Annotated in this window: 230 protein-coding genes, 1 tRNA gene, 1 other RNA gene and 1 riboswitch (2 of these 233 cut by a window edge); of the genes, 111 read left to right on the top strand and 121 right to left on the bottom strand. The window is 61.2% G+C overall.

The window, feature by feature from the left end:
• From hisD to dgcA, 12 genes are all read left to right on the top strand, one after another.
• Window positions 1-596: the final stretch of a histidinol dehydrogenase gene (hisD, locus tag AEYBE204_RS28965; protein ID WP_023461981.1), read on the top strand. Its footprint begins 703 nt before the window's first position; 596 of the gene's 1,299 nt are visible here — the last part of the coding sequence; its start codon lies beyond the left edge, outside the window; the stop codon is at window positions 594-596.
• Between the two features lie 173 nt (window positions 597-769).
• Window positions 770-2,272 (top strand): imidazoleglycerol-phosphate dehydratase HisB, encoded by a 1,503-nt coding sequence (hisB, locus tag AEYBE204_RS28960; RefSeq protein ID WP_023461980.1) that lies wholly within the window; start codon window positions 770-772, stop codon window positions 2,270-2,272.
• Complete coding sequence (hisH, locus tag AEYBE204_RS28955; RefSeq protein ID WP_023461979.1) at window positions 2,269-2,862, top strand: imidazole glycerol phosphate synthase subunit HisH; 594 nt, start codon at window positions 2,269-2,271, stop codon at window positions 2,860-2,862. The genes hisB and hisH overlap by 4 nt, the downstream gene beginning before the upstream one ends.
• A 145-nt stretch (window positions 2,863-3,007) precedes the next feature.
• Window positions 3,008-3,739 (top strand): 1-(5-phosphoribosyl)-5-[(5-phosphoribosylamino)methylideneamino]imidazole-4-carboxamide isomerase, encoded by a 732-nt coding sequence (gene hisA / locus AEYBE204_RS28950; protein WP_023461978.1) that lies wholly within the window; start codon window positions 3,008-3,010, stop codon window positions 3,737-3,739.
• Between the two features lie 3 nt (window positions 3,740-3,742).
• Entirely contained in the window at window positions 3,743-4,510 is a 768-nt protein-coding gene (gene hisF, locus AEYBE204_RS28945) for an imidazole glycerol phosphate synthase subunit HisF (protein ID WP_023461977.1), read from the top strand.
• Window positions 4,511-4,723: 213 nt separating this feature from the next.
• Window positions 4,724-4,954, top strand: coding sequence for a hypothetical protein (locus tag AEYBE204_RS28940; protein ID WP_023461976.1), 231 nt, complete (start codon window positions 4,724-4,726; stop codon window positions 4,952-4,954).
• Complete coding sequence (hisIE, locus tag AEYBE204_RS28935) at window positions 4,954-5,601, top strand: bifunctional phosphoribosyl-AMP cyclohydrolase/phosphoribosyl-ATP diphosphatase HisIE (protein ID WP_023461975.1); 648 nt, start codon at window positions 4,954-4,956, stop codon at window positions 5,599-5,601. Before AEYBE204_RS28940 ends, hisIE begins: the two co-directional genes overlap by 1 nt.
• A gap of 58 nt (window positions 5,602-5,659) precedes the next feature.
• Window positions 5,660-6,160: a DUF805 domain-containing protein gene (locus tag AEYBE204_RS28930; protein WP_023461974.1), complete on the top strand. Its 501-nt coding sequence runs from the start codon at window positions 5,660-5,662 to the stop codon at window positions 6,158-6,160.
• Window positions 6,161-6,227: 67 nt separating this feature from the next.
• Complete coding sequence (locus AEYBE204_RS28925; RefSeq protein ID WP_023461973.1) at window positions 6,228-6,809, top strand: DUF805 domain-containing protein; 582 nt, start codon at window positions 6,228-6,230, stop codon at window positions 6,807-6,809.
• A gap of 297 nt (window positions 6,810-7,106) precedes the next feature.
• Complete coding sequence (locus AEYBE204_RS40290) at window positions 7,107-7,790, top strand: hypothetical protein (protein WP_023461972.1); 684 nt, start codon at window positions 7,107-7,109, stop codon at window positions 7,788-7,790.
• A 268-nt stretch (window positions 7,791-8,058) separates the two neighbouring features.
• Window positions 8,059-10,800: a tipN gene (locus AEYBE204_RS28915; RefSeq protein WP_235068110.1), complete on the top strand. Its 2,742-nt coding sequence runs from the start codon at window positions 8,059-8,061 to the stop codon at window positions 10,798-10,800.
• Window positions 10,800-11,762, top strand: a complete 963-nt coding sequence (dgcA, locus tag AEYBE204_RS28910) for an N-acetyl-D-Glu racemase DgcA (protein WP_023461970.1) — start codon at window positions 10,800-10,802, stop codon at window positions 11,760-11,762. Before AEYBE204_RS28915 ends, dgcA begins: the two co-directional genes overlap by 1 nt.
• Window positions 11,763-11,765: 3 nt before the next feature.
• Here dgcA and AEYBE204_RS40565 read toward each other — a convergent pair whose 3' ends face one another.
• The 3 genes from AEYBE204_RS40565 to AEYBE204_RS28905 form a co-directional block, all read right to left on the bottom strand.
• Window positions 11,766-11,972 carry a hypothetical protein gene (locus AEYBE204_RS40565; RefSeq protein ID WP_031230330.1) on the bottom strand — a complete coding sequence of 69 codons (207 nt, stop codon included), beginning with the start codon at window positions 11,970-11,972 and terminating at the stop codon, window positions 11,766-11,768.
• 2 nt (window positions 11,973-11,974) lie between these two features.
• Window positions 11,975-12,121 carry a hypothetical protein gene (locus AEYBE204_RS40840; RefSeq protein WP_023461968.1) on the bottom strand — a complete coding sequence of 49 codons (147 nt, stop codon included), beginning with the start codon at window positions 12,119-12,121 and terminating at the stop codon, window positions 11,975-11,977.
• A 151-nt stretch (window positions 12,122-12,272) separates the two neighbouring features.
• Window positions 12,273-13,490, bottom strand: a complete 1,218-nt coding sequence (locus AEYBE204_RS28905) for an MFS transporter (RefSeq protein WP_023461967.1) — start codon at window positions 13,488-13,490, stop codon at window positions 12,273-12,275.
• Between the two features lie 48 nt (window positions 13,491-13,538).
• Here AEYBE204_RS28905 and pip point away from each other — a divergent pair, with 48 nt between their 5' ends.
• Complete coding sequence (pip, locus tag AEYBE204_RS28900) at window positions 13,539-14,531, top strand: prolyl aminopeptidase (RefSeq protein ID WP_023461966.1); 993 nt, start codon at window positions 13,539-13,541, stop codon at window positions 14,529-14,531.
• Between the two features lie 183 nt (window positions 14,532-14,714).
• Here pip and AEYBE204_RS28895 read toward each other — a convergent pair whose 3' ends face one another.
• Window positions 14,715-16,334 carry a HAMP domain-containing sensor histidine kinase gene (locus tag AEYBE204_RS28895; protein ID WP_081724632.1) on the bottom strand — a complete coding sequence of 540 codons (1,620 nt, stop codon included), beginning with the start codon at window positions 16,332-16,334 and terminating at the stop codon, window positions 14,715-14,717.
• 223 nt (window positions 16,335-16,557) lie between these two features.
• Between AEYBE204_RS28895 and rpmH the strand changes: the two genes are divergently transcribed.
• From rpmH to AEYBE204_RS28865, 6 genes are all read left to right on the top strand, one after another.
• Window positions 16,558-16,692 carry a 50S ribosomal protein L34 gene (gene rpmH, locus AEYBE204_RS28890; RefSeq protein ID WP_023461964.1) on the top strand — a complete coding sequence of 45 codons (135 nt, stop codon included), beginning with the start codon at window positions 16,558-16,560 and terminating at the stop codon, window positions 16,690-16,692.
• A gap of 311 nt (window positions 16,693-17,003) precedes the next feature.
• The gene (gene rnpA / locus AEYBE204_RS28885) at window positions 17,004-17,342 is read left to right on the top strand and encodes a ribonuclease P protein component (RefSeq protein WP_023461963.1); all 339 of its coding nucleotides are present in this window, start codon (window positions 17,004-17,006) and stop codon (window positions 17,340-17,342) included.
• A gap of 42 nt (window positions 17,343-17,384) precedes the next feature.
• Window positions 17,385-19,331, top strand: a complete 1,947-nt coding sequence (gene yidC / locus AEYBE204_RS28880) for a membrane protein insertase YidC (protein ID WP_023461962.1) — start codon at window positions 17,385-17,387, stop codon at window positions 19,329-19,331.
• A 210-nt stretch (window positions 19,332-19,541) separates the two neighbouring features.
• On the top strand, window positions 19,542-20,192 hold the full coding sequence (gene yihA / locus AEYBE204_RS28875) for a ribosome biogenesis GTP-binding protein YihA/YsxC (protein ID WP_023461961.1): 651 nt from the start codon (window positions 19,542-19,544) through the stop codon (window positions 20,190-20,192).
• A 154-nt stretch (window positions 20,193-20,346) separates the two neighbouring features.
• Window positions 20,347-21,168, top strand: a complete 822-nt coding sequence (locus AEYBE204_RS28870; protein ID WP_023461960.1) for a DUF3445 domain-containing protein — start codon at window positions 20,347-20,349, stop codon at window positions 21,166-21,168.
• Window positions 21,165-21,587 (top strand): hypothetical protein, encoded by a 423-nt coding sequence (locus AEYBE204_RS28865; RefSeq protein WP_023461959.1) that lies wholly within the window; start codon window positions 21,165-21,167, stop codon window positions 21,585-21,587. Before AEYBE204_RS28870 ends, AEYBE204_RS28865 begins: the two co-directional genes overlap by 4 nt.
• Before the next feature lie 79 nt (window positions 21,588-21,666).
• Here AEYBE204_RS28865 and AEYBE204_RS28860 read toward each other — a convergent pair whose 3' ends face one another.
• Both AEYBE204_RS28860 and AEYBE204_RS28855 read right to left on the bottom strand, forming a co-directional pair.
• On the bottom strand, window positions 21,667-22,032 hold the full coding sequence (locus AEYBE204_RS28860) for a hypothetical protein (RefSeq protein ID WP_023461958.1): 366 nt from the start codon (window positions 22,030-22,032) through the stop codon (window positions 21,667-21,669).
• Between the two features lie 82 nt (window positions 22,033-22,114).
• Entirely contained in the window at window positions 22,115-22,315 is a 201-nt protein-coding gene (locus AEYBE204_RS28855) for a DUF3126 family protein (RefSeq protein ID WP_023461957.1), read from the bottom strand.
• A gap of 216 nt (window positions 22,316-22,531) precedes the next feature.
• On the opposite strand from AEYBE204_RS28855, the gene AEYBE204_RS28850 reads away from it, so the two are divergent.
• Together AEYBE204_RS28850 and AEYBE204_RS0120150 are read left to right on the top strand one after the other, a co-directional pair.
• Window positions 22,532-23,209, top strand: a complete 678-nt coding sequence (locus AEYBE204_RS28850; RefSeq protein WP_023461956.1) for a hypothetical protein — start codon at window positions 22,532-22,534, stop codon at window positions 23,207-23,209.
• Window positions 23,210-23,226: 17 nt separating this feature from the next.
• Complete coding sequence (locus tag AEYBE204_RS0120150; protein ID WP_031230326.1) at window positions 23,227-23,532, top strand: hypothetical protein; 306 nt, start codon at window positions 23,227-23,229, stop codon at window positions 23,530-23,532.
• Window positions 23,533-23,538: 6 nt separating this feature from the next.
• On the opposite strand, the gene cysE is transcribed toward AEYBE204_RS0120150, so the two are convergent.
• Both cysE and AEYBE204_RS28840 read right to left on the bottom strand, forming a co-directional pair.
• Window positions 23,539-24,366 carry a serine O-acetyltransferase gene (gene cysE, locus AEYBE204_RS28845; RefSeq protein WP_023461955.1) on the bottom strand — a complete coding sequence of 276 codons (828 nt, stop codon included), beginning with the start codon at window positions 24,364-24,366 and terminating at the stop codon, window positions 23,539-23,541.
• A 14-nt stretch (window positions 24,367-24,380) separates the two neighbouring features.
• Window positions 24,381-25,010 carry an NUDIX hydrolase gene (locus AEYBE204_RS28840; protein WP_023461954.1) on the bottom strand — a complete coding sequence of 210 codons (630 nt, stop codon included), beginning with the start codon at window positions 25,008-25,010 and terminating at the stop codon, window positions 24,381-24,383.
• 81 nt (window positions 25,011-25,091) lie between these two features.
• Here AEYBE204_RS28840 and AEYBE204_RS28835 point away from each other — a divergent pair, with 81 nt between their 5' ends.
• Entirely contained in the window at window positions 25,092-25,724 is a 633-nt protein-coding gene (locus AEYBE204_RS28835) for a nitroreductase (RefSeq protein WP_023461953.1), read from the top strand.
• A gap of 74 nt (window positions 25,725-25,798) precedes the next feature.
• Here the strand turns inward: AEYBE204_RS28835 and AEYBE204_RS28830 are convergent, their stop codons facing one another.
• Window positions 25,799-26,254: a hypothetical protein gene (locus AEYBE204_RS28830; RefSeq protein WP_023461952.1), complete on the bottom strand. Its 456-nt coding sequence runs from the start codon at window positions 26,252-26,254 to the stop codon at window positions 25,799-25,801.
• Window positions 26,255-26,547: 293 nt separating this feature from the next.
• Between AEYBE204_RS28830 and AEYBE204_RS28825 the strand changes: the two genes are divergently transcribed.
• Entirely contained in the window at window positions 26,548-27,174 is a 627-nt protein-coding gene (locus AEYBE204_RS28825; RefSeq protein WP_155908316.1) for a hypothetical protein, read from the top strand.
• Window positions 27,175-27,178: 4 nt separating this feature from the next.
• On the opposite strand, the gene AEYBE204_RS28820 is transcribed toward AEYBE204_RS28825, so the two are convergent.
• On the bottom strand, window positions 27,179-27,607 hold the full coding sequence (locus AEYBE204_RS28820; protein WP_155908314.1) for a hypothetical protein: 429 nt from the start codon (window positions 27,605-27,607) through the stop codon (window positions 27,179-27,181).
• 30 nt (window positions 27,608-27,637) lie between these two features.
• Window positions 27,638-28,099: a preQ(1) synthase gene (gene queF / locus AEYBE204_RS28815; RefSeq protein ID WP_023461949.1), complete on the bottom strand. Its 462-nt coding sequence runs from the start codon at window positions 28,097-28,099 to the stop codon at window positions 27,638-27,640.
• 77 nt (window positions 28,100-28,176) lie between these two features.
• On the opposite strand from queF, the gene AEYBE204_RS28810 reads away from it, so the two are divergent.
• The 3 genes from AEYBE204_RS28810 to AEYBE204_RS39475 all read left to right on the top strand — a co-directional run bounded on the left by AEYBE204_RS28810 (window position 28,177) and on the right by AEYBE204_RS39475 (window position 30,728).
• Complete coding sequence (locus AEYBE204_RS28810) at window positions 28,177-29,121, top strand: nitronate monooxygenase family protein (protein ID WP_023461948.1); 945 nt, start codon at window positions 28,177-28,179, stop codon at window positions 29,119-29,121.
• 141 nt (window positions 29,122-29,262) lie between these two features.
• Complete coding sequence (locus tag AEYBE204_RS28805) at window positions 29,263-29,964, top strand: hypothetical protein (RefSeq protein WP_023461947.1); 702 nt, start codon at window positions 29,263-29,265, stop codon at window positions 29,962-29,964.
• Between the two features lie 89 nt (window positions 29,965-30,053).
• Complete coding sequence (locus AEYBE204_RS39475) at window positions 30,054-30,728, top strand: TorF family putative porin (RefSeq protein ID WP_023461946.1); 675 nt, start codon at window positions 30,054-30,056, stop codon at window positions 30,726-30,728.
• Window positions 30,729-30,931: 203 nt separating this feature from the next.
• Here AEYBE204_RS39475 and metC read toward each other — a convergent pair whose 3' ends face one another.
• Entirely contained in the window at window positions 30,932-32,098 is a 1,167-nt protein-coding gene (gene metC / locus AEYBE204_RS28795) for a cystathionine beta-lyase (protein ID WP_023461945.1), read from the bottom strand.
• A gap of 240 nt (window positions 32,099-32,338) precedes the next feature.
• Here metC and AEYBE204_RS28790 point away from each other — a divergent pair, with 240 nt between their 5' ends.
• The 4 genes from AEYBE204_RS28790 to AEYBE204_RS28775 are packed head-to-tail and all read left to right on the top strand — an operon-like array spanning window position 32,339 to window position 36,169.
• The gene (locus AEYBE204_RS28790) at window positions 32,339-33,379 is read left to right on the top strand and encodes a sulfate ABC transporter substrate-binding protein (protein WP_023461944.1); all 1,041 of its coding nucleotides are present in this window, start codon (window positions 32,339-32,341) and stop codon (window positions 33,377-33,379) included.
• 12 nt (window positions 33,380-33,391) lie between these two features.
• Complete coding sequence (gene cysT, locus AEYBE204_RS28785; RefSeq protein ID WP_023461943.1) at window positions 33,392-34,285, top strand: sulfate ABC transporter permease subunit CysT; 894 nt, start codon at window positions 33,392-33,394, stop codon at window positions 34,283-34,285.
• Window positions 34,282-35,127: a sulfate ABC transporter permease subunit CysW gene (gene cysW / locus AEYBE204_RS28780; RefSeq protein WP_023461942.1), complete on the top strand. Its 846-nt coding sequence runs from the start codon at window positions 34,282-34,284 to the stop codon at window positions 35,125-35,127. Before cysT ends, cysW begins: the two co-directional genes overlap by 4 nt.
• A gap of 7 nt (window positions 35,128-35,134) precedes the next feature.
• Complete coding sequence (locus AEYBE204_RS28775) at window positions 35,135-36,169, top strand: sulfate/molybdate ABC transporter ATP-binding protein (protein WP_023461941.1); 1,035 nt, start codon at window positions 35,135-35,137, stop codon at window positions 36,167-36,169.
• Here AEYBE204_RS28775 and AEYBE204_RS28770 read toward each other — a convergent pair.
• From AEYBE204_RS28770 to AEYBE204_RS28760, 3 genes are all read right to left on the bottom strand, one after another.
• Complete coding sequence (locus AEYBE204_RS28770; RefSeq protein ID WP_023461940.1) at window positions 36,166-36,465, bottom strand: type II toxin-antitoxin system RelE/ParE family toxin; 300 nt, start codon at window positions 36,463-36,465, stop codon at window positions 36,166-36,168. The two genes, AEYBE204_RS28775 and AEYBE204_RS28770, sit on opposite strands and share 4 nt — an antisense overlap.
• Window positions 36,462-36,737: a type II toxin-antitoxin system ParD family antitoxin gene (locus AEYBE204_RS28765; RefSeq protein WP_023461939.1), complete on the bottom strand. Its 276-nt coding sequence runs from the start codon at window positions 36,735-36,737 to the stop codon at window positions 36,462-36,464. The genes AEYBE204_RS28770 and AEYBE204_RS28765 overlap by 4 nt, the downstream gene beginning before the upstream one ends.
• A 71-nt stretch (window positions 36,738-36,808) precedes the next feature.
• Window positions 36,809-37,528: an SDR family NAD(P)-dependent oxidoreductase gene (locus AEYBE204_RS28760; RefSeq protein ID WP_023461938.1), complete on the bottom strand. Its 720-nt coding sequence runs from the start codon at window positions 37,526-37,528 to the stop codon at window positions 36,809-36,811.
• A gap of 172 nt (window positions 37,529-37,700) precedes the next feature.
• On the opposite strand from AEYBE204_RS28760, the gene AEYBE204_RS28755 reads away from it, so the two are divergent.
• Together AEYBE204_RS28755 and AEYBE204_RS28750 are read left to right on the top strand one after the other, a co-directional pair.
• Window positions 37,701-38,291: a TetR/AcrR family transcriptional regulator gene (locus AEYBE204_RS28755; RefSeq protein ID WP_023461937.1), complete on the top strand. Its 591-nt coding sequence runs from the start codon at window positions 37,701-37,703 to the stop codon at window positions 38,289-38,291.
• 149 nt (window positions 38,292-38,440) lie between these two features.
• A riboswitch (cobalamin riboswitch) is annotated at window positions 38,441-38,622 on the top strand.
• A 103-nt stretch (window positions 38,623-38,725) separates the two neighbouring features.
• Window positions 38,726-40,618: a TonB-dependent siderophore receptor gene (locus AEYBE204_RS28750; protein ID WP_162148397.1), complete on the top strand. Its 1,893-nt coding sequence runs from the start codon at window positions 38,726-38,728 to the stop codon at window positions 40,616-40,618.
• Between the two features lie 387 nt (window positions 40,619-41,005).
• Here the strand turns inward: AEYBE204_RS28750 and moaC are convergent, their stop codons facing one another.
• Genes moaC through AEYBE204_RS28735 form a run of 3 tightly spaced genes read right to left on the bottom strand, consistent with a single transcriptional unit; the run spans window position 41,006 to window position 42,191 of the window.
• Window positions 41,006-41,479, bottom strand: coding sequence for a cyclic pyranopterin monophosphate synthase MoaC (gene moaC, locus AEYBE204_RS28745; protein ID WP_023461935.1), 474 nt, complete (start codon window positions 41,477-41,479; stop codon window positions 41,006-41,008).
• Complete coding sequence (locus AEYBE204_RS28740; protein ID WP_023461934.1) at window positions 41,476-41,937, bottom strand: molybdenum cofactor biosynthesis protein MoaE; 462 nt, start codon at window positions 41,935-41,937, stop codon at window positions 41,476-41,478. The genes moaC and AEYBE204_RS28740 overlap by 4 nt, the downstream gene beginning before the upstream one ends.
• Before the next feature lie 2 nt (window positions 41,938-41,939).
• Window positions 41,940-42,191: a MoaD/ThiS family protein gene (locus AEYBE204_RS28735; protein WP_023461933.1), complete on the bottom strand. Its 252-nt coding sequence runs from the start codon at window positions 42,189-42,191 to the stop codon at window positions 41,940-41,942.
• A gap of 183 nt (window positions 42,192-42,374) precedes the next feature.
• On the opposite strand from AEYBE204_RS28735, the gene AEYBE204_RS28730 reads away from it, so the two are divergent.
• Entirely contained in the window at window positions 42,375-43,574 is a 1,200-nt protein-coding gene (locus AEYBE204_RS28730; protein WP_023461932.1) for a polysaccharide biosynthesis protein, read from the top strand.
• Between the two features lie 171 nt (window positions 43,575-43,745).
• On the opposite strand, the gene cydX is transcribed toward AEYBE204_RS28730, so the two are convergent.
• The 3 genes from cydX to AEYBE204_RS28715 form a co-directional block, all read right to left on the bottom strand.
• Window positions 43,746-43,865 carry a cytochrome bd-I oxidase subunit CydX gene (gene cydX, locus AEYBE204_RS28725; protein WP_023461931.1) on the bottom strand — a complete coding sequence of 40 codons (120 nt, stop codon included), beginning with the start codon at window positions 43,863-43,865 and terminating at the stop codon, window positions 43,746-43,748.
• A gap of 130 nt (window positions 43,866-43,995) precedes the next feature.
• Window positions 43,996-45,156, bottom strand: a complete 1,161-nt coding sequence (cydB, locus tag AEYBE204_RS28720; RefSeq protein ID WP_023461930.1) for a cytochrome d ubiquinol oxidase subunit II — start codon at window positions 45,154-45,156, stop codon at window positions 43,996-43,998.
• A gap of 12 nt (window positions 45,157-45,168) precedes the next feature.
• Window positions 45,169-46,755, bottom strand: a complete 1,587-nt coding sequence (locus AEYBE204_RS28715; RefSeq protein ID WP_023461929.1) for a cytochrome ubiquinol oxidase subunit I — start codon at window positions 46,753-46,755, stop codon at window positions 45,169-45,171.
• 193 nt (window positions 46,756-46,948) lie between these two features.
• Between AEYBE204_RS28715 and AEYBE204_RS28710 the strand changes: the two genes are divergently transcribed.
• The 3 genes from AEYBE204_RS28710 to AEYBE204_RS28700 all read left to right on the top strand — a co-directional run bounded on the left by AEYBE204_RS28710 (window position 46,949) and on the right by AEYBE204_RS28700 (window position 51,225).
• Window positions 46,949-48,640: an ABC transporter ATP-binding protein/permease gene (locus tag AEYBE204_RS28710; protein WP_023461928.1), complete on the top strand. Its 1,692-nt coding sequence runs from the start codon at window positions 46,949-46,951 to the stop codon at window positions 48,638-48,640.
• Entirely contained in the window at window positions 48,637-50,211 is a 1,575-nt protein-coding gene (locus tag AEYBE204_RS28705) for an ATP-binding cassette domain-containing protein (RefSeq protein WP_023461927.1), read from the top strand. Before AEYBE204_RS28710 ends, AEYBE204_RS28705 begins: the two co-directional genes overlap by 4 nt.
• Window positions 50,212-50,367: 156 nt before the next feature.
• Entirely contained in the window at window positions 50,368-51,225 is an 858-nt protein-coding gene (locus tag AEYBE204_RS28700) for an isoaspartyl peptidase/L-asparaginase family protein (RefSeq protein WP_023461926.1), read from the top strand.
• Window positions 51,226-51,360: 135 nt separating this feature from the next.
• On the opposite strand, the gene murD is transcribed toward AEYBE204_RS28700, so the two are convergent.
• From murD to AEYBE204_RS28660, 8 genes are all read right to left on the bottom strand, one after another.
• Window positions 51,361-52,770, bottom strand: coding sequence for a UDP-N-acetylmuramoyl-L-alanine--D-glutamate ligase (gene murD, locus AEYBE204_RS28695; protein ID WP_023461925.1), 1,410 nt, complete (start codon window positions 52,768-52,770; stop codon window positions 51,361-51,363).
• 139 nt (window positions 52,771-52,909) lie between these two features.
• A complete protein-coding gene (mraY, locus tag AEYBE204_RS28690; RefSeq protein ID WP_023461924.1) occupies window positions 52,910-54,019 on the bottom strand; it encodes a phospho-N-acetylmuramoyl-pentapeptide-transferase in 1,110 nt (369 codons plus the stop codon).
• An 8-nt stretch (window positions 54,020-54,027) separates the two neighbouring features.
• Window positions 54,028-55,422: a UDP-N-acetylmuramoyl-tripeptide--D-alanyl-D-alanine ligase gene (gene murF, locus AEYBE204_RS28685; RefSeq protein WP_023461923.1), complete on the bottom strand. Its 1,395-nt coding sequence runs from the start codon at window positions 55,420-55,422 to the stop codon at window positions 54,028-54,030.
• Between the two features lie 117 nt (window positions 55,423-55,539).
• Window positions 55,540-57,006 (bottom strand): UDP-N-acetylmuramoyl-L-alanyl-D-glutamate--2,6-diaminopimelate ligase, encoded by a 1,467-nt coding sequence (locus AEYBE204_RS28680; RefSeq protein WP_023461922.1) that lies wholly within the window; start codon window positions 57,004-57,006, stop codon window positions 55,540-55,542.
• A 33-nt stretch (window positions 57,007-57,039) separates the two neighbouring features.
• Entirely contained in the window at window positions 57,040-58,845 is a 1,806-nt protein-coding gene (locus AEYBE204_RS28675) for a penicillin-binding protein 2 (RefSeq protein ID WP_023461921.1), read from the bottom strand.
• Between the two features lie 169 nt (window positions 58,846-59,014).
• The gene (locus AEYBE204_RS28670; protein WP_023461920.1) at window positions 59,015-59,449 is read right to left on the bottom strand and encodes a hypothetical protein; all 435 of its coding nucleotides are present in this window, start codon (window positions 59,447-59,449) and stop codon (window positions 59,015-59,017) included.
• Window positions 59,446-60,432, bottom strand: coding sequence for a 16S rRNA (cytosine(1402)-N(4))-methyltransferase RsmH (gene rsmH / locus AEYBE204_RS28665; RefSeq protein WP_023461919.1), 987 nt, complete (start codon window positions 60,430-60,432; stop codon window positions 59,446-59,448). Before rsmH ends, AEYBE204_RS28670 begins: the two co-directional genes overlap by 4 nt.
• A complete protein-coding gene (locus tag AEYBE204_RS28660) occupies window positions 60,429-60,881 on the bottom strand; it encodes a division/cell wall cluster transcriptional repressor MraZ (protein WP_023461918.1) in 453 nt (150 codons plus the stop codon). The genes rsmH and AEYBE204_RS28660 overlap by 4 nt, the downstream gene beginning before the upstream one ends.
• A gap of 373 nt (window positions 60,882-61,254) precedes the next feature.
• Between AEYBE204_RS28660 and AEYBE204_RS28655 the strand changes: the two genes are divergently transcribed.
• Window positions 61,255-61,545 carry a putative quinol monooxygenase gene (locus AEYBE204_RS28655; RefSeq protein WP_023461917.1) on the top strand — a complete coding sequence of 97 codons (291 nt, stop codon included), beginning with the start codon at window positions 61,255-61,257 and terminating at the stop codon, window positions 61,543-61,545.
• Here the strand turns inward: AEYBE204_RS28655 and AEYBE204_RS40695 are convergent, their stop codons facing one another.
• The 8 genes from AEYBE204_RS40695 to AEYBE204_RS28630 all read right to left on the bottom strand — a co-directional run bounded on the left by AEYBE204_RS40695 (window position 61,546) and on the right by AEYBE204_RS28630 (window position 65,218).
• A complete protein-coding gene (locus AEYBE204_RS40695; RefSeq protein ID WP_023461916.1) occupies window positions 61,546-61,683 on the bottom strand; it encodes a type II toxin-antitoxin system RelE/ParE family toxin in 138 nt (45 codons plus the stop codon).
• A gap of 122 nt (window positions 61,684-61,805) precedes the next feature.
• Window positions 61,806-61,979 (bottom strand): hypothetical protein, encoded by a 174-nt coding sequence (locus AEYBE204_RS40685; protein WP_023461914.1) that lies wholly within the window; start codon window positions 61,977-61,979, stop codon window positions 61,806-61,808.
• Window positions 61,980-62,015: 36 nt separating this feature from the next.
• Window positions 62,016-62,392: RNase P RNA component class A (rnpB, locus tag AEYBE204_RS39490), an RNA gene on the bottom strand.
• Between the two features lie 133 nt (window positions 62,393-62,525).
• A complete protein-coding gene (locus AEYBE204_RS28645; RefSeq protein WP_023461913.1) occupies window positions 62,526-62,903 on the bottom strand; it encodes a hypothetical protein in 378 nt (125 codons plus the stop codon).
• A gap of 4 nt (window positions 62,904-62,907) precedes the next feature.
• Complete coding sequence (locus tag AEYBE204_RS28640) at window positions 62,908-63,264, bottom strand: hypothetical protein (RefSeq protein ID WP_023461912.1); 357 nt, start codon at window positions 63,262-63,264, stop codon at window positions 62,908-62,910.
• A gap of 3 nt (window positions 63,265-63,267) precedes the next feature.
• Window positions 63,268-64,005, bottom strand: a complete 738-nt coding sequence (locus AEYBE204_RS28635; protein WP_023461911.1) for an N-acetylmuramoyl-L-alanine amidase — start codon at window positions 64,003-64,005, stop codon at window positions 63,268-63,270.
• A 72-nt stretch (window positions 64,006-64,077) separates the two neighbouring features.
• Complete coding sequence (locus tag AEYBE204_RS0120140) at window positions 64,078-64,326, bottom strand: hypothetical protein (RefSeq protein ID WP_023461910.1); 249 nt, start codon at window positions 64,324-64,326, stop codon at window positions 64,078-64,080.
• A gap of 217 nt (window positions 64,327-64,543) precedes the next feature.
• The gene (locus AEYBE204_RS28630) at window positions 64,544-65,218 is read right to left on the bottom strand and encodes a DnaJ family molecular chaperone (protein WP_023461909.1); all 675 of its coding nucleotides are present in this window, start codon (window positions 65,216-65,218) and stop codon (window positions 64,544-64,546) included.
• Between the two features lie 147 nt (window positions 65,219-65,365).
• Here AEYBE204_RS28630 and AEYBE204_RS39470 point away from each other — a divergent pair, with 147 nt between their 5' ends.
• Window positions 65,366-66,097, top strand: coding sequence for a hypothetical protein (locus tag AEYBE204_RS39470; RefSeq protein ID WP_155908312.1), 732 nt, complete (start codon window positions 65,366-65,368; stop codon window positions 66,095-66,097).
• Between the two features lies 1 nt (window position 66,098).
• On the opposite strand, the gene AEYBE204_RS0120130 is transcribed toward AEYBE204_RS39470, so the two are convergent.
• The 9 genes from AEYBE204_RS0120130 to AEYBE204_RS28590 all read right to left on the bottom strand — a co-directional run bounded on the left by AEYBE204_RS0120130 (window position 66,099) and on the right by AEYBE204_RS28590 (window position 74,140).
• A complete protein-coding gene (locus AEYBE204_RS0120130) occupies window positions 66,099-66,374 on the bottom strand; it encodes a type II toxin-antitoxin system RelE/ParE family toxin (RefSeq protein WP_031230310.1) in 276 nt (91 codons plus the stop codon).
• Complete coding sequence (locus AEYBE204_RS28625; protein ID WP_023461906.1) at window positions 66,374-66,607, bottom strand: CopG family ribbon-helix-helix protein; 234 nt, start codon at window positions 66,605-66,607, stop codon at window positions 66,374-66,376. The genes AEYBE204_RS0120130 and AEYBE204_RS28625 overlap by 1 nt, the downstream gene beginning before the upstream one ends.
• Before the next feature lie 100 nt (window positions 66,608-66,707).
• Window positions 66,708-67,328: a DUF4272 domain-containing protein gene (locus tag AEYBE204_RS28620; protein WP_023461905.1), complete on the bottom strand. Its 621-nt coding sequence runs from the start codon at window positions 67,326-67,328 to the stop codon at window positions 66,708-66,710.
• A 142-nt stretch (window positions 67,329-67,470) separates the two neighbouring features.
• Window positions 67,471-70,134 (bottom strand): methionine synthase, encoded by a 2,664-nt coding sequence (gene metH / locus AEYBE204_RS28615; RefSeq protein WP_023461904.1) that lies wholly within the window; start codon window positions 70,132-70,134, stop codon window positions 67,471-67,473.
• Between the two features lie 6 nt (window positions 70,135-70,140).
• Window positions 70,141-70,518: a hypothetical protein gene (locus AEYBE204_RS28610; protein WP_023461903.1), complete on the bottom strand. Its 378-nt coding sequence runs from the start codon at window positions 70,516-70,518 to the stop codon at window positions 70,141-70,143.
• Window positions 70,515-70,904 carry a DUF4259 domain-containing protein gene (locus AEYBE204_RS28605; protein ID WP_023461902.1) on the bottom strand — a complete coding sequence of 130 codons (390 nt, stop codon included), beginning with the start codon at window positions 70,902-70,904 and terminating at the stop codon, window positions 70,515-70,517. The genes AEYBE204_RS28610 and AEYBE204_RS28605 overlap by 4 nt, the downstream gene beginning before the upstream one ends.
• 122 nt (window positions 70,905-71,026) lie before the next feature.
• The gene (locus AEYBE204_RS28600) at window positions 71,027-72,016 is read right to left on the bottom strand and encodes an ATP-grasp domain-containing protein (RefSeq protein ID WP_023461901.1); all 990 of its coding nucleotides are present in this window, start codon (window positions 72,014-72,016) and stop codon (window positions 71,027-71,029) included.
• Between the two features lie 61 nt (window positions 72,017-72,077).
• A complete protein-coding gene (locus AEYBE204_RS28595; protein WP_023461900.1) occupies window positions 72,078-72,569 on the bottom strand; it encodes a RidA family protein in 492 nt (163 codons plus the stop codon).
• Between the two features lie 8 nt (window positions 72,570-72,577).
• Entirely contained in the window at window positions 72,578-74,140 is a 1,563-nt protein-coding gene (locus AEYBE204_RS28590) for an FAD-dependent oxidoreductase (RefSeq protein WP_023461899.1), read from the bottom strand.
• 184 nt (window positions 74,141-74,324) lie between these two features.
• On the opposite strand from AEYBE204_RS28590, the gene AEYBE204_RS28585 reads away from it, so the two are divergent.
• Window positions 74,325-74,810 carry a hypothetical protein gene (locus AEYBE204_RS28585; RefSeq protein WP_023461898.1) on the top strand — a complete coding sequence of 162 codons (486 nt, stop codon included), beginning with the start codon at window positions 74,325-74,327 and terminating at the stop codon, window positions 74,808-74,810.
• On the opposite strand, the gene AEYBE204_RS28580 is transcribed toward AEYBE204_RS28585, so the two are convergent.
• The 4 genes from AEYBE204_RS28580 to AEYBE204_RS28570 all read right to left on the bottom strand — a co-directional run bounded on the left by AEYBE204_RS28580 (window position 74,807) and on the right by AEYBE204_RS28570 (window position 78,629).
• Window positions 74,807-75,871, bottom strand: a complete 1,065-nt coding sequence (locus tag AEYBE204_RS28580) for a homocysteine S-methyltransferase family protein (protein ID WP_023461897.1) — start codon at window positions 75,869-75,871, stop codon at window positions 74,807-74,809. The genes AEYBE204_RS28585 and AEYBE204_RS28580 overlap by 4 nt on opposite strands.
• Before the next feature lie 123 nt (window positions 75,872-75,994).
• The gene (locus AEYBE204_RS39465) at window positions 75,995-76,720 is read right to left on the bottom strand and encodes a bifunctional 2-polyprenyl-6-hydroxyphenol methylase/3-demethylubiquinol 3-O-methyltransferase UbiG (protein ID WP_023461896.1); all 726 of its coding nucleotides are present in this window, start codon (window positions 76,718-76,720) and stop codon (window positions 75,995-75,997) included.
• On the bottom strand, window positions 76,720-77,655 hold the full coding sequence (metF, locus tag AEYBE204_RS28575) for a methylenetetrahydrofolate reductase [NAD(P)H] (protein ID WP_023461895.1): 936 nt from the start codon (window positions 77,653-77,655) through the stop codon (window positions 76,720-76,722). The genes AEYBE204_RS39465 and metF overlap by 1 nt, the downstream gene beginning before the upstream one ends.
• A gap of 17 nt (window positions 77,656-77,672) precedes the next feature.
• Complete coding sequence (locus AEYBE204_RS28570; RefSeq protein ID WP_023461894.1) at window positions 77,673-78,629, bottom strand: metalloregulator ArsR/SmtB family transcription factor; 957 nt, start codon at window positions 78,627-78,629, stop codon at window positions 77,673-77,675.
• 251 nt (window positions 78,630-78,880) lie between these two features.
• Here AEYBE204_RS28570 and AEYBE204_RS28565 point away from each other — a divergent pair, with 251 nt between their 5' ends.
• On the top strand, window positions 78,881-79,246 hold the full coding sequence (locus AEYBE204_RS28565) for a DUF983 domain-containing protein (RefSeq protein ID WP_023461893.1): 366 nt from the start codon (window positions 78,881-78,883) through the stop codon (window positions 79,244-79,246).
• A 113-nt stretch (window positions 79,247-79,359) separates the two neighbouring features.
• A complete protein-coding gene (locus AEYBE204_RS28560; protein ID WP_023461892.1) occupies window positions 79,360-79,542 on the top strand; it encodes a DUF1508 domain-containing protein in 183 nt (60 codons plus the stop codon).
• Window positions 79,543-79,622: 80 nt separating this feature from the next.
• Here the strand turns inward: AEYBE204_RS28560 and AEYBE204_RS28555 are convergent, their stop codons facing one another.
• The 4 genes from AEYBE204_RS28555 to ppa all read right to left on the bottom strand — a co-directional run bounded on the left by AEYBE204_RS28555 (window position 79,623) and on the right by ppa (window position 81,658).
• Window positions 79,623-79,880, bottom strand: coding sequence for a hypothetical protein (locus AEYBE204_RS28555; RefSeq protein WP_023461891.1), 258 nt, complete (start codon window positions 79,878-79,880; stop codon window positions 79,623-79,625).
• Window positions 79,881-80,296: 416 nt separating this feature from the next.
• Entirely contained in the window at window positions 80,297-80,608 is a 312-nt protein-coding gene (locus AEYBE204_RS28550; RefSeq protein ID WP_023461890.1) for a hypothetical protein, read from the bottom strand.
• A 19-nt stretch (window positions 80,609-80,627) separates the two neighbouring features.
• Window positions 80,628-81,005, bottom strand: a complete 378-nt coding sequence (locus AEYBE204_RS28545) for a YidB family protein (RefSeq protein WP_235068108.1) — start codon at window positions 81,003-81,005, stop codon at window positions 80,628-80,630.
• Window positions 81,006-81,121: 116 nt separating this feature from the next.
• Entirely contained in the window at window positions 81,122-81,658 is a 537-nt protein-coding gene (gene ppa, locus AEYBE204_RS28540; protein WP_023461888.1) for an inorganic diphosphatase, read from the bottom strand.
• 209 nt (window positions 81,659-81,867) lie between these two features.
• On the opposite strand from ppa, the gene AEYBE204_RS28535 reads away from it, so the two are divergent.
• Window positions 81,868-82,689: a DUF599 domain-containing protein gene (locus AEYBE204_RS28535; RefSeq protein WP_023461887.1), complete on the top strand. Its 822-nt coding sequence runs from the start codon at window positions 81,868-81,870 to the stop codon at window positions 82,687-82,689.
• Between the two features lie 214 nt (window positions 82,690-82,903).
• On the opposite strand, the gene AEYBE204_RS28530 is transcribed toward AEYBE204_RS28535, so the two are convergent.
• Window positions 82,904-83,767: an N-formylglutamate amidohydrolase gene (locus AEYBE204_RS28530; protein ID WP_023461886.1), complete on the bottom strand. Its 864-nt coding sequence runs from the start codon at window positions 83,765-83,767 to the stop codon at window positions 82,904-82,906.
• A gap of 166 nt (window positions 83,768-83,933) precedes the next feature.
• Between AEYBE204_RS28530 and AEYBE204_RS28525 the strand changes: the two genes are divergently transcribed.
• The gene (locus AEYBE204_RS28525) at window positions 83,934-84,290 is read left to right on the top strand and encodes a response regulator (RefSeq protein ID WP_023461885.1); all 357 of its coding nucleotides are present in this window, start codon (window positions 83,934-83,936) and stop codon (window positions 84,288-84,290) included.
• 106 nt (window positions 84,291-84,396) lie between these two features.
• Here the strand turns inward: AEYBE204_RS28525 and AEYBE204_RS0120120 are convergent, their stop codons facing one another.
• Entirely contained in the window at window positions 84,397-85,641 is a 1,245-nt protein-coding gene (locus AEYBE204_RS0120120; RefSeq protein ID WP_052019342.1) for a hypothetical protein, read from the bottom strand.
• Window positions 85,642-85,923: 282 nt separating this feature from the next.
• Here AEYBE204_RS0120120 and AEYBE204_RS28515 point away from each other — a divergent pair.
• The 5 genes from AEYBE204_RS28515 to AEYBE204_RS28495 all read left to right on the top strand — a co-directional run bounded on the left by AEYBE204_RS28515 (window position 85,924) and on the right by AEYBE204_RS28495 (window position 90,764).
• A tRNA-Val gene (locus AEYBE204_RS28515) sits at window positions 85,924-85,998 on the top strand.
• A 390-nt stretch (window positions 85,999-86,388) separates the two neighbouring features.
• A complete protein-coding gene (locus AEYBE204_RS28510; protein WP_023461883.1) occupies window positions 86,389-87,216 on the top strand; it encodes an outer membrane protein in 828 nt (275 codons plus the stop codon).
• Between the two features lie 162 nt (window positions 87,217-87,378).
• Entirely contained in the window at window positions 87,379-88,323 is a 945-nt protein-coding gene (locus AEYBE204_RS28505; protein WP_031230295.1) for a ferritin-like domain-containing protein, read from the top strand.
• Between the two features lie 26 nt (window positions 88,324-88,349).
• Entirely contained in the window at window positions 88,350-89,339 is a 990-nt protein-coding gene (locus tag AEYBE204_RS28500; RefSeq protein ID WP_023461881.1) for a ferritin-like domain-containing protein, read from the top strand.
• Between the two features lie 69 nt (window positions 89,340-89,408).
• Complete coding sequence (locus AEYBE204_RS28495) at window positions 89,409-90,764, top strand: Nramp family divalent metal transporter (protein WP_023461880.1); 1,356 nt, start codon at window positions 89,409-89,411, stop codon at window positions 90,762-90,764.
• Window positions 90,765-90,883: 119 nt separating this feature from the next.
• Here the strand turns inward: AEYBE204_RS28495 and AEYBE204_RS39460 are convergent, their stop codons facing one another.
• Window positions 90,884-91,432, bottom strand: coding sequence for a cupin domain-containing protein (locus AEYBE204_RS39460; RefSeq protein WP_023461878.1), 549 nt, complete (start codon window positions 91,430-91,432; stop codon window positions 90,884-90,886).
• On the bottom strand, window positions 91,429-92,022 hold the full coding sequence (locus tag AEYBE204_RS28485) for an RNA polymerase sigma factor (protein WP_023461877.1): 594 nt from the start codon (window positions 92,020-92,022) through the stop codon (window positions 91,429-91,431). Before AEYBE204_RS28485 ends, AEYBE204_RS39460 begins: the two co-directional genes overlap by 4 nt.
• Window positions 92,023-92,184: 162 nt before the next feature.
• Between AEYBE204_RS28485 and AEYBE204_RS28480 the strand changes: the two genes are divergently transcribed.
• The 6 genes from AEYBE204_RS28480 (at window position 92,185) to AEYBE204_RS28455 (ending at window position 95,940) form a co-directional block, all read left to right on the top strand.
• Window positions 92,185-92,790: a sigma-70 family RNA polymerase sigma factor gene (locus tag AEYBE204_RS28480; protein ID WP_369751816.1), complete on the top strand. Its 606-nt coding sequence runs from the start codon at window positions 92,185-92,187 to the stop codon at window positions 92,788-92,790.
• Window positions 92,783-93,445, top strand: a complete 663-nt coding sequence (locus AEYBE204_RS28475) for an NrsF family protein (RefSeq protein WP_023461875.1) — start codon at window positions 92,783-92,785, stop codon at window positions 93,443-93,445. Before AEYBE204_RS28480 ends, AEYBE204_RS28475 begins: the two co-directional genes overlap by 8 nt.
• A 115-nt stretch (window positions 93,446-93,560) precedes the next feature.
• On the top strand, window positions 93,561-93,845 hold the full coding sequence (locus tag AEYBE204_RS28470) for a DUF2282 domain-containing protein (protein WP_023461874.1): 285 nt from the start codon (window positions 93,561-93,563) through the stop codon (window positions 93,843-93,845).
• A gap of 20 nt (window positions 93,846-93,865) precedes the next feature.
• Window positions 93,866-94,711 (top strand): DUF692 domain-containing protein, encoded by an 846-nt coding sequence (locus tag AEYBE204_RS28465; RefSeq protein ID WP_023461873.1) that lies wholly within the window; start codon window positions 93,866-93,868, stop codon window positions 94,709-94,711.
• Window positions 94,704-95,501: a DNA-binding domain-containing protein gene (locus AEYBE204_RS28460; protein WP_023461872.1), complete on the top strand. Its 798-nt coding sequence runs from the start codon at window positions 94,704-94,706 to the stop codon at window positions 95,499-95,501. Before AEYBE204_RS28465 ends, AEYBE204_RS28460 begins: the two co-directional genes overlap by 8 nt.
• Window positions 95,479-95,940, top strand: a complete 462-nt coding sequence (locus AEYBE204_RS28455) for a DoxX family protein (RefSeq protein ID WP_031230290.1) — start codon at window positions 95,479-95,481, stop codon at window positions 95,938-95,940. Before AEYBE204_RS28460 ends, AEYBE204_RS28455 begins: the two co-directional genes overlap by 23 nt.
• A gap of 123 nt (window positions 95,941-96,063) precedes the next feature.
• Here the strand turns inward: AEYBE204_RS28455 and AEYBE204_RS28450 are convergent, their stop codons facing one another.
• The 3 genes from AEYBE204_RS28450 to AEYBE204_RS28440 form a co-directional block, all read right to left on the bottom strand.
• Window positions 96,064-96,624: a thymidine kinase gene (locus AEYBE204_RS28450; protein WP_023461870.1), complete on the bottom strand. Its 561-nt coding sequence runs from the start codon at window positions 96,622-96,624 to the stop codon at window positions 96,064-96,066.
• A gap of 58 nt (window positions 96,625-96,682) precedes the next feature.
• Window positions 96,683-97,099: an Rrf2 family transcriptional regulator gene (locus AEYBE204_RS28445; RefSeq protein ID WP_023461869.1), complete on the bottom strand. Its 417-nt coding sequence runs from the start codon at window positions 97,097-97,099 to the stop codon at window positions 96,683-96,685.
• Between the two features lie 91 nt (window positions 97,100-97,190).
• Window positions 97,191-98,375, bottom strand: a complete 1,185-nt coding sequence (locus AEYBE204_RS28440; protein WP_023461868.1) for a patatin-like phospholipase family protein — start codon at window positions 98,373-98,375, stop codon at window positions 97,191-97,193.
• Window positions 98,376-98,591: 216 nt separating this feature from the next.
• On the opposite strand from AEYBE204_RS28440, the gene AEYBE204_RS28435 reads away from it, so the two are divergent.
• Window positions 98,592-99,257 carry a hypothetical protein gene (locus tag AEYBE204_RS28435; RefSeq protein ID WP_023461867.1) on the top strand — a complete coding sequence of 222 codons (666 nt, stop codon included), beginning with the start codon at window positions 98,592-98,594 and terminating at the stop codon, window positions 99,255-99,257.
• A gap of 49 nt (window positions 99,258-99,306) precedes the next feature.
• On the opposite strand, the gene AEYBE204_RS28430 is transcribed toward AEYBE204_RS28435, so the two are convergent.
• From AEYBE204_RS28430 to AEYBE204_RS28405, 6 genes are all read right to left on the bottom strand, one after another.
• A complete protein-coding gene (locus tag AEYBE204_RS28430) occupies window positions 99,307-100,197 on the bottom strand; it encodes an SIMPL domain-containing protein (protein ID WP_023461866.1) in 891 nt (296 codons plus the stop codon).
• Between the two features lie 18 nt (window positions 100,198-100,215).
• The gene (locus tag AEYBE204_RS28425; protein WP_023461865.1) at window positions 100,216-101,139 is read right to left on the bottom strand and encodes an SIMPL domain-containing protein; all 924 of its coding nucleotides are present in this window, start codon (window positions 101,137-101,139) and stop codon (window positions 100,216-100,218) included.
• A 1-nt stretch (window position 101,140) separates the two neighbouring features.
• Window positions 101,141-102,031 (bottom strand): SIMPL domain-containing protein, encoded by an 891-nt coding sequence (locus tag AEYBE204_RS28420; RefSeq protein WP_023461864.1) that lies wholly within the window; start codon window positions 102,029-102,031, stop codon window positions 101,141-101,143.
• 57 nt (window positions 102,032-102,088) lie between these two features.
• On the bottom strand, window positions 102,089-102,994 hold the full coding sequence (locus AEYBE204_RS28415; RefSeq protein WP_023461863.1) for a tetratricopeptide repeat protein: 906 nt from the start codon (window positions 102,992-102,994) through the stop codon (window positions 102,089-102,091).
• 198 nt (window positions 102,995-103,192) lie between these two features.
• Window positions 103,193-103,744, bottom strand: a complete 552-nt coding sequence (locus tag AEYBE204_RS28410) for a tetratricopeptide repeat protein (RefSeq protein WP_023461862.1) — start codon at window positions 103,742-103,744, stop codon at window positions 103,193-103,195.
• 133 nt (window positions 103,745-103,877) lie between these two features.
• Window positions 103,878-107,177 (bottom strand): DUF2126 domain-containing protein, encoded by a 3,300-nt coding sequence (locus AEYBE204_RS28405; RefSeq protein WP_023461861.1) that lies wholly within the window; start codon window positions 107,175-107,177, stop codon window positions 103,878-103,880.
• A 335-nt stretch (window positions 107,178-107,512) separates the two neighbouring features.
• Here AEYBE204_RS28405 and AEYBE204_RS28400 point away from each other — a divergent pair, with 335 nt between their 5' ends.
• The 5 genes from AEYBE204_RS28400 to AEYBE204_RS28380 all read left to right on the top strand — a co-directional run bounded on the left by AEYBE204_RS28400 (window position 107,513) and on the right by AEYBE204_RS28380 (window position 114,404).
• A complete protein-coding gene (locus AEYBE204_RS28400; protein WP_023461860.1) occupies window positions 107,513-109,438 on the top strand; it encodes a class II glutamine amidotransferase in 1,926 nt (641 codons plus the stop codon).
• A 257-nt stretch (window positions 109,439-109,695) separates the two neighbouring features.
• Window positions 109,696-111,153 carry a circularly permuted type 2 ATP-grasp protein gene (locus AEYBE204_RS28395; RefSeq protein ID WP_023461859.1) on the top strand — a complete coding sequence of 486 codons (1,458 nt, stop codon included), beginning with the start codon at window positions 109,696-109,698 and terminating at the stop codon, window positions 111,151-111,153.
• Between the two features lie 151 nt (window positions 111,154-111,304).
• Window positions 111,305-112,243 (top strand): alpha-E domain-containing protein, encoded by a 939-nt coding sequence (locus AEYBE204_RS28390; protein ID WP_023461858.1) that lies wholly within the window; start codon window positions 111,305-111,307, stop codon window positions 112,241-112,243.
• A gap of 132 nt (window positions 112,244-112,375) precedes the next feature.
• A complete protein-coding gene (locus AEYBE204_RS28385; protein WP_023461857.1) occupies window positions 112,376-113,341 on the top strand; it encodes a hypothetical protein in 966 nt (321 codons plus the stop codon).
• 73 nt (window positions 113,342-113,414) lie between these two features.
• Window positions 113,415-114,404, top strand: coding sequence for a hypothetical protein (locus AEYBE204_RS28380; RefSeq protein ID WP_023461856.1), 990 nt, complete (start codon window positions 113,415-113,417; stop codon window positions 114,402-114,404).
• Between the two features lie 2 nt (window positions 114,405-114,406).
• Here AEYBE204_RS28380 and AEYBE204_RS28375 read toward each other — a convergent pair whose 3' ends face one another.
• The 4 genes from AEYBE204_RS28375 to AEYBE204_RS28360 all read right to left on the bottom strand — a co-directional run bounded on the left by AEYBE204_RS28375 (window position 114,407) and on the right by AEYBE204_RS28360 (window position 121,740).
• Window positions 114,407-115,324 (bottom strand): ROK family protein, encoded by a 918-nt coding sequence (locus AEYBE204_RS28375; RefSeq protein ID WP_023461855.1) that lies wholly within the window; start codon window positions 115,322-115,324, stop codon window positions 114,407-114,409.
• A 115-nt stretch (window positions 115,325-115,439) separates the two neighbouring features.
• Window positions 115,440-116,813 carry a sugar MFS transporter gene (locus AEYBE204_RS28370; RefSeq protein WP_023461854.1) on the bottom strand — a complete coding sequence of 458 codons (1,374 nt, stop codon included), beginning with the start codon at window positions 116,811-116,813 and terminating at the stop codon, window positions 115,440-115,442.
• Between the two features lie 265 nt (window positions 116,814-117,078).
• Window positions 117,079-118,617 carry a tryptophan halogenase family protein gene (locus tag AEYBE204_RS28365; protein ID WP_023461853.1) on the bottom strand — a complete coding sequence of 513 codons (1,539 nt, stop codon included), beginning with the start codon at window positions 118,615-118,617 and terminating at the stop codon, window positions 117,079-117,081.
• A gap of 117 nt (window positions 118,618-118,734) precedes the next feature.
• The gene (locus AEYBE204_RS28360; protein ID WP_023461852.1) at window positions 118,735-121,740 is read right to left on the bottom strand and encodes a TonB-dependent receptor; all 3,006 of its coding nucleotides are present in this window, start codon (window positions 121,738-121,740) and stop codon (window positions 118,735-118,737) included.
• A gap of 934 nt (window positions 121,741-122,674) precedes the next feature.
• On the opposite strand from AEYBE204_RS28360, the gene pyk reads away from it, so the two are divergent.
• Window positions 122,675-124,123 (top strand): pyruvate kinase, encoded by a 1,449-nt coding sequence (gene pyk, locus AEYBE204_RS28355; protein ID WP_235068125.1) that lies wholly within the window; start codon window positions 122,675-122,677, stop codon window positions 124,121-124,123.
• Here the strand turns inward: pyk and AEYBE204_RS28350 are convergent, their stop codons facing one another.
• The gene (locus AEYBE204_RS28350) at window positions 124,124-124,513 is read right to left on the bottom strand and encodes a cytidine deaminase (RefSeq protein ID WP_031230281.1); all 390 of its coding nucleotides are present in this window, start codon (window positions 124,511-124,513) and stop codon (window positions 124,124-124,126) included.
• A gap of 148 nt (window positions 124,514-124,661) precedes the next feature.
• On the opposite strand from AEYBE204_RS28350, the gene AEYBE204_RS28345 reads away from it, so the two are divergent.
• Entirely contained in the window at window positions 124,662-125,771 is a 1,110-nt protein-coding gene (locus AEYBE204_RS28345) for an endonuclease/exonuclease/phosphatase family protein (RefSeq protein ID WP_023461849.1), read from the top strand.
• A 5-nt stretch (window positions 125,772-125,776) separates the two neighbouring features.
• On the opposite strand, the gene AEYBE204_RS28340 is transcribed toward AEYBE204_RS28345, so the two are convergent.
• Complete coding sequence (locus tag AEYBE204_RS28340) at window positions 125,777-126,724, bottom strand: Gfo/Idh/MocA family protein (RefSeq protein WP_023461848.1); 948 nt, start codon at window positions 126,722-126,724, stop codon at window positions 125,777-125,779.
• A gap of 144 nt (window positions 126,725-126,868) precedes the next feature.
• Window positions 126,869-127,222 carry an L-rhamnose mutarotase gene (locus AEYBE204_RS28335; protein WP_023461847.1) on the bottom strand — a complete coding sequence of 118 codons (354 nt, stop codon included), beginning with the start codon at window positions 127,220-127,222 and terminating at the stop codon, window positions 126,869-126,871.
• A 143-nt stretch (window positions 127,223-127,365) separates the two neighbouring features.
• On the opposite strand from AEYBE204_RS28335, the gene fucP reads away from it, so the two are divergent.
• From fucP to AEYBE204_RS28290, 9 genes are all read left to right on the top strand, one after another.
• Window positions 127,366-128,670, top strand: coding sequence for an L-fucose:H+ symporter permease (fucP, locus tag AEYBE204_RS28330; protein ID WP_031230279.1), 1,305 nt, complete (start codon window positions 127,366-127,368; stop codon window positions 128,668-128,670).
• 3 nt (window positions 128,671-128,673) lie between these two features.
• A complete protein-coding gene (locus AEYBE204_RS28325) occupies window positions 128,674-129,519 on the top strand; it encodes an amidohydrolase (RefSeq protein ID WP_023461845.1) in 846 nt (281 codons plus the stop codon).
• Window positions 129,516-130,295 carry an IclR family transcriptional regulator gene (locus AEYBE204_RS28320; RefSeq protein ID WP_023461844.1) on the top strand — a complete coding sequence of 260 codons (780 nt, stop codon included), beginning with the start codon at window positions 129,516-129,518 and terminating at the stop codon, window positions 130,293-130,295. Before AEYBE204_RS28325 ends, AEYBE204_RS28320 begins: the two co-directional genes overlap by 4 nt.
• A gap of 165 nt (window positions 130,296-130,460) precedes the next feature.
• Entirely contained in the window at window positions 130,461-131,471 is a 1,011-nt protein-coding gene (locus AEYBE204_RS28315) for an aldo/keto reductase (RefSeq protein WP_023461843.1), read from the top strand.
• The gene (locus AEYBE204_RS28310) at window positions 131,464-131,763 is read left to right on the top strand and encodes a UxaA family hydrolase (protein ID WP_023461842.1); all 300 of its coding nucleotides are present in this window, start codon (window positions 131,464-131,466) and stop codon (window positions 131,761-131,763) included. The genes AEYBE204_RS28315 and AEYBE204_RS28310 overlap by 8 nt, the downstream gene beginning before the upstream one ends.
• A complete protein-coding gene (locus tag AEYBE204_RS28305; protein ID WP_023461841.1) occupies window positions 131,760-132,965 on the top strand; it encodes a UxaA family hydrolase in 1,206 nt (401 codons plus the stop codon). The genes AEYBE204_RS28310 and AEYBE204_RS28305 overlap by 4 nt, the downstream gene beginning before the upstream one ends.
• 144 nt (window positions 132,966-133,109) lie before the next feature.
• Window positions 133,110-133,847: an SDR family oxidoreductase gene (locus AEYBE204_RS28300; RefSeq protein WP_023461840.1), complete on the top strand. Its 738-nt coding sequence runs from the start codon at window positions 133,110-133,112 to the stop codon at window positions 133,845-133,847.
• A gap of 125 nt (window positions 133,848-133,972) precedes the next feature.
• The gene (locus AEYBE204_RS28295; RefSeq protein ID WP_023461839.1) at window positions 133,973-134,398 is read left to right on the top strand and encodes a cupin domain-containing protein; all 426 of its coding nucleotides are present in this window, start codon (window positions 133,973-133,975) and stop codon (window positions 134,396-134,398) included.
• A 5-nt stretch (window positions 134,399-134,403) separates the two neighbouring features.
• Window positions 134,404-134,865 (top strand): hypothetical protein, encoded by a 462-nt coding sequence (locus AEYBE204_RS28290; RefSeq protein WP_023461838.1) that lies wholly within the window; start codon window positions 134,404-134,406, stop codon window positions 134,863-134,865.
• Here the strand turns inward: AEYBE204_RS28290 and AEYBE204_RS28285 are convergent.
• From AEYBE204_RS28285 to AEYBE204_RS28265, 5 genes are all read right to left on the bottom strand, one after another.
• Window positions 134,862-135,725, bottom strand: coding sequence for an aldose 1-epimerase (locus AEYBE204_RS28285; protein WP_023461837.1), 864 nt, complete (start codon window positions 135,723-135,725; stop codon window positions 134,862-134,864). The two genes, AEYBE204_RS28290 and AEYBE204_RS28285, sit on opposite strands and share 4 nt — an antisense overlap.
• Window positions 135,726-135,839: 114 nt before the next feature.
• Complete coding sequence (locus AEYBE204_RS28280; protein WP_023461836.1) at window positions 135,840-136,739, bottom strand: SMP-30/gluconolactonase/LRE family protein; 900 nt, start codon at window positions 136,737-136,739, stop codon at window positions 135,840-135,842.
• A gap of 194 nt (window positions 136,740-136,933) precedes the next feature.
• On the bottom strand, window positions 136,934-137,683 hold the full coding sequence (locus AEYBE204_RS28275) for an SDR family NAD(P)-dependent oxidoreductase (protein WP_023461835.1): 750 nt from the start codon (window positions 137,681-137,683) through the stop codon (window positions 136,934-136,936).
• A gap of 16 nt (window positions 137,684-137,699) precedes the next feature.
• Window positions 137,700-138,860, bottom strand: coding sequence for a fumarylacetoacetate hydrolase family protein (locus tag AEYBE204_RS28270; protein WP_023461834.1), 1,161 nt, complete (start codon window positions 138,858-138,860; stop codon window positions 137,700-137,702).
• Between the two features lie 238 nt (window positions 138,861-139,098).
• Window positions 139,099-140,160: a LacI family DNA-binding transcriptional regulator gene (locus AEYBE204_RS28265; protein WP_023461833.1), complete on the bottom strand. Its 1,062-nt coding sequence runs from the start codon at window positions 140,158-140,160 to the stop codon at window positions 139,099-139,101.
• 342 nt (window positions 140,161-140,502) lie between these two features.
• Here AEYBE204_RS28265 and AEYBE204_RS28255 point away from each other — a divergent pair, with 342 nt between their 5' ends.
• The 3 genes from AEYBE204_RS28255 to AEYBE204_RS40560 are packed head-to-tail and all read left to right on the top strand — an operon-like array spanning window position 140,503 to window position 143,366.
• Complete coding sequence (locus tag AEYBE204_RS28255) at window positions 140,503-141,543, top strand: glycoside hydrolase family 43 protein (RefSeq protein WP_023461831.1); 1,041 nt, start codon at window positions 140,503-140,505, stop codon at window positions 141,541-141,543.
• A gap of 8 nt (window positions 141,544-141,551) precedes the next feature.
• On the top strand, window positions 141,552-143,177 hold the full coding sequence (locus tag AEYBE204_RS28250; RefSeq protein ID WP_023461830.1) for an alpha-L-fucosidase: 1,626 nt from the start codon (window positions 141,552-141,554) through the stop codon (window positions 143,175-143,177).
• A 45-nt stretch (window positions 143,178-143,222) separates the two neighbouring features.
• A complete protein-coding gene (locus tag AEYBE204_RS40560) occupies window positions 143,223-143,366 on the top strand; it encodes a hypothetical protein (protein WP_023461829.1) in 144 nt (47 codons plus the stop codon).
• Here AEYBE204_RS40560 and AEYBE204_RS40280 read toward each other — a convergent pair whose 3' ends face one another.
• The 3 genes from AEYBE204_RS40280 to AEYBE204_RS28240 all read right to left on the bottom strand — a co-directional run bounded on the left by AEYBE204_RS40280 (window position 143,367) and on the right by AEYBE204_RS28240 (window position 144,033).
• Window positions 143,367-143,495 carry a hypothetical protein gene (locus AEYBE204_RS40280; protein WP_023461828.1) on the bottom strand — a complete coding sequence of 43 codons (129 nt, stop codon included), beginning with the start codon at window positions 143,493-143,495 and terminating at the stop codon, window positions 143,367-143,369.
• A 17-nt stretch (window positions 143,496-143,512) separates the two neighbouring features.
• Window positions 143,513-143,701 carry a hypothetical protein gene (locus tag AEYBE204_RS28245; RefSeq protein ID WP_023461827.1) on the bottom strand — a complete coding sequence of 63 codons (189 nt, stop codon included), beginning with the start codon at window positions 143,699-143,701 and terminating at the stop codon, window positions 143,513-143,515.
• A gap of 122 nt (window positions 143,702-143,823) precedes the next feature.
• Complete coding sequence (locus AEYBE204_RS28240) at window positions 143,824-144,033, bottom strand: cold-shock protein (RefSeq protein ID WP_023461826.1); 210 nt, start codon at window positions 144,031-144,033, stop codon at window positions 143,824-143,826.
• Window positions 144,034-144,409: 376 nt separating this feature from the next.
• On the opposite strand from AEYBE204_RS28240, the gene carA reads away from it, so the two are divergent.
• From carA to AEYBE204_RS28195, 9 genes are all read left to right on the top strand, one after another.
• Window positions 144,410-145,582 (top strand): glutamine-hydrolyzing carbamoyl-phosphate synthase small subunit, encoded by a 1,173-nt coding sequence (gene carA / locus AEYBE204_RS28235; protein ID WP_023461825.1) that lies wholly within the window; start codon window positions 144,410-144,412, stop codon window positions 145,580-145,582.
• Window positions 145,583-145,916: 334 nt separating this feature from the next.
• Window positions 145,917-148,157: a DUF6311 domain-containing protein gene (locus tag AEYBE204_RS28230; RefSeq protein WP_023461824.1), complete on the top strand. Its 2,241-nt coding sequence runs from the start codon at window positions 145,917-145,919 to the stop codon at window positions 148,155-148,157.
• 222 nt (window positions 148,158-148,379) lie between these two features.
• On the top strand, window positions 148,380-148,853 hold the full coding sequence (gene greA, locus AEYBE204_RS28225) for a transcription elongation factor GreA (RefSeq protein WP_023461823.1): 474 nt from the start codon (window positions 148,380-148,382) through the stop codon (window positions 148,851-148,853).
• 97 nt (window positions 148,854-148,950) lie between these two features.
• Window positions 148,951-149,997, top strand: a complete 1,047-nt coding sequence (locus AEYBE204_RS28220) for a mitochondrial fission ELM1 family protein (protein ID WP_023461822.1) — start codon at window positions 148,951-148,953, stop codon at window positions 149,995-149,997.
• A gap of 73 nt (window positions 149,998-150,070) precedes the next feature.
• Window positions 150,071-151,057, top strand: coding sequence for a thioredoxin-disulfide reductase (gene trxB / locus AEYBE204_RS28215; RefSeq protein ID WP_023461821.1), 987 nt, complete (start codon window positions 150,071-150,073; stop codon window positions 151,055-151,057).
• 175 nt (window positions 151,058-151,232) lie between these two features.
• Window positions 151,233-151,793 (top strand): 6-carboxytetrahydropterin synthase, encoded by a 561-nt coding sequence (locus tag AEYBE204_RS28210; protein ID WP_023461820.1) that lies wholly within the window; start codon window positions 151,233-151,235, stop codon window positions 151,791-151,793.
• Entirely contained in the window at window positions 151,784-152,137 is a 354-nt protein-coding gene (locus AEYBE204_RS28205) for a dihydroneopterin aldolase (protein WP_023461819.1), read from the top strand. The genes AEYBE204_RS28210 and AEYBE204_RS28205 overlap by 10 nt, the downstream gene beginning before the upstream one ends.
• The gene (locus AEYBE204_RS28200) at window positions 152,134-152,688 is read left to right on the top strand and encodes a DinB family protein (protein WP_023461818.1); all 555 of its coding nucleotides are present in this window, start codon (window positions 152,134-152,136) and stop codon (window positions 152,686-152,688) included. The genes AEYBE204_RS28205 and AEYBE204_RS28200 overlap by 4 nt, the downstream gene beginning before the upstream one ends.
• A gap of 10 nt (window positions 152,689-152,698) precedes the next feature.
• Complete coding sequence (locus tag AEYBE204_RS28195; RefSeq protein WP_023461817.1) at window positions 152,699-153,091, top strand: hypothetical protein; 393 nt, start codon at window positions 152,699-152,701, stop codon at window positions 153,089-153,091.
• Window positions 153,092-153,265: 174 nt separating this feature from the next.
• Here AEYBE204_RS28195 and AEYBE204_RS28190 read toward each other — a convergent pair whose 3' ends face one another.
• The 3 genes from AEYBE204_RS28190 to uvrB form a co-directional block, all read right to left on the bottom strand.
• Entirely contained in the window at window positions 153,266-153,883 is a 618-nt protein-coding gene (locus AEYBE204_RS28190) for a DUF3617 family protein (RefSeq protein WP_023461816.1), read from the bottom strand.
• A 108-nt stretch (window positions 153,884-153,991) separates the two neighbouring features.
• A complete protein-coding gene (locus AEYBE204_RS40835; RefSeq protein WP_031230262.1) occupies window positions 153,992-154,393 on the bottom strand; it encodes a hypothetical protein in 402 nt (133 codons plus the stop codon).
• A gap of 291 nt (window positions 154,394-154,684) precedes the next feature.
• Window positions 154,685-156,862, bottom strand: coding sequence for an excinuclease ABC subunit UvrB (gene uvrB, locus AEYBE204_RS28180; protein ID WP_031230260.1), 2,178 nt, complete (start codon window positions 156,860-156,862; stop codon window positions 154,685-154,687).
• Window positions 156,863-157,440: 578 nt separating this feature from the next.
• On the opposite strand from uvrB, the gene AEYBE204_RS40270 reads away from it, so the two are divergent.
• From AEYBE204_RS40270 to AEYBE204_RS28155, 5 genes are all read left to right on the top strand, one after another.
• Window positions 157,441-158,544 carry a cell wall hydrolase gene (locus tag AEYBE204_RS40270; RefSeq protein ID WP_155908309.1) on the top strand — a complete coding sequence of 368 codons (1,104 nt, stop codon included), beginning with the start codon at window positions 157,441-157,443 and terminating at the stop codon, window positions 158,542-158,544.
• Between the two features lie 353 nt (window positions 158,545-158,897).
• The gene (locus AEYBE204_RS28170) at window positions 158,898-160,619 is read left to right on the top strand and encodes a methyl-accepting chemotaxis protein (RefSeq protein ID WP_023461811.1); all 1,722 of its coding nucleotides are present in this window, start codon (window positions 158,898-158,900) and stop codon (window positions 160,617-160,619) included.
• Between the two features lie 340 nt (window positions 160,620-160,959).
• On the top strand, window positions 160,960-161,328 hold the full coding sequence (locus tag AEYBE204_RS28165; protein WP_023461810.1) for a hypothetical protein: 369 nt from the start codon (window positions 160,960-160,962) through the stop codon (window positions 161,326-161,328).
• Between the two features lie 192 nt (window positions 161,329-161,520).
• On the top strand, window positions 161,521-161,886 hold the full coding sequence (locus tag AEYBE204_RS28160) for a hypothetical protein (protein ID WP_052019371.1): 366 nt from the start codon (window positions 161,521-161,523) through the stop codon (window positions 161,884-161,886).
• Between the two features lie 243 nt (window positions 161,887-162,129).
• Complete coding sequence (locus tag AEYBE204_RS28155; protein WP_023461808.1) at window positions 162,130-162,507, top strand: hypothetical protein; 378 nt, start codon at window positions 162,130-162,132, stop codon at window positions 162,505-162,507.
• Between the two features lie 116 nt (window positions 162,508-162,623).
• Here the strand turns inward: AEYBE204_RS28155 and AEYBE204_RS40830 are convergent, their stop codons facing one another.
• Window positions 162,624-162,758, bottom strand: a complete 135-nt coding sequence (locus tag AEYBE204_RS40830; RefSeq protein WP_023461807.1) for a hypothetical protein — start codon at window positions 162,756-162,758, stop codon at window positions 162,624-162,626.
• Between the two features lie 340 nt (window positions 162,759-163,098).
• Here AEYBE204_RS40830 and AEYBE204_RS28150 point away from each other — a divergent pair, with 340 nt between their 5' ends.
• Entirely contained in the window at window positions 163,099-163,629 is a 531-nt protein-coding gene (locus AEYBE204_RS28150) for a TIGR02281 family clan AA aspartic protease (RefSeq protein WP_023461806.1), read from the top strand.
• On the opposite strand, the gene dusA is transcribed toward AEYBE204_RS28150, so the two are convergent.
• The 4 genes from dusA to AEYBE204_RS40265 all read right to left on the bottom strand — a co-directional run bounded on the left by dusA (window position 163,618) and on the right by AEYBE204_RS40265 (window position 167,544).
• Window positions 163,618-164,643, bottom strand: coding sequence for a tRNA dihydrouridine(20/20a) synthase DusA (gene dusA, locus AEYBE204_RS28145; protein ID WP_031230254.1), 1,026 nt, complete (start codon window positions 164,641-164,643; stop codon window positions 163,618-163,620). The two genes, AEYBE204_RS28150 and dusA, sit on opposite strands and share 12 nt — an antisense overlap.
• 61 nt (window positions 164,644-164,704) lie before the next feature.
• Window positions 164,705-165,397 (bottom strand): copper resistance protein B, encoded by a 693-nt coding sequence (locus AEYBE204_RS28140; protein ID WP_023461804.1) that lies wholly within the window; start codon window positions 165,395-165,397, stop codon window positions 164,705-164,707.
• A complete protein-coding gene (locus AEYBE204_RS28135; protein ID WP_023461803.1) occupies window positions 165,384-167,066 on the bottom strand; it encodes a multicopper oxidase domain-containing protein in 1,683 nt (560 codons plus the stop codon). Before AEYBE204_RS28135 ends, AEYBE204_RS28140 begins: the two co-directional genes overlap by 14 nt.
• Window positions 167,067-167,175: 109 nt before the next feature.
• A complete protein-coding gene (locus AEYBE204_RS40265; protein WP_155908307.1) occupies window positions 167,176-167,544 on the bottom strand; it encodes a hypothetical protein in 369 nt (122 codons plus the stop codon).
• Between the two features lie 123 nt (window positions 167,545-167,667).
• Here AEYBE204_RS40265 and AEYBE204_RS28130 point away from each other — a divergent pair, with 123 nt between their 5' ends.
• The 3 genes from AEYBE204_RS28130 (at window position 167,668) to AEYBE204_RS28120 (ending at window position 173,323) form a co-directional block, all read left to right on the top strand.
• Complete coding sequence (locus AEYBE204_RS28130) at window positions 167,668-169,995, top strand: glycoside hydrolase family 127 protein (RefSeq protein WP_023461802.1); 2,328 nt, start codon at window positions 167,668-167,670, stop codon at window positions 169,993-169,995.
• Between the two features lie 98 nt (window positions 169,996-170,093).
• The gene (locus tag AEYBE204_RS28125; RefSeq protein ID WP_023461801.1) at window positions 170,094-171,605 is read left to right on the top strand and encodes an oligogalacturonate lyase family protein; all 1,512 of its coding nucleotides are present in this window, start codon (window positions 170,094-170,096) and stop codon (window positions 171,603-171,605) included.
• A gap of 62 nt (window positions 171,606-171,667) precedes the next feature.
• Entirely contained in the window at window positions 171,668-173,323 is a 1,656-nt protein-coding gene (locus tag AEYBE204_RS28120; protein WP_023461800.1) for a M28 family metallopeptidase, read from the top strand.
• A 163-nt stretch (window positions 173,324-173,486) separates the two neighbouring features.
• Here the strand turns inward: AEYBE204_RS28120 and phhA are convergent, their stop codons facing one another.
• The gene (phhA, locus tag AEYBE204_RS28115; protein WP_023461799.1) at window positions 173,487-174,353 is read right to left on the bottom strand and encodes a phenylalanine 4-monooxygenase; all 867 of its coding nucleotides are present in this window, start codon (window positions 174,351-174,353) and stop codon (window positions 173,487-173,489) included.
• A gap of 3 nt (window positions 174,354-174,356) precedes the next feature.
• Window positions 174,357-174,665 carry a 4a-hydroxytetrahydrobiopterin dehydratase gene (locus tag AEYBE204_RS28110; RefSeq protein WP_023461798.1) on the bottom strand — a complete coding sequence of 103 codons (309 nt, stop codon included), beginning with the start codon at window positions 174,663-174,665 and terminating at the stop codon, window positions 174,357-174,359.
• Between the two features lie 170 nt (window positions 174,666-174,835).
• On the opposite strand from AEYBE204_RS28110, the gene AEYBE204_RS28105 reads away from it, so the two are divergent.
• Window positions 174,836-175,150 (top strand): metalloregulator ArsR/SmtB family transcription factor, encoded by a 315-nt coding sequence (locus tag AEYBE204_RS28105; RefSeq protein ID WP_023461797.1) that lies wholly within the window; start codon window positions 174,836-174,838, stop codon window positions 175,148-175,150.
• Entirely contained in the window at window positions 175,143-176,120 is a 978-nt protein-coding gene (locus tag AEYBE204_RS40680; protein WP_023461796.1) for an SRPBCC domain-containing protein, read from the top strand. The genes AEYBE204_RS28105 and AEYBE204_RS40680 overlap by 8 nt, the downstream gene beginning before the upstream one ends.
• 134 nt (window positions 176,121-176,254) lie before the next feature.
• Here the strand turns inward: AEYBE204_RS40680 and AEYBE204_RS28100 are convergent, their stop codons facing one another.
• From AEYBE204_RS28100 to AEYBE204_RS28090, 3 genes are read right to left on the bottom strand one after another with little or no spacing between them, the layout of a single operon-like run.
• A complete protein-coding gene (locus AEYBE204_RS28100; protein WP_023461795.1) occupies window positions 176,255-176,560 on the bottom strand; it encodes a transcriptional regulator in 306 nt (101 codons plus the stop codon).
• 4 nt (window positions 176,561-176,564) lie between these two features.
• Window positions 176,565-177,173, bottom strand: a complete 609-nt coding sequence (locus tag AEYBE204_RS28095) for a hypothetical protein (protein ID WP_023461794.1) — start codon at window positions 177,171-177,173, stop codon at window positions 176,565-176,567.
• A 26-nt stretch (window positions 177,174-177,199) separates the two neighbouring features.
• Window positions 177,200-177,802, bottom strand: coding sequence for a hypothetical protein (locus tag AEYBE204_RS28090; protein WP_023461793.1), 603 nt, complete (start codon window positions 177,800-177,802; stop codon window positions 177,200-177,202).
• A gap of 234 nt (window positions 177,803-178,036) precedes the next feature.
• On the opposite strand from AEYBE204_RS28090, the gene AEYBE204_RS28085 reads away from it, so the two are divergent.
• Together AEYBE204_RS28085 and AEYBE204_RS28080 are read left to right on the top strand one after the other, a co-directional pair.
• A complete protein-coding gene (locus tag AEYBE204_RS28085; RefSeq protein WP_023461792.1) occupies window positions 178,037-180,223 on the top strand; it encodes a prolyl oligopeptidase family protein in 2,187 nt (728 codons plus the stop codon).
• Between the two features lie 356 nt (window positions 180,224-180,579).
• A complete protein-coding gene (locus tag AEYBE204_RS28080) occupies window positions 180,580-180,975 on the top strand; it encodes an MliC family protein (protein WP_023461791.1) in 396 nt (131 codons plus the stop codon).
• A gap of 6 nt (window positions 180,976-180,981) precedes the next feature.
• On the opposite strand, the gene AEYBE204_RS28075 is transcribed toward AEYBE204_RS28080, so the two are convergent.
• The 3 genes from AEYBE204_RS28075 to AEYBE204_RS28065 are packed head-to-tail and all read right to left on the bottom strand — an operon-like array spanning window position 180,982 to window position 184,393.
• Entirely contained in the window at window positions 180,982-182,202 is a 1,221-nt protein-coding gene (locus AEYBE204_RS28075; protein WP_023461790.1) for a hypothetical protein, read from the bottom strand.
• Between the two features lie 52 nt (window positions 182,203-182,254).
• Complete coding sequence (locus AEYBE204_RS28070) at window positions 182,255-183,442, bottom strand: hypothetical protein (RefSeq protein WP_023461789.1); 1,188 nt, start codon at window positions 183,440-183,442, stop codon at window positions 182,255-182,257.
• 51 nt (window positions 183,443-183,493) lie between these two features.
• On the bottom strand, window positions 183,494-184,393 hold the full coding sequence (locus tag AEYBE204_RS28065) for a response regulator transcription factor (protein ID WP_023461788.1): 900 nt from the start codon (window positions 184,391-184,393) through the stop codon (window positions 183,494-183,496).
• A gap of 193 nt (window positions 184,394-184,586) precedes the next feature.
• On the opposite strand from AEYBE204_RS28065, the gene AEYBE204_RS28060 reads away from it, so the two are divergent.
• Window positions 184,587-185,009: a hypothetical protein gene (locus tag AEYBE204_RS28060; protein WP_031230247.1), complete on the top strand. Its 423-nt coding sequence runs from the start codon at window positions 184,587-184,589 to the stop codon at window positions 185,007-185,009.
• Window positions 185,010-185,135: 126 nt separating this feature from the next.
• Here the strand turns inward: AEYBE204_RS28060 and AEYBE204_RS28055 are convergent, their stop codons facing one another.
• From AEYBE204_RS28055 to AEYBE204_RS28040, 5 genes are all read right to left on the bottom strand, one after another.
• Window positions 185,136-186,740 (bottom strand): peptide chain release factor 3, encoded by a 1,605-nt coding sequence (locus AEYBE204_RS28055; RefSeq protein ID WP_023461786.1) that lies wholly within the window; start codon window positions 186,738-186,740, stop codon window positions 185,136-185,138.
• A 249-nt stretch (window positions 186,741-186,989) separates the two neighbouring features.
• Window positions 186,990-187,388 carry a DUF1398 domain-containing protein gene (locus tag AEYBE204_RS28050; RefSeq protein ID WP_023461785.1) on the bottom strand — a complete coding sequence of 133 codons (399 nt, stop codon included), beginning with the start codon at window positions 187,386-187,388 and terminating at the stop codon, window positions 186,990-186,992.
• A gap of 14 nt (window positions 187,389-187,402) precedes the next feature.
• Entirely contained in the window at window positions 187,403-187,852 is a 450-nt protein-coding gene (locus tag AEYBE204_RS28045; RefSeq protein ID WP_023461784.1) for a MarR family winged helix-turn-helix transcriptional regulator, read from the bottom strand.
• A gap of 103 nt (window positions 187,853-187,955) precedes the next feature.
• Window positions 187,956-188,600 carry a hypothetical protein gene (locus tag AEYBE204_RS40260; protein ID WP_155908305.1) on the bottom strand — a complete coding sequence of 215 codons (645 nt, stop codon included), beginning with the start codon at window positions 188,598-188,600 and terminating at the stop codon, window positions 187,956-187,958.
• A 56-nt stretch (window positions 188,601-188,656) separates the two neighbouring features.
• Window positions 188,657-189,325, bottom strand: a complete 669-nt coding sequence (locus AEYBE204_RS28040; RefSeq protein ID WP_023461782.1) for a hemolysin III family protein — start codon at window positions 189,323-189,325, stop codon at window positions 188,657-188,659.
• A 112-nt stretch (window positions 189,326-189,437) separates the two neighbouring features.
• Between AEYBE204_RS28040 and AEYBE204_RS28035 the strand changes: the two genes are divergently transcribed.
• Together AEYBE204_RS28035 and AEYBE204_RS28030 are read left to right on the top strand one after the other, a co-directional pair.
• Complete coding sequence (locus AEYBE204_RS28035) at window positions 189,438-190,280, top strand: hypothetical protein (RefSeq protein WP_052019335.1); 843 nt, start codon at window positions 189,438-189,440, stop codon at window positions 190,278-190,280.
• 45 nt (window positions 190,281-190,325) lie between these two features.
• The gene (locus AEYBE204_RS28030) at window positions 190,326-191,498 is read left to right on the top strand and encodes an MFS transporter (protein WP_023461780.1); all 1,173 of its coding nucleotides are present in this window, start codon (window positions 190,326-190,328) and stop codon (window positions 191,496-191,498) included.
• Between the two features lie 223 nt (window positions 191,499-191,721).
• Here the strand turns inward: AEYBE204_RS28030 and AEYBE204_RS28025 are convergent, their stop codons facing one another.
• Both AEYBE204_RS28025 and AEYBE204_RS28020 read right to left on the bottom strand, forming a co-directional pair.
• Window positions 191,722-192,111 carry a hypothetical protein gene (locus AEYBE204_RS28025; RefSeq protein ID WP_235068103.1) on the bottom strand — a complete coding sequence of 130 codons (390 nt, stop codon included), beginning with the start codon at window positions 192,109-192,111 and terminating at the stop codon, window positions 191,722-191,724.
• A gap of 64 nt (window positions 192,112-192,175) precedes the next feature.
• Window positions 192,176-192,505 carry a DUF1491 family protein gene (locus AEYBE204_RS28020; RefSeq protein WP_023461778.1) on the bottom strand — a complete coding sequence of 110 codons (330 nt, stop codon included), beginning with the start codon at window positions 192,503-192,505 and terminating at the stop codon, window positions 192,176-192,178.
• A 55-nt stretch (window positions 192,506-192,560) separates the two neighbouring features.
• Between AEYBE204_RS28020 and AEYBE204_RS28015 the strand changes: the two genes are divergently transcribed.
• Entirely contained in the window at window positions 192,561-193,499 is a 939-nt protein-coding gene (locus AEYBE204_RS28015; RefSeq protein ID WP_031230242.1) for a hypothetical protein, read from the top strand.
• Window positions 193,500-193,509: 10 nt separating this feature from the next.
• Here AEYBE204_RS28015 and AEYBE204_RS28010 read toward each other — a convergent pair whose 3' ends face one another.
• Window positions 193,510-195,336: a HAMP domain-containing sensor histidine kinase gene (locus AEYBE204_RS28010; protein WP_235068100.1), complete on the bottom strand. Its 1,827-nt coding sequence runs from the start codon at window positions 195,334-195,336 to the stop codon at window positions 193,510-193,512.
• A 150-nt stretch (window positions 195,337-195,486) separates the two neighbouring features.
• Here AEYBE204_RS28010 and AEYBE204_RS28005 point away from each other — a divergent pair, with 150 nt between their 5' ends.
• Together AEYBE204_RS28005 and AEYBE204_RS28000 are read left to right on the top strand one after the other, a co-directional pair.
• The gene (locus AEYBE204_RS28005; RefSeq protein ID WP_023461775.1) at window positions 195,487-196,290 is read left to right on the top strand and encodes a HAMP domain-containing sensor histidine kinase; all 804 of its coding nucleotides are present in this window, start codon (window positions 195,487-195,489) and stop codon (window positions 196,288-196,290) included.
• Window positions 196,291-196,392: 102 nt separating this feature from the next.
• Window positions 196,393-196,806, top strand: a complete 414-nt coding sequence (locus AEYBE204_RS28000; protein ID WP_023461774.1) for a SufE family protein — start codon at window positions 196,393-196,395, stop codon at window positions 196,804-196,806.
• Here AEYBE204_RS28000 and AEYBE204_RS27995 read toward each other — a convergent pair.
• The 7 genes from AEYBE204_RS27995 to AEYBE204_RS27965 form a co-directional block, all read right to left on the bottom strand.
• The gene (locus AEYBE204_RS27995) at window positions 196,803-197,186 is read right to left on the bottom strand and encodes a hypothetical protein (protein WP_023461773.1); all 384 of its coding nucleotides are present in this window, start codon (window positions 197,184-197,186) and stop codon (window positions 196,803-196,805) included. The two genes, AEYBE204_RS28000 and AEYBE204_RS27995, sit on opposite strands and share 4 nt — an antisense overlap.
• Window positions 197,187-197,496: 310 nt before the next feature.
• Window positions 197,497-197,874: a helix-turn-helix domain-containing protein gene (locus AEYBE204_RS27990; RefSeq protein WP_023461772.1), complete on the bottom strand. Its 378-nt coding sequence runs from the start codon at window positions 197,872-197,874 to the stop codon at window positions 197,497-197,499.
• A 186-nt stretch (window positions 197,875-198,060) separates the two neighbouring features.
• Window positions 198,061-198,567 carry a PAS domain-containing protein gene (locus AEYBE204_RS27985; RefSeq protein WP_023461771.1) on the bottom strand — a complete coding sequence of 169 codons (507 nt, stop codon included), beginning with the start codon at window positions 198,565-198,567 and terminating at the stop codon, window positions 198,061-198,063.
• A gap of 178 nt (window positions 198,568-198,745) precedes the next feature.
• Complete coding sequence (locus tag AEYBE204_RS27980) at window positions 198,746-199,174, bottom strand: MucR family transcriptional regulator (RefSeq protein WP_023461770.1); 429 nt, start codon at window positions 199,172-199,174, stop codon at window positions 198,746-198,748.
• A gap of 609 nt (window positions 199,175-199,783) precedes the next feature.
• Window positions 199,784-202,231, bottom strand: a complete 2,448-nt coding sequence (locus AEYBE204_RS27975; RefSeq protein WP_023461769.1) for an ABC transporter permease — start codon at window positions 202,229-202,231, stop codon at window positions 199,784-199,786.
• Window positions 202,231-202,911: an ABC transporter ATP-binding protein gene (locus AEYBE204_RS27970; protein WP_023461768.1), complete on the bottom strand. Its 681-nt coding sequence runs from the start codon at window positions 202,909-202,911 to the stop codon at window positions 202,231-202,233. The genes AEYBE204_RS27975 and AEYBE204_RS27970 overlap by 1 nt, the downstream gene beginning before the upstream one ends.
• Window positions 202,908-204,206, bottom strand: a complete 1,299-nt coding sequence (locus AEYBE204_RS27965) for an efflux RND transporter periplasmic adaptor subunit (RefSeq protein ID WP_023461767.1) — start codon at window positions 204,204-204,206, stop codon at window positions 202,908-202,910. The genes AEYBE204_RS27970 and AEYBE204_RS27965 overlap by 4 nt, the downstream gene beginning before the upstream one ends.
• Before the next feature lie 117 nt (window positions 204,207-204,323).
• Between AEYBE204_RS27965 and AEYBE204_RS27960 the strand changes: the two genes are divergently transcribed.
• Together AEYBE204_RS27960 and AEYBE204_RS27955 are read left to right on the top strand one after the other, a co-directional pair.
• Entirely contained in the window at window positions 204,324-204,872 is a 549-nt protein-coding gene (locus AEYBE204_RS27960) for a response regulator (RefSeq protein WP_023461766.1), read from the top strand.
• On the top strand, window positions 204,862-206,076 hold the full coding sequence (locus AEYBE204_RS27955) for a PAS domain-containing sensor histidine kinase (RefSeq protein WP_023461765.1): 1,215 nt from the start codon (window positions 204,862-204,864) through the stop codon (window positions 206,074-206,076). Before AEYBE204_RS27960 ends, AEYBE204_RS27955 begins: the two co-directional genes overlap by 11 nt.
• Here the strand turns inward: AEYBE204_RS27955 and AEYBE204_RS27950 are convergent.
• Together AEYBE204_RS27950 and AEYBE204_RS27945 are read right to left on the bottom strand one after the other, a co-directional pair.
• Window positions 206,073-206,984, bottom strand: a complete 912-nt coding sequence (locus AEYBE204_RS27950) for an SMP-30/gluconolactonase/LRE family protein (protein WP_023461764.1) — start codon at window positions 206,982-206,984, stop codon at window positions 206,073-206,075. The genes AEYBE204_RS27955 and AEYBE204_RS27950 overlap by 4 nt on opposite strands.
• Window positions 206,985-207,032: 48 nt before the next feature.
• Window positions 207,033-208,526 (bottom strand): SEL1-like repeat protein, encoded by a 1,494-nt coding sequence (locus AEYBE204_RS27945; protein WP_081724611.1) that lies wholly within the window; start codon window positions 208,524-208,526, stop codon window positions 207,033-207,035.
• Between the two features lie 201 nt (window positions 208,527-208,727).
• Between AEYBE204_RS27945 and AEYBE204_RS27940 the strand changes: the two genes are divergently transcribed.
• The 6 genes from AEYBE204_RS27940 (at window position 208,728) to AEYBE204_RS27915 (ending at window position 216,076) form a co-directional block, all read left to right on the top strand.
• The gene (locus AEYBE204_RS27940) at window positions 208,728-211,094 is read left to right on the top strand and encodes a glycoside hydrolase family 2 TIM barrel-domain containing protein (RefSeq protein ID WP_023461762.1); all 2,367 of its coding nucleotides are present in this window, start codon (window positions 208,728-208,730) and stop codon (window positions 211,092-211,094) included.
• A gap of 158 nt (window positions 211,095-211,252) precedes the next feature.
• Complete coding sequence (locus tag AEYBE204_RS27935; RefSeq protein ID WP_023461761.1) at window positions 211,253-212,917, top strand: beta-xylosidase; 1,665 nt, start codon at window positions 211,253-211,255, stop codon at window positions 212,915-212,917.
• A gap of 27 nt (window positions 212,918-212,944) precedes the next feature.
• The gene (locus AEYBE204_RS27930) at window positions 212,945-213,724 is read left to right on the top strand and encodes an alpha/beta hydrolase (RefSeq protein WP_023461760.1); all 780 of its coding nucleotides are present in this window, start codon (window positions 212,945-212,947) and stop codon (window positions 213,722-213,724) included.
• A gap of 9 nt (window positions 213,725-213,733) precedes the next feature.
• Window positions 213,734-214,933, top strand: coding sequence for a PD40 domain-containing protein (locus AEYBE204_RS27925; protein ID WP_023461759.1), 1,200 nt, complete (start codon window positions 213,734-213,736; stop codon window positions 214,931-214,933).
• Between the two features lie 9 nt (window positions 214,934-214,942).
• Entirely contained in the window at window positions 214,943-215,719 is a 777-nt protein-coding gene (locus AEYBE204_RS27920; RefSeq protein WP_023461758.1) for an SDR family NAD(P)-dependent oxidoreductase, read from the top strand.
• A 120-nt stretch (window positions 215,720-215,839) separates the two neighbouring features.
• Complete coding sequence (locus tag AEYBE204_RS27915) at window positions 215,840-216,076, top strand: hypothetical protein (protein WP_023461757.1); 237 nt, start codon at window positions 215,840-215,842, stop codon at window positions 216,074-216,076.
• Between the two features lie 107 nt (window positions 216,077-216,183).
• Here the strand turns inward: AEYBE204_RS27915 and AEYBE204_RS27910 are convergent, their stop codons facing one another.
• From AEYBE204_RS27910 to AEYBE204_RS27895, 4 genes are read right to left on the bottom strand one after another with little or no spacing between them, the layout of a single operon-like run.
• Entirely contained in the window at window positions 216,184-216,903 is a 720-nt protein-coding gene (locus AEYBE204_RS27910; RefSeq protein ID WP_023461756.1) for an ATP-binding cassette domain-containing protein, read from the bottom strand.
• Window positions 216,900-217,577, bottom strand: a complete 678-nt coding sequence (modB, locus tag AEYBE204_RS27905; RefSeq protein ID WP_023461755.1) for a molybdate ABC transporter permease subunit — start codon at window positions 217,575-217,577, stop codon at window positions 216,900-216,902. Before modB ends, AEYBE204_RS27910 begins: the two co-directional genes overlap by 4 nt.
• The gene (gene modA, locus AEYBE204_RS27900; protein ID WP_023461754.1) at window positions 217,574-218,317 is read right to left on the bottom strand and encodes a molybdate ABC transporter substrate-binding protein; all 744 of its coding nucleotides are present in this window, start codon (window positions 218,315-218,317) and stop codon (window positions 217,574-217,576) included. Before modA ends, modB begins: the two co-directional genes overlap by 4 nt.
• A 44-nt stretch (window positions 218,318-218,361) precedes the next feature.
• A complete protein-coding gene (locus AEYBE204_RS27895; RefSeq protein WP_023461753.1) occupies window positions 218,362-219,186 on the bottom strand; it encodes a sialate O-acetylesterase in 825 nt (274 codons plus the stop codon).
• Between the two features lie 75 nt (window positions 219,187-219,261).
• Here AEYBE204_RS27895 and AEYBE204_RS27890 point away from each other — a divergent pair, with 75 nt between their 5' ends.
• The gene (locus AEYBE204_RS27890; RefSeq protein ID WP_023461752.1) at window positions 219,262-219,588 is read left to right on the top strand and encodes a YnfA family protein; all 327 of its coding nucleotides are present in this window, start codon (window positions 219,262-219,264) and stop codon (window positions 219,586-219,588) included.
• On the opposite strand, the gene AEYBE204_RS27885 is transcribed toward AEYBE204_RS27890, so the two are convergent.
• Both AEYBE204_RS27885 and aroA read right to left on the bottom strand, forming a co-directional pair.
• The gene (locus AEYBE204_RS27885; RefSeq protein ID WP_023461751.1) at window positions 219,560-220,927 is read right to left on the bottom strand and encodes an MATE family efflux transporter; all 1,368 of its coding nucleotides are present in this window, start codon (window positions 220,925-220,927) and stop codon (window positions 219,560-219,562) included. The genes AEYBE204_RS27890 and AEYBE204_RS27885 overlap by 29 nt on opposite strands.
• A gap of 44 nt (window positions 220,928-220,971) precedes the next feature.
• Window positions 220,972-221,808, bottom strand: the 3' portion of a protein-coding gene (gene aroA, locus AEYBE204_RS27880) for a 3-phosphoshikimate 1-carboxyvinyltransferase (protein ID WP_023461750.1). Its footprint extends 438 nt past the window's final position; 837 of the gene's 1,275 nt are visible here — the last part of the coding sequence; the start codon falls outside the window, past its right edge; the stop codon is at window positions 220,972-220,974.

Here is a 221,808-nt window from a genome sequence, read left to right as displayed (position 1 = left end):
TGCCCGCCGGTCCGTCCGAGCTGATGGTTATCGCCGATGCGACCGCCAATGCCAAGCTGATCGCCGCCGACCTGCTCAGTCAGGCCGAACACGACGCCGACGCGCAGGTCGTGCTGGTGACGCTCGACCGCGACCTGATCGAGACGGTTTCCGCCGAACTGGAGGCGCAACTGGCGACCCTGCCGCGCGCCGCGATCGCCCGCGCCTCGCTGGAACAGGCGCGCCTGTTTATCGTCGACTCGCTGGAAACCGCTGCCGAGGTCGCCAATCTCTATGGCCCCGAACACCTCGCCTTGCAGGTCGAAGACCTCGACGCCCTGATCCCGCAACTGACCGCCGCCGGCACTGTGTTTGCGGGCACCTATGCGGCGGAAACCTTCGGCGATTACGCCGCCGGCCCCAGCCACGTCCTGCCGACCGACGGCGCGGCGCGGGCGTGGGACGGCATCACCGTGCGGTCGTACCTGACCAGCTTCGTCGTTCAGCGCGCCACCCGTCAGGGCGCGGCCACCATCGCGCCCGCCGCCGCCCGTCTGGCCCGGCTGGAGGGTCTCGAAGCCCACGCGCTGGCGGCAGACTTCAGGCTGGAGGTCTGAGTGAGTAAGGCCCCCCTCCGGCGCTCTGCGCCACCTCCCCCGCAAGCGGGGGAGTATGAAATTAAGAGTGCTCTCTCTTCATACCTCCCCACTTGTGGGGAGGGGGACCGCGCCAGCTTGCTGGCGGGGTGGTGGGGGCCTTCGCAATCGATCCAAAGGTTCGAGGTGTAATCATGTTCGCGTCCCCTTTCACCGCCCTGAACGCTCAGGGCTCCGGCCTCGAAGCCTCGCCGCCGTCGCTTGAGCCGCTGCGCGAGCGCATGGCCGAGATCTACGGCGTTGAGCCCTATCAGCTCATGGTCACGCGCGGCGCGTCGCATGCGACCGAGATCCTGATGCGCCGCCTCAAAGTCAACGGCTACGAGAACGTCTTCACCGACCCCTGCTATTCCGAGCGCCAGTACCACCTGCAAAGCCTCGCCGACGCCTACGGCTTGTCACTGAAACAGGCGACCAAGCCGCTGATGACGCTCAAGGGCGCGGGCATGTACCTGATCGACAACCCCAACATGCCCGACGGCAAGGTGTGGGATCTGATCGCGGCGCGGACGTTGGCCGTCGAGGTTTTCCCGGCCCTGCTGGTGATCGACGAGAGCTATTTCGACGCCTGCGACGGGGTGAGCCTCGTCGAGCTGACGAAATCCGAGTCGAACGTCGTGGTGCTCAAAAGCCTGTCGTTCCTCTACGGCCTGTCGGGTGCCCGTGTCGGTGCGCTGATTTCGTCGCCCAAGACGCTCAACGGTCTGAGTCGGTTCTGCGAGCCCGCACCCCTGCCGACGCCCTCGATCAAGGCCGCCGAAGCCGCGCTGGCCCCGTCGCGCGCCCTGAACGTGCAGTCGCGCGTCGATCTGATCCGCACGGAACAGGCCCGCTTGCGCGAGGCTCTGACCGACGCGCCGTCGATCCTGCAAAGCCACCTCAATGACGGGCCGTTCCTGTTCATCAAGCCGAAGGACCTGATCCGCACGCAAACCGCGCTCAAGCGCTTCGGCGTCGTGGCCAAGAACGCCTATGAAGGCCTGATCATGGCCATCGGCGACAAGCCGTACAATGACCGCCTGCTCAATGCGCTGGGCGTCTCGACCGATGCCGGACGTCCGGCGCGGCGCGGTGAAACCCTGCGCGACACCAAGGAAACGAAGATTTCGGCCATCGTCGATCTCGACAATCCGAAGCCGGTGAAGATCCACACCGGGGTCGGCTTCTTCGATCACATGCTCGATCAGGTCGCCACGCACGGCGGCTTCTCGCTGCAACTGTCGTGTGAAGGCGATCTGGAAATCGACGCCCACCACACGATCGAGGACTGTATGCTGGCCTTTGGCGCGGCGCTGAAAAGCGCTTTGGGCGACCGTATCGGCATGGCGCGCTTCGGTTTCGTCCTGCCGATGGACGAGACGGAAGCCAAGGTCAGCGTCGATATTTCCGGCCGTGCCTACTGCGTGTTCAAAGGTGAGTTCGACGCTTCGCACATCGGCGACTACCCGACCGAGATGACCGGCCACGCGTTCCGCTCGCTGTCCGAAGCGTTAGGGGCCTCGATCCATATCGAAGTCACCGGCGAGAACGACCACCACAAGGTCGAGGCCTGTTTCAAGGCCCTGGGCCGCGCCCTGCGCATGGCCACGCGCATCGAAGGCGACGCCCTGCCCTCGACCAAGGGCATGTTAGCGTGAGCCGCGTCGCCGTTATCGAAATCGGCTGCGCCAATACGGCGTCGGTGCTGTTCGCGCTCGAACGTCTGGGCGCGGAGGCCGTGCTGTCGTCGGACGCCAATGAGATCGCCGCAGCCGAGCGCGTGGTGCTGCCGGGCGTCGGCGCGGCAGGTTTCGCCATGAGCCGTATCCGCGAGCTTGGCCTCTACGATACGATCCGCGCGTTGAAACAACCGCTGCTCGGCGTCTGTCTGGGCCAGCAACTGCTGTTCGACTCGTCCGAAGAAGGCGATGTCGACTGCCTCGGTCTGATCCCCGGCAAGGTCGTAAAGATGGACGCACCCAAACCGCTCGTCGTACCGCATATGGGCTGGAACCAGTTGGAAGCCGTCGCCGAAGACCCGCTGACCCAAGGGCTGAACGCGGGCGACTACGCCTATTTCGTGCACAGCTTCGTCTGTCCGGTCACCGAACATACGCTGGTGCAATCGACCTACGGCCAGCCATTCGCGGCCATGGTGCGCAAGGACAATGTCTGGGGCTGTCAGTTCCACCCCGAACGCTCGTCTGCCGCCGGTGCGAAGATACTGGAGAATTTTCTCCGCGTTTAATTTAATCCCCTCGCCCCCCAAAAACTAAGAATGGGGGGAGAGGGTTAGGGTGAGGGGGAAAGTCCCGCGCTCTTCTGTTGACACCCCCTCACCCGGCCCTAACGGGCCACCCTCTCCCCTCTGGGAGAGGGGGAGATTACCGACCATGATCCTCTACCCCGCTATCGACCTGATCAACGGAGACTGCGTCCGCCTCGCGCAGGGCCGCTTCGACGCCGTGACCAAGTACGACTCCGATCCGTTCAAGCGCCTTGCCTTGTTCAATGACGAATTCGCGCAATGGGTCCACATCGTCGATCTCGACGGGGCCAAGGCCGGATCACCGCAGCAGCATGAATTGATCGGCCGTCTGGCGCAGGCGTCGCGCGCGAAAATCCAGACCGGCGGCGGCGTCCGTACCCGCGAACACGTGCAGACCCTGCTCGATCAGGGCGTCTCGGCGGTCGTGGTCGGTTCTGCCGCCGTCAAGAACCCTGAAGAGGTGCGCGGCTGGCTGCGCGATTTCGGCAAGGACAAGATCACGCTGGCGCTGGACGTCCTGCCCACCAAGGACGGTGATTTCGACGCCGCCCTGCACGGCTGGGTCGAAGGCTCCGGTATCTCGCTGTGGGACGTGCTCGACTACTATCCGGTCGGGGTGGCGCAGCGCATCCTCGTGACCGATGTGTCGCGCGACGGGATGCTGATGGGTCCGAACATGGACCTGATGCGCGCCCTGCGTCAGAAGCGTCCCGACCTTGAAATTCAGGCCTCGGGCGGCGTGAAATCGATCGAAGACCTGTACGATCTCAAAGCCTTGGGCGTCCACGGGGCCATCGTCGGCAAGGCGATCTACGAAGGCCTGATCGACCTTAAAGCCGCACTGAATGTGGGATAAGACATGTTAGCCAGACGCATCATCCCCTGTCTCGATGTCAAGGACGGCAAGGTCGTCAAGGGCGTGCAGTTCGTCGGCCACGAAGTGCTGGGCGACGCCGTCGACATGGCGCTCCGGTACCGCGACGAAGGCGCCGACGAACTGGTCCTGTACGACATCACCGCCTCGGCTGAGGGGCGCACCGTCGATTATAACTGGGTGCGCGACATCGCCCGCGCGCTCGATATACCGTTCTGCGTGGCGGGCGGCATCCGGTCGGGCGAACAGGCGGTCAAGTGCCTCAATTCGGGCGCCGACAAGGTGTCGATCAACTCGCCCGCACTGGAACGGCCCGACCTGATCAACGAACTGGCCGAAATGGCCGGGTCGCAATGCGTGGTCGTCGGTGTGGACTCACGCGAACTGGACGGGGACTATTATGTCCACCAATACAGCGGTGATCCGGACAAGATCCGCGCCGCCGGCCGCCGGACCCTCGACTGGGTGGTCGAAGCGCGCGACCGCGGGGCCGGTGAAATCGTGCTCAACTGCATGAATCAGGACGGCGTGCGCAAGGGTTATGACATCCGCCAACTGAAGCTGGTCCGCGACCTTATCGACATTCCGCTGGTGGCGTCCGGCGGCGCGGGCGCGGTCGAACACTTCACCAAGGTCTTCGAGCAGGCGGATGTGTCCGGCGCGCTTGCGGCCAGCGTCTTTCACAAGAAGATCATCCATATCCCCGATCTAAAACGCGACCTGCAAACGGCGGGAATCGCGGTTAGACTGTAAAGCAAGATACCCCACCACCACGCCCTTCGGGCGCGGTCCCCCTCCCCGCCAAAGGCAGGGAGGAATAAGAAAGATACAGACCTTCATTCCTCCCCAACTTGTTGGGGTATAGCGTCAGCAAAAGTATATCTTTTGCAAGCGTTGAGACCGCACGAATTTGCGAAGCAAATGAGATGTGGTGGTGGGGTTCTTACTTGCAGCAGGAACGTAGACATGTGGCGAAAGCTGATATTCTGGCTGATCGGTCTGGCAGGTTTTCTGCTGTTTGCCGTAAGCGGATTAGTGCTTTATGCCGTTGTCCTCGACCGGTTAGCCGTCGGTAATCCCGAAGGCACCAACCTGCTGACCTTCCTGTCTCTTCTGGCGGCCATGTGCCTCGGCGCGTTTATGGCCCGCCCCACCTTCCTGAAACTGATCGCCCTCATAAAGTCGCAGACCCGATAATGCCCGAATCCCACAAACTACCCAACCCGCTCACCCTCGCCGATATCGACGCGCTCGATTTCACCAAGGGCGACGGCCTGATTCCCGCCATCGTGCAGGACGCCGACACGCTTCAGGTTCTGATGCTGGGCTATATGGACAAGGCCGCCTTGACCGAGACGCTGACCGCGCGTCAGGTGACCTTCTTCTCGCGCTCCAAGGGTGGGCGCTGGCGCAAAGGCGAGACCTCCGGCGATTTTCTCAATCTCGACCACGTCCTGACCGACTGCGACGAAGACGCCCTGCTGGTCATGGCGCGCCCGGTCGGCCCGACGTGCCACACCAAGACGACCTCGTGCTTCGGGCACGAGACCGCGCCGGGCATCGGCTTTATGGGACACCTCGCTCACGTCGTGGCCGAACGCGCCAAGGCCCCGCCCGCCGACAGCTACACCGCTCGCCTGATGCAGAAGGGCGTCGCCAAGATCGCCCAGAAGGTCGGCGAGGAAGGCTTAGAGACCGCTCTGGCCGGACGTGCGGGCGACCTCGACGAATTGCATGCCGAAGCGGGCGATCTGCTCTATCACCTGTCGGTGTTGCTCATGGCGCGCGAAACGACGCTGGAGGCCGTCCTCGATGTCCTGCGTGAGCGGCACAACGGGCGCTGAGCTTTACAAACGGTTGCGTCCATGGTGAGTTGACCTCGCTAAAGGGGGACTTCACATCATGGCCAAGCCGCGCTTTTTCCTGACACCCGCCGAATATCTATCGACCGCCGGTCGTATGAGCCGGATGCAGTATTTTGTACACGGTCTTTTGTTCGCCGCCGTCATGTTCAGCGGTTTTATGCTCATGGGGGCCAGCGGACTTGTCGATGAAGGTATCAGCACGCCTCAGGCGGCCCTGATCTATCTGGCGGTGATGCTCCCGTTCTTGTATCTGCTGGTGTGTCTATATGCCAAGCGGTTGCACGATCTCGGCTGGACGGCGTGGTGGTGCGTTCTGGCCTTGTTCGACCTGCCGTTCGATCTGGGCGTCACGGTGGCCAACGCTTTCATGGTTGTGCCTGAGACCATCATAAGCGCCAACAATATTATCGGCATGGTGGGCAATGTGACGGGCCTCGGCCTGGGGCTGGTTCTAACCTTCAAAGCCGGAGATCGCGGCCCGAATAAATACGGCCCTGACCCGTTGCGGCCGCCGCAACTCGACACCACCGTGTTTTAGTTTTTAAGGTTCGCCAAAGACCGAAGCGATGTTAACCTTTGCAAACAGACCCTAGCCAGAGCCACAGATGACGACGACCGCCGATTCTCCGCTGCATACCGGACGCCTGACGCGGCGCGGGTTTATCATGTGTGTGGTCATCCTGCTGGTCCTGTCCTATGCGCCGGATGTGATCGCGATGATGGTCGAGACGCCGCAATGGCTGATCGAGTTGCCGGTGTTTGCGGTGCTGGCCATCATCCTCCTGCTATTCGTTTCGCGGCGACTGCGCGACAGCGGCAAGTCTGCCGGCCTTCTGTGGCTGGCTCTGATGATCATCGTGCCGATCTATCTCCTCTTCGCCTCGCCACTGGCCGGGTTTCTGCCGGTGCCAAGCCAGTTGTCGACGCTGGCCCTGATCGGTGCCAATGGCATCGTCTTCGGTGGGTTGCTGTATCTTAGCCTGCAACCGTCTTACGCACCGCCCGCCCCGCACGTTCTGGAACCGGAGCCCGATACCGGCCCCTCCGTGCCGGTCCTGAACGATCCGGATATCGTCAGCGCGCCTGCGTCCCCAGACGTTGCCACAGATGCCGACACCGTGCCGGACGCACCTGACGCGCCGTCGTCTGACGCCTCTTCGTCAGACTCTTCCTCGTCGTCGGACTAGTATCGGCAGGCGCTTATCTATCGGCCCCAATCGGCAAACGTCACAGCTTTGCCGCAATTGGCGTAACGTAGCCGTGGCCGTTTTATCGCATGGTGACACCTATCGTCAGGCTCTGCGACGGATTTGCGGTTTTGGTTGCACGGGTGACCGATTTCAGGCATGATCCGCCCATATTTGTGACCGTCCGACATAGGCAGCTGTACCTGCCTGGCTGGCTGGACGAGCGAGCGCGTATGGCTCGTAAGATTTGGGTTGGACCGGAAACGACCGGTCGGGGAAATTTGGACGCGCACGCCTATGTCATCCTTGATTGACATCATTGTCGGCTTTATTGCCGCGCTCGTTTCGGCGGCGTTCCTGCATTTCGGTGCCGGCGGCGGATCTGCGCCCGCCCATAAGACGCCTGCGCCCGAACCCCGCACGGAACTTCAGGTCCCGGCAGACATCGAGGACAAGGTTGCCGAACCCGAAGCGCCGGCCGAAATGGCACCGGTCGCCGAAGTGGCGCCGGTCAAGGCCGTCGCTGCGGTGAAGGCGAAAGCGGTCGCCGAGATAGCGCCTGCGCCGCGTCCCAAACCCGCCCCGCGTCCGCATGTTCTGGCCCCCCAAATCCTGGCCCCATTACCGCCGCTGGCGCCGCCCGCTGCCCCCAAACCGCCGGTCATGCATTTTTCGCTGATCGTCGATCAGGATGTACGCACCGAGATCGAACAGCGCCTCGAAGCCGATATCGAGCGTGAAATGGCCCGGCATCAACAACGTATCGAGCGTGATGCCGAACGCGCCGCCCGCGTCGAGATGCACAAGGCCGAGCTGAACAAGGATCGCGCCATCGAAGCCGCTGCCCGGATCATGCACAAGGTCGTGGTCAAGGCGCAGGTCGCCGTCACCGCCGAACCCGTCGTCTCAGGCCCCGATTGCCCGCAGAACGACGAGGGCCGCGATCGCCCGCAAAATATCCGTACCTTTACCGGTCACTAAGCCTTATGGGCCTATGACGGACGTCGTGCGGCTATCCCCCGGAAAAACCGTCAAATTCTAAATTCTCCGCGCAACAAATATTTGCGTTAAGGACGATCTGCGTCTAGCGTTTCGCCTAACGGGAGAAACCCCTGCCCTTCGGACCGCGAAGGGTGACGGCGCAGGACAAGTATCGATGAAATCACGCATTCGCCCCCCTCTGAATCTGACGTCTTCGGAGATTCGCGGCCGCGTCCGGTCTCGCCGCCCCGTCGAAGGGGATGAGGCCTTGCCTGAAATCGACCCGGAGTTTGACGGAGAAGACGATCTCGATATTCCTGAAACGCGTGGGCCTGAAACGCATGGGTCCGAAACACACGTGATTGCCGACACATCGGACGAAAGCACAGCAGAACCTGCGCCCGAAGCGACCCTGATCGCCGAGCCCGCCGACGCGTCAGACTACGCGTCAGAACCTCACATTCCGGAACCTGAGGCCCCTACCGCGTTCGATGCCGTACCGGAACCGGAACGCGTTTATGCACCTGAACCGGCAGCGGTGGAAGCGGCGATCGCGCCCGAACCGGACGTCATGACCATCACCCCGCCGCCGGAACCTTCCGCACCTATAACGCAAAAACCCGGTGCCTATCGTCCGCAGGTCAGGACCGAGACGCCGACCGACGTTGCCGCCATCAAGGTCAAGCCCGAAGGCGTGATGAAGGTCTCGGGCGGTTCGGGCGGTCTGTTCTGGGGCGGCGTCACGGTCATTAGTCTGGGCTGGGCCCTGTGCCTGACGGCTTTCGTACTGGGGGCCGAAAGCAATCTTGCCGCCTTTACGACGCAGCCCTTCCGTCTGGTTATCCTCGGCGCGCTGGCCCTCTTCCCCATCGGGTTGATCGTCGCCACGGCCTTTGCGCTGCGCCACGCCGCTGCCCTGTCGCGTGAGGCCCGCCGCACCGCCGCTTTGGCGGATGCGATGGTCGCCCCCGCCTCGATGGCCGCGTCACAAACGACCGCTCTGGTCGATTCGCTGCGTCAGCAGGTCGAACAGGCCGTGCGCGCCGTGCGTCTGGCGCATGGCGACCTCGACGACCTCAGCCAGCGCCTGAAAGGCGAGACCGAGGCGCTTCTGGCCGCCGCCGAACACGCGCGCGGCTCGACCCAGCATATCACCGGCACCCTCGCCCACGAGCGTCAGGCCGTCATCGCTATGGGCCAGCAGCTCGACGTGCAGGCGCAGGGCGTCATCGAGGCCGTCGACCGTCAGGCGCGCATGGTTGCCGATGCGTCGGACCTCGCGCAAACCCAGCTTCGCGAAGCCGAAGCGGCTCTGGCCGCCCGTGCCGCCGATCTGGCCACCGCCGCATCCGACGCCCACAATACCGCCCGCGTCATCACCGAAGACCTCGACCGTCAGACCTTGCGTCTGGAAACCGCCGGGGCCGGTGTCGCCGATCAGATCCGCAGCGTCGAGGAAGGCCTGTCGCAGCAACGCGCCGGGCTGGTCTCGGCCGCGCTTTCCCTGCGCGCCGATCAGGAGGACTTCGCCGTCCATCTGGAAAACCAGCGCGCGCAATTGAGCGAGGCCCTGACCGTCACGCGCACCGCCACCGTCGAACTGGGGGAAACCTCGTCGCGCGGCGTCGATGTCCTGCGCGATCTGGTGCTGCACGCGCAGGAGCAGTTCCGTCAGGTGCTCAACGGCGCCGAAAACGAGCGCACGGCGTTCGAGACGCGCATCCATTCGACCCTGTCGAACATCTCGGTCATGGCCGCCGATGCGCGCGACGAACTGATCGGCGAGACGCGCCACGCGCTTGAGCAACTTAACCTCGCCGCCGAAGACGCCCGCCGCGCCGCCGATGCCGCCGCCCTCACCGCGCAAGGCCGCGTCGATCGCCTCAATGAATCGCTGTTCGAAGCCGGAAAAAAGGCCGACGAAGCCTTCGATTCGCGGTTCGTCGCCGCGCGACGCCTCATCGAGGATTCGGCCAATCTGATCGATGAAGCCGGGACCGTGGCCGCCGACCGGCTGGACCGCTCCTTCGCCCACGCCCGCGAAGGCATCAAGCAGGTCGATGCCGCGCTCAACGAACTCAATGCCCGCGCCGACGAACTGCCGATTCAGGCCAAGTCGCGCCTTGAAGAAATCCGCCGCGCAGTCGAAGACGGCCTGATCGCCATGACCGAAGCCGCCAAGAAGGCTGCGCAGGAAACCGAAAGCGTCGATCAGGCGTTCCAGGACCGCGTCAAGCGCAACTACGAAATGCTGACCGAGGCCGTGCGCCTGATGGGGGTTCTGGGCTCGCAGCCCCTGCCGACCGCCCCTACTGCGCCTAATCCTTATGTCGAGCGCTTCGACCGCCCGAAAGAGACGCCCAGAGACGCTTTAAGACCGGAACGTCGCAATCTGGCTACCGAGCGTCCGATCGAACGGTCGCGCCCCCGCGTCGGCCTCGATCCGCTCGAAACGCCGCTCACCCCTGCCCCCACGCCTCCGTCGGCGCGCCCGTCCGTGGCCCGTCCGGCCAGCGTGCAGGAAGGCTGGTCGTGGCGTGACCTGCTCAACGGCATGGAAGGCCGCGAAGGCGGAACCCCACAACCTCAACCGGCTTCGCGTCGCGCGCCGCCGATCCCCGATCCGGAACCGGTCGCACCCGAAGGCGATTATGACAATCTCGATGACCTGATGATCGGCGAAGTGGCGGCCATGGGCGTCGATACCCACGCCCTGCTCAATCGCGCGCGCGTCGATGAAATCATCGCCGCCATCGTCGCCGACGACAACGAAGGCGCGCGTCTGGTCATCCGCCGCATCGCGCCCGCCGCCATCCGCCGCCTGAGCCGCCGCCTGACCACCGACATTCCCCTGCGCGAACAGGCGCAGGAATTCGTCACCTTCTACGACCGTCAGATCAATATCGCGCTCCTGACGCGCGACCCACGCACGGCGCTGGGTGAGGTTCTGGCCACCGATGTCGGCCGCACCTACCTGCTGTTCGACGCGGCCATCAGCGACCTGATCTGATGAAACTCAGCTATCGCGCCGAGGCCTGGCCCATTGCCGGACGATTTAGCATCGCCCGCGGCTCCAAGACCGAGGCTCACGTCCTCTATGTCGAGGTGACCGACGGTGTATATACCGGACGCGGCGAAGCCGTGCCCTATGCCCGCTACGGCGAGACGATGGACGGCGAAATGGCGCAGCTTGAAGACGCCCGCGCCCAGATCGAAGCCGGGTTCGAGCCGGCTATCTGCCCCGGCGCGGCCTGTAATGCGCTCGACTGCGCCCTGTGGGATCTGCGCGCCAAGCAGTCCGGTGTTCCGGCCTACAGGGCCGCAGGTCTGCGGGCATTATCGCCGCTGAAAACCGCCTTTACCCTGAGCCTCGATACCCCCGAAGCCATGGGCGCGCAGGCCCTGGCCAATGCCCGCCGCCCGCTGCTGAAGCTGAAAATCGGCGGGCCAGACGACCTTGCCCGCGTCGAAGCCGTGCGCGTAAATGCCCCCAATACGCGCCTTATCGTCGATGCCAATGAAGGCCTGACGCTCGCCGATCTGAAAGCCATTGCGCCGGAACTGAAACGCCTCGGCGTCGTGCTGATCGAACAGCCGCTCAAGGCCGGTGAGGACGAGACGCTCTACGGTTACGACTGCCCCGTGCCTCTGTGCGCAGATGAGAGCCTGCATACGCGCGCCGAACTCGATCACTGCGCCGGGCTCTATGCCTGCGTCAATATCAAGCTCGACAAGACCGGCGGCCTGACCGAGGCGCTGGCCCTGAAACAAGCCGCCAAGGATAGGGGCCTGATGGTCATGGTCGGCTGCATGGTGGCGACGTCGCTGTCGATGGCCCCGGCGATGATCGTGGCTCAGGGCGCGGACTTCGTCGACCTCGACGGTCCGCTGCTGCTGGCCCGCGACCGCGACCACGGGCTGAAGATCACCGGCTCGATCCTGTCGCCGCCGGAACCGGCGTTGTGGGGTTAGGGTTTAAAGCCAAGGGTTCGCGCGAATACGCCCGTAGAAACCGGTCCAGCCCTCAGGCTCCGGAGATGTTTGCTCGTACGCATCCTTCTCGTTGTCTGGCAATTTGCTGAACCATTTCCAGAAGGCATTCATATAGTCTTCGCCATATCCCATGCGCCAGCCGATACGGCCTTTGGGCAGCTCCGGATACTTTTCCCACGGCGGCAACACGGTTATTGATACTCGGCTATAATTTCGTCCAGAACGCTTGCAGAATGCACCTCTCCTCGCTCTGCTTCATCTAAGCTACGCAGAATCGATTGATAAACCTCGATATATTCCATTTCATTTTGCAGAGAGGCGGATGGAGCGACGGGCATAGCAATGCTTCCTTTTAGGACACCAAATTTCTGCTTAAATCCGGCTCATGTCAATCTATCGCCCAATGCCTGAGGCCGCTGAAAGTCCGAGTTGCCCCCTCCGTCATTTGCTTTGCAAATGCCACCTCCCCACTGCGTAGGGAGGAGGGAGTCACGCCGTCATGACCTGCTTGCGATAGAGCCAGATCGCAATCGCGAAACCGCACGCTGCCAGCCCGCCCATCACGAAATAGCCGCCACCGCCCAGCACGTCGTAGATTGGCCCGGAACTGAGCGTCGACAGGCCCATCATCACCCCCATCACATAGGCGGCGTTGAGCGTTTGCGCGAGGCTTTCCGACCCCTTGGGGGCCATGCGATTGACGAGGTCGAGCCCCGCCAGGTAGCAGGCCGCGAACGACGCCGCGTGCAGGGTCTGCAACGGCCACAAGACCCATAACGGCGGCGCGAAGCCCATCACCAACCAGCGCAGGGTGCTCAAGGCCCCCGCCACGACCAGCAGGGTCCACGAGCCGAAGCGGTTGCGGATGCGGAACCCCAGCGTCAAAAAAATGACTTCCGCCGCCACGCCCGTCCCCCACAGATAGCCGCAGGTCGCCCCGTCGAGCCCCTGCCCTTTCCAGATGATCGTCGAAAACCCGTAGTAAAAGCCGTGCGCCGCCTGAATGCAGCCCATGGCGATCAGCAGCAAAACGAAAACAGGATTGCCGACCAGAACCCTGATCTTGGCCCAGCCCGAACCTGTCGGCACGGGCGCGGCTTCGGTGACAGGGACGTCGATATGGCGCACGGCTTTCGGCAGAACATAGCCCGCCGCCAGCGTGGCCGCGAAGCAAAGACAGACCACCCAGACATGGATCAGATCGACACCGAGCCAGTTCAGCCCATAACCGACCGCAATATTGGCGGCGATGAACGAGGCCGAGCCAATCGCACGCGGCCGCGTATAGTTGAAACCCTCGCGCTTCGACATCTGGATCGTCATCACGTCCAGCAAGGGGCTGATCGAGGTAATGCAGCTATAGCCGAGGCACCAGACGAGGGCGAAAACCACAAACCGCCACTCCTGAAACAGCGGCCACGCCCCTAAAAGCCCATAGAAAATTCCGCCCAGCGCCGCCAGATAGATCAGCGGCGTGCGGAACAAGGGGAACGTTTCGGCCCATATCCCCATGATCGGCCCGGTCACCGCGCGCAGCAGCAACGGCAGGGCGAGGATAAAGCCGATCTGCGCCCCGGTCATGCCCTTGTCGGCGAACCACAGCGGCATATAGGGCAGGCTGGCGCCCGATCCGATGAAGATGAGGGCGTAAAAAATTCCCTGCCGTTGCAGGGTGGTCAGGGGAAAAAGGGTTGAATCCTTGCGCATAATAAGTCTTTGATCGCCCGACTGTCTTACCTATTTGAAGCGCGCCTTATGACCGATCAAGCCCTCACCGCCCAGACCCGTGGCCTCTATCCGGAGATAGAGCCCTACGATTACGGCTATATGCCCGCGGGGGGCAAACATCAAATCTATTATGAGCAAAGCGGTAATCCGCAAGGGATTCCGGTCGTCGTCGTCCACGGCGGCCCCGGCGGTGGGACCAGCCCGAACCTGCGCTGCTATTTCAACCCCGACGCCTACCGCATCATCCTCTTCGATCAGCGCGGCTGCGGTAAGTCGCGCCCACACGCGTCGCAGGACATGTCGCTTGAGGACAATACGACCTGGCATCTGGTCGCCGATATGGAGGCTTTGCGAGAAAAACTGGGCATCGACACATGGGTCGTCTTCGGCGGTTCGTGGGGCTCGACCCTGTCGCTGGCCTATGCCCTGACCCATACGGATCGCGTCAAGGCTTTGATCCTGCGTGGGATTTTTCTGGTGCGCAAGGCCGAGCTCGACTGGTTCTATCAGGGCGGTGCCGGGCAGATATTCCCCGATGTGTGGGAGCGCTTCGTCGCCCCCATCCCAGACGCCGAGCGTGGCGACATGATGGCCGCCTATATCAAACGTCTCAACGGCGACGACCGCAACGAACAGATGCGCTGCGCGCTGGCCTGGGCCGGCTGGGAAGGCGACACGCTGTCGATCGAAGGGCCGTCTGAAAACCCGACCAAGTTCGCCGAACCCGACTTCGCGGTGGCTTTTGCGCGCATCGAGTCGTGGTATTTCAAAAACGGCGGCTTCTTCGAGACCGATAACTGGCTGCTGGAGAACGTGCATAAACTCAAGCACATCCCGGCGTGGATCGTTCAGGGCCGCTACGACGTGGTGACGCCGATGGCCTCGGCGTGGGATCTGCACAAGGCGTGGCCTGAGGCGCGGTTCAATCTGGTCAAGAAGGCCGGACACTCATCGTCCGATCCGGGGATTCTCGACGGTCTGGTCCGCGCGGCGGACGAGGCGATTACGGCTCTCTCTTAACATACCTCCCCAGTTTACTGGGGAGGGGGACCGCACGAACCTGCTGAAAGCAGGTGAGATGTGGTGGTGGGGGTTCTTGCTTTCTTATGATGGTGGCTGTGGAAACAAAGTAAGAAACCCCACCACCCCGCCCTACGGGCGCGGTCCCCCTCCCCGGCATAGCCAGGAAGGAGTGAGAAGAGGTCACCCCTTCTGAGGGATGCGTATCTCGAACGACGTGCCTTGCGGGCCGGTTTCGGTCAGGCGCACATCGCCGCCGTGGGTCTGCGCAAGCTCGCGCGCGATGGCCAGCCCCAGCCCCGAACCGCCCGGCGTCACCGAACCTGAGAACGGCTGGAACAGTTTGTCGCGGATACGCTCCGGTATCCCCGGCCCGTTGTCGCTTAGCACCAGAATCACCTCGTCCGCCGTCTTGACCGCGCTCAGGGTCACGCGCCCCACCGTCTTGCGATTAGGCTGGCCTTCGATCGCCTGACGGGCATTGCGCATCAGATTGACCAGCAGCCGGTGCAAGTGATCGGGATCGGCCTCGAAATAGAAACCCTGCGCCGCTTTGAGCGAGAAGCGCACGCGCTCCGGCGTCTTGTTATTCAAACTCAGCCCCGCATCCTCGGCAGCGGCTTCGGCGAGGTCTTTCAGACGGATGATCTGAATCCGCGCCGGGATTTCGTCGGTCTTGCCGTAGTTCAGCACATTCTGCGCCAGGGTCAGGGCGCGATCCAGAGCCCGCTCCAGACGCGGCAGGGCCTTGGTCACATTGGGATCGCCGGAATAGGCCAGACGCTCCGACGCCATCTGCGCGGCGGTGAGCATATTGCGCAGATCGTGATTGATCTTCGACACCGCCTGCCCCAGCGCCGCCAGCCGCGCCTGCGACTTGAGCGCATGGCGGACCTCGGCCTGCATGGCGAACAGCTCTTCCTCGATCTGCCCGATCTCGTCGCGACGGCCGGACAGTTTCGGCGACACGGTGACGTCTTCGGGGTTTTCCTTGAAGCGCGACACCGACTTGGTCAGGGTGCGGATCGGGCGCACGATAAAGAACGACAGGGCGGCAAAGACCAGCGCACCGGCGACGAGCGAAATGGCGATCGACATGCGCAGGATCGAGCCCAGATGCGCCTTGAGTTCGTGTTTCAAAGGCTCCGCCGGGACATCGATCTGGATCAGGTCGGTGGCCTTACGCACCTTGGGTGTCGCTTCGGTGCGGATGACGCGGTCGGGGCGCGAGAAAAAGGTCTTCCACGGTCCCCACAGATAGGCGGCATCGTCGCTCAGGCCGCGATCGATGTGGCGGATATCGACCGTGTCGGGCTCGACCGTGACGTCCGGGTCGCGCAGGACGAACTGGATGCCGTTGCTTTGCAGGGCCAGATACGACGCCCCGACGCTTTCCAATAGTTGCGACGACAGGTCCTTCGACACGGCCCCTTCGGCGGACGCATCGAGCGCCAGAGACGCGATCTCGGCCTGACGCACGCGGTCGATCAGCCAGCGTTCCTGATACGACGCCAGAGACGGGACGAGGATGATCATCACCATCACCGCCACGAACAGGGCCGTCAGCAGCAGCAGATGCCCCGACAGGCCGCCGAAATAGGATTGCAGGCTCTTTATCCCGCGTCGGAAATCGGGCCCTGAGGGTTTCAGGTGTTCAAACAGGCCGCGCCGCCAGTCCTTGAAGCTCTTGCGTCGCTTGCCGCCACCCGCCGCCGCCGGCACGTCCTCGCGCGCAGCGACCCGCACCCTTAGCCTGACGGGCGGGCGTTTCAGATCGACAGGCGCGATGTCAGACAGGTCCATAAATTCAGTCGGCGGAGGTGTTTTCAGATTATTGGAAATATTGTAACACGCATTCGTGAAGCCGCGTGCGGGAAATTGCACGCAGCGCATAAGATTCCGATGCGCGGGTGCGAATCCCGGCATACAGCCATTGACAAGCGTGCGTCGGCGGTTTATCGACGCGCCTCTTTTTAAACGATAGCTCGTCAGTTAGGGCTATTGCACCTAACCCCGGAGTTCAACCGTGAAACGTACATTCCAGCCGAGCCGCCTTGTTCGCGCCCGTCGCCACGGCTTCCGCGCCCGTATGGCAACCAAGAACGGCCAAAAGGTCGTCGCCCGTCGCCGCGCCAAGGGCCGCAAGCGCCTGACCGCCTAATCGCGTCTGCGCTATAAGCTTTAAAAGAGGTCCTTGAAGTGATTCGAGGGCCTCTTTTGCTGTTCGGTATCCTTCATACTCCCCCAGTTTACTGGGGGAGGTGGATTTTGCCGTGAAGCGGCAAAAGACGGTGGGGGCTCGCGTAGAATTTGCGTCTGATCTGTTACCCATTTATCCGCTATAGCGACAACGCAGGCCCCCACCACCACATCTCGCCAGCAAGCTGGCTCGTGCGGTCCCATCGCTTGCGAAAGCTGTACTTTCGCTGGCGCTACACCCCAAACAAGTTGGGGAGGTATAAGAACAAAACCATGTCCCTGCCTCACCTCAAAAAGCGCAAAGAGTTCCTGGCGGCCAACAAGGCCCCCTATCAGGCCCGTCCCTCCGTCGTGGTCCAGTGCCGCGCGCGTAACGATGAGACCGACGACATGCGCATCGGCTTCACCGCCACCAAAAAGACCGGCAATGCCGTCGCCCGCAACCGCGCCAAGCGCCGGATGCGCGAGGCCGCCCGCGCGCTTTTGCCGCAACACGGACGCCCCGGCCACGACTACGTCTTCATCGCCCGCGACGCGACCAAATCCTGCGACTGGCAAGGTTTGCTTGACGATGTCAAACGCGCCCTGATAAGGCTGTCGCCCAAAGTTTAACCGCTATCTCTCCATAGCCCTATCTACAAAGTGCAGCCGTCCATGAAGCGCGACGACAACCGCAATATGTTCATCTTCCTCGCCCTGTCGCTGGCGATCCTGTTCGGATACCAGTACTTCGTGCAGGGTCCGAAGCTGGAGAAGGAACGCGCCGCCGCCGCTGCGGCGAAAAAGGCCGAGGCCGCCAAGCCCGCTGTCGTCGCCACGCCGGAAAGCCTCTATGTCGAGGGCCGCTTGCCGCGCGATCAGGCGCTGAAACAAACCCCGCGCATCCAGATCGACTCGCCCGCCCTGAAGGGTTCGCTGTCTCTGGCGGGCGCGCGCGTCGACGACCTGTACCTCAAGCAATATAAAGAGACGCTGGCGAAAGACTCGCCGCTGGTCGAGCTGTTCAAGCCGCAGGGCGCCGAACACGCCTATTACGCCGAATCGGGCTGGGTCGGGCAAAACGTCGCCGGTGTCCCCGCGGGCAACAGCGTGTGGACGGTCCTGTCCGGCACCGTGCTCAGCCCTGGCAAAAATGTCGTGCTGGGCTTCAACGCCGGTACGGGCCTGACCTTCGAGCGCACCCTTAGCCTCGACGATAAATATATGATCACCGTGACGGACAAGGTCGTCAACGGCACGGCCAATGCCGTGACGCTGGCGCCTTACGCCAATATCATCCGTCAGGGCGCCCCCAAGGAACTCGGCAAGAACATGATCCTGCACGAAGGCGGCATCGGCGCCTTCTCGAAGGACAAGGGCTATATGGTCCCGGAGTTCAAGTTCCATAACTGGGAAAAGGACGACAAGAAGAAGGCCTATAAGGTCGATTCGACCGGCGGCTGGATGGGCCTGACCGACAAATACTGGATGGCCGCGGTCATCCCGGATCAGACGACGAGGATCCACGCCGCCATGAAGGCGACCGATCAGACCCCCGCCGACGAGAAGGATTTCAACTTCCTTTATCAGGCCGGCTACATCGCCGAACCCGTCACGATCCAGCCGGGTCAGCCGGTTCAGATCAGCTACAAGATCTATTCCGGCGCCAAGCAGGCCTCGATCCTGTCGGCCTATCAGGACCAGTACAAGCTGCCCGCCTTCGACAAGGCGATCGACTGGGGCATGTTCTGGTTCCTGACGCGCCCGATGTTCTGGGTGCTCGACCACCTGTTCGGCTTCCTCGGCAATTTCGGCCTCGCCATCCTCGGCCTGACCGTCATCGTGAAGCTCATCTTCTTCCCACTGGCGCATAAGTCCTACGAGTCGATGACCAAGATGAAACTCCTCCAGCCCAAGGTCGAGGAGCTTAAGAAGAAGCACGAGGGCAATGCCCAGCAGATGCAGATCGAGATGATGAACCTTTACCAGAAGGAAAAGGTCAATCCGATGTCGGGCTGTCTGCCGATCTTCGTGCAGATCCCTGTCTTCTACGCCCTGTACAAGGTGCTGTTCGTCACCATCGAAATGCGCCACGCGCCGTTCTTCGGCTGGATTCAGGATCTGTCGGGCCGCGACCCGTCGACCCTGTTCAACCTCTTCGGCCTGCTGCCCTACGACCCGGCGACGGTGCCGCTGATCGGCGGCCTGATGGCGACCTCGCTGCATATTGGTATCCTGCCGATCCTGTATGGCGCCTCGATGGCGCTGTCGCAGAGCATGAACCCGCCGATGCCGGACCCGATGCAACGCCGCATCTTCCAGCTTATGCCGATCATGTTCACCTTCATCATGGCGCCGTTCGCGTCGGGCCTGCTGATCTACTGGATATGGAACAACGTCCTGACGGTCGCCCAGCAATACGCCCTGATGCGTCAGATGGGCGTCGAAAACCCGATCGATACCTTCCTCGGCAAGGTCGCCAAGACCAAGCCGAAATCGGAAGCCGAACACACCATCGAGGTCGCCGAAGAGGTGATCCACGAAGGCGAAGTGATCCAACCGGCGAAACCGAAAACGGCTGGCGGCACCAAGCGCGCCCGCCAGACGCCGAAGAAAGACTAAGACGCGGCACGTTCATACCTCCCCAGCTTGCTGGGGAGGGGGACCGCACGAAGACCGAAGGTCTGAGATGTGGTGGTGGGGGCTCTTGCTTTTACAAAACCTCTGCTTGCTGAACTTCCGCAAGACACCCCACCACCACGCCTTTCAGGCGCGGTCCCCCTCCTCGCACTATGTGCAGGGAGGTATGATTTTTTTCAGGAGACTCTCTCCATGACCGACGAACCCCTTTATTCCGAAGAGACCCTCGAATCCGGGCGCGTGCTGTTTGCCCGTCAGGCGCGCTTCATGATGGGCGCGGCCAAGATCGAGCAACTGCCGCCCGACGACCTGCCCGAAGTCGCCTTCGCCGGGCGGTCCAATGTCGGCAAGTCGAGCCTGATCAACGCCCTGACCGGTCACAATCATCTGGCGCGTGCCTCGAACGAGCCGGGCCGCACGCGCGAAGTCAATTTCTTCGTGCTGGACGAAAAGCTGCGTCTGGTGGATTTGCCCGGCTACGGATGGGCCCGCGCGTCGAAAACCACCGTGAAATCGTTCCAGAACCTCGGCCGCGACTATCTGCGCGGTCGTCCGGGCCTGAAGCGTGCCTATCTGCTGATCGACGCCCGCCACGGCCTGAAAGAGGTCGACAACGAGCCGATGGACGCACTGGACAAGGCCGCCGTCAGCTATCAGATCGTCCTGACCAAGGCCGACAAGATCAAGCCGCACGAGCTTGAGGCCGTCATCGAGAAGACGCAGGCCCAGATCAAGAAGCGCCCCGCCGCCCACCCGGTCGTGCTGGCGACCTCGTCGGAAAAAGGTTTCGGCATCCCCGAACTGCGCGCCGAGATCATGACGACCTGCGAGGTTGTGCCGTGAGATTGAGCACGTCCCCTGATTTCAGGGGAGGTGGGGCGGCCCGTGCCGTGGCCTGAAAGGTCGGGTGGGGTTAATGCATAGGTGTTAACCCCACCGTCGTTTTTCGCTTGCGCTCAAACGCCACCTCCCCTGAAATCAGGGGAGGAGCTTATTCATGCACACACCCTTCGATGGTTCGCAGCCCCTGTTTCGCATCGGCCTGTCGCCGCTGGGCGATACGCCGTGGCTGGAGCAGGACGAGCGGTTGCCGGTCTATCTGGCAGAGAAGGCACGGCTGTTTGCTGAGACGCGCGGCACGGTATGGGGGGCGGAACCGGGATCGGAGGCCGCGCAAACCGAGGCGCACGATCTAATCCGCACCCTGCTCGGTCTGCCGCCGGAAACGCCCGCCGAACCGTCCCTGCTGGCCGCCGCGCGTCTGGTGGCCGAAGACCTCGCCATCCTGCAAAAGTCGCCCGAAGGCTGGCGACTGACGGCGGGGGCGATCTGCTTTCCCTCTTCGTGGTTGATCGCCGAAAAGCTCGGCAAAGCCCTGCACGAGGTCCACGCGCCGGTGCCGGATTTCAGCGAAGGCACGCGCAACGCCGCCGTCATCGAGCGCATCTTCGACAACCTCAGACCCGATGAACCGGTGATCCGCTGGAACTGGTCGCTTTATGGCAACGACACCCTGCACCATCCGCACGTCGCGCCACCACAACGCTTCGGCAACGGCCCGGACGCCGACAGCGTATTCATCCGCGTCGAGCGCCAGACCCTTCGCAAGCTGCCAGACAGCGGCGCGGTGCTGTTCAGCATCGGCATCCAGTTGACGCCGCTGGATGCGCTCGCGACACACCCGGACGGTAAAATATGGCTCCGGGAACTTATATTTCAGGTTGAAAATCTTACCCCCTTGCAACTCGAATACAAGGGATTAAGCTTCGAATGTAACCGGCTGCTGAACCGCCTGATAACCCTGAGGGACGCCCTATGAAACGCATCGTCATGACCGCTCTGTTCGCCCTCGCCGCCAGCCACACACAGGCTGCGGAAATCGGCCGCGTCACCACTAACGAGATAAAGGCCGCTAGCATCGACGGGTGCAGCGCCTATCTCTACCGGTCGGAAAGCGATATCGGCAAGGACTCTACCGCCGTGTGGGTCGACGATTTCGAAAAAGGCCTGATCCGCGTGGATGGTAAACTGATCCCCCTCACCCTGACCGGCGCGTCGAAATCGATGCAAACGCCCGAAAGCCGCTTCGCCAGCGCCGATGGCGCGGTCGTGGTCACGCAGTCCCTCAAGGTCACCAAAACGATCAGTGACGAGGTGTTCCGCATCGCGGGCACCCTGACCGTCGAACAGGGCGCACACCGCGACACGATAAAGGTCGTGGGCGAAACCGGCTGCTAATATCTTTGTATTAGCGCGCATTTGATTCCAAAAACCGCTGCACACTTTTTGGAAACAACGTTCGGCGCAGCCAATGCGCTTACTTTTTGAGATCGCAGGTCATCTGATAGAAATTGGCGGCGGGATTGGACGTCAGGCCCACCTTGGTCGGGCCGATGACCTTGGCATAGAACCCGGCCCACGGTCCGTTGGTGAAGGTCATCAGACCGTCTTTCGACACGGTGTATTTACCCGCCTTGCCCTGCTCGTTGCTATAGCTGTTACCGGCCGCAAAGTTCAGCTTCATATTGCCGCCCGCGCCGCTGTAGCACTGATACTTGCCGTTGGGCGGGGTCATGGCGGCGGCCTTGACGCCCGGTTGCGTCTTTTGCTGCGCGATGGCCGAATGGGACAGTAAAATGCCGCCGGCAAGGACAGCGGCGGTGATAAGGCTTTGACGGATCATGGCTTCCTCCGGGGGTGCGGTTTTGGCTAAACCTAAACCCGCACCACGGGAATGACAACACGACGTTATGTTAAAAGGACTGTTAGAGGTCTTCCTTGAGGATGGCGACCTCGAACATGTAGGAGCCTTCCTCGTCTTCGTCGACATAGATGACGCCGATGAATTCTTCACCGATATAGACCTCGGCCGAGTCCTTCTGCTTGCGTGCGCGGACATCGAGGCCCTTGGTGCCGAAGGTCTTGGTCAGGTAGTTTTGCACCTTGGTCAGTTCAACGGGGTTCATGGGTGGCCCTTCTGTGTATGGTTCCTGAGCGCCGCGATCAAAGCACGAAAACGCCCTGTAGGGGATAAATTCTGCGTGTGGTCTTACCCGCTTAAGCCCTTAAGCGCAAACGCGAAGGGCGGTCTTCTCCACAATAACGGACTTGCAAATCGGACAGGGAGCGGCCTTAATTCCGTACCCATACCGGTGCACCCTGCGCGCCATCGGAGTCTTGTCATGAACATGTCGCGTCTGCCTGTTGTCGCCCTTGCCGTTGCCCTGTTGTCGGGCGGCGTCGCAGCCCATGCGGCGGACGACGAGACGGTGGTGACCAATACGCGCGCGCCGCTCCCGACCGAAGCCGAGATCGCCGAATCGAAGGCCAGGACCCCCGTCGCCCCGGTCAGCATCGAATCCCAGATCATCGACAAGGTCGAAACCCTGTCGCGCCCGGAACGGCGCGTGCGTACCGAGGTGAGCGCCAGCATCGGCACCGGCGGCTATCGCAGCGGTTATGTGGCGACGGAGATTCCCGTCGGTGAAACCGGCACGCTGGGTATCGCTATCGGTCAGACCGACTACGGCAAGAATAACGTCCTCGTCTATGACCGTTACGGATATGGCTATGACGGCTATGGTTACGACGACTATGGGTATCCCTATGACGGTGCCGGTTATGGCCGTTATGGGGCGTCTTACGCGGGTGGGTACGGTTACAGCTATGGCCGTCCCCGCGTGGTGCGCGGCGGCAAGACGCAATCTATCGCCATTTCGCTCGATTTCAGCGGCGACAAAACGAACCGCAGCGCACGCAAGGACTGCGAAGGCTTTTACGACGGCGGACGCTATATCGAACCGGTCTGGGCGACGCAGATGCGCGGCCCGGGCAAATGCGCAACAGACGAGAAGCCATAGTCTTTCGAGTGGGGATTATGACTAAGCAACACAATACTGTCTGGCCGTGGTGTATTCTGGCGTTTGCTATTGGAGTTATAGCCACACTTGTTATGGCGATATTGTCATTTAATTTCTATATCGGCTTTAACCCATACATAATCGCAAGTATCATTACAGCCTCAGTGGCAGCCATTACATGGGCATGGCGCAATCGTAGTGCCCTCAAACCCAACCTGAGAACAAACCTGCTCACTTTTGGCGGGCAGGTCATCTGTATGGTCATTGCGTTTGATGGGACCGCGCGGGGCCTGATGGCGATTTATCCGCCAAACTTTAACTGACAAAGGTCAGATCACGTAGTCGTACACCACGTCCGACAGGGTCTGGTCCATCGACTTGGCCGGATCGGCGCAGGTCTGGCAGTTGACCAGGCGCGCCGGCACGCCCGCCGCCGTGCAGTGCGACGGCACGGGCTTGAGCACCACAGAGCCCGCTGCGATCTTGGCGAATTCGCCGATCTCGATATTGCCGAGCACCTTGGCCCCGGCGCCCAGCAGCACACCCTTGCCGATCTTGGGGTGGCGGTCGCCCGAATCCGAGCCCGTCCCGCCCAGCGTCACGCCGTGCAGCAGTGACACGTCGTCGCCGACCACCGCCGTTTCGCCGATGACGATGCCGGTGCCGTGGTCCATGAAGATGCCCTTGCCCAGACGCGCCGCCGGGTGGATGTCGATCTGGAACAGTTCCGATACCCGGCTTTGCAACAGGTGCGCCATAGTGATGCGGTTGTCCTGCCACAGGCTGTGGGCGATGCGATAGACCTGAATCGCCAGATAGCCCTTGAAGAACATGAAGGCCTGCAAGTAGCCCTTGGCCGCCGGATCGCGCTCGTAAATGGCTTGAAGATCGGCTTCGGCGGCATCGACCAGCGAATGGTCGCGCTCATAATAACGCTGGACCATCTCGCGCACGGTCATACCGCGCATGGTGTCGTCGCCCATCTTGCGCGCCACGTGGTACGACAGGGCAGACGCCAGGTCGTCGTGCGACAGGATGGTCGAATGCAGCAGCGAGGCCAGCCCCGGCTCCGCCGCAATGGCGTCGGACGCTTCCTGACGCAGGCACAGCCAGATCGGCGTGTCGGCGGGGGTGATGACTTCGAACGGTTGCGCCATGAGGGTATCTCGCACTAACTTCTGATCAGGCGCGCCAACGCTTCCGGCAGCGCCCCTGTGACAGCCATATGGTACACCCGTAATACCGTCGCAACGGTTAAGGCGTCCCTTATCTGTCCTTTTATAACAGCTTCGAGCACGTCTTTGAAGGGAACCCGTGCGATTTCGAGATTTTCGGTGTCGTCCGGCTCGGTCTCGGTGGCCGTCAAACCGGTCGCCAGATAGCAGACCGCAACCTCGTCGGTGATGGAATTCGACATATCCATCTGCAATATTTCCCGCAGATTAGCCGCGATAAGCCCCGTTTCCTCACGCAGTTCGCGTCGGGCGCCGTCCGGCATATGCTCATTGAAAGGCACCCCGCCTTCGGGCATTTCCCAACTCCAGGCGTCAAAGGCAAAGCGCATCTGCCCGACCAGCGTCACCGTGCCGTCATCGTGCAAGGGCAAGACCCCGACAGCGCGATTGCCGAAGCGCACCACCCCATATTCGGTGCGACGTCCCGTAGGCGCGATCGCCGGGGAAACCTCCAGTCGCATCCACGGCGAATCGTGATCCACCCGGATGTCATCGGCACGCCACCGGGGGCGCTTGGCATCGCGTTCGGCTGAGTCCCACGGCGGCAGAGGGCGTTCGACGGTCATGAGAAAGGCTCCTTTATACTTATCATTTTCGATAGCACGTCCTATATGTCGATCATCCTTTTTCTTACACGGAACCACCCTATGACCGCCAAAGCCGACCTTAGCGCCCTTAACCTCGCCCGCATCGACTTCGGCACCCCCTTACCGGCCAAGGTCTCGACGGAAACCCTCGATCTGCTGCTCAATCGCCGCTCGGCCCCCGCCCCGACTCTGGGTCTGCCCGCGCCGTCCGAAGACGAAATCGAGGTACTGATCAAGATCGGCTTCCGCGTCCCCGACCACGGCAAGATCGGGCCGTGGCGCATCGTGCGTTTTACGTCGGAGTCCAAGGCGTCATTGGTGGACAAACTGCGCGCCCTCGCCGAGTCGCGCGGCGACAAACCCGCGGCAGGTGCCCTGCTTAAACTGTCCACGCCGCCCGCAGCGCTTTTGGTGGTTTATTCCCCCGTCCAGCCACATAAAATCCCCCTGTGGGAACAGATCGGTTCGGCCATGGCCGTCTGTCAGAATCTGCTGATTGCCGCCGGGGCGATGGGCTATGGTGCCAACTGGATCACCGACTGGTATTCATACGACGCCGAGGCCAAGGCGATCCTCGGTCTGAAGGACGGCGAAGAGGTCGCGGGCTTTATCTATCTCGGTACGCCGACCGAAGCGCCGCTGGAACGCGACCGCCCGGACTTTGCCGAGCGCGTGAGTTTCTGGGAAGGGTGATGCCTCAATAGAAGGGGCCTCCGGCGGGCAGGGTCCCAAGTCTTGTTTTGGCCCTGCACCCAGATTGTCACCCGTCACACGGCATGGTGCATATTTCGGCAAACGCCCGACACACCAAAGGCAATGGCACCAGAGACGACGGCCATACCTATGTATATGACCGTCGCGCGTACGAGATCGTTGGGTACGAGTTCATTCAAACGTTCGACCGGGATCGCCAAAATCCATTCCACAAAAGGGATGAAAAAGAAGACGATAGCGTAAACCGCATAGGTCAGCGGTTTGAAGGACTTGCGCCGGTATGCGCCGATCGCCTCAGCAACGATAAAACTGGGTAGCAAGGCTATAGGCCAAATCAATGCGGCCAGTATCTGGGCGCGCAAATCGTAGAGTATGGGCGTATCCCACCATGCCTTGAAAAGGTCAGCCGCCACCAGCGCGCTTTCAATCTGGACGGTGACGAAGACGGATACCGCCCCGCAAAGATAGACTACTAATCCTCGCTTCCACCAACGATTCCAGACTGACATAATATCTTCCCCTTCAGATCAGTTATCGCTCGCAAATGCCGTCCGTCAAGCGCTCGTCAAATCATACCTCCCCGGTGTACCGGGGAGGGGGACCGCACGAGCGAACGCAGTGAGTGAGATGTGGTGGTGGGGGTTTTTGCTTACTTGCGGACAGTAGCCGCTGAAACTTCAAGACACCCCACCACCATAGGCTTCGCCCATGGTCCGGCACCGGCCGCCCGGCCCTCCCAGCTCGCTGGGGAGGTATATGGCATTTTATCCCCTTCGTTCAAACTTGCCCCATGCTTGTCCGCATGACGCCAGAACCCGCCACGCCCGATGAACGGACCATCCGCGATCTGCGAAGAGCGCGGTTGCGCGCCTTCGGCGACCGGATGCTCGATCGCCTCGAAACCCTGGCCGATCCGAAAAAGATGGATGAGTTGGACCACGCCATCCGCATGGCCATGTGCATCGAACGCCTGTTCGCGCGCTGCGACGCGGCCGAGGCCCTCGCGCCGAAACTGGCAGCCGAGACGATCGTGGGTCGGGTTTCCTATCACGCCAAACGCCAGTGGGAAGACCGGCTGGAAGCCAAGGGGGAACTGCCGCCCTTGCCAAAGATCACCCTGCCCGTCGTGATGCCCCGGCCCGCGCCGGAGGTTCGGCCCGCCGCCGAAATCGACGCGAACGAGGCTGGCGCGTATGGCGACGATGAAGACGAGGCGCGCGCAAAGGTCGGCTTTGTGTCGCCCGCCCGCTTCGGTCCGGTCGATCTGATCCCCCTTGAGCGGATGGACGAGTTTCTGGCGCATCCCCGTATGCAGACCAGCCTCGCCAAGGGCTGTACGCGCGAAGGCCTGACCGCCGTGCTGCGGGCCCTGCCCCTATGCGATTTGCAGACCTGGTTCCCGGACAAGTTCCCGGCCCCGCCTCCGTAAGGCGTCACAACGGGTCGGAACCCGTATAGGTCGGCGAGATCAACAGCGTCTGCTGTCGTTTGGCGAGATACCCAATTACAAACGCGAGAATAATCGTGCTTATGGCACAAGTCAGCGGCACCAAGATCGGCGCCATATAAACGGGCGTCCACGTCGCATTGCGGGTCAGGGCCACGACTTTGTATATCAGGGCATAGGCGAGGCCGAACCCTGCGCCGCAACCGGTTATCATCGCATAGGGCAAATTTATCCGGCGCTTCGCTTCAAGCAGAGCGGCGATAATGCACGTGGGCATAACCAGAACCGGCGCATGGACGGTAAACCACCGGATCAGATTCATCGCCCACATGGCGCCGGTCAAAACCTGAGTCGTCGCATGAACGACGATGGCTGCCAACGTCGCCAACCCATATCCCAAGGCGAAGCGGATCAACCGTTTGGACCATTCCCCCCGCATGAACTCTTACCCCCGCCCGCGATAGGTCGCGACGCCGAAGTCCGGCACCAGCACGCCCTTCGGCGGCTCGGTCGTCTGCCAGAAGACGTCGATCGGGATGCCGCCGCGCGGATACCAGAAGCCGCCGATGCGCAGCCAGCGCGGCTCAAGCAAATCGCGCAGGCGCTTGGCAATATAGATGGTGCAGTCTTCGTGGAACGCCCCGTGATTGCGGAAGGCCGTCAGGAACAGTTTCAGCGACTTCGATTCGACCAGCCACTCCCCCGGCACGTAATCGATGGCGATGTGCGCGAAGTCGGGCTGACCGGTCACCGGACACAACGAGGTGAATTCCGGCGCGGTGAAGCGCGCCACATAGTCGATATCGGTGTGCGGATTGGGCACGCGTTCCAGCACCGCGCTTTCGGGGTCCGTCGGTGCGCCGAGCTGCTGACCGAGCTGCGTCAGATTATCCGTATAATGCGCCATAAAACGCCCTTTCAATCTCGCTCAAACTGAGCAATACTCAAACAATAACAATAATTTACCTAAGGGCAAGAACGACCATGGCCATTCCCGACAGCCTCAAGACCGGCCTGACCTTTCCCGCCATCGCCGCGCCGATGTTCCTCGTCTCCGGTCCGGAGCTGGTCATCGAGACGTGCAAGGCCGGCATGATCGGCACCTTCCCGGCGCTGAACCAGCGCACCACCGAAGGCTATGCGCAATGGCTCGACCAAATTCAAGAGGCCCTGACGCCCGATGACGTCCGTTTCGGGGTGAATCTCATTGTCCACCCTACCAATTCGAGATTGATGGCCGATATGGTGGTCACGGTCGACAAGAAGGTGCCGCTGGTCATCACCTCGCTGGGGGCCGTGCGCGACGTGGTCGATGCCGTCCACAGCTACGGCGGCGTGGTCTTTCACGACATCGTCAATGTCCGCCATGCCGAAAAGGCCGCTGAAGCCGGGGTCGATGGCCTGATCCTGGTCTGCAACGGCGCGGGCGGCCATGCCGGGACGCTCAATCCGTTCGCGCTGCTGGGTGAAGTCCGTAAAATATTCAGCGGTACGATCATCCTGTCTGGGTGTCTGTCGACCGGTTCCGACGTCGCGGCTGCCCTCATGATGGGGGCTGATCTCGGCTATATGGGCACGCGCTTTATCGCCACGAAAGAAGCGATGGCCAGTGACGGTTACAAGACCATGCTGACCCAATCCTCGGCCAAGGACATCGTCTATACCCCGGCCATTTCCGGTGTCCCGGCGTCGTTCCTGCTGCCGTCGCTGGAACAGAACGGCCTGACGAAAGACATGCTGAAAGACATGACGACCAAGATCGACATGGATCACGAACTGAATGCCGAAGCCAAGGCGTGGAAAACCATCTGGTCGGCCGGTCAGGGCACGGGCAGCGTCCGCGACGTCTTGCCCACGGCGGAACTGGTCACACGCTTGAAAGCCGAATTCGCCCAAGCGCAAACCGCATTTACCCAAAGGTTTGCATAGGGGTGATATGCCGAAAAGTGTCAGCGGTTTTCAGCTACAATATCGCGATCCAACACATAGTCTTGCCACAATCCGGACACAAAGCGTCGTTATCGCGCAATTGTGACACTTTTATTACAACGCCTGATCCCGTCGTGTTTAATGCTCATCGCTGCGCCCTTCGCAGTGAAGGCAGAGCCCCGCGCCTATTATTTCGCCGACTGGACCGACGAGTGGGGCGAGGCGCTGGAAGGCTGGAAGCTGTCCGGGCAACTGACCGCCGCGACCGACTCGACCAGCAAGGGTATCTCGGAAACGCAAGGCAACGGTCAGATCGGCGGCGCGATCATGGCTACGCGCGGATGGTTTTACGCCGCCGCCCGCTACAAGAATTACAAGGGTTCCGACGGCAGCGACCATCAGTCGGGCGTGTCGGTCGGCAGCAAGTTGAAGTTGGGACCGGTTAGCGTCAACAGTCAGCTCATCTATAAGGTCAATACCGGCGCGCGCGCCGGCAGCGATAACGCGTTCTACGAATGGCAGACCGAGGCGTCGCGCACCTGGGGCAAGACGACGCTGAAAGGCCTGTCGATCTGGTCGCCGGATTCGTCGGGAACGACGAAACGGGCCGGTTATTACGAGATTGGTGTGGCGCAGAAAGTCTCGGACAAATGGACCGTATCGGGGGGCATCGGTATCCGCCGCCTCCAGCCCGCACGGGACTACACAGCGTTTAACCTTGGCGCGGCCTATGCACTGACGGAGAAAGCCGGTCTGGACCTGCGGTATTACACCACCGACAAGCCGGACTATTCAAAGGCGCATGGCGACCGTCTGGTGCTGTCTTTGACACAGAAGTTCTAACCTTTCCGCGACTTAACCATATGTTTGAGGTTTTAGCCTAACCTCATGGTCAAGGGGACGACCCCTGAATTTAGTGAGTTAAGTCTGAAATGTTGAAATACCTGCTGATCGGCGCCTGCGCCCTCGTCACCACCGCCGCGCACGCCGAAGGCCTCAAACTATCCGGAAGTCTGGGTGTCGCCTCCGAAGGCACCTCGAAGGGCCTCGGCCAGACCGACGGCGACCCGCAATATACCGCCAGCGTCGAAGCTTCGGTCAAGTCGGGCTTTTACGCCGGGCTGAAGAGCTTCAATATCTACGTCAACAAAGGCCACACCTTCGAGAACCACTCTTACGTCGGTTACAAGGGCAAAAAGGGCGACTACAGCTATAATGTCTACGTCCTCTACCGCGTTCAGGACAATGCCCCGGCCGGCTACGACAACGATGTCTACGAATTCGACGCGACGGTGAGCCGCAAGTTCGGCAATACCACGCTCAAGGCCCGCGCCATCCTGTCGCCGGACGGTTTCGGTACGGCGGAACGCGCCGACTGGTACGAGTTAGGCGTTGCGCACAAGCTGAACGGCAAATGGAATGCCTCGCTCAATCTGGCGACGCGCCAGACCGAGGACGCGCCGGACTATCTGGCGTGGAACTACGGCGTGACCTATGCGGTGACGGAAAAGCTGTCGGCGGATCTGCGCTATTACGACACCGACCACCATGAACGCGGCGAACGCTACGAAGGCCGCACGATCTTTGGTCTGGTGCATAAGTTCTAAATCTCTACTCCTCCCTAGCTTTGCTGGGGAGGGGAACCGCACGAGCGAACGCAGTGAGTGAGATGTGGTGGTGGGGGTTCTTGCTTTCTTGAATCGCAAGGCTTGCGCCGAACCTCCGCAAGATACCCCACCACCCCTTTGCTTCGCAAAGCGATCCCTGGCACCGGCTCCCCGGCTCCCCGGCATAGCCAGGGAGAAATAGATTATGCGATCTCGTTCAACGCCTGTTCGATGTCGGCGATCAGGTCGTCCGGGTCTTCCAGCCCTACATAGAGCCGCACATAGCTGCCTTCCAGAGGGGCGTGATCCTCAGGCGTGATCTTGTGCCGCCCCAGAAACTGCGGCTCGCAATTGACGGCCAGACTCTCGAAACCGCCCCACGAAAAGCCGAGCCCGAAGAGCTTCAGCGCGTTCAGAAACCTGTGCGAGGTCGCCTCGCCGTCGCCTTTCAGCACGACGAGAAACAGGCCGTTCGGCCCGGTGAAGTCGCGGTTGAAGACGTCAGACCCTTTGTGACTATCCAACGCCGGATGCACGACGCGCAGCACTTCCGGGCGGCCTTCCAGCCACCTGGCGACCTTGAGCCCCGACTCGCCTGACCGCTGCAAACGCAGGTGCAGCGTCCGCAAACCACGGATCGCCAGATAGGATTCGTCGGCGCTGGTAAAGAACCCCCACGCCTTGATCGCGTCGTAGATCTGCTTGGCCAGCTTCGGGTCATTGACCGCCACCGACCCCATCAGCACATCGGAATGCCCGCCCGCGTATTTGGTCAGGGCCTGCATCGAGACGTCGCAGCCGTGCGCCAGCGGCTTGAACAGCACCCCCGCGCCATAGGTATTGTCGCACAGGGTCAGGATGCCGCGTGCCCTGGCCAAGGCCGCGATCGCCGGAATATCCTGAATTTCAAACGTCAGCGACCCCGGGCTTTCCACATAGATCAGGCGGGTGTTATCCTGCGCGAGATCGAGCACGGCTTCCGGCGACAGCGACGGCGCATACCAGGTGATCGAGATACCATAGCGCTGCATCTGGGTATTGAGGAAGCGGCGCACCGGGGCGTAGGCCGAGTTGACCGCCAGCACGTGATCTCCGGCCTTCAGGGCCGCGAAGATCGGCAGGGTCTGCGCCGCCAGCCCCGTCGGCAGGATGAACGCCTTATACGCCCCTTCAAGATCGGCGATCAGGCGGCACAGCTCGGCCTGCGTCGACAAACCATCGGTGCCGTAGGTCGGTTTGATGTCGTCATTATAGAGAAACTCGGCGCTTTCCATCAGCACCGTCGAACCGCGCTCCACGCCGACATTCACCGCGCGGCGGGACTTCGGCTTGTCGAGGGTGGCGGAGGTCAGTCGGGTGATTTCGCGCATGAGGGTCTCATCCAGAAAAGCTTACAAGGCTGCTTGCCGCCAAACGCCGGGACTGGCAAGCGCTTATTGGAACCACTGCACTTTAGCGCCGCTAATCGATGATCCGAGAAATCGTCGCATGACCTGAGGCGCGGGTTTGGCATATGAGGGAAAATAGGTTAGTTTCCGCTCGCGTGAGCGTGAGCTTAATTCCTACTGTTTTGCGTTTATAACCGCCTAATTCAACGACGGGGAACTTTGATGACCGACCGCACTACGCTTTCGCGCCGCTGGCTGCTCAAGGGCGCCGCCGCCACGGGTCTGGCCGGTCAGGCCCTGTCGCTCGTCGCCTGCGGCAATACGGGCAAGGCAACGGCGACAACGCTGCTCAACGTCTCCTACGACCCGACGCGCGAATTCTACGTCGCCTATAACAAGCTGTTCGCCGCGACGGCCGAGAGCCCCGTTACCGTCAACCAAAGCCACGGCGGTTCGGGCAAGCAGACCACCGCCGTCATTGAGGGCCTTGAGGCCGACGTGGTATCGCTGGCGCTGGCTCACGATATCGACGCGATCGCCGAAAAGGGCCTGATCGCCGCCGACTGGGCCACGCGTCTGCCGTACAATTCGACGCCCTACTATTCGACCATCGTGTTCCTCGTCCGCAAGGGCAACCCCAAGGCCATCAAGGACTGGAGCGATCTGGTCAAGCCGGGCGTCGGCGTCATCACGCCGAATCCCAAGACCTCGGGCGGGGCGCGCTGGAACTATCTGGCGGCCTATGGCTGGGCGCTTAAGGCCAATGCCGGCGACACCGCCAAGGCCGACGCCTATATCGAACAGCTTTACCGTAACGTGCCGGTACTGGACACCGGAGCGCGCGGTTCGACGACCACCTTCGTGCAGCGCGGTCAGGGCGATGTCCTGCTCGCCTGGGAAAACGAGGCCCTGCTGGCCCTGAAGGACAGTGCCGCGGAAGGCTTCGAGGTCGTCTATCCGTCGTGGTCGATCCGCGCCGAACCGCCGGTCGCCGTGGTAGACAAGAACGTCGAGAAGAAGGGTACGAAAGAACTGGCCACCGCCTATCTGGAAGGCCTGTTCTCGGACGAGGCGCAGAAGCTGGTCGCCGAATACCACTACCGCCCGGCCAATCCCGAAATCGGCAAGGGCTTCACGGATAAGTTCCCGACCCTGCCGCTTTTGTCAGTGGACACCGACTTCGGCGGCTGGAAGAAAGCCCATGCGGACTTCTTCGCGGCGGGCGCGGCGTTCGACAAGTTGCAAGCGCGCATCAACAAGTAACCCAGAGTGACAATGACGACCGACGCTACCCCTGACGCGGGCGCGCCTCCGTTTGTGACGGAAGGGTACAAGCCACCGAAAGCGACGCACAAGGCCCGGGTCCTGCCCGGGTTTCGTTTGTCGCTGGGCATCACCCTCACCTATCTGTCGCTGATCGTCCTGATCCCGCTGGCCGCCCTGCTGGCGCGGCCGTGGGAGCACGGCCTCGACGGCGTATGGCAAGCCGTCAGCGATCCGCGCGTCGTCGCCTCGCTGAAACTGACCTTCGGTACGGCCTTTGCCGCCGCCGTGGTCAATCTGTTCGCCGGGTTGGTCGTCGCGTGGGTCCTGACGCGTTATGAGTTCCCCGGCAAGAGCCTGCTCGATGCGCTGGTCGACCTGCCGTTCGCCCTGCCGACCGCCGTGGCCGGTGTGTCGCTCTGTTCGATGTATGCGGCCAATGGCTGGATCGGCAGCCTGTTCGCGCCGCTCGGTATCAAGATCGCCTATACGCCGCTCGGCATCTTCGTCGCCCTGATCTTCGTCGGTTTACCCTTCATCGTCCGCTCGGTGCAGCCCGTTCTGGCCGAATTCGACGCCGAGGTCGAGGAAGCCGCCCAAACGCTCGGGGCCTCGCCCATGCAGACCGCTGTCCGCGTCATCCTGCCGTCGCTGCTGCCCGCGCTGCTGACCGGTTTCTCGCTGGCCTTTGCCCGCGCCGTCGGCGAATACGGTTCGGTCATCTTCATCGCCGGGAACATGCCCTTCGTGTCGGAAATCACGCCGCTGCTCATCGTCATCAAGCTGGAAGAGTTCGACTATGCCGGGGCCGCCGCCGTCGCCGTCGCCATGCTGGCCCTGTCCTTCCTCAGCTTGCTGGTCATCAACGGCGTACAACTGCTGCTGTCGAAACGAGGCCGCGCATGAAGGTTCGTGCTCCCGAAGCCCCCAAGTCCTTCCCTGCCCTCGTCCTGCTGGCGTTTGCGGTCCTGTGGATGGCGCTGGTCATCCTGCTGCCGCTGGTCAATGTGCTGGCCGAAGCCTTCAAGCAGGGTGTTCAGCCTTACCTCTCGTCGATCGTTCAGCCCGACGCCCTGAGCGCCATCCGCCTGACCTTGCTGGTCGCGGGCATCGCCGTGCCGCTCAATGCGGTGTTCGGTATCGCCGCAGCGTGGTGTTTTACGCGTTTCGACTTCCCGTTGAAGGGCCTGCTGCTGTCGATCCTCGACCTGCCCTTCACCATTTCACCGGTCATTTCCGGCATCGTCTGGGTGCTGCTGTTCGGGGCGCACGGCTGGTTCGGCGCGTTTCTGCAAGCCCATGACATCAAGATCATCTACGCCCTGCCGGGGCTGGTCATCGCCACCATCCTCGTCACCCTGCCCTTCGTGGCGCGCGAACTGATCCCGCTGATGCAGGATCAGGGCACCGATGAGGAAGTCGCCGCTGTGACGCTCGGGGCCTCGGGCTGGGACGTCTTCTTCCGCGTCACCCTGCCCAACATCAAATGGGCCCTGACCTACGGTGTCCTGCTCTGTACGGCCCGTGCCATGGGCGAGTTTGGTGCCGTCAGCGTCGTGTCCGGCCACATCCGCGGCCTGACCAACACTTTGCCCCTGCATATCGAGGTGCTGTATAACGAATACGATAGCGTGGGGGCCTTCGCCGCCGCCACCCTGCTCGCCGGTCTCGCCCTCGTCACCCTTGTTCTGAAATCGCTGCTCGAATGGCGCTTCGCCGACGAACTGGCCGCCCATCGCAGGCACTGAGATAGATATGTCCCTCGTCGTCAACAATATCACCAAATGCTTCAGCGACTTCGCCGCGCTCAACGACGTGTCGTTTCAGGCCGAGCCGGGAGAGTTCCTCGCCCTTCTGGGCCCATCGGGCTCCGGCAAGACGACGCTGCTTCGGCTCCTCGCGGGCCTCGATCAGCCCGACACCGGCACGGTCGAATTCGACGGCGCGGACTATCTGAAGCTGTCGGCGCGCGATCGCCGCATCGGCATGGTGTTTCAGTCCTACGCCCTGTTCCGCCACATGACGGTGGCCCAGAACATCGCTTTCGGTCTTAACGTGCGCCCCGCCAAGGACCGCCCGTCGAAAGCCGAAATCGCCGCGACCGTGCAGCGTCTGCTGAAACTGATCCAGTTGGAAGACCTCGGCAAACGCTACCCCAGCCAGTTGTCCGGCGGCCAGCGTCAACGCGTGGCGCTGGCCCGCGCGCTGGCCATTTCACCGCGGATACTGCTGCTCGATGAGCCCTTCGGTGCGCTCGACGCCCTGGTGCGTAAGGATCTGCGCCGCTGGCTGCGCAAGATCCACGACGAGACCGGCGTCACCACCATCTTCGTCACCCACGATCAGGAAGAGGCGCTCGACCTTGCCGACCGCGTGGTGGTGTTGAAAGACGGGAAGATCGAGCAGATCGGCAAGCCGCTGGAGCTTTACCGCCACCCGCAGTCGGCCTTCGTGTTCGAGTTTCTCGGCACGTCCAACGAAGTGCCTGCCACCGTCACAGATGGCGTGGCGTCATTCGACGGTTTCACCGCTCCCGCCGTCAGCCCCAAGGCGCTGTCGGGCGCGCAAACCGTGCGCTTCCGCCCGTTCGACGCACAACTGTCGCCGACCGGACCCGGATTTGAAGCCAAGGTTCTGTCGCTGCTGCCCGCCGGATCGAGCCTGCGTCTGGAACTGCAAACCCCTGACGGTAAGGTCTTCGAGACCCAGCACGCACACGAGTCCGAAGCCTCGGACCTCAAGCTGGGCGACACGGTCTTCGTGCGCCCGTCAAAAGTGTATGTGTTTTAGTCAGAATATGCACCGTCGATATCCTGTCCACCGTAATAGATGCCTTCGATCAGCAGCGTATCATTCATAACCAAGTAAGCGATCGTAACCCGGCGCTCGAACCCGATGGTGCGCAATCCAGGCAGCAGGTCATCCCGCAATCGGCCCCGTTCCGGAAACAATTCCAGACCGAGGCAGTATTCAACGATACGTACGATATAGCGGTCAGCGCCGGTCTCGAAACCTGATGCTTCAGTGATGTAACGATGCAGGTCACCGATCTGACGTTCGGCCAGCGGCGTGAAGATTACCTTCATTCCGCCGCATCCGTACCTCGCCGCGCTTTCAGGCGCTTCATGATCTGGTCGGCGGGCACGCCTTTTGACGGATCGGCCATATATTCACGGTGCCCCGGCACGACCTCTTCCCGCAGCCATTTGTCGATGGCGGCGTCACGTTCGATCAAAGCCCGCAAGCCATCGCGCAAAACCTCGCTGACCGAGGCATAGCTGCCGGAACTGACCTTTTCCGCCACGACGTCCGCCATGTCGTTCGGCAAGGTGATGCTGAATTGCTGGGTTGTGCGCATGAAGACCTCCACGCCGCAGTCTATCACGAATAGGATTAAATCCTATCGGGAATGCGGCGTGGAGCGTTACTTTACTCCGCCCCCGACATAGCGGCTTCGAGGCCCGGCGCATTGTTCCGCCAGGTATGACCGATGTGGTCGGAGACCGGATCGGTGAAGATATATTCCTCTCCCGCTTCAAGCCCCGCGACGATGCGTTTGGCAGCGGTTTCCGGCGTTGCCTTTTCCAGCGGAATATCACGCGCCAGATCGGTGTCGATCGGGCCGGGGAAGATGCCCAGTACCTTGACGCCCTTGTCTTTCAGCCCGGCGCGCGCCGATTGCGTCACGGAGAGAAGCGCGGCTTTCGAGGCCGAATAGCCACCCAACGAGGCCACGGCGACAAGACCGACGACGCTGATGACATTGGCGATGGTGCCGGAACCCCTGGCGACCAGCTTCGGCGCGAAGGCCTGCATGACGCGCAGCGTGCCATAGAAATTGGCGTTGAAATCGCTGCCGATCTCTTCGAGCGGGCTGTTCAGCACGTCGGTGAAGATAGCCGTGCCGGCGTTGTTCAGGATGACGTCTGCGTCGGCGGCGGTCTCGGCGGCGGCCTTGACCTGAGCGTCATTGGTGATGTCGAGCGTCAACGCCACGACGCGCGGGTCGTTGAAGTCCGGCAGCGAGGCCGTGTTGCGCGCGGCGGCGTAGATTTTCTTGACGTCGCGGGTCAACAGTTCGCGGACGGTGGCGGCACCGATGCCGCGATTGGCGCCGGTAACGACGATAACTTGATTGGAAAGCGACATGGGAGCCTCCTTGGGGCTAAGTTTGCAGTACAAAAAAGTAAACTGATCTGTTTACATAACCTCGATGTAAACCGTTCTGTTTACTTTTGCAAGCGCACGTGTTAAATTATTTTCGAATTCAGACCAATGCGCGTCCCGAACCTTGCCGTCAGAGTGATCCGTAATGAGTAAAATGCAGAAGAAACAGGATATTATCGACCACGCCTTCGAGCTCTTTTACGATCAGGGCTTCAATACCGGCGTCGACGCGATCATGGCCGATACGGGCATTTCCAAGCGTACGCTTTATAAGTACTTCCCGTCGAAGGAGGTTCTGATCGCCGAACTGGTCGAACATTACCGGGTGAACGTTATCCCGCTGCTGCGCGCTGAGGTCGAACGCCTCAGCCCCGATCCCAAGGGTCGGCTAATCGCTTTGTTCGATGTGCGGCAGGCGAAATTCGCCGAGGGTTGTTTCCGTGGCTGTTTTGCCGTGTCGGCCAAGCTGGAATATGCCTGCCGAAATCCGCAGATCGAGGCGGCATCCGAGGCCATGATGGCCGATATGACCGGACTGATGCGCGAATTTTGTGTGCTGACCGGACATTCCGATCCTGACACTCTGACAGCGCAGGCCATGGTGCTGTTCAACGGCGCGGTCGTCGCCGCTCAGGCCAGCCGCAGCGCCGCGCCATTTGATACGGCGAAAGGGATATTGCGGGCGTTGCTATCTTTCCCTCGCCCCCGCGGGGAGAGGGTGGCGGAGCAAAGCGAAGCCGGGTGAGGGGGAGTTACACGCACCCCAAGCCCCCTCACCCTCGCCGGGCCGCGCCTAACCCTCTCCCCACGGGGAGAGGGGATATGATGTCACACTTGACGCCTATCCCCGGATAACCACAGACAACCGCTTGACGCCGCGCCCGGCCCGCCCTACCTCCGCCGCGTGCAACCGGTGCCGCAGCAATGCGGCTTAAAAGGGAAGCGGATGTAACTTCCGCACTGTCCCCGCAACTGTAAGCGTCGAGTATTCTTCACATGCCACTGGATCAACCGGGAAGGCGAAGGATGCGCCCGAGACGCGAGTCAGGAGACCTGCCGCTGCTGTCGTCCTTCGCGTGGTCGGGGTTTGCCACAAGAGCGGATAAGCCTTCCCCCAAAGGCCTTCCTCAGAGACGATCTATTGTGCGTATGGGTCAACGACCAATGCGCTCGTTTGTCATGACGAAGGTTGATACCTTGCTGAAATCCCTCCTCACCGGCGTCTCGTTAGCCGCCCTCCTCGCTTCGCCGGTTCTGGCCGACGACACCGAAAACCCCAAAGACATCATCATCACCGCTACGCGCGCGCCTACCCCCGTGATCAAGTCCGGTGTCAGCGTCGATGTGCTCGATGCCGAGACCATCCGCAACAAGCAATCCCTGTCGGTCGTCGACCTGATCGCGACCACCCCGTCGGCGACGATCTCGCAGAACGGTGGGCTCGGCACCGTCGCCACCCTGCGCGTCCGTGGTGCCGAAGGCGACCACACGCTGTACATCCTCGACGGCATCCGTCTGGCCGATCCGACCCAGATCGGCGGCGGACTGAACGCCGGTCTGTTGACCACCGGCGACATCAGCCGCATCGAGGTCGTGCGCGGCCCGTTATCGACCCTGTGGGGCTCGCGCGCGCTGGGTGCCACGGTCAACCTGACCACGGTGCAGGCGACCGACTCCCTTTCCGGTGATGTTTCGGTCGAAGGCGGCGACGCCTATGGCGCCATCCGCGCCGGGATCGGCGGCACATATGACAAGCTGTCTTGGCGCGTCTTCGCTGCCTATCTGGGCGACGATAACGTGTCGGCCTACAAATACGGCTCGGAAACCGACAAATTCACGCAGAACCACCTCCGTGTCACGCTCGACTACAAGATCAGCGACGCCCACAGCCTGAAGTTCCGCGCGGCGAAAACCCGCAGCCACAACGATTACGACGGCTTCGCGCCGCCGACCTATGCGTTCGGCGACACGAAGGACTACGGCAACACTAACGAAGGCCTCTACAGCCTCGGCTATCAGTATAAGGGCGAGACCGTCACCCACGCCGTATCGGTGAGCCGCACGGATACCGAGCGCCACGATTACGACGGCACGAACTTTGAAACGCTGAACGGCGAAGGCAAGGTCACCACGTTCGACTATACCGGCACCGCCAAACTGTCGGACGCGACGCGCTTCGTCTTCGGCGCGACGCATGAAAAGGCCGAGATCGACTATTCGTCGTTCGGCGGCCCGGTCCTGTCGCGCGACGCCACGCTCGACAGCGCCTTCGTGCAAATTTCGCACGATTTCACCGAAGCGTTCAACGTCACCGGCAGCGTCCGTTATGACGACCATTCGCGCTTCGGCGGTCAAACCATCGGCCACCTGTCGGCAAGCTTCCGCGCCTCGGACAACCTTGTCCTGCGCGGCAGCGTCGGTCAGGGCTTCAAGGCCCCGAGCCTGTACCAACTCTACAGCGAATACGGCAACACCAACCTGAAGGCCGAAAAAGCCGATAGTGCGGAAATCGGCCTCGACTACTTCCTGCCGGCGCAAAACGCCCGCCTGAGCCTGACGGCCTTTGCGCGCAAGACGGAAAACCAGATCGACTTCGCGTCTTGCTTCGGCTCGACGCATCCTCTGTGCCCGACGCGTCCGTTCGGTTTCTACGACAATATCGCGCAAACCAAGGCCGAAGGCGTCGAGCTGGAATATGTCGGCGACCTGACCGCATCGACGCACCTCCGCGCCAACTATAGCCACGTCACGTCGAAAAACGACCTAACCGGGGCAAAGCTGCCGCGTCGTCCGCGCGATCTGGCCAATATCGATGTCACACAGGATATCACCCCGGCGATCACTCTCAGCCTGGGTCTGCGCTATGCGGGCAAGACGACGGAATCAGCCTTCTCGACGCGTCAGCTGGAGAGCTACACCCTGGCCGATCTGCGCGGGTCATGGACGATCAATGAGCGTGTCACGGTGTTCGGCCGCGTTGAAAACCTGATCGATGAAGACTATGAAACGGCCGCCGATTACGGCACGCCGGGCCGCCGCCTCTGGGTCGGCGTCCGGGCGAACTTTTTTTAGAAGCGGGACAAATCCCCCTGATCGGGGGTTGTGATAGATTGGGATAAACCTATTTTCTATCCCCTATTGCACGACCAATTTTACCTTGAACCGCAGCCTCTCCCCATGAGGTTGCGGTTTTCTTTTCAAAATCGACACAAAAATCAACTCAGGATGATCCCATTAACTCCGGATTCACGAATTACGCTTAGGTTGTATTTTGACGGTGCGTTCCTTCCGTCTCCTCCGCAGCGTCGTTGGCCCGACCGTTGCGTAGCTCCCGCCTCCGCCGGTTTTCGCATTCCGGCTTGAGGCTTAGTAAACTGTAAAAATGGGCCGCGTTGTACAATCCTCACCCCAAGCGTACCGCGGCCCTCTCTTTTCAAAAGAGAAATGCTGCAAGGCAGCTTAGCCGAAATCGGCCTTCCCACCCCGCTTGGCGATGACCTCGACCCCCTCGATCCGCATGGTTTTATCGACGGCCTTGAGCATGTCATAGAGCGTCAATCCCGCCACCGACACCGCCGTCAGGGCTTCCATCTCAACCCCCGTCTGGCCCGTCGTCTTTACCTCGGCGACGATATTGAAACCCGGTAGAGCCTCGTCCGCCTCGATCGTCAAAGACACCTTCGACAGGCTCAAAGGATGGCACAACGGAATGAGTTCTGCCGTCTTCTTCGCCGCCATGATACCGGCGATTTCCGCGGTCGCCACCACCGCGCCCTTGGGGGCCTTGCCGTCCCGGACGATGGCCAGCGTCTCAGGCAAGCAGACCAGTCGTCCGACGGCCTTCGCCACGCGCTGCGTCACGGCCTTGTCGCCGACATCGACCATATGGGCGCGGCCGTCGTGACCGACGTGCGAGAGCGATTTTTCCGTCACGGGTTCCACCTTTTCAAATCAGCACTGTCCTTTGCGGTCGGCTCGATCCAGTCGTCGAAACCTTTCCCCACTTCGCGCTTCCACAGCGCGGCCTCGGACTTCAAACGATCCATCAGATAATCAGCCGCTTCGAACGCCGCCCGCCGATGCGCCGAGGCCGCCGCGACAAACACGATCTCCTCGCCCGCCCGCACCTCGCCGCAGCGATGCGCCACCAGCAGGGCCTCCACCTCGAAACGATTGGCCGCCGCAGCGGCGATGTCGGCGAGACTCCGTTCCGTCATACCGGGATACCAGTCGAGATAGAGGTGCGACACGGTTCCCGAAGCGCTTCTGTCACGCACCCGCCCGGAAAAGCTGACCAGCGCCCCGCACAGGCGATTGGCCTCGACGAACCGCGCGTAAAGCGCCTGACCATCCAGCGTCTCCGGCAACAGCAGGGTTTCGATCCGGGCCATGCTCAGCCCCCGGAAAAGGCGGAAAAGAAGGCCACCTCGTCCCCGTCGGACAAGGTTGTATCCCCGGTCACACGCACCTGATTTACACTCATCTGCACCAGAGCCGCATCCAGCCCCCCTTCCTCGAACAGGGCGCCCAGTACCGCATCGCGCAAGGCGAACAAGCGACCGCCCGTCTCCATCAGGTCAATTTGCATACGGCGCGATCCGGTTTTGTCGGCGATCTTGCCGAAAAAGAGTATGTCGACGGTCATCGCGGTCTTATAAAACTCTGGAGCGAAATCTGTGCAGGAAAACCCGGCATCACGAAATTACCTTATTTCTTTTTGACAAAAAGCTGTAAACTGTAGGTCAGACATCTGACAAACAGAGTCCGATCGCACGGGGGGCGTGCATGACTTTTTTTGAGACCCTGTACAGGGGCGGTTTTAAACTGAATGGCCATTTTTAACTATCGTATTTTACGTTTTATGGCCAAGTCGGGATTGCTGGGGCGCAAGAACGTCAAGCTGTCGCTGGCCGATCCCAATGATCAGATTTCCTACAAATCCCTGCTGCACCGGCCTCAGGTCCATCTGGATCACGACGCTCTGCGCGGTTTTTACGCCGGGAAGCGCGTTCTGATCACCGGCGGCGGCGGCTCGATCGGCTCGGAAATCGCCCGTCAGGCCCTGCAACTGGGTGCCGCGCACGTCATCCTGATCGATCACTCGGAACTGGCACTGTATGAGGTCGAGCAGGCCCTGCGCTATGAGTTCGGCACCCCGCCGGTCACCCCGATCCTCTGCTCCATCCGGCGCAAGGCCCGCCTCGAAGCCATCTTCGTCGATCAGGCGCCCGACGTCATCTTCCACGCGGCGGCGCTCAAGCACGTGCCGATGGTCGAGATCAACCCGTCCGAAGGCGTCCTGACCAATGTCATGGGCACGCAGTACGTCATCGACGCGGCCCAGGCCGCCAATGTCAAGCAACTGGTGCTGATTTCGTCGGACAAGGCGGTGGCCCCGGCCTCGATGATGGGGGCGACCAAGCGTCTGGCGGAGCATCTTATCTCGTCGCAGATGGGGCATCTGAATCAGGCCTGCGTCGTGCGCTTCGGCAATGTGCTGGGTTCGACCGGTTCGGTGGTACCTTTGTTCCGCACGCAGATCGAGCGCGGCGGGCCGATCACGCTCACGGACGCGGCGGTCGAGCGCTTCTTCATGACGATCTACGAGGCCGTGCAACTGGTCATGACCGCGGCCATGCACAACGCCACCAACGCCACGGAAAAATCGAGCCTGTACATCCTTGAGATGGGCTCGCCGATCAAGATCTACGATCTGGCGCGCAACATGATCGAGATGTACGGCCTCAAGGTCGACAAGGATATCAAGATCGTCCTGACCGGACTGCGCGACGGCGAGAAGATCACAGAGGCTCTGCTGGACGACAACGAAATCCGCGAGCCGCTAAGGCCCGGCATCTTCAAGGTCGTCAACCAGCATATGGACCTGCACCTGCCCGCCGCCGCGATGAGCGAACTGTTCACCCTGGCCGAACAGGGCGAGGACCTCTTCGTCAAGGCGCAGGTCTTCCGTTTCGTGAAGACCCTGCGCGACCACCCGGCCCGCGCTCCCCAACCGGAAGGGGTGTGACTCCCTCCTCCCTACACAGTGGGGAGGTGGATTTTTGCCAAGGGCAAAAAGACGGAGGGGGCGGCGAAGCCGCTAACTACGTACCGGTGCGCAGCTTAAGCAAGATACCCCACCACCACGCCCTTCGGGCGCGGTCCCCCTCCCCGACAAGTCAGGGAGGAGTAAGATTTTTTACTGATACGGGTCTTCCGCGTCGGCGTCGTCTTCGGTCAGAAACTCGAACCAGATGCCGTTCAGAATGCCGAAGGTCACCGCAAGGCCTAAGCCCAGAACCCACGTAAAATACCACATTTTCAACTCCTTGCCTGACATTGTCAGGCTCAAGAAAGATGTGAAAAATTTCGACGGGCCGCCCCGAGAAATTTTTCTCCGTATTGAGGAAGGGTGCCCATGAGGGAAACCAAGGTTTCCCTCATGAACCTTAATAGAGGTCCGGATTGGTCTTCAGCGCCTTGATCTCGATCCGGCCGAACAGCACCTTATAGACCCACGCCGTGTAGAGCCCGATGAGCGGCAGGAAGACCACCGTCACCAGCAACATCGTGAACAGGGTCGAATGCGAGGAGGACGCGTTCCACACCAGAAGGCTGGAATGCGCATCGATCGACGACGGCAGGATGATCGGGAACATCGATAGGCCAACGCTGCTGATGATGCCGAATACCGCCAGCGACGAGGCGATGAAGGCCCACGGATCGGCCTTGAAGCGCAGGGCGATCAGCGTCAGGACCGTACCGGCAAACCCAAGCATGGGTGCAGCGATCATCCACGGATACTTGCCGTAATTGGCCAGCCACGCGCCCGCTTCGCGCACCACTTCGCTACGCGTCGGGTTCGAAGGACCGTCGACGGCCACCGCGTTCACGACCTTGTAGCCCAAGTCACCAAACGCGAGGAACAGGCCCCCCAGTGCATAGAGGACGATGACGCCGATACCGGCAAAGGTCGCCCAGCGGATGGCGCGGTCGCGGACCTCGCTCTTTTCGATCTTCAGCGACACCCAGGTCAGGCCCTGCGTCAGCAGCATGGCCACCGAGGTCAGGCCACATAGTACGGTGAAGGGACTGAACAGGCCAAGCAGACCGCCGAGGAAGAGGTCGTGATAGGTAATGCGCAGGTCGCTGTCGAGGCTAAACGGCGCGCCTTGCAGGACGTTACCGACCGCCACGCCGAAGACCAGCGCCGGAACGAAGCCGCCGACGAACAGCGCCCAGTCCCAGTTGCGCCGCCACGCCTTGCCCGGACGCTTGGAGCGGTATTTGAAACCGACGGGGCGCAAAATCAGAGCCGACAGGACAAGGAACATGGCCAGATAGAAGCCGGAGAAGGACACGGCGTAGACGAAGGGCCATGCGGCAAAAATCGCGCCGCCGCCGAGGATGAACCACACCTGATTGCCTTCCCAAGTGGCCGAGACGGTGTTGATAACCGCCCGGCGTTCTTCGTCGGTCTTGGCGAGGAACGGCAGGCTGGCCAGGGTGCCCAGCGCATAGCCGTCCATGATGGCGAACCCGATCAGCAAGACGCCGATCAGCCCCCACCAGATTACGCGTAACGTCATATAGTCGATTGGGAGTTCCATAGTTTTTACTCCTTATTCCGCCGGACCGGAAAGGGTAGCGGTCTCCAGCGGGCTGGCCTCTTCGGCGTCATGCATGCGTCCGAATTTCGACGCATAGGGGCCGGTTTTGATCGTCTTGAGCAACAGCTTGACCTCGATGACCGCCAGCGTCCCGTAGAGCGCCGTAAAGCCCGCTATTGTCAGCCATATCTGGCCTTTGGTCAGGCTCGACGCCCCCATGAAGGTCGGCAGGACGCCTTCGACGGCCCACGGCTGACGCCCGATTTCGGCCAGTATCCACCCGGCTTCGATGGCGATCCACGGCATGGGCAGGGACAGTACGCAGAGCCGCAGGAACCAGCGGTTATCGGTCTTGCGCAGCGTCACCAGCAGGAAGGCCAGCGCGAAGACCCCGATCATGAACAGGCCGAGACCCGCCATCAAACGGAAGACCCAGAACATCACCGGGACATTGGGGATGGTGTCGAGCGCGGCCTTCTGGATCAGGGCGGCGTCGGCGGTGCGCGGATCGGCGACGTAACGCTTCAGCAGATAGCCGTAGCCAAGGTCGCGCTTGTGCGCCTCGAACTGGGCCCGCGCCGCGAGGTCGTTCTCGTTGACCTTCAGCTTTTCGACCGCGTCATAGGCGGCGATGCCCGAGACGATGCGGTGTTCCGCCGTCTCGACCAGCTCAAGGATGCCGATGACCGGACGATCAAGCGACCGCGTCGAGATCAGGCCCAGCACGTAAGGAATCTTGACCTCGAAATCGGTATGCTGGGTCTTGAGGTTCGGGATACCGAACAAAGTCAGGCCCGCCGGGGCCGGCTCGGTTTCCCACATGGCCTCCAGCGCCGCCAGCTTCATCTTCTGGTTATCGGTGAGCGCGTAACCGGACTCGTCACCCAGCACCACGACCGACAGCGAAGACGCTAAGCCGAAGGCCGCAGCGACCGCCATCGAGCGCTTGGCGACGGAGACCCACTTGCCTTTGAGCAGATAGATAGCCGACACCGCCAGCACGAAGACGGCGGCGCAGACATAGCCCGCCGAGACGGTGTGAACAAATTTGGCCTGAGCGACCGGGTTGAACAGCACGGCCATGAAGTCGGTGACTTCCATGCGCATGGTGGCCGGGTTGAAGTCCGAGCCCACCGGGTTCTGCATCCAGCCGTTGGCGATCAGAATCCACAGCGCCGACAGGTTGGTCCCCAGCGCCACGAGGAAGGTGACCATCAGGTGCGCCGGCCGCGACAGCTTGTCCCAGCCGAAAAACATCAGGCCGACGAAAGTGGCCTCAAGGAAGAACGCCATCAGGCCTTCGATGGCCAGGGGCGCGCCGAAGATGTCGCCGACGAAGTGCGAATAGTAGGACCAGTTCGTGCCGAACTGAAATTCCATGGTCAGGCCCGTGGCCACGCCCAGCACGAAATTGATGCCGAACAGCGTGCCCCAGAACCGGGTGATGGTGCGCCATATTTCGCGCCGCGTGAGGACATAGACGCTTTCCATGATGACCAGCATGAAGGAAAGGCCAAGCGTCAGCGGGACGAACAGAAAGTGGTACAGCGCGGTCAAGGCGAATTGCAGCCTCGACAGGTCGACTGTGCTCATATCCATTGAGATATATCCCTCGGGTTAATAGGGTCTTTTGATCGCGAGTATCTGCGACATGCTGTCCCGGACACTCAGATTTTTAGACCCCTTGTTTCCGAAATCGGTTAGAAGCCCCCGATCCCGGCTTACTTGCGAAATAGCTAAGTGAAGCTGAGCGCTCTATACGCCTGTGAAGACTGAGACCCTATCGTACCAAATGTCGCACCCTGCCCCTGCCTCGAATGAGACCGCCACCTATGCCGCCAAAGCGTTGCGTCAGGCCGTGGGCGCGCGCCTGAAACTATGGGCGATACCGGCCAAAAGACAAGTCACACTTGTGCTATGCCTGGAAATTGTTGCGGTATTATGTGCCGCCGGTTTCGCTATCGGACTGGCTTTGACGCTGGGTGATGTGCGCAATGGCGCGCTCCCGGTTTTGGGTCTGTTGCTGATCGTGATAAGCGTCGGTCTGCGCGCCGGAATTTCCTATTTTAGTCAGTTTGTTACAGCATCTGCCGCGCGCACGATCATCGAGGCCTTGCGCCTTGCTCTGATCGAAAAAGCCCTGTCCGGGCGCGGCCTGAGCGGGTCGCAGATGCACCGCATGACGCCCTTTTTCGAGCATAGCGAGGCGCTGGAAGGCTATTATGCGCGCTTTTTACCAGCGCGACGCGCGTCGAGCCTGACGCCGCTGATCGTCATCCTGATGGTCGCCATCGTGTCGCCCGCCGCCGCTCTGATCCTGCTGTTCACCCTGTGTCCCTTTGTCACACTGATGGCCCTGTCCGGCATGGCGACGGCGGCGGAATCGCGGCGGCAACTGGATGCCCTGACGCGTCTGTCGGCCCTGTTCGCCGACCGCCTGAAGCACCTGCCGCTGATCACCGCCTTCGCACAGGGCGAGGCCCAGACCAAAAAGGTCCGCTTTGCTGCCCGCGACGTGTCGGAACGTACGCTGTCCGTGTTGCGCATGGCCTTCAGCGGTTCGTCGGTGCTGGAGTTTTTCGCGGCGATTTCGGTGGCGCTGGTCGCCGTCTATTGCGGCTTTTCGCTGCTGGGCTTGCTGCCGTTCGCCGTCCCCGTCGCGCTCGATTTCCGCTACGATCCGTTCGTGTCCGCGTTCATCGCGCTTACCCTAGCCCCGGAAGTCTATGCGCCGCTGCGCCGCCTCAGCGCCGCCTATCACGAAGAACAACAGGCGCGCGCCGCCACAGAAGCGATCATGCAGATGGAATCGGCGCTGGAAACACCCGTCCTGACGTCGGTGACGCTAGACGGCGCGCCAGAGATAGGTTTCGACGCCGTCAGCGCCGCGTTTGATCAGGATACCATCTTCGCACCGGTCAGCTTCACCGCGCCTGCCGGATCGGTCACAGCCTTGCTGGGGGAGTCAGGGTCCGGTAAATCGACCCTGCTGCGTCTGTTGTTGGGGGCCTCCCCGGCATCCGGTCTGCGTTACGACGGCAAGATCACCGTCGGCGGACAGGGGCTGACACCCGCGCACGACCTGTCGCCGTCGCTGGCGTGGATGTCGCAGCATACGCCGATCCTCACCGGCACATTGAGCGACAATCTGCGCCTGTCGCATCCGACCGCCACCGATGCCGAGGTCGCCACCGTCATTGACCTGTGCGGCCTGAACGACCTCGTCACAGCGCGCGGCAATACGCCGTTCAACGACCGCGGCTCCGGCCTGTCGGGCGGCGAGCGGCGGCGCATCGGTCTGGCCCGCGCCCTGCTCAAGCCCGCGCCCCTATTGCTGCTCGATGAACCCACGGCCGACCTCGACGAGGCCGCCGAAGACGCCCTGATCGAGGCTCTGTTCAGCGCCATAGCCGGCCGCACGGTGATCGTCGCCACCCACTCGGAAAAACTGGCGGCGCGCGCCGCTCAGGTGGTGCGGTTATGAGCGCGTTCAAGACCTTCTTCGGCGGCGTCAAGGCGTCGTTCCGTACCACCCTGATCGTCGCCTCGCTGTGCGCGGCGGGCGTGTCGGTCGCCGCCGTCACGCTGCTGGGCCTGTCCGGCTGGTTCCTGGCCGGAGCCGCCATCGCCGGGGCGGCGGGCAGCGCGGTCATGCAGGCCTTCAACTATTTGCTGCCGTCGACGGCGATCCGGGCGTTAGCCATCGCCCGCACGGCGCTGCGTTATTTCGAACGCTATCTCGGCCATGCGGCGGCCTTGCGGGCGCTCGCCGATCTGCGCCCGTGGCTGTTCGAGCGCCTGACCCGCGCCGATCCCAAGCTCGCCCTGTCGCTCAGTCGCGGCGAGGCGTCGGCGCGGCTGGTGCAGGACGTCGGGCAGTTAGAAGGCGCGCTGGTCGCCCAAAGCAACTGGGCCTCGGCGCTGGGCGGGCTGATCGCAGCAGTGCTGCTGAACCTGTTTCTGTCGCCGCTAGCCGCCGTGATCTGCATCGCCGGACTGACGGCTTTGGTGGCCGTGACCCACTATCGTTTCCGCCCGCAAACCGGCGCGGGTCAGGCCGAACTGGGGCAGCTTAAACAGGGCCTGTTCGACACCCTCCCTTTCCTGCCCGATATCGCGGCCTATAATCTTAAAGGGCGCTTTCTCGACGGGTTACGCCCGCAGGAAACCGCGCTGAAAGCCGCCCGCGTGGCGCAGGCCCGACGCGAAGGCGTCCCCGCTGCCCTGACCCTGCTGATCATGGCCGCGACCCTGATCCTGATCGTCGTGACACACGTCGCATCGCCCATGCCGATGCTGGCCCTGAGCCTGCTGGTGACGACGGTGGCGTTTGAGTCCACAGGGCCGCTGCTGCGCGCCATGACGCAACAAACCCTGTTCGGTGAAGCCGAAACGCGGGTGGCCGAACTGGGCGATTTACCGGAAGCCGCGCCCCTGCCCAACACCGATCCGGTGCTGGTCTATGACGGGCAGGTCATCGCCCTGGATCGCACCCTGCGTCTGCGTATCGACGGACGCTCCGGCGGCGGCAAGACGCGGCTGATCGAAGCCCTGATCGGTCTGCGCCCTGTCGACGACGTGCCGTATCTGGGGGCCGCGACCACCGCCGACGCACGCCTGTTCGCGCTTTACCCGCAAGACGCGCCGGTGCTGAACAGCACGGTCGGCGACAACCTGCTGATGGGGGTGACGGCGGAAGAGATCGCCGATACCTCGCCCAACGACCTGACGGCGCGCGTCTGGGCGGCATTGGAAGCCGCGCAGTTGAAGACGCGTGTTGCGGCGATGAAAGACGGCTTGCACACCTGGATCGGCGATGGTGGGATCACACTGTCGGGCGGCGAGCGCAAGCGATTAAGCCTCGCCCGTGCCCTGTTGCGGACCGCGCCCATCCTGGTGCTGGATGAACCGACCGAGGGGCTCGATCCGGCAACCGAAGCCGCTGTAGTGACGGCGATTGAGGCGCATCTGAGTGCGACCGGTCAGGGGTTGATCCTGATCAGCCATCGAATGGCTCCCCGCAAACTCTGCCCGAATGTGTTGGTCATCAAGTAAGATACCCCACCACCCCGGCATAGCCAGGGAGGAGTAAGAATCTCCCTCCTCCCTATCGAGCATTAGCGAGATGGGGAGGTGGCGGCGAAGCCGACGGAGGGGTATCTTTCTTTTTTCGTTTCAATTAAAACCGCCGACGAAATAAGGAGCCCTCCCATGATCGCCTTTGCTCTGCACGGCGGCGCCGGTGCCAAGGCCGGGCGCGACTACGGCGTTGAGATCGCCCATATGCGCGGTCTGGCCAAGATCGCCCGCCACAACCTGCAAAACGGTGCGACCGCGCTCGACGTGGTCACTGAGACCGTGCGCGCCCTGGAAGATTCCGGCCTCTATGTCGCGGGCAAGGGCGCGTCGCCGAACGCGGCTGGCGTCTACGAACTCGACGCCAGCCTGATGAACGGCGCGGATCAGCGCGCCGGTTCGGTCGCGGCTCTGGAAGGATTCAAAAACCCTATCGACGTCGCCCGGGCGGTGATGGAACGCACCCCGCACGTCATGCTGGCCGGGTCAGGCGCGCGCGATTTCGGCCTCAGCCACGGGTTCGAGACGGTCGGCGACGACTATTTCACCCGCGCAGGTGCCTTCGAGTCGAACTATCCGCCGGGGACGCTGGCGCACGGCACCGTCGGTTGCGTCTGCCTCGATTCGCACGGCCATCTGGCAGCGGGTACCTCGACCGCGGGCGTGTTCGGTAAGCTGCCCGGTCGCGTTGGCGACACCCCGGTCATCGGTGCAGGGACCTGGGCCGATGGCAATGCGGCGGTGTCCTGCACCGGTCAGGGCGAGTATTTCCTACGCGTTCAGGCAGCAGCGCAGGCGGCCTTCCGTTTCGGTGCGGGTCAAATCCCCGAACAGGCCTCGGATCAGGTTCTGGCGCAGATGGCCGATATGGGCGGCGAAGGCGGGCTGATCATGGTCACCCGCACCGGCGAAGTCCTGACACCGTTCCGCTCGGCGGGGATGAAGCGCGCGTGGTTCCGGGGTGATGGGGATATTGTGAGCGAGGCGTTTTAGGTTGAAAGCATCACCCCTGATATCAGGGGGGAAACCGGCTTTAGCCGGAGGGGGGTTATACGGTGGTTATTAACCCCACCGTCATTCTCGCAAAAGCTCGAATGCCACCTCCCCTGAAATCAGGGGAGGACCTACTTATCCCGCCGCGACGATGCTCTTGGAAATTTCGGCCACGGCGTCCTTGAACGCATTGCCGCGCGCTTCGAAATCCGTGAACTGGTCCTGCGACGCGCAAGCTGGAGACAACAGCACGATCTCCTCGCGGCCCGACTTTTCCGCCTCGGCATAGGCCTGAGCCACCGCCGTGAACAGATGCCGCGACTGCGTGCAGACCGCCGCCCCGCCGATGGTTTTCTCGAACAGTTCCGCCGCCTCACCGATCAGGAAGGCATGCTTGACGCGCGGGAACAGGTCGGTCAGCTCCTCTATGCCGCCCGCCTTGGCGCGCCCCCCGGCGATCCAGTAAAACGACTCGAAACTCGACATGGCCTGACGCGCGGCGTCGGCATTGGTCGCCTTGGAATCGTTGATGAAGCGCACATTGCGGATGCGCCCGATCTCCTGCATCCGGTGATCGAGACCGGGGAAGCTGTGCAGCCCCGCGACTATGGCCTCATTGCTCAGGCCCAACGCCTTGCACGCCGAAAACGCCGCGCAGGCGTTTTGCCAGTTGTGCCGTCCGGTCAGGGTCCGCACGGTCTTCAGGTCGATGATCTGCCGCGCGCGTTCCGCCGTTGCGTCGTAGATGACGCCGTTCAGCGCATAGACTCCGCGCCCCAGCGTCCGGCGCGACGAAATCGGCACCAGCTTCATCGGGCTGTGGGCGGTCATCTCCGTCACCAGACCCTGCGACCAGTGGTCGTCGGTGCCGATCACCGCCGTCTGCTCCGCCGTCTGGTTCATAAAGATGCGCTTCTTGGCGGCGATATAGCCGTCCATATCGCCGTGCCGGTCGAGGTGGTCGGGCGAGAAGTTCATCAGTACCGCCACGTCCGGACGGAACGACTGCGTCAGGTCAAGCTGATAGCTGGAGGTCTCGATGACGTAGATCGTGCCCGCGTGCATGTCGGGCAAATCGAGGATACCGATGCCGATATTGCCGCCGACATGGACGTCCTTGCCCGCCGCCTTGAGGATGTGGCCGATCAGGGCCGTCGTCGTCGACTTGCCGTTGGTGCCGGTGATGGCGACCGTCTTCGGGCGGCGCGCATCGGGGATAGCGTTGATCGTGCGGGCAAACAACTCGATATCGCCGAGCACCGGGACACCGGCCCCTTGAGCGGCTTTAACCGTCCAGTGCGGCTCGGGATGCGTCAGCGGCACGCCCGGCGACAGCAACAGGGCGTCGATCTCGGACCAGTCGGCGACCTTGAGGTTCTCGATGGTGAAGCCTTCCTTGGAGGCGGCCAGCATCGACTGCGGCTTGTCGTCCCACAGGAGCGGCTCGGCCCCGCCGGCCTTGAGCGCGCGCGCCGCCGTGAGCCCGGACTTGCCCAGACCGAAGATGGCGACACGCTTGCCAGCGAAGCTTTTTACCGGGATCAAACTCGTTCTCCGTGCACTTAAGCACCTCCCCTGATTTCAGGGGAGGGTGGCGCGCAGCGCCGGGTGGGGTTAATCTGACGGTAGTTCCCCCACCCACCGCTTCGCGGTCCCCCCTCCCCGTAAACAGGGAGGGATGATTTTATCTCAACTTCAACGTCGCCAGACCGATCATGGCCAGCATGGCCGCGACGATCCAGAAGCGGATGACGACCGTCGATTCGGCCCAGCCGAGCTTTTCGAAATGGTGGTGGATCGGCGCCATCAGGAAGACCCGCTTGCCGGTCAGCTTGAAATAGCCGATCTGGATCATGACCGACAGAGCTTCGACGACGAACAGGCCGCCGACAATGGCCAGGACGATCTCGTGCTTGGTGGCGACCGCCGCCGCGCCCAGACCGCCGCCCAGAGCCAGCGAACCGGTGTCGCCCATGAAGATCTTAGCCGGCGGGGCGTTATACCACAAAAAGCCCATGCCGCCGCCGATAATGGTGGCGAGGAAGACCGCGACCTCGCCCGAACCCGGCACGAAGTGGACGTTCAGATAGTTGGCGAAAACGTAGTTGCCGACCGCGTAGGCGATGATGCCGAAGGTGCCCGCCGCAATCATCACCGGCACGATGGCCAGCCCGTCGAGGCCGTCGGTCATGTTGACGGCGTTCGACGCCCCCACGATCACGACCGCCGCAAACACGATGTAGAAATAACCCAGATCGAACAGGACGTTCTTGAAGATCGGCACGGCCAGAGAGGTCGACAGACCCGACGAGGTCGGCGACTGCGGCGCGAAAAAGATCAGCAGGGCCACAGCGATGCCCGCCACGATGAACTGCACGATAAGCTTCTGCGGCCCGGTGATCCCGGCGGAGGACTGCTTGGTCACCTTGGCGTAGTCGTCGGCAAAGCCCAGAAGACCGAAGATCATGGTGACCCCCAGCACGACCCAGACGGTGACGCTGCGCAGGTCGCACCACAGGAGCGTCCCCACCAGAATCCCGGCCAGGATCATCAGGCCGCCCATGGTCGGCGTGCCCTTCTTGGTCAGCAGGTGGCTTTGCGGGCCATCTTCGCGGATCGGCTGGCCCTTGCCCTGACGGGCGCGCATCCAGCGGATGAAGCGCGACCCCATGGCGACCGCGACGATATAGGAGGTCACCAGTGCGAGGCCGACCCGGACGGTCTGATACTTCAGCAGGTTGAGCAGCGGCCAGTGTTCGACGCCCGCAAGCTGCTCATAGAGAAAATAAAACATCCGGAACCTTATATACCCAGTAGCGTTTTGGCGATCAGCCCGGCTTTCGAGCCGTTGGACCCCTTTATCATAACAAGATCGCCCGTGCGCAAGGCCGATTTGAGCGGATCGATCAATTCCGCCGCACTTTGCGCATAGGCACCGCGCACTGACTCCGGGAGGACGGCCCACAGATGCGCCATGCGCGGTCCGGCGAGGAAAACTTTGTCGATACCGTTGGCGGCGATGACGTGGGCGAGACCGGCGTGCAGAGCAGCTTCGTCGGGGCCCAGTTCCAGCATGTCGGTCAGGACGACGACCTTGCGCCCGCCGACGGGGATGTCGCGCGCGCCGAGAGCCCCAAGCGTCGCCGCCATCGACATAGGATTGGCGTTATAGCTTTCGTCGATCAGGGTGATCTCGCCGCCGGTATCGAGGCGCAACGAATGGCTGGCCCCGCGCCCGTCGAGCACGGCGAAGGCCTCCAGCGCTTGCAGGGTCGTGGCGGTCTCGACATCGAGCGCCTCGGCCATCAGCAGAACGGCCATGGCGTTGAGCGCCTGATGCTTGCCGGTGTGAGCCAGCGTAAAGCGGATATCGTGGCCACGGAAATGGGCGGTGACCTGCGCCTTGCCGTCGATCAGGCGATGGTCGAGCAACCGCGCGTCCGAGCCTTCCGCTTCACCGAAGGCGGCGACTTTCGCACCCGACTCTTCGGCGCGGGCTTTTAACTCGTCGAACCACGCATTGTCGGCATTGAGGATGGCCAGACCGCCGTATTTCAGACCATCGAAGATCTCGGCCTTGGCCTTCATGACCCCCAGTTCACCGTCGGGGAAGTTTTCGGTATGGACCGCGCCCACCGTGGTGATGATCACCGCGTCGGGCTCGACAAACTCAGCCAGAGGCGTGATCTCGTCGGCGTGGTTCATGCCGATTTCGAACACGGCGCGCATCGTATCGGCGGGCATCCGGGCCAGAGTCAGCGGCACACCGATATGGTTGTTGAAGCTCTTGACCGCCGAATGGGCCTTACCCGCCTGTTTCAGCGCCGCCATGACCATCTGGGTGACGGAGGTCTTGCCGACGCTGCCGGTCACCGCGCCGCGTTTGGCAGGCGCACGGTTGCGGGCATAGACACCAAGCTGTTCCAGCGCTTTCAGCACGTCGGGGACCAGCAGGCACGGCCCGCCCTCGACGGGTTTGCGCGTGATGGCGGCGACCGCGCCCTGCGCGAAGGCCTGCGGCACGAAGTCGTGGCCGTCGCGCTCGCCGCTCAGGGCGAGGAACAGGTCGCCGGGCTGAACTTGACGGCTGTCGAAGGTGATGCCGGTGATGCGCAACGCACCCGGTTCGTCGGTCAAACCCGTAAAGGTTCCGCCGGTGGCCTGAAGCAGTTCGTATCCGGTCCAGAGTGGTGTCATTTGAGCTCCTCCCCTCTCCCGAGGGGGAGAGGGTGGCGCAAAGCGCCGGGTGAGGGGGAGTCACGGGCACCTATGCAGGCCCCCTCACCCCAACCCTCTCCCCACAGGGAGAGGGGGTTATTGGTTCAATGCTTCCTGCACTACACCGGCGTCGTCGAAAGGCAAGACCTTTCCCGCGACGATCTGGCCCTGTTCGTGGCCCTTGCCCGCCACGACCAGCACGTCGCCCGTCTTGAGCGAGGCCACGGCCTCGAAGATCGCCGCGCGGCGATCGCCGATCTCCAGCACGTTCGACGATTGCGTCCCGGCCAGACCGGCCATGATCTGGGCGCGGATCGTCGCCGGGTCTTCGGAGCGCGGATTATCGTCGGTGACGATGACACGGTCGGACAGGCGCTCGGCGATACCGCCCATCTGAGGCCGCTTGCCGGTATCACGGTCGCCGCCGCAGCCGAAGACGCAGACCAGACGGCCCTGCGTGTGCGGGCGCAGCGCCTTGAGCACCGTTTCCAGACCGTCCGGCGTGTGGGCGTAGTCGACATAGACCTCGGCGCCGTTCGATTTCGCGCCAACACGCTCCAGCCGCCCCCGCGCCCCCTTGAGATCGGCCAGCGCATGGATCACCGCGTCGATATTCTCGCCCGCCGCCAGACACAGGCCCGCCGCGACCAGCGCGTTCGACGCTTGAAACAGACCGGCAAGACCGAGTTTCACCTCGAACGACCGGCCCTGATAGTCGAGATAGAGGATCTGCCCGTCCACGGTCAGGTCGCGGTGCGTCAGGGTCAGGTGCTGCCCGCGCTCGCCGACGCTCATCACCGACGCGCCCGACGTGATCGCCGAGGCCGCAAAGGCGTTATAGGCATCTGAGTCGGCGTTCAAAACCGCCGTGCGGCCGCGTGGCAGAAGCTGCTCGAACAGGCGCAGCTTGGCGACCTTATAGGCCTCCATCGTCGCGTGGTAGTCGAGGTGGTCCTGCGTCAGGTTGGTGAAGCCCGCCGCCGCCAGCGTCACCCCGTCCAGACGCCGCTGATCGATGCCGTGCGAGGAGGCTTCCAGCGCCACGTGGGTCACGCCCTGATGCGCCAGATCGGCCATATATTTCGCCACGTCCGCCGCGTCCGGCGTGGTCAGGCCCGGCGGGGTGATGGCGTGTTCGGCGGCCCCGTTCTGGGTGACGATCCCCAGCGTCCCCATGCTGGCCGAGACGTAACCCATATGGGCGAACATCTGACGGCAGAAGGTGGCGACGCTCGTCTTCCCATTGGTGCCGGTGATCGCGACGCAGGTCTTGGGCTGCGCGCCGTAGAAGGTCTTGGCCGCCAGCGCATAGGCGCGACGCACGTCGTAAGCGGTCAGGATATTGTTGGCGGTGCCGAGCGGCGTGTCTTCGGGCGCGAGGATGGCGGCGGCCCCGGCGCTCAGGGCTTGCGGGATGAACTCACGACCGTCGCGCGCCGACCCCGGCAGGGCGCAGAACAGCGTGCCTTTGCCCACCTTGCGGCTGTCGGCGGTCACGCCGGTTACTTCCGGATCGAAGTCCAGATCGCGCCGCAAAATGTCCGATAAGCGTAAGCCGCCCATAGCACCCGATTCCTGTCCCGATACGCTCATTTACTAATGCCCCGCCGCCACCGGCACGGCATGGCCCGCCACGACCCCGCCGGTCTGTTCTTCCGGCATGACCTGGGCCTTGACCCATTCGTTGTCGGAAAACTTGTCTTCCTTACGCGCCACATTGAGGAAGGGCGCGATGCGGTCGATGACCCGGCCCACCACGGGGGCGGCGACCCAGCCACCGGTGCGCAGACCGTGGGTCTCCGTATTGCCCTTCGGCTCGTCGACCATGATCATGACCATGTAGCGGTCGTCCTCGATATTGCCGTCGGTCGGGAAGACCGCGACGAAGGACGACAAAAGTTTGGAACGGTCGTAGCGGCCGCCGATGACCTTTTCCGCCGAACCGGTCTTGCCGCCGACGCGCAGACCGGGCGCATTGGCCTTGCCGCCCGTCCCCTTGAGGACGTTGACGCGCATCAGGTCGAGCATCTGCCGCGACGTATTGGCCGAGAAGACGCGCTCGCCTCTCAGCGGCGAGGTGCCGTCGTACTTGCGCAGCGTGAAGGGCCGCAGATAGCCGCCGTTCATCGTCGCCGCCGCCGCCTGAGCGTAGGACAGGGGCGAAATCGACATGCCGTGCCCGAACGAGCTGGAGGCCAGCGAATCTTTGGACCACTTCTTCGGCACTAGCGGCGACGCCGTTTCGGCCAGTTCGATGTCGGCGGCGCGGAACAGGCCGAGCGAATTGTAGAACTTGGTCATGGTTTCGACGCCGACGCTTTCGGCCATCAGGGTCGTGCCGATGTTCGACGAAACAAGGAAGACGTCTTCCAGCGTCATCAGGCGGTTTTCGGCGTGATAGTCCGAAATCTTGCGCTTGCCGATGCTGTAGGGCGTGCGCGCGTCATAGACCGAGTTGAGCGAGGCGCTGCCGGACTCAAGCCCGATGGCGACCGACAGGACCTTGAACACCGAACCGACCTCGAAGACCGAATTAGTGACGCGGTTGAGCTTGTTATTATCGGCATAGCGGCCCGCGGCGTTCGGATCGAATTCCGGCCACGACGCCATGGCGATCACCTCGCCCGTGCGGACATTGGTGACCAGGCCGATGGCGCCCTTGGCTTCCTGGGCCATCGCTACACCACGCAGTTCATTCTCCAGCGCGCCCTGCACCCTCAGGTCCATCGCCAGCATGAAGGGCGTGCCGGAACCGGCGATCTGATCCTGGAAGGCGCGCTCTGCCCCGGCGAGGCCTTTGCCCGCGCGCTCGGTCATGCCGATGTAGAAGCCGCCCGTTTCGCCGAGCGGATAACCGCGCACACGCTGCGGCTCGAAACCGATGCCCGGCAGGCCGTAGCTGAGGATGCGCGCCTTGTCCGACGGCTTGAGCCAGCGCATGACCATGGTGCGGCTGTCGCCATTGATCGCCGCTTCCAGCGTGTCGCGCGGCACGTCGGGCAGAAGCTGGATCAGGGCGCGCTTCACCAGAGGCCGGTCGGCGGCCATGATGTCGGTCGGGTCGATGAACAGGTCGAAATTGGAAATGTCGGTGGCCAGCATCTGGCCGTTACGATCGACGATATCGGCGCGCGCATCGGCGGGCAGGCCCAGATCAACGCCGCCATGCCCGCCGGACACCGCCGCCTTGATGGCGAACCCGGCCAGCACGACGTAGATCACCCCCATGACCATGAGGATGAAGAAGATGCGCATCCGCGCGCTCGACAGGCGCTCGCCGGTGACGGCATTGGCGCGCTCAAAGGCGTGTTCGACCTTCCACATGCGGTCGGCGACCCACTGAACGCCCGAGGCGGTCGAGTCGAGGAAGGACATGCGGTAGGCTTTCTGACCGTATTTCATCGGGCACCCTCCGTCATGGAATCCCCTCGCCCCATTGGGGAGAGGGTGGCGCAAAGCGCCGGGTGAGGGGGAGTCTCACAAACGACAAGAGTTACGTGGGGCCGCGCCCCCCTCACCCTAGCCCTCTCCCCCACGGGGAGAGGGGACAATAGTGCGGCCTCAAAAACACTCATTCCCCGGCTCCCTTCGCGACAGGGACCTCGACCGGTGCGGTGGCTTCTTCGGCGACCACAGGCGCGGCCACAACCTCGGTCTTCTTACCGACGACCTCAGGCCTCGACACCGAACGCGAAATCTCGACCAGATTGTCGAGCTTGGCTTCGCGTTCCGGCGACCCCGGCTTCATGCCCAGATAGGCCTTGGCCAAAGCCTCGATGCGCGCGGGCTGCTCCAGCGCGGCGACCTTCACCTTGAGCGACTTGATGGCCTCTTCCTGCGCCGCGATATTCTTGTTGATATCGTTGAGACGCGCGACCTCCTGCCCTTCCTTGACCTTGGACAGGCAGACCCAGAAGATCATGCCGAGCGCCAGAGCCAGACCAATGGCTTCGACAAGACGGAAGCCGCGCACGCGGCGATCGAACAGACGCATCAGTTTATTCATCTGACGGACCTCCGGGAGGTTGGGGACGCTTTACTATTTGCCAGAAGTGGCGGGTTCTCGGTACGGCGAGCGGCCCGTAACTTGGCCGACCGCGCGCGGGGATTGGTTTTCAGTTCCTCGTCCGACGGCGCGATGGCTTTGGTCGAGATCAGCTTGTAGGTCGGTTCCGGCCCTTTCTGGACCTGCGGGGCGTAGCGCGATCCCGCCGGCAGGCGTCCGGCCCGCTCGGTCAGGAAGGTCTTGACCATGCGGTCTTCCAGCGAATGGAAGGTCACCACGGCCAGTACGCCCTCGGGCTTCAGAAGCGTCTCCGACACCTCCAGCGCCGTTTCCAGTTCGCCAAGCTCATCGTTCACCGCGATGCGCAGAGCCTGAAAGGTCTTGGTCGCCGGATGGACCTTGTCACCCCGGCGGCCGCCGACGGCCTTTTCGACCACGGCGGCGAGATCGAGCGTCCGCTCGAACAGGGCCTCGGCCCGGCGGCGAACGATGGCGGCGGCGATGGCGCGCGAGCGGTGCTCTTCGCCATAAAGCCAGATGACGTGGGCGATATCGACCTCGGCCCAGTCATTGACGATGTCCGCCGCGCTCAGGCCGTCAACCGCCATGCGCATGTCCAGCGGACCGTCGCGCATGAACGAGAAGCCGCGGTCGGCCTCATCGAGCTGCATCGACGACACGCCGATATCGGCCACGATCCCGTCGACGACATCGACACCCAGATCGGCCAGACCGTCCTTCATTTCCGAGAAGGGACGATTGACGAAGCGGAAAGCCTCGGGGAATTCGGCAGACACCGATTCCACATAAGGCCCGACCCGTGCGTCGCGGTCAAAAGCGATAACCTGCGCCCCCGCGTTCAGGAAGGCGCGCGTATAACCGCCTGCCCCGAAGGTGGCATCGACAATCAACTTCCCGTTAAGGTTACCGAAAACGGTTAACACCTCGTTTAAAAGAACCGAGATATGCGGCGCTGCACTCATAGGCCCAACTCCGCGAACAGACCCGATAAATCGCCGTCCTGCTGAGCCAGATGAGCGGCATAGGCGTCGGGGTTCCATATCTGGAAACGATCGTAAAGCCCGGTCAGCAAGACGGCCTCGCGGATATTGAACTGCTCGCACAGGGCGTCCGGCAGGGTCACCCGCCCCGCCGTATCGAACGACAGGCGTGACATGCCTGAATAGATGCGTGCTTCAAGACCGCGGCGCGCCGCTGATCCGAAGGGCTGCGCGTCGATCAGCGTCTTATAATGACTGAAAAATTCCGCCCCGCCGCACTCCAGGCAACCGAGCGTCTTCATGGCGAAACAATAGACGCCGTCGAAGCTGTCGATACCCTCGAACGGAACCAGTGCGGCCGCACGGAAGTCCTGCGGGACCAGAAGTCTCCGCTTCGCATCAAGCTGCTTCTCATGCGTCGAGAGAAACACCTCTTCGCTCCGGGCCGAAACCCGCTCCCTGTGTTACCGAAAAAAGCCGAACCGGACCGCCCGGTGCGCCACCGCTGAACGGCAATAGGGTTAACACGGGATGAATTGGGACGCAATGACTCTGACCGACACTTTACGCCTCTATAGCGATAATTAATCGAATTTAAACAAGGGGATGGAACATAGGCGGAACATGTTAATATAGCGGTAACAGACCCTAACGAAGGGTTACCTAAGTCCTTTCAAATGATTAACGAAATCGTTGCTGACAGGACCTGTCCGGGCGGGTGATAAGTCTGTGGACAAGCGATTCGTTATCCACATATTTATCCACAAACGCTTTTTCCGGGACAAAATCCCACGGAGACCATCCATGTACGGACTGATCGGCAATTTCACCGCGCAACCGGGCCAGCGTAACGAATTGATAAGCCTGATGACGGCCAGCGTCAGCGCCCTGCCCGGCTGCCTGAGCTATGTCGTGGCCAAGGACCCGAACGACGCCGACAAAATCTGGATCACCGAGGTGTGGGATAGTGCCGACAGCCACAAGGCGTCGCTGCATATCCCCGCCGTGGCCGAAACGATCAAGAAGGCCATGCCGCTGATCGCGGGCTTCGGCGACCATATCGTGACCGAACCGGTCGGCGGATTTGGGATATGATCAGCGGCTTTGCACGCCGTGCCAGATGCGGAGAATATCTACCCGCTCCGCAGAATGACGATAGACAATGACATAAGGCCAGACGCTGGTCAGTTCGCGCGTACCCGCCACCAGACCGGGACGCCCGCGCTCCGGCATGATTTAGGCGGCAATCAACTCAACAGCCATGCGCGAGGCCGCGTAAGGATTATCTTGCCCGATATAATCGCGAATAACCTGAAGATCGTCGATGGCCTCATCGGAAAAAATAACCTGCATCATTAGATGCTTTTGGGCACGGGCTTTTCGTTGTCGGTGCCCCAGGAAAGCAACCAATCCCTCACCTGCTCATAAGGCACGGAGCGCCCGTCATCTATGGATTGCACACCGGCTTTTACCGCCTCGATGAATTCAGCGTCTTCGGCAACAATGATTTGTACTTCGGCTTTCGGCATAACCAAAGCCTAACATATTTATCGGCAAGTGCCAATTGGATCAGATGGCCTGTAAGCCGGGTTCTGTTCGGGGCTTTCGCCCTCTGGCGATCATTCATCTTGGCCGCACATCGCTGTGCGGCTCACGCAACCTACCCGAACGTGCTGGGGCGGTAATACCCTGTCGGTTGCCCGACGCGCCGTTCCTATTTGGTCTTGCTTCTGGCGAGGCTTGCCGTGCCGCTTCCGTTACCGGTCGCGCGGTGCGCTCTTACCGCACCGTTTCACCCTTACCGGGCTGACGCCCGGCGGTCTGTTTTCTGTGGCGCTATCTCTGGGGTCGCCCCCGGCGGGCATTACCCGCCGCCATATTACCGTGAAGCCCGGACTTTCCTCAGGATATCGAAATATCCCGCGACCGCCCGGCCATCTGATCCGCGCCCCTTGTGCGCAGAAAGCGGCGTGAAATCAAGCCTTAGAGCGATATGCCGAAAAGTGTGAGCGGTTTTCGGCTATAATATCGCGACAAAACAAAAAATTAGAGCGGAATGACGATTCTATCTAACGTCATTCCGCTCTAGGTTTGGCGAACAGCTTCAAGCCTGCCGCCAGCGATATCCCCAGCCAGCCGAGCATGGTCAGTACACCGCCTGTCGGTGCCAGTTGCGGCAGGAGCGGCGCCCCGCGCATCACCCGCGAACAGATGTCGGCGGCAAAGATGCCGCTGCCGACGACCAGCAGCAAAAGCGTATTGAGCTTGAACGTCGGGCTCATGAACGTCGATTGCACCAAAGCGATGGTCACCGCCGCATGGAACAGCAGCATCAGGCCCGCCGAACCGAGGCGCGGATCGGCATGGCTGCCTGCCGCCAGCAGGGTCACCCCGACAAAGCCCCACAGGCCCGACAGCAGAAGAAAAACCAAATCCCAACGCTCAGATTTCATAACCCTACTCCTCGAAAGGCACGTTCATCGCTCGCAAACCGTCACGTGCGCGTTGCGCATAAAGTTCGGCCTCCGCCTCAGACAAGGCCTTTCCTTCCGGAAAGTTCACCGTATAGGTTGTCGGAAAAAACTGAATACCCGCGTCGCCATCCAGAAGTTCGCCGCCGAACGCCACGGTAATGTCAGGACCGATGTAGATCACCGCGCCCAGCCCCTTGACATAGACCTGCCAACCTTCGGGGCTTTCGTAGTGGTGTGCGTTTGGTTTGCGCGTTTTGGCTCGGGACATGATCACCCCGGTAAATACAACAAACAGCGAACATGCCACGGCAAATAGCGCAATAATCAAGGCCGTATTCATTACTTACCCCTCCAGTAATGTGACATGACGTAGCAGAGCCATCAGGCGCACCCGTGTCAAGGCGTCCGCCAGACCGTCCACACGCGATTGCACCCAATGCCGCTGAAACGCCGTGACGATAGCCTTGGTTTCCGCGTCGTACGGTCCGCCAGGCAGGATATCGTAACCGAGCTTGCCCAGCGCCCCTTGCAAGGCGAACACGCCCGGCCCGGTATCACCGATATCGAGCGGCGGCCCCATGACGCCTTCCGGCGGCAAGGTTGGCTCGACCCACAGACCATGCCCGGCCTCGGCCAGCACCGCCCACGGAAAACGCTCTCCGGGGTCTTGTTTGCGCGCCGGGGCGACGTCGGAATGACCCAAGATGCGGTGGTCGGGGATATCCCAGCGTTGACGGATGCCGTCGAGCAGCTCGATCACCGCGTCGATCTGAGCCGCCGGAAAGTCGCGATAGCCGAATTCATGCCCCGGATTGACGATCTCGATGCCGATCGAGGCGCTGTTGATATCGCGCTCGCCTTTCCAGACCGAGACACCGGCGTGCCACGCGCGGCGCTCTTCCTCGACGAGCTGATAGACCGTCCCGTCCTCGTCGACGCAGTAGTGGGCCGAAACCTCCGCCGCCGGATCGCACATCCGGTCGAGCGCCGCCTTGGCCGTTTCCATGCCGGTATAGTGCAGCACCGCCATGTCTGGCGGCGATTTGCGCGCATTGAAATTCGGCGACGGCAGGGCAATCATTAGGGCATCCGGAAACAAAAAAGCCCCGGCGTCATAGCAGGGGCTTTTGCAGAATCAAAGCGTTAAGAAGGCTTAATAGACTTCCCACGTCGAACCATTCTTGCGCGCTTCCAGCACACCGTCATCTTTTTTGGCTTGCTTGTCGCGGTTGATGACCACGCGGATCGGCTTGCGCGTAAAGATCGCCGTCAGGGCCATCAGGCCGACGCCGATCGCGGCCAGCACCGCCATGATTCCGGCGAATACCACCGCCAGCGCGATACCGGCCAGCGAGACGAGACCGATCACGGTCATTATGAAAACGTGCTTGAGTCTGGCCATAGCGTTTCTCCTGCGAAGACGCGCCCACGGATGCGGGCTGGAAAAGCTTCCGAAAAGGGTTTTCAAATCGGTCATGGCCGAATGCCTCTACTAACGCCATGCGGTTACTGCACTGCACTACATCAGATTGTCACGAATAAGGCATTCGTCAACCGGCGACACCCTGTTAAGACAACTTTTTTATCTTTTATTAAGCCTGTTATCGTTTGCAGCCGATTTACGCGGCTCGCTCACGACGTATCTGATCATAGGCCTCGTTAATTTTTGCCGCCTTCGCCGTATAGATTTCGACATATTCCGGCGGCAAGCCGCGCGCGACGATGCGGTCCGGGTGGAACTCGCTTAGTTGCGCGTTGCGGGCGACGCGGATTTCATGGTCCGCCGCCGCCGGGCTCAGCCCCAGAATATGGTACGGATCATCGGCATCCGGCGCGACATAACCCGCGCGAATGCGGCGATAGGTGGCGCGCTTGATCTCGAACAGGTCCGACACGGTCTCCAGATAGGTCTCTTCCTGATCGGTCAGATGCCCGTCGGACACGGCGATGTGGAACAGGCCTTCCAGCACGTCCTCAAGGATTTGTGGACACTGCGAATAACGCTTGGCCAGACGGCGGGCATAGGATTCGAAGCCGAGGCTGGTCTGACGCGCCAGATCGTAGAGCCGCAGCACATTGTCGTAGGCCCCGCGTTCGGGCTGAAAGACGTCGAAAAAGGCCTGCTGCTCCGTATCGTCGGCCAGGCCGTCGGCCATGGCCAATTTCGCACCCAAGGCCGTCACCGCCGTTGCAAACGCAGGATCGCGGCCCGGCGGCCCCTTGGGGCAGTCAGGACAGTCGGCCGGGTCGAAAGACTTCACCGCCATCTGGGCCAGATTTTTCCAGAAAGACATTCTCTACCTCTGCCATGCAGCTTAGACGAAATCATGGCGGTTTTCCCTTTAAGTTTTTGTAAGGCGCGTAAAAATTAGATAAAACGCCATTTTGCCGCATTTCCCTGTATGATCAGCAAGGATTTTACTTTTGACGGAACCTGCACCTTGAAAATGTCTTCGGCGATTTCGACCCTTCTGATCTCCGGTCTTGTGGCCGCTCCTGTTTTTGCGCAGACCGACGACGGCCCGATTTCGACCAATGTCACCGGCATCAAGGAGCAGCTGATCCGCACCCCGGTCATCGCCGATGCGCCCGCCGACGACTTCAACCGCGTCGCCTGGTGCCACGGCGCCTTGTCCGGACATATGGACCTCGCCGAAAAGATCACCTCGGTCGAGCCGCTCAGCGAGGACATGCAGAAGATCGGCGCGTCTTATCTGCGCGCCTATGAGGCCTCGCTGACCCTGTCAAAAAAGGGCGAAGCCAAGGAAGGCCGCGACAGCGCCGAGGCCGCCCGTGAAAAGGGCTTCGACGGCTGGGAAGAAGCCCGTCAGGCCGCCGCCGACAAGGAAGGACGCGGCAAGGCGGCAGGTGCCTATGTCAACTGGTCGCTGCCCGGCGATTGCGAACGGGCCGCCATCGCACTTTCGGGGCATCCGGACATCTTCAAGGAAATGCAGACCGAGGAAGAGGCCAAGATCATCGCCGAGGCGCTGAAACCCTCAGCCGAGCGTCAGAAGCTGGACGTCCATAAGGAAAAGACCGCCACGGTCGCGCCCACAGACGACAAGGAAGCCATCGGTCGCGCCGTCGCCAAGGCCGAGCCCAAGGAAAAAGGCAACTGGGCGTCGGGGCTGATGAGCAAGATCGGCTGGGGCAAGAAGGATGGCGAGTAGGTTAGCGGTTTTCGCGCACATGCCAGATACGTAGGATCACGATCGTGTCCGCCATGACTTCATAGTGCAATTCATAATCGCCGACGAGCAAGGCCCGCACTTCCCGTGAGCCGTACCTTTCCACACGCGGGGCGATGTTCGGAAATTCGATTAGTCGTTCTACCGCCGCTATAATGGCGCGAATGCGACGGCTTGCTGTATCCGGGGCGGCATCTTTAAGGAAATCATGCAAGCGTGACAGGTCACGTTGAGAGGACGAGAGCCAACGAATCCGCATCAGTCGAGGCCATCTGCCCAGCGTTTAATATCTTCGTGTTCAACGAACCGACCCTCGTCAACTTCTTTCAAAGCCTCAAGAATCATCTGGTGGCGACGCTCTTCCAGACGAAGCCAATCGTGCAGCGCCTGTTTGACGATCCAACCGCGTGGACGCTCCAGCCTCTCGGCAGCGGCATCAACGGCCTCGGCCATTTCCGTAGGAAGGTGGGTCGTTACAACGCGCGTACTCATGATCTTCCTGTGGTTAATTCTACAACCGAGCTGGTTTAAAATATCACCAGTTCGGTTTAAATCAAACTGATTTAAACCGATTAAACCATATAAACTCCGATTACGTATCCGTTTGAACGTCGTCCCAGTCGTCGTCTTCGTAACAGATCAGCCAGTTGAGCGCGTGGTGGCGTTCACGAACCACGCCGCCGTGCAGCCCGTTGGAGGCCCCTTCCCGCACTGCCCAGTGTGCGCGATAGATCAGGTCGGCCTGATCGAGGATATCCGCCGCCTCTCGATGCCCGATGCGCGTCAGGTCCGGATGGCTGAACGACTCCCAGTACTCCAGCACGTCTTCGGCATGAGTTTCCTCTTCGGGAAACCACAGATCGGCGTAAAGCCCGATCGCCCAGGCCAGCGGCACGATAGCCTCGATCCGCCAACTAAACTTTATGCCGTCAGTTTCCACCACCTTGCCCGATTGCAGAAATTCGCGCTCATCCGGTGTCAGATGCGGATCGAGTTTCCAGCGCGCCACGAACGGCAGGACCGGATCGGTCTGCCCGACAAACGCCGCCCGCGCCACGGCGGTCAGGCACAGGATGCGCCGAACGATGGCTTCGCCTGAGCGGATGGTGGTGTCTTCGACGGTCTCGATTTCCGGCAGGCTGTCGAGGACGGGCAGCCCCCTCGCCTTCAGGATTTTGATCGAGCGTTGTTTGCGGTCTTCGGCTTCGTTCATTAAATCCCTTCCCTTCGCCCCTACGGGGTATAGCGTTAACGAAAGTATAGCTTTCGCAAGCGTTGGGTGCCGCGAAGCGGCGGATGAGGGGGCTGCGGCCTTTCCCCCTCACCCCAGCCCTCTCCCCGCAGGGGAGAGGGGGTTATTGAGGAATATAATTCAATATCGGCGAAAGCCACCGCTCGGCCTCATCGACGGTCCAGCCCTTGCGGCGGGCATAGTCCTCGACCTGATCCTTTTCGATCTTGCCGACTCCGAAATAGTGCGCCTTCGGATGGGCGAAATACATACCCGACACAGACGCCGGGGGCGTCATAGCCAAGCTTTCGGTCAGTTCCATACCCGTGCGGTCGCGCGCATCGAGCAGGTCGAACAGAGTCCATTTTTCCGTATGATCCGGCTGGGCCGGATAGCCGGGTGCCGGGCGGATGCCCTTGTACTGTTCGGCGATCAGGCCCGCCACGTCGAGGTCTTCGTCTGCCGCATAGCCCCACAGTTCGCGCCGGACCTTTTTGTGCAGCGCTTCGGCGAAGGCCTCGGCCAGACGGTCGGCCAGAGCCGTCGACAGGATGGCGTTATAATCGTCACCCGCCGCCTTGAACTTGTGCGCGATTTCCATCTCACCGTGGCCTGCGGTGACGGCGAAACCGCCGATCCAGTCGAGCGTGCCTTTCGGCGCGATGAAGTCGCTCAGCGCCGTATTGTTCTGGCCTTCGCGGGTCTTCTTCATCTGCTGACGCAGGGTGTGGAACTTGGCGATGACCTCGGTCCGCGTCTCGTCGGCATAGACCTCGATATCGTCGTGTTCGTCGGCATTGGCGGGCCAGAAGCCGACGACGCCGCGCGCCTCGAACCACTTTTCCTCAAGGATCTGCGCCAGCATTTCGCGGGCGTCCTTGTACAGGCCCCGCGCCGCCTCGCCGACGATCTCATCGTCGAGAATATCGGGGAAACGCCCGGCCAGCTCCCACGTCGCGAAGAACGGCGTCCAGTCGATATGGTCGGCCAGATCGTGCAAATCATACGGCGAGAATGTCTTCAAACCCAGGAAGGACGGCGCGACGGGCGCTTCGGCATCCCAGTCGATGACGAACTTCTTCGAACGCGCCTCAGGCAGATCCGAGCGCGGCTTGGTGTCGCCCTTGCCGTAGGCAATGCGCACCTTGTCGTAATCGGCCTTGGTATCGGCGACGAACTGCGTCTTGTCAGTCTCGCTGAGGAGTTGCGACACGACGCCCACGGCGCGCGAGGCATCCAGCACATAAACGACCTGATCGTTATGATAGCCGGGCTCGATCTTGACCGCCGTATGGGTTTTAGAGGTCGTCGCCCCGCCGATCAGCAGCGGGATATCGAAGCCCTGACGCTGCATTTCACGCGCCACAAAGACCATCTCGTCGAGCGACGGCGTGATCAGGCCGCTGAGGCCGATCATATCGACCTTGTGTTCTTTCGCTTCGGCTAAAATACGGTCGGCAGGCACCATGACCCCAAGGTCGATGACCTCGTAATTGTTACATTGCAGAACCACGCCGACGATGTTCTTGCCGATATCGTGGACATCGCCCTTGACGGTGGCCATCAGGATCTTGCCCGCCGCCTGATAGGTGCCGCCGGCGGCGACGTGCGCCTCCTTTTCGGCCTCCATATAGGGCATTAGCCAGGCCACGGCCTGCTTCATGACGCGGGCGGATTTAACCACCTGCGGCAGGAACATCTTGCCCGCCCCGAACAGGTCGCCGACGACGTTCATCCCGGCCATCAGCGGCCCTTCGATGACGTGCAGCGGGCGTTCGGCCTGCAAACGGGCCTCTTCGGTATCGACGTCAATGAATTCGGTGATGCCGTTGACCAGTGCGTGTTTCAGGCGCTCCTCGACCGTGCCTTCGCGCCAGACGAGGTTGACCACCGGCGCCTCGCCCTTGACGCCCTTATATTTGGGTGCCAGATCGACCAGCCATTCGGTGTTCGAGACATTATGCCGCTGCGGCCGATTGAGGATGACGTCCTCGACCGCCTGACGCAGTTCCGGGTCGATATCGTCATAAACCGGCAGGTCGCCCGCGTTGACGATGCCCATGTCCATGCCCGCCTTGATGGCGTAGTAGAGGAACACGCTGTGGATCGCCCGGCGCACGGGTTCATTGCCGCGGAACGAGAACGAAACGTTCGACACCCCGCCCGAAATGCGCGCGTAAGGCAGGGTTTCCTTGATCTTGCGCGTACCTTCGATGAAATCGACGGCGTAGTTGTCGTGTTCCTCGATCCCCGTCGCCACCGCGAAGATGTTGGGGTCGAAGATGATGTCTTCCGGCGGGAAACCGACCTCATTGACGAGGATATTGTAGGCGCGCGTGCAGATTTCGATCTTGCGCGCCGCCGTGTCCGCCTGCCCCACCTCGTCGAAGGCCATGACCACCACCGCCGCGCCGTATTTCAGGCATTCGCGGGCATGGTGCTTGAAGGCGGCGATCCCTTCCTTCATCGAGATCGAATTGACGATGGCCTTGCCCTGAACGCACTTCAGACCGGCCTCGATGACTTCCCATTTCGACGAATCGATCATCACCGGCACGCGGGCGATATCGGGCTCGGCCGCCAGCAGGTTCAGGAACGTCGTCATGGCCTTGACCGCGTCGAGCAGGCCTTCGTCCATATTGATGTCGATGACCTGCGCCCCGGCCTCGACCTGCTGACGCGCGACGTCGAGCGCGGCGGTATAGTTGCCCTCGACGATCAGCTTTTTGAACCTGGCGGAACCGGTGACGTTAGTGCGTTCGCCGATATTGATAAATGTAGGAAGCATGACGTTCTATTCGTCTTTTACAGCCACAATATCAAGTGCGGAAACGTGGGCGGCCAGACGCTTTAACGCCGGTTCGAGGAGGCCTGCTTCGTGAACGCGTACCAGCGGCGCCTCGATCCACCGGCCCTGCGACACCCAGCCGAGAATGTGCAGCAGCAGTTCGTTGGGCGTCGAGCCGTTGACAGCGGCGGAAAGCTGCTCCCACTGCGGTGGATAGGGTACGTTCGGTTCGGCGGCTTTGTAAGCCGTGTCGGTCAGTTCGTACTCGGTCAGGACCAGTGTCATTTCGTCATAAAACGGCTGATCGACGCGGAACTCGTCCGGCGTCACGTCTTTCAGTACGTCAGCGGCCATGAGGAGGCGTTCGGCCCAGTTATCGCTCATGCCAAGGCCTTGTCGATATAGCGCACGGTCGCGATCCATTCGTCATAGGCCGCACCCTGATAGAGTTCATCGATCTCGGAATCCGCGGCGCAGATGCGCGTCAGGGCCTTGCGCGCGAGCGCCGCCAGATCGTCGGGCACAGCCCCCAGATCGTCGATGATCATGTGATAGTCCTGCGCCGAAATCTCGCTTTTGCCCAGCGCCACGCTCAGAAACGCCGCTGCCGCATAGACCCGCGCCCCTTCGGTCAGGCCGAGATAGTCCGTCGTTTCCAACGCTTGCGTGAAGGCCTTGCGCACGGCCTCCCACGCGGGTGTCTCCTCCAGATCGATCATGAAGTCGGCGGCGTCATCGTTATCGAACGGGCCATTGCCCCAGGCGGTCATATGGAACTCCGTGAATCCCCTCTCCCCTACGGGGAGAGGGTGGCGCGAAGCGCCGGTGAGGGGGTGTAACAGACTGAGTAGAGCCCCCTCACCCCAGCCCTCTCCCCGTAGGGGAGAGGGGGTTAATGTTTCTCTCGCCCCACCGCGATGTCGATCTGTCCGTGCAGGAAATCCGCAAACGCGATCCCCTGCGCCGCCAGTTCCTTCGGATAGAGCGACGAGGCCGTCATGCCCGGCAGGGTGTTGGTCTCGATATAGACGGGACCATTTTGTGTCACGATAAAGTCCGTCCGCGTATAGCCCCGGCACGACAGCGCCTTGTGCGCGCGGATGGCCATGTCCTGAATGGCGGCGGTCTCGGCCTCGGTGAAGCGGCCCGGACAGATTTCCTCGGTCTTGTTCGACAGGTATTTCGACTCATAATCGAAGGCGCCGCGATCGGGGATGATCTCCACCGGCGGCAAGGCGATCAGCGAGCCGTCGGCCTGTTCCAGCACGCCGCAGGTCGCCTCGCGCCCCTCGATAAACGGCTCGATCAGATAGGCGGTCGTCTTCGCCGCTTCGCGCACGGCAGCGATATCGTTGGTCGAATTGACGAAGATCAGGCCGAAGCTCGACCCGTCCTGCGCCGGCTTGGCGACCAGCTTTCCGTATTGCGCGAAGGCGTCGTCGATGTCAGCCAGGGCCACGCCCGATGGCGAGACCACCCCCGCGAAACCGGCGAACAGCTTGGCCGAGGCCTTGTCGAAGGCCAGATGCGACGCCGCCGAGCCGGAGCCCGTGAAGGGGACGCCGCGCGATTCGCACATGACCTGAAACTGACCGTTTTCGGCGATGCCGCCGTGCAGGCCCAGCACCAGCACCCGGCCTTCGGCAGCGGCCTTGTCCAGCGCCTCGCCGATCAAGCCCAAAGAATGACCGTCGGCCCTGAACGTAATCTCGAACGGCCGCGAATGCCCCAGCAGGGCCAGAGGCGACGCCTCGTGCACACTGTTATCTTCGTCCCAGAACCACAGATCGGCCTCGGGCAGCGCCTTGTGCAGCGATTGCGCCGAGGCGACGGAGACAAGGCGTTCGCGGCTCAGGCCGCCAAAGAGGATCGTGATGCGCATAGTAAGGTCTCGAAGTTGTCCCTCACCTATAGGACAGCCGTCCGCGCATCGGCAATGAAAATTACTTCGCCGGGATCGCTGCCGTGACCTCGATTTCCACAAGGAAATAGGGCGAGGCAAGCGCCGCGACCTGCGCCGTGACGCGCGACGGCTTGTTCGGCTGCTCGGTCGTGCCGAAATATTTGGTGTAGGTCTTCATCATCCCGGCAAAGTCCATCTTGCCACCCAGCTTCGGGTCGCCGACCAGATAGACCTTCATATTGACGACGTCACCGAACCCGGCCCCTTCGGCTTTCAGCGCCGTCTCGATGCGCTTGAGCACCGATTCGGTCTGTGCCGCCGTGTCGCCATAGGCCTCGAAGCTCTCAGTCGGCGCGTCCGGATTGATGATCGCCGGGACCATGCCGCTGACATAGATGGTCTTGTAACCCGGCGGCACGGTGACCGACTGCGCGATGGGAAAGCTGCCCGTATAGGTGCGCTTGATGCCCTCTTCGGCAGTTGCAGCGGTGGCGGTCAGCGCGAGCGCAGCGATAATGGCGGTACGGATCATGACGTGTCCTATGCTTTCAAAGATTTCTGACGGTCTGCGATCATATTGACGACGCGATGAGCCGAACAGAAGGCCCCCTGCTGCCACGCCGTAACGTAGCTCATATAGTCGCCCGCGAAGTAGATCGGCCCGTCGGGCTGGCTGAGCAAATCGTAACCCGTCGGATCGTCGAAAGCAATCTGACTGGCCAGACCCTGACTGTAGGGCGCCCGGCCCCAGTGCATCGAGATCGGCGCGCGCAAAAGCCCCGACCGACCCGGATGCAGCCGCTCGATGGTGTCGCGCGCATAGGCGACCTGATCCGGGAAGGACCGCTTACCCATATCGCCGTTGAAATTATAGCCCGCCACCAGCACGCCTTCAGGCTGATGGAAGCCGTTCGACGGATACCAGGTGATGAAGGTTTCGCGGTCGGTGAAGCTCAGCCCGCCATAGATATGGGCCTCGGTTTCCCAGAAGCGCGGCCCCTGAAAGGCGATCTTGTAGCCGTCGCCGATGACGGCGTTGCGCGCGATCGCCGCCTTGACCGGCTTCGACAGGTCGCTGTCGATCCGGTTCATCACCGGCAGCGGCAGGGTCGAGATGCAGTAGTCGGCGACCGCCACCTGCGGGGTACCTGCGGCCTTGTCCAGATAATAGACCTCGACGCCCTTGCCCTTTTTGCGGAGGCGCTTCACCTCGCAGCCGAAGCGGATAACACCGGGCAGGTGCGCTTCGAACGCCGCCGGGATGCGGTCCATGCCGCCGACGGGCTGCTGCATGGTCGCCTGCATGTCGATCAGGTCGGCAAAGCCCGCCATACCTTGCACGAAGGGGTCGCCGACCACCGACATCGGCAGGGGCTTGCGGTGCTGACCGCGCACCTTGCCCGCCGCCGGTTCGATCTCGAAGCCCGCCCCTTCGCAGCCGTCATAGGTGAGCGTTTCGCCTAAGCCTCCCCACTGCCCCAGACCGGCGATAAGCTGATCGCGGTCGGTGGAGGAAAACTTGTCGTCGAGCGCGCCCTTCTTGGCGACCTTGGCCAGCAGTTCGGCCATGTGACCGCGAAAATCGAAGATGGCCTGACGCATCTCGAAGGCCTTGCCGCCGTTCAGGCGATCGGTCTGGATGCGCGCCGTGCCGGACCAGTTGACCTCGGTTTCCATGGCAATGCCGAATTCACGGCAGTAGCCGAGCGTCGCCTGATGATGACTGGGGATACGCGCCGGTCCAGCGTTGAAATAGTGCCCCTCATCGAAGGCGCAGGTCTGGGTCGTGCCGTCGCCGTAATCGATGACCGTGCCTTTGCGGACCGTAAAATTGCGCCCGCCCGCACGGGTCCGCGCTTCAAGGATCAGGCAGTCGTAACCGGCCTTGCGCAATTCATAGGCCGCCGACATCCCGGCCACCCCGGCCCCAAGGATGATGACCCGGACGCCCTTGCCCGAACCCGGTTGCAGGTCCGGCGTCCCGGCCCAGGCTTCGCTGCCCGACAGCCCCAGAGCGTGCATGGCCGCATAGGCACCCGCCGTTCCCGCCACCGCGCCGAAGCGCATCAGAATATCGCGTCGTGTCGTCACGTCCAGCCCCATTCGTTACACCTGAAACCGGACGCTAACGCAGTTGCGAAAGCTTGGCTATAGTTAAAAATAACAATGTTGGCTGGATTTTTGCGCCGATATGTGGTGCTTTCCGGAGCGAGATAAAACGGCATTCAGGGAGACGACGATGTTGGCGCGTGTACGAACTTATGCAGTGGCCGCCGGAGCGGCTGCGATGACCTTGGTAGGGCTGGCGGCCTATGCACAGCAAAGCGGTGCGCAGTGGGGGGCGCGTAATCCGGTAACCAAGTGCGCCGACATCACCTCGAAAACCCTGCCACCGGTTGCGGCGCTTCAGGGGTTGGTCCGCTGCGAGCGTGAAACGATCAATGCCAGCGACGAACTCTGGCTGGTCGAAGACCTTGTCATCAAGGCCAGCAAGCCGCGTCCGCATATGGGTCGCGGCGAATATATGACCATGCCGGATTCCGACGTCAAAAAACCCGTTCATTCCTTGCAGGGGTCATTCACCTGGGTCGTCTGCCGCGATCCGAAGGCCGTCAAAATCGGTGGCGGCAATCCGGCGCTCAACTGCTCACGTTCGCGCGTCGAGAAGGCGCAAGGTGCGTGCTGGATGACGGTATTCGGCACGTGGCGCTGTAACATGACCGGACCGTCGGGCCCGGCGCAGACTAATCTCCCGCCTCCGCCGAAAGGTTAGGTCAGCTCGAACGGCTCAAGCCCGGCCAGACGCAGGGCCTTGGGCCGCTCGGGCGGGACGCGCGGCGCGAAGCCGCGCACCTCGTCGGCGACGTGTTTGATGTGGTCCGGTGTCGTGCCGCAACACCCGCCGAGGATATTGACCAGCCCGTCCTTGGCCCATTCGTGCAGTTCGTGCGCCATTTCGTGCGGCTGCTCGTCGTACTGCCCCATGGCGTTCGGCAGGCCTGCATTGGGATAGGCGGCGACCAGCGTATCGGCGACGCGGGCCAGTTCGGCGATGTGTGGGCGCATCAGGTCGGCCCCCAGAGCGCAGTTGAAGCCGATGGCGAACGGCTTGGCGTGCTTGACTGAGTTCCAGAAGGCTTCGGCGGTCTGGCCTGACAATGTGCGACCCGAACGGTCGGTGATCGTGCCCGAAATCCAGATCGGCAGCGTGTCCATCCCCTCATCTTCGAGGTCCATGATGGCTTTCAGCGCCGCCTTGCAATTCAGCGTGTCGGTGATGGTTTCGATCAGATAGAGATCGACCCCGCCTTCGTTCAGCGCCTTGACCTGCTGTTTATAGGCTTCATAGACCTGATCGAAGGTCACCAGACGCGCGCCGGGATCGTTGACGTCCGACGACATGCTAAGCATCTTGTTCAACGGCCCGATCGAGCCCGCCACGAAGCGCGGCTTTTCAGGCTCCTTCGCGGTCCAGGCATCGGCGGCGGCGCGCGCCAGTTTTGCGCCTTCGTAGTTGATGTCCCAGCAGGCCTGCGCGTCGAGATGATAGTCGTCCATGGCGATGGTCGTCGCCGAAAAGGTATTGGTCTCGGAAATATCCGCACCCGCGGCATAGTACTGATTATGCAGGTCGGTGATGATGTCCGGCCGCGTCAGGCACAGGATATCGTTATTGCCCTTCATCTGGCCCCTGTGGCCCTTGAAACGCTCGCCGAGGAAGTCGTGTTCCTCAAGGCCGCGGCGCTGGATCATCACGCCCCACGACCCGTCGAGGATCAGGATGCGTTCCTTCGCGGCGGCTTTGAGCTGGTCGATACGGTCTTGACGGGTCATTGCGTTTCTCTTTCATCCTTCCCCGTTTACGGGGAAGGTGGCATTTGCGAAGCAAATGACGGAAGGGGGAATGCCCCCTGCACCGCTTCGCGGTCCCCCTCCCCCGCTAACAGGGGAGGATATTCAGGTTCGCTTCGTCAGAAGCAGATTCAGTTCGGAGTTCACCTCCGGCGGCAGCCAGCCGAACGGGCTGGACTGGCGTTTGCGTACCACGAACCGGCTATCGACCGCCCGCAGCAGATCGCGGTAATCGAAACCCAGATGGTGCGGGTAATAGCCCCCGCCATTGCCGAGGTCCATGCGAAAGCGCTCGAACCGGATATCCCCGCGCGCCGCCTGAGCGATGCGGTCGGGATCGGTATCAAAATCGTTACGCCTCAACCCGCGGAACCAGCCCTTGAGCCGCGCCACCGGCCCCGTTTCGACCGGTACCCCGACGATCAGAACGCCATCGTGTTTCAGGATGCGCGCGATATGATGCAGAGCCGTCTCAATCTCTTCCGCTGGCAGATGCTCGAACACCTCTAGGCAAAATATCGCATCGGCGAACCCGTCCGGCACATCATCAGCCGTTTCAACCAGCGTCGTCGCACTCAGGTCTTCGATATTGTGACGACAGGCATGCGACAACAATGACCAAGGCTCGAAACATATCGTGACTGCCTCGGGCCGACGGTGTTTCAAATGCCGGACCAGTTCGCCGTCACCAGCCCCGTAATCGACGAATTGCCGTCCGTGGCGATGACCCAGCAGGTCGAGCGCGTCCTTCAGACGGCGCGCCTGAAGATAGCGTTTCACCGGGTTCGGATCGTTGCGCGTCAGGGCGGCGTAGTCGAACGACTCGGTCATCAGATGGCGGTCCGTGATTTTCCTGTCGTTTCCTTTAACCCCAGCACGCGACAGATGGAATAGACCAGTTCGGCGCGATTGAGCGTGTAGAAGTGGAAATTGGCCACCCCTTCACGTTCCAGCCCCAGAACCTGCTCGACCGCCACCGCCGACGCCAGCAGCTTGCGGGTTTCGGCATCGTCGTCGAGGCCCGCGAACAGCTCCGCCAGCCAGTCAGGGACAGCCGCTTCACAGGCGGCAGCCATGCGACGCAGGCCCTTGAAATTGGTCACCGGCATGATCCCCGGCATCAGGTCGATCCTGATATCGGCAGCGGCGACCGCATCCCTGAACCGCAGGAAAGTTTCCGGCTCGAAGAAGAACTGGCTGATGCCCCGCGTGGCGCCCGCATCGACCTTCTGACGCAGGACGTCGAGGTCGAAATCGAGCGACGGCGACTGCGGATGCTTTTCCGGATAGACCCCGACGCTGACCTCGAAATCGCCGATACGCTTGATGGCGGCGGTCAGCTCCGTGGCGTTCTGATAGCCGTCGGCGCGCGGCACATATTGCCCGTCGTGCAGACCTGTCGGCGGATCACCGCGCAGGGCCACGATGTGGCGCACCCCGGCGTCCCAATAGGCCTGGATCACCTCGTCCACCTCCTCGCGCGAGGCTTCGACGCAGGTCAGGTGTGCGGCGGGCCGCAAACCGGTTTCATCGAGGATACGCTTGACCGTGCGGTGGGTGCGTTCGCGTGTCGAGCCGCCCGCGCCGTAGGTCACCGACACGAAGGACGGATTGAGCGGCTCCAGCCGGCGGATGGCGCTCCACAGGGTCTGCTCCATCTCCTCCGACTTGGGCGGGAAGAACTCGAACGAGACGTTGAGGTGCGCGGCGCCCGCGCGAACCGAGCGGGCGATGGCGGATTGCACGAAGGCGGGTGGCGGGGACATAAGGCGTTTCTCAGGTATCAGTTATCTTTATGCATCAACCAGATGCGGACGGTCAGGCCAGGTTCGGCGTGCGGCGGCAGGGACAGGCTCTGCATGAGTTTCAGCCCCGCAGCGCTATGCCAGTGGCCCATATCGTCGTCGCCGATACCGAGCCGTCGGTGCTGGTATTCGTCGCGCATGACCTCAAGCCGGTGCGGCGCGAAATCGACGATCAGCAATCGCCCACCGGGGCGCAACAGCCGCGCCGCCTCTTTCAGCGCCTGACCGGGATCCGACAGGAAGTGCAGCACCTGATGGATGATGACCAGATCGGCGCTTTGCCCGTTCAGCCTTGTCGAGGTGATGTCGCCGTGGCGGAACTCGATACCCGTCAAACCGCTATCGCGGGTCCGGGCACGCGCGATATTGAGCATCTGCTGCGACAGGTCGAGCCCGATGGCGTACTGCGCTTTCGGGGCTAAAAGACTGAGCATCCGACCGGAGCCGGTCCCCAGATCGACGACGGTTTCGACCGGCGTATCCCCTAGTACCCGCAACAGCGCCGCTTCGACCTCGTGGTCGTCGACATAGTGCGAGCGAATCTGATCCCAGACCGGGGCGATATTTTCGAAATAGCCCTGCGCCGTTTCCAGCCGCTGCGCCCGCACCGCTTCCAGCTCCCGCAGATCGCCCGCGTCCTCGTCGCCGATCGCCGCCAGAATAGCGTCGACCAGCGGCGTCAGGGCGGCGTTTTCGCTGAGGCGGTAAAAGACCCAGGCCCCGTCCGGGAACCGGTCGATCAGGCCCGCCTCGCTCATCAGCTTCAGGTGACGCGAAATGCGCGGCTGGCTTTGGTTGAGGATGCGCACCAATTCCATGACAGACAGCTCTTCATGCGCTAAAAGACGCAGGAGCCGCAGGCGCGTGGGTTCTCCCACCGCCTTCAGCGCCTCCAGCAGCGCTGCCTGCCCCAGAATGGTTTCGCTCGTTTTCATATAATGATATAAAGATATCTTTATGTGATTTTGCAAGCCTTAAATGCGTTTTATCACCTTAAAACAGCCTGCGACACGATCACGCATGGCGAAAAGCGTTTGAAACGACTAAATACTGTACAGAATTGGAGCGATATGCCGAAAAGTGTAAGCGGTTTTCGGCTACAATATCGCGACCCGGCAAAAATAGAGTGGAATGACTTTATCTAAAGTCATTCCACTCTCAGGTATTTCACCTGTGGAACGTCATTATGCTGCCTGAAAAATCCACGCTCTGGACCGCCGTCAAGCGCGGCCTGCACCGCAAATGTCCTGCCTGCGGTGAGGGCCAGGCCTTTCGCGGCTACCTGAAAGTCGTCGATACCTGCGACCATTGCCAGACGCCGCTGGGCCTCTATCCCTGCGACGACGGCCCGGCCTATATCACCATGCTGCTGGTCGGCCACATCGTCGTCGGCCCGCTGTTCGCCTTCGAATTTTTCTGGAAATACCCGCTGGAAATCCTGATCCCGGTGACGCTTGTCGCGCTGGGGGCGCTGACGCTGGCCGTCCTGCCCTATGTGAAAGGCGGGTTTCTGGGGTTGGTCTGGCATCATGGACTCAAGCAACGGCGATAAGTCTTCAGGTCAAAAACTTTCACGATCAAGCTTGACAGTTGACCGTCACGGCGCGAACCCTTGGCCCGGCGGCGCGAAAAGCCCGCCCTACCCAGAGAGAACGGAGGCCCCACATGGCGCACAAGTTTGAAATCAAGAAGAACAAGGCCGGCGAGTTCGTCGCCTACTTCAAGTACAATTCCGAAACCATCTTCTGGACCGAGGGCTATGCCTCGAAGGCCTCGGCGAAAAACGCCATCGAGTCGATCAAGAAGAACGGCCCGCCCGCCGAAACCGAAGACAATTCGGATCAGTAATATCCCTGCGTTCTCATAAAGAAAAAGCGGCCGGAACCGGGTTCCGTGCCGCTTTTTTTGTGGTCACCGGTTCGGGCGCGTCAAACCATGTTGAGGGTTTCGCGCACGATGGCGATCGTGCCTTCGGACTCTTCGGTGCAATCGAGCGACAGGCGGTCGATCTCTTCCTGTGCAAAGCTTTTGAACAGAAGCGCCGCCTGAGGCGACAGGGCCATCAGGGTGCGCGCCGACGCCCGCGCCAGAGCGAGCGATGCGTCGAGATCGACAAGATTGGCGGTATCGCGCGCGACAGCCAGGGCATAGAGGCGCGATGCCGCATTCGGGGAGGAATCGGGCATATCTTCAGCTTTTGGATAGGGGAAATTCGTTACACGCAGTAGCCACTGCACAAACACAGACGCGGCCACCGTACACATTCAGAACGCTCTATATAGCGTCAAAGCCTTGAAAATCCAGACCGGGCAAAGGCTACCGCAAAGCAGTCGTGACTACCCAACACTTTGGATTTATTTGGAAAACAGGGACCGCCTTGCAATTTTATGCGCAGACGGCCGCGCAATAGGGACCATTTCCGATAAGGAGGGCCTCAATCGGGAAAATATACGCGTCTTTGCATATTTATAGCGCATAAAAAGCGCAAAAATCCGCCTCTCAACCTGAGGGCAGATCCATAAGCGTGAACCACACGCGATGTTTCAGATTTCGCACGCGGTTCACGCCCGGTCAAGCCATATTGTGAGATTGGCTGCGACCTTTAATCGTCATCTTCATTTGCCGCCTCAATCGAGGCCCACTCACTGAATGACGCGTAAATGTCGGTAAAGGGCCACCTTGGGTCGCTTTCGACAGCCCACGTCAGATGAACCCTCGCCACTTGGAGGTCATCCAGTTGAAAAAGAAAATCGTCCCGTCGCTGACTTCGCCCAAGCGATTGTACGCTTTTTTGAAAAAGCGGATGCCCTTCGGGCACTTCGCGTGCAAGCTCCAGCGTCAGGTGATTTTTCTCTGCCTCATCCTCTATCCCCGACCAGCCGGACGGCCAGGTTAGATTTTCCATGAGCTTCATCTAACGCTCACAGACCAGTTCAGCTTTTGAACAGGCCGCCCAGCATACCGCTGACCGCATCGCCCACACCGTCCGGCAGCTTGCCGCCCGGAGTCAGCTGATCGATAAAGCCCGGCAGCATGTCGGCGATCTGAGACGGATCGACACCGATGGCCGCCGCGATGCCCTTGACCTGCTCCGACCCCAGCACGCCCTGAAGCTGATCGAGCGAGATCGGCAGGTTCTGACCGTTGCCGACCCATGACTGCACGACGTCGCCAAGGCCGCCCTGCGACAACTGCCCGACAAGGCCCTCAAGGCCGCCGTCACCGAAGCTTGAGGTCAGCTTGCCGATATCCAGCCCGCCGACACCCTCACCGCCCAGGCCACCCAGAATTCCGTTCAACAGGCTCATCATGCCCTCCATCAAATCCACGCCACGAGATTAGCAGATTTGGCTGAGATACAAGCCTAAAAACAAAAAACCTGCCTCGTCCGAGGCAGGTTTAATATTACAGTCACGAAAGTTCGGATTTAGCCGATCTTCTTGGCCAGACGTTCCTGACCTTCGCGGATCAGTTGCGCCGCCTTGTCCGGGTCGCCCCAGCCGATGACCGTCGTCGTCTTGTTCTTTTCCAGATCCTTGTAGTGCTGGAAGAAATGCTGAATCTGCTCGATCAGGATGGTCGGCATCTGGCGATAGCTCGACACGTCCGTGTAGAAGGGGTGCAGCTTGTCGACCGGCACGGCGAGTATCTTTTCATCCATACCCGCTTCGTCTTCCATCAGAAGCACGCCGATCGGACGCGAACGGATGACGACGCCCGGATAGACCGGCACAGGACCGACGACGAGCACGTCGCAGGGGTCGCCGTCGTCGGCCAGGGTGTGCGGGATGAAGCCGTAGTTACCCGGATAGTACATCGAGGTGTACAGGAAGCGGTCGACGAACAGCGCGCCGGAATCTTTGTCCAGTTCGTACTTGACCGGCATGCCGCCGGCCGGAATTTCGATGACGGCGTGGAAATCCCACGGAGCGTTCGGGCCGATGGAAATCTTGTCGAGATTCATGAGATATCTTTTTAAAGGCTTTTTCGTTGAAACTTGGGGGCTGTCATAAGCGTTCAGCGCTTTTCGCACAAGCGAAGACTGTCCCCTTTTCTTCGCACTTTGCTACAATTCGTTTCAAACCGGGCATTTAGGTCCGATATTAAGGCTTGTCAGGCGTCGCGGTGCGATTAAAACTCCCGTGAAAATACAGAAATAAGGGGCGCCGATTCATGGAAACGATCATCAGACTGTTCGGCAGCTGGCAGGATTTTGCCGCGCTTCTGGTCTTTCTCTGCTGCTGGATGGGCTATGAACCCGTCGTCAAAAGAGTGTCCCAAAAATCCGGCGTCATCTTCAAGGATCTGACCATCGTGCGCCGCGCCTGGATGAAGGAAATGGTCATCCGGTCGTTCAAGCTCTACGACTCCAACCTGATCGGCCACGGCGTCAATTCGATGAGCTTCTTCGCCTCGGCCAACCTGATCCTGATCGCGGCGGTGGCCGGGGCGATCTTTACCGAAGACCTGTCCTACACCAGCGTCCATGCTCTGGGGATCGACACCTCGTCCTCGGCCCTGTTCCTGATGAAGTTCGGCCTCGTCATCGTCTGTCTGGCGCGCGGCCTGCTGAACTTCATCTGGGCCTTGCGTCAGACCAACTATGCCGTCGCGGCTATGGGGGCCATTCCAGAAAACGTCGATGAAAAGACCGGTCAGGAGTTCAGTGCCGCCGTCTCCGATATCTTCGAGCCCGCCATGTCCAACTTCTCGCAGGGGGTGCGCGGATATTACTTCTCGCTCGCCGCCGGGGCGTGGCTGTTCGGCCCCCTGCCTCTGGCTATCGCCAGCGTCGGCGCGACCATTCTTCTGGCATGGCGGCAATCGCGCTCGCAGGCGGCACGCGGTCTTCGTCGGATGCGCGAATTACTTGAAGACCACCCCTACCCCACGCGGACACGCCCGATCTATGACGGCATCGTGGAACCGGAACCCGATACCGCGCCGCAAACGGCGGCTACGGATAATCAAAACGCAAGGTCTCAAAACGTTTGATAAAATAAACAAAGGATTCTCACGAAAATAATGGTTCCATACGGAACGATTGTAACGATACGTGATCATACAATTCCGTTTTCGCACTTGCTAAATTTCGCACCGCAAACTAAATTGAAGTTGTTCGATGTTCGCATCGATTGCCCTTCCTGGGCGTTTCCTCCCTGTAGACTTTAGCCGCGCTCGTGTAGCGCGGCTTTTTTTTAGCCGAAATTCAGAGACGCGCTTTCAACACCGCGATCAGGGCCATCAGCGCGGCCTTCACCGTCGCCGCTTTCGGCAGCAGGGTCAGGGCAGCCTCGTCCATATAGAGGCCGCGATTGATCTCGATCTGCAAAGCCTCGACGCCCTTGTGCCGGTCGGCATAGTGTTCCAGCACATACCCTCCCGCGAAAGGATGGTTGAGCGCTACGCGAAACCCCTGCCCTTCCAGATGCCGCTTCACGAAGGCGGTCAGTTCCGGCGCACAGGCTTCGCCGTGCAGGTCGCCCAGCACGATGTCAGCCAAAGCTCCAGGCGTATTGCGCAGCGTCCCCGACGGCATCGAGTGCCAGTCGATGAGGGTCACGTGCCCATGCGCCGCCCTGGCCTCGCTCAGGGCCGTCTGCAAGGCCCGGTGATAGGGGGCGTGTACGCGCGTCAGACGCGTCAGGGCCTCGGCATAGGTCAGGGGCTGGTTGTGGATCTCGACCTGACCCGTCAGGCAGCGCGGTATCACGCCGTAGCCCGACTTGACGCGCAGGGTATGGCTGAGGCTGCCCTTCGGCAAAGGCCCCTTGATCAGCTTGGGGTCCAGTTCCAGTGGGTGCCGGTTCACGTCGACATAGGCGCGCCCGTAATTTCCGCGCACCGCCCAGATATCGTCCTGCGTCTCGAAGCCGATCAGCTGATCGACGAAGGCGTCCTCGGTCGAACGCAGGCGCGCGACCTCGAACGGCGACGCGGCGACGAAATCGTCGGGCAGATAGGTACCGGAATGCGGGACGCCGAACACCAGCGCGCGGCTTTCCCTTACCGGTCGGCGCAGGTCGGCGGCGGGGGGCGCATCGCTAAAGCTGTGGAGACTGTCGGACGGCATTAAAGGTTTGATAGGACATATCTGCGCTTTCTTCACCCCTAATTTACACTCCGTCCATAATGATCTAGTCTGAAACGACGGGGCTGGCGGTTCCGCAGCGCTTTTTTGAAAGCGCTCCGACAATCGCAAACATTTTCACGACGACCGTGCAGATAACCGAGGGCTTATGACCAAGATTCTTCTGGCCGAAGACGAAGATTCCGTGCGCAGCTTCCTGACGCGGGCCCTGCAACGCGCAGGCTACGACGTCATCAGCTGTCCCGACGGCGACACCGCCATCGAAGCTCTGGATCAGGGGCCCTTCGACCTCTTGCTGACCGACATCGTCATGCCCGGCGCCGACGGCATCGAGGTTGCCAAGATCGCCTCGCAACGCCAGCCGGGCCTGAAGATCATGTTCATCACCGGCTTTGCCGCCGTGGCGCTCAACGCGCAAAAGGCCTCGCCGGAAGCCAAGGTGCTGGAAAAGCCCGTGCATCTGCGCGAAATCGTCACCGAAGTCGAACGCCTGATCGCGGCTTGAGTCGCCGCGTACCTGTCACGCGCAGATGTTTTTTAAGTGGCGCTACCGCTGCGCTGCTTGAGCGCGGGCGCGAAATCGTCACCAAAGTCGAACGCCCGATCGCGGCTTAAGCCTTACGCTGGAATCGTATAGGCACTTTCAGCGGCACCGTTCTGAGCCGGTCGATATATGCACGCACCGCTGTCCGGGCAACGCCATTCGCTTGCCACAGACGCCAGCCGATAATCAGCGTCAGGACCGAAAACGCGAACATGGCGACGTGGGTCCGCTGATACGGATTGACGTGGAACAGATAGGCCAGGGCCCCTGCGGCAAGCGGCAGAACCAACCCCCACGACAGGTTGAATCGCAGAATACGCCCCCTGAGCCCACCGATCGACTGCCCCAGAAGCGCCGCATAGGGTACCAGCAGCACCATGTCGTAATCCATCAGGCGCGGATTGCATAAGACCGCTACCCCCATCCCCAATATAAGGCGATGGTCTTCGCTGCGGTTCCCGGTACGAGCTATGACCACGCCCGCCATGATCATTGCCGCGATGAAGATCAAACCGATCCCCAGAGCCGCCGGACTTCCGGTGTCTATGCCCAGCCATGACAAGCGGGCAAACAGACCAAGACCCGGCTGCGCTTCGATTGCGACGCCGTTCAGGGCCTGCCGCCATGCTGCGCGCGACTCTCCGGCCCCGTGGATCGTCAGCAGGACCGTTGAGACGCCCGCCACACAGGCGAAGACAAAACGGCGCATACAGGCCCCCAGAGGGCGGTTCTCCATCAGCAGAACGACGAAATAGCCCATGAAGGTCGGCTTGATATAGGTGCAAATCAGAACCACCAGTACGAACGGCCAGCGCTGCCGGAACAGAAGGAGACTGGCCAGAACACTCCCATGCATGACAATGCCGATATTGGCGCAAACGAAGGTCATGGGCGACAGGGCGGCAAAGGCCAGCCAGCGATAATGACGCGGCAGATCCGGATTGGCTCTGAACAGAGCGAACCAGATCAGAAAGAGCGTTGTGGGCAACAGCAACGCACACAGGTAAAGGTTACGCGCTTCCAATGCGCCCAAGGCGTCCACCAGCGGGGCCAGCGCGTGGGCGATCTGGGGCGCATAGACGAAAGGCGCCGGCGCCAGCCCTGGACAGGCCACACCCTCGGCATAGGGCGAATACCCCGCCGCCACGGCCTGAGCCGCGCAGATCACCGCATCGGCATCCATGAATACCCACCGGCGTCGTGTGAATTTTTCCAGAACGCTGGCCACCACAGGCAGCGCACACAAGGCGACAAACACGCTGTATTTCCAGCCGGACGCGACATGCGTCCTCAGAAATCTTAAAGCTTCCATTTTTTTCCTACCCTGAGCGTCATTCACAGACGCAATGGGGCGGAAATAAGAAACCCGCGTTTCACAGTTGAAAAACGGCGTTACTTTAAGGGACGCCGAGTCAAAACGCGGCTTTGAATTCCAGGGTTCGTCCTTACACAGCCATAAATTGCGCGCGCCGTCGTACATCCACTCTTTTCCACATTTTTGATGGTAAAGGCTCTTGCCACCGCCACATTGGGCAGTTATACACCCGCTCCTCGCAGACACGCATCGCCCTCGCGGCAAGCGTGGCACAGAAGTGGACTCGTAGCTCAGCGGGAGAGCACTACGTTGACATCGTAGGGGTCACAGGTTCAATCCCTGTCGGGTCCACCATTTCCTTTTTCTATTCAGATAGTTAAGTTCGCGCGGCGCCCGAAAGCGGACATCACCGATGCCAGGCGCGGAACTCCCTACTATCAGGTTAGATTTTGGGGCAACGTCGCGACTATATAAAGCAAAAAACGCAGGTCGCGACCGCTTTGAGCTGTCGCATGTTGGCTATCACGCAACCTGAGGCCTGTTAAATGGCCATTCGATTTTTTCGGGCGCTTCGAAAGATCATTTTATTTAACTCGATCTACAGAAATGCGCCCAATGCGGACGAACGCCTTCATGTTCGATCCCGGATAAAACGCTAAATAAAAAATCTGACACCACATCTTTTTTCGATGCTGTGCCGTAGTGCCTCTGACTTCATTTATTTCAGCCATTCAGGGGCGCTATATGATACGTTTTGCGATAACCGGCCTTCTCGCTGCATCCGCCGTGCTGGGCGCGTCAGGCGCCACCGCTCAGACCTGGTCAGGGCCCTATATGGGCGTGGCCATCGGCGACACAAAAGTCAAGGAAAGCGACGAGACCGTCGTTTTCGACACCAATCTCGATGGCAATTATGGCGACACCGTCAATACGACGGCTAATGTCAACGCCTTCTCGCCGGGCTTTTGCGACGGCAAATATGTCGGCACGGCACCGGCGGCGGGATGCACCGAGGACGGCAGCGAGGAAAACCTCAGCGTCCGTCTGGGCTATGACTGGCAGATGGGCTCCTTCGTCTTCGGCCTCGTGGGCGAAGTCAGCGCCATCGACGCCTCAGACAGCGTTTCGGCCTTCTCGACGACGCCCGCCGGCTACAGCTTTACGCGCGAGATCAGATCGCTGAACTCTGTCCGCGCCCGCGCCGGTTACGATCTCGGCACATGGCTGCCCTATGTCACCGCCGGTTATGCTCAGGCCGATCTGCATCGGACGTTCAGCACGACCAACGGGCTCAACAGCTTCACCGCCACCAATGGCGACGATGGCAAGGGCTATCAGGTCGGACTGGGTATCGAAAAGCGTTTCGGCGACCACTGGAGCGTCGGGCTGGAATATCTGCATACCTCGCTGGACGACGACGGCATCACCGTCCGCGCCGGTCCGGGCAATGCCTTGCCGACCAATCCCTTCATCATTGTCAATAAGTCGGGCACCGACATGCGTCGCACCGAAGACACCTTCAAGCTCGACTCGGTCATGCTGACCGTCAATTTCCGCTTCGGCGCGATGTAGTCCGGCCTGCGCTCGGCCGCCAAAACCGGCCGAGCGCATCAAATACACAACAATTTATCGTAAGTATTTAATAAGTATAAAAATAAATCAAATCAGAAATCTAAAAGCACATTCCAGTCGTATTTAAATATGCGTGATTAATTTAATTATGGAAGTGCCAATATGACCGACCCAAGTGAAGTAATGGGCGCACTTGACGCCAGAGTGGAACGCCGAAACGAAAGACGAGACTTCTTCAAGGCCATGACCGGGGCAGCGGCGTTTGCTGCGGGTGCGGCGGCCATCCCCCAAATGGCAGCGGCTCAGTCGACCATAACCGATGTCGATGTGCTGAACTTCGCCCTCAATCTCGAATATCTTGAGGCGCAGTTTTACTCCTATGCCGCCACTGGCGCGGGCCTGCCGAACAGCATGCTGACCGGCACAGGGACGCAGGGCGCCGTCATCGGCGGTCGCAAAGTCAATTTCACCGATCCCGTCGTTGCCGCCTACGCCAAGGAAATCGCCGCAGACGAAATCGCCCACGTGCAGTTCCTGCGCACGGCGCTGGGCGCCGGTGCGGTCGCCAGCCCGGCCATCGATGTCGGTGCCAGCGCCACGGGCGCCTTTTCGGCTGCCGCCCGTGCCGCCGGTCTGGTCGGTCCGGGTGTCGCCTTCGACCCCTATGCCAATGACGAGAATTTCCTTCTGGGAGCCTTCATTTTCGAAGACGTCGGCGTCACCGCCTATAAGGGCGCATCGCCGATCGTCCAGAGCAAGGCCTATCTCGAAGCCGCTGCGGGCCTTCTGGCCGCCGAAGCCTACCACGCCGGACTGGTCCGCACGGTCCTGTATGGCAAGGGGATCGACACCCCGGCGCTGATCGCGTCCGCCGACAAGATCTCCAATGCCCGGGACTCACTCGACGGCGCGTCGGACATCGATCAGGGCCTGACCGGCACCGGCGGCGCCTCGAACGTCGTGCCGCTGGACGCCAACGGCATCGCCTACAGCCGTTCGCCGGGACAGGTGCTCAACATCGTCTATCTCAACAATCTGGCTATCGGTCGCGGTGGCTTTTTCCCGAACGGGGTCAACGGCAGCATCAATATGAGCGCCGCCAATTAACCCCATTCTTGCCCCTGGAGGCCCCAATGACCGATAGACAAACCTTTATGGCCGCCCTCGACGCCCGCGTGGCGCGTCGGGAAAGCCGTCGCGACCTGTTCAAACTGGGCGGCACCGCTGCCGTGGCGGCCGCCGGTGCGTCCCTGCTCGCCTCGTGCGGCGGCGATGACAGTTCGCCGACCGTAATCAGCAAGCCCGATCCCGCGCCTACCCCGGCCCTGACCGACGTCGACGTGCTGAACTTCGCGCTCAATCTCGAATATCTGGAAGCGCAGTTCTATTCCTACGCCGCGTTCGGGGTGGGGCTGGACAACAGCATCCTTGGCGGCACCGGTACGCAAGGCGCCGTGACGGGCGGCCGCAAGGTGAACTTCACCGACAAGGTCGTCGAACAATATGCCCGCGAAATCGCCCAGGACGAGGTCGCCCACGTCCGCTTCCTGCGCACCGCGCTGGGTAGCTCCGCCGTCGCCCAACCCGCCATCGACGTCGGGGCCGGTGTCGACGGTGCCTTCTCCGCTGCCGCCCGCGCCTCGGGTCTGGTGGGGGCAGGCGTCGCCTTCGATCCTTACGCCACGGATGAGAACTTTCTCCTCGGCGCCTATATCTTCGAGGACGTCGGCGTCACCGCCTACAAAGGCGCAGCCCCGCTGATCACCAACAAGACCTATCTCGAAGCCGCCGCCGGTATCCTGGCCGCCGAAGCCTATCACGCCGCCATCGTGCGGACGGTGCTGTACCGCAAGGGCATCGCCGCTCCGTCGCTGGCCACGGGCACCGTCCGTATTTCTGACGCCCGCGACAGCCTCGATGGTTCGTCGGATCTTGATCAGGGCATTCTGGGCGCGGATTCGACGATCTCCAACATCGTGCCCACCGACGCCAGCGGCCTGACCTACAGCCGCTCGACCGGTCAGGTGCTCAACATCGTCTATCTGAACAAGCTGGCCGTCGCCAAGGGCGGCTTCTTCCCCAATGGTGTGAATGGAAACATTATAACCAGTACGGCAAACTAACCTTCAGAAAGCAGCGAGGTCTTCGGGCCTCGCTGTTCCTGCGCTTTTTCGCTCTTCGAGACGCACACCATGAGCCCACCCCCGCCCTCTGAGGCCGCCGACGCCAGCGCATTCGAATCCGAATACCGCCCGGCGCATTTTGCGCCGAGCCTGCCGGAATCGCACCGTACCGTAAAAGTGCCCGCCGCGCCGGGCTTCTGGCGCAAGCTGTTCGCTTTTGCTGGTCCGGGTTTCATGGTCGCCGTGGGTTATATGGACCCCGGCAACTGGGCCACCGACATCGCCGGGGGATCGCAATTCGGCTACACCCTCCTCAGCGTCATCCTGCTGTCGAACCTGATGGCCATGGTCCTGCAATCGCTCGCCGCCAGGCTCGGCATCGTCACCGGCATGGACCTCGCTCAAGCCTGCCGCGCCCATTATGGCCCAAAGACTCGCATCGGCCTGTGGTTGGCCTGCGAAGTCGCCATCATCGCCTGCGATCTGGCCGAGGTCATCGGCACCGCCATCGCCTTGCAGCTTCTGTTCGGCATCCCGCTGGTCTTCGGGGTGTGCCTGACGGCGCTCGATGTTTTCCTCATTCTGGCGCTTCAGAAACACGGCTTCCGCAAGCTGGAGGCCTTCATCGTCGCCCTGCTGATCATTATCGCCACCTGTTTCATCTTCGAACTGGCCCTCGCCCAGCCCAGCATCGCCGAAGTCGCCGCCGGTTTCATCCCCACGACTCAGATCGTCACTAATCCGGCCATGCTGTTCATCGCCATCGGCATCATCGGTGCAACGGTTATGCCGCATAATCTCTATCTGCACTCCTCAATCGTCCAGACCCGCCAGTACGAGCGCACGGAGAAGGGCAAGCGCGAGGCGGTGAAATTCGCCACGATCGACAGCACGGTCGCCCTGTCGCTGGCCCTGTTCATCAATGGTGCAATCCTGATCCTCGCCGCTGCCGTGTTCCATAAATCCGGCCACACCGGCATTGTCGAGATCGGTCAGGCGCATCAGTTCCTGTCGCCGCTGCTGGGCGCCGGGGCTGCCAGCGTCGTCTTCGCCATCGCGCTTCTGGCGTCCGGGCAGAACTCGACCGTGACGGCGACACTGGCCGGTCAGATCGTCATGGAAGGCTTTATCAATCTGCGCATCTCACCGTGGTTGCGCCGTATCGTCACGCGGCTTCTGGCGATCATTCCCGCCGTCGCCGTCGCCATCCTCTACGGCAGCGAAGGCACGACGAAGCTGCTGATCCTCAGTCAGGTCATCCTCAGCCTGCAACTGCCCTTTGCGGTCGTGCCGCTGGTGCGCTTCACCAGCAACCACAAGATGATGGGTAAATTCGTCAATCCGACATGGCTCAAGGTCATTGCCTGGACCATCGCCGCCCTGATTATCGCCCTCAATATAAAAATGCTGACCGACTTAATCTGAACAGCCAAGGAAACGACCATGACACGGAAACGCAAGATCTACTGGGCCCGCAAGCTCTATATGCCGCTGATTTTCATGATCTGCCTGTCCTACGCCGTAATCAGCGAGGCCTCGATCTTCTAAGGCTGGATGTGGGCATCGCCGCGCAGATAGACCAGAGCCCCGCGCGCGCTGCGTAACAAACCATGCCGCGCGCCCGGCGGCGCAATGTGCATATCCCCGGCGCGAACGACGACGCCGTCGATCTCAAGCTCGCCCTCAAGCACCAGACATTCTTCGGTAATACCGTGCCCGTGACTGCCGACCTCGGCCCCGGCGCTGACGCGATAGAGGCAGCCGCTGGCAATGCCCGAACGATCCGTGAAAATGATCTTACGCTCGACGCCGGGCAGGAAGGGTTCCCAGGCAAGGGAATCGGCCCGGATCGTATGGGCCTGCGGCGGTTTGGCCAGATCGTCGATCGCATCCTCGATTCGCGCCCACATATCCGGAGGTGGTACCACGGCGTCGCTGGTCTGATCGATCGTCAGAAACACTGCCTCGATGGCCGCAAGATGCTGGGAAAAGGCGCCGTCGACGTCGCGACGAGCCTTAACCGTCTTGATTTCCTCAGCCGTCGCCACTCCAAGAGCATAGCGCATCGCCAGAAAATCGTCGTTATGGGTCATCGTTCTTTCAGACAGTCTCTTAGTTGCGCCAGTCCACGACGGACCCATGTCTTGGCCGTACCCAAGGGTATCTGCATGACCTGCGCGAGTTCCTCGTGGGTTAAGCCATAGATATAGCATAAATGCAAAGCGCGTCTAATATCCGGTGAAAGGGTTTGCAACCCGGCTTTCAAGGCTATATGGGTTTCCGCCGTCAGCCATGTCTTGTCCGACGACACGGTAGTCCCATTCATATCCCATTCCGCCTGCGGCAATTCCCGCCGCGATATGCGCAGCTTGTCGATGGCCTTGCGCCGCGTAATCGAAAACAGCCACGCATAGGCGTTGCCGCGGGTGACATCGAACTGCCCCGCCTTTTGCCAGATCGTGACGAAGATATCCTGAAGCAGATCTTCGGCCACATCCGGCTTGCGCACCATCCGCAGAAGCATCCCATAGAGGCGCGGGCCGATCAGCTCATACAGGGACCGCAATGCGGGTCGGTCCCCGACAGACACTCGCTCGATCAGAAAATTGAGGCTTAAGGTATTTTCTTCCTGTGCTGGCTGGGTCGGTTCCGTCCGGGCAGCTTCGAGCGTTGCAACAAGCATTCCTGCCCTCCAGATTATCTACGCAGTTGAGACGCCCGGCCATAAGAAAACAATGTGATACCAAACGTACGTTTAATCCCGAGGCATGGATTAGTCGGCTATGAGAAGCTCTGTTCGCCACGCCTGGCAGGGATCGTTTGCATAACCTCGATTTACCGGTCTATGAATATGGAAAGCGCAACGGTGCGCCAACTGAATTCCGGTGTAACCTTTTCCGTCATGGCAACGTATAGTGCAGAGGAATGGCGATCCCTGATGCGTGACGCGCAAGGCGGGGACGCGCGGGCTTATCGGGCGCTGCTCCTGTCTTTACGTCCCTGGTTGTTGTCTTATTTCAAGCGCCGACTGAGAGGGGGCGATGTCGAAGATCTGGTACAAATGACTTTGTTGAGTTTACATGAAAAGCGTCATACCTACGATCCGCAGGCCGCCTTCATGCCGTGGATCGCGGCGGTCGCCCGCCACAAGCTGATCGACTATGTCCGCAAGGCCGAACGGCGCGTACATATCGAACTGACCGAGGATCTGGGTCTGGCCGATGGCCTGTCGACAGAACTGGCCCATCGCGATGTCAGCGTGCTGCTCGCTCAGTTGCCAGCCGAACAGGCGCGGTTCATATCGCTGCAAAGGATCGAGGGGCTAACGACCGACGAAATCGCGACCAGAACCGGGAAAAACCCGTCCGCCGTGAAAGTCTCCATCCATCGCGGCCTGAAGAAATTGCAGGCATTGGTCGGCATCAAAAACAGCGGAGTGGCCGATGAGTGATTCGCACGACGACCTTATCGATTCGCTTGCCGCCCGGTTGACGCCGACGCGACCGTTGGTGGACTCGCGCCTGTGGCTGGGGACAACGTTCGGTCTGGTGCTGGCGATCCTCTATGTGTCCACTATCTTCGGCATCCGGCCCGAACTCAAAGGACTATGGGTCGGTCAATGGCCGGATGCCTTTACACCCATAGGCAAGCCGCTGTTGTTTCTGATGCTGGGCCTGACCTCGGTGTGGACCGTCACCCGGCTGTCGCGCCCCGATGGCGAAATGAAAATCGTGTATTGGCTTCCGGTCTTCGCTGCTCTCGGCCTCACCGTGTTCAACATGACGATGGAACTGGCGCGCGACGGCTGGCAGGTATCAACCCAGCAACTGAATGGCGGCGTGGTCGCCTGTTTTTCGACCATACTATGCGGCGGTCTGGCAGGTTTAGCGGTGCTGTGGCGCTTCTGGCTACGCCGGGCTGCGACCAGCTACCCCACAACTCTGGCCGCGATGAGCGGCCTGATGTGCGCCTCCCTGATGGCATCGGCCTATGCCCTGCACTGTAATATGGATGCCCCGGTCTACATCGTGCTGATCTATGGCGCGGCAGTGGCTTTATTTACCGGCTTCAGCACCGTCGCCGGTCGCCGTCTCCTGAGTTGGTAACGGCACCCCCCAAAAATCTTTCTCCATCGATGTAACCCGCAGCGCACCTGCGGCGTAATCCTCAGCATGGCCGCCCGAGGGGCGAGACCATTCAACCGCTGCAAGGAGATCGATAATGACCCATCTGAAAACCGGCCTTAAGACGGGCATGGCCGCCGCTGCCGTTCTGGCGCTCGTATCGGGCGCCGCCATCGCCGCCGACAAGAAGCCGATGGAAACCGAAAAGTGCTACGGCATCGCCAAGGCGGGCCAGAACGACTGTAAGGCAGGTGCCGGGACCACCTGCGCCGGCACGTCCAAGGTCGATTACGACGGCAAGGCGTTCAAGTCCGTCGCCAAGGGTACCTGCGTCACGATCAAGACGCCGAAGGGCATGGGCTCGCTGACGCCCAAGGCTTAAACCTTACCCGGAGCCTCGACATGCCCCCTTACCCGACCGCCGGTATCGGCCTGAAGCCCGAGCATTATGCCGACGCTGCCGACGACCGGCGGGACGGGCTGTGGTTCGAGGTGCATCCGGAAAACTACATGGTGGATGGCGGGCCGCGTCTGGCCTGGCTGGAACGCATACGCGCCTGTCATCCCCTGTCTCTGCACGGCGTCGGCATGTCGCTGGCCGCCGATGAACGCCCCGATACAGGGCACCTCGGGGCCCTGAAACGACTGATCGACCGCTTCCAGCCGTTTGTGGTGTCCGAGCATCTGGCCTGGTCGAAGCGGCGGGGGACCTATGCCCCCGATCTTTTGCCGTTCCCCAGAACCAGAGCCGCCCTCGACCGCATCGCCCGGAATATCGATCAGGCCCAGTCCGTTCTGAAGGTTCGCCTGCTGATCGAAAACCCTTCGCTCTACATGCCCTTATCCGGGCATGAGATGGACGAAGTCGAGTTCCTGACCGCGCTTGTGCAAAGCACCGGCTGCGGGCTTCTGGTCGATGTCAACAATGCCTGTATCAGCGGTTATAATCTGGAGTACGACGCGGCGCAGTATCTCGATCGGCTACCGGCGAAAGCTATCGGCGAAATCCATCTCGCCGGGCACGACGCCGATCCAGGTCGCAGCCGGATGCTGATCGATACCCACGCCTCGCCCGTGTCAGAAGGCGTATGGTGCCTCTATGACCGGCTGATCCGCCGCATCGGCCCGCGCCCGACCCTGATAGAGCGCGATGACCATATTCCCGCCTACGACGTTTTGATGACCGAGCGCGACCGCGCCCACCGGCGTCTGATCGATGAATACGTACAGGGTCCGGCCCATGCCTGAACCGGATCTCTTTCTTGACGCCTTTACGCAAGCCCTGTCCGGCAATGACGATGCCTTGTTGCCGTGGTGGCCCGACCGCACGCGGGGTCGGGAAGGCCTGCGTGTCTATCGCAATACGGTGGCCAAGGGGCTGTCGGACGCCATCATCGCATCCTACCCCACCGTCGAGAACGTCGTGGGTGCGGAGTGGCTGCGCGAAGCCGCCCACCGGTTTGCACGAGATGCCCCGCCGGTGTCCGGCGTCCTTGTCGATTACGGGGCAGCCTTCCCGGACTGGCTGGACGATTTTGCGCCGGCGCAGCCGATGCCGTTTCTACCCGGTCTGGCGCGGCTCGACCGGATGTGGACCGAAGCGCATCTGGCGGCGGATGCCCCTCCATTCGATCCGGAAGCTTTACTGGCCCTGTCGGCGGAACGCTTCGATGAAGTCCGGCTGTCGCTTGCGCCTTCGGCCCGGCTGGCCCGTTTCGCTACGTCCCTGCCGGACCTCTGGCAGACTTTGCGCTTTCAGGCGCCTGCCGACGCGCTGGAACTGGACGATGACCCGCAGTCCATCCTGATCTGGAGGCCTTTCAACGGGGTCAGGGCCAAGGTTCTCTGTCCGGCGGCGGCGGCCTTCCTTGACGCCTGCCACTGCGGCGACAGTCTCGCGCAGGCGGCGGCATCGGCCCAGACCTGCAACCCGACCAGTGACCTGTCTCAGCTATTTGCCGACCTGATCTCGCTCAGCGTCTTTACCACACTCACTCCCCTTGAGGACACGCATAATGACCGCGCCCGCTTCGTCTAAGCCCACAGCAATGGCCCCTGTAAATGCCTTGGGCCTCGCATTTCAACGCCGTATTCCGGATGATTTCATTTTGCTGACGAGCCGGATCGCCGCCGCCAGCATCTTTTTCCTATCCGGACGAAGCAAGGTCGATGGCGTCCTGCATATTACCGACGGCACCTATGCCCTGTTCCGGGACGACTATCGCCTTCCTCTGATTCCGCCGGACATCGCGGCGCATCTGGCGACCTACGCCGAACACGTGTTTTCGATTATGCTCGTGCTTGGGCTATTCACCCGGTTTTCGGCGCTGGTCTTTCTCGGCATAACCGCGGTTATCGAAATCTTCGTCTATCCCGACGCCTGGCCGACACATCTGAGCTGGGCGGCTCTATTGCTGCTGCTGATAGCTCGTGGCGGCGGATACTGGAGCCTTGATCGAAAATTCGGAATCGTCTGAAGTAACCGAAAACCTAGTCATACAGCCAACCTGACGGGCGGCTTCGGATGGCATCCGCCACCATTCTTCCCTATGAAAATATACAAACTTTCCCGTACTTGGGATCAGTTTCACGCGAATGGGCTATCCGGCGTCGGTCAGCCTGACCCAGTGGCGGTTGCAGCGGGCCTCGTAGATATCGGAATGGCCGAGGCGGATTTCCTCGTCGTCCTGCACCTTCTTGAACGACTTGAACGCCGGTTGACCGCAGACCGAACAATGCGCCGTGAGCTTGATCACCTCGTCCGCCATGGCCATCAGCATGGCCGTGGCGGGAAAGGGTTCGCCCTTCCAGTTGGTGTCGAGCCCCGCCACCACCACGTCGCGACCATTGTGCAGCAGGTCCGACACGAAGACCACCACATCGATATCCATACCGGCAAAGAACTGTACCTCATCGAGGCAGACCATCTGTGCCTCGTGCGCCAGACCGGTCACGTCGGAAAAACGGGAAATGGCCTTGGCCCCGGCCGACAGACCGTCGTGCGAGACCAGTTCGGTGTCGGAATAGCGGTTGTCGAAGGCGGTTTTAAGGACCAGCACCTCCTTGCCTTCGCCATTGCGCGCCCACAGGATGCGCTTGAGCAGTTCCGTGGTCTTGCCGGCGAACATCGGCCCGCAAATCGCCGTCAGCTTTCCATACATGTGAATCACGCCCCGTGTTTACAGGTTTGGCGTGCCCCATTTCAAAGCTGAGTTCAAGTCACCCGCGCGGGAGCGGATCGGCCAGGGTCGAATTTTCCAGCACACGCGCCAGCGCATCACGCGCCGCCAGCAGGATCAGGCGCAACTGGCAATCGTCAGGCGTCGGGCAGTCTTCGCAGCGCGCATAGGCGGTACGGCTGGCGCATGGCGTCAGGGCCAGAGGCCCGTCGATCAGGCGGATCAGGTCGGCGATGGAAATCATGTCGGTCGGCTTGGCCAGAGTGTAGCCACCCGAACGTCCGCGCTTGGATTGCAGCAGACCTTCGCGACGCAGTTCCAGCAGGATGCCTTCGAGGAAGTGCAGCGGCGCGCGGATGCGTTCGGCCAGTTCACCGGCCTGAATCGTCTGGCCCAAAGGCAGGCGAGCCATTTCCTGCATGGCGCGAATGGCATATTTGGCGCGCTGGGACAGCATGGGCGTAAGGCGTAATCCGGTGATTATGGCGCGGGTTCGCGCCCGCACAGCTTGTTATGACCTCATGAATACACGGAGTCTGTTATAAAATCTATAAATCTTGACCTTGTGATGTGTCTTTGAAGTCGTAGACGCGGATGCCGTCCTTTTCCGGCGGCGGTTCGCGCCACACCTTGTGCGTCATGGCCCGGTCCGCATCGGCCTGACCGGCGGCCCAGTGCTCGTTCATCGTCACGCGTGAAAATTCGTAGTCTTTCGATTGTCCATGATCGCCGGATTCGCTGTTGATCAGATGGACGATACTGACACGAAAATGCGCCGCACGGGCATAGCAGCGGGCAATGGCCGGATCGACGCGGACCTCCGGCGGCAGGTGCTCGTACATGGCCCGGATAGCCTGCCGCAGCCGGTAGCGTTCCAGAAAGGCGTCGGTATTGAGTCGCGTGCGGCTGGAATAGGTGATGTCCTTCACCCGGCCATAGACCTCGTCCAGCGTCTTCGGCATCTCGCCGCGCGCCGAGAACAGGTCCATCTGAAAGACCAGCGTGTCGCCGTCCAGGCCCGCCGGGGCTTCGTGCAGGACATAGGTCAAAGGCGTGTTCGATACCACGCCGCCATCCCAGTAGGGTTCGCCGTCGATGGTCACTGCCGGAAAGCCGGGCGGCAGGGCCCCGGACGCCATGATGTGTTCGGGCGTGATCGTCCGGTCGTGCGTATCGAAATAGACCGAATTGCCGGTCAGAACATTGACCGCCCCCACGCTCAGGCGAATCTCGCCATTGTTCAGGCGATCAAAATCGACATGCCTGAGCAGGGTCTCGCGCAGGGGCGAAATGTCGTAGAAGCTGGTTTCCGACGGCATCGACCACGGCGCGAAAAACGGCGATATCGCCGCAGGCCGGAAAAAACCCGGCACGCCGTTGATGGCGCTCAGATAGCCGCTCCATTGCCGGAACCCGGCCTTGAGCCACGGATTGAGGTCGGAAAAGGAATCGCTGGGGAAGGCCGCGGTTATCTGAGTCCAGAAGGATTTCAGCTTCGCCGCCCGCTGTTCCGGCGGATTGCCTGCGATGATCGCCGCATTGATCGCCCCGATGGAGACGCCGGCGACCCAGTCAGGCTCGATCCCGTGTGCCTGAAGCCGCTCATAGGCCCCGCCCTGATAGGACCCCAGTGCGCCGCCGCCCTGAAGCACCAGAACCGTCTGGTCGTAGGCGATGGCCGGACCCGTTGTGTCGCGCGTTTGACGTTTCGGCTTTGCGGCGTGGGTATCCATCGGGCTTAAACTCCGTACTGTATCATAAAACCCACACTAATGCTGCCCTTACAAGCCGCAAACGCTTGCGACGCATATTTTTTATAAGGGTAGGCCTAGTTTCGGCCTTAGTACGTACCAGCGTTCGCCTGGATTAATCTTTTGATCAGGCTTTTGCCCGAAAGTGGCCCCGCTCGCTTCTTACCTGAAATTTTCCCCTCTCTGGAGAGACCCCGCATGCAAATCCGTACCCTCGTCCTCACCGCGGCCCTGACCGGCCTGATGGCGACCGCCGCTTCGGCTCAGGACAGCGCCATCGCCGTCGACGTCCACGGCGGCACGACCGGCATCGGTATCGGTGCCCGCTATCAGGTGTCGGACTCGATCGTCCTGCGCGCCGATTACGACAGCCTGAAGCACTCGGACGGCTTCTCGTCGGACGGCGTCAACTATAATGGCGAAATCGAATTCAAGCCGTTCACCTTCGCCGTCGACGCCCACCCGTTCAAGAACTCGTTCTTCCTGTCGGCGGGCTACGTCATGGGTGACCGTAATATCAAGATGGATGCCCGTCCGGCCAACAACACCCAGATCGGTACCGTGACCTATACCCCGGCTCAGATCGGCACCCTGCGCGCCAATGCGGATATGGGCGACGGTGCGCCGTTCATCGGCCTCGGCTTCGACAATACCTTCCACAGCAATAGCCGCATCACCTTCCGCTTCCTGGCGGGCGCGGTGCTGGGTGACGAGCCCTCGGTGACCCTGACCTCGGACGGTGCCTTTGCGACTCAGGCCGCCTATCAGGCCCAACTCGAAATCGAGCGCAAGGAACTGGAGCAGGACGTCAAGGACGTGAAAACCTGGCCGGTGTTGCAGGTCGGCCTGAGCTACAAGTTCTAATCAGGCGTCTGTCTGAACGGATAAACCCCGCCTCACCGGCGGGGTTTTTTCATTTCAGGCCGTAGACGACGCAGGTCTGGGTCGTGATGCGATAAAGCGGCGGCGTTTGCAGGAAGACGTTGGTATCCGCCTTCATCTCCAGACCGGCCACGCGGCTTTCCGCCACGCTGGCGTCGGGGAAGGCTCCGACGTCCTCAGCTACGGCGCTATCCATCACACCGCGATACCCGGCCCGCGCCCCGGTCACGACCACTTCACTGGCACCAGGGACGTACTCGGCTTCGGGCTTTTGCCGTCCCAGCAAACTACCCTGACAGGCGCGGCCCGTCGGGTCAATCATCCGCACCGCCCCCACCTCTACCCCCAAGGCCTGCGCCGCTCCCTGTGCGCGCTCTAAGGCATCGCGTCCGGCTTCGGACAGCAGCGTCGTCTTCACCGCATTGTCGGCCTCAAGCCGGAAATTCAGTCGGCTGACCTGAGTCGGCGACGCGGCCAGAGCCAGCGCATAGACGCGCTCCAGCACACTCAGGTCGCGCACCTCGACTTCGATCGACAGATTGGCCTCGTAGCCGCGAATCTTGTCGCCGCGTTCGTTGTCGACCATTTCGCCATCGACCTTGTACTGCTGGTACAGCGCCTGCATGTCGAAGCCGGTGGTAATGCGCACCACGCCCACGCCCTGCTTTCGCAAGGATGTCATCAGCGGCGTCGCCTGAGCGATAGCCAGATTTTGCGCGTCCGCCGCCGTCTTGCCCACACCGCGGAAGGTGGCGGTAAAGGTGGCACGATTGGCCTCGACCTCGCGCTCGGCATAGCCGATCTGCGGCAGGACCGGGCTGGTCGCCCACCACGGCGCGGCGTCGAAGCGCGGATCGGCGGTTTGGGCTGTTGCAGCCCCGGCCATCAGGCCAAGTGCCATCGTCAGGACCGCATAGCGCATGTCCGTCTCCCTGTTTGTCTATTTGAGATCGTAGATGACGCAGGCCTTTGTCGTCACCCGGATCAACGGCGGTGACTGGATGAAGGCATTCTCGGCAGCACGGGCTTCCAGCGACGGTCCCATGCCCGGCGGCGATGCGTCGGCGGCAGATTTTTTGCGCGCCATCGAGGTTTGCAATTTCGGGCCTTCGTCCTCATCGTCACCGACCGGTGTCGCCCGTCCGAGAATATTGGCCGTACAGGCGCGCCCCGTCGAATCGATCAGGCGCACCGGCCCCAGACTAAGCCCGTTGATCTGCGCCGCCACATCCGCCCGCGCCCGGGCATCGGCCATAGCCGCGCTGAACAGACGCGCCTTGGTCGCATTATCCGTTTGCAGGCGGAACAGTACGGGCGTCGATCCGCTCGGCCCGGCCGCCAGCACCAGCGCATAGGCGCGTTCCAGCACACTCAGATCGGTCACATCGACCGTCAGGCTCAGGGTCGCGTCATAAGCTTCGATCTTGTCGCCGCGCTGATCCTCGACCTTCGTACCGTCCTTGTTCTTATACTGCTGATAGCGCGCGCGCATGTAGAACGAGGTTGTCACCTTGACCTTGTCCGCCCCCAGTTTGCGCAGAGCTTCGGTCAGGGGGGCGACCGGCTTCATGGCCAGGGCCTGCGCCTGCTCGACCGTCTTCGCCGTGCCAAGAAACGCGCCGGTAAAGCTGGCGCGGTTGGCCTCGATCTCTTCCTGCACAAAGCCGGTTTGCGGGATGATCGGATGATCGACCCACCACGGTGCGCTTTCGGTCTTCGGCTGAGGCGTCAGCTTGATATCGGGGATGACCGTCTCGACAGGCACGACGATGGCAGGCTTCGGTTTGGGTTTCGGCTTAGGCCGCGCGGCAGCCTCCGCCCCGCCGGCCACAAGGACCAGCGGGATCAGGAAAAGCGCTTTCATATCAGTTCAGGCCATAGACGACACAGGCCTGCGCCGTGAGCTGGCTCAGCGGCGGGGCCTGAATGAAGGCGTTCTGCGCCGCCTTGGCTTCCAGCATCTCGACCGGCGAGGCACTGGCGGGCGGCGGCGGGGGTGGCGGTGCCGGAGGGGGCGGCGCATAGGCGGCATTGCCGCGGACGACTGTATAGGCGTCGGCGTCCTGACCGTCGGAGGGATAACCGCGCGCCAGAATATCGGTCTGACAGGCCCGGCCGGTCGGGTCGATGACCTTGACCTTGCCCAGCGTCGCGCCCGCCGCATCGGTGGCCAGCTTCGCCCGCCGCGCCGCGTCCTTGACCGCTTCGTTATAGAGCCAGGTCTTGGTGGCGTTATCCGGCTCCAGCGTAAAATAGATCTGCTGCGACGAGGTCGGCGACGCCGCCAGCACCAAGGCATAGGCGCGTTCCAGCACGCTCAGGTCGGTGACCTTGATCGAGAGTGTCATGGTCACCTGATAGGATTCGATCTTGTCGCCGCGCTGATTCTCGATGCGGTTGCCGTCCTTGTCGCGGTACTGTTCATAGAGCGCGCGCATCGAGAAAGACGTATTGACGCGCACGGCATCCTTGCCCAGCTTTTTGAGCGCATCGGTCAGGGCCTTGGTTTGCCCGACGGCCTTGGTTTGGGCTTCGTCGGCGGTCTTACCCACCGCCAGGAACGAGGCCGAGAACGAAGCGCGGTTGGCTTCGATTTCGGTGCGCACGAAGCCCGTCTGGGTGATGACGGCGTCCTTCATCCACCACGGGGCCTTGTCATAGGCAGAGGCATTGTAATTATTGGTGGTCTGGGCCAGCACCGGCTGCGCCAAAAGACCAAGACCAGCGACGGCCAGAATGGCGAATGATGTACGCATGTTACCCCTCCTGAAAATCATCGTTATAGGTTAGGCTGACCGCGCATTGCGGCGCTACTATGACTTCACCGGCTTAAAAGCGTCGGCGCGTTTTTTACCCTCGGCGATCTGGTCCGGGGTGAGCTGACGTTCGAGATAGAATACCGCGTCCTGACCGTCGCGCTGGCCCAGACCGCCCTTATCCTTCGCGGCTAGCGATGCCCATTTATAGGCCTCCGCCGGGTCTTTTTCCACGCCGCGGCCAGCGAAATAGAGGAAGCTCAGGCGCGCCTGCCCCTGCGAATTGCCAGTTTCCGCCGAGCGCGTATAGTAGTCGCGCGCCTTGGACAGGTCGCGGTACTGCTCGCTGAACAGATAGTGCAACTCGCCCAGATAGTAGAGCGCCTCGCCGTCACCCTTCGCCGCCGCTTTTTCCAGCCAGTGTACGGCCAGCGCCGGTTCGAAGCCGGTGAAATACATGATGCCGATCTGTTTCTCCGCCGCCGTATCGCCGCGCTCGGCGGCCTTGAGAAGGCCCTCGCGCGCCTTGTCGAGGTCCGGCTCCGTGCTGCCGCGCCCGGTCAGGTAGAACAGCGCCGCCTTGCGCTGGGCCTCCGGCGACTTGGCCGAGGCCTGTTCGTACAGTTTCAGGGCCTTATCGCGATCGGCTTCGCCCTTGCGCGTATTATAGAGATCGCCTAGCGCCAGCTGCGCCTCGGTATGGCCGCCCGTCGCGGCCTTCGCGTACCATTCGATGGCACGCGCCTCGTCATCGACGCCGCCGCGCCGCTTATCATAGGCGACGCCGGCATAGTACTGCGCGGTGGCATCGCCCGTGCGCGCCTTGACGTAGGTGATCCATTCATTTTCGCCGGACGGCCCGGTCTTGCCCGTAAAGAACACGACGGCCAGCGCACCGATGATCAGGACCAGCGGTACGATGATGGCCAGATACAGACCGGCGGACTTTGGTTTACGACGCATGGTATCCCCCCATAAATTCCCTTTCGGAGTCATACCTTACCCTCAGCCGGATGCAAGCCTAGAGCTTGATGATGTTGGGTAGCAACATCATCAAGCTCTAGTTTTGTTTATCGCGCATTTGATTCCAAAACAGCGTTCGGCGTAGCCAAAACCGCTGCACACTTTTCGGAAACGAAGTTCGGCGCAAGCCAATGCGCTCTATTGCAGCATCCCTTCGGCCCTCGCCCGATCTTTAGCGGCGATGCGGCCTTTGAGGTTTTCCAGCCCCAAGGTTGCCGCGCTATCCTGCTGACGGGCGGCACGGCTATACCAGACGTAGGCCTGCGCCGGATCGGCCTTCACCCCCATACCGTGCTCATAGGCATAGCCCATGCGGAACTGCCCGATGGAGCTGCCGGCTTCGGCGGCGCGGCGGTTGTAGACGAAGGCCCCTTTCGACGCATTGTCGTCGTCATAGCCTTCGCCGAGCACCAGAAGCGCAGGGACATGGTTCTGATCGGCGGCTTTACGGTAATAGAGGTAGGCGGCGGCGGGGTCGCGCGGCCCGCCCTCGCCGCGGTCGCACATCCCGGCAAGGCGAAACTGCGCCGCCGCATCCCCCGCATCAGCGGCGATCTGCGCCGTCAGTCGCGTGGCTTGCAGGTCTTCGGGACGGACTTCGGCGGGCAGATCGTCCATTAGCGGCGCACTTTGCGCCATCGCGCCGCCGCTCATGAACAGGCACAGGCCGGTGACAAGGATCAAACGCATGGCTTCCCTCCCCTTTTCAGGCCTTGAAGCTAACACGCGTTACGCGAAATCCATTCTTACAAAGGTTGTAAGCGTTTATAAGTTTAAGTCGCGCATTTAATCCAAAAACCGCTTCGCACGGATTGGCATGCGCTTATACCTTCCGCCGCAAATCCAGCGTCATCGGATAGTCGGGATTAAGGATAAGCGGCGGCGGGCGCAGCTTGCCCGGCGTATGGGTCGGGCTCTCAAAGCGCGACAGACGGCGGCCCTCGGCTTCGTTGGCATTGAGCGGCAGGGTGTCGTAGTTGCGCCCGCCCGGATGCATGACGTGGTACTTGCACCCGCCGATCGACCGCTCCAGCCGCGTATCGATGACGTCGAAGCGCAGGGGCGTATCGACCGGCAATTGCGGATGCAGGGCGCTGTACGGCGCCCAGGCCTTATAGCGGACGCCAGCGACCTGAATGTGGGCTTCGCGCGTCGGATGCAGCGGCAGGCGACGGCCGTTGCAGGTGACGATGTGCTGATCGCCGACCGCGCCGGAGAGAATCACCTCCAGCCGCTCGACCGAGGAATCGACGCCGCGCGACGTGCCGCCCGCGCTTTGTTCTTCGCCCATCACCGGCCACGGCTCCAGACCGGCCCGCAACTCCAGCTTGACCGAGCCAATCTGCACCGTCCCCAGCGACGGGAAGCGGAAGTCGAAGAAGGGAATGAACCAGTCGGGGCTGAAGGCGTACCCGTTGCTTTTCAGGAAGCTTAAGACCTCATGCAGGTCTTCGCGGACGTGATGCCCCAGCATGAAACGGTCGTGCAGTTGCGTCCCCCAGCGGACCAGCTTGCCGGTATAGGGCTTTTTCCAGAACACGGCGATCAGGGCGCGGATCAAAAGCGTCTGGATCAGGTTCATCTGCGGGTGCGGCGACATTTCGAAGCCGCGCATTTCCAGCAGCCCCAGACGCCCGCGATCGGAATCGGGGCTGTACAGCTTGTCGATGCAGAACTCGGCGCGGTGCGTATTGCCGGTCAGGTCGATCAGCAGGTTGCGCAGCAGCCGGTCGACCAGCCACGGCGCGGCCTCGGATTGCCCGTCCGGCAGGTTGTCGAGCGCGATTTCCAGTTCGTAGAGCGACTCGTGGCGCGCTTCGTCGATACGCGGGGCCTGCGACGTGGCGCCGATATAGAGGCCGGAAAACAGGTAGGACAGGGCCGGGTGGTTCTGCCAGAAGCGGATCATCGAGCCCAGCACGTCCGGGCGTCTTAAAAACGGCGAATCGACTGGCTTTTGCGCGCCCATGACGATGTGATTGCCGCCACCGGTCGCCACGCGCTTGCCGTCGATCATGAACTTGTCGGCGACCAGACGGGATTGCGTAGCCTCGTCATAGACCGTGGTGATGATGTTTTTCAGCTCGTCCCAGTCGCGCGCCGGCTGGATATTGACCTCGATGACGCCGGGGTCCGGCGTGACGCTGAGGGACTCGACGCGGTGGTCGCGCGGCGGGCCGTAACCTTCGATAACCACCGGCATTTTCAGATGCGCGGCGACGGCTTCGATGGCGTGGATCAGGTCGAAATAGTGCTCGGCATAGACCATCGGCGGCAGGAAGAGGAACAGTTTGCCGTGGCGGACTTCGGCGCACAGGGCCGATTTGAACAGGCCGTTGTCCCCCGCCGAAGCCGCCGCCACGGGTTTCGGCTTGGCGATTTTCGCGGCATAGGCGCTCACCGCTTCGGCGGCATTCGGCAGGGCTTCGGTCGGGGCGAACGGCGAGCGCGGCGGGAAGAAGTGCGGGGCCTGAAGCGCCGGATCGACCGTCGGCAAGGCCCCCAGCGGCAGGCGCAGACCGACCGGCGAATCGCCGGGGATCAGCATCATCTTGTCGGTGCGGAATTTCCACGCGTTCGACATCCAGCCGTTGCGTTTCGCCGAATAACCGAGCGGCAGGACGTAGCCCGTGGGCGTGCCGACATTCTTGTCCAGTTGCGCCTGAAGCCGCTTGCGCTCGGTCGCCTCGTAGAGGTCGGCCTTGAGCATCTCGCCTTCCAGCGGTATGCGCTGCTCCTTCCACAGAAGGTAGGGAATGTCCTCATAGGCGTCGATGACGAGGTCTTCCGAGAGGCCCAACGCCTTAGTCAGGGTCGTCAGAAAGGTCTTCGCCGCATCGGATTTCAACTCTGCCTTAGCTTCCGGGTCCGCCAGCAAACCGGCATCAAGCCACAGGGGCTGTTTGTCGAGCCGCCAGAAACAGTTCATCGCCCAGCGCGGCAGGATTTCACCGGGATACCACTTGCCCTGCGCGTGCTGTGCCAGAGCTCCGATCGCAAATTTCGACGACAACCGCTTGAACAGATCGTAGCCGAGTTTCTTCTTGTTGTCCGACAGGGCGGTAAAGTGCCACTCGTCGCCAGTTCGGTCGTCGAGGCTGACAAAGGTCGGCTCACCTCCCATGGTCAGGCGCACATCCTGCTTGACCAGAGCCTCATCGACCTTGTGACCCAGCGCGTCGATGCGCTTCCATTCGCCGTCGGTATAGGGCTTGGTAACGCGGCGCGATTCGTAGATGCGCGTCACCGACATGTCGAAATCGAAGGTCGAATCGCACGGTTCGCGCGCCCCGGTGATCGGCGCCGCCGAGGTCGGGTTGGGCGCGGCACACAGCGGGATATGACCCTCGCCGGTGAACATCCCCGATGTCGGGTCGAGCCCGATCCACCCGGCCCCCGGCAGATAGACCTCGTACCAGGCGTGCAGGTCGGTTACGTCTTCGGCCACTCCCGACGGACCGTCGAGCGATTCGACGTCCTGCTTGAGCTGGATCGAATAGCCCGACACGAAGCGCGTCGCGAATCCCTTGTGGCGCAGGGCCTGACAGGCCAGCCACGCCATGTCGCGGCACGAGCCCTGAAGCAGGTTCAGCGTCTGGGCCGAGGTCTGGATACCCGGCTCCATGCGCAGCGTGTAGCCGAGGTCGCCGTTGAGTTTCTGATTGAAGGCAACGAGGTAATCGACCGTCCCCCATTTCTCACCGTTCGGCTTCACGTCGGGAACCGAAGAGACGTACTGCATCAGCACGTCGTCGAATTCCTTGATCTCCAGATAGGGGGCCAGTTCGTCCTTCAGCGCGTCCGAATAGCCGAACGGATAGAAGCTGGCGCTGTCCTCAAGGAAGAAGTCGAACGGGTTGAAGACGCGGATCTCCAGCACCAGATCGACCTCGACCTTGAAATGGTTAACTTTTTCCGGAAAGACGATACGCGCCAGCCAATTACCGAACGGGTCCTGCTGCCAGTTGATGAAGTGGTTTTCCGGCGAAACCTTGAGCGAATAGGACTGAACATGCGCCCGCGTATGCGGGGCGGGACGCAGCCGGATCACCTGCGGCCCCAGCGTAATCGACCGGTCGTAACGGTATTCGGTAACGTGGTTCTGCGCCGCCAGAATGGTCATTTAGTATTCGCCTTGAACTTGCTTATACCTCCCTGCCTTTGGCGAGGAGGGGGACCGCGCCCGTCAGGGCGTGGTGGTGGGGTGTACCTTTACACGATCCGCGCATGTTGCAAGCGGCGATAAGGCACCCCACCACCATTTGCTCCGCAAATGGTCCCCCTCCCCGCGCAATGCGCAGGGAGGTATGAAATAAAACGAACTTAGGACCGGTTTCTCCACAAAATCACGTCACAGAGCTGTAACGAACGTGAAAAAAATGTGTAACCTTGTGATGAGCGTTATGATGGACATGGCCCCATGAGGGCTTAGTCTGGAGTTGAGTGAAAGGACGCACCTTGTTCAGCGATATTTCGAGCGATATCTTTGCCTTCTCGTTCGACGGCCTCTCGTCACCGGTCATCGACCTGAAGTTCCGCACGGGACCGCAGAAGGGCGACCACACACTGGGCTGGGGTCTGGCCTGGTATCCCGCCGACAACAAGGCCGCCATGGTCGCCAAGGACCCCGCAGCCAAGGACACCACCTCCCTCAAAGGCGCGATGAGCGACTGGGAAGGCTTCCGTTCGACCGTCTTCTTCTGCAAGGTGCGCGGCGCGGCGTCGGGCTATACCCACCTCGAAACCCAGCCCTTTACCCGGTCGTTTGCCGGTCAGGACTGGGTCTTCATGCACAATGGCAACCTCGACAAGGAAGCCATCAAGAAGCTGCATCACAATACCTCGATCTTCCTCGAACCGCTGGGACGCACCGATTCGGAGCTGGCGCTGGTCTTCCTGCTGGGCAAGATTCAGGATTACGGCGCGCGGACCCTGGCCGAAATCGATCACAACATCCTTTTGAGCTGGTTCCTGCAATTGGACGACCTCGGTTCCGCCGACATGTCGATCTCGGATGGGGTGACGGTCGCGGTCTTTTACGGCACCAATTCGCAGGCGAGCCTCTACTACAGCCGCCTCAAGCCGCCGCACGACACCGCCGGTTTCCAATCCGATGCGGCTTCGTTTTCGCTGAACAATCCGCGCGACACATTCCGCACGGCCTTCGTCTTTGCCTCCTCGCCCTTCAAAAGCGGCGACTGGACCCCGATGCAGGGTGGCCAGCTGATTATCGCCCGACGCGGCGCCATGGTGTGGACCAACAAGAAAGACCCGCTGCCGAAGCTGCCGTTGCCGCCGACGCAGCGTCCCGAATCCACCGCTGCCGGATCGCCGATCCTGCAAGGCGGACCGCTGGAAAAGATCACCGAACGCTCGGCCCTGTTCGCCAGCGTGCAGGCCCAAAGCCAGCAGGCATCGATCGTCGCCAAGCTGTCGCAGATGAGCCACGTCCAGCAGAACGTGATCAATGCCAAGTCGATCACCCACGCCGCCGACGGCACGGCCCTCACCTACCGGCTTTACGATCTGGTCCATTCGACCGAATATACCTACGAAGAAGCGGTCGAACACTCGACCCACACCTTCCGTCTGCTGCCGGTCGAGGATCAGGTGCAGGAGGTCATCCACTCGACCCTGACCATCTCCTCCGAGGGCGAAGACGTGCGCTTCGAGGACGTCTTCGGCAACCAGAATATCCACTATTCGATCATCAAGCCGTACAGGCAACTGACCGTCTCGTGTCGCTCGCTGGTCAAGATCTTCGGTCAGGCGCCCGACGACTACGCCTCGACGCGGCGTCAGGCCAAGCTGCCCATGTCGTGGATGCCGTGGCAGCTTCAGGTCATGGAACCCTATCTGCTGCTGCTGGAAATGCCGGAAACCCAGATTTCGGAGTTGCTGCTCTATGCGCGGTCGTTCGCCGAACGCAACGGGCAGCACCTGATCGACACGCTGAACGACATCAACCTGACCATCTATCGCGACTATCAGTACGTGCCGGGCTCGACCTCGTTTTCGACCACGCCGTTCGACGTCTATGCCTCGCGCAAGGGGGTCTGTCAGGACTTCGCCAACCTGTTCATCACGCTGGCCCGCCTGCTCGGCGTCCCGGCGCGTTACCGGATGGGCTACATCTATACCGGCGCCAATTACGAGAACAAGATCCAGTCCGACGCCAGCCACGCCTGGGCCGAGGTCTATATCCCGTATATCGGCTGGCGCGGCTTCGATCCGACCAATGGCTGTCAGGTGGCGCAGGACCATATCCGCGTCGCCTGCGGCCGCAACTATCGCGATGCCACTCCCACGTCGGGGACCATCTACCGCGGCGGCGGCAAGGAAGGTTTGCGCGTTCAAGTGACGATGAACGAGGTCTTCCTGTGACCGCGCTTCTCTTTTCATACTCCCCCGGCGTGCCGGGGGAGGTGGATTTTTCACCAAAGGTGAAAAAGACGGTGGGGGGCTCGCATAGGAGCTTACTGAACCGTGCCTACGGCGTCTTGCGCATATCGAACGGTCCCACGGACCCTTCGATTGCTCACCCCACCACCGCATCTAGCGCTTCGCGCGTCGTGCGGTCCCCCTCCCCGGCACGCCGGGGAGGTATAAGAATGTAACGAATTTACCGAGGGGATAGCACCGTGAGCCTGGAAAATTATAAAACCGACGGGTTCTTTGACGAATTGTTCGAAAGCGACGGCACGCCCCACACGGCGGCGGCGGCCCTGATCGAGCAGCTTGACGCCCTCAGTCGCGCCGATCTGAAACGGCGGCAAAAGACGGCGGAGGACATCCTCTATCAGTCCGGCAACACCTTCAACGTCTATGGCGACAAGAAGGGCACCGAGAAGATCCTGCCCTTCGACATCATCCCGCGGCTGGTCTCGTCCGCCGACTGGGAGCGTCTGGAAAAGGGCATCGCCCAGCGCATCCACGCGCTGAACCTGTTCATTCAGGACATCTATAACGACCAGAAGATCATCAAGGACAAGGTCGTCCCGGCTGACATGATCTTCTCCTCGGCCTGCTATCTGAAGCCCTGCGAAGGCCTCAAGCCGCCGAAAGGCGTGTGGACGCACATTTCCGGCACCGACTTCGTGCGCGCCGGCGATGGCGAGTTCTACGTGCTGGAGGACAATCTGCGTTGCCCGTCGGGGATTTCCTACGTGCTGGAAAACCGCGCCGTGCTGAAGCGCATCCTGCCCAAGGCGTTCCAGACGCTCAAGGTCCGTCCGGTGTCGCACTATGGCGACCACCTGTACAAGACGCTGAAACACATCGCGCCGGATGGCAAGGACGATCCCGTCATCGTCGTCCTGACGCCCGGCATTTATAATTCCGCCTATTTTGAACACGCCTATCTGGCGCAGCAAATGGGCGTGCCGCTCTGTCAGAATTCCGATCTGCTGGTCGAGGACGACATCGTCTATATGCGCACCACGCGCGGGCTCAAGCAGGTCGACGTCATCTACCGCCGCATCGATGACGAGTTCATCGACCCCACCGTCTTCCGCAAAGACTCGCTGCTGGGCGTCCCCGGTATCATGAACGCCTACCGCAAGGGCAATGTGGCGCTGGCCAATGCGCCGGGCACCGGCATCGCCGACGACAAGGCGATCTATACCTACGTGCCGAAGATCATCAAATACTACCTCGGCGAAGAGGCCATCGCCCAGAACGTCCCGACCTATATTTGCGAGGACGACAAGGAGCGCGAATACGTGCTGGCCAATCTCGACAAGCTGGTCGTCAAGGCGGTGAACCTGTCGGGCGGCTACGGAATGCTGATCGGGCCGAAATCGACCAAGGCCGAGCAGAAGGAATTCGCTGCCCTGATCAAGGCCGCGCCGCGCGACTATATCGCCCAGCCGACCCTGTCGCTGTCGCGCGCGCCGACCCTGATCGGCAACGGCATCGAAGGCCGCCACGTCGATTTCCGCCCCTACTCGCTCTATGGCGAAGAAATATTCACCCTGCCCGGCGGTCTGACGCGCGTGGCGCTGAAAAAAGGCTCGCTGGTGGTCAATAGTTCTCAGGGCGGCGGCTCGAAAGACACCTGGGTTTTGGGCGAAGGCGAAGAGTTCGGGGGTGAGGCATGAGACCGTTTTGCTTGGCCCCCTCTCCCCGTGGGGGAGAGGGTTGGGGTGAGGGGGGCGATGCTCTGTCCGCCCATGCCCCCTCATCCGCCTTGACGGCTTACGCCGTCGCGGCACCTTCTCCCCGTAGGGGCGAAGGGGAAAGGTTTTCCCAATGATGCTGTCCCGCGTTGCCAATTCCATCTACTGGATGTCGCGTTATCTCGAACGCGCCGAAAACGTCGCGCGCTTCATCGACGTCAATACCCACCTGATGCTCGACATGGGCCTCAGCGTCGAAGAGACCCAGTGGTATCCGCTGATCGCCACCTCCGGCGACGACGAAGGCTTCACCAAGCGCTACGGCCCCGCCGATGAAAAGTCGGTCGTGCGCTTCCTGACCTTCGACGACAAGAACCCCAATTCGATCCTGTCGTCGATCTATCGCGCGCGTGAAAACGCCCGCACGGTGCGTGAAATCATCCCGGTCGAGGTGTGGGAAAAGATCAACGAACTGTACCACCTGACCCAGGCCCACAGCCGCAAGCGTTCGGTCGAGGCCTTGGCCGACTACTATACGCAGGTACGGCAATCGGGGAACCTGTTCTCCGGCATGATGATCAACGCCATGTCGCGCGGCGATGGCTGGCACTTCGCCCGCATGGGGCAGTTGCTGGAACGCGCCGACAAGACCGCGCGCCTGCTCGACGTGAAGTATTTTCTGCTCCTGCCGCGCGGCGAACAGGTCGACAGCCCCTACGACAACGTCCAGTGGGGCGCGGTGCTGAAATCTGTCAATGCGCTGGAAATGTACCGTCAGGAATATCATTCGATCAACTATCGCGACGTGACCGAGTTCCTGCTGTTCTCGAAGCTGTTCCCGCGCTCGCTGCGCTTCAGCCTCGACTACGCCTCTCTGGCCCTGTCGAACATCTGCGCCGATCAGCCCGCGACCTGTCCGGCCCTGACCGAGATGGGACTGCTGACGCAAAGCCTGCAACGGGCCGATGCCGACAGCATCATCGCATCCGGCCTGCACGAATTCATCGACGTGTTTCAGGCCAATCTCAATCTGGTCGATCAGTCGATCTATGAGAGCTTTTTCGAGAACTAGGGTTGCGCCACACCCTGATCCTTTTAAACTCCCTCGAAATTTCGGGGGAGTTTTTTCATGCGTTTATCCGTGTCCATCGTCGCGTCCGCGCTCATCGCTACATTGTTCGCCCCCATTTTTGGAACTGGGGCTATGGCGGCCGACCTCCCCGATCCCAAATCGCCGAACTACCGTGAACTAGCGCTGAGAATCGGCAACAAGGGCACGATCTATCAGACGGTGCGGCTGACCAGGACCGAAAACAAGAACGGCAAGGTTACGACCACGAGCAGCACCAGCGCCTATCGCAACGATTTCACTGCCATCGAAGGGGGATATAAAGTCAAAAAAACCCTGACGGCCTTTACCGTTACCGGGCCGGATGGAAAGACCATCGACAAAGACGCCCATACTCAGGACGCCGTCCTGCTGAGAACCATGACCGGCACCTTGGGCGACCTGACCTTCATCGGCGACGAGAGCCTGGCGCCGCAACGTCTGGAAAACTGGCCGGCCCTGTGGGCCAATACCCGTGCCCTGATTGCCGCCGGTCTGCGGGAAGGCGGAAGGCCTTCCCTCGAAGAGGAGGTCAAGGTAATGAACATGATGGACGGCATGTTCGGTAAATTGACACCGGAACAGGCCGCCGGGAGTTTTCTGCAAGCCGACACGATCATCGCCGTACCGCACAATCTGGCGCTGGAGATTGAAAAGCCCCTCACCGCCGACAGCGAAATCATCGTACCGATTGGCAACTTTCCTCTGCAAGTCAGCGAAACCGTAATCATCACGCATTGGAATGCGGCAGGCAATACGGCTCAGGTTATTTATGACTATCGCCCCAAGTCAGACTCTCTGAAAGCCTTCTTCTACGATTTCCTGCCCAAATTCATGAAGGATGCCGGAGCGCCAGCGGAGGCTCTGGCGGAAATGATGTCGGCCATGAAAGCCAACCCCGGCAATGTCTTCGACATGTCGACCCATTGCGACTACGATATGGCCATCGATACCGGTCTGGTCCGTCAGGGCAAATGCACGCGCATCACTACGGTGAGCCTGATGGGGCAAACCTCCGGCAAGACCGAGATTTACGACGTTACGGAAAGTTTTGTTCCGTAGATGGCCACAGAGTTGACCAAAAGTCGCGCCACAAAGACCTTTCTGTAACAGGATGTTGGGCAAACATAGGGACATGGGTAATCGCATATTGACCGCGATCGTCATCGCCGGCACGGGCCTGAGCGGTGCCGTGTACGCCGAGACGACAACGGCAACCCCACCCGCGCCCGAAGCGCGTTACCTCCAGATCCATCTGAACCTTCCAGCGGGCGCCAAGATCCGTCAGTCGATCCGCAAGACGACCCGCAGCGACCACAACGGCCAGGTCAAGACGGCCGTCTATACCGGCGAATTCCTCAACAGCCTGACTCCCGTCAAGGACGGCTATCGCGTCGTCAAGGCTATCCTGAAATCGGACTTTCAGGTCACCGGCGCCACCCTGTCCGACGACGATACCGGACTTGAGAAACTGATGGGCGTCATGGCCGATGTCGGCGGCGTCACCTATCAGACAGACGTCAATCTGACGCCTCTTTCCCTGTACGAATGGCCGAAATTTCGCGCCCGTCTAAAGGTAGCCATGCGCAAGGCCGGGCTGATGAAGGCGCGACAGGCCGATGCCTTCGACGCCCTCTATGGGCAGGTGACGCCGGAAATGGCCGCCGAGATGTTCCTGCCCGAAGACGCCATGCTGGCCATCCCGCACAATCTGGGGCTCAGTCTCAATAATCCCTACCGTCTCGATTCGAAGATCCCCGGCCCGCTCGGCGATACGCTCAGCGCCAGCGAGACCCTGACCCTGACCAAGTGGGACGAAGCCGCGCGCACCGCGCAGATCACCTACGAGTCCGGCCCGACGCGCAAGGCGCTCGACCTCTATGCGGTCAGCGTGCGCCCCCGCCTCGAACAGGTCGCCCGCGACGAGGCCCGGCGCAAACGGACTGCGATACAGCCCGTCGGCGAGGTGCGCTTCACCCTGTCGACGCGGTGCCTATATACGGTCAGCCTCGATACCGGACTGGTCCGGCAGGCCGAATGCCAGTCGGTGCGTGATATCGCGATCGGGACGGACGTGCGTTCGCAGCGCGAGGACTGGGTAATGAGCGAGTCTCTATCTAAATAGGGTTAGTCCCACAGATACGCCGCGCCACGCACGCCTGAGGAATCGCCCCATTTCGCCGGAACCAGCCGCGCCTTCCAGATATCGGTGAAGACATAGGGCGAGATCACCTCCGGCAACTGATCGTAGATTTCGCTGACATTCGACAGGCCGCCGCCGAAAACGAACACGTCCGGATCGAAGAGATTGACGACGACCGCCAGACTGCGCCCCAGCCGCGACACAAGGCGTCCGAAGGCAGCGGTGGCGTCGGGATCGCCGGCGCGCATGGCCTCGATGATCGCCTCGCCCTTCCGGTCGCGCCCGGTCGCCTCGCGATAGTCGCGGGCAAAGCCGGAGCCGGAAACCCAGGTTTCCAGACAGCCGTGCAGACCGCACCAGCAGACCGGGCCGGGATATTCCTCAGGCTGCGGCCACGGTAAGGGCATGTGTCCCCATTCGCCGGCCACGCCATTGGCGCCTTCGACCAGCCGCCCGTTCACCACGACGCCACCGCCGCAGCCCGTGCCGACAATGACGGCGAAGACCGACGCCGCGCCCCTGGCCGCGCCGTCGCGGGCCTCGGACAGGGCCAGACAGTTGGCGTCGTTGGCCAGTCGGACCGGACGCTGCAAAACCTCTTCGAGATCGGCCTGAAAGGTGCGTCCGTTGAGATAGACGGAATTGGCATTACGCATCAGACCCGTGTGCGGCGATGCCGAACCGGGCGAGCCTATGCCGATGCTGGCAGGGGCTGTACCTAGATCGGGCGCTATGCTGCGGGCCTCGCGCTCGACATGGCCGATCAGGTCGCGGACCAGCCGCAGCGCGTCGTCATAATTGCCGGGATTGGGCTGACGATGACGCGCCAAAAACGCCCCGTCGGGCGACAGGGCCGCCGCCTCGATCTTGGTGCCGCCGAAATCGACGCCGATGCGCAACATGCTGAACCCTCAGGATAAAACAAAAGCGGCCCCGTCGATGACGAGGCCGCTCAGTATAGCGTCATTTTATAATGCCGCAGTGTGTTTTAAAGCGATACCGCGACAAAACAAACGCTTAGTGACCGCCCGACACACCTTCTTCGATGGCATGGGTCGGGGCTTTCTTCGCCACGATAGCGAACCACAGGACGTAGAGGTAGCACGCCAGCGGCACGATGAATGCCAGCGAACGGGCGCTGAACGCGTCCATCGCGGTAAAGTGGTCGATGGCCCAGGCGAACAGCAGGCTGATGAAGCCGCCGCCGCAGATTGCCATACACATCAGGCCAGACGAGGCCGAAGCCGGTGCCGTCGAACGCTCCAGCGTCAGGGTGAAGATCGTCGGGAACATGATCGAGTTGAAGAAGCCGATCAGAACCGCGGCGAAGCCCGGAATGAAGCCCGTGGTGACCGGCGTGTCATGGCCGAAGAAGTTGAACGTGCCGCCCATCGTCGCCGCCTGCATGTCCTTGGTGGCGATGATGATCAGGCAGAGCGCCGACGCCCCGATCGCAAAGATCGCCAGCATGGTGGTGGCCTTGATGTAGCGCATGATCACCGAACCGCCGAAGCGACCGATCATCGCCGCCAGCATGAAGAACGGCATCAACTGCCCGGCTTCGCGGGTGGGCAGGCCGAGAATTTGCCCCTGTTCGAGGAAGCCAATCAGGTTCGAGATGACGCAGACTTCGGCACCGACATAGACGAAGATAGCGATGGCGCCCAGATTGGCCCACTTGGAGGTGAGGGCGGTGAACGGCGACGGCGCGTGTTCGGACGTCTGGGGCGAATGGGCCGCGACCGTATTGCGCACCAGGAAGACCGCCAGCGTAAAGACGGCCAGCACGGCAGCGATGCCGAGATAGATGGTGGTGATATCGACCAGACCGGACGCTTTCAGCGCTTCGGTAACCACGACGTCCTTTTCGAACAGCGGTCCCTTGAACATGTAGGTCGAACCGAAGAAGCCGCCGACGAAGGCGCCCAGCGAGTTGAAGGCTTGCGACAGGTTCAGACGGAAGTGCGAATTCTTAGCGTCACCCATCGAGGCGATCAGCGGGTTGGCCGCCACCTGAAGCAGCGTAATACCCGACGCCGCGACGAACAGACCGACGAGGATCGTCTCATAAACGTGCGTGAACAGGGTCGCATAGGCGATCAGACAGCCGACGATGATACCGCCGAGGCCGATCAGAATGGATTTGGCATAGCCGAACTTGGACAGCACCCAGGCCGAGGGAATCGACATGACGCCATAGGCGATGAAGAACGCGAACTGCGTCAGATTGGATTCGAGCGTATTGAGCGAATAGATCTTGCCAACGGCGCGGATCAGCGGATCGACCAGATTGGTAACGAACGCCCAGATGAAGAAAAGCGCCGTGACATAGACGACGGCCAGAGCGAGGCCGCTGCCACCGCGCTTGGCGGTGCTTGACGGTTCAGACATATACCCTACCTGTAGGTTTGAGGTGACTTCGAAAAGGTTTCCTTGAGGAGACTTCTGTGTGGCCCGTATCGATCCCCTCTTTCATTTGTCAGACAACGCACTTCGGTCGTCCTTGGCAAATGAAAAATGCAATCGCCGTCCCATCGCCTTGTCCTTATCAACAAATCCCCGCCTTTGCACGTGCATTTGTCAGACAAGATTGCAATAATTAAAATCAATGCGACGCCGACGTCACGTGCTTTCGCCTGTTGCGTTATCTGGCACGCTACATGGCCATAGCGCGGCGCAGATCCTCCATCGAATAGGCCTTGCAGGTGCGCTCGATGAACTGAGCCTGGGTCGGCATGCGTTGAACTGTGTCACGTATGACCTCGCGCATCTTGAACAGGCGCTCTTTGACATCCTCCGTCTCCAGCACATTGGCCAGCGGGTCGTAACCCTGCGGCACGATGCCCTGCCCCATGAAAACTGCCACGTAGCTGGCCTCACCGAACAGTTCGTCGGCATGACTGACCACCCGGCCGCGCGCCCGGAACAGGTCGATGCGCCGCTTGAGCGTTTCGGGGAGGGTCATGTTGCGGCAATAGCGCCAGAAGTCGGAATCGTCGCGTTCGGTGGCATTGTAGTGCAGCACGAGGAAATCGCGGATTTCGACAAATTCCTCCAGCATCAGGCGGTTATATTCATCAAGACTGACCGTGTCGTGGCGGTGCGTCGGCAGGAACCCGACCGCACGCGCCATGGCCTTTTGCACCAGATGGATCGAGGTCGATTCGAGCGGCTCCATGAAGCCCGATGCCAGTCCCACCGCGATACAGTTCTTTTCCCAGAACTTTTTCCGTTTGCCCGTTTTAAAGCGGATGACGCGCGGCTCGGCCATAGGCTTGCCGTCGAGATTGTTCATCACGGTCGAAATTGCCTCGTCCTCGCTGATGAAGTCGGCGCAGAAGACATGGCCGTTGCCCGTGCGATGCTGCAAGGGGATGCGCCACTGCCAGCCGGCTTTATGGGCGGTCGAGCGCGTATAGGGCGTCAGCGGCGCGGCGCTTTCGCACGGCACCGCCACCGCGCGGTTGCACGGCAGGAAGGCCGACCAGTCGTCGTAGCCGACGCCCAGCGCCTCGCCGATCAGCAGGCCGCGGAAACCGGAGCAGTCGATGAACAGGTCGCCTTCGATGGTTTCGCCGCGATCCAGAGTCACGCTGTCGATAAAACCGTCTTCGGGATTGAGATTGACCCTGGTGATCTTGCCTTCGACGCGCTTGACGCCACGCTGTTCGCAGTGGTCGCGCAGAAACCGTGCATAGAGTCCGGCATCGAAGTGGAAGGCGTAGGAATAGGTCGAAAACACCGACTCCGGGTCGTTCGGCCCGACCAGAAACTTGTTGTTGCGCGCGGCCATGATCGGCAGCGAATAGGCATCGAGCGGCACATCCTCGCCCGCTGCCTTCATCCGCAGCCAGTAGTGGTGGAACGAGATCAGGTCGATCGGCTTGCCGAAATGGCCGAAGGGGTGGATGTAGCTGTGGCCCTGACGCGTCCAGTTGACGAACTCAATCCCCAGCTTGAACGTCGCCTGGGTGCGTTTGACGAACTCGACCTCGTCGATCCCGGCCAGCGAATTGAAGCGCCGGATCGGCGGGATGGTCGCCTCGCCTACCCCGACGGTGCCGATTTCGTCGGATTCGATGAGGGTGATCCTGACCCGCTTGCCCTGAAAGGCCTGCCACAGGGTCGTGGCCGACATCCAGCCTGCCGTGCCGCCGCCGACAATGACGATGTGTTTGATATGTTCGCCCGACATGCGCGCTCCCCGTCCTGAAGATATGTCCGAATCTGCGTTCGGTTGATGTCACTGTAAAACCGAAAACCCGCCCGGTCACGCAGAACCGGGCGGGCTTCGGATATCGACGACCAGCTTTTAGAACTGACCGCGCAGGGTGATCGCCACGCGGCGGTCCGTGTCGAACCACGCATAGCGCGCCAGACGATCCGGGTTGCCGACCTTGAGATAGGTCTTTTCGCGGCCCAGATTGGTCACCTGAAGCCCCAGCTTGAGCTTCGGCGTGACCGAATAGAGGATCGAGCCGTCCCACTGACCGTAGTCTTCCGACCACACCGGCGCCTTGATATTGGCCGCCGAGGTCGTCATCAGATATTCCGAGCGCCAGTTATAGGCCAGACGCGCCGAAATGCCGTACTTTTCGTAGATGAAGGCGACATTGTAGGATTTTTCCGACAGACCCTCCAGCGGCAGGTCGGCCTGCGCCCCGGAGCGTTGTTCCGGCTCGGAGATATTGACCGCCGTATTCTTGCCGCCCGACGAATTGACGATCGTGTAGTTGGCCTGAAGCCCCAGACCGGACAAGGGTCCCGGCAGGAAGTCGTAGAACTGCGAATAGGCCAGTTCCAGACCGTCGATGGTCCCCTTGTCGCCGTTGCGCGTACGGAAGACGCTATAGGCCTTGGTCTTGCCGCCGATGGTATAGCTTTCGTTCTCGGTCGAACCGAAGAAGTAGTTCTTCAGGTCTTTCCTGAACACCGCCAGGGTCAGGCTGCCCGTTGGGGCAAAGTACCATTCCGCCGAAAAGTCGTAGGCATTGGCTTCCATCGGTTGCAGGTTCGGATTGCCGCCGGACCCGTTATATTCGATGGCGCTGACATATTGCAGTGTCGCCGTCGGATCGGCCTGGGTCGGTGCCGGAATCGGCTGACCGTTGGGACCGAGCGCCTGCACCAGCGTCGCCGACACGCCCAGCGTCGTATAGGGCTGCATCTGACCGAAGCTCGGCCGGACGATGGCCTTGGACAGCGACAGGCGCAACTGCACCTGATCCGTGGCCTTGAGGCGCAGGTTCAGGCTGGGCAGGACGTCGGTATATTCGTTCTCGATCTGGATGCCCTTGACCGTGCCGCCGACCGCCGTGATGGCGATGGCGTCGAGGACTTCCTGACGTAGCGCCGCCGACGAATTCGGGTTGATATTGGCCGCCGTCACATTGGCCAGCGCCCCCGGATTGCCGCGCAGGCCAGTGCCGTTGCTCAGTTCGGTCTTGATCACCCGCACGCCGACATTGCCGTCGAAGCCCTGCATGATCGTGTCGTTGCCGAAGCGCAGGACACCGTAGACCGCGCTGGTCTTTTCGTTCTGTGTGATCGTGCCCGACGTCGGGTTATCGGCGCGGCCCGGTTCGACGGCGTCGTAATTGCCGTTGAACGGCACCCAGCCCCAGCCGAGATCGGCGGCGGCTGTGGCGATCTTGTCGCGCGAACCGTAATAGTCGGCCAGTTGCACCGACGGGAAGACCCCGCCCGCGGGCGCCTGCGCGTCGCCGCGGAAGAAGTTGGCGAAGTTGTAGTAGTCGATCATGCCGGAAATCGGCGGGTCCTTGGTGACGTTGTTGCCGTTCCAGGCGGCGTCCTGCGATACGGCACCCCAGTTATAGCCGTTCTCACGCGTCGTCGCGGTCTTGTCGGCGACACGGATGCCGCCTTTCAGCGAGCGCAGCCAGTCGGAATCGAACTCATAGAGCGCATCGACGCGATAGGCGGACTGCTCGGCGTCATTGTCCTCAAGGTGGTCCATCGCGAAATTATACAGGTAACGCGTCGGGTCGTTGACATTGGCCACCGTCGGGATAGTCGGCGTACAGTCGCGGTAACAGGCATTATAGGTCGTGAAGACCGGCGTCTTGCTGCCGTAAAGGTCAAGCTTGACGTCGACCTGATCCATCAGTTCGGTGCCGACGGTGAAACTGATGACCTTCGAGGTCGATTTCACCTTCTGGTATTCGGCGTTCAGCGTCAGCTTGTCGCTGACGCGCCACTTGGCCCCCAGCGAGATGTCCGAGGTTTCCTTGTTATCGACGCCCGAACGAGTGACGTTGCGGTGGATGGTGTTGTTGAACACCCCGCCGGTGAACTGTCCTTGCGAATCGTAGGTGTAGCTGCTGTTCGGCGACAGCAGATTGTCGGAATAACCGGTCGAATGTTCGAGGCTCTTCGGCGTCGCCTTGGTGTTCAGATATTGCAGGGTGAATTCCAGCGTATCCAGCGGACGCCACTGAACCGCGGCGGCTACGGCCTCGCGCTTCTGTTCCCAGTCGATGGTGCGGTAGCCCGCCGCCTTCGGGGCAAAGCGGTCGTCCGCCGTCGAGGTCGTGCCGACGCCGGCCACCTGATCGAAGCGGTCGGTCGTGAAGGCGTTCGAGCGCGTGCCCACGTTCGACACCGAAGCGTTGAGCAGCAGGCCGACTTCGCCGATCGGCGTGTCCCAGCGGTCGGAATAGGTGATGCCGCCGGACACGAAAGCCTGGTCGCGCAGATCGCCGTAGTTGCGATCCGCCGTGAAGGCGATGATGCGATTTTTCGAGTCGAACGGCAGGCGGGTGCGCAGATTGACCGTGCCGCCGAGCGCACCTTCGATCTGTTCGGCGACCGTGCTCTTATAGACGTCGACCCCGGCCATCAGGTCGGCGGAGACGTCTTCGAAACCGATCGAGCGGCCGTTCTTGGCCGAGAAGACTTCGCGCCCGTTGAGCAGCGTCGTCACATAGCTGAGGCCACGCACGAAGATCGCGCCGCCTTCGCCGGACAGGCGCGCCGGATCGCGGGCCGCGTCGGTGCGTTGCAGGGTGACGCCCGCCACGCGTTGCAGGGCCTCGGACACCGAACGGTCCGGCAGAGCGCCGATATCGGTCGCGGTAATGGAATCGACGACGCTTTCGGCATCGCGTTTGAGCTTCTGCGCGGTCTTGACCTGCGCGCGCTGCCCGGTAACGACAACCTCGGTGACGTCCTCTGTTGTCTTGGCTTCCTGAGCCATGACCGGTGCGGCCAGACCTAAGGCCACCGCACTCAGGGCCGCACTCCTCAGGGCCAGCGCCGAGACGCTTCCCGTCAGGCGGCCGGATTTGGATAGTTTCATGTAACGCTCCCTCTCAACCCCGCCGCCGGGATTCCTCCATCCCTACGGCGCCTTGGCACAATGCCGACGGCAAGAGACGGGTATCCCGTCCCTGCCCGCATTCCGGCGGCACGACATGCGTTACGGCCTTTTTCGCAGGATGACGTCCACGCGTGCGCCGAACCTTGTGCCGGTTCTGTGCGCGATGAGTGGAAGAGCCTCCTCCCCGTTTTTGCAGTTTCGCACCTGTAGAATGCTGGTCCGTGACTTTTGCGCGCTTTTTTTATCGTGGCGGCGCGATGAAAATCCGGACTCTTGGTGATACCGTTATCACATAAATCGACAAATTCCAGCGATTTATGACAGCGCTGCCATTTTAACGACAAATCCATGCGCAAACAGCACAGTTTTAGCCTTTCGCGGGCAAATCGCGTGGAAATTTTTGACCTAATTGTCAAAATAAGGGGCGTTGTCCGACATATAATTCAAGAGCCGCCCGTTCTAAAATTCAAACGCCTTAACAGCTTATGCCTGAAACGTCGCGGATTCTTTTATGCAAGAATTTGGAAAGCCCTCGCATATCAAATTTGAAAATAAACGCCGCCTTTCCGGGGACGCAGAACCGAAAGGGATACACAAATCTCATATGTGATATGCAGCCTGATTTAGATAAGATCCGTAAGATAAATCTGCATAAAGACAAATATAATCGGTGTTATAATACCTTATTTTTAATCTTCGATTCTTTTAAATGACAACGGTGTCCGGTTTTTTAGCGCCTGGCGTCAAAAATCACGCAATTGTTTCGGAAAATGTGACTTGACCCAAGGGAGGGAACAGGACTTTTGTCACCCTTGCCAAAAATACCGCTCCAACAAATCCGGGAACCCGGCCACGCAAGGCCCTTTCGCCTCAGGCGGATATCCCCAAAGCACAAGAGTTCGATCCTTTGAAAATACTTCGCCGCCGCCGCACGAAACTGGTTGCCACTCTGGGCCCCGCGTCTTCCAACGCCGATATGCTGGCGCAACTGTTTCAGGCCGGTGCCGACGTCTTCCGGTTGAACTTCTCGCACGGCTCGCACGAAGATCACGGGCGCAATATCGACCTGATCCGCGATCTGGAGGCGAAGACCAAACGCCCGATCGGCATTCTGGCCGACGTGCAGGGTCCGAAATTGCGTGTGGGCCGTTTCATGGGCGGCGCCATCGTCCTCAGCCCCGGCCAGACGTTTCGCCTCGACCTCAACCCGACGCCCGGCGACCTGACGCGCGCCAACCTGCCGCACCCGGAAATCATCGGCGCGGCGCAAATCGGCTCGCACCTTCTGCTCGACGACGGCAAGCTGAAGCTACGCGTCACCCACGTTCGCGAAGACCATGTGGAAACCGTCGTCGTCACCGGCGGGCGCCTGTCTGATCGTAAAGGCGTCAACGTCCCCGACGTGGTGCTACCGATCCCGGCCCTGACCAAGAAGGACCGCGAGGACATGGCCTTCGCTTTGGAGCGCGGCGTCGAATATATCGGTCTCAGCTTCGTCCAGCGTCCCGAAGACGTCATGGAAGCGCAGGAGATCATCAAGGGCCGCGCCTGGGTCTTGTCCAAACTCGAAAAGCCGCAGGCGCTGGACAATCTCGAATCGATCATGGCGCTCTCGGACGCCGTCATGGTGGCGCGCGGCGACCTCGGGGTCGAACTGCCGCCCGAAGAGGTGCCGCTGGCGCAAAAGCGTATCATCCGCGCCGCTCGCGAACTGGGCAAGCCGGTGATCGTCGCGACCCAGATGCTCGAATCGATGATCTCGGCCCCTACCCCTACCCGCGCCGAAGCGTCCGACGTCGCCACCGCCGTCTATGACGGGGCCGATGCCGTCATGCTGTCGGCTGAAACCGCTGCGGGTCAATATCCGGTCGAGGCCGTGACCATCATGGACCGCATCGTCGCCCGCGTCGAAAAGGACGCCGACTGGCGGATGCAAACCGATCGCCGCCGTCCGGAAACCGAAAAGTCGGTATCGGGCGCGATCGCTACTGCGGCGCGTCAGGTGGCGCAAACCATAGAGGCGTCGGCCATCGCCGCCCTGACCAATTCCGGTCCGACGGCCTTGCGCGTCGCCCGCGAACGCCCGACCGCGCCGATTATCGGTCTGACGCCGAACATGGAAACCGCGCGCCGTCTGGCCCTGACCTGGGGGGTGCACGCCGTCCCGGCGCCGGTGACACACTCGATGTCGGAAACCGTGCAGGTGGCGGTACAGATCGCCCGCACCGAAGGCATTTCCGAACCCGGTCAGGACATCGTCATCGTGGCAGGGATGCCCTTCGGCAAGTCGGGCTCGACCAACGCTCTGCGCGTCGCCAAGGTCACCCGGACGCAAATAACCGAACCGGAATTCGAAGAGTAATCAGGTCAGATCCGCGTTGAAATTCATCGGCAGCAGGTCGCCTAATGCTGCCGTCTTCACGCTGCCGTCTTCGGCGTACATGTGTATCTGCGCCGAAGCGTCGGCGAACTCGGCCAGTTTCTGACGACAGCCGCCGCACGGCGGGCAGTGCGGATGACGCGGGGCAAAGACGGCGATTTCGAGCACCTTTTTGCCGCCGCCCATGATCATGTGCGACAAAGCCGTGGTTTCCGCGCACCAGCCCTGCGGGAAGGCGATATTCTCGATATTGGCACCGCTATAGACCTTGCCGTCGTCGGCCAGGATCGCCGCCCCCACCGGGAACTTTGAATAAGGGGAATGGCTGAACGCGGTGGCGGCCTTTGCGGCCTTAAACAGATCGTGAGACACATCTGGTTCCTGAATAACTGAACCGGCAGGCTGCCATTGGCCGACGGCTTTGGCCATAAAAAAATTCACGAATGGCGGCTCAAGCCTCACTTGCCTTACAACCCAAAGATGATAAAATAACTTCGTTATTATAAAGGGGGCAAAAAAAATGCGGCTGGCAGCTTATAATGTCGAGAACCTGTTTGATCGCGCCAAGGTGATGAATCAGGATAGCTGGGACGACGGTCGGCAGGTTCTGGAAGACTTCGCCGCCTTGAACGCATTGCTCGGCGAAATCAACTACACCGTTGCCCGCAAGGCGAGTATGGTCACCTTGATGAAAAAGCTGGGCCTCGAAAAATCGGATACGGGGCCATTCGTATTGCTCAGACGCAATTGCGGCGGGCTTCTGCGCCGCCCCAAGACCGGTGGCATCGTCATCGATGCCAATGGCAGGGCCGACTGGACCGGATCGCTGGAACTGCGCGACGAACCGGTCAACGAACACGCCATGCGCAATACGGCGCGTGTCCTGATCGATATCAAGGCGGACGTCATAGGCGTCGTCGAAGCCGAAAACCGCCCCGTCCTGTCGGCTTTCAACCGCGAAATCATAACCGCCCTTGGCGGCACACCCTTCCGGCACGTCATGGTCATCGACGGTAATGATGAACGCGGTATCGATGTCGGCCTGATGAGCCGTGAGGGGTTTCCCATCGGCGTTCTGCGCAGCCATGTCGATGACTGCACGGCGAATGGCGAGCCCATTTTCTCGCGCGATTGTGCGGAATATGAGATCACCACGCCGAACAACAACAAGCTCCTTGTGATGGTCAACCACCTGAAGAGCAAGGGTTATGGTACGCCCGCCGAGTCCAATGCCCGCCGCAAAACCCAGGCCGAGCGCATCGCGACCATATATCAGGAACGGCTGGCGCAGGGGATGACCTATGTTGCCGTCATTGGCGACCTCAACGACACGCCGGACAGCGACCCCCTGAAACCGTTATTTCAGGCAGGCCTGAAGGACATCTCCCAGCATCCGGACTTCGACAATGGGGGCTTTGTCGGTACCTATGGATCGTGCGGCAAAGGCAACAAGATTGACTATCTGTTATTATCACCCGACCTGTTTGCCGAAGTCGAAAAGGGCGGCGTCTTCCGTAAAGGCATGTGGCCGGGTGTACGGCCGCCCAAGTGGGAGGCCTATGCCGAGGTCAGGAAAGAGACCGAAGCCGCCTCCGATCACGCGGCGATCTGGGCCGACCTAAAAATCTAACGCTGTTATTCAATATATTCCGGGGCGGCGATGCGCTTGCCCAGCAGCATGGCGTCGGCGACGACGCGCAGCGGCGAAAAGTCGGCATCCGACTGTCCGGCGCGCACCAGTTTCTCGAAGTGTGCATAGAGGCCCGGATATTCGGCTTCCTTTTCCTTCATGATCTCTGTGCCGTTGATGATCAGGCCGGTACCGCCCATGTTCAGTTCAAGCTTTTCGCCGGTGTCGCTTTCGACGAAGATCGACCAGGTCTGGATGCCCGTTTGCAGGAAGTCGTAGTCGGCGCGGATACTGATCCCGCTTTCGGTCGTCATGTCCATCTCGACCTGAATCGGGGCTTCGCAATTGACCGGAATATGCAGATCGGCCTTCTTGACGATGACCTTTTCCGGCACGATGCGCGTCAGGATCGACAGCGAATTGATGCCCGGATCGAAGACGCCCATGCCGCCGGCCTCGAAGATCCACTTCTGCCCCGGGTGCCATTGACGTACGTTTTCCTTCCACACGACGTGGATGGATTTTATCGTACGAGCGGCGATCCATTGACGGGTCGTCTCCACCGCCGGGGCAAAGCGCGAGTGCCACGAGGCCAGCACGGTCACGCCCCTGGCTTTTGCCAGATCGGCAATCGCCTCGGCCTCGCCCAGCGTCGCCGCCGGGGGTTTTTCGAGGAAGACGTGTTTGCCCGCCGCGATGACCTGTTTGGCGATCGTGTGACGTATCTGCGGCGGCGTACAGATGGCGACCGCTTCGATTTCGGGGTGCGCGGCCAGCATGTCTTCGAGGTAATTATAGGCATCGATGCCTTCCGGACGCGCGTTCGGCGAGCAGCCCGCCACCAGTTCCAGCGCCGGATTAGCGCGGATCGAGGGGATATGCTGATCCACCGCGATCTTGCCCAGACCGACGAGGCCGATTTTCAGCGGCTTAGGCTTCTTCTTACCAAACATGAACGCTTCCCTTTAGCTATGCGCTTTTTCGACCGGTTATCAGGCCGCGCTTATCGTCGCAACAATTATCACACAATTGGCGAAATTAACCCTGACAAATAGAGGGCTTGACATAGCACAGGGGGAGAGGCTGTCAATTACGCCCTACTGCTCGGACAGGGCGTAAATCCGCTCCATCGCGACCCATTTTTCGCCCTCGCGTGCCTGAGGTAACGGCTTTTGAAACTGCCACATCAGGCGTTCCCACGCCTGCACGTCGGCATCGGCCAGATCGGCAGCGGCCTTGGCGTCCGGCGAGAAATCCGGTCCGACCTCCATGATCATGAACATGCGGTCGTGGATCTGCCAGATTTCGAGCTCGCGGATATCGGCGACGCGAATCGACTGCGTCACAGCGGCCGGGACGGCACCGGGTGCGTGCCAGGCGGTATAGGCGGCAATCAGCTCGGCGTCGTCGTTAAGGTCGAGCGCGAAGCAAAAGCGTCGTATATTGGTCATTGAAGCGTTTCCTTTTTGCCGATTTCTGAACGATTTTGCGCGCGTTGTAAATTTCATATTTGACAACGGGTTTCAAAATGCTGTTTCCTCTGCGGCAAAGGCCGGAGCCCATAACCGGACCACGCAGGTAAAGAGGAACGCTCATGACCACTCCATCCACTCCGTCGAAGGGGTTCAGCGCCGTGTGGCCGCTGATCCTGATCACCAGCCTGTTCTTCTTCTGGGGGGTCGCCAATAATCTGAACGACGTCCTGATTCCGCAGTTCAAGAAGGCCTTCGTCCTGACCGACCTGCAATCGGGTCTGGTTCAGTCAGCGTTCTATATGGGGTACTTCCTGCTCGCCCTGCCTGCCGCCTTCGTCATGCGCAAGTTCGGCTATAAGTCGGCGGTCGTTCTGGGCTTGCTGCTCTATGCCGCCGGGGCGTTCCTGTTCTATCCCGCCGCCGATAATCACCAATATAGCTGGTTCCTCGGCGGACTGTTCGTCATCGCCTCGGGGCTGGCCTTTCTTGAGACCTCGGCCAACCCGCTGATCACGGTGCTGGGGTCGCCCGACAAGGCGGCCTTCCGCCTCAACCTCGCCCAAAGCTTCAATCCGCTCGGCGCCTTGAGCGGCATCTTCATCGGTCAGCAATTCATCCTGTCCGGTATCGAGCACGACGAAGCGGCGCTGGCCGCCATGACCGACGCCGCGCGCCAGACCTTCTACATCACCGAGGTCAAGGCCGTGCAAGGGCCGTATCTGCTCATCGGCACGGTGGTTCTGGCCTGGGCGCTGCTGGTTTTTCTGTCGAAGTTTCCGGACGCTGCCACGAAAAACGCCCATGAGGACACGGGTGAGGAGATCGGCTTCTTCACCTCGGTGGGTCGCCTCTTCCAGCGCCCGCACTTCCTGTTCGGCGTCGTGGCGCAGTTCTTCTACGTCGGCGCACAGGTCGGTATCTGGAGCTATATGATTCGCTATGCGCAGGCCGAAATCGGCCTGACCGATAAAGCCGCCGCTACCTATCTTTATTACGCCCTGATCGCCTTTGCGGTGGGTCGCTTCATCGGCACCGGCCTGATGACGAAGGTGCGCCCCAGCCTGATCCTCGGCCTCTTTGCCCTTGTCAATATCGGCCTGACCCTGTTCGCGGTCGTCAGCGGCGGGCAAAACGGACTGTGGGCGCTGGTTGCCTCCAGCTTCTTCATGTCGATCATGTTCCCGACCATTTTCGCGACCTCGGTCGCCGGTCTTGGCAATCTGACCAAGACCGGCTCGTCGCTGCTGGTCATGAGCATCGTCGGCGGCGCGGTGCTGACCGCCGTCATGGGCATGGTTTCGGACCACAGCCACATCCGCACGGCCTTTGTCGTCACGGCGGTGTGTTTCGCGGTCATCGCGCTCTACGCCTTCCGCGCCCCGAAAGCGGCGAACACCGCGCCGGTGGCCATGACCGGGCACTAGGTCGTGCTAATCGACGCGCACCACCACCTGTGGCAGGTCGGGCGGCACGGCTTCGAATGGCCGACGCCCGATCTTTCGCCCATCTATCGCGACTTCGGCATGAACGATCTGCGTGCCGCCGCGCCCGCCCTTACCGGTACGGTAGTGGTGCAGTCGCAACCATCCGAAGCCGACACGGCGTGGCTGATCGACAGTCTTGAGGACGACCCGCTGGTTCTGGGCATCGTCGGCTGGACCGACCTTGCCGCGCCTGAGGCTCCGGCGCGTATCGCCGCTCTGGCGCAACGGCCCAAGCTGAAAGGCCTGCGCCCCATGTTACAAGGCCTGCCGGACGATGACTGGATTCTGCGGCCCGACGTCGCCAGAGGCATCGAGGCCATGATCGCGGCCAATCTGACCTTCGATGCCTTGGTCTTCACCCGGCATCTGCCGGTCATCGGTACGCTGGCCACGCGCTATCCCGACCTGCGCATCGTCACCGACCACGGCGCCAAGCCGCCGATCGCCACCAATCGCCTGCGTCCGGAAGAGACTCTGGCGTGGTTCGAAGCCATCTCGGCGGTCGCTACCTCCCCCAATGTCACCTGCAAGCTGTCGGGCCTGCGCACGGAAATGCGCTCCGATCAGCCGGTCGAAGAGGTTGCGCCCTATCTCGACCACCTGATCGATACCTTCGGCGCAGAACGCCTCCTGTTCGGATCGGACTGGCCGGTGCTGGAATTGCGCGATCGCTGGCGCGAGTGGCACGGCTTGGTGACCGCGCACCTAAACCATTTGACGGACAGCGAAAGAGACGACATCTTCGGGTATAATACTATAAAAGCCTATAATATTCAGGGATGCCCATGATTACCGACGACAGCCGCTCTGGCGACGACGCCAAGACGCTCAAATACCGCGCCCCGGCGCTGGAAAAAGGGCTCGATGTCCTGGAACTGCTGGCGGCCAACAAGCGCCCCATGACCCTGTCGCAGATTTCCAACCGCCTCGACCGCTCGGTCAGCGAACTGTTCCGCATGGTGCAGGTACTGGAAAGCCGGGGCTACGTCGCGCCGTCGCAAAAGGGCGAAGGACTGGAACTGACCAACAAGCTGTTCTCGCTCGGCATGAGCCGCGGCCCCAGCCAGAATCTGCTCGCCTCCGCCCTGCCGCTGATGCAGGCCCTGTCCGAACAGGTGCGCCAATCCGTGCATCTGGCCATCGCATCGGACGACCATATGGTGGTCATCGCCCGCATCGAAGCCCCCGGCGATCTCGGCTTTTCGGTCCGCGTCGGCTATCAGCGCCTTCTGGTGCAATCGACGTCCGGCCTCGTGCTCTACGCCTTTCAGCCGCCGAAGCTGAAGGAACACTGGCGCAGCGTGCTCAAGGGGACGGCTACGCCGCAGGAATGGGCGCTGTTCGAGACTGTGTCCGAGCGCGCCCTGCAACAGGGACACGTCCAGGCCAAGAGCGATTTCGTCGACGGCGTACTCGACGTCTCGTGCCCGGTGCTCAACGATTCGTCGGTGATTGCCGCCATGACCATACCGTGGCTCAAGACGCACGGCTGCCTCAGCCTCGAGGATACCATCGCCAAGCTCAAATCGACCGCCGGCGCCCTGACCAAGATGCTGGGCGGCTGATTTCGCAAAGGCTGAAAACCGCGTCGCCTCGATTTTATTCGTAAAAGATAAAATGACCCCGCACCTGTATTTGCGCACGAAGACCGCTTGAAAGGGGTCAAAGTGGCCTGTATTCATTTTCATAAGTGATATCTAATTTCACGATCAATCAGGGCTGTGTTTCGCGTGTCTTCATTTCCAATATCCGAGATTGGCCGCACCGGGGTCAGGGTCGGCGCGCTGGGTTTCGGCGCGGCGGCGATTGGCAATCTCTATCAGTCCGTCAGCGATGATGCCGCGCACGCCACGATTGCCGCCGCCGTTGCCACCGGCATAACCTATGTCGACACCGCGCCGCGTTACGGGCAGGGCCTGAGCGAACGCCGGATCGGGGCGCACCTGTCGCAAACCGCCGTCCTTTCGAGCAAGGTCGGGCGCATTCTGACGCCGATCACGCCACCGCCGCCCGGTACCGAACGGCACGGCTTCGTCGATGGCGATCCGTTCGAGGAGCATTTCGACTATTCCTATTCCGGCATCATGCGGTCGTTCGAGGATAGCCTGAAACGCCTGAAGCGCGACCGTATCGACATCCTGCTGGCCCACGATCTGGGGCGCGAAACCCACGCCGGACAGCACGATTACCACCTGCACACCTTCCTGCGTGGCGGTCTTGAAGCCATGCAGTCGCTGAAAGCGCAAGGCGTGATCGGAGCCATCGGGCTGGGCGTCAATGAAACCGCCATCTGCGATGAGATCATGGCCGCGGCCGATATCGACGTCATCCTGCTGGCCGGGCGCTATACGCTTCTGGAGCAGGTGCCGCTGGACGGTTTCTTCGACCGCTGCGCCGCCAAGGGCGTATCGATCATCGCTGCCGCACCGTTCAATTCCGGTCTGCTGGCCGATGGTCAGCACTATAATTACGCTGCGCCCCCGGCGGATATCGTGGCGCGCGTCGCCCGTCTGAAAGCTGTCTGCGCCGTGCATGGCGTACCTTTAGCTGCCGCGGCGCTGCAATTTCCGCTGGCCCACCCGGTGGTAGTCAGCGTCCTGACCGGTATGAACAGCCCGGCCCAGGTCGAAACCAATGCCGCCCTGTTCCGTCACCCGATCCCGCCGGCGCTGTGGGCCGATCTGAAAGCCGAAGGCCTGCTCAGCGACGTCGCGCCGGTCCCGGAGGCGCTCGATGCCTGAGGCCCTGATCCTGCTGCACCCGACGGACAATGTGCTGGTCTGCCGCGAAACCATCGCACCCGGCACCCCGGTCACCATCGACGGCGAACCCGTCATCATTGCCCAGCCGATCGAGGTGGGTCACAAGGTCGCGCGCATCGATCTGCACCCCGGTGACAAGATCCTGAAATATGGCGCGCCCATCGGTTCCATGACAAAGGATACGCCGCGCGGCGGCCACGTCCACATGCACAATATGCAAAGCGATTACATCCCCTCCCATACCCGTAACGCGTCGGGCGGTGCCACATGACGCCTTTCAAAGGTTATCTGCGCGCCGATGGCCGCAAAGGCATCCGCAACGTCGTTGCCGTCGCTTATCTGGTCGAATGCGCGCACCATGTGGCGCGTCAGATCGTCCAGAAATCCGACGACATGGACGTGCATCTGATCGGTTTTCCCGGCTGTTATCCCAACGACTACGCCTTCAAGGTGATGTCGGCGGTGACCACGCACCCCAATGTCGGCGGCGTCCTGCTGATCTCGCTCGGCTGTGAAAGCTTCAACCGCGAACGGCTGAAATCAGCCATCGAGGCCTCAGGCCGCCCGTGCGAGGTGCTGGTCATCCAGAATTCCGGCGGCACCTTGTCGACCATCCAGAAGGGCCGCGAAGCCGTCGATCGCCTGAAAGCCATCGCCGCCACGACACCCCTTGTCGATATGGACGTGTCGGAATTGGTCATCGGCACGATCTGCGGCGGCTCGGACGGCACGTCGGGCATAACCGCCAACCCCGCCGTCGGCCGCGCCTTCGACTGGTTCGGCGCGCAAGGGGCGGCGTGCGTCTTCGAAGAAACCGGCGAACTGGTCGGCTGCGAAACCATCATGGCGTCGCGCGCCATCACGCCGGAACTGGGCGCAGCGCTGGAAGCCTGCGTGCAGAAGGCCGAGGCCTATTACACCGTCATGGGCTACGGTTCCTTCGCGCCGGGCAATGCCGAGGGCGGCCTGACGACGCAGGAAGAAAAGTCGATGGGGGCCTATTCCAAGTCGGGCGCCGCCCCGATCTGCGGCATCCTTCAGCCAGGCGATGTGCCGCCGACGGGCGGGCTCTACCTGCTCGACGTGGTGCCGGACGGCGAGCCGCGCTTCGGTTTCCCCAATATCTCCGACAATGCCGAAATCGTCGAACTGATCGCCTGCGGGGCGCACGTGACCCTGTTCACGACAGGCCGCGGCAGCGTCGTCGGTTCGGCCATTTCGCCGGTGATCAAGGTCTGTGCCAATCCGGACACCTACCGCAAGCTCAGCGAAGACATGGATATCGACGCGGGCAGGATCATGGAAGGCCGCGCCACGCTGGACGCCGTCGGTCAGGAGATCATCGACAGCGTGCTGGCCGCCGCCGCCGGTCAACGCACCAAATCGGAAGCGATGGGCCATCAGGAATTCATCCTGACCTATAAGGCCTTCGATCCGCTTGGTCCGGCCTGTTTGCCACTGAAACGCGCTTAGAAACTTCCCTTCTCCCTTTGGGGAGAAGGTGGTCGAGTGCAACGAGACCGGATGAGGGGGCAACCCACCGTCCAGCCCCCTCACCCGGCTTGCTATGCAAGCCACCCTCTCCCCACAGGGGCGAGGGGAGATTTGAGAAACACCATGCCCAGACTTCAAGGTAAAACCGCCCTCATCACCGCCGCTGACCAAGGTATCGGCCGCGCTACGCTAGAGTCCTATATCCGCGAAGGCGCGACCGTCATTGCGGGCGACATCAACGACGCGGCCCTGGCCGAGATCGCCAAGCTCGATAACGTCATCGCGCGCAAGCTCGACGTCACCGACCCCGACGCGGTCAAGGCCATCGCCGCCGAGTTTCCGCAGATCGACATCCTCTATAACTGCGCGGGCGTCGTCCATGCGGGCAGCATCCTCGATTGCGACGAAGAGCAGTGGGCCTTCGCCAACAGCCTGAACGTCACGGCGCAATACCGCCTGATCCGCGCCGTCCTGCCGAACATGCTGAAAAATGGCGGCGGGTCCATCATCAACATGTCGTCGGTGGCCTCCTCGATCAAGGGCGTCGCCAACCGCTTTGCTTATGGCGCGACCAAGGCCGCCGTTATCGGCCTGACCAAGGCCGTCGCCGCCGACTTCGTGGCCCAGGGCATCCGTTGCAACGCCATCTGTCCCGGCACGGTCGAGACGCCGTCGCTGCTGCAACGCCTGCGCGACACGGGCGACTTCGACAAGGCCTATGGCGAATTCACCGCGCGTCAGGCCATGGGCCGCTTCGGTAAGCCGGATGAGCTGGCGGCGCTGGCGGTCTATCTGGGCTCCGACGAGTCGGGCTTCACCACCGGCCAGATCCACATCATCGACGGTGGCTGGATCATGTAGTTCCTCACCTTTCGATGCGTCGCATCGAAAGGTGGATCGATTCATTCACATGTCGCATCGGCGCGTGTTTGACATTTGCTGGTTATGCGTCTTCTCTTTGTGGAAAAGGTATGAGAGGAAATCCGATGCGCCTTATGCTTGCCGCTGCCCTGATCGCCCTGCCCGCCCTCGCTTACGGAGCGCCGCCCGTGAACCAGCCTATGGTCGTCATTGACGAGAAGGACACCATCGTCGAACAGCCCACCCCGCACGGCAATATCGGCATGTCCACCGCCTATCGCATCAGCGACAAGGCCCCTCAGCGCGCCATGGAGTTCCGCAAACGCGTTCTGCATAAGGGCTCAGCCATAGGCATCCACCTGATCGAACACGACGAAGTCTATTACGTGGTTTCGGGTACGGGCCTCGTCGAATCCGACGGCGTGACGAAGACCGTCACCACCGGCATGACCGCCTATCTCTACGAAGGCGCAAACGTCGGCATCAAGCAAATCGGCGACGAACCCCTCAGCCTAATCGTCTCCTATCCTTTGAAAGAGCGGACGAAATAACGACTATGTTTACAGCCAGAACCGCCAGACTCCATCAGCTTGTTATATTCTTTCTGATCGTTTCAGCGGTTTCGGCTGTCATCTTGTGCGTGGATTATAATGAGGTTTTAGGAGCCATTCCGGACCTGTCCTACTATCCTATGGGTGCATGGGCCGTGGTTGTCGTTTTATATTCCAGCCAAATGAAAATTGAGATCGTGCAATCCAGTCAAAAAAGAGCGACCTTTAAAATTTTTTCTCTTTACGCTCTGTCCTTGTTTTTCACCTTACTTACCGTCGTGGGCATTTCAGCGGCTATTTTCATATCCTGCCTATACAATTCTTTTGGAATAGGTCCACTTTATACCTACGCACCGCACGTAATATACATAGCCTCTTTCCTTATGATCCTCGTCCTCGAAGGCCAGCGGGTCAGGTTTTTGAAGCAGTCGGCGGCTCAATACTACCTTAATGGCGCAGAATTCTAACCGTGCAGCGTCAGATCCATCCACACCATCGCCACCGCCTGAGGCTTCAAACAGCGCAAGCCTGAATTGGCGTGGTTGAACGGGTCAGGCATGTGATTGACCGGCTCGGCACAGAAATAGTCCTCGCCCGGCGGCACATAGATATGCAGCCAGTGGCAGTCCGGCGAGGCCCGGAGTGTCAGGGTCGGCTGCGCGCCTTCATAGATATCGGCGCGCCCCGTAAAGCCGGTATGACAATGGTCGATCAGCGTGCTGTCGGTAACGAAATCCCCGCCGGTCCAGTCCTTGCGCCATATACCCGCGTGCAGTTCCGTCGGCAGGCATTCGGCATCGGCCATCCACACGCCGTCCAACTGGCTTTTCAGCCGCGTCAGGGGCGTGCGGTTGAAATAGGGGTGGAACCCCAGCCCCGCCGGCATGGCGGTCGGGCTGAGGTTCTTGACACTCAGCCAAACCCGCAACCCGCCGGGACGCAGTTCGAACACCTGCCGCGCCTCATAGGTCCACGGCCATTCATCAGCCTCGTGGCGGTAGGTCAGGACAACGCGCGACGGCCCCTGCTCGCTGACGCGCCAGCTGTTCAGCCAGCCCTGACCGTGCAGCGTATGCGGATGATCCCCAAGGTTAGGCTTCAGCGCGACCTTGTGTGTGCCCATCGCGAATTGACCGTTTTTGATGCGGTTGCAGAAGGGCACCAGCGGAAACGAGGCGGTTTGCAGCACGTCCTTCGCATCGTCCGGCGTCCGGCGCATATAGTCGCGGCCCTTGTGGAGCAACCGCGCGATCGACCCACCCAGATGCGGATTAAGCTCCAGCACGGTATCGCGGCAGTTCAGCGTCAGCGGTGACAGTTCGATCATGGTTTCATCCCGGTGTTTTGTTATTTTGGCGGCACCTGATCGAAGCGCCGTTGATTTACGCGTAGTCGTATAGATAGATACTATGCCTTGCCGCGCCGCTCAACCGGCAGCGCATCACAGGAACGCGATGTCGTTCTGCGCCTGTCCCGCGATGTCGCTGCGGAAACTGAACAACCCGCCCGCCAGCGGCTGTGCTGTCAGGTCGTCCACCGTGAGGCCCTTGGCTGCGGTCGTGGCATAGACGGTTTTCAAATCCCGTCCGCCGAAAGCGATCTTGGTGACGTTCGACACCGGAAAATCGACCTTGCGGATCAGGCGGCCATCGGGTGCATAGACATTGACGCCCCAGCCGAAGAACAGCCCGACCCAGACATTGCCCTCACTGTCCACAATGGGGCCGTCCATATAGCCTTCGCCGTGCGGCGGGGTGTGTCCGTCAGCATCCAGTTGCGCGAACAGCCGCTTGTTGTTGATCTCGCCGTCGGCATCGAGGTCGAAGGCATAGATATGCTTTTTCAGCGTATCGTTATGATAGAGGGTCTTGCCATCCGGGCTGACCGCCGGGCCATTAGTGATGACGTAATCCTCATCCATCACCTTCAGGCCGCGCATATCGTAGCGGTAGAGCTTGCCGGTCGGCCTTTCCTCGTCATCGTCCATCGAGCCGAACCACAGACGCCCCTGTGCATCGACAAAGCCGTCGTTCAGGCGGTTGGTCGGCAACCCCGCCTCGACATGGGTCAGCAACGTGAAATTACCCGTGACCGGATCGAAGTCGTACAGCCCTGTCTTACAGCCGACGATAAAACCGCCGTGTATTTTCGGCGCCACAAACCCCGGTTCGGACGGCGCGTGGTACGTCCGATGCGCGCCGATATCGGGATCGTATCGATGGACGCGCTTTTGCTTGATATCGACGAACCACAGGGCGTGATCGCGCACCGACCACACCGGGCCTTCGCCCAGCGTGGCCTTGAGGTCGAGAATACAGGTCGGTTGAAACAGTTGGGTCATGTCAGAGTCTCAAGCCAAACGCCGGTGAGCCCACCCCACCACCGTTTGCAGAGCAAACGGTCCCCCTCCCCGCCTGAGGCGGGGAGGTATAAGAATGCCAAACCTAAGCGATGAACCGCTTCGAGCTTAGGTTTGTCGATATGGATCATCCACCGAAAACGTATGGTGCGTAGCGCCAGACTTTTCGGTGAGCGTTACCGCCAGCCGGCGTCGATCCAGTAACCGTGGCCGGTACACAGGCTGGCATCGTCGGAGGCCAGAAACAGCGCCAGAGACGCGACGTGCTGGGGCTCGATACGGCCCTTGAGCGCCTGAGCGTCAACGATTTCCTTCTCGCCTTCGGGCGTGTACCATTTCATCTGACGCGGGGTCTTGACGTTGCCAGGGATGATGGTCGTGACGCGGATATTGTCCGGCCCCAGTTCGCGCGCCAGCGCCCGCGTCATGCCTTCGATACCGGCCTTGGCGGTCTCATAGAGCGTCAGGTCCGGCAGACCCAGATGCCATGAGATCGAGCCGAAATTGATGATCGCGCCCCCGCCAGCCGACTTCATGCCGTGTGCCACCGCGCGGGTCACCATCAGCATGTGTTTGAGATTGACGCCGATATTCTTGTCGAAGAATTCCGAGGTGATCTCGTCCAGCGAATGGCGATCGTCGCGCGCCGCATTGTTCATCAAAATCGTCACCGGTCCGTCTGCAATCACCGCCGCCAGCACGGCTTCCAGCGCCGGGGTGTCGGTCAGGTCGCATTTGTGAAACACCGGCGGCAGGCCGAGCACCCCCAGATCGAGCGTGGCCGAGACTTCATCGACCAGATCGATGAAATGGACGCGGGCGCCCTGATTGACGAAAGCCTTGACTAGCCCGGCGCCGATCCCCGACCCCCCGCCGGTGATCAGAACCTTGCGCCCCTTGAGGCTTGGATAGATAGCAGACGACATTTATAATTCTCTATTCTTAAGCGGCGTCTGCGCGGGCAGCGGCGGATTTCAGAAGGCCACGCTGGGCCAGGTTTTGCATCAGGGCGACGATACCGAAGGTCCAGGCGCGCGCGTCCTTCGACGTGGTGACGCGGTTTTCCAGCTTGCCCAGCTTCGGCGTCGAGACCGAAACCACGTCACCAACCTTGTGCGTAAAACCACGACCCGGCGTATCACGATCCTGGGTCGGCGCAAACAGCGTCCCCAGCATCAGGACGAAGCCGTCGGGATAATGATGTTCGGACAAGGCCTGACGGATCAGTTCCAGCGGATCACGGCTGATCTGGTCCATCGAGGAGCGGCCCTCAAGCACATAGCCTTCGGGGCCGTCGATGCGCAGATCAAGCACGGCGGCGCGCACGTCGTCGAGGGTGAAATTATCGTCGAACAGGCGGACGAACGGCCCCAGTGCGCACGACGCGTTATTGTCCTTGGCCTTGCCGAGCAACAGCGCCGAGCGACCTTCAAAGCAGCGCAGATTGACGTCATTGCCGAGCGTCGCACCGACCGCACGGCCCTTCGGATCGACCACCATGACCACTTCGGGTTCGGGATTGTTCCAGGTCGAATCCGAGCGCACGCCGACCTCTTCGCCCCAGCCCACCGAGGACAGGACCGGCGACTTGGTGAAGACCTCGGCGTCCGGCCCGATGGCGACCTCAAGATATTGCGACCACAGGCCGTCCGAGATCAGGGCGTCTTTCAATTTCGCTGCGGCTTCGGTACCCGGCACGACCGAGCGGATATCCCCGCCCACGCGCGCCGCCAGATCGTCGCGGATGGCCTTGGCCTTGTTGAAATCGCCACGGGCGCGTTCTTCAATGACGCGCTCGACCGCCGACACGGCGAAGGTCACGCCCGCCGCCTTGACCACCTGAAGGTCGATCGGCGACAGAAGCTGCGTGCTGCCTTCCCAAACCTTGTTGAAGGTAAAGTCTTCCAGTTTGCCGAGCGATTTACCGCCGGACGGTACGCCTGATTCCGGCCAAGCCGCCAGCAATTGCGCCACGGTCGGCGCCACCGCGCTCATGTCGAAGACCTCGCCGTTCTTGACCAGAACTGGCGTCGGGCCTTCCGGCAGCAGAAAACGGCCCACCAGAGTCGCGCTGCGCCAGTCCGCAGGCAGGAAATCGGTCATGATTAAAGCTCACCTATTCAATGGGTTAAAACCCTCTGCCGCGTTCAATGACGCACAGCGGGGACAACAAATTCAACTCGACCTGTTTCAGTGTCCGGCACCCCGTGAAGCCTCCGGACTTATGATTGCGCGTGAACGACCCCCTACCAAAGTCGTAATCGCGTTTGATAGCGCTACCATTTCCAGTCCATGCCGCGCTTGTCAAGCCCTCACACCCTTTATCAGACAAATTAAACTGTCAAGCGTTCAGGTCGGGCGTCAAGGGCGAAGACGATTGCCGCTCGATGATCGAAAAATCGCGGATTTCGTGGATCGGCACGTAGGTTTGTCCCGATCGCCGGGCCTTGATTTGCTCCAGCAACAGCTTGAGTGCCAGAGCCGCCATGTCCGAGATCGGCTGACGCACCGTGGTCAGTTCCGGCCACACCGACGAGGCCATCGAGGTGTCGTCGAACCCGACGATGGTCACGTCCTGCGGCACGTCCAGCCCCAGCCGGTGGGCGGTGGCGACGGCGCCAGCAGCCATGTCGTCGTTCGAGGCGAAGACGGCGGTTGGACGATCGGCCCGCGTCAGGAGCGTCTCGGCGGCATCGAAACCCGATCGGTAGGTAAAATACCCCTGCCCCACCAGAGCTTCGTCGGCCTTGAGCCCGCCCTTGGCCAAAGCCGCGACATAGCCTTCGTAACGCAACTGACTATAGTAGGAATTGGGATTGCCCTTGATGAAGCCGATGCGCCGGTGACCCAGCTGGATCAGGCGCGAGGTCATGGCAAAGGCCGCCTTGAAATCGTCGATGCTGACCGACGGGGCGTCCGGCGAGGGCCGCGAGGTCGCGACGCCTACGAAAGGCAGCTTCATATCTTTCAGCGCCTTGGCCACGCGCGAGGAATCCGACAGCGGCGGCGGCAGGACGACGCCATCGACCCCGACCGTTTTCAGCTTGTCCAGCACATCGGCCACGCCTTCGGGACCGTCGCAGCTCTCGATCGTGAGCTGACAGCCGCTTTGCGAGCTTTGTTCCAGAATGCCGAGCAGCAGTTCCGACAGGAAGGACATCGACGGATTGGAGTAGATGAGTGCTATACGCGACGAATCCTGCGACGCCAGCGATCGCGCGGCCAGGTTCGGTGTGTAGTTCAGCGCCTCGACGGCTTCCATCACCTTCTGACGCGTTTCTTCGCGGACGTTCTTTTCGCCGTTGATGACGCGCGACACGGTCATCGGCGAGACGCCGACATGGCGGGCGACATCATGGATAGTGACGATATTACCGCCCCGACGGCTGACTTTACGCGCCAATGGCCCGACCCTCTTTTTCGTTTAAGCGCAGTACCTTAGACGCGATTCGCCTGCTGCCCTGCCGGATTTCGCACCATAATCGCATATTCGGCGCAACCGCGTAAAGGGCAGGCGTTTTGTTTTCATATGTGAAAAATAAAGCCGCTTGCAAAAATTCCAAACCCACCTTATCCCTGATCATAATTATAAAAACCAATGCCGCATCGCACAGATCGACCGCCTGAAAGCGGGCATATGGGATTCAGGGACGATACCTTACATGACAACACCTTCCGGAGGCCATCGCGCCGGAACGCTGATGCCTGCGCAGTTTGACGTGAAGGTAAAACAAAGGACCTTCACATGACCACGCGCCGGACTCTGCTCGCCCTGACGACCGCCCTTGCCGTTTCGGAATTGTCCCTGAGCGCCGGTCAGGCGCGCGCCGAGGACGCCCCTCTGACCTTGCCGGACATGCCGCTGCACGATCCGTGGATCGTCGCCGACGACGCGACGCAGACCTATTACCTATATACCTCCAACCGGGAGCGCATGTCGGGTCAAAAGGGTATCGGCATCATGGCCTACCGTTCGCGCGACCTGATCCACTGGACGAAGCCGTCCGTCGTCTTCGCCCTGCCTTCAGGCATCTGGGCCAATGCCGGAGCCTGGGCGCCGGAGGTCCATGTCTGGCAGGGCAAATACTATCTGTTCGTCACCCTGCACAACGAGCAGATGCCTCTTCCCGGCGGCACCCCGGAAAAGCCGCTCTATCGTCGTGGCACGGTGCTGGGCGTCGCCGACACGCCCGCTGGGCCATTCACGCTGGTTCGCGACGGCGAGCCGGTGGCGTCGAAAGACCTGATGACGCTCGACGGCACGCTCTATGTCGATCCGAAGGGTGATCCGTGGATGGTCTTCGCCCACGAATGGATTCAGACGGGCGTCGGCACGATGGAGGCCTTGCCGTTGAACGCCGATCTGTCGGCCAAAGGCCCGCCTAAAACCCTTTTCAAGGGCTCGGCCTCGCCCTGGGCCGTGCCGCAGCAGGGCGCGCATATCGTCACCGACGGCCCGGAGCTTTACCGCACGTCAAGCGGCGCGCTAATGATGCTGTGGTCGAGTTGGGGCAAGGACGGTTATATCCAGACCCTGGCGTGCTCCAGATCCGGCGACCTTTTCGGGCCGTGGGAGCAATTGCCCATGCTGCTCGACAAGGGCTCCGGCCACGGGATGGTATTCAAGACCTTCGAGGGGCAGCTGATGCTGGTCGTCCACCGTCCGTTCAAGAACGCCCGCGGCTATCTGTACGAGGTCCACGATACCGGCACGTCCATCGAACTGACCCGGCAACGCACCGATCTCGATCTCGACAAAAATCCCTTACCGCCCTTCACCCCCTGAGGTAGCTCATGCGCCCTACCCGCCGTCAGTTGCTCGGTGCCGCCGCCGCCGTGGCCAGCATTCCAGCCGCCGCCGAAGCCGCCCCCGCCCCGTTCAAACCGACATGGGAGTCGTTGAGCGGAACTTACCAGACCCCGGACTGGTTCAAGGACGCCAAGCTCGGCCTGTGGTCGCACTGGGGGCCGCAGTGCGTCCCCGAAGCCGGCGACTGGTACGGGCGTCAGATGTATATTCAGGGCAACCGTTACTACGATTTTCACGTCAAAAAATACGGTCACCCGGCGCATCACGGTTTTATGGAGATCATCGGCGACTGGAAGGTCACCAACTGGGACGCCGAAGCCCAGATGGCGCTCTACAAGGCCGCCGGGGCAAAATATTTCGTCTCCATGGCCAACCACCACGACAATCTCGACATGTTCGATTCAAAATTCCACGCGTGGAACACGACGCGTGTCGGGCCGAAGACGGACATCGTCGGGCGCTGGGAAAAAGTCGCCCGCGCCGCCGGGATGCGCTTCGGCGTGTCGAACCACGCCGCCCATGCCTGGCACTGGTGGCAGACCGCCTATGGCTACGACGCCGAAGGGCCGATGCGCGGCGTGCGCTACGATGCGTCTCGCTGGAAAAAAGCCGATGGCAAGGGGACATGGTGGGAAGGGCTCGACCCGCAGGACCTCTATACCGGACCGGCCAGGGACATGGTGCCGCCGGACGGCATAGCCTCGGTCAAGGCCATGCAGGATTACCACGACCAGCATTCGGGTCAGTGGCTGGAGACCTCGCCCAATGCGTGGTACGCGAAACAATGGCTGCTGCGTCAAAACGATCTGATCGATAAATACAGGCCCGACTTCGTCTATTTCGACAATTACGGCCTGCCGTTGGAACAGGCGGGCCTCGACGCCACGGCCTATTTCTATAATCAGAACCGCAAGTGGCACGGCGGCCAGCTTGAGGCCGTCGTCACCGGCAAGAAGCTCGATGCGACCCAGAAACGCGCCATTGTCGATGACGTCGAGCGCGGCTTTTCCGCCGATATGCGCGCCGATTACTGGCAAACCTGTACCTGCATCGGCAACTGGCACTACGATCGCGGCCTGTACGAGCGCAATGGCTATAAGACGGCGAAGGACGTCATCCAGCGCCTGACCGATGTGGTGGCGAAAAACGGCAACATGCTGTTGTCGATCCCTCAGCGCGGCAATGGCGAGATCGATGAGAAAGAAGTCAAAATCCTGACCGACATGGCGGCGTGGATGGCCGTCAATGGCGAGGCGATCTTCGGCACCCGCGTCTGGTCGATCTATGGCGAAGGCCCGGCGCGCTTCACCGAAGGGATGCAGAACGAAAGCCAGCAGAAGGGCTTCACGCACGAGGATATCCGCTACACCACCAAGAATGCCACGCTCTACGCCCTGGGGCAGGACTGGCCAAACGATGGGTTTATGAGCCTGACGGCCTTCGCCGAAGGGTCAGCGCAACGCAAGGGGAATATCGAGCGCGTCGAACTGCTCGGCCACGGTCAGCCGCTCGCTTTCGGCCTGTCCGTCAACGGACTGAACGTCAGATTGCCCGATTCCCGACCCGCCTTTACGCCGGTGCTGAAAATCACGGGTAGCGGACTGACCTGAATAGAGTTAATAAGGGTTAACAAAAGCAACGGAAACACCGCCGGGATGCCTGATACCCTCATCGCCTACAAATCCGCTCTGCGCGCCTATCTGGCCGCAGTGGAGGTCAGGCTGTCGCAGCCACGTAAGTCAGCCTTCGACGTTTATGCGTGGTTGGGACGCGACCGCAATGGCCGCCCCATCCGCTGATTATTTCTTGGAAGATACCGGCGACAGATTGCCCTTGGCGAAACCCGTCGTGGCGACGGCTTCGATCTTGACCTTGGCGGCCTTGGGCTTGCGAACTTCCTTGTTGGATTTCTTCTGACCCTTGGCCATGCCATTATATCCTTGATTTAGTTGGGAAACTGATAGACGAGTTGTTGGCTCTTCATATCGTAGATGCGCACCTGCGCGGCACCATGCCAGCGGGTATGCGCCGGGAGGTGGTTCTTCGCATGGTCGATGGCGAGCGTCAGGTCCGAGCCCCACGGCACGGACGTAATTTCGGCCTCGTCGGCCGTCAGGAAGAAGATACGATACATTAGCGCTCCGCTGCGGTGTAACCACAGATCAAATAATCCGCGGCCTTGCGCCCCCCGCCCGGAAATAGAAAAAGGTCAGCCTTACGGCTGACCTCGCTTAGAAGGCGCAATTGCGCCAATTCTTAGGCGTTTTCCAGCTTTTCAGCCGACATCTTGCCCGACTTCTTGTCGCGGGCCAGTTCGAACGAGACCTTCTGGCCTTCGTCGAGACCGCGCATCCCGGCGCGTTCAACGGCCGAGATGTGAACGAAGACGTCCTGGCCGCCGTCGTCAGGCGCGATGAAACCGAAACCCTTGGTGGAATTAAACCACTTAACCGTACCTGTGCTCATGATGAACCCTTTCAAAGTACATGTATACGCGCACCGGACCCGATGTCCGCGCGCCTCGCTTAAAATTTGAATGGAAGGTTCGTCCGGCGCATCCAGTGGATACAAAACAAATCCGCAGACAATCATAAATCGATGCCGGACAAATACGCCTGAAATATTTCAAAGTCAAATCTATTATTTCGAACAAATACTTATAAATTTCTTATTATACATATTTTCGACCTGCTCCACGCATCGCGAACGACTTCATAAATAGTGTTAAAACGTGAGCGAAAAAGGCCGGATTTTTCATTGACCCCCAAGGTCAAAGTCCCTATGTGTGCCGCCGTTTATCCGCAAGCCTGCCCGACCTTTGCCCTTCACAGGAGTTTTCACCATGACTGATCTATTACCCGGCGTGACGGGAGTACTGGTTCTGGCCGACGGCACCGTGTTTCAGGGCATCGGCTGCGGCGCCACCGGCGACGCGCTGGGCGAGGTTTGTTTCAATACGGCCATGACCGGCTATCAGGAAATCCTCACCGACCCGTCCTATATGGATCAGATCGTCGCCTTCACCTTCCCGCACGTCGGCAATGTCGGTGTCAATCCGGAAGACGTGGAGCAACTAGGCGATGACCCCAAGCGCGCGGCCAAGGGCGCGATCTTCCGCGACGTGCCGACCCCGCCCGCCAACTGGCGCTCGGCGATGAGCTTCAACGACTGGATGGCCTCGCGCGGCGTGGTCGGTCTGGCCGGGATTGACACGCGCGCCCTGACCAAGCGCATCCGTGAAAAGGGCATGCCGCACGGCGTTATCGCCCACGATCCTAACGGCCAATTCGACATCGCCGCCCTGACGCAAAAGGCCGCCGACTGGGCGGGCCTCGTCGGGCTCGATCTGGCGCTCGACGCCACCTCGGCGCAGTCCTCGACCTATACGTCCGATCTGTGGAAATGGGGCGAAGGTCATAAGGATGGTCAGAAGGCAGATTTCAACGTTGTGGTTATCGACTACGGCGTCAAGCAGAACATCCTGCGCGCCCTGATCAGCGTCGGCGCGGCCGTCAAGATCGTCCCGGCCAAGACCACCGCCGAAGACATCCTCGCCCTCAAGCCCGATGGCGTCCTGCTGTCGAACGGCCCCGGCGATCCGGCAGCGACCGGTGCCTATGCCGTGCCGGAAATCAAAAAGCTGGTCGATGCGGGCCTGCCGGTGTTCGGCATCTGCCTCGGTCACCAGATGCTGGCCCTCGCTCTGGGTGCAAAGACCGTCAAGATGGAACAGGGCCACCACGGCGCCAACCACCCGGTCAAGGACGTCACGACGAACAAGGTCGAGATCGTGTCCATGAACCACGGCTTCGCGGTTGATCGCGACAGCTTGCCTGAAGGCGTGGTCGAAACGCACGTCTCGCTGTTCGACGGCACCAACTGCGGCATCGCTCTGGCGCAAAAGCCGGTCTTCTCGGTCCAGCACCACCCCGAAGCCTCGCCCGGCCCGGTCGATTCGCTCTATCTGTTCGAACGCTTCGCCCAGCACATGCGCGACACGAAGGTGAGCGCGTAACCCGTCTCAGACCGCCCCGACTGGTTGGGGTATAGCGCAGACGAAAATATAGCTTTCGCCAAGCGATGGGACCGCACGAGCTACGACGTAGCGAGATGTGGTGGTGGGGGTTCTCGCTGACTTACGACTTTGTAGCCCGCTGCGCCTAAGTAAAGACACCACCAAGCCCTTCGGGCGCAGTCCTTTCCCCCTCAAAAATGGGGAGGTATATTTTTGTTTACCGCCCGAATTTTGCCCTCTTTTAACGTTTGATCACGCAACTTGTGATGCGTGCCGATTTCGTTATGATGCGCCGCACCTATCCCTCCTCGATCCGATAGAGCTTAAAGTCCGCATGACCTCCTATCTCCCGGAAGCCCTGAAATGGTTGCGCCGTGGCCTGACGGTCGCCGCTCCCATCTTGCTGTTCTGCCTGTTTTTCCACGTGGAGATTCTCGACCCGACGCGCATCGGCTGGCTGCTCGACGAGGACTGGGGTCAGCATGTGCTGGGCTGGCACGCCTTCCGCAACGTACCGTGGGCGTGGCCGTTCAACTATCAGAACCTGCTCGCCTGGCCGACAGGGATCAGCATCATCTATACGGACTCCAATCCGTTTTTCTCGTTCATCTTCAAGGCCCTGAGCCCGATCCTGCCCGATAACTTCCAGTTCATCGGCCCGTGGTTCGGCCTGTGCGTCGTCATGCAGTTTTTCTTCGGCTACAAGCTGGTGCGTCCGCACGCGCCGGGGCCGTGGGCGGCGCTGGCCGGGGCGATCATCATGACGCTGCTGCCTGCGTTATATTACCGCATGCGCCACGATACGCTGGTGGCGCACTTCCTCATTCTGTGGACCCTGTGGATATTCTTCAACGTCAAGAACGAGAAGCACAAGAACTGGTGGTACGCGGCCTCGCTCGGCGTTACCGGCTTCCTGCACCCCTATATGCTGTTCATGATGGCGGCGGTCTGGGGCGGCGACGTTCTGCGCAAGTTCATCCCCGCCGCCAAGGCACTGGACCGCAAACAGATCCTGCTGATCATCCGCGACTGCGCCCTGATCTTTGCCTGTCCAATGATCGCGCTGGGCCTTTCCGGCGCCTATTCCGGCTCATCGGCCGAAGCCCGCGGCTACGGCTTCTATTCGATGGGACTGGACGCGCCGATCAACCCCGTGCAGCCCGATTTCTCCTTTTTCATCCGCTCGCACCCTCAGGACATGGGGCAGTATTTCGAAGGTTTCCAGTATATGGGCCTCGGCATTCTGGGCCTGCTGATCGGTGCGGTCCTGCTGTATCAGATCACCTTTTCGGCCCGTCAGGCGCGCCCCTTCATCGACAGCTGCAAACCGCTGATCATCCCCTTCATCTGCCTGCTGATCGTCGCGGTGTCTAACCACGTGCAGTTCTACGACATCACCCTGTTCCGCATTCCCCTACCGCAGTACCTGCTGGAAAAGCTGGCCGTGCTACGCGCGTCGGGACGCTTCTTCTGGCCGATCGCCTATACCCTGATGCTGATGGCGCTGGTCGTCGTCTACAAGTCGCGACCCAAGATCATGCAGGTCGCCCTGCCCGCCGTCATCGTCATCCAGCTGATCGACCTGCAAGGCTTCATTGCCGCCATGCGCGCCCAGACCGAGCTGGCGCGGTCGACCGTCATCTTCGATCAGGCGCCTGATCCCCTGTGGGACAAGCTGATTTCAGGCGCCAAGGGCGTCGACTTCTACCCAGCGCAGGTCCATCTGAACGACAAGCTGTTTTACGAAATCACCTGGCGCGCCGTGTCGCAGAAAAAGCCGGTCAATACCATGTACATGGCCCGCGAGAACATCGGGCAACGCGCCATCGAGCTCAAGGGCCGCGAAGCCTATCTCAACGGCCAGATCGACAATGACCGCCTCTATGTCTTCCTGAACCAGTGCTATGCGCCGCAGAACCTGCAACCCCTGCTGCGCGAAGTCGACGGCGTGTGGATCATCCCGCCGGCGTCGCAGCGCAACCTGCCGCTGGATCACCCGGAATGGAAGCCGATCAAGGCGCGGATGGGCTTCGGCTTCCTCAATCAGGGCTCGTGCCTGCTCGACAAGAACTGGGTGCCGCCCGAAGGCGACGGTGCCTGGACGCTGGGCAAGCGCGCCGAACTGGTCATTCCTATTCAGGAAATCGAGTTTGAAAACGACGCCCGCCCGGTCAAGCCCTCGATCCGCATGGTCGCCAAGAGCTTCTATCGACCGATGAAGGTCGACGTCCTGATCAACGGCGTCAAGCGCGGCACGATGGAGCTTGAGAAAATCCGCTCCTATCAGGACATCCCGCTGCCGCCGTCGGTGTTCAACCGAAAGGACCTCAAGGTGACCTTCGTCATCGATGAACCCCTGTCGCTGAAAGAACTGGGCCGGGGCGAGGACGATCGCCTGCTGGGGATGAAGCTGTTCCGCCTGACGATCGAGGACGCCGCCGTGCGCGAAAAGGCCGAGGCCGAAAAACAGGCGAAAATCGCCGAAGCCCAAAGCGACCTGAAAGCCGCCGTGAAAACCGAAACCCCGGGGATCGCGGCGGGTCAGCAGGCCGCCAAAGCCCCCGCAAAACCTTAACGGCAGCCGTCCGGACATGCCCTTGAAATAGGGGGTTTAATCCGTGCACGAAACGGGATATAAGACGCCCCCCGAACGTTACGGAAGGTTGCATGATTACATGCGAAGCCATCTTGCGTCGGGGAAAAACCGTATCTATCTTTCATCAACCGGTCGCAGGCACCCTCGACCGCCGTTGATTTTTTTGTCTTCACTCAGGGCGCACGTAAGAAATAATCGCACATGGAAAAAGTGCCGATGACCGGCGCGGGCTATCAGGCCCTCGACGATGAACTGAAGCGTTTGAAGCAGATCGAGCGTCCCTCCGTGATCGCCGCGATCGCCGAAGCGCGCTCGCACGGCGACCTGTCGGAAAACGCCGAATACCACGCCGCCAAGGAGCGTCAGGGCTGGATCGAAGGCCAGATCGCCGAGATCGAGGATAAGATCAGCCGCGCCCAGGTGATCGACGTATCGAAACTGTCGGGTCAGAACATCAAGTTCGGCGCGACCGTCACCGTGGTCGATGAAGACACCGAGGAAGAAGGCCGCTATCAGGTCGTCGGCGAACATGAAGCCGACGTCAAGTCGGGCCGCATCTCGCTAACCTCGCCGCTATCGCGCGCCATGATCGGCAAGGAAGTCGGCGACGTGGTCGAAGTGACCACACCGGCGGGCGTCAAGGCCTACGAAATCCTCAAGGTCGAATGGATCTGACCCTTCATACCTCCCCGGCTTGCTGGGGAGGGGGACCGTCGCGCGCAGCGCGATGGTGGTGGGGGCGCTTAATTGCCCCATCCAAAGGTGCCATTGTGTGTTAACGCCTCCTGCAACCACCGACGACTCTCTGAAAATCCCCCGGCACGACCAACTGGTTGTCTGGGCGGTGTCGGACGGGCGCGCCGGTATCCATAATCAGGTGCTGGGTCTCGCCGAAGCCATTGCCGACCTGACCCCGGCCCACGTTGTGGTGCGTCATATTCGCTACCGCCGCATGTTCGACCGCTGGCCGACGGCGCTGAGGCTGCTTCCGCACCTTATGCTGAAACGCGACTCAGACCCGGTGGGCCGTCCGTGGCCCGATATCTGGATCGCCGCCGGTCGCGCCACCCTGCCCCACTCCAAGCGCGTCAAAAAACTCAGCGGTGGTCATACCCTGGTCGTTCAGTTACAAGACCCGCGCGAACCCTCTAAACGCTTCGACATGGTCGTCGCCCCCCTGCACGATCAGGTAAAGGGCGACAACGTCCTGTCGATTCAGGGCTCGACCCACCGCGTCACGCCGGAACGCCTCAAGCGCGAGTCCACGCCGTGGGCGGAGCGCCTGTCCGCCTTTGACGGTCCGTTCCTGACCGTCCTGATCGGCGGCAAGTCGAAGAGCCACACGATCAGCGCCGAACGCGCCGAGGCCTTGGTTCAACAAATCCGCGTCGCCGTCAAAAGCAAGAAAGCCACCCTGCTCCTCAGCGTCTCGCGCCGCACGCCCGACGATGCGCGTAGGGTGCTGATGGACGGGCTGAAAGACCTGCCCGGCATCCTCTATGACGGCAAGGGCGAGAACCCCTATTTCGCCTTTCTCAACGCCGCCGATTTCCTCATGGTGACAGAAGACTCGGTCAATATGGCTGCGGAGGCCGCCGCCACAGGCAAGCCGGTGAATATCCTGCCCATGGATGCGCGCGGGTCCACCGCCAAGTTCGGTCGCTTCCATCAGGGTTTGCAGGATTATGGCGCCGCGCGACCATGGTCGGGCGAACTGCGGCAATGGAAATATGCGCCGCTCAACGAAACGCGCCGCGCCGCCGAGGCCGTGCTCGCGCTTTATGCCGAAAAACATCCGGACCGCCTCGCAAAAGGGTGACAAGCGACGGCGCGCTCATTATCTAAGGGCAACATCTGTAAGGGCGACTCGCCCCGTTTTTCGAGACTCCACCATGACCACGCCCCGTCCCCTTCGTTGCGCCATCATCGGTTCCGGCCCCGCCGGCTGGACCGCCGCCATCTATGCGGCGCGCGGCCTGCTCAATCCGGTGGTCTTCACCGGACCTCAGACGGGCGGGCAACTGACCATCACCACCGATGTCGAGAACTATCCCGGCTTTTCCGAAGTGATCCAGGGCCCGTGGCTGATGGACCAGATGCGCGAACAGGCCGAGCACATGGGCACCGAGGTCATCAGCGACATCGTGACCAAGGCCGATCTGTCGCGCCGTCCGTTCCTGCTGGAAACCGACTCGGGCCAGCAATATCTGGCCGAAACCGTCATCATTTCGACCGGCGCTCAGGCCAAGTGGCTGGGCCTCGACTCGGAAAAGACCTATCAGGGCTTCGGCGTCTCGGCCTGCGCGACCTGCGACGGGTTCTTCTACCGTAACAAGGTCGTGGCCGTTGTCGGCGGCGGCAATACGGCGGTCGAAGAGGCCCTGTTCCTGACCAAATTCGCCGCCAAGGTCTACCTTATCCACCGCCGCGACGGCGTGCGTTCGGAAAAAATCCTTGCCGAACGGATGCTGGCCGAACCGAAGATCGAGCCGATCTGGGATACGGCCATCGACGAAGTGCTGGGCGAAACCAACGAATACGGTGGGCTGGGTGTCACCGGCGTGCGCCTGAAAAACGTCAATACGGGTGCGACCCGCGAACTGCCGCTCGACGGCGTGTTCATCGCCATCGGCCACGCGCCGTCGTCGCAACTATTTCAGGGCCAGCTTGAGACGAATTCGGGCGGCTATCTCAAGGTCGAACCCGGCACACCGAAAACCGCCATTCGCGGCGTCTTTGCCGCGGGCGATGTGACCGACGACGTCTATCGTCAGGCCGTGACCGCGGCCGGCATGGGCTGCATGGCGGCGCTCGAAGCCGTCCGCCTGCTGGCCGAAGAAGACCACCATAAGCAGGACGAGAAAATCGGCGTTTGGTAGATTTTAACCACTGAAAACACAGAAAGCACGGATGTCGAAGCGTGAAACTCTTTCCGTGCTTTCTGTGTCTTCCGTGGTTAATCTTACTTCATTTCAGCCTGCACCAAAGTGCGTGATTTGACTCCCGCGCCCTTTTAGGCTTTTAGCTGCGCCCTGATCCCTTAAGGCTTCCACAGTGCAAATCCAGTTCACCCGTCGTTTTTCTATGGCCCATCGCCTGCGCGCCGACCGTTCGTCGAAGTGCGCGACCCCGCATGGCCATAACGAATTCGTCAGGGTAACGCTGAAAGCCAAGTCCCCCGATACCGTGAAGTGGGGGCAATCCAACTATGCCCAAAGCTTCGACCTGCTGAAACGCGACTGGCACCGCTTCGTCGATGACGCGCTCGATCATGCGTTTCAGCTCGGCCACGACGACCCGATGATCGGCTTTTTCCGCGCGCACGAGCCGGACCTCCTGCCGCGTCTGTTGATCATTTCCGGCGACCCGACGACCGAAGCCGTGGCGCTGGCGCTCTATTACAAGCTCAACGCCATCCTCACCGCGCACGTGCCGGATTTCGAGTGCGTGCGCTTCGAAATCGAGGAAACCCCGACCAACAGCGTCATCCTCACCCCGGACGATCTGATCGGAGCGCCACGTCTGGCCGAGTGGTGCCATCGGCCCGATATGAGCCTCAACGACCTCCTGACGCCGGAGCAATGGGCGCGACCGAAGGGCGACACATGTACCTGAAATCCCGCCACGTCTTTGTCGAGGGCCTGAAGGTCGAGGCCGCCATCGGCATTTATGACTATGAGCATGGCCGCACCCAGCCTCTGATCATCGACGCCGACATTACCGTCGGCCTGCACGAGATCAAGGGCCTGAAAGACACGCTGAACTACGAGATGGTGGGTAATCTGGCGCGCGAGATTATCGCCGTCGGCCATATCAAGCTGGTCGAAACCCTCGCCGAAGACCTCGCCCGCGCCGTGCTGGACCTGCCGCAGGCCCTCGAAGTCCGCATTCGGATTTCCAAACCCGAAGCGTTGAAAGACGCCGACCGTTCCGGCTGCGTCGTGGTCTTCGCGAAATGACGGAACCCCTCGGTTATAAGGCGCATCTGGCCCTGATGGCGCGCTATAATCAGTGGATGAACGGCAAGATGCTGACCCTGATGGCCGATCATCCGGAGCGCGATTTCACCGAAGATCGCGGCAGCTTTTTCGGTTCGGTGTGGAACACGCTCAACCACCTGATCGTCGCCGACATCATCTGGATGACGCGGATGACCAAACACGCCAGCGGCCATCTGCTGCTGCCGGTGCTTGACCTGCCGAAACCCGCGGGCCTGACCGACGTGCTCTATGACGATTTTCAGTCCTACGCCGCCCCGCGCAGAGCTTTGGATGAACTGATCATCGCCTATATCGACTCCTTAAGTGAAGAGGACATCGCCTCGGCCTTTACCTATAGCCGCGCCAATGGCGAAACCCACACCAAGGCGCTCGGTCTGACGCTGAGCCATGTTTTCAATCATCAGACTCACCACCGTGGCCAGATCACCACGCTTTTCACGCAGATGGGCCTTGATATAGGCGTGACGGACGTGCACCTTCTGGTGCCAGAACTTACCCCCGAACCTTGATCAGGAAACGATGACCGCCAACACCCCCGCCCCGGCCCGCGAAAAAATCAGTGACAAGCGTATCGTGCCGGTCATCAACTATCTGCTACTGTTCTGCATGATGATCGGCGGCGTCACGGGCGTGCTGGCCATAACCCTGATCTACCTGTTTCAGGACGATGCGCCCGACTGGCTGAAGTCGCATTACGCATTTCAGAAGCGCACGTTCTGGATCGGCATCGCCGTCTTCATACCGATCGCGCTTCTGCTCCCAACGCCGGTCATGCATAGCATGGTCCTGGGCAGCGTTGTCCTGATCGTGGCGTTTCTACTGTTCCTGTGGATCGTCGGTCGCTGCACGGTGGGCTTTAACCACATCTTCCACAAGCGTGCGTATCCTCACCCGAAAAGCTGGTTGGTTTAAGCCTTTTAATACTCCCCCGCCACGCGGGGGAGGAGGCATTTGAGCGATAGCGAAAATGAAGGTGGGGGGCCTTACATAGGTCCCGCAAACACCTTAGGCGTATTTCTTAATAAGGCCCCCCACTGTCACTTCGTGACATCTCCGCCACAAGTGGGGGGAGTATTGAAGCACCTACTACTGCCCCGGCTCTTTCCCCGCCATATCGAACAGGTTGAAGGTCACATCCCCCGGCAGGATCACGTCACCCGGCTTTTGTTCGGCCTTGCACGCCCCCAGACGCTTCGACAGGATCGTCATATTGACCACGCGGTTCATGTGCGGCACGGCCGCACCGGTGGTTTGCGAACGCAGGGTCATGGTGTAGTTGCTGGTATAGTCGCCGACGATCTTACCCGAGATTTCCATCATCCCGCCGGTACCCATATTGCACTCGGCCAGAATGCCCCACGAGCCATCTTCAAGGTGACTGACCGTGTTTTTCTGACAACGATCGCCGTTCAGGTCGGTGCCGGTAATCCCCAGTTGCTTTTCCGTCGCCGCATCGATGCAAATCTGCATGGTCTGGGCCTGAGACTCCGAACCCTCTTCGCTCATGGTCATGTCCCACAGGCCAGGTTTGCGCAGCGGCAGGACGTCCATAGGCTTGGGCGGTGCTTCGACCACCGCAGCAGCAGGCGTGGCTTCGGGCTCCGGCGCTTTTTCCTTTTTACCGCAGGCGGTCAGCAGCGACAGGCCCGCGACAACAGGCGCGGCATAGAGAAACCAACGATGATTAAGAGGGTTTCTGGGCATCTGACGTTTCCTCACCGGCTTTGGTCGCCCCTTACGTACACGTGGGCAACGCAAAAATAGTAGAGGAAAACGCCCAACAAGCGAGTCGATAATTGATCGGGACAGACGTCAGAGCGACTTTTTGGTCACGATGCGCAGGGTTTGCAGGGTGCGCGGCAATTCGTCGGCCAGACGGCGGCTCAGTTCACGGGCGCCGACCGGGTAGGCCTCACCGCCTTCGGCGATCTCATTGGCCATCTTGGCCGTGGCGTCGAGAAGCACTTCAAGCTCGGCAATCTGCTCGCGCGCCAGCGATTTTGCCTCTTCCTGAAGACGGCGAACGCGGTGCGTGCGGCTTTCGCGGGCGCTGGTCGTCGCATCGACCAGATTTTGCAACGGCGAATGCGGGTGCAGATTGACCGGCACCACATTGATCGCTTCGTTGACGATGCCTTCGATAGCCGGCGTCGGCATCTCTGTTTGCGCGTCCTTCGACGACGGCGGCACGACATTCAATCTTGTTCTACGCATATAACCACCCCGACCGATATACGCGCCCCGTACGACCAATGATTACCGCAAACGCACGGCGATCCGCTTTGATACAGTCAGGGCTTCCACGCCTGACTTATGCACAGGACAGGCCATAAAGGTGCGGCAATTTGCGCTAAAAATCCAGCGGAATGTAAGGGGCGATGCCTCAAATTGGCACATTTTCGTAACAGGGGCGTGACGAATAGGCCTCAGTCGTCCGACAGCTTAACTTTCCTGTCCCCCGGTAATCATCGCATCTTAAGTTTTGAGATGATCGGCATTTGCATCTCAGGTTTCTGGATCGCCACCGATCATCTCGCGGGCAAACTCCAGATCGAGCAGCTTGAGCCGCTTGACCTCGTCGCGCAGACGGGCCGCCTCCTCGAACTCCAGATTGGAGGCCGCCTCGCGCATCCGCGTCTCCAGATCCTTGAGCGTCGCCTGAAAGTTCGAGCCCAGAAATGGCTTCGAGTCCTTGCCCGCCACACCCAGCGGCACCTGAACGCGATCGGCTTTTTCGTATGGACTGTCGAGGATATCGCTGATGCCGCGTTTGACCGATTCCGGCGTGATGCCGTGCTCAAGATTATAGGCCAATTGCTTTTCCCGGCGCCGCGTGGTCTCCGCCAGCGCCCGCTCCATCGACCCGGTCATCTTGTCGGCATAGAGGATAACGCGGCCATCGACGTTACGCGCCGCCCGACCGATGGTCTGGATCAGCGAGGTTTCAGAGCGCAGGAAGCCTTCCTTATCGGCATCGAGTATGGCCACGAAGCCACATTCGGGGATATCCAGCCCCTCGCGCAGCAGGTTGATCCCGATCAGCACGTCGAACGCCCCCAGCCGCAGGTCGCGAATGATCTCGATCCGCTCCAGGGTCTCGATATCGGAGTGCATGTAGCGTACGCGGATGCCCTGCTCGTGCATATAGTCGGTCAGGTTTTCGGCCATCTTCTTGGTCAGGACGGTAACCAGCGAGCGATAACCGTGCTTGGCCACCTCGCGTACCTCGGCAATGACGTCGTCGACCTGATTGGCGCCGTCCTTCGACACCGGGCGGATTTCGACCGGCGGATCGATCAGGCCGGTCGGGCGGATGACCTGCTCGGTAAACACGCCCGAGGTCTGGGTCATTTCCCACGGTCCGGGCGTCGCCGACACCGAGACGGTCTGGGGCCGCATGGCGTCCCATTCCTCGAACTTGAGCGGGCGATTGTCCATGCACGACGGCAGACGGAATCCATATTCGGCCAGCACCGATTTGCGCGCAAAGTCGCCGCGGTACATGCCGCCGATCTGCGGCACGGTGACGTGGCTTTCGTCGGCGAACAGAAGCGCGTTTTCCGGCAGGTATTCGAAGAAGGTCGGCGGCGGATCGCCGGCATTGCGCCCCGTCAGGTAACGCGAATAGTTTTCGATCCCGGCGCAGGCCCCGGTCGCTTCCATCATCTCGAGGTCGAAGGTCGTACGCTGCTCAAGGCGCTGCGCCTCCAAAAGTTTGCCCTCGGCGTGCAGTTGCTGAAGGCGCAGCTTGAGTTCGGCCTTGATGCGGTCGATAGCCTGACGCAGCGTCGGGCGCGGCGTCACATAGTGGCTGGCGGCATAGACCTTGAGGTCTTTCAAATCCGCCGTCTTCTTGCCGGTCAGCGGATCGAACTCGGTCAGGGCCTCGATCTCGTCACCGAAAAGCGAGACGCGCCACGCCCGGTCTTCATAGTGGGCGGGGAAGATTTCGATGACGTCGCCCCGGCGGCGGAAGGTCCCGCGCTCAAAGGCTGCGTCGTTGCGCTTATATTGCAGGGCCACGAGGTCGGCGCGCAACTGCGCTTCGTCGATGGTCTGCCCCACCTTAAGCTCGAAAGTCATGGCCGTATAGGTTTCGACCGAACCGATACCGTAGATGCAAGACACCGAGGCGACGATGATCACGTCGTCGCGCTCCAGAATGGCGCGCGTGGCCGAATGGCGCATCCGGTCGATCTGTTCGTTGATCGACGAGTCCTTCTCTATATAGGTGTCGGTGCGCGGCACATAGGCTTCGGGCTGGTAGTAGTCGTAGTAGGAAACGAAATACTCGACCGCGTTTTCCGGAAAGAAGGCCTTGAACTCACTATAGAGCTGCGCCGCCAGCGTCTTGTTATGCGCCAGGATCAGCGCCGGACGCTGGGTCGCCTCGATGATCTTGGCCATGGTGAAGGTCTTGCCGGAGCCGGTAACCCCCAGCAGCACCTGATCGTGCTCGCGCGCTTCGATCCCCGCCACCAGTTCGGCGATCGCCGCCGGTTGATCGCCCGCCGGTTCATAGGCCGAATGCAGGACGAACTTGCGTCCACCCTCGGATTTTTCCGGCCGTTCGGGCCGGTGCGGGCTCCACAAGGCGGGCGGAAAATCCTGCGCCCCGCCAGATTCGGCGGCACGGGTCACGGAATCACCGCGAATGAGGCGGGCAAGATGGGAACATGTCATGAACATAAGATAGCGCGCCATAAAAAAAAGAAAAGGGGCGGCATCGGCCTTTTATGCCCTCCCCTTCATAAAAACCCCATAAACGCCCGAATCCGTCAGCAAGATTTCAGCACACTCCCCCATCAGGCGATTCACATGCGAATCCAGTGCCTTGCCGATGCCGATTTCGCATACCGACGTTCGATACATCAGCGATCCCGAATCTGCACTTGGCCTTCCCTTCAATAAGCTTGACTAAATTGTAATTCAAAATATACGCCAGACGTCTCGTTTGAATAGCCCAAGATAAAACTGTTCAATCATCACACATTTTACTTGGCAAAAATGATAAATATAACCGCAATTATCTTTATGCAGAATTGATGCGACGTTAAGTAAACCCCCGATAAACCCCTCCATAAACTAACCGAACTTTTACCTTAACCGTCATTTAACACATTTTCGCCATATTTGTCGCTATAAGACGGGCCGTCGCACAGGGTGTTCCGCACCCGTTGCACTCTGTCGGGGAGCCGAGCGCTCTCGTCACTGAGGACAAGACTCCCTTGGGTCTTTCATTGAATCTTTCGCGCCGCCAGATGCGCCTTCTGACCGCCGCCGGCGGTTCGGGCCTGATGCTGGGCGCCGCCGTCGGGGCCGTCTGGCTCGGCGGCAGCCTGACGCGCGATGCGCAACTGCGCGAACAGGCGCAAAGCCTGCTGAGCGTCAACGACCATTCCTACGGCGCCGACCATTTCCGCAGCCTGAACGGTGCGCAACGTATCGCCGCCACGCAGGACGACCTCGACCGCCGCGCCATCGCGCTGGTCATGCGCCACGAATCCTACACCTCGCCCGTTGCGACCATGCGCATCCGTCAGGACGCCCAGCGCTCCAGCCTGTTTGCCTCGCTGATGAAGCCCGTTGAAGCGCGCAAGGCCAAATCGGCCGAAGCGCCTGTGGCCCGCGCCGGTATCGACCTCGGTTTGATGCGCCATAATCCGTTCGCCAAGGCCAATCCGGTCACGCCGTTCGAGATGAAAAACCGCTCGGCCTCGGACCTCGATTGCCTGACCCAGGCCGTCTATTACGAAGCGCGCGGTGAAACCGACGCCGGTCAACGCGCCGTGGCGCAGGTCATTCTCAACCGCGTCCGTCATCCGGGCTACCCCAAGACGATCTGCAACGTCGTCTATCAGGGTGCCGTCAAGCGTACCGGATGCCAGTTCAGCTTCACCTGCAACGGCATCATGGCCAACCGCGTCGAAGGCTGGGCCTGGAAGCGCGCCCGTGGCGTCGCCGAAGACGCGCTGGACGGCTATGTCATGAAATCGGTCGGCGGCTCGACCCACTTCCACGTCCTCAGCGTCTCGCCCGACTGGGCACCGCGTATGGACCGTACCGCCACCATCGGCAGCCACGTCTTCTATCAGTTCCGCGGTCGCGGTTCGACGGCCCTGAGCGCCGACAATGTCCGCCCGTCGGACGCTCCGGTCGAGCGCGACGCGCCCGTCGAAAAGGTTCAGGCCTCGGATACACCGGCCACCACCGACACCGCTACCAAGGACACGATCAAGGACGCGGCCAAAGACATCACCGCGACCAAGGTCGTGGCGCTGGAAACGACGATCAAGGGCGACGAGGCCCACCAGATCGCTCAGGCCCTGCGCACCAAGCCGACGGTCGCCCCGATCAAGAACTAGGGCTTTATATTAAAGCCATATACACAACCCCCGGACCTGCGCCGGGGGTTTTCTGTACGTAACGATGCTTGGAGCGATATGCCCAAAAGTGTCAGCGGTTTTCAGCGAATAATATCGCGACCGCACCAAACGCCTGAAATTTTTCCCATTTCGTCAAAAATCGGGCGCGTTTGTTAGGAATTCAACAACTATGTTCTGACACCTTGAGGCTCAATCGGGGTCTCCGAGTGAACGATGATTCGCGCTTTGTCTGCAAAATCATGCGCTTGCGGCCCTGTTAACCTTAATGCACGTTCCGGCTGGAAATGGCTTTCCCAAGGGCGTGACGACGTAACTCAGTGTCAGGGGCCAAGATGACAAAGTCCAAATCCGCCAACGGCGGCAAGATCAGTATCGCAAACTGGTCGTTTACCTTGAAATTCATGACGCCGGCGGCGGTCGCCACGGCGCTGATCGTGGCGTTGGCCGGTGGCGCCGTCGTGACCATGAACACGCAGGGCAAGGCCATCGACACCATCAACAATGTCAGCCTGCGCAACGTGCAGGAAATGGGCGACATCAAGTCGGCGATCAAGGAAGCCAACGGCCAGTTCTTCGGCGCCCTGACGGCGCAGGCCTCCGGCACCGCCACCAATGGCGAACAGCGCGTGTCGCTGGTGACGCAGGACCTCGCCAAGATCGAGACCCAGATCAAGGACATGGCGGGCAAGACCACCGACGCCGAGAAGAAGAAAGACCTCGAAGCGCTCGGCAAGGAAGTGAAGACCTATAAGGAAGCCGTCGAATTCGCCGGTTCGGTCATGACCGTCGATTTCCCGTCGGTCGCCCCCCTGATGTCGCAGTTCGACGAAGGCTACGCCAAGATGTCGAAGATCTCCGACAAGATCATCGACGGTCAGGTCGCCGCCGCCAAGGCCGACGCCGAAGCCGCCAAGGCCGCTCAGACCGCCGGTGTGTCGATGCTGACGATCTTCGCCGTGATCATGGCCGCCCTCTCCTGCGGTATCGCCTACTTCTTCTCGCGCACCACGGTGACCGGTATCAACCGTATCGCCAAGACGACCGAGGAACTGGCCAACGGCAACCTGCATGTCGATATTCAGGCCCTGACGCGCGGTGACGAACTGAAGTCCGTCGTCGACAGCCTCAACGTCTTCAAGGCCAATGCCGAAGAAAAGCAGCGCCTCGCCGAAATCGAAGCCGCCACCATGAAGACCCGCGAAGAGCGCACCCGTCAGATGGGCGAACTGGCCGAACGCTTCCGCCACGAAGCCCAGGACATGCTCGACGCCCTGTCGGCCGCAGCCTCCGACCTCGACGCCAACGGCCGCACGCTTCTGACCATCGCCGGTGAGAACGAACGCCGCTCGCAACAGGCCGTGTCTTCGATCCGCAACTCGGCCGACAACGTTCAGAACGTGGCCTCGGCGACGACCGAACTGTCCGCCTCGATCGGCGTCATCGGCGACCAGGCCGTCCGCTCGGTGGAAATCGCCGCCGAAGCCGTGTCGGAAGCCGACAAGACCAACGAGTCGATGGTCGAACTCAGCCGCGCCGCCGACCAGATCGGCGAAGTCGTCGACCTGATCAACGCGATTGCTCAGCAAACCAACCTGCTGGCGCTCAACGCCACGATCGAATCGGCACGTGCCGGTGAAGCGGGCAAGGGCTTCGCGGTCGTCGCCTCGGAAGTGAAGTCGCTGGCCCAGCAAACCGCCAAGGCGACCGACGAAATCCGCGATCGCATCAAGGACATCCAGTCCGCGGCGCAAAACGGCGTCGCCGCCATCCGCGGCATCGGCGCGACGATCAAGCACATGAACGAGATCGCCTCGTCCATCGCCGACTCGGTCCATCAGCAAGGCGACGCGACCAACGAAATCGCCCGTAACGTCAACGAAGCCTCGGACGGCACCACCACCGCGTCTTCGTCGGTCTCGCAGCTGTCGGCCTCTGCCGCCGACACCGAAAAGGCCTCGACCGAGATGCTCGGCGCCGCGCGTCAGCTGACGCAACGCACCGAAGCCATGAGCGAGAACATCCGTCGCTTCCTGTCGGAACTGACGGCCGCCTAAAGCATCTGCTCAAAGCCTGTACGGCCCTACAGGCAACTCACGACAAAAAAGCCCTCCGGTATCTGCCGGAGGGCTTTTTTCATGGTCTGCCGCCAATCCATTGTCTTGAAGACCAAGCTTAAAAACGGATTAAAAGACAATTATTAGTCTTAACGGACCTTAAATATATTATCTGTGAAAAATTTTTCAAAACACAACCGCACTGCACAATAGATTCACGTGAAATTAAATACTCTTGCTGTAAAACCGTTTCATGTCGTCAGATAATACCGCACGACAACACTGTCAGAGACCTCCCGCCGGGACCGAATGTCCCGATATATTCAGAAAGAGTTATACCTTGTCCAAGTGCCTCCCCCTCCTCGCCGTCGCCGCCTTTGCCGCTTTCGCCGCCCCGGCCTTTGCCGAATGTGACGAAGCCCAGGAAGCCGCCACGGGTAAGGCCATCGCTTCGGCCACCGCCGCCGCTGTCGCCAAGGCCGTGCCGGTCGAAGGCAAGCAGATGGTCAGCATCAACACCTGCGAAGCCGCCGGTGGCGGCGCCTTTGCCGAATTCAAGTACAATTTCCTCGGTGCCGGTGGTCTGTACTGGGTCGAAGGCTCGGCCCGCGTCAAGGGCGGCGCCGTCAGCGAACTGAAGCTGAAGCGCCTGAGCCCGAACCTGGCCGACGCCTCGGCCAAGTCGGGTGTCAAGCTCGCGTCGAACTAAATCTGCTGCGCCTGACCGGGTGGGTTAACGCCCCGCGTCCCATCCGGTCATGCCTGTAGATTCTCGTCTGAAACGTGTGATGATTCACTCGGAATTAAGCAGACATATGTATTCAGGAGTGAGCTGCCGAAAAAGGCGGTGAACATCCTTAACGGGGCCAAAGCCCTGATTTACATTCAGAAAGAGTCTACAGTGTTCAAAAGCGCCCTCATTTCCGCCTTTGTCTTGTCTGCCCTGGCCGTACCGGCTTTCGCCGAATGCAGCGGGTCTGAAGAAGCCGCTACAGGCAAGGCGATTTCCGCCGCCGCCGCTACCGCCGTCTCGAAGGCCGTCGCCATCGAAGGCAAGCAGATGGTCAATCTGAGCATGTGCGAAACCGCACCCGGCGGCATCTATGCCGAATTCAAGTTCAACTTTCTGGGCGCGGACGGCCTGTACTGGGTCGAAGGCAATGCCCGTATGCAGGGCGCCAACCTCAGCGAAATCAAGCTGAAGAAGATGAGCCCGAACCTGGCCGACGCCACCGCCAAGGCCGGCATCAAGCTGGCGGCGAAATAAGCTGTCTCAGTTGCCGGAGGGCCTGACCGCAGGCCTTCCGGCACAATCCTTTTTGTTTTTCGATATTTTTTTAAAATAATTTTCCACGGCGTTTTGGCCGTTAAGACTTGGGTCCTTACGTAATAACGTTTTCCGAAATCGGGAATTAAGGACGGTAAATAAAGCGTAAGCCTTGATTTAACTCAGAATTATTCATTCCTGTTTAGAGTGAAGCCATCCTGAAGAAATCAAGGAGCTACAGAGATGAAACACAAAACCCTCATGATCGCCCTCGTCGCCGGCCTTGGCGCGCTGGGCACCCAAACCTTTGCCGCCGAATGCGATGACACCCAGCAGGGCGAAGCCGGTACGCTGGCCGCCGGTATCGCCAAGACCGCCGTATCGAAGGTCGTCCCCGTGACCGGCAAGCAGATGGTCAATCTGTCGAGCTGCGAAAACCGCGCCGGCACCTACATCATCGAATTCAAATACAACTTCCTCAGCACGGACGGCCTGTACTGGGTCGAGGGCTCGGCCCGTTTCGGCGCCGGTGGGTCGTCGCCGTCGGTGAAGATCACCAAGGCGTCGCCGAACATGGCCGCCGCCGAAGCCAAGGCGGGCGTGAAGCTGGCCTCGAACTAGATTTAGTCCCTCGCCGGGCGGTGGCTATGCCACCTTGGCCGCCGCTTCAATGGCGGCTTGAGCCGATAAATAGAAAAAGCCCCGTGGTTCGACCACGGGGCTTTTTTCATGCTCGCCTACTTCTTGTCGAAGGGGCGGAAGTCCTGCGGGCGGCTGATCACCCGCTGGTCCTTCGGTTTGCCGCCCAGAAACACGCCCCCGAACAGGGCGAAGGACGTCATTGCGTGTTGTTTCTTTTCAGTGTCATTCATCAGTGCGTCTCCTTTTCCATCAGATGAATAAGAAGACGCGTCGCAAACTCTCAGAAGGTCAGCCTTTTAAGGGGGATTGCACATCTCTCAGCTGTCGCCGCGTCGGATACCAATGTCGCACATTTTAAAAATATGACAAGAATTAATCCGATAACAGACTATAAATTTTACATTATAATCATTAATTTATTGATTTAATTCATTTAAATTTTTAATGCAAATGAAATTTTTAAATCAAAATAGTCCGAATACGTCTCATTTTAACGATTCACACTAAAACAACCTTATGCGGTTAGGCTCATCCCAAGCAAGAATTGCGCTCCGGGTGTCCGAAAGTACCATGTTGAAGTCCGCCTTTATCCTCGCCTGCGCTGTATCAAGCGCCGTGGCCACCGGCCTGATCGTCGCGAAAAACGACGGCTTCGTGAAACAAAGCGCGGCGGACACCTTCACCATGGTTCAGACCAGCGCCGCCGCCTTCACCACATCGGCGACCCCAAGCGGCGGCATCACTGCCATCCCCAAGGCGGCCGACGGCCATTTCTGGGCCGAAGCGCGCGTCAATACCACTGTCGTGAAATTTCTCGTCGATACCGGCGCTTCGGTCGTTGCCCTGACGCCGGAGGACGCCCGCCGCATGGGCATCGACCTCAAGGCCTTGTCCTACGATCAGGAAGTCTCGACCGCCAGCGGCAAGACGTTTGCCGCCCGCGTGGTGATCGACAGCATGGGCGTCGGTCAGAGCCGCATGGAAAAGGTTGAGGCCCTGGTCATCCCGCAGGGCCTTTCGACCTCGCTGCTCGGCATGAGCTATCTCGGCCGTCTGAGCCGCTTCGAGGCCACGCCGCGCAGCCTGATCTTACACCCGTAAACTTTCTGCATAGGCTTCACGCCTTGCACTGGCGGCGTTCATCGCCTCGTGGACGGCAGCCTCGGCCTCGTCCAGCACCTCGATCCCCGCGCCCGGACGGATCGACTCCACCGTCAGGATACGGCGGAAGGCCCGCGCCCCTGGCAAGCCGTGCATCAGGCCCAGCATGTGCCGCGTGATCGCCGGCAGATGCACTCCGACCCCAAGCTGCTGCGCCATGTAAGGGCGATAGGCCGCCAGCGCCTCGAACGGCGTCACGTCCGCCTCCGCCCCGAAGAACAGGCGATCGACCTGCCCCAGCAGCGCCGGTTCGTGATAGGCTACTCGGCCCAGCATGACGCCATCGACGTGGCTCAGATGGCCTTGCGCGGCCTCCAGCGTCCCGATGCCGCCATTGATCGAAATCGTCAGGTCGGGATAAGCCCGCTTCAGCGCATAAACCAGGTCGTAGTTCAGCGGCGGGATGTCGCGGTTTTCCTTGGGCGACAGGCCTTTCAGCCACGCCTTGCGCGCATGGACGATGAAGGTGTTCACCCCCGCCCTGGCACAGGCCTCGACCAGTGCGAACAGGGCCAGCTGCTCGTCCTGATCATCGACCCCGATACGGCATTTCACGGTCACCGGCAGGCGCGTCGCTTCTCCCATCGCCTGCATACAATCGGCGACAAGCTGAGGTTCGCGCATCAGGCACGCGCCGAAGCTGCCGGACTGTACACGATCGGACGGGCAGCCGCAGTTGAGATTGACCTCGTCGTAGCCACGCGCCTCGGCGATCCTGGCACAGGCCGCCAACTCATCCGGATCGGACCCGCCCAGTTGCAGGGCGACGGGGTGCTCGACCTCGGAAAAGCCCAGCAGCTTATCCTGATCGCCGTGGATGATGGCGCGCGAGGTCACCATCTCTGTATAAAGCAAAGCGTGGCGCGTCAGGGTGCGGTGAAAAGCCCGACAATGACGGTCGGTCCAATCCATCATGGGCGCCACACTGAAGGTGTGCGGTGGGGTGTCAGTCATAATCCGCCTCCTATCGCGGATATAGGTGATCTTGGCAAGTCGGTGCCGCTACGGCATCGACTTAGAACAGCCAGCGAATGCCGACGCTCACCCTGTTCTCCGAAGGCTCCTCTCCCTTACTCTCCGCCATGTCCCGCGTCGAACCGAGCTTTTGCGCATGGCGAAGTTCGACATAGGGCGCGAAACGGCGACTGAACTCATAACGCACCTGAATCGCCACCTCTGCCTGGGTCAGGCCCGTGCCGAGGCCCAGAGCGCGGTCTTCGCGGGCGTTATAATCGATCGCCAGCGACGGTTCGGCGATCAGGCGGTTGGTCAGAAGCCACTCGTTGGATTGCCGCAACCGCGCGCTGATCGCCCCATCGTCGCGGAGGAAGACCCGCGCCTCGGTTTCAAAGAAATAGGGTGCCAGTCCGTTGATCCCGGCGCTGAGATAGGCGTGATCGCTGTCGCCGAAATCCTGTCGCACCCCGATCTGGGCGTCCCAGAAGGTCGCGACATTGCGGCTGTAGAGCAGCGACAGGTCGCCGTTCCTGTCCTCGCCCTCGCCCTTGACCCACAACTTGTGCCGGTCGCCCCCCACCCAGCCATCGATATCCCATTGCCCGACATCCTGACCGTCGTGCCGCGCAATACCGGTCTCCAGCCGCACGGCGTGATAGATCGTGCCGGTATGGTCGTGCGCGCGATCCTGCGCATGGGCCACGACCGGCATCAACAGCGCCAGAAGCGCGGCGCCTTTAATGATGGTCATGGTGCGCCCCCTGATCTTTGGCCTTCGCAGACTCCGGCGGTGTCAAATCGGCATCGGGTGCGGCGACGGTGACCGTGGTCATCATGCCTGACGCCATATGGAACAGCAGGTGGCAATGGAACGGCCAGTCGCCGGCTTCGTTCGCCGTCAGCAGAACCGACACGCTTTGCCCCGGCGGGACGATGACGGTGTGCTTGTTGGGGCGCTCGGCCGCCGCCTGCCCGTTCTCAAGCTGGGTGAACATGCCGTGCAGATGGATCGGATGCGCCATCATGGTTTCGTTGACGTAGGTCAGGCGCACGCGCTCGTTCCAGCCCAGCGTAAACCCATCCTTCGGATCGAACACCTTGCTTTTACTTGCGCTACCGCTTTGCTGTTTGAGCGCGGTGATCGTCCAGATATAGCGCTCCATATTGCCGCCCAGCCGCACCTCGATCTCGCGCGTCGGCTCGCGCAGGTCGGGTTGCGGCGTCAGGCTTTTGAGGTCGCCATAGGCCAGAACCTTCGCCCCTTCCGGCGCACCGGTCTTTGCCCAGCCGCTGGTCAGGTCCATGTCGCTCATATCCATATAGGGGTCGTCGCGCATCATGAGCTCCATATTCATGTCGCCCATGCTGAGGACCGCGCGCGATCGTGGCGCAGGCTTTTCGCCGGTCATACCCTCACGCGAGGCCAGCGTACCGAGCGCGAAGCCCGTGCGGTCCAGCGCTTCTGCGGCGATGGTATAGGCTCTGTCCTCTTCTGGCGTGACGATGACGTCGTAGGTCTCGGCATTGCCGAAGCGGAATTCGTCGACCTCGACCGGCTGCACCGGCTGACCGTCGGCGGCGACCACCGTCATTTTCAGGCCCGGAATGCGCACATCGTACATCGTCATGGCCGAGGCATTGATAAAGCGCAGCCGCACGCGCTCGCCCGACCGGAACAGCCCAGTCCAGCTCTGATCCATACCGTTGATCAGGAATCGATAGCCTGTCACATCCGACAAATCCGTCGGCAGCATGCGCATCCGGCCCCAGTCCTTTGCGGTCCTCAGCGCCTTGCCGATACCCTGAGTACGCGCATCCCTGACGAAATCGCCCACCGTGCGGCGGTTATACTGGTAGTACTCGGAAGATGTTTTCAGATTGCCTAGAATGCGCTCGGCGCCGTCCTGATGATAATCGGACAGCAGCACCACATAGTCGCGGTCGGCCTTTATGGGGTCGGGCGCGACGGGATCGATGACGATCCCGGCATAGAGGCCGTCGGCCTCCTGACCCAGAGTATGGGCATGATACCAGTAGGTGCCGGACTGACGGATTTTAAAGCGGTAGGTGAAGGTTTCGCCCGGTGCGATGCCTTTGAAGCCATTGAATCCCGGCGCGCCGTCCATCAGACCCGGCAGCAGAAGGCCGTGCCAGTGGATCGAGGTCGCCTCGCCTTTCATGGCGTTGGTGACGTGGATGACGGCCTCGTCGCCTTCCGTAAAGCGCAGGACGGGACCGGGGATCGTGCCGTTGACGGTGATCTTGCTGACCGGTTTGCCCCCGATGGCCACGGGCTGGCGGTCGATGGTCAGGCTGTATTCCCTGACCGGGTTTTGTGCGGGGGGCAGGGTTTGCGCCTGCACGGGCGAAGCTATCGCCGCCCAGCACAGGATAAGCCCTGCAAAAAGAGCTGATTTCATGTTCAATTGTCCTGAAAAGCCAACCTGTCTTGTCGCGATATAGTCGTCGAAAACCGCTCACACTTTTCGACATATCGCTTTGAACGCCCTGACGGACGCAATTCGGGTGTCAGGCGCTCAGACGGGGTGGGCGGATCAGGCTTTCGGGGCTATGCGACGACAGACGACGGACGATCGACGGACGCGAGGCCGCCGGGTGATACTCGACGGGTCTATACGGCTCGACACCATTCACGCCGTGAACCGCGCAATGGCTGACGGGGCATTTGCAGCCTGTGTCGCAAGGGGTGTCGTGAGACGTCCTATCCGTCTTGTGGTCGAGGCTCGTATCCATGCTGGTATGACACGGCATGTCTGCGACGTGTCCGCGTATCATGTCCATTTCCGAACGCGCCAGAGAACGCGCCACAGCCGGTGTGCTCAGCGTCGCAAGGACGAAGATCATAAGCCCGACAATGGCGCTCAGTTTTCTCAGCATGGACCGATCTTAGGCGGTTTGTACCCTTCAGGCAATATTCAAGACGCTCTGCGAGCCTCGACATTTTAATTTACTCAGACAAAATATGAATTTAAAAGAAAAGCCATAACAAGGCAGGAAACGATGCAGACTTTTTCGCGACGCGCGCTCATGGGCGCCATGACCACGGTCGGCCTTGCGGCCCAAACGGCAGCGCAGGCCAAAGCGACACCCGCCCCCCTGACGACCGCATCCTATCCTCTGCGTCAGGTGCGCCTGAAACCCTCGCCCTTCCTGACGGCGATCGAGGCCAATCAGCGTTACCTCCTGTCGCTGGAGTCCGATCGTTTCCTGCATAATTTTCGCGCCGGAGCGGGCCTCGACCCCAAGGGCAAGGTCTATGGCGGCTGGGAAGCGCGCGGCATCGCAGGTCACAGCCTCGGCCACTATCTGTCGGCGCTGTCGCTGATCTACGCCCAGACCGGCGATGTGCGTTTCCGCGAACGCGCCGCCTATATCCTCGCCGAACTCAAAACCATTCAGGCAAAGCATGGCGACGGCTATGCGGGCGGCACGACGGTAACCCGCGATGGCAAGGAGGTCGATGGCAAGGTCGTTTTCGAGGAAATCCGCAAGGGCGATATCCGCACCAAGGGCTTCGATCTCAACGGCGGCTGGGTGCCGGTCTATACCTACCATAAGGTGTTCGCCGGGGCGCTCGACGCGCACCTGCACGCGGGCCTCGCCGATGGCCTGAGCGTGGCGCAGGGGCTGGGCGACTATTTCGGCACCATCATCGAAGGCCTCAGCGACGCGCAGGTGCAGGAGATCCTGCGGGCCGAGCACGGTGGGATCACCGAATCCTATGCGGAACTCTATGCATTGACCGGGGCCGCCCGGTGGAAGAGCCTCGCCGAGCGGCTGCGCCACAAGGCCATCGTCGACGCTTTAGCCGAAGGGCGCGACGACCTGGCCGGCAAGCACGCCAATACCCAGATCCCCAAGATCGTCGGCTCGGCGCGCCTTTACGAACTGACGCAAAATCAGGCGGACGCCAAAACGGCGCTGTTTTTCTTCGAGACGGTGACGAAAGACCACTCCTACGCCATCGGCGGCAATTCCGAATACGAGCATTTCGGCAAGCCCAAGCAGTTGTCGGCGCGACTGGGGCAACAAACCTGCGAATGCTGCAACAGCTACAACATGTTGCGCCTGACGCGGCACCTTTACGGCTGGAGCGGCGACGCGGCCTATTTCGACTATTTCGAGCGCGCCCACCTCAACCACATCATGGCGCAGCAGGACCCGCAAACGGGCATGTTCATCTATTTCACGCCCCTGATGCCGTCGTTTCGCCGGGTCTATTCCAATCCGACCGAAGACTTCTGGTGCTGCGTCGGTTCGGGTATGGAAAGCCACGCCAAACACGGCGAAAGCATCTACTGGAAACGCGGCAACCGGACCATCGTCAACCTCTACTACGCCTCGACGCTCGACGCGTCGGAGGCGAAGCTCGATATGGATACCGCCTTCCCGCACGGCGACACAGTGACGATCACCGTGCGCAAGGCGCCCAGGGAACTGGCCTTGCGCGTCCCCGGCTGGGCGACGGCGGCGACCGTGACCGTCAATGGCAAAGCCGCGGGCAAACGTGACGGGGGTTATCTCATCCTGACCGGGCTCAAATCCGGCGACCGCGTGGACCTCAAACTCCCCATGCCGGTCCGCGTCGAAGCGATCCCGGACGATCCGCGCCTGATCGCCTTCGTAAGCGGTCCGCTGGTGCTGGCCGCCGATTACGGCCCGGACAGCCAGCCCTTCGACAGCTTCGACCCCGTAGCCGTCACCGATGCCGCCACACCGACCCTGACCCCGGCCGGCGGGTTGCACAGCTACACGCTCGCCGACCAAAGCCGCCCCAAGGCGCTGATGTTCAAGCCGTTCTATGCCCAGCGCCACAATCGCTCAGCGGTCTATATCCGCCACTTCGGTCAGGCCGAGTGGGTTGTCGAAGAGCCGAAATACCTCGCCGCCGCCGAGGCCCGCAGCGAATTGCAGGCGCGGACGATCGACGTCATCCGCCTCGGCGAACAGCAGCCCGAAACCGACCACGCCTTTCAGGGCACCGCCAACACCCAGGCGATAAGCCATATCTCCGATCCCGGTCGCGTCGTGCAAAAAGGCTATTTCGAATTCGATCTGGCCACCACGCCGGGGCCGCTGGTCCTTCAGGTGTCCTACTCGGCCAACGACCGCAACAAGGATTTCCGCCTGCTTATCGACGGGCAGCTTCTGACCAGTGAAAAACTGGAAGGGCCGCGCGGACCGGGACGCAATGTGAAGACCTACGACCTGCCGCTGCCCCTGACGCGGGGCAAAGCGAAACTGCGCGTGCGCTTCGAAGCCGACAAGGATCAGTGGGCCGCCGTCTATGAGGCGCGGCTGCTCAGGCTGAAAGCCGGAACTGCCTGATCGACACCTTGCGCCGGAAATCGTTTGCCCTGCCGTATAACCGGTGAATAACCGCGCGCGCCTGACACAAAGGCGCCGCCCTACACCGGGAAGACCCTATGAAATTCAAATCATTTATCGCTGGCTGCGCGTCTTTGGTGCTGATCGCCGGTCAAACGGGCATGGCGTCCGCGCAATCCTTCACCAAGGGGCCGGTGCCGGTCATCGAATCCGGTTTGCCGGGCGTCGCCATCACCAATGCTACACCCAAAGGCACGCCCGTCCCCGCCCCAGCCACGATCCCGAAAGAATGGATCGACAAGGACACCGGCCATCGCGTCATCCGCCTCTCGGACGAAGCCGGATCGTCAAGCAACTATTTCAACGTCAATTCCTACACGCCCGACGGCAAGTGGATGGTGTTTTCCTCGCCCAGCGGCATCATGGCGCTGGATCTGAAAACCTTCGCCACCAAGGTCATCGTGCCGGGCCGTGTCGCCCTGCAATTCGTCGGCACGAGGACCGGCAATGTCTATTACACCACCGGCCTCGGCGGCGGTGCCGCGTCGCAAGGCACGGGTGCCGGCACCGGCCTGAACACGCCGAAACCGGCTACCGGCACCACCACCCCTGCGCCTCAGCCGTCACCCCAACGCGCCCCGCGCGCCATCATGGCCTACGATTTCGCCACCGGCACATCGCGTCAGATCGCCATTCTGGAACCCGGCTACGGCATCGCTACGATCAATGCCGACGAGACCCTGTTCGCCGGTTCGCGCTCCACCGTGGTCAACAACACGCCGCCGGTGCAAGGCCCCGCGGGCAGCGTCGGCACGACCCGCGACCCCGGCGATGAAGTCCTGCCCGATGGCCGCAAGGCGACCTTTGCCGAGGGCCGCGAGATCCAGATCAACCGCCGTCTGGTGCAGAAAATCCCGATGGAAATCTTCACCATCGACATCAAGACGGGTGAGAAGAAGACGATTACCGCCTCGACCGACTGGCTCAACCACCTGCAATTTTCGCCGACCGATCCGAACCTCCTGCTCTATTGCCACGAAGGCAACTGGCACATCGTCGACCGCCTGTGGCTGGTCAATGTCCGCGACGGCAGCGCGCCAAAGAAGCTGCATACCCGGACGATGAACATGGAAATCGCCGGTCACGAATGGTGGAGCCATGACGGCAAGACCGTCTGGTACGACCTGCAAACCCCGCGCGGTCAGGTCTTTTGGGTCGCAGGGTACGAGATCGCGACCGGCAAACGCACCTGGTACAATATGGACCGCAACGCCTGGGGCGTGCATTTCAACCTGTCGAACGACGGCACGGTCTTCTCCAGCGACGGCGGTGACAGCGAAATGGCCGCCCACGCGCCGGACGGCAAGTACATCTACCTCCTGAAGCCCGAATATATCCCCGATGTCGCCGGCATCCACGCCGAAAACGCCGGTGAACTGATCGTGCCGGGGGCCTTCGTGCCGGAAAAGCTGGTCAATATGCAGCACCACAATTACCGCAGCGAACCCAATGCCAGCTTCACGCCGGACGGCAAGTGGCTGGTCTTCCGCTCGAACATGTGGGGGCCGGGCCACGTCTATGCGGTCGAAACCGCCAAGGCGAAACCATAAGGATCGCTTGACATTGCGGGGCGGCCAACTAGCTTCACCTGAAACGAATTCAGGAGCCCCGCATGTCCCTTCGCCTGATGCTGACCACCGCCAGCGCCCTCACCCTGCTGGCCACCGCGACCCTCGCCGCCACGCCCCCCTCTTCAAATATCACCATTTCCGCCGAACGCATTTCGATGGACGTGAAGACCCTGTCGTCGGACGCCTATGAAGGGCGCGGCATCAATACGCGCGCCGAGGCGAAGGTCATCGACTACCTGTCGAAAAGCTTCGCCGAGGCCGGGTTCAAGCCGGGCGGGCCGAATGGTCAATGGACGCAGGAAGTGAAGCTGCGTCAGTTCACCGTGTCGGACGCCAGCCTGTCGGTCACCGTCAACGGCAAGTCCACGCCGCTGGTTCAGGGTGTCGATGTGGTAACCTCGACGCGCGGCGCACTTGGCAATGTGTCTTTGAAAGACACCCCGCTCGTCTTTGCCGGTTATGGCGTTACCGCCACTGAGCGCGGCTGGGACGACTTCAAGGGCGTCGACGTCAAGGGCAAGATCATCGTCGTCCTGATCAACGACCCCGACTTCTACGCGCCGGAAGCGAAAACCTTTGGCGGCAAGGCCATGACCTATTACGGGCGCTGGACCTATAAGTACGAGGAAGCCGCCCGTCACGGCGCCGCAGGCGTGCTGATCGTCCACGACGATGCCGCGGCGTCCTATGGCTGGACGACGGTGAAAAACTCATGGTCGGGTCCGCAGTTCGACATCGTCCGCCCCGATCCGGCGAAGCAATTCACGGCGCTCGAAGGCTGGTTGTCCGCCGATGCGGCCAAAAAACTGTTCGCCGAGTCGGGCCTCGATCTCGATCAGCTAAAGGTCGCCGCACGCTCGAAAGACTTCAAGCCCGTGCCGTTGACCGCCACCTTGAGCGGCGATTACAAGGTCGCGGCCTCGGAAGTCGTCACGCACAATGTCATCGCACGGTTGGAGGGCTCGAAATATCCGAACGAGACCATCGTCTATGGGGCGCACTGGGATCACCTCGGCATCGGCGCACCGGACGCCAACGGCGATAAGATATTCAACGGTGCCGTCGATAACGGCACCGGCACGGCGTCCCTGCTGGAGCTGGCGCGCGCCTTCGGTCATCGCAAGGCGCCGGAACGTTCGATCGTCATGATCGCCTTCACCGCCGAGGAAAGCGGGCTGCTCGGCTCGGAATACTACGCCTCGAACCCGGTCTATCCGCTGGAAACGACGGTGGCCGGGATCAATATGGACGCGCTCGATGTCTATGGGGCATCGAAAAATATCGTCGTCGTCGGCAACGGACAATCCTCGCTGGAAGACGACCTCGCCGGTTTCGCCAAGGCCCAGAACCGCGTTCTGACGCCCGATGAAAAGGCCGAGGCCGGGTACTTCTTCCGCTCGGATCACTTCCCGTTCGTCAAGCGCGGCGTGCCGATGCTCTACGCCAAGGGCGGCAAGGATCTGGTCAAGGGCGGGCACGACGCGGGCGTCGCCGCCGAGGCCGAATACCGCACCAAACGCTACCATCAGGCCGACGACGAGTGGTCGGCGGACTGGGATTTGTCGGGTCTGGTGCAGGACGTGACGCTCTACTATCAGATCGGTGCGAAACTGGCCAATTCGCGCGTCTGGCCGCAGTGGCGCGCCACGTCGGAGTTCAAAGGCACGCGCGATACGTCGAACGACAAGCGGAAGTAAACCTTAAGCACCTTCCCTGATATCAGGGGAGGTGGATTTTTTGCCTTACGGCAAAAAAGACGGTGGGGTTATCACCGGCGGTTTAACCCCCTCCGGTCTTTGACCCTTGCGCTTGTCAAACAGTTGTTTGACTGCACTCACCCCCCTGATATCAGGGGGGAAGCTATTCCTTATGATATTCCCCCGTCCCCGCCTGAAACACGCGGTCGTCGGGCTCGATGCGACCGGGCGTCAGGTCCGGCAAACCGCCAATCGCTTCATAGACCGGGCCGAAATCGGTCTGCGCAAACTCCATCAGGGCGTCGACCGACGGTAGGACGAAATAGCCCTCCTGAAAATCGTCGATACGGTAGGTCGTGCGCATGACGCGCTTCAGATCGAACCCGATGCGGTTGGGCGACGCGCTTTCCAGCGCAAACTCCGTCTCGGTAAACGACGACAAAATCCCGGCCCCGAAGATGCGGACACCCTCGCCCTCCTCGACCAGCCCGAACTCGACCGTGTACCAGTAAAGCCGCGCCAGCCGGTCGAGCACCCCCAGCTTTTCCGCGCGCAAGCCGCCCTCGCCATAAGCCTGCATGAAGTCGGCCATGGCCGGGTTCATCATCATCGGCACGTGTCCGAACAGATCGTGGAAGACGTCGGGCTCCTGAAGATAATCAAGCTGATCCGGTGTGCGGATGAACTGCCCGGCGGGAAAGCGGCGATTGGCCAGATGGTTGAAAAAGACGTCGTTCGGCACCATCCCCGGCACGGCCACCACCGTCCAGCCAGTCCGGCGTTGCAAGACCTCGCTCAACTCGTCGAAGTCGGGAATGGCGTCCGCCGTGATCGGCAACTGGCTCAGACCGTCCATATAGGCTGCACAGGCCCGCCCCCTGATGCGCTGCATCTGCCGCTCGAACAAGGTGCGCCAGACGCCGTGTTCCTCCGCCGTATAGGCGGCCCAGTCCTGCGGGATCGTCCAGTCCGGCCGCTCTGGCACGTAGCCACCGACAATACCGTGTTTGGGCGCCGTCTGGTCAAGCATGGCTTAGTGTCCCTTGAACGAAATGGCCGCCGCGTCGACGGCTTCGGCCAGAGCGATGTCCTTGTCGCTCAGGCCACCCGTGTCGTGCGTGGTCAGACGGATCGAGACCTTGTCGTAGACATTCGACCATTCGGGATGATGGTCCATCACCTCGGCCACGCCCGCCACTTCGGTCATGAAGTCGAAGGCCGCGCTGAAATCGGCGAATTTGAAATCACGCGCGATGGCCTTCGCGTCGTCCACTCGCCACAGGGGCAAGGTATTGGCGAGGTCGGCAATCTGATCGGCAGTGAGGGGCACGGCTGACGACATGGAAACTCCTGATATGTTCAGTTTATCCCGCCTGAGACGAAACATATTCTTATTTGGCCCTCGCGCCCACCCTCCGGCAGAACAGGATTTCGTTATCGCTGCGTGACACGGAAAAAACATCCCACATATTTTTAATTTGACTTAATTAAGTTATGACTTAATTATTGATCATGGACAGTTTCACCGCCCTCGCCGATCCGACACGCCGCCGGATCATCGAATACCTCGCCGCCGCGCCGCAACTACCGGCCGGTGACATCGCCGCACGCTTCACCCTGTCGAAACCGGCGATTTCGCAGCACCTCAATGCACTCAAGGCCGCCAATCTGGTGACCGTCGAGGTGCGCGGTCAACAGCGCATCTATCGTCTGAACCGCGAGGGGCTGGATGAGATGGACCAATGGATCGCCCGCACCCGCGCCCACTGGACGCAGGCGCTGGACAGGCTTGAAACCCTTTTAAATTCGGAGAATCCGCATGAATAATTTTGCACCCCGCCCTGAGGGCAAGCTGTTCGAGAACGGTACGCTGGTCTTCGAGCGCCTGCTGCCCGGCCCGATCGAGCGCGTCTGGCGCTACGTAGCCGAGGGCGATCTGCGCAAGAAATGGATCATGGCGGGCGACATGACGCGCACCGGCACGGCGACCATGACCTTCGACCACACGTCACTGTCCGGCGAGGTCGCGCCCGACCGCTTCGCCGCCATGCGTCAGCCGGTCAGTTTCGATGTCGAGGTGCTGGAGGTCGATCCGCCACACCGCCTGACCTTAACCTGGCCGGAAGAGGCGTCGACCGGCATCGTGACCATTGAGTTGTCCGCTGTCGGCGACAAGGTGCTGTTGCGTCTCACGCACCACCATCCGGACTTCGACCGCGCGGCGGCCTTCAACCACATGGGCGGCTGGCACACGCATCTGGGGCTTCTGGAGGATGCACTTACAGAGACCAAGCCGCGCCCGTTCTGGACCTATTTTGCAGGTGTCGAGACCGACTATCTGAAAGCCTTCGGTGACAAGGATTTCAACACCGTTGCCGTGACCGTCGAAAAGGCGTTTCCGGTATCGGCGGAAAAGGTCTTCGCCGCATGGCTTGATCCGGCACTGATCGCCAAATTCATCGTCGGACCTGAGGTGCGCGACGAGCGCCTGATCCATATCGAAAGCGATCCGGTGGCGGGCGGCGCCTTCTCGTTCAAGGTCGAGCGCGGCGGCGAAGTCATCGACCATATCGGCCATTATTACGAAGTCGCCGCACCCTCACGTCTGAGCTTTAGCTGGGGCATCGCGGGTGTCAGCGATCCGCTGGAGAGCCGCGTCAGCATCGACATCATACCGGAAGGCGACGGCTGTCGTCTGACCCTGACTCACGACATGGCGGCGCAGTGGGCCGACTATGCCGAGCGAACGCAACAGGGCTGGACGTTCATGCTCGGGAAGTTGGGAGAGATTTTATAATTCCCTCTCCCTGAGGGAGAGGGTGGCGACACGAAGTGAAGCCGGGTGAGGGGGAAATGGTTGCATCGAGCGCGCAATAAACAGTTCCCCCTCACCCTGCGCTTCGCGCTTCCCTCTCCCTCAGGGAGAAGGAATTAAGTTGAATCGTCAATCAGCTTACGCATGGCTTCAAGATACGCCACGAACGCCTTGCGACCGCTCTCGGACAGGGTGATCGTGGTCAGGGGCTTTTTCCCCGCAAAGGTCTTTTCGACCGTCACATAGCCCGCCTCTTCCAGCTTGCGCACCTGAACCGAGAGGTTGCCGTCGCTCGACTGGGTCTTGGCTTTTAGGGTGGTGAAATCCGCCGACCCGGCTGTCGAAAGATAGGCCATGATCCCCAGCCTCAGGCGACCGTGGATGACGTCATCCAGCGCCTCTATATTAAAATCTTCCGGCATGGTCTCAGCCCTTTTCGGCGCGCATCAGGATCAGGCCGGGGATGGTGGCGAACAAAGTCAGAGCCACCGCATAGGCCAGCATCTGCACGGCCTGATGGCCGAGAAGCCCCAGCACCGGCGCCCCGATCAGGCAGCCGAAGGCGACCAGACGCAGCCAGCCCTGCCCCGACATGATCGACGCGACCCACCAGCCGATGCCGTACAAGAGCAGGATCATCGGCGCGATCAGGGTGGTCAGAACCTCCATCGCTTTCATCTGCGTGCCGACCGCTGTCAGGGTCAGGAACAGGGCAAAGATGGCCATGCCGACGCCCGACCACGCCGCCGAGATGGCGCGGTTCATGGCGTTGGCACCATATTTGCGGCGGCCTTCGGCGATCTTAAGTCCGCCGAGCACCGCATAGACGGCGACGGCGACGAACCACAGAAGGCTGATGAACCACGGATTGGGGATCGGCACGATACCCAGCATGATACCGTAGTGGATCACGGCGGCGACCGAAAAACAGATTCCGGCCCAGAACAGGTTGCCGCCGTTCATCACCGGCATGCGGTTGCCGTCTTCGGCGAGCGATTTGAGATAGTCGAGTTGGTCGTGCAGTTGCGAGGACATGATGTATCTCCCTAAACAGATTCGGATTAGTTGCGATTTTGAAGGATGAGGGCAAGACCGGGCGCGGCGGCCAGCGCAAAGAGGACAAGCGCATAAGCCAACGATTGCCACGCCTGACCGGCGAAGACGGCGACCGCGAGCAGACCGGCGGCGGCCACAAAGCTGGCCAGCGACAAGCCATTGAAACCGTTATTGCCGCTCATGCGGGCGGCGATATGCCAGCCGAGCGCGTAAAACAATAAGGCTACCGGACCCGGCACGAACGGCATCAAAGCGACCTGATGCAGATAACCCAGCACCGACATGATGATCGTCACCGTGGCAAAGGCGCTGAGGATCACCATGCCCCATGCCTTGCGGAAACGCTTGACTTCCGGACGAGCGCGGAAGGCGGCGGGGCTGCCGATCTTCAACACGAAGGCCGCCATGATGAAGGTGACCAGCGCCGCCATCCACATCAGGCCGAACACCGGGCCGGGGATGGCCGCATACCCGGCCTTGAAGGCGAATTGCACGACATTCATACTCCCGAAGATCAGCCCGGCCCAAAACATGGGTGAACCGTCGATGAGGTTAGTCCGGGCCTGACCCGGTAAGGCGGCGGGCGCGGTAAGCGTGGCGGTGGACATGATGGTGCTCCCTGGAGCGATATGCCGAAAAGTGTCAGCGGTTTTCGGCTGCAATATCGCGACAAAACCAATCGATTAGAGAGCCGATAGCCACATTATGATTGAAGTACTTTATTTTGTAAAGTTCTTTATTTAAGTCAATTATTACATTTCCTTCATGTTCGTCCGTCGCCCTTGCCAAGCGCCGCCGCACAGGTGTTAGTTTCATCCATTACCAACCGGGAAGCCCGCTTCATGCCCATGTCTTCTTTTTCGCGCCGCGCCTTGACCGCTGCCGCCTCGCTTCTCATCTTAGGAGCCCTGCCGTTCAGCACTCAGGCCCAGATGACGAACATCACGACGACCGCCAAACAGACCCCCACCAATCCGAATATCGCGGCGGCTGACGTCGCCGATCCGCGGCAGTATCTGGAAGAGGTCGAGGGCGAAAAGGCCCTGGCTTGGGTCAAGGCCCAGAACGAGCGCAGTCTGGCTCACCTCACCGCCGATCCGCGTTTCGCGCAAAATCAGGCCGACATGCTGAAGATCGTCGAGGCGACCGACCGCATCCCCTCGCCGTCCTTCTCGAAGGGCGGGCACATCGACAATTTCTGGCAGGACAAGGAGCACGTGCGCGGCATCTGGCGCCGCACGGACAAGGCGTCTTACCTCGCCGGTACGCCGAAGTGGGAAACCCTGCTCGATTTCGACGCGCTGGCGAAAGCCGAAGGCCAGAACTGGGTCTATAAGGGCGCCTCGTGCCTGCCGCCCGAAGAGACGCGCTGCCTGATCAACCTGTCGAACGGCGGCAAGGACGCCGTGACCGTGCGCGAATTCGACCTCAAGACGAAGACCTTCGTCGAGGGCGGCTTTGCGCTGCCCGAAGGCAAGCAGGTCGTGACGTGGAAGGACGCCGACACGCTCTATGTGGCGCGCGAGTGGACCCCGGGCGAAGTCACCCCGTCGGGCTATGCCTTTGTCACCAAGGTCGTCAAGCGCGGGCAAACGCTCGATCAGGCCGTCGAAATCCATCGCGGCGACAAGACCGACATGATGGCCTACCGCACCGTCCTGCGCGACGTAACGGGCAAGTATGTTCTGGATTTTGCCCAGCGCCGTCCGTCCTTCTTCGAGGTCGACACCGTCTATTTCACCGACGCGGGCGAGGTAAAGTTGCCCCTGCCCCTGACCTCGGAAATGAGCGCCTACTATAAGGGTCAGGCCGTCTTCTCCCTGAAAGACGCGTGGACCAGCGCCAAGGGCACCGTGTTTAAGGAAGGCTCGATCATCGCGTTCGACCTGCTCGCCGCGCTGAAAGACCCGAAGAACCTTGAGCCCGTCATCGTCTTCGCGCCGAACGAGCATCAGAGCGTCGAAGGCATCGGTCAGACGAAAAACCGCCTGCTGTTTGCCGTCCTGTCCAACGTCACGGGCGAAGTGCTGTCGGTCAATTACGAAGCCGGCAAATGGTCGCTGAAGACCCTGCCCCTGCCGGAAAACTCGACCCTCAGCCTCGGCTCGACCGACGACGAGTCGGACGAACTGTTCGCCTGGTCGACCGGCTATCTCCAGCCTTCGACCATCTATACCGCCGACGCGGCCAAGGGCACGGCCAGCAAACTCAAGGCCAGCCCCGAACGCTTCAATGCCGAAGGCCTCAAGGTCGAACAACACTGGGCGACCTCGAAGGACGGGACGAAGATTCCGTACTTCCTCGTCATGAAGAAGGACACCAAGCTCGACGGCAATACGCCGACCCTGCTCTACGCTTACGGCGGTTTCGAAGTGTCGCTGACCCCATCCTATTCGGGCGGCATCGGCAAGCTGTGGCTGGAAAAGGGCGGCGCCTATGTGCTGGCCAATATCCGCGGCGGCGGCGAGTTCGGCCCGAAGTGGCACGAAGCCGGTCTCAAAACCCACCGTCAGGTCATCTATGACGACTTCCAGGCCGTGGCCGAAGACCTGATCAAGACGAAGGTCACCTCGCCGCGTCGTCTCGGCATCATGGGCGGCTCGAACGGCGGGCTGCTCATGGGCGTGCAACTGACGCAGCGCCCGGACCTGTGGAACGCCGTCGTGGTGCAGGTGCCCCTGCTCGACATGATGCGCTTCCATACGCTGCTGGCCGGGGCTTCGTGGCAGGGCGAATACGGCCGTCCGGACGACGCCGTCGAAGGCGCGTTCCTCAAGACGATCTCGCCCTATCATAACCTCAAGGCCGGCGTGAAATACCCTGAACCGTTCTTCGTCACCTCGACCAAGGACGACCGCGTCCATCCGGGCCATGCCCGCAAGATGGCGGCCCTGATGCAGGATATGGGTCTGCCGTTCCTCTATTATGAGAACACCGACGGCGGTCACTCGGCAGCGGCCAACCTCAAGGAAACCGCCAAGCGTAGTGCGTTGGAATATACCTATCTGGCGCAGAAGTTGATGGATTAATTTCTACTCCCCCGGCGTGCCGGGGGAGGTGGATGCGAACGTAGTGAGCAGACGGTGGGGGGCTCGCGTAAGACCAGCAAGCAAAGCACTTGCGGAATCTCTCCGAGCCCCCACCACCACATCTCACTCACTATGTTCGCTCGTGCGGTCCCCCTCCCCAGCAAGCTGGGGAGGTATTTTTTTGTCCAAGCCACTTCCCGGTAATTGATTCCCCATAAATCCTACCGTGATCGTTTCCTTATTTCCGGACTGATACAACTAAGCATCGTTTATAGTCGCGCACTGTTTCCGAAACGAAGTTCGGCGAAGCCAAAATCGGTCCCCACTTTTCGGCGTGCGCTTTCCGGAGACCTCTCATGCGTAAAACCGCCGCCATCGCCCTTATGGGTGCGTTCTCGTTCACCGCGCTTGCCGCCTGCTCGAAGCCCGAAGCCGAACAGGCCGTCGAAGAGGTTCAGGAAACCGCCGGCGAACTGGCGTCCGACGCCGGTCACGCCATTTCGTCCGCCGCCGCCGACTTTGCGACTTCCGATCCGATCGCCTATACCTGCGCGATGGGTACGAAGCTGTCGGTCGTCTTCTCGGACAAGACCGCTGAGGTCACGGTCATCACCGACAATAACCGCCACGTGTCCCTGACCGAAACGCCGTCCAGCGACGGCACGCTCTATCAGGCCACGGGTTACAGCTTCAAGACCAAGGGTAACGACGCCTGGTGGGGTGCCAAGGAAGAAAGCTGCACCAAGTCCTAAGCTGGATCAGGCCGCCGGTATCTGCGCGCGCATGAAGCCTGACGTCGTCATATTGAACGTCGGGCGGTCCTCGAACAGATGATTGAGCCCGCTCTCGAAATCCATCAGCACGTCGGCATATTCGACGGCCTTCATTGGCTTGCCGGTCTGGATCGCCTTGTTCATGCGGAAGGTCCAGAACGAGGAAATGTGATCCAGCGTGCCGATGATCTCGCCCAGTTCCGTGAACAGGCCCGACCCGTTGAGCAGAAAGCGCTTGAACGGGCCGGGCTTGCTGCGCGACACGAGGTCCGTATAGGCGCTGTCGTAGATTTTCAGCACTTCATAAGCCTGATTGAGCGCCCTGGCCATGCCCTTGGCCAACCGCACGCGGGCCTGTTCCAGATAGTCCTTGACCCGGTCGTCGTGCATCCCCGACGGCTGATAGGTGCCGATGCCCGACAAAACGACGCGTAGCTGATCCTGTAGCTCCAGATAGCGCCACTTGTAGTAGAGGAAGCCACGCCACGCGAAGATACCTTCGGTGAACTCGTGCTCGGTCATGCGGAAGGTCGTCTTGAGCGGCATAAGTTCGCGATCCAGCTCGTCCGACAGGATCTTGTTACCCAGCTTCATCGACGCACCGGAATAGTGCTCGCCCAGCGCCGTATTGACCAGCCGCTCGATCTCGCTCGACGTGAAGCGCATCATGCGCCCCAGATCGGCGGGCGACAGCGCCAGATAGATGCCGTCGGGCCGGAACCCGTGCCGCGCCAGAGTCTCGCGCACCAGAAACGGATCGAGCGACGGCAGGCGATCCAGCAGACGCAGGATCTTCATGTCGGGGTTCTTGTCGAAGTCGTCGATCGACAGATATTGCCGCGCCAGTTGTTCGAAACCGACCTGCCCGATATAGATGCTCGACGCCCCCAGACGCAGATCGAAGTGATCGTAGGGCAGGATGATCTTGGTCACGGTACGGCGGCTGCCGTGATAAAAGTGCCGCTCGTTCAGGCGCAGGGTGTGCTTGAGGATGATGCAGCGGTTGAGCAAGGACGACTGGAAGAACGGGTTATTGCCGTAATCGACGTCCTTGTAATGGCGGCGATAGACGCGCGACAGGTTCAGCACACGCCCGGTCGCCGCCGACTGGTTCAGATTGGCCAGATTGCGGTATTCGCGGATCACGCGCGTCTGGTGATCCGGCGGCAGGATTTTCGTAATATTGCGTTTGAAGCTGGTCGCCATAGGTAAACCCTAACCGAAATCCGATTACGGACCGTGAACGGATAAGGTTAACCTATTCGATCCCCGAACCGAGGATCATCAGGCTGTCTTCGAAATCCATCAGCACGTCGGCATATTCGATCGGCGACAGGCGTTGCTGGGTCGGACCACCGGCCATGCGGTAGCTCCAGAACGAAGCGATGTGCCCCAGAATCCCTATGTTTTCGCCCAGTTCGAAGAACAGGTTCGGCCCGTCGAGCAGGAAGCGGCGGAACGGCCCGGCGTTCTCACCTTCGACCAGCGCGTGATAGGCCTGATCGTAGATGTTCAGCGTGCGGCCCATGTTCGAAATCGCCATGACGATCTTGCGCGCCAGACGCGGTCGCGCCTCTTTCAGGTAATCGCGCACCGGCTCTTCCATAATCCCGGCGGGCTGATAACTGGCCAGACCGTCCAGTACCCGGCGCATCTCTTCCTGAAGTTCGATATGACGCCATTTGAAATAGAGGAAGCCGCGCCACGAGAAGATACCGTCGGAAAACTCTTCGTCGCTCATGCGCAGGGTGTGCCGCAGCGGCCAGAGTTCCTTATCCAGTTCGTTGGCCAGAATCTTGCCGGCCAGCTTCATGCCGGCTCCGCCGACCAGCGCATCGCCGAACGCCGTCATGACCAGCCGCTCGATCTCTTCGTTGGCGAAGCCGATCATGCGCTGCACGTCATAAGGCGAGATTTTCAGATAACAGGCACCGGGACGGAATCCGTGACGCGACAGGTGTTCGCGCACCAGAAACGGATCAAGCGACGGCAGCTGATCGAGCAGACGCAGGATCTGCACGTCGATGTGCGACGACACGTCGTCGATATTGAAATGCGAACGACAGAAGGCATCGAAGCCGATCTGATTCACCATAATCGAGCGGCCGCCCAGCTTCAGGTCGAGCGGATCGAAGGGCATGACGATCTTGGTCGCCGTACGCTTCATCCTGGAGAACAGGTCGCGTTCATTGGCGCGGAGCGTATGCTTGATCAGGATGGCTTTATTGAGCTGCGAGTCGCGGAAAAACGGCTTGAGCGCATAGTCTTTTTCGCGCGACGAGGTAAGCGCGATGGCCGACAGGTTCAGCACGCGGCTGGTCGAGGCCGTTTCCCCCAGATTGGCCAGATTGCGCACGTCACGGGAATTGTTGCTGTTCTGCTTGTTCTGATCCCCGTGGCGGCCCTGTATCAGAGCCCGGGCCTGTTCGTACGCTACGGCATTCATGGCGTCAGCCTTCCGGATGTATCCGGAAAGGCCCCCCTTAGCGGATACGCTTTAAATTAAGTATCGTGAGCGCGCTTCGGTTCCGATGGGCTCGGAACGCGCCTTGGTCTTTCGTTTCTGCACCAGGGTATCCAGTTGCCCGATTATGGCCAAAGCCTCCGGCGTGTCCTCATTTCGCAAATCATTCAAACGCTTGATGGCGTCCAGATGCACGTCGAGGACCTCAGGATCGGTGTCGTCTGCAAAATATGACACATAATCCTTTAAAGAACGTGTAGCCTGCGCCACAAGCTTGAGACGAAATGCGGTAGCCCTATGCTCGGCCGCCATGGCGCGCTCGACCATGTAGTCCAGCGTCTCACGATGCAGCCCGCCGCGCGCTGCCAGCAGCGCGCGCAGCCCTTCCAGCTCGACCGACAGGGTTTGCTGATACATCTCGCGAAACTGACTGTCGGCGGCGCGCTCGATATCGTCGCCGCGCTTGAGCAGGCCCTGATAGGTGCTGTCATCGATGCGGCGGCGGCACGGCCCGACATAACCCGACGAAATGACAAAAGGCCGTGGCTTGCGCAGGCAGGAATTGACGGCGCGCAGCAGACTTGAGGTCGAAAACGGCTTGACCACGAACTCGTCGGCCCCGGCATTGCGGGCTTCGGTGACGTCGCGCGAGCGTTGCCGCGCGGTCAGCATGACCACCGGCATCTTCGGATTAGGGAAACGCGTATCGGGCGTCACCGCCGCCTGACGCAGGGCGCGGATCAGATCGACGCCCGACATGCCGGGCAGACCCCAGTCGACGATCATCAGGTCGGGATTGTGCGTATTGATCCGGGCGATCGCCTCTTCGGCATTGCGCGCCTGAATGAGGCGGATGAACCCTGCCCCGCGCATCAGTTCGGTCACCATCCGGCGCAGCCCATCATTATCCTCGACGATCAAAACATTGATCATCGCCGGATTCGCCTTGGGCAGCACAGGAGTGTCGGAGGCCGGAGTTTTTCGCATTCGGACGGAGTAACCTTTGTTGGGCACAGGCTACCGCCAAAGGCTTAACTCAGTATTTAAGCCAATGATTTTATATAGTTAATTCAGATTAAGCATAAGGTTCAATTCATCATAAACGATAGTTTGCTAGAGTCTATGCATGAACAGACGCGATTTTCTACGACTTCAGATGGGCGGGTTCGCCGCCGTTTCCGCGGGTATCATGCTGCCGCAAACAGCCGCAGCCTCCGGCGCACCGAAGAAAAAGGGCGGCGGCGCCGACTTCACGCAGGTGCCGCTGATCACGGTCTTCACGCAGGGCCGCGGCGGCAAGCACGGTACGCTGAGCGTCGAGGTGGGGCTGGATGCGCAGAAGAACGAGAAGGTCATGGACATGATCTCGAAGTCGATGCCGCGTCTGCGCGACGCCTATTCGGGCCGCTTGCAGGCCTATGCGGCAGGTCTTAACCCGACGTCGCTGGTCGATCTCGACTATATCACGCGCGAATTGCAGACCGCGACCGATACGGTGCTCAGGCAAAAGGGCGCGAAGGTTCTGCTGGGTAGTGTTTTGCTGGCGTAACCCCCTCTCCCCTGCGGGGAGAGGGTTGGGGTGAGGGGGCAATTGTCAAATCCATACTGGGTTTGTGACGTTCCCCCTCACCCGACGCTTCGCGTCACCCTCTCCCCATAGGGGCGAGGGAAGATGTTACCCCCGCTCTTTCGTTCTCAAAAACGACACATCCGGATAGCGCTCGGCGACGTAGTTGATCTCCCACGCCGACTTGCCCAGAAACACCGGATATTCGTCGATATCCGTGCCCATCGCGCCGCGGTGTTTCCCGGCGAAATCCTCGACCTTGGCCGCGTCACCACCCAGCCAGCGCGCTTCGGCGTAAGGCGAGGGCTCGAACACGCAGTCGAGCCCATATTCGTTGGCCAGACGGTCGGCCATGACCTCGAACTGAAGCTGACCCACCGCGCCGACGATGAAGTCCGAGCCGATCGATGGGCGGAACAACTGCGTCACCCCCTCCTCGGCCAGCGATTCCAGCGCCTTTTTCAGGTGTTTGGCTTTCAGCGGATCTTTCACCCGCACCCGTTGCAGGATTTCCGGCGCAAAGTTCGGCAGGCCCGCAAAACGCACTACGCCCGTCTCCGACAACGAATCCCCGACACGCAACACACCGTGGTTCGGGATGCCGATCACGTCGCCGCCGAAGGCATCTTCGGCCAGTTCGCGATCCGAGGCAAAGAACATGATCGGCGCGTTGACCGACAACTGCTTGCCGGTGTTCTGCACCTTGAGCTTCATACCGCGCTGGAACTTGCCGGAGGTCAGTTTGAGCATGGCGATGCGGTCGCGGTGGTTCGGGTCCATATTGGCCTGCACCTTGAACACGAAGCCGGTCACTTCCTTTTCGGTCGGATCGACCAGGGTCTCGACCCCGGCCTTCGAGGCCTTGACCTTTTTCGGGGCGGGCGCGAAGTCGCCGATGGCCTGAAGCAGTTGGTTGACGCCGTAATGGCGCAGCGCCGAGCCGAAAATGACCGGCGTCATGTGCCCTTCGAGGAAGCTTTCGACGTCGAACGGCTTGAACCCGCCCTCGATCAGTTCGGCGGTGTCTTTCAGTTCGCTCAGTTCCGTCGCATCGAGCCAGCCCCTGGCCACGGCCTCATCGACGGGGGCCGGGTCTTCGTGGCCCTGATCGTATTCGGCCCCGGAGTCGCGCTTGGTGAACGGATAGAACAGGCCGGTTTTCAGCTCGATCATGCCGCGGAAACGGTTGCCGGACCCGGCGGGCCAGTAGAGCGGCGACGGATCGAGTTGCAGCTTCGACGCCACCTCGTCGAGCAAAGCCAGCGAATCCTCGGCCTCGCGGTCCATCTTGTTGATGAAGGTGATGATCGGAATGTCGCGCAAGCGGCATACCTCGAACAACTTCAGCGTCTGCGGTTCGATCCCCTTGGCGGCGTCGAGCACCATGATGGCGGCGTCGGCGGCGGTAAGCGTCCGGTAGGTGTCTTCCGAGAAGTCTTCGTGGCCCGGCGTATCGAGAAGGTTGAACATCTTACCGTCATGCTCGAAGGTCATCACCGAGGACGACACCGAAATCCCGCGCTCCTTTTCGATCTTCATCCAGTCCGACCGCGTGCGGCGATTTTCGCCCCGGGCGCGAACCTGACCGGCGGCGCGGATCGACCCACCGGCCAGCAGCAGGTGCTCGGTCAGGGTCGTCTTACCGGCGTCCGGGTGCGAGATGATGGCGAAGGTACGGCGGCGCGGCGCCTCGGTGACGGGGGTGTTGCTCATGCCCGTGCGGATAAGGCTTTGCGCGGCAAAAGTCAAAGTCGAAACCGTGGCGCGTTCGCACGCACCTTACTCACAAACCTGTTCGCGATTGTAACCTGAGTTGATAGAGCGTGTGCAATACGCGCCTTGCTTTTTGTTGCAGCGCAAACTAAATTGGGGATGTTCAGCGCTTCGGCGCTGATTGCCCTTCCTGGGCGTTTCCTCCCTGTAAACTTGGCCGCGCCGCAATGCGCGGCCTTTTTTTTTGCCCTATCGGTCCGGGAAGTGCTCGACGTGGGTTTCCGCAGTGCGGCCATAATAGAGCACGCGCCGCCCCGGAAACGAGACAATATAGCCTGCACAGCCCGCCGCCGTAACCTTCTCGCTGAACCCGCGATAGGTATAGCCCGGCGCGTTGGTTTGCGCTTCGCGCACCGCCGCGGCCACGCCCGCCGCCTCAAAAGACGCCGCCACCGGCAGGGTGATCCCCTTCAGTTCGACGCTGTCGCCGTCAGGCCCGACATAGGTCGCTGTGCCCCGGCGGTAGTCGATATGATAGCCCTCGAAACCTGCCTCGATCAGTTTCCCGACGATTTCGGGGAACGACAAGGCACCCGTTTCGGCCCCGTACAGGCACGCTTCGGCCACGGCGATAGATTGCGCATCCATAATAATGTCCTTGGTTAATCGACCGGAACGGCCTTGAGTTTGCGGCGCGCGACGATGCCTTTCAGCAGACCTTCGATCTGTGCGCGCTCATCCGCCGTCAGGTGCCCGAAAAAGGCCGCGTCATTGGCGTCGGCATCGGCAGCAAGGTCCGGCACCAGCGCTCGCCCCGCCTCGGTCAGGCTGAGACTATGCGCGCGGGCATCGTCGGGATTGGCGGTTCGGACGATCAAACCCTTGACCAGCAACCGGTCGGCCAGCTTGGTGATCGCCCCGCGCGTCAGACCCAGCCGCTCGGACAGACGGCTGGGGCCGATGGCCTCGACGTCGAACAGGTCGCGAAGGACCACCCACTCGGCCACGGTGACGCCGCGCGCTTCGACCTTTTGCGCAAAAGCGTGCGAGACGTGGTTCGACACGTAACGCAACCAGTATCCGAGATGGGTATTGAGCGACGACAAGGACATGCGAACCTCATTTGTTGACTAGGAAATTATATCAATATAATTTCCTAGTCAACAAAATTAAAGCGCCGACCGCATCACATGCCGCCGACGTAGCGATAGTTCGTTATCGCCGGTGAAAATAGGTTAAATCCGGCTCTTTCAAACGACGCATTATACGTAAGCGCGCCTTACCTTCCACACCTTGCCTTAATGCCGACAGATAGTAACACAACTTATTCAGGCGCGTTTCTTTCCTCGCAATTTCAATCGCTACGCTTTTTGCGTCGCCCTTAAGCAAAGACCTTTCGATAGCTTCTGAAAGCCGGTCTGCACCTTCGGCACGCAACGCTTCGACTCCTGCCTGAATAAGCTCTTTGCTGAAATCCCTCAGAGCTAACATGGCTCGAAAGCGCACGCGTCCGCTCTTATCTTCAAGGCACTTTATAACCTCAGCCACCTGCATTCCTGTAGTGGCGCTCCAGCGATAGCATTCACAGGCTATGTCTCGAATAGAGGCTTTGTCCGAATGAATCAAAGGCGCGGCATATGGAAAAACCCGTAACGCCTCATCCCCGAATTCTGAGACTATATGACAGGCGCGCCACTTCGCTACTTCAAACCTCGATTCCAGCATGGGAATGAGATCTTCCAATCGCCCTAAATTATTGAACAGTTCATCGCCAACACGGAGTTCATTTTTGATCGATAGACGTTCAAATTTTCCGTTAGAATAAAGCTCTATGAGCTGATGCGAATTATAGACAGGCATCGAATTTATGGCTGCTGAAGCCACGGACTATTGTAGTAGCGGTTGTTATAGTCCGCTTATCCATGCCCCACAAGCACAACACCAATCAAGACCGCGACCCAATGCAGGGTTGCGCCGGTCAGGACGTGGCCGTGCCAGATAGCGCGGCGGAATTTCAGCTTCTTCATCATGTAGAAGATGGTCCCGACGCTATAGACCACCCCGCCGAGCGCCAGAAGGATCATGGCGGCGGGTGGCACTTCGCGCAGCATCGGCTTGATGGCGATAACTATCAGCCAGCCGAGAACAATATAGAGAACGACCCAGAAACTCTTGCCCAGCCCCGGCAGGAATAGCTTGCCTGCGATCCCCAGAACGGCCAGCGACCACACGGCAATCGTCATGCCCCATGCCCAGGCCCCATCCAGCGACTGCGTGGTGAACGGCGTATAGCTGGCGGCGATCATCAGGAAGATGCCGGCGTGATCGAGTCGGCGTAAAAACGGCTGCAAATTGGGTCTGGCGAAATTATAGGCCGTCGAAAAGGCCAGCATGGCGATCATGCCCAGCGCATAGATGGTGATCGCCGCGACCTTGCCCAGCAGGCCGTGATTGACGGCCAGCCCCAGCGCGACCCCGCCGCCGAACAGGGCAAAGGCCAGCCCCGCCACGTGCACGATGAAATCGGCGTGGCGCGCCCACAGGGTGGGGTAGTGCGGCAAAGGCGGCAGGGACGGCATGTTCATGGGCGGACAATCACTCGGCTTGACGTAATCGTCAATTCAACATTGGTTGAGCATTGTTTACCCGATTGCCGTAGGGTCAGCGCAAGGGCATAGATTGCGACAGGGGGCCGTCATGACATCGAATAACACTTACCGCCAAATAGCTGTGTTCGCTCTGGCGACCGGGCTGTGCGCAGGAGGTGGCGTCCTGACGATGGTCCTGTCCGAATCGCCGGCCGCTTTGTGGCTGCGTCATGCGATTGCGTGGCTTCTCGGAGCGGTCATGGCTGTAGCTCTCGTGCGCATGCCCCAAAGACTGTGGAGCGGCTGGCCGTTGATTGCCGCCGCGATGATCGCCTTGAGCTTCGGGCATCCGGGATCGATGGGCGTGCACCGCTGGGTCGGCATGGGACCGGTGCAATTCAACGCGGCGGCCCTGGTCCTGCCTCTGACCGTCGTAGTGCTGGGGCGGCAGGCGCAGCTCCGGTGGTGGATCATCGGGATGACTGCGGCCATCGGTCTCATGCTGTTTATCCAGCCCGACGCCTCGATGTTCAGCGCTCTCGCCGTGGCGCTTATGATTGCTGTCACCCTGTCCGGACGCCCGACCTTCGTAAAGACCATCGCGGTTTTCGCTCTGGGTGTCCTGATCTGGGCCGTATGGCAAAGGCACGATCCGCTCCGCCCGGTGGCCGAGGTCGAGGGGATTGTAAGTCTGGCGGCCGGACATTCTGTGTGGCTGGCCGCGGCGATCGTGGCCGCCGTGGCGCTCACCTGTGCGGTTCCGGGGGGAATCGCGCTGAAAAATCCAGACCTCAGGCGGTCAGGCCTTATGCTGTCGGCGTTTCTGAGCGTCATGAGCGTGTCGGCGGCGATCGGTGTCTTTCCCGTGCCACTGGCCGGGTATGGGCTCAGCTATGTGCTGGGCCTGTGGGTGGCCATCGCGGCCTTTCTGGCGCCGGACGACACCAAATAGCCACCTGCCGTTTGCACCCGCAAACGGTGAGCCTATATTGCGGGCATGACCTCGCCGATCAAGATGACTCCCGCCCTCACCGGTTTGTTCGCCCTCGCCTGCGGGGTAATCGTCGGCAATCTCTACTACTCTCAGCCGGTCATCGAACTGATCGCGCCCGATATCGGCCTGTCGTCGCAGGTGGCCAGCCTGATCGTGTCCCTGACCCAGATCGGCTACGTTGCCGGGATGCTGTTCATCGCGCCCCTGCTCGACCTGTTCGAGAACAAGCGCCTGATCCTGATCAGCCTCGGCATGGCTTTTGTCAGCCTGATCCTCAGTGCCACGGCGCAGAACGGCGGGGTGTTTCTGTTTGTGGCCTTCATCACAGGCCTGAGCGCGGTGTCGGTGCAGATGCTGATCCCGCTGGCGGCGCATATGGCGTCGGACGAGTCGCGCGGGCGGGTCGTCGGCAATATCATGGGCGGGCTGTTGCTCGGCATTCTGCTGGCGCGCCCGGTGTCGAGCCTGATCGCCGACCATTTCGGCTGGCGCATGGTGTTTTTCGCAGCTGCGGTCGTGATGATCGTCATCGGCGGCGTGCTGGCGCTCACCCTGCCCCAATATCGCCCGGCGCACAGGGCCGGTTATGGAGCGCTGCTGAAGTCGATGGGAGTCTTGTGGGTGCGGCACCCAACCCTGCGGCAAAGATCTCTGTTGCAGGCGACCATGTTCGGCACGTTCAGCCTGTTCTGGACGGCGGCACCGCTGGAGCTATGGCGCATGTTCCACCTCAGTCAGTCGCAGATCGCGGTATTCGCTCTGGCCGGCGCGGCGGGGGCTCTGGCGGCCCCGATCAGCGGACGGCTGGGCGATGCCGGACATGGCGCGCGGGTAACGTTGATCGGCCTGATCGGCGCGGCGGTCGCCATGGTGACGGGCATCGCGTGGGTGTCTGTGATCGGGCTGGCCATTACCGGTATTGTGCTGGATGCCTGCGTGCAGTTGACCATGATTCAGGGGCAGCGGACGATCTATGCGCTCGATCCGTTGAGTCGGGGACGGCTGAACGGGCTCTATATGGCGTCGATCTTTATTGGCGGCGCGATCGGTTCGGCCCTGGCCAGCCCGTTGTACGCGCACGGCGGATGGGCATGGATCGCTGCGGCCGGGACGATCGCAGCGTTGCTGGGGTTGGTGATTTTTCTAAATGGAAACCGCAAGGCTGTGGCGGCTTAGAAGGCCCTCCACCGTCTAGCCTTCGCTACACTCGGCGCGCCCAACGCTTGCGAAAGCTATACTTTCGCTGGGCTATACCCCCGGCACGCCGGGTGAGTATGAAGAGGAGCGACTCCGGACCTAAAATCGAGAGATTTGAGACGAGCAGCAGGAGCCTAGCGACGCAGGTACACTTCGTACCTGCAAGCGACGGCGACGTACTGATCGGCCAAAGACCTCGATTTTAAGCGGCGCGGCGCTGCCAGACGGCGTCATCCACCTTGCTGTAGTCGAGTTCGCCCTTGGCCTGTTGCTGGTACATCATGCCCATGGCCATGTCGTTGAGGGATTTGAAGGCCGTTTCGACCTCCTCGGCCTTGCCGCGATTGCCCTGATTGAAGAACTGAGCGGCGTTGACGCGGGGCAGTTTCATGTGGATCAGGTAGCACAGGCGGCGGGCGCGTTCGGGGTTCAGGCGGTGGGCCTGCGGGTTTTCGGCGAACATTTCCTTACCCAGTTGGGCGATATAGTCGAGACTCAGGGCTTCGAAGCGCTGCGCATCCAGCGGGTGCATCATGCGCGCGGGGTCAATGTCGAGGACGATATCGTTGAGCAGAAAATACAAAACCAACACCTTCTGTGCGTTACTTGTCCTCACTTTCACACACAGGGTTTGAAATCCCGTTTAGGAACAGGGTTTACAAAAGCTGAATCTTTTCCGTCAGGAAATGTCGGCCTTCGGTGTCCTCGATCTCGACGATCCAGAGATCGGCGTCGAAACGGCGTTCGCGCTCTATATATTTTTCGATCGCCTCCGGGTCGTGCGAAGCAATGGGCTTTATCCACTGCGTCTCATCCCCGGCATTGGCCTGACGCAGGATAAAGGTCTCGCGGTCGCGCAGGTGCGTGATCTTGAGGATAACCGCGCCCGCCCGCGCATCGCCGCGTTTCAACACATAGGCGAACGCCCCGGCCATCTCGGCTCGGCGGATCAAGGCGGACACCCACAGATCGGTCGACAGTAGCATTCGTTTAACCCTGTTTGGTCACGGGCATTTAAGCCTGTTTGTCTATAGTCACGGCATGAAGAAATGTCGAACCCCGCTTGCGCTCCTGCTGATGGCCACCCTGTGCAGCCCCGTCGCGGCGCAGGACGTGTCACTCGATACCATGATCAAGCGGCAGTTCGTGACGGCGGCCAATACGCGCTGTCAGTGGTTTGACGGCCCGACGACGCTGGCCTTGAAAGCCGGGATGCTGCAAACGCGCAATTCCGCCCTCAATCACGGCGTCGCGCCTGAGGTCGTCTATGGCGCACTGAGCAAGGCCAAGGCCGCCGCCACGCGGGCCGATTGCCGCAACCCGGCGCTGCTGGCCGAAGTCGAGACGATGAAGGGCGCCTACAAGGGGTTCGTCACGCGCAACCGCCTGACCCTGCCCGGCCTGCGCGCCCAGTGGCAGGCCGACCGCACCCAGATGCGCGACGCCAAATGGCGGCTGGTTCAGTATCAGCAGACCGGTGACGTCGCCCTGGCTATCGGGCTCTACGGCTCCCTGACGCAGCAAACCCTTAGCGTTATGGTACAGTTTCCCGACGGTCGTCAGCCCTATGCGGCGCGCCTGATCGTCCGCGACCCGCATTATCGCTCCAACGGTCTGGTCAATCGCAGCGCCTATAGCGTCTCGGCGCGGATGCCCGCCGGGTTTTCGACCTATGATCTGAGCATTCCCGCCAGGCAGCGCCGCGAAACCAGCATCGCCCTGACCGACGCGCCGCGCGTCAATCTGGCCGGCTTTACGGTCGAAGGCAAATATGCCGGACATCAGGAAAAGCGCGACACCCTGCGTTTCGATTTCCCGATGACCACGACGACGGCGATCGCCAAACTGGACCCGCGCGAAGACATCGTCGTGGCGTTCGACTTCGACGACGGGACACAATATGCCCGCTTCGAAGCCGGGGATTTCGTGCCGGGGCTGGTCTTCGTCACCCTGCCCTCGCCGTACGGCGGGAAGCTTTAAGCTTAAAGCTCTAGCTTTTCGGCGGTCGGATCACGAAGTCGTTGCCGCTCAGATCGGGCGGCGTATAGAGCCGGTCTTCGAGCGGTCGCGGTGTCTCGTTCGACACCGCCACCCGTGCCTCCTCCGGTGCGGCGGGCGGGCGCAGCGGCAGTTCCGGCTGGTCCGAATGCGCCGCAATCGGCAGAAAAAGGCTGACACTGGTCCCCTTTCCCGGCTCGCTTTCCAGACTCATCCGCCCCTTATGCAGCCCGGCCAGAGCCTGCACCAGCGACAGGCCAAGCCCCGTACCCATAGCGCGCTGCTCCATCGACCCGGTTTGTTCATAGGGCTTACCCAGCCGTTGCAGGTCTTCGGCGGCGATGCCGATGCCGGTGTCGGTGATCTGAACATCGATGCCGTCGACCCCGGCGTCCGACAGGATCAGGGTCACGCTGCCACCGCGCGGAGTAAATTTTACAGCGTTGGATAACAGGTTCAGGCACATCTGCTTGAGCGCACGCTTGTCGGCAACGACCTCGACCGGCATCGGCGGCAGGACCGAGCGTACCGTGACTCCCTTGTCATGCGCGGCGGTGAAGATCAGGCGCAAGGCGCCCGAAACCGGTTCGCGGGCATCGAAGGTTTCAAGCGACAGTTCGTAGCGCTGGGCCTCGATCTTCGACATGTCGAGGACGTCGTTGACCAGATCTAGCACGTGCTGACCCGACTCCCAGATCAGTTGCGCATATTCGGTATATTTGTCCGACATCGGGCCGAACAGTTGCTGGCGCATGATGTCCGAGAAGCCGATGACGGCATTGAGCGGCGTGCGCAGTTCGTGGCTCATGCTGGCGAGAAAACGCGACTTGCCCTGATTGAGGTTTTCGGCTTCGAACCGCGCGGTTTCCAGCGCGTCCTCGCGTGCGTGTTGCAAGGACGCGTCGATCAGCACGCCGTACAGCCGCCCGTCATGGCCGCGCCTCAGGCTCAGGCGGACATAGTGGTCGAGCGCGGCGTGCGGCATGAAACCCACCTCGGCACGGCCGTTGAGACGGGCTTCGTCGATGGCCTGCATCAGCGGCAGACGATCCGGCACGTGGGCGCAGACCACCAGCCCGTGCTTCATCAGGGTCGGCATATCGAGCCCGGACGGGGCTTCGCCGTGCGCCGAAATCAGCCGGCCCTCTTCGTCCAGCGCCACGATCAGGTGCGGCTGTTCACTGAGCAGTTTGAGAAAGCGCGCGCGGTCGTCCTCGGCGCCTTTGGCCAGTTCCGTGCGCACCCGAAGCGCGGGCAGCAGCGCCAGACCGAAGCCCGATACGAGCGTCACCGTCGCTAGAGACGACAACCAGAAGCTTTCGACCAGATCGGGCAGGCCGATCAACCGCGTCAGAGACAACAGAATGGCAAACAGGGTCGTCGTCACCGACAGGGTCGCCCCCAGCAGGATCAGGCGGCGCTGATTGAGCGCCACGGCGGCGGCCATCGGTGCGGCGGCCCACGCCGCCAGCGGTCCGAATATGCCACCGGTCAGGCCGATGGCGATCAGACAGGCCACGCCCCAGATCCACACCAGTATCTGACGCGCCCGATGGCTGTCGCGCGTCAGCAGGAAGATGGCGCTGACCCCCGGTAAAGCCGCTACGACCAGCGCCCCCAGAACCTTGGGCGAAGCCGGCAGCAGCAACAGGCCGAGCAGCGCCGCCAGCGTCACCGCCGACCAGCCGAGGTGCCAGACAATGACCCCCAACCGCACGCGCCCGCGCGGCGTGGCGGCCAGGGGCGAGGTCCGGCTGATATCCTGAAAATACGACTTGAGCGGCAAGGGACGTCCGATACGGTAAAAGTAATGCCTCATTGTATCGGATAGCCCCTGTTATAGAAAGCTTATCGCGTGAGAGGCGAAGAATTACCGCTTTGATGCACAGGCAACGGCAAATCGGTGAAACACACGGTTAATCGATCCGTGATACTGAGGTGTATTCGTCCGTATTCGAAGGCTTTCGGTATGACTTTGCCCCAGTTAAAGACGCCGGTCCTGCACAGCGCCGAAATAGAGGGCGGGTCGCGCGCGGGTATCGAAGCTTCGGTTGCAGCGGCCTACGGCGCAGCCGAACCGGAAATGGGCAAGCGCGCCTTCATGCGTATGGTCAGCCACGAACTGCGCACGCCGCTCAATTCGATCATCGGCTTTTCCGAAGTCCTGACGCATGAGCTTTATGGCCCGATCGGCGCACCGCAATATCTCGAATATGCCGGGATCATCCGCGATAGCGGCAAAAAGCTGCTCAGTCTGTTCAATGACGTTCTGGAAATCGTGCGCCTGGAAAACGAAAGCGACGTGCTGACGCCCGAGGTCGAGCCGATCCTGCCGCATCTTGAGGACGCCGTCCGCCGCCAGCGCAAACGGGCTCAGGCGAAAAGTGTGACGCTCGATCTGAGGTTCGATGACGAAGACCTGTGCGCCCTGTTCGACGCGCGGGGTCTGGCTAACTGCCTCGATCATTTGCTGATCAACGCCATCGATTTTACCCCAGAAGGCCACGCCGTGGAGCTTACGGTAGAGGTTTACGGCGAGCGGGTCGATATCCGCCTGTTCAATCCCGGCAAGGCCCCGGCGCCCGAAGACCTGCCGCGCCTGATGCGCCCCTTCGAACAGGGCGCGACCGAGGCCAGTCGCACACGCGACGGTGCCGGTCTGGGCTGGGCCATTGTGCGTCTGAGTTGCAAGGCCATGGGCGCAGCATTCGTCGTGGAGTCCGAACCCGACACCGGTTTGACCGCGATCCTGCGTTTGAAAAGCGATTTTTAGGCTTGGGCAAACCCTTTCGCCGTCCTATAAGCTTTTGTTTTATCGCGCATTTGACTCCAAAAACCGCTTCACACTTTTTGGAATGCGCTCTATATAGCCGTCATGACCGATAGCTTTGACACGCGCCTGAACGACCTGCTCGAAGAGTTCGAGCTCTTCGACGACTGGGAAGAACGTTACCGCTACATCATCGATATGGGCCGCGCCCTCGCGCCGCTGGCCGACGCGGAAAAGACCGAAGCGACGCGCGTGCGCGGCTGTGCGTCTCAGGTGTGGCTGGTCATGGACGACGGCCCCGAGGGCACGCTGAACTTTCGCGGCGAATCCGACGCCCATATCGTCAAGGGCCTGATCGCCATTCTGGTCCGTTTGCTCAACGGCTTGCCCCTGAGTGAAATCCGCGATTTCTCGATCCGCGACACGCTCACCAAACTCGGCCTCGACGAAGCCCTGTCGTCCCAGCGTACCAACGGCCTGATCTCGATGGTCGAGCGCCTGAAAGCATCGGCGGGTTAGGCCCGCATCCGGATATCGGCCTCGATATCGCGCACGCGAAGCGCCCGGCGGCGCGCCATAAGTCCCATGCTGGTCGCCACCGCCAGCGCCGCGCAGAACAGGCCGAACTGCATCAGCCCTTCGACCCTGAACACATAGTTGCCGCCGCTGGAAATATAACCGCTCAGCAGCGCGATCGTTCCCGGCAAGGTACCGATGGCAACGCCGAAGGCCGCCCAGACATATTCGGTAATATATTCCCGCCGCGACTCGCACAGAGCGTCCAGTTCCTCGTTCGACACGGTGTGGCGCGTCGGCTTGTCGAGGCCCGGACGCAGACTCGGAGTCGTCGGGCTTTTCATCGTGGTGACCGTCGCCGGTGCGGTCTTGTCGTCCGCCATGATCTATCCTTACGCAAACGTCAGTATCTAAACAGGATTAGTATCATCCCTCATTTCTCAGCAGGTCAATGTGTGAGAATCGCTTTGCGGCCGGGAGTCATATTTTAGCCATAGTCTCGCCCGTAACGCGAAATCTTAGAGACTGTTTGGAAAGTCAGCGGTTGAGCACTCGCGAGGGATTTTTTCGCAAAACGTAGTTTGGCCGCAAGGCGGAAGCGAAGCCCCGATGTCAACATCGGGGCAAGTTTCCAACATAGCGGGCGAAAATAAAGACCCGTGAGAGCGACCCGAAGACTTTTTAAACAGTCTCTTAGGCCGACTTGAATTCCAGCGCTGCCGGAAGACCCGCCAAAGCGGCCTCCAGCCGGTCGAGCGTCTGATCGAAGCGCCGGTCGTCACGCAAATCCTCGATCACCCGGCAGGCATGGCCGACCGTGGTGCGGTCGCGGCCAAAGGCGTCGCCTACCCGCGCCAAGGGCCATTGCCAGGCGATATAGGCCAGATACATCGCCGTCTGACGGGCGCGGGCCGCGCGGGCATTGTTGCGCGACGGGCTGCGGATCTGATCGGCCGGCACGTCCATCGCCAGGGCCACAAGTTCGATCACCAACCGGACGCGCAGGCGATCTTCGGCGTGAGAGACCCCGGCAACCGGGCTAACGACAGTGAGTTTGGCGGGCATTTTCATGCCGATTTGTTCTCATTTTGCACGGCACCCACCATGAGAGGATAACTTTCCTATGTAAAGAAAATTATTAGGTATAAATACCTAATTTAAAGCCCTGAGACGTAGATTTCTGCGCGCACAACCGCACAAAGCTCCCCTTAACCGAGCGGTCAGATATCTACGTTTTGGATTAGGGATAAGACCCGATCAGGCGGCGCGAATGCCCGACGCCTGAACCATATCAGGGCGACCGATAAGAGCGTCGTGGCCCAGAATCATGTCGACGGTGACGCCGTCGGAGGCGAGCGGCAGACGCAGCCAGAACAGGCTGAGCCCCTTGGTGCCGCGCCACGCCATCGAATGCAGGCCGACATTGGGCTTGCGATTATGGACCACGAAGCTCAACTCCTCGGCCCAGTATTGCGCTTCCTGCGGCGTATAGATGTCGGCGATGGTCCGGCCTGTGATCTCCATGCCGTAGGCCTGGTAGAGATCGGTGCCGGCCAGTCGCTGACGGAACGCGTCGGGATTATTGGCCGGATCGGCCTCAAGCACGTCGATCAGCGAAATGGTCGGCAGGAGGCGACGCACATGGGTCGGGTCGATATCGGCCCGCGACGGCAGGCGGCCGCGGTTACGCAGGCTCTTCCAATATCGGAAGACTTCCTCGTGCGTGCGCAAAGCGCCCAGCATTTCGGCTGCGATACCCGCCATAATTACCCTGAAACTACGCCCCGTATGCGAATCACTAAACTTCACCTTCTCTTAAGCGGCGATTCCTTGGCAAGCAAAAAAGGGTTAACGACACCTTTACGAGTCAATTAGGTCACAGAAAAAACGCCCTGAACCAAAGGCTCAGGGCGCTTTATACTTTAACGATTCTTTTGGCTCGTTACGCCTTGGCTCGCGGCTTACGCGCGGCCTGGCGACCGCCCTGACCGAGGCCCATCTGCTTGGCCAGATCCGAACGCGCCTTGGCGTAGTTCGGGGCGACCATCGGGTAATCCTTCGGCAGGTTCCACTTGGCGCGGTATTCTTCGGGGCTCATATTGTACTTGGTGCGCAGGTGGCGCTTGAGCGACTTGAACTTGCGGCCGTCTTCAAGGCAGACGATAAAGTCGTTCGAGATCGACTTCTTCACCGATACGGCGGGCTCCTTCGGCGCTTCGGGGGCGGGCGCTTCGCCCAGGCCGATCGAATTCAGCGCGGCATAGACGTTCTGGATCAGGGCCGGCAATTCACTGGCCGAAACCGAATTGTTGCCAACATAGGCCGAAACGATTTCGACGGCCATTTCCGTAATTTCAGATTTGTTTTCCATTACATTACCTCTGAGGCAACGCTGGAAAACACACCCGAACAGATACAGGTGATTTCCGCACAAGCGTTGCAGAAAATCAAATTGCAGGACACTTATCGGCACCCTGCGACTACTCTTTTACTCTTGCCCGAAACGCGCCATGCAGGCAGTACACCGGCACCGGATCAGCCTTTGCGATGCGCAATACAGGCGGCCACGCCAGGGTTTGCAACCCACAAGTCTAATCGTGAGCCTTAACTACGGCAAGACTGAATAACATACAAGTCTAGGTACAAAAATATTTTCACACTATTAGAAAAGGTCGCTTTTTATAAATCAATATGGACGCGATGGCTTTTCTTTCTTAAGGCGAAAACGTCTCACTAAATGTGATCGCAAACCGTTACTGCGCAATGCTTTGGTTGGAATTTTCGTCAAAGTATAGATCGCGGCTTTCGGTCTAGGAAAGACAGGGGGATAAGGACGCAATGCCCATATCCTGACCGTAACAAACCTGTAGTACGAACCAAACAACAGCGCTTCACCCGATCGGTGATTCGCCCCCTGAACGACCATGCCCTCCCCGCCGGACGGCAGGGAGGGCATGGGTAATGCGAGCGCCAGACGGCTCTATTCGTGCCGGAGCGCCTTGCCCGGTTCGATCGAGGCGCTGATCAGAGCCAGCCCGCCGACCGTACCGAGCGCGATCAGCAGCCCGCCGACGATCGCTGCCACGAAGAACCACGGGCTGATGGCGATGGCGTCATCGAACTGCGACAGCCAGTGGCGCAGGGCCAGCCAGGCCAGCGGCACCGCCAGACCGCTGGCCACGACGACCGGCCTTAGGAACTGCCCGATCAGCAGGCCGACGACCTTGCCGCGCGACGCCCCCAGCACCTTGCGCAGCCCGATTTCGCGCACCCGGCGCGACGTATTGAACGCCGCCATGCCGTAAAGCCCGATACAACCGATCAGCGCCGCGATCCCCGCGCCGATGCTGAAGAGGTTCGAACGGTCGCGTTCCGGCTTATAGTATTTGTCGAGATTGGCGCTGGCCGATGTGCTTTCAAAAGGCACGTCCGGCGCGATCCGCCGCCAGACCTGCTGCAATTGCGCACGCATCTGCGGTTCGGACAGGCCCTGATAACGCACGAAGGTGACCGGGTTGTTATTCGGATGCGCATCGAACAGGTACAGCTTGGCCTGAATCTCGTCCGTCGGGTGATAGAAGCGCATGTCCTCGACCACGCCGACGATGCGCACCTGACGGTTGGCGAAACGCGCGATCTGACCGATGGCGGCCTGAGGCGAGGCATAATCCATCCGCTTGACGGTCAGGCGACTGATGACGACATTAGTCACCCGGCCTTCCTCGCGGCTTTCTTCGTCGGTGCGCCACATCTGATCGCCGCCATAACGCACATCGAACAGACGTCCGGCGACAAGCTTCGTCCCCAGAAGCTGGAAATAGTCGGGCCCGACGACCGACCAGTTGACGGTCGGTGAGGCCGTCGCGCTGTCGGTCTGTCCGGGGCGGACGATGTTGCTGTTGCTGGTGCTCGACTGATCCCCCGGTATCGCGTTGCCGATAGTGACCCGTTTGACGTGCGGCAAAGCCCGGGCCGCGGAGATATAGCTATCGCGCTGGCTATCGGTGATAGCCGTATATCGGGTCGAATTGACCAATAGCAGACCTTCGCGGCTGAAGCCCAGATCGGCTTTCTGCATATGGTCGATCTGCGTGGTAAAGCCCAGCATCAGGACGAAGGCGATGACGACCGTGGTGAACTGCATGACCACCAGCGCTTCGCGCAGACGCACCCCGGCGCGGCCACCGGCGGGGGTGCGGCTCGACGCCAGCACCTGCGCCGGCTTGAATGCCGACAGGGCAAAGGCCGGATAGATGGCCGCCACAAGCCCCGCCGCCATGACGACGGCCAGCAGGCCCGCGACCCACGCGCCTTCGCTGACATAGTCGAGCTTAAGGCTCAGCCCGCCGACGGCATTGATGGCGGGCAAGCTCAACTCGACCAGCGACAGACCGATAAGGAAGGCCAGCAACAGGGTCAGGGCCGCTTCGCCGAGGAACTGCAAGCGCAGCGCGCCGGGACGGGCCCCCAGCGTCTTGCGTACCGCGACTTCCCGTGCCCGCAATCCCGCCCGCGCGGTCGCCAGATTGATGTAGTTGATCAGGGCCAGCCCCAGCGCCACGACACCGACCAGACCCAGCGACACAATGGCCGCCTTCTGTTTCGGGTCGATCAGGTGCGCATCGGCCAGCGGTACCAGATGCAGAGCCATGATCTTGCTGCCCGTCACGTCGTCGCCGAAGCGATCGCCGACCTGACGGTCGATGAAGCCCGGAAACTGTTTTTGCAGGGCGGCGGCCTGCGCCGGATCGGCGAACCTGAAATAGGTGACGAGTTGAACGGAGCCCCACTTGTGCCAAGCCGACTCCTCGCTCATGCGCTGCTTCGTCAGAAGCCTGACGAAGTCCATCTTCATGTCGGTGTTTTTGGGCAGGTCGCGGATCACGGCGCTGACCACGTAGGTTTTACGTCCCTCCTCGTCGCTGAGGGTAATCGTCCGTCCTACGGCATCGATCGTGCCGAAATATTTGCGCGCCTTCTCTTCCGAAACCGCCACGCTGTCGGGCGAGGCCAGCGCGGTCTTCGTATCGCCGTGCCGCAAGGGCACATTGAAGAAACTCAGATAGTTACCATCGACCAGTTCGATCTGTTCGCCGTAAACCTCGGCTCCCTTATGCACGGTGACGCTGTTGTTCCAGTCGCGCGTGCCCTCCAGATGCGGATAGGCGGTCTTCAGTTCATCGAGCAGGCCGCCCATCGAGCCGACGAAGATGTCGTTCGGCATACCGGGAAAGAAATACTGCCCGCCGATGGTGTAGGTCGTATCGCGTTCGCTGCTCCACGACTCATAGCCGGTCTCGAAACGGTAAAGCAGGCTCAAAGCAATAAAGACGGCTATGCCGAAACTCAGACCCAGCAGGTTCAGCAGGGCATAGAGCGGATGGCGTGTAAAGGAGCGATAAAAGGCCGTAAAGGTCGAGCGCCACATCACAGCACCTGCGCGACGGAAGCGACCAGCTGGCCATCGAGGATGTCGATGCGGCGCGTGGCCTGATCGGCGTGGCTGGGCGAGTGGGTGACCATGATGATGGTGGCGCCCGCCGCGTTCAACCCGCGCAGGATATCCATCACCTGCGCGCCGTTTTCGGTATCCAGATTGCCGGTCGGTTCGTCGGCGAGGATCAGGTCGGGCTCACCGACGATGGCGCGGGCAATGGCCGCACGCTGCTGCTGACCGCCCGAAAGCTGGTGCGGAAAATGACGCGCGCGGTGGGCGATGCCGACGCGATCCATGGCCGCTTCGATGGCCTGACGGCGCGAGCCCTTGCGGCCTTCGCGGTACAAAAGCCCCAGTTCTATATTCTCATAGATGGTCAGGTCGTCGACCAGATTGAAGCTCTGGAAGATGAAGCCCAGATGCTTGGCGCGGTGTTTCGCCAGCCCCGTTTCCGGCAACTGCGCCAGATCGGTGCCGTCGAACAGATACTGCCCCGACGTCGGCCGGTCGATGGTCCCCAGCGTGTTGAGCAGGGTCGATTTCCCGCAGCCCGACGGCCCCATGATGGCGACGAATTCACCGCGCCGGATGGTCAGGGTGATGTCGTGCAGGGCCGTCGTTTCGATCTCGTCGGAGCGATAGAGACGGGAGACGTGTTTCAGTTCGATCATTGGGAATTGCCCTTGAGAATCAAATGTTCGGCTTTTTGAAAATTTGGCGTGCCGCCGGCGACGATGCGTTCGCCGTCCCTAAGCCCGCTGAGGATTTCGACTTGTTCCGGATTGCGGCGGCCCACGGTCACGGCGCGGCGCGTGGCCTTGTCGCCCTTGGTATTCAGCACGAAGACCGAGGCCCCGCCGGTATCGTTGAGCCACGCGCCCGCCGGGGCCAGCGTCGCCACCTGCGTCTTGCCCAGCGACAGACGAATATCGACCGCCTCGCCGCGTTTCAAATCGGCGGGTGGCGGGCCGATAAATTCCAGCTCGACCACCACGCGGCCATTGGTCACCTGCGGAAAGACCTTGGACAGGCGCACGGCGACCGGCTGATCGTGGATGCGCGCCTGCGCGGTCAGGCCGTTCGACAGCCGCGACAGGTAGAATTCGTCGACCTCGGCACGAAGCTTATAGGCCCCTTCCGAATCGACCTGCCCGATGGGATCACCCGCTTTCACCGCCTGACCGGGTTTTAGGGTGAACGCGGTCAGCCGACCCTGCGCCGGGGCGCTCAGGGTCAGGGCGCTAAGGCCGCGGCGGACCTCCTCGCGATTGCGGCGCAGGTCGCCGCCATTGCTGATCACCTGCTGGCGCTGACTGGCATAGAACTGCGCGTCTGGGGCCTGCGCGGAGCGGATCGACGCCAGACGCTGGCGCTGATAGGCGACCTCGTCGGCATAGGGTTTGACGGCGGCATCATTGATGACGTTACGGTCGCGCAGGGTCTCGCGCTTCTGCAATTCCTGCTCGGCCTTGTTCAGCGCATAGGTCGTGTCGGCGAGCGCCTGTTCGCGGTTTTCCTGCGCCGTTTTCAACGCCATGAGCTGGTTGTTGTTGTCGCTCAGGCGGGCGGAGATATCGGCTTCGCGGGCCGAGACCTCCAGAGTCAGGGACGGGTTGGCCAGATAGGCCAGGGCCTGTCCGGTCACCACCGGATCACCGTCGCTGATCGCGATCGACTCGACACGACCGCTCGTTTCGGCGGTGATATAGGTCGTCTTCAGCGGGATGGCCTCGGCGCGCAGCGGCACATAATCCTGATACGGCGCGCGGACGACCTCGCCGATATCGAGCGACGATGCCTCGACGGTCACGGTGCCGGACGCTGGCGTCAGGGTCATGATCGCCACGGCGACGACGGCCACGACGCCGAGCGCCGCGCCGATCTGAAACGGACGGCGCTTGTACCATCTGGGCGCGACGCGGCGATCCATAACGGGTTTGGGGGAATTGAGGGCAGTATCGGTCATGTTAAAAGGCTAACACGCGCCTTTCAATTCATATAAATAATTCATTTTGCTTGATTTTTGACGATTTTACACCCAAAATCACCTCATTCCCGCTGCCCTGAGTGTCCGATTTCGAACATGTCCCTGACCGCTCTTTTCCTCGATGACGATGCCGATATTCTCGCCTCGGCGGAGCTGGTTTTGGCGCGGCAAGGCTTTACTTTCCTCAAGGCCCAGACGCCGGACGAAGCCCGCGCCGTGCTCGATGCGCAGCCGGTAGATATATTGCTGCTCGATCTCAACTACCGGCGCGGCGACACCTCAGGCGAAGCCGGTCTGGCCTTTTTGCAGGAGCGTCTGGCGAAGACGCCCGACCTCGCCGTGGTCATCGTCACCGGCCATTCCGGCATGAGTATCGCCATTCAGGCCATGCGCATGGGGGCGCAGGATTTCGTCGTCAAGCCGTGGAACAACGACCGGTTTCTGGCCTCCATCCGCGCTGCCATCGACACGCCCCGCCGGGTGCCGACCAATACGCCGCCCAAGGATCTCAACCTCGAACGCTCCGAGCGCGACCTGATCAAGGCGGCACTGGAGCGGCATCAGTTCAACATTTCATCGGCGGCTAAGGACTTGGGCCTGACACGGGCGGCGCTTTACCGGCGCATGGAAAAGCATGGACTATAGACGCCTCCTCCTCGCGCTCGGCGCCCAGATCGGGGTGTTCATCCTCGGCGCCCTAAGCTGGCTGGCCCTGACGCGCGGCCTGTTCGCCAGCGCCCTGTTGTGTGGTCTCGGTGCGCTCGGACTGGCGGTGCTGGGTCTCAGCCTGACGGCGTTGAATCTGACGCGCGAGCGGCTGCTCAATCGTCTGGCCCCCGGTTCGACCTTCCCGTCGGAACTGAACCGCCGTCGTCTGCAACTGCTGCTCGACGAGACGCCCTCGCCGTTGCTGCTGCAAACCGAGGACGGGCAACTGATCGCCGTCAATCGCGCCGCGCGCAGCCTGTTCGACGTCGCCTATGCGCTCCCCGTCGCCAGCCGCAAGGTGCTGCTCGGCGGCGATGGCGCGCTCACCGGCTTGGGCGGTCAGGTGCGCTGGAAAGGTGCGACCTATGCGGTGCACCGCGCCGAAATGGTCGAGCCGCAGCAGACCTCGCACCTCGCCGTCCTGACCGACATTTCCGCCGACGTGCGCGCCGCCGAAGCGACCGCCTTACGCGACCTGTTGCGCGTGCTGAACCACGAACTGATGAACGCCCTGACACCCGTCGCGTCGATGAGCAAGAGCGCACTCGATCTGCTCGGCGACGACACACCCGAAGCCCGCGCCGCCGCCGCGAAGGCTTTGGAACGCGTGGTGGCGCGGACCGAAGGCCTGCACGATTTCATCAACGCCTACCGCGCCCTGACGCGCCTACCGCCGCCGGTCATGCAGCCCGTGGCCTTGGATGAGTGGCTCGATGTGCTGCGCGAGAGCTTCACCGCGCAGTGGAGCGACAAGGGCGTCGTGTTCGAGTGCGACCGCGCGACGGCCACCGTCCTGATGGACGAAGATCAGATGTGGCTGTGCGCGGGTAATTTGCTCAACAACGGCGCGCAGGCGGCTTTGGAGGTTCCCAACCCGCGTGTGCGCCTGAGCGTGCGCGAGGTCGAGGGTACGGTCTGCCTTCGCATCGAAGATTCCGGCAAGGGTATCCCGACCGGCGACGCCGATCAGGTCTTTCTGCCCTTCTATACGACCAAGGCCACCGGCACCGGCGTCGGCCTGAGCCTTGCCAAACAGATCGTGCAGGGCCACGGCGGCGCACTGACGCTCAAGGCCGCCGTTCCCGGCGATCCTGATCGCCTGTCCGGTGCCTGTTTTGAATTCGGTCTAAAGCAAGTTTAAGCCCCGCGCGTATTCACATAGAGCGCAAACAGCGACTGCCCCGCCGTCATGAACAGGCGGTTCCTGGCCTTGCCGCCGAAACACAGATTGGCGCAGCGATTGGGCAGGTGGATATGGCCGATGGCCGTACCTTCCGGAGCGAACACCCGCACCCCGTTCAGGCCCGGCCCGCCACCCCAGCCGCACCACAGATTGCCATCTTCGTCGCAGCGAAATCCATCCGGCTGGCCCGGTCCACAGTCGACAAAGACGCGCCCGTTCGTCAGCGCATCGCCTTCGACATCGAACACCCAGATCAGCTTTTTCGTCCCCGACTGTGCGATGTAGCACCGCGTCTCGTCCGGCGAAAAACAGATGCCGTTCGGTCGGTCGATAGCGTCCGTCACCACCGTCAACTGATCGTCCCTAAGACGATAAACATTCGTCGGCAGTTCCGCCTCGGCACGATAGCCCTCATAGTCGCTCAAGATACCGAACGGCGGATCGGTGAACCACACCGAACCGTCGCTTTTGACCGCCACGTCGTTAGGCGAATTGAGCCGCTTGCCGTCATAGTGGCTGGCCAGAGTCGTGATCGTCCCATCGTATTCCGTCCGCGTCACCGAGCGCGTGCCGTGCTGGCAGGTGATCAGTCGCCCCTGCCGGTCGCGCGTGTGGCCGTTGGCGAAGTCCGATGGCTGACGAAAGACCGACACCGCGCCGGTCTCCTCGCTCCAGCGCAGCATCCGGTTATTGGGGATATCGCTCCACAGCAGGTAGCGTCCGTCCCCGAACCACACCGGCCCCTCGGCCCACCGCGTCCCCTCATACAGTTTCTCGACCGCCGACAAGGACAAACTGTAGCGCTCAAAGCGCGGATCGAGGATCTCGATCGACGGATCGGGGTAAATCTCAGACGGCTGCCACATGGTATGTCCTCCCGGCCCTGCTTATCCGGCAAGACGCGGCAAACGCAATTAGGTTTTCGGCGCCAGCACCTTGGCCAGTTCAGCCTTTTCGACCTCGGTCATCTGCGCCTCGATCTGCTTACCCGCGACCGCCGCGTTGGGATGGCCTGTCCGGCGCGCCACATCGAACCACAGCCACGCCCTGACCAGATCCTTCGCACCGCCCTCGCCTCTGGCGTACATGACCGCCAGATTGAACGCGGCCTCCGAATGGCCGGTCTGTGCCGCCGTTTCAAACCACTTGCGCGCGACGACCTGATCCTTGGGCAGCAGAGCATCGCCCTGATAGAACCAGGTGCCGATAGCGTTCTGGGCATCGGCGTCGCCGCCGAGCGCTGCATCCTTGTAATAGATCAGCGCCGTCTTCGCATCGGCCTTTACCCCGTCGCCCGTATCGTAGAAAACCGCCATCTGATACTGGGCGCCCGCGTTACCACCCTGCGCCGCCAACGCATAGAGTTCGCGTGCCTTGCCCGGATCGGCCTTGATGCCCTCTTCGCCGTCGTAAAGGATTTCGGCCCACGCATATTGAGCCGGCGCATAACCCAGAAGCGCCGCCGTCTCGTAGTTTTTGACGGCCTTTTTCAGGTTCCTCGCCGTGCCGATACCCTTGTAGTAGAAATCACCGGCCAGTTTGGTCGCGGGCACGTATCCGATGGCGCTGGCCTGTTCGACATAGCGCAGGCCGGTCTTATAATCCTGCGGCACGCCGTCGCCCGCGAGGTAAATCTGTGCCAGCATCATCGCCGCCTCGACGCGCGGGCTCATCGCTGTCGGTTTTTTCGGATCGAAGGGTTCCTGCTGATGGATGGCCTTTTCCGCCACCTTGCGATACCAGCCGATGGCCTTGGCCATGTCGCGCGGCACGCCCTGCCCCTTGCGATACATGTCGCCCAGCATCAGACCGGCAATGTCGTAACCGACCTTCGTATAGGCCGTCTGGAACCGGCTCATTGCCTCCGGATATTTCTTCTGCTCGTAAAAGGCAAACGCCTCGCTGAGCGATTTGTCGCGTCGGGCGATCTGATATCGTGCATATTCGCACGGCGTCAGAGGCGCGTCGTCGTCGCTGGGCGGAACGACGCCCCCGCCGAAGGTCGAGCTTCCGTCCGCAGCGCTGCTATCCTGCGTGGTTTGCCCGTCCGTCGTGGCACCGAGCGTCTTTTCGTCGAAGCGGGTTTTGCCGGTGAAATCATAGACATAGGCTTTTTCGATCGCCGTCATCGGGCGGACATAGGGCTGGGTCGCGTCGTCCGGCCATTCCTGAAACTCCCAGGCCGGATTGTCGTACCAGCCACAGCCGTCCGACGAGGTAAAAAAGCTTTTCAGAGGGCGGTTGGCATCGAAGATCGGCGCGGCGCGTTCCTTCTTGAGCAGGACGGTGACCTCCGTCACATCCTTGTCGACATCGGTCGATTTCTCGGCCGGTTTCGTTTGCGCCCACGCCGGCAGGGCCATAAGGCACGACACCGCGCAAAACACCTTAAGTGCGTTCCTGAACATGCTTATCCCCCTCGTTTCACAGCCGTCTTTCGCAGCCAGTCAAAATTATATCTCTGGTGCGAGCATTAATAAACTCGAAAAGGCGTTTCGTTTCAATTTTGAAAAATTATCTTACAAATATCCTTGCCCCCGACGGCTTCGCCGCTAAGATACGTGAAAACGCATAAGGCTGCGCAGGCAGCGGGCTTACAGGGAACACACATGCTGAAATCATATGCCGTGGCTGTCGCCGCGTTGATGCTGGTCGCAACGCCGTCACTGGCCGCCGACGCCGTCAATTTCGACGCCGACTGGACCTATGCGAAAGGCGATATCGAAGGCGCCGAAACCATCAAAGGCGCATCTGCCGACTGGCAGAAGGTCAATCTGCCGCACGACTGGGCCATTGCCGGACCGTTCGATAAAAATGCGGCCTCCACCGGGTCAGGCGGCTGGCTGCCCACCGGCGTGGCATGGTACCGCAAGACCTTCACCCTGACGCCCGATCAAAAAGGCAAACGCGTCTTCGCCGAATTCGACGGCGTGATGGAGCGTTCCGGCGTGTGGATCAACGGCATGCACGTCGGCCACCGCCCCAACGGCTATTCCAGCTTCCGCTACGAGATCACCGACCACCTGAAAGACGGCGACAACGTCATCGCCGTGCGCGCCGATACCTCGGCCCAGCCCGCCTCGCGCTGGTACGCGGGCGGTGGCGTCTATCGCCACGTGCGCCTGATTACGTCGGGCGACGTCCATGTTGACACCTGGGGCTCTTACGTCACCACGCCGGTCATCGAGGCCAACCGTGCCACGGTAAAGATCGAAAGTGCCATCCTCAACCAGTCGAAAACCGACCGCACGGCGCATCTGGAAATCACGCTCAAAGGCCCGGATGGCAAAACGGCAGGCACGTTCAAAGGCGCGTCCCTCGCCCTGCCGGCCGGTCGCTCGGTCAAGCTCAATGCCGAGGGCGCGCTCGATAATCCGAAGCGCTGGGACATCGGTCAGGGCAACCTCTACACCGCCGAGATCAAGATTGTCGCCGATGGGGGCGACATCCTCGACACCGACCATCAGACCTTCGGCGTGCGTCAGATCGAGTTCCGCGCCGATACCGGCTTCTGGATCAACGGTCGTAACGTCAAGCTGAAAGGCACCGCCATCCACGCCGACGGCGGCGCGTTCGGCATGGCCGTGCCGCTGAGCTTCTACGAGCGCCGCCTGAAAGGCCTGCAAGCGCTCGGCGTCAACGCCATCCGCACCGCGCACCATCCCTTCTCGCCGGAGTTCCTCGACCTGTGCGACCGTCTCGGCATCGTGGTGATGAACGAGGCCTTCGACATGTGGACCGTCGCCAAGAGTCCGAAGGACTACCACCTGTTCTTCACGGACTGGTCGTCGCTGGACGCGCGCGACTTCGCCAAGCGCGACCGCAACCATGCCTCGGTCGTCATCTGGTCGATCGGCAACGAGATCCACGACACGCCCTACCCTATCGTCGCCAAGTCCATCCTGACGCGCCTGCAAAACGTCTTCCACGAAGAAGACCCCTCGCGTCCGGTGACCATGGCCCTGTTCCGTCCGAACACGACGGGCGACTATACCAATGGTCTGGCCGACCTGCTCGACGTGGTGGGGCAGAACTACCGCGAGAACGAGCTGACCCAGGCCTCCAAGGACAAGCCGACGCGCAAGATCATCGGCACCGAAAACGGCAAGAACCGCTCGAACTGGCTGCCGGTGCGCGACTATGCGCCCTATGCCGGGATGTTCCTGTGGACCGGTGCCGACTATCTCGGCGAAGCCGACCGCGCGGGCTGGCCGTTCATCTCCAACCCGTCGGGGCTGGTCGACCGTACCGACGTGGTCAAGCCGATCGGGTGGGAACGCGCCTCGTGGTGGGCGGAAACCCCGGTCGTCAAGATCGGCCGCCGCGTCACCGAAATCATCGATACCTCTGAGTTGCCGACCATGGTCGGTATCGCCATGCCGCAACCCAAGGGGCCCGGCGTGCTCAACGACTGGACACCGGACAAGGCCGACGCCCACAGCGAAAAGGTCGAGATCGTCGCCAATACGCCGACGGTCGAGTTGTTCCTCAATGGCAAGTCGCTGGGCAAGAAACCGAAGAACGCCGACGACAGCGCCATCAAATACGATGTGCCGTTTGCGGCCGGCACCATCAGCGTCGTCGGCTACGATGCGGCAGGCAAGGTCGTGGCCAGGGACGAACTAAAAACCGCCAGCGCGCCGGTGGCGGTGAAGCTGATCAGCGAACAGACGGCGATTGCACCAACCTTCGACGACATCGGCTATGTCCGCATCGAGGTCGTCGACAAGAACGGCGTCCGCGTCCCGAACGCCGCGCAGAAACTCACCGTCTCGGTCGAGGGCGCGGGCAATCTGGCGGCCTTCGACAACGGATCGCCGACGGATTCGACGGTGTTTTCGTCGGTCACCCGAAATGCGTGGAATGGCCGCGCCCTCGTGATGGTTCGCGCCACGCAGACCACGGGCAAGATCAAGGTCACCGTCTCCGGTGAAGGGATCAAACCCGCGTCGGTGACACTGGATGCGAAGAAGTAAAGTAACGCGTATAAGGCCTTCTTACCCTCGCCCCTCTGGGGAGAGGGTGGTGCGTAGCACCGGGTGAGGGGGCACAATGGCTATCACAGCAACTGGTGGTTCCTACCTGGCCCCCTCACCCCAGCCCTCTCCCCGCAGGGAGAGGGGGGAGAAACAGAATGAGCAAACTTCTCACCCTTACCGCCGCCCTTGTCGCTCTCGCCTTGCCCGCCGCGGCTCAGGAGTCTTTCCCTGTCACCATTACGGTCGATGCCGCCAAAACCACCGGGCCGCTCAAACCCGTCTGGCGCTTTTTCGGGGCCGACGAGCCCAACTACGCCACCATGAAGGACGGGCAGAAACTGCTCGGCCATCTGGGCGAACTCAAGCCCAAACAGGTCTATTTCCGAGCTCACAACCTGCTCAATACCGGCGACGGCACCGCTGCCTTCAAGTGGGGCAGCACGAACGCCTATACTGAGGATAAGGACGGCAAGCCCGTCTATAACTGGATGATCACCGACATGATCATCGACACCTATCTGGACCGTGGGGTGCGGCCCTATCTCCAGATCGGCTTCATGCCCGAAGCCCTGTCTTCGGCCCCGAAAGGCACCCAGTACCGCCATAGCTGGCGGCCGGGCTTCAAGTACGAACTGATCGAAGGCGGCTGGAACTATCCGCCCAACGATTACACAAAATGGGAAGAACTGGTCTATCAATGGACCAAACACAATGTCGAAAAATACGGCCGCGACGAAGTCCTGACCTGGTACTTCGAAGTTTGGAACGAGCCCAACGGCCCCTCCTACTGGAAGGGCACGCCGGAGGAATTCTACAAGACCCACGACTACGCCATCGCAGGCGTCAAGCGCGCCCTGCCCGAAGCCAAGGTCGGCGGTCCCGATGTCGCGGGCTCCGGTGGGACGTTTATGGATGGCTTCCTCAAGCACGTCGTGTCGGGCACCAATTACGCGACGGGTCAGACCGGCACGCCGACCGACTTCCTCGCCTTCCACGCCAAGGGCAGCCCCAAATTTGTGGAGGGTCATGTGCAGATGGGCATGTGGAACCACCTCAAGGTCGTCGACAACGGCTTCAAGAAGATCGCCGCCGTGCCGGAACTGAAAAACGCCCCCATCGTCATCGGAGAGAGCGACCCCGAAGGCTGCGCCGCCTGTCCGGGCAAGGCCAACGGCTACCGCAACGGCACCATGTATTCCAGCTACACCGCCGCGTCTTTCGCGCGCATCTGGGAGCTTTCGGAGCGCCACAAGGTCAATCTGGAAGGCGTCCTGACCTGGGCCTTTACCTTCGAAGACCAGCCGTGGTTTGCCGGTTACCGGCAACTGGCCACCAACGGCATCGACCTGCCCGTACTCAACGTCTTCCGCATGTACGCGAAACTTGGGCCGGACGCGATTGCCGCCTCAAGCACGGGTCAGGTGCCGCTGGATGAGATGATCGAAAAGGTCACCGGCAAGAACGACGTCGGCGTTATGGCGACCAAAGATGGCGCGAAAATCGCCGTCCTCGTATGGCACTATAATGACGACGACCTCAAAGGGCCGGACGCGAAGATCAACGTCAGGCTGAACGGTCTGGGCAAGGCAAAGACGCGCACCGTGACGCAGTACCTTGTCGATCCGCAGACGGCCAACGCCTATGCCGAATGGCAAAAGATGGGCGCGCCGCAATCGCCCGATCAGGAGCAGTACAAGGTACTGGAAGCCGCGTCGGTCATGCACCCGGTTGCCTTGCCCGCTTTGTCGGTTACAAAGGGCACGGCGACGCTCGACCTGACCCTCGTCCGTCAGGGCGTTACCCTGCTGATTATCGAGTAAGGCGGCCGTGACCGCCGGGGGAGTGTCATGAAACGTCTGATCTGTGCCGCGCTATTGGCGATTTCGCTGACCGGTTGCGCGCCGATGGTACGCCAGCATATCTATTACCCAGAACCGATGCCGGCGGCGTTCGACTGGCGCGGGGCGGAACCACAGGCCATCAGCGTCACCACCACCGACGGCCTGACCATCAAGGGCTATTACTACCCCCCCCGCGACAAGACCCAGCCGCTGGTCGTTTTCTTCCACGGTAATGGCGGCAACGGCTATTACGCCGCGCGCATGGCTGCGCCGCTAACGCAAAACGGCAGCGGCTTGCTGGTCGCCGACTATCGCGGCTATGGCGGCAATCCGGGCAAGCCCAGCGAGACGGGCCTGCGTCAGGACGCCAAGGCCTTCATCGATCTGGGGCGCACCCTGCAACCCGGCGCGCCGCTCTACCTGTTCGGCCATTCGCTCGGCGGCGCGGTGGCGCTCGACGCCGCCACGCGCGAAGACATCGCCGGTGTGATCACGCTGGGGACGTTCAGTTCGCTGTCCGACATGGCTCCGGCCTATGCCCGCGCCATCCTGCCCGACCGCTTCGACAACCGGCGCAACGTCACCCTGATCGAGACGCCGCTGCTGCTGATCCACGGCACGGCGGACCAGACCGTACCTTTCAGCCAAGGCGAAGCACTCCGTGACGCGGCCACAAAAGCCGGGGTCAAGGTCCGTTTTCTGAAACTGGACGGTGCCGGTCATCAGGTCGATTTCGCCAAGCTTGCCCCGCTGGTCTGGGACACCCTCCAGCTCACCACCAACTGAGGACATATCATGCGCTCCCTTCTGTCAGCCCTCGCCCTCTGCCTGCTGGCCACAACGGCGCACGCCGAGGTCGGCAAGCGTTTCGCCCCCGAAAAGCGCATCACGATCGATCGCGTCACCGGGCGCACCCTGACGCTTCTGACGTCGGGCGCGGTCGGCGACGCCAAGATCTACCAGACCCATCCGTCATGGGCGCAGGACGGCACGCACATCGTCTTCCGCTCCAGCGAACGCGCCGGGTCGCCGCAGATATTCGCCGTCAACGAGATCACCGGCGACATCGTGCAACTGACCGACGGCCCCGGCGTCGATATCGGCTCGATCAATGTCGCGCGGCTGACCAACACCATCTATTACCTGCGCCGTGACGGTGAGACCCTGACGCTCAAAGTCATCGACCTGACCGCGCTTCTGGCCGACTCCGCCGCCGGAAAGCTGAAACCCGAAGGCTATGAAAAGGTCATCGGCACCCTGCCGGCGGGCTTCATCAATGCGGGCGGGTTCACGTTGGATGCCGACGAGAAATCCGCCTATTTCGGCTTCGATCAAAAGAAAGCCCCGCCACGGCCTCAGGGAGGTCCTGTGCCTCAGGTGCCGGGCGGAATTCTGGCCATGGACCTCGCCACCGGCAAGACGCGCGAGGTCGTCAAGTCAGAGTTCCGTATGGGCCACGTTCAGGCCAATCCGCTCAAGCCCGGCGAGATTCTCTATTGCTGGGAAACCGGCGGCGACGCACCGCAACGCATGTGGATCGTCAATGCCGACGGCACCGGCAACCGCGAAGTGTTCAAGGAGGCCGCAGACGACTGGGTGACCCACGAACAGTTCGCCGACGCCGACCACGTCATCTTCAACCTGATGGGCCATACGCCGAAGCTGGCCGTGCGCCCGACCGGCCTGATGGTCGTTAATTTGCGTACCGGGGCCGTCGAAAACCTCGGTCAGGTGCCGTTCACCTCGAAGGGCCGCAGCTTCTGGCACAACGGCGTCGCCTATGACGGGTCTTACGCCGCCGCCGATGATTTCAACGGCGACCTGTACCTGATCGACCGCAAGACCGGTGCCCGCACCCTGCTGTCGACCGGGCACTGGATGAAACCCGACCACCTCCACCCCAGTTTCAGCGCCGACAATACGCGGCTTCTGGTGCAATCCGGCCTGCTCACCGACGGCAAGAAGCTGTCGCTGATCGTCGTTTCCATAAAGTAAGAGATATACATGCTGACCGATCTTAAAGGTAAATCCGTCCTCGTCACCGGCGCCTCGTCGGGCATCGGCGCCGCCGTCGCCAAGGGCTTTGCCGCCTACGGCGCACGCGTCGCCGTCCATTATTTTTCCAACGAAGAGGCCGCGAAAGCCGTCGTTGCCGAGATCGAAGGGGCGGGCGGCACGGCGGTGCTGGTCAGGGCCGACCTGACCGACCCCAAGACCGCCAAAGGCATGGTCGCGGAGGCCGCCGAAAAGCTGGGCACGCTCGATATCCTTGTCAACAACGCCGGAAGCCTGTGCGGCCGTCGTTTGTTCATGGATCTCGACGACGCGCTTTACGACAACGTGATGAACCTCAATGTCCGCTCGGTGATCAATGCCTCTCAGGCGGTGGTCCCACTGCTCGACGCAGCTTCTAAAGATTCGGGGGGCGGCGGTGTGATCATCAATGTCGGCTCCATCGCCGGTAATGACGGCGGCGGACCGGGCTCCGGGCACTATGCCTGCGCCAAGGCCTATGTCCACAACCTGACCCGCCATATGGCCCGCGACCTGGCCAAGCGCGGCATTCGCGTCAACGCCATCGCACCCGGCGTCATCGGCACGCCGTTCCACGCAGCCACCCCCGCCGAGCGCATGGAGGCCATGAAGAACTCGACCCAGATGGGCCGCATCGGCACGCCGGAGGATTGCGTCGGGACGGTGCTTTATCTCGCATCGGGCCAGATGAGCGGTTACGTGACGGGCCAGATCGTCCACATCAACGGCGGCCAGTACATGCCGTAAGCGCATCCCAAAAAATGAGCAGCGGTTTTTGGGTCAGATGCGCGTCAAATCAAGCGCATTGCCCCTTTATGCATATTTTCCGATCATGGACCGCAACTTCAATCGCGTAAGGAGCGTTCCATGACCGACACTTTCAACGATGAAGACCGCGTCGAACACGCCGAGAAAGGCCTCGGCACCGTGAAACACGATCCGGAAGACACCGAACTGGTCGTGCCGCCGAAGGAAGAACGCAAGACCGGCCCTGACATGGTCTATGTCGTCTGGGACGACGACCGCTTCCCGGTCGGCAAGGTCCCAGCGGACGAACTGGAAAAAGTCCCCGATGCGACGGCCGCGATTTCGACGGGGGTGTGATCTAAGCCCCCTCGCCCCTACGGGGAGAGGGTTGGGCGCGGGCCTGCGAGGCTGAGGGGGAAATGTCGGCACCGAGCGCAAAACTACCAAGCCCACTCACCCGGCGCTTACGCGCCACCCTCTCCCCAATGGGGCGAGGGGAAACCAAGCGCTTGCCTTGCCAGCGCTTCGATTTCCGCTTGCGACAACCCCTCAAGCGACACCGCCGGGCGTTCGGTCAGTCGCCCCTCCGCCAGATACAAGACCCGCTCCGTCAAACGCGACACTTCCAGCGGATCGTGGCTGACATAGATCACCGGCACGCGCGCCCCGACCGCGCGAATGAACGGCAAAATCTCCTGACGCGCGGTTTGATCGAGACTCGACAGCGGCTCGTCCATCAACAGCAGATCAGGCCCCGACAACAGAGCCCGGGCCAGCGACACACGCTGACGCTCACCACCGGACAGCTTCGACACCGCGCGCGGCAGTAACGGCGCAATTTTCAGCAGATCGATAATTTCCGCGCGATTCACAATTTTGGACGCGCGCTTGGTGGCAAAGTCGAGATTGCCCTCCACCGACAGGTGCGCAAACAGCGACGGCTCTTGAAACACATAGCCGACGGCGCGTTTATGAACCGGCTCGAACCGCGTGACGTCCTGCCAGACGCGGCCGCCGACCGACACCTCCCCCTTGAGACGATCCAACCCGGCCATCGCGCGCAGCAGCGTCGTCTTGCCAGAGCCCGACCTGCCCATGATGGCGGTGATCCCGTCGCCCGGCGTCTCGAACACCACATCAAGATCAAGGTCACCGACGCGACCATTCAACATAACATGGATCATGGTCTGATCCCCGCCGTGCGGGCGCTGAACCGGCGGTCGACGATCAGCATGGTCATCAATACGACGAACGAGAACGCCATCAGCCCGCCCGAAATCAGATGCGCCTCGGCCCAGTTCAGTTGCTCGACCGCCTGATAGATGCGGATCGAGATGACCTCGGTCTGACCGGGAATCGAACCACCGATCATCAGCACCACACCGAACTCCCCGATGGTATGCGCAAAGACCAGTATCGACGCCGTCAGAAACCCGCGCCGCGCCTGCGGCAAAGCGACGCTGACGAATGCGTCCCATTTGGAGGCGCGCAGGGTCGCCGCGACCTCCATCGGACGCGATCCCATGGCCTCGAACGCGTTGCGGATCGGCTGCACGGCGAACGGCAGCGAATAGACCAGCGACCCGATGATCAGACCGGTAAAGGTAAAGGCTAGGGTCCGCACGCCGAACGGCTGCAACAGCGCCATCAGCGGGCTGTTCGGCCCTAAAGCGACGAGCAGATAAAAACCCAAAACGGTCGGCGGCAGGACGATCGGCAAGGCGACCACGGCGGCGACCACGTCCTTGATCCAGCTTCCCTTTTGCGCCAGCCACCACGCGATGGGCGTCGCGACAACCAGCAACAAAGGCGTCGTCACGGCAGCCAGTAAAAGCGTAATCCAGATGGCCTCGATCATTTCAGATCGTAACCGGCGGTGCGGATGATTTTCACCGCTTCCGGCGATTTCAAAAACGCCAAATAGGCCTTGGCGGCGGGATTATTAGCACCCGTCTTGAGCAGAACCGCCTGCTGATCGATGGGCGTATAATAGCTCTGCGGCACCAGCCACAACGACCCTTGGGCCGTCTTCGCCTGCGCCAGGGCGACGAACCCGATCTCCGCCGCACCGGTAGAGACGAAGGTGAAGGCCTGCGCGATATTGCCGCCCTTGACGATTTTTGGTTGCAACCGCTCGTAAAGCCCCATGTTTTTAAGCGTCTCGACCGCTGCCACGCCATAGGGCGCCGCCGCCGGATCAGCGATGGCCAGCTTCTCGAACGTGCCTTTGAACAGGATCGCACCCTTGGCGTCCACCCGCCTATCCGCGCTCCACAGGACCAGCTTGCCATAGGCATAGACGAAGCGCGACCCCGGCACGGTCAGACCGTCAGCCTCCAGCTTCACCGGCCGTTCGGCATCGGCAGAGAGGAAGACCTCGAACGGTGCGCCATTGACGATCTGGGTATAGAATTGCCCCGATGCGCCGAAGCTCTGGACGACCTTGTGACCGGTCTTTTTCTCGAACGCGATGGCGAGGATTTTAGCCGTGTCGGTGAAATTGGCGGCGACGGCGACCTTGACCTCGGCGGCGTGCGCGAAGGCGGGTGCTGCGAGCAGGGTCAGGGCGAGCAGCAGGGAACGACGGAGGGTTTGCATATGTCGAGCTTAACCGTCCGTCCGGCGTCCCGCAAGCGACCGGATCAGCCGCACGGCCTTTTCTGTACCTTCCGCATCTCCGCCGCCAATCTCACGCCGAGGATCAGTTGTGCTTCGGTGGTCAGATGCAGGTCGTCGTTGTTCTTCGGCAAACCCGCCGCCGAAACATAGCCCACGCGATTGACGGTAAAGGCCTTCTGCTGCGCCTGAACTTCGGCCCAGGCGGTGTAGCCATTCGATTTCGCTGGATCGGGCTGATCGGCCAACCCCACAATCACCCACGGCAGGCAGGCGTCGTTCAGGTCGGTCCGGACGTGCGTGACCAGGCCTGTCAGCCGCGCGCCATAGGTGCTGGCGGTATCGTTACTGCGTCCGTCGGTTTCGCCCTGATACCACAGTACGCCGACGATGCGCCCCTTGCCCGCGGCCTCTTTCGCCCGCGCCAGACAGGAACCGTAAAGCCGGTCGCGCGCCGGGTTCGGCGTCCATTGCCCCAGCGACGAGCCACCCTTGGCACAGGTGACCAGCCCAACGGGACGCTTGGTCTTGAGCGCCTTCGCGAACGACAGACCCGGACCGACCCCGGCCTTGTCCTCGCCCTTGCTGCTCAGTTCGTTGGATACGGCGTCGATCTGACCGGTCGAGGAATCGAGCGGGTCGGCGGCCAGTTTCCACACGCCGTCATTACCATAAAGCCAGATACGGGGATCGGTCTTGCGCGCATCGGGCGGCAAGGTGCTGAGGTCGCCACGCCCGGACATGTTGGACTGCCCCATCAGGAGATAGATATCCATATCCTTAGGCGGTTCGGCCTGCGCCGCCGTTACGGTGAGCGCTAGCAGCGCGGTGGAACAGGTGCGTAACATCATGGGCGCACCATGACGAACGGTTTGCATTTGATCAAGCAGCTTGCCCTGCGACCTTAGTCTTGCGACAGTCCTCCCATGAAGACGTTCCTGATCTACGCCCTCGCCGCTCTGTGCGAAATCGGCGGCTGCTTTTCGCTCTATGCCGTGTTGAGGCTGCACAAGACGCCGCTGTGGCTGATCCCCGGTGCGGTGTGCCTGATCGCCTTCGCCTGGCTGCTGACCCTGACCGACTCAGACACGGCAGGCCGGACCTATGCCAGTTACGGGGCCATCTACATCGCGGCCTCGATCGGCTGGCTGTGGGCGGTGGAAAAGCGCGCGCCGGACCTCTGGGACGGTGCGGGGCTGCTGCTGTGCCTGATCGGCGCGGCAGTTATTCTGTGGGGACCGCGCTCAGTTTAAGCGCCTTCTTGTCCAGCCACAGGAAGCGCCCCAGCAACAGCGAGGCCGACAACCAGCTGGCAATGGCCGCGGCATAGAGCAATCCCGGCACGCCCAGTTTCAGATGCAGGGCCAGCCAATAACCGGCGGGCAGCATGATAAACCCATAGGCGATATAGTGCAGGACTGGCGCGACCACCACGTCCTGACGGGCGCGCAGGGCCTGAGCCGCCACGACCTGAATACCGTCCGGCACGAAAAACAGACAGGCGAGCAACAGTGCCGCCTGCACACCGGGGCGCAGAGCGTCGTCGGAGGTATAGCCTGCCGAAATCCATTGCGAACCGAGCAAAACGACCGCGCACACCGTGAGCATAAACGCGGCAGCGGCGGCGAAACTGACCCGGCCCATGCGCGCGATCCCTTGCGGGTCCTGCGCGCCGAACGCGCGGCCGACCAGCACCGAACACCCGATAGCCAGCCCCATCGGCACCATGAAGACGATCGAGGCGAAGTTGAGCACGATGGCCCACACGGCCACGGCCGCTTCGGAAATCCGTCCGGCATAGAGGGTCATGCCGGCAAAGGCCGCGACCTCGATGAAATACGAAGCACCTGCGGCATAACCGATCTGACGCTGTTCGCGCGCGCCTTGCGGGTCGGCAGGGTGGCGCGACAGGAGCTTGAATTCGGCCACCCCCGGCAGGGTCAGCAGGTAGATCAACAAGGCAGCCATGACCAGCGCCCGCGAGACCATGGTCGAGATCGCGGCGCCCATCGCGCCGTCGCTGTCGAGGCCCGGAAGGGTCACGATCCCCGGCACCAGCAGAAACAGCAGGGCGGCATTGACGACGTTACCCGCCCAGGTGAACACCATGCCGGGGCGCGTCCGCCCCAGCCCTTCGAGGAACTCCGACACCGCGACCGAGACCATGTAGAACGGCATGGACAGGGCGAACACCAGCAAGGGCGCAGACGCGCCTGTCGCCAGTTCGGGCTTCACGGCGGCGTTCAGAATCATCGGCCCGGCCAGCCACAGCAGGACCATCGAGCCGAACCCGAGGATAAGGGCGTACATCATCCCACGGCGAAACGCCGCCCCGATGCGATGCGGTTCGCCCGCCCCCATGAAATGCGCGGTCTTGACCTGAATCCCCACCAGCAGACCGATAGAGGTGACCAGAAAGATCGAGGTCGGTGCCCACGCCAGTGAATGATAACCCAGTTCCGCTGCGCTGTAGTGGCCGACGACCAGCGTGTCCATCAGCCCCATCAGCATGAAGCCGAGACGCGATCCGACCACCGGCCACGACAGGTGGAACAGTTCGGCGAAGGCGGATTTGTACGCGGTCTTGATCATGCCGCGAGCTCTAGCCGAGTTCGGTTACATCTTCAACGACGTGATCACAAAACCGGAAGCTTCAGCCCTACACCCAGACTTTCCAGTACGTCCCAGTATCCGGGGAAGGTCTTCGACACGCACTTCGGATTGTCGATCACCACGCCCGACATCATCAGTCCGGCGAGCGCGAAACACATGGCGATGCGGTGGTCGTTGTGCGTATCGATAACCGCCTTGGTTGTCGCACCGATCAAGCCCGGATCGGCATGAACGATCAGATCGTCGCCCTCCTCATGCGCCAGACCTTCACGAATGGCGTTAAGCCCCTGTGACAGGGCGCTGACGCGGTCGCACTCCTTGACGCGCAGATTGGCGATGCCGACAAAGCGCACAGGCGTGTTGTTGAACGCCGCCAGCACGGCCAGAGTCGGCACGGCGTCCTGCATCTGAGAGCCGTCGATAACGGCGGGCATGTTCGGCCAGGTCATGATGACGTCGCGCGACTTGGCATCCGGCTGGGTCAGGGCCGTGGTGTCCATCTGGAAAGTGATTTCGCCAGCCGTCAGCACCTCGGCGGCCCACAGATAGGTACAGGACGAGGCATCGGGCTCGACGAGGTAATCGGCCGCCGCATAGCCCGTCGGTTCGACGCGCCACACGCCCGGCTGCGGCATCGACACCTTGGCCCCGAAAGCTTCCATGCAGCGCGTCGTCAGGTCGATATAGCCTCGCCCGCCAATCGCCTGATCGCCACGCAAGCGCACCTCGACCGGCTTTTCCCCACAGGCGGCAAGGATCAGCAGCGCAGAGACATATTGGCTCGACAGATTGGCGTCGATTTCGACCACATCACCCGAAAAACCACCCCGCGCGCGAACCGTCACCGGCGGGCAGCCTGT

Source organism: Asticcacaulis sp. YBE204 (genome assembly GCF_000495855.1).
Classification (GTDB): domain Bacteria; phylum Pseudomonadota; class Alphaproteobacteria; order Caulobacterales; family Caulobacteraceae; genus Asticcacaulis.
The sequence above is the reverse complement of the archived record's forward strand: the minus strand, read 5'-3'. Positions and strand labels throughout refer to the sequence as shown.

Excerpts from the sequence above, each read along its gene's own strand:
- AEYBE204_RS28155 (WP_023461808.1), top strand. The coding sequence starts at position 162,130 with ATGAAACACAAAACCCTCATGATCGCCCTCGTCGCCGGCCTTGGCGCG.
- pip (WP_023461966.1), top strand. The coding sequence starts at position 13,539 with ATGACCGATCAAGCCCTCACCGCCCAGACCCGTGGCCTCTATCCGGAG.
- fucP (WP_031230279.1), top strand. The coding sequence starts at position 127,366 with ATGACCACTCCATCCACTCCGTCGAAGGGGTTCAGCGCCGTGTGGCCG.
- AEYBE204_RS28280 (WP_023461836.1), bottom strand. The coding sequence starts at position 136,739 with ATGACCCAACTGTTTCAACCGACCTGTATTCTCGACCTCAAGGCCACG.
- AEYBE204_RS27965 (WP_023461767.1), bottom strand. The coding sequence starts at position 204,206 with ATGACCGATACTGCCCTCAATTCCCCCAAACCCGTTATGGATCGCCGC.
- cydX (WP_023461931.1), bottom strand. The coding sequence starts at position 43,865 with ATGTGGTATTTTACGTGGGTTCTGGGCTTAGGCCTTGCGGTGACCTTC.
- AEYBE204_RS28130 (WP_023461802.1), top strand. The coding sequence starts at position 167,668 with ATGCAGACTTTTTCGCGACGCGCGCTCATGGGCGCCATGACCACGGTC.
- AEYBE204_RS40290 (WP_023461972.1), top strand. The coding sequence starts at position 7,107 with ATGTCATCCTTGATTGACATCATTGTCGGCTTTATTGCCGCGCTCGTT.
- AEYBE204_RS28555 (WP_023461891.1), bottom strand. The coding sequence starts at position 79,880 with ATGCCCGATTCCTCCCCGAATGCGGCATCGCGCCTCTATGCCCTGGCT.
- AEYBE204_RS28760 (WP_023461938.1), bottom strand. The coding sequence starts at position 37,528 with ATGTCGCTTTCCAATCAAGTTATCGTCGTTACCGGCGCCAATCGCGGC.
- AEYBE204_RS28385 (WP_023461857.1), top strand. The coding sequence starts at position 112,376 with ATGGCGGCCGACCTCCCCGATCCCAAATCGCCGAACTACCGTGAACTA.
- AEYBE204_RS27895 (WP_023461753.1), bottom strand. The coding sequence starts at position 219,186 with ATGATGTTACGCACCTGTTCCACCGCGCTGCTAGCGCTCACCGTAACG.
- AEYBE204_RS28560 (WP_023461892.1), top strand. The coding sequence starts at position 79,360 with ATGGCGCACAAGTTTGAAATCAAGAAGAACAAGGCCGGCGAGTTCGTC.
- AEYBE204_RS28485 (WP_023461877.1), bottom strand. The coding sequence starts at position 92,022 with ATGCTTGTTGCAACGCTCGAAGCTGCCCGGACGGAACCGACCCAGCCA.
- AEYBE204_RS28250 (WP_023461830.1), top strand. The coding sequence starts at position 141,552 with ATGCGCCCTACCCGCCGTCAGTTGCTCGGTGCCGCCGCCGCCGTGGCC.
- AEYBE204_RS28105 (WP_023461797.1), top strand. The coding sequence starts at position 174,836 with ATGGACAGTTTCACCGCCCTCGCCGATCCGACACGCCGCCGGATCATC.
- AEYBE204_RS28550 (WP_023461890.1), bottom strand. The coding sequence starts at position 80,608 with ATGAAGCTCATGGAAAATCTAACCTGGCCGTCCGGCTGGTCGGGGATA.
- AEYBE204_RS28635 (WP_023461911.1), bottom strand. The coding sequence starts at position 64,005 with ATGATTGCCCTGCCGTCGCCGAATTTCAATGCGCGCAAATCGCCGCCA.
- AEYBE204_RS28120 (WP_023461800.1), top strand. The coding sequence starts at position 171,668 with ATGTCCCTTCGCCTGATGCTGACCACCGCCAGCGCCCTCACCCTGCTG.
- AEYBE204_RS28200 (WP_023461818.1), top strand. The coding sequence starts at position 152,134 with ATGACGGAACCCCTCGGTTATAAGGCGCATCTGGCCCTGATGGCGCGC.
- uvrB (WP_031230260.1), bottom strand. The coding sequence starts at position 156,862 with ATGACATGTTCCCATCTTGCCCGCCTCATTCGCGGTGATTCCGTGACC.
- AEYBE204_RS28590 (WP_023461899.1), bottom strand. The coding sequence starts at position 74,140 with ATGGGGCTGGACGTGACGACACGACGCGATATTCTGATGCGCTTCGGC.
- murF (WP_023461923.1), bottom strand. The coding sequence starts at position 55,422 with ATGACACCACTCTGGACCGGATACGAACTGCTTCAGGCCACCGGCGGA.
- AEYBE204_RS28320 (WP_023461844.1), top strand. The coding sequence starts at position 129,516 with ATGATTACCGACGACAGCCGCTCTGGCGACGACGCCAAGACGCTCAAA.
- AEYBE204_RS28625 (WP_023461906.1), bottom strand. The coding sequence starts at position 66,607 with ATGAGTACGCGCGTTGTAACGACCCACCTTCCTACGGAAATGGCCGAG.
- AEYBE204_RS28205 (WP_023461819.1), top strand. The coding sequence starts at position 151,784 with ATGTACCTGAAATCCCGCCACGTCTTTGTCGAGGGCCTGAAGGTCGAG.
- AEYBE204_RS28000 (WP_023461774.1), top strand. The coding sequence starts at position 196,393 with ATGACCGATAGCTTTGACACGCGCCTGAACGACCTGCTCGAAGAGTTC.
- AEYBE204_RS0120120 (WP_052019342.1), bottom strand. The coding sequence starts at position 85,641 with ATGGAAGCTTTAAGATTTCTGAGGACGCATGTCGCGTCCGGCTGGAAA.
- AEYBE204_RS40560 (WP_023461829.1), top strand. The coding sequence starts at position 143,223 with ATGCCTGATACCCTCATCGCCTACAAATCCGCTCTGCGCGCCTATCTG.
- AEYBE204_RS28700 (WP_023461926.1), top strand. The coding sequence starts at position 50,368 with ATGATCGCCTTTGCTCTGCACGGCGGCGCCGGTGCCAAGGCCGGGCGC.
- AEYBE204_RS27945 (WP_081724611.1), bottom strand. The coding sequence starts at position 208,526 with ATGTTCAGGAACGCACTTAAGGTGTTTTGCGCGGTGTCGTGCCTTATG.
- AEYBE204_RS28850 (WP_023461956.1), top strand. The coding sequence starts at position 22,532 with ATGAACATGTCGCGTCTGCCTGTTGTCGCCCTTGCCGTTGCCCTGTTG.
- AEYBE204_RS28730 (WP_023461932.1), top strand. The coding sequence starts at position 42,375 with ATGGCCATTTTTAACTATCGTATTTTACGTTTTATGGCCAAGTCGGGA.
- AEYBE204_RS39460 (WP_023461878.1), bottom strand. The coding sequence starts at position 91,432 with ATGACCCATAACGACGATTTTCTGGCGATGCGCTATGCTCTTGGAGTG.
- AEYBE204_RS28735 (WP_023461933.1), bottom strand. The coding sequence starts at position 42,191 with ATGACCGTCGACATACTCTTTTTCGGCAAGATCGCCGACAAAACCGGA.
- AEYBE204_RS28425 (WP_023461865.1), bottom strand. The coding sequence starts at position 101,139 with ATGAAAGCGCTTTTCCTGATCCCGCTGGTCCTTGTGGCCGGCGGGGCG.
- AEYBE204_RS28195 (WP_023461817.1), top strand. The coding sequence starts at position 152,699 with ATGACCGCCAACACCCCCGCCCCGGCCCGCGAAAAAATCAGTGACAAG.
- mraY (WP_023461924.1), bottom strand. The coding sequence starts at position 54,019 with ATGTTTTATTTTCTCTATGAGCAGCTTGCGGGCGTCGAACACTGGCCG.
- AEYBE204_RS28645 (WP_023461913.1), bottom strand. The coding sequence starts at position 62,903 with ATGAAATCTGAGCGTTGGGATTTGGTTTTTCTTCTGCTGTCGGGCCTG.
- AEYBE204_RS28290 (WP_023461838.1), top strand. The coding sequence starts at position 134,404 with ATGTTTACAGCCAGAACCGCCAGACTCCATCAGCTTGTTATATTCTTT.
- AEYBE204_RS27920 (WP_023461758.1), top strand. The coding sequence starts at position 214,943 with ATGCTGACCGATCTTAAAGGTAAATCCGTCCTCGTCACCGGCGCCTCG.
- AEYBE204_RS28015 (WP_031230242.1), top strand. The coding sequence starts at position 192,561 with ATGAAGAAATGTCGAACCCCGCTTGCGCTCCTGCTGATGGCCACCCTG.
- AEYBE204_RS28340 (WP_023461848.1), bottom strand. The coding sequence starts at position 126,724 with ATGTTTGGTAAGAAGAAGCCTAAGCCGCTGAAAATCGGCCTCGTCGGT.
- AEYBE204_RS28790 (WP_023461944.1), top strand. The coding sequence starts at position 32,339 with ATGACCGACCGCACTACGCTTTCGCGCCGCTGGCTGCTCAAGGGCGCC.
- cydB (WP_023461930.1), bottom strand. The coding sequence starts at position 45,156 with ATGGAACTCCCAATCGACTATATGACGTTACGCGTAATCTGGTGGGGG.
- AEYBE204_RS28465 (WP_023461873.1), top strand. The coding sequence starts at position 93,866 with ATGCCCCCTTACCCGACCGCCGGTATCGGCCTGAAGCCCGAGCATTAT.
- yidC (WP_023461962.1), top strand. The coding sequence starts at position 17,385 with ATGAAGCGCGACGACAACCGCAATATGTTCATCTTCCTCGCCCTGTCG.
- AEYBE204_RS28110 (WP_023461798.1), bottom strand. The coding sequence starts at position 174,665 with ATGTCGTCAGCCGTGCCCCTCACTGCCGATCAGATTGCCGACCTCGCC.
- AEYBE204_RS40260 (WP_155908305.1), bottom strand. The coding sequence starts at position 188,600 with ATGCCTGTCTATAATTCGCATCAGCTCATAGAGCTTTATTCTAACGGA.
- AEYBE204_RS28055 (WP_023461786.1), bottom strand. The coding sequence starts at position 186,740 with ATGAGCAACACCCCCGTCACCGAGGCGCCGCGCCGCCGTACCTTCGCC.
- AEYBE204_RS27990 (WP_023461772.1), bottom strand. The coding sequence starts at position 197,874 with ATGAAAATGCCCGCCAAACTCACTGTCGTTAGCCCGGTTGCCGGGGTC.
- AEYBE204_RS28740 (WP_023461934.1), bottom strand. The coding sequence starts at position 41,937 with ATGGCCCGGATCGAAACCCTGCTGTTGCCGGAGACGCTGGATGGTCAG.
- AEYBE204_RS28525 (WP_023461885.1), top strand. The coding sequence starts at position 83,934 with ATGACCAAGATTCTTCTGGCCGAAGACGAAGATTCCGTGCGCAGCTTC.
- AEYBE204_RS28245 (WP_023461827.1), bottom strand. The coding sequence starts at position 143,701 with ATGTATCGTATCTTCTTCCTGACGGCCGACGAGGCCGAAATTACGTCC.
- AEYBE204_RS28285 (WP_023461837.1), bottom strand. The coding sequence starts at position 135,725 with ATGATCGAACTGTCACCGCTGACGCTGAACTGCCGCGATACCGTGCTG.
- AEYBE204_RS27995 (WP_023461773.1), bottom strand. The coding sequence starts at position 197,186 with ATGGCGGACGACAAGACCGCACCGGCGACGGTCACCACGATGAAAAGC.
- AEYBE204_RS27985 (WP_023461771.1), bottom strand. The coding sequence starts at position 198,567 with ATGGCGGGTATCGCAGCCGAAATGCTGGGCGCTTTGCGCACGCACGAG.
- metH (WP_023461904.1), bottom strand. The coding sequence starts at position 70,134 with ATGCTTCCTACATTTATCAATATCGGCGAACGCACTAACGTCACCGGT.
- AEYBE204_RS28085 (WP_023461792.1), top strand. The coding sequence starts at position 178,037 with ATGCCCATGTCTTCTTTTTCGCGCCGCGCCTTGACCGCTGCCGCCTCG.
- AEYBE204_RS28655 (WP_023461917.1), top strand. The coding sequence starts at position 61,255 with ATGTACGGACTGATCGGCAATTTCACCGCGCAACCGGGCCAGCGTAAC.
- metF (WP_023461895.1), bottom strand. The coding sequence starts at position 77,655 with ATGTCCCCGCCACCCGCCTTCGTGCAATCCGCCATCGCCCGCTCGGTT.
- AEYBE204_RS28045 (WP_023461784.1), bottom strand. The coding sequence starts at position 187,852 with ATGTCCTTGTCGTCGCTCAATACCCATCTCGGATACTGGTTGCGTTAC.
- phhA (WP_023461799.1), bottom strand. The coding sequence starts at position 174,353 with ATGCTTGACCAGACGGCGCCCAAACACGGTATTGTCGGTGGCTACGTG.
- AEYBE204_RS28545 (WP_235068108.1), bottom strand. The coding sequence starts at position 81,005 with ATGATGAGCCTGTTGAACGGAATTCTGGGTGGCCTGGGCGGTGAGGGT.
- greA (WP_023461823.1), top strand. The coding sequence starts at position 148,380 with ATGGAAAAAGTGCCGATGACCGGCGCGGGCTATCAGGCCCTCGACGAT.
- queF (WP_023461949.1), bottom strand. The coding sequence starts at position 28,099 with ATGGCGCATTATACGGATAATCTGACGCAGCTCGGTCAGCAGCTCGGC.
- AEYBE204_RS28605 (WP_023461902.1), bottom strand. The coding sequence starts at position 70,904 with ATGACCGCCTGGGGCAATGGCCCGTTCGATAACGATGACGCCGCCGAC.
- AEYBE204_RS28455 (WP_031230290.1), top strand. The coding sequence starts at position 95,479 with ATGACCGCGCCCGCTTCGTCTAAGCCCACAGCAATGGCCCCTGTAAAT.
- AEYBE204_RS28870 (WP_023461960.1), top strand. The coding sequence starts at position 20,347 with ATGCACACACCCTTCGATGGTTCGCAGCCCCTGTTTCGCATCGGCCTG.
- AEYBE204_RS28060 (WP_031230247.1), top strand. The coding sequence starts at position 184,587 with ATGAACAGACGCGATTTTCTACGACTTCAGATGGGCGGGTTCGCCGCC.
- AEYBE204_RS27890 (WP_023461752.1), top strand. The coding sequence starts at position 219,262 with ATGAAGACGTTCCTGATCTACGCCCTCGCCGCTCTGTGCGAAATCGGC.
- AEYBE204_RS28010 (WP_235068100.1), bottom strand. The coding sequence starts at position 195,336 with ATGAGGCATTACTTTTACCGTATCGGACGTCCCTTGCCGCTCAAGTCG.
- AEYBE204_RS28140 (WP_023461804.1), bottom strand. The coding sequence starts at position 165,397 with ATGACCATCATTAAAGGCGCCGCGCTTCTGGCGCTGTTGATGCCGGTC.
- AEYBE204_RS28135 (WP_023461803.1), bottom strand. The coding sequence starts at position 167,066 with ATGAAATCAGCTCTTTTTGCAGGGCTTATCCTGTGCTGGGCGGCGATA.
- AEYBE204_RS28125 (WP_023461801.1), top strand. The coding sequence starts at position 170,094 with ATGAAATTCAAATCATTTATCGCTGGCTGCGCGTCTTTGGTGCTGATC.
- AEYBE204_RS28275 (WP_023461835.1), bottom strand. The coding sequence starts at position 137,683 with ATGTCGTCTGCTATCTATCCAAGCCTCAAGGGGCGCAAGGTTCTGATC.
- AEYBE204_RS28705 (WP_023461927.1), top strand. The coding sequence starts at position 48,637 with ATGAGCGCGTTCAAGACCTTCTTCGGCGGCGTCAAGGCGTCGTTCCGT.
- AEYBE204_RS40280 (WP_023461828.1), bottom strand. The coding sequence starts at position 143,495 with ATGGCCAAGGGTCAGAAGAAATCCAACAAGGAAGTTCGCAAGCCCAAG.
- AEYBE204_RS28090 (WP_023461793.1), bottom strand. The coding sequence starts at position 177,802 with ATGTCCACCGCCACGCTTACCGCGCCCGCCGCCTTACCGGGTCAGGCC.
- AEYBE204_RS0120130 (WP_031230310.1), bottom strand. The coding sequence starts at position 66,374 with ATGCGGATTCGTTGGCTCTCGTCCTCTCAACGTGACCTGTCACGCTTG.
- AEYBE204_RS28470 (WP_023461874.1), top strand. The coding sequence starts at position 93,561 with ATGACCCATCTGAAAACCGGCCTTAAGACGGGCATGGCCGCCGCTGCC.
- AEYBE204_RS28475 (WP_023461875.1), top strand. The coding sequence starts at position 92,783 with ATGAGTGATTCGCACGACGACCTTATCGATTCGCTTGCCGCCCGGTTG.
- AEYBE204_RS28065 (WP_023461788.1), bottom strand. The coding sequence starts at position 184,393 with ATGATCAATGTTTTGATCGTCGAGGATAATGATGGGCTGCGCCGGATG.
- AEYBE204_RS28460 (WP_023461872.1), top strand. The coding sequence starts at position 94,704 with ATGCCTGAACCGGATCTCTTTCTTGACGCCTTTACGCAAGCCCTGTCC.
- AEYBE204_RS28405 (WP_023461861.1), bottom strand. The coding sequence starts at position 107,177 with ATGACCATTCTGGCGGCGCAGAACCACGTTACCGAATACCGTTACGAC.
- AEYBE204_RS28035 (WP_052019335.1), top strand. The coding sequence starts at position 189,438 with ATGACATCGAATAACACTTACCGCCAAATAGCTGTGTTCGCTCTGGCG.
- AEYBE204_RS28440 (WP_023461868.1), bottom strand. The coding sequence starts at position 98,375 with ATGGATACCCACGCCGCAAAGCCGAAACGTCAAACGCGCGACACAACG.
- cysE (WP_023461955.1), bottom strand. The coding sequence starts at position 24,366 with ATGGCGCAACCGTTCGAAGTCATCACCCCCGCCGACACGCCGATCTGG.
- ppa (WP_023461888.1), bottom strand. The coding sequence starts at position 81,658 with ATGAATCTCGACAAGATTTCCATCGGCCCGAACGCTCCGTGGGATTTC.
- AEYBE204_RS28420 (WP_023461864.1), bottom strand. The coding sequence starts at position 102,031 with ATGCGTACATCATTCGCCATTCTGGCCGTCGCTGGTCTTGGTCTTTTG.
- AEYBE204_RS28390 (WP_023461858.1), top strand. The coding sequence starts at position 111,305 with ATGATGCTGTCCCGCGTTGCCAATTCCATCTACTGGATGTCGCGTTAT.
- AEYBE204_RS28710 (WP_023461928.1), top strand. The coding sequence starts at position 46,949 with ATGTCGCACCCTGCCCCTGCCTCGAATGAGACCGCCACCTATGCCGCC.
- AEYBE204_RS28365 (WP_023461853.1), bottom strand. The coding sequence starts at position 118,617 with ATGTCGGGCGAACATATCAAACACATCGTCATTGTCGGCGGCGGCACG.
- AEYBE204_RS28430 (WP_023461866.1), bottom strand. The coding sequence starts at position 100,197 with ATGCGCTATGCGGTCCTGACGATGGCACTTGGCCTGATGGCCGGGGCT.
- AEYBE204_RS28300 (WP_023461840.1), top strand. The coding sequence starts at position 133,110 with ATGCCCAGACTTCAAGGTAAAACCGCCCTCATCACCGCCGCTGACCAA.
- AEYBE204_RS28640 (WP_023461912.1), bottom strand. The coding sequence starts at position 63,264 with ATGAATACGGCCTTGATTATTGCGCTATTTGCCGTGGCATGTTCGCTG.
- AEYBE204_RS28830 (WP_023461952.1), bottom strand. The coding sequence starts at position 26,254 with ATGTCAGTCTGGAATCGTTGGTGGAAGCGAGGATTAGTAGTCTATCTT.
- AEYBE204_RS28150 (WP_023461806.1), top strand. The coding sequence starts at position 163,099 with ATGTTGAAGTCCGCCTTTATCCTCGCCTGCGCTGTATCAAGCGCCGTG.
- AEYBE204_RS28905 (WP_023461967.1), bottom strand. The coding sequence starts at position 13,490 with ATGCGCAAGGATTCAACCCTTTTTCCCCTGACCACCCTGCAACGGCAG.
- AEYBE204_RS28675 (WP_023461921.1), bottom strand. The coding sequence starts at position 58,845 with ATGAAATACGGTCAGAAAGCCTACCGCATGTCCTTCCTCGACTCGACC.
- AEYBE204_RS28595 (WP_023461900.1), bottom strand. The coding sequence starts at position 72,569 with ATGATCCGTACCGCCATTATCGCTGCGCTCGCGCTGACCGCCACCGCT.
- AEYBE204_RS28775 (WP_023461941.1), top strand. The coding sequence starts at position 35,135 with ATGTCCCTCGTCGTCAACAATATCACCAAATGCTTCAGCGACTTCGCC.
- AEYBE204_RS40685 (WP_023461914.1), bottom strand. The coding sequence starts at position 61,979 with ATGCCGAAAGCCGAAGTACAAATCATTGTTGCCGAAGACGCTGAATTC.
- AEYBE204_RS40270 (WP_155908309.1), top strand. The coding sequence starts at position 157,441 with ATGCGCCTTCTGACCGCCGCCGGCGGTTCGGGCCTGATGCTGGGCGCC.
- AEYBE204_RS28190 (WP_023461816.1), bottom strand. The coding sequence starts at position 153,883 with ATGCCCAGAAACCCTCTTAATCATCGTTGGTTTCTCTATGCCGCGCCT.
- rnpA (WP_023461963.1), top strand. The coding sequence starts at position 17,004 with ATGTCCCTGCCTCACCTCAAAAAGCGCAAAGAGTTCCTGGCGGCCAAC.
- AEYBE204_RS28620 (WP_023461905.1), bottom strand. The coding sequence starts at position 67,328 with ATGAACGAAGCCGAAGACCGCAAACAACGCTCGATCAAAATCCTGAAG.
- AEYBE204_RS28580 (WP_023461897.1), bottom strand. The coding sequence starts at position 75,871 with ATGACCCGTCAAGACCGTATCGACCAGCTCAAAGCCGCCGCGAAGGAA.
- AEYBE204_RS28765 (WP_023461939.1), bottom strand. The coding sequence starts at position 36,737 with ATGCGCACAACCCAGCAATTCAGCATCACCTTGCCGAACGACATGGCG.
- AEYBE204_RS40830 (WP_023461807.1), bottom strand. The coding sequence starts at position 162,758 with ATGAATGACACTGAAAAGAAACAACACGCAATGACGTCCTTCGCCCTG.
- AEYBE204_RS28450 (WP_023461870.1), bottom strand. The coding sequence starts at position 96,624 with ATGTATGGAAAGCTGACGGCGATTTGCGGGCCGATGTTCGCCGGCAAG.
- AEYBE204_RS39465 (WP_023461896.1), bottom strand. The coding sequence starts at position 76,720 with ATGACCGAGTCGTTCGACTACGCCGCCCTGACGCGCAACGATCCGAAC.
- AEYBE204_RS28380 (WP_023461856.1), top strand. The coding sequence starts at position 113,415 with ATGGGTAATCGCATATTGACCGCGATCGTCATCGCCGGCACGGGCCTG.
- AEYBE204_RS28825 (WP_155908316.1), top strand. The coding sequence starts at position 26,548 with ATGACGCCAGAACCCGCCACGCCCGATGAACGGACCATCCGCGATCTG.
- AEYBE204_RS28755 (WP_023461937.1), top strand. The coding sequence starts at position 37,701 with ATGCAGAAGAAACAGGATATTATCGACCACGCCTTCGAGCTCTTTTAC.
- cysT (WP_023461943.1), top strand. The coding sequence starts at position 33,392 with ATGACGACCGACGCTACCCCTGACGCGGGCGCGCCTCCGTTTGTGACG.
- AEYBE204_RS27885 (WP_023461751.1), bottom strand. The coding sequence starts at position 220,927 with ATGATCAAGACCGCGTACAAATCCGCCTTCGCCGAACTGTTCCACCTG.
- AEYBE204_RS27975 (WP_023461769.1), bottom strand. The coding sequence starts at position 202,231 with ATGTGGCGCTCGACCTTTACGGCCTTTTATCGCTCCTTTACACGCCAT.
- AEYBE204_RS28410 (WP_023461862.1), bottom strand. The coding sequence starts at position 103,744 with ATGCGTTTGATCCTTGTCACCGGCCTGTGCCTGTTCATGAGCGGCGGC.
- AEYBE204_RS28370 (WP_023461854.1), bottom strand. The coding sequence starts at position 116,813 with ATGTCTGAACCGTCAAGCACCGCCAAGCGCGGTGGCAGCGGCCTCGCT.
- AEYBE204_RS28270 (WP_023461834.1), bottom strand. The coding sequence starts at position 138,860 with ATGACCGATTTCCTGCCTGCGGACTGGCGCAGCGCGACTCTGGTGGGC.
- AEYBE204_RS28630 (WP_023461909.1), bottom strand. The coding sequence starts at position 65,218 with ATGTCTTTCTGGAAAAATCTGGCCCAGATGGCGGTGAAGTCTTTCGAC.
- modB (WP_023461755.1), bottom strand. The coding sequence starts at position 217,577 with ATGATCGAGGCCATCTGGATTACGCTTTTACTGGCTGCCGTGACGACG.
- AEYBE204_RS28715 (WP_023461929.1), bottom strand. The coding sequence starts at position 46,755 with ATGGATATGAGCACAGTCGACCTGTCGAGGCTGCAATTCGCCTTGACC.
- AEYBE204_RS28040 (WP_023461782.1), bottom strand. The coding sequence starts at position 189,325 with ATGAACATGCCGTCCCTGCCGCCTTTGCCGCACTACCCCACCCTGTGG.
- dusA (WP_031230254.1), bottom strand. The coding sequence starts at position 164,643 with ATGACTGACACCCCACCGCACACCTTCAGTGTGGCGCCCATGATGGAT.
- AEYBE204_RS27925 (WP_023461759.1), top strand. The coding sequence starts at position 213,734 with ATGCGCTCCCTTCTGTCAGCCCTCGCCCTCTGCCTGCTGGCCACAACG.
- rsmH (WP_023461919.1), bottom strand. The coding sequence starts at position 60,432 with ATGAGTGCAGCGCCGCATATCTCGGTTCTTTTAAACGAGGTGTTAACC.
- AEYBE204_RS40835 (WP_031230262.1), bottom strand. The coding sequence starts at position 154,393 with ATGCGTAGAACAAGATTGAATGTCGTGCCGCCGTCGTCGAAGGACGCG.
- AEYBE204_RS27960 (WP_023461766.1), top strand. The coding sequence starts at position 204,324 with ATGTCCCTGACCGCTCTTTTCCTCGATGACGATGCCGATATTCTCGCC.
- AEYBE204_RS28255 (WP_023461831.1), top strand. The coding sequence starts at position 140,503 with ATGACCACGCGCCGGACTCTGCTCGCCCTGACGACCGCCCTTGCCGTT.
- AEYBE204_RS28070 (WP_023461789.1), bottom strand. The coding sequence starts at position 183,442 with ATGAATGCCGTAGCGTACGAACAGGCCCGGGCTCTGATACAGGGCCGC.
- AEYBE204_RS28565 (WP_023461893.1), top strand. The coding sequence starts at position 78,881 with ATGCTGCCTGAAAAATCCACGCTCTGGACCGCCGTCAAGCGCGGCCTG.
- dgcA (WP_023461970.1), top strand. The coding sequence starts at position 10,800 with ATGAAACTCAGCTATCGCGCCGAGGCCTGGCCCATTGCCGGACGATTT.
- AEYBE204_RS28305 (WP_023461841.1), top strand. The coding sequence starts at position 131,760 with ATGACGCCTTTCAAAGGTTATCTGCGCGCCGATGGCCGCAAAGGCATC.
- AEYBE204_RS27910 (WP_023461756.1), bottom strand. The coding sequence starts at position 216,903 with ATGATCCATGTTATGTTGAATGGTCGCGTCGGTGACCTTGATCTTGAT.
- AEYBE204_RS28295 (WP_023461839.1), top strand. The coding sequence starts at position 133,973 with ATGCGCCTTATGCTTGCCGCTGCCCTGATCGCCCTGCCCGCCCTCGCT.
- modA (WP_023461754.1), bottom strand. The coding sequence starts at position 218,317 with ATGCAAACCCTCCGTCGTTCCCTGCTGCTCGCCCTGACCCTGCTCGCA.
- AEYBE204_RS28415 (WP_023461863.1), bottom strand. The coding sequence starts at position 102,994 with ATGCGTCGTAAACCAAAGTCCGCCGGTCTGTATCTGGCCATCATCGTA.
- AEYBE204_RS28810 (WP_023461948.1), top strand. The coding sequence starts at position 28,177 with ATGGCCATTCCCGACAGCCTCAAGACCGGCCTGACCTTTCCCGCCATC.
- AEYBE204_RS28860 (WP_023461958.1), bottom strand. The coding sequence starts at position 22,032 with ATGATCCGTCAAAGCCTTATCACCGCCGCTGTCCTTGCCGGCGGCATT.
- AEYBE204_RS28075 (WP_023461790.1), bottom strand. The coding sequence starts at position 182,202 with ATGGCGACCAGCTTCAAACGCAATATTACGAAAATCCTGCCGCCGGAT.
- AEYBE204_RS28080 (WP_023461791.1), top strand. The coding sequence starts at position 180,580 with ATGCGTAAAACCGCCGCCATCGCCCTTATGGGTGCGTTCTCGTTCACC.
- AEYBE204_RS28930 (WP_023461974.1), top strand. The coding sequence starts at position 5,660 with ATGGCCAAGCCGCGCTTTTTCCTGACACCCGCCGAATATCTATCGACC.
- AEYBE204_RS28435 (WP_023461867.1), top strand. The coding sequence starts at position 98,592 with ATGCAAATCCGTACCCTCGTCCTCACCGCGGCCCTGACCGGCCTGATG.
- AEYBE204_RS28100 (WP_023461795.1), bottom strand. The coding sequence starts at position 176,560 with ATGCCGGAAGATTTTAATATAGAGGCGCTGGATGACGTCATCCACGGT.
- AEYBE204_RS28940 (WP_023461976.1), top strand. The coding sequence starts at position 4,724 with ATGTGGCGAAAGCTGATATTCTGGCTGATCGGTCTGGCAGGTTTTCTG.
- AEYBE204_RS28030 (WP_023461780.1), top strand. The coding sequence starts at position 190,326 with ATGACCTCGCCGATCAAGATGACTCCCGCCCTCACCGGTTTGTTCGCC.
- AEYBE204_RS28535 (WP_023461887.1), top strand. The coding sequence starts at position 81,868 with ATGGAAACGATCATCAGACTGTTCGGCAGCTGGCAGGATTTTGCCGCG.
- AEYBE204_RS28445 (WP_023461869.1), bottom strand. The coding sequence starts at position 97,099 with ATGCTGTCCCAGCGCGCCAAATATGCCATTCGCGCCATGCAGGAAATG.
- AEYBE204_RS28505 (WP_031230295.1), top strand. The coding sequence starts at position 87,379 with ATGACCGACCCAAGTGAAGTAATGGGCGCACTTGACGCCAGAGTGGAA.
- AEYBE204_RS27970 (WP_023461768.1), bottom strand. The coding sequence starts at position 202,911 with ATGATCGAACTGAAACACGTCTCCCGTCTCTATCGCTCCGACGAGATC.
- AEYBE204_RS27940 (WP_023461762.1), top strand. The coding sequence starts at position 208,728 with ATGCTGAAATCATATGCCGTGGCTGTCGCCGCGTTGATGCTGGTCGCA.
- hisIE (WP_023461975.1), top strand. The coding sequence starts at position 4,954 with ATGCCCGAATCCCACAAACTACCCAACCCGCTCACCCTCGCCGATATC.
- AEYBE204_RS28240 (WP_023461826.1), bottom strand. The coding sequence starts at position 144,033 with ATGAGCACAGGTACGGTTAAGTGGTTTAATTCCACCAAGGGTTTCGGT.
- AEYBE204_RS39475 (WP_023461946.1), top strand. The coding sequence starts at position 30,054 with ATGTTGAAATACCTGCTGATCGGCGCCTGCGCCCTCGTCACCACCGCC.
- AEYBE204_RS28865 (WP_023461959.1), top strand. The coding sequence starts at position 21,165 with ATGAAACGCATCGTCATGACCGCTCTGTTCGCCCTCGCCGCCAGCCAC.
- AEYBE204_RS28925 (WP_023461973.1), top strand. The coding sequence starts at position 6,228 with ATGACGACGACCGCCGATTCTCCGCTGCATACCGGACGCCTGACGCGG.
- AEYBE204_RS28005 (WP_023461775.1), top strand. The coding sequence starts at position 195,487 with ATGACTTTGCCCCAGTTAAAGACGCCGGTCCTGCACAGCGCCGAAATA.
- AEYBE204_RS0120150 (WP_031230326.1), top strand. The coding sequence starts at position 23,227 with ATGACTAAGCAACACAATACTGTCTGGCCGTGGTGTATTCTGGCGTTT.
- AEYBE204_RS27935 (WP_023461761.1), top strand. The coding sequence starts at position 211,253 with ATGAGCAAACTTCTCACCCTTACCGCCGCCCTTGTCGCTCTCGCCTTG.
- AEYBE204_RS28750 (WP_162148397.1), top strand. The coding sequence starts at position 38,726 with ATGACGAAGGTTGATACCTTGCTGAAATCCCTCCTCACCGGCGTCTCG.
- hisB (WP_023461980.1), top strand. The coding sequence starts at position 770 with ATGTTCGCGTCCCCTTTCACCGCCCTGAACGCTCAGGGCTCCGGCCTC.
- AEYBE204_RS27915 (WP_023461757.1), top strand. The coding sequence starts at position 215,840 with ATGACCGACACTTTCAACGATGAAGACCGCGTCGAACACGCCGAGAAA.
- hisF (WP_023461977.1), top strand. The coding sequence starts at position 3,743 with ATGTTAGCCAGACGCATCATCCCCTGTCTCGATGTCAAGGACGGCAAG.
- AEYBE204_RS40695 (WP_023461916.1), bottom strand. The coding sequence starts at position 61,683 with ATGCCGGAGCGCGGGCGTCCCGGTCTGGTGGCGGGTACGCGCGAACTG.
- AEYBE204_RS28230 (WP_023461824.1), top strand. The coding sequence starts at position 145,917 with ATGACCTCCTATCTCCCGGAAGCCCTGAAATGGTTGCGCCGTGGCCTG.
- AEYBE204_RS28020 (WP_023461778.1), bottom strand. The coding sequence starts at position 192,505 with ATGCTACTGTCGACCGATCTGTGGGTGTCCGCCTTGATCCGCCGAGCC.
- AEYBE204_RS28050 (WP_023461785.1), bottom strand. The coding sequence starts at position 187,388 with ATGGATGCGCAATCTATCGCCGTGGCCGAAGCGTGCCTGTACGGGGCC.
- AEYBE204_RS28680 (WP_023461922.1), bottom strand. The coding sequence starts at position 57,006 with ATGGGCGGCTTACGCTTATCGGACATTTTGCGGCGCGATCTGGACTTC.
- AEYBE204_RS28610 (WP_023461903.1), bottom strand. The coding sequence starts at position 70,518 with ATGAGCGATAACTGGGCCGAACGCCTCCTCATGGCCGCTGACGTACTG.
- AEYBE204_RS40840 (WP_023461968.1), bottom strand. The coding sequence starts at position 12,121 with ATGCCCGTCGCTCCATCCGCCTCTCTGCAAAATGAAATGGAATATATC.
- AEYBE204_RS27955 (WP_023461765.1), top strand. The coding sequence starts at position 204,862 with ATGGACTATAGACGCCTCCTCCTCGCGCTCGGCGCCCAGATCGGGGTG.
- AEYBE204_RS28375 (WP_023461855.1), bottom strand. The coding sequence starts at position 115,324 with ATGTTGCGCATCGGCGTCGATTTCGGCGGCACCAAGATCGAGGCGGCG.
- AEYBE204_RS28510 (WP_023461883.1), top strand. The coding sequence starts at position 86,389 with ATGATACGTTTTGCGATAACCGGCCTTCTCGCTGCATCCGCCGTGCTG.
- yihA (WP_023461961.1), top strand. The coding sequence starts at position 19,542 with ATGACCGACGAACCCCTTTATTCCGAAGAGACCCTCGAATCCGGGCGC.
- AEYBE204_RS28480 (WP_369751816.1), top strand. The coding sequence starts at position 92,185 with ATGAATATGGAAAGCGCAACGGTGCGCCAACTGAATTCCGGTGTAACC.
- AEYBE204_RS28770 (WP_023461940.1), bottom strand. The coding sequence starts at position 36,465 with ATGAAGGTAATCTTCACGCCGCTGGCCGAACGTCAGATCGGTGACCTG.
- AEYBE204_RS28495 (WP_023461880.1), top strand. The coding sequence starts at position 89,409 with ATGAGCCCACCCCCGCCCTCTGAGGCCGCCGACGCCAGCGCATTCGAA.
- AEYBE204_RS27930 (WP_023461760.1), top strand. The coding sequence starts at position 212,945 with ATGAAACGTCTGATCTGTGCCGCGCTATTGGCGATTTCGCTGACCGGT.
- metC (WP_023461945.1), bottom strand. The coding sequence starts at position 32,098 with ATGCGCGAAATCACCCGACTGACCTCCGCCACCCTCGACAAGCCGAAG.
- AEYBE204_RS28095 (WP_023461794.1), bottom strand. The coding sequence starts at position 177,173 with ATGTCCTCGCAACTGCACGACCAACTCGACTATCTCAAATCGCTCGCC.
- AEYBE204_RS28895 (WP_081724632.1), bottom strand. The coding sequence starts at position 16,334 with ATGGACCTGTCTGACATCGCGCCTGTCGATCTGAAACGCCCGCCCGTC.
- AEYBE204_RS28835 (WP_023461953.1), top strand. The coding sequence starts at position 25,092 with ATGACCGCCAAAGCCGACCTTAGCGCCCTTAACCTCGCCCGCATCGAC.
- AEYBE204_RS27980 (WP_023461770.1), bottom strand. The coding sequence starts at position 199,174 with ATGGAAAACAAATCTGAAATTACGGAAATGGCCGTCGAAATCGTTTCG.
- cysW (WP_023461942.1), top strand. The coding sequence starts at position 34,282 with ATGAAGGTTCGTGCTCCCGAAGCCCCCAAGTCCTTCCCTGCCCTCGTC.
- AEYBE204_RS28360 (WP_023461852.1), bottom strand. The coding sequence starts at position 121,740 with ATGAAACTATCCAAATCCGGCCGCCTGACGGGAAGCGTCTCGGCGCTG.
- AEYBE204_RS28335 (WP_023461847.1), bottom strand. The coding sequence starts at position 127,222 with ATGACCAATATACGACGCTTTTGCTTCGCGCTCGACCTTAACGACGAC.
- AEYBE204_RS0120140 (WP_023461910.1), bottom strand. The coding sequence starts at position 64,326 with ATGGCCAGACTCAAGCACGTTTTCATAATGACCGTGATCGGTCTCGTC.
- AEYBE204_RS28585 (WP_023461898.1), top strand. The coding sequence starts at position 74,325 with ATGACCTTGGTAGGGCTGGCGGCCTATGCACAGCAAAGCGGTGCGCAG.
- AEYBE204_RS28805 (WP_023461947.1), top strand. The coding sequence starts at position 29,263 with ATGCTCATCGCTGCGCCCTTCGCAGTGAAGGCAGAGCCCCGCGCCTAT.
- AEYBE204_RS28170 (WP_023461811.1), top strand. The coding sequence starts at position 158,898 with ATGACAAAGTCCAAATCCGCCAACGGCGGCAAGATCAGTATCGCAAAC.
- AEYBE204_RS28855 (WP_023461957.1), bottom strand. The coding sequence starts at position 22,315 with ATGAACCCCGTTGAACTGACCAAGGTGCAAAACTACCTGACCAAGACC.
- hisA (WP_023461978.1), top strand. The coding sequence starts at position 3,008 with ATGATCCTCTACCCCGCTATCGACCTGATCAACGGAGACTGCGTCCGC.
- AEYBE204_RS28530 (WP_023461886.1), bottom strand. The coding sequence starts at position 83,767 with ATGCCGTCCGACAGTCTCCACAGCTTTAGCGATGCGCCCCCCGCCGCC.
- AEYBE204_RS28600 (WP_023461901.1), bottom strand. The coding sequence starts at position 72,016 with ATGCGCATCACGATCCTCTTTGGCGGCCTGAGCCGCGAACGCCTTGTC.
- AEYBE204_RS28570 (WP_023461894.1), bottom strand. The coding sequence starts at position 78,629 with ATGAAAACGAGCGAAACCATTCTGGGGCAGGCAGCGCTGCTGGAGGCG.
- carA (WP_023461825.1), top strand. The coding sequence starts at position 144,410 with ATGACTGATCTATTACCCGGCGTGACGGGAGTACTGGTTCTGGCCGAC.
- AEYBE204_RS28345 (WP_023461849.1), top strand. The coding sequence starts at position 124,662 with ATGCGGCTGGCAGCTTATAATGTCGAGAACCTGTTTGATCGCGCCAAG.
- AEYBE204_RS28310 (WP_023461842.1), top strand. The coding sequence starts at position 131,464 with ATGCCTGAGGCCCTGATCCTGCTGCACCCGACGGACAATGTGCTGGTC.
- AEYBE204_RS40680 (WP_023461796.1), top strand. The coding sequence starts at position 175,143 with ATGAATAATTTTGCACCCCGCCCTGAGGGCAAGCTGTTCGAGAACGGT.
- AEYBE204_RS28840 (WP_023461954.1), bottom strand. The coding sequence starts at position 25,010 with ATGACCGTCGAACGCCCTCTGCCGCCGTGGGACTCAGCCGAACGCGAT.
- trxB (WP_023461821.1), top strand. The coding sequence starts at position 150,071 with ATGACCACGCCCCGTCCCCTTCGTTGCGCCATCATCGGTTCCGGCCCC.
- AEYBE204_RS28670 (WP_023461920.1), bottom strand. The coding sequence starts at position 59,449 with ATGAATAAACTGATGCGTCTGTTCGATCGCCGCGTGCGCGGCTTCCGT.
- AEYBE204_RS40265 (WP_155908307.1), bottom strand. The coding sequence starts at position 167,544 with ATGCTGAGAAAACTGAGCGCCATTGTCGGGCTTATGATCTTCGTCCTT.
- AEYBE204_RS27950 (WP_023461764.1), bottom strand. The coding sequence starts at position 206,984 with ATGTGGCAGCCGTCTGAGATTTACCCCGATCCGTCGATCGAGATCCTC.
- AEYBE204_RS28500 (WP_023461881.1), top strand. The coding sequence starts at position 88,350 with ATGACCGATAGACAAACCTTTATGGCCGCCCTCGACGCCCGCGTGGCG.